At 54.2% G+C, this 230686-nt stretch carries 218 protein-coding genes, 8 tRNA genes, 3 rRNA genes and 5 pseudogenes (2 of these 234 cut by a window edge); 77 read left to right on the top strand and 157 right to left on the bottom strand.

Going from position 1 to position 230686, the window contains the following annotated elements; genetic code table 11:
* Positions 1–443, top strand: the end of a protein-coding gene (treC, locus tag SERAS12_RS02435) for an alpha,alpha-phosphotrehalase (protein WP_013811313.1). The gene continues 1222 nt to the left of window position 1, outside the view; the window shows 443 of its 1665 coding nt (coding positions 1223–1665); its start codon lies beyond the left edge, outside the window; its stop codon occupies positions 441–443.
* A 189-nt stretch (positions 444–632) separates the two neighbouring features.
* On the opposite strand, the gene SERAS12_RS02430 is transcribed toward treC, so the two are convergent.
* Positions 633–1157, bottom strand: coding sequence for an NAD(P)H-dependent oxidoreductase (locus SERAS12_RS02430; protein WP_013811312.1), 525 nt, complete (start codon positions 1155–1157; stop codon positions 633–635).
* 104 nt (positions 1158–1261) lie between these two features.
* Here SERAS12_RS02430 and SERAS12_RS02425 point away from each other — a divergent pair, with 104 nt between their 5' ends.
* The 3 genes from SERAS12_RS02425 (at position 1262) to nrdG (ending at position 5153) form a co-directional block, all read left to right on the top strand.
* Positions 1262–2167 (top strand): LysR family transcriptional regulator, encoded by a 906-nt coding sequence (locus SERAS12_RS02425; protein WP_013811311.1) that lies wholly within the window; start codon positions 1262–1264, stop codon positions 2165–2167.
* 214 nt (positions 2168–2381) lie between these two features.
* Complete coding sequence (gene nrdD / locus SERAS12_RS02420) at positions 2382–4520, top strand: anaerobic ribonucleoside-triphosphate reductase (protein ID WP_013811310.1); 2139 nt, start codon at positions 2382–2384, stop codon at positions 4518–4520.
* A gap of 168 nt (positions 4521–4688) precedes the next feature.
* The gene (gene nrdG, locus SERAS12_RS02415; protein ID WP_013811309.1) at positions 4689–5153 is read left to right on the top strand and encodes an anaerobic ribonucleoside-triphosphate reductase-activating protein; all 465 of its coding nucleotides are present in this window, start codon (positions 4689–4691) and stop codon (positions 5151–5153) included.
* A gap of 3 nt (positions 5154–5156) precedes the next feature.
* Here the strand turns inward: nrdG and SERAS12_RS02410 are convergent, their stop codons facing one another.
* The 3 genes from SERAS12_RS02410 to SERAS12_RS02400 all read right to left on the bottom strand — a co-directional run bounded on the left by SERAS12_RS02410 (position 5157) and on the right by SERAS12_RS02400 (position 6892).
* Entirely contained in the window at positions 5157–5432 is a 276-nt protein-coding gene (locus tag SERAS12_RS02410) for a type II toxin-antitoxin system mRNA interferase toxin, RelE/StbE family (protein ID WP_013811308.1), read from the bottom strand.
* Positions 5433–5440: 8 nt separating this feature from the next.
* Positions 5441–5728, bottom strand: a complete 288-nt coding sequence (locus SERAS12_RS02405) for a type II toxin-antitoxin system RelB/DinJ family antitoxin (protein ID WP_013811307.1) — start codon at positions 5726–5728, stop codon at positions 5441–5443.
* Positions 5729–5833: 105 nt separating this feature from the next.
* Entirely contained in the window at positions 5834–6892 is a 1059-nt protein-coding gene (locus SERAS12_RS02400; RefSeq protein WP_013811306.1) for a permease, read from the bottom strand.
* Between the two features lie 294 nt (positions 6893–7186).
* On the opposite strand from SERAS12_RS02400, the gene phnF reads away from it, so the two are divergent.
* Genes phnF through phnP form a run of 11 tightly spaced genes read left to right on the top strand, consistent with a single transcriptional unit; the run spans position 7187 to position 15491 of the window.
* On the top strand, positions 7187–7912 hold the full coding sequence (gene phnF, locus SERAS12_RS02395; protein ID WP_174270197.1) for a phosphonate metabolism transcriptional regulator PhnF: 726 nt from the start codon (positions 7187–7189) through the stop codon (positions 7910–7912).
* Complete coding sequence (gene phnG / locus SERAS12_RS02390) at positions 7913–8356, top strand: phosphonate C-P lyase system protein PhnG (protein WP_013811304.1); 444 nt, start codon at positions 7913–7915, stop codon at positions 8354–8356.
* 3 nt (positions 8357–8359) lie between these two features.
* On the top strand, positions 8360–8941 hold the full coding sequence (phnH, locus tag SERAS12_RS02385) for a phosphonate C-P lyase system protein PhnH (protein WP_013811303.1): 582 nt from the start codon (positions 8360–8362) through the stop codon (positions 8939–8941).
* Positions 8941–10026, top strand: a complete 1086-nt coding sequence (locus SERAS12_RS02380; RefSeq protein ID WP_013811302.1) for a carbon-phosphorus lyase complex subunit PhnI — start codon at positions 8941–8943, stop codon at positions 10024–10026. Before phnH ends, SERAS12_RS02380 begins: the two co-directional genes overlap by 1 nt.
* Positions 10019–10879 carry an alpha-D-ribose 1-methylphosphonate 5-phosphate C-P-lyase PhnJ gene (locus tag SERAS12_RS02375; RefSeq protein ID WP_004952938.1) on the top strand — a complete coding sequence of 287 codons (861 nt, stop codon included), beginning with the start codon at positions 10019–10021 and terminating at the stop codon, positions 10877–10879. Before SERAS12_RS02380 ends, SERAS12_RS02375 begins: the two co-directional genes overlap by 8 nt.
* Positions 10879–11667, top strand: a complete 789-nt coding sequence (gene phnK / locus SERAS12_RS02370) for a phosphonate C-P lyase system protein PhnK (RefSeq protein WP_004952936.1) — start codon at positions 10879–10881, stop codon at positions 11665–11667. The genes SERAS12_RS02375 and phnK overlap by 1 nt, the downstream gene beginning before the upstream one ends.
* Before the next feature lie 19 nt (positions 11668–11686).
* Complete coding sequence (gene phnL / locus SERAS12_RS02365) at positions 11687–12391, top strand: phosphonate C-P lyase system protein PhnL (RefSeq protein WP_013811301.1); 705 nt, start codon at positions 11687–11689, stop codon at positions 12389–12391.
* Positions 12391–13527 carry an alpha-D-ribose 1-methylphosphonate 5-triphosphate diphosphatase gene (gene phnM / locus SERAS12_RS02360; RefSeq protein WP_013811300.1) on the top strand — a complete coding sequence of 379 codons (1137 nt, stop codon included), beginning with the start codon at positions 12391–12393 and terminating at the stop codon, positions 13525–13527. Before phnL ends, phnM begins: the two co-directional genes overlap by 1 nt.
* Positions 13527–14096 (top strand): ribose 1,5-bisphosphokinase, encoded by a 570-nt coding sequence (gene phnN, locus SERAS12_RS02355; protein ID WP_013811299.1) that lies wholly within the window; start codon positions 13527–13529, stop codon positions 14094–14096. Before phnM ends, phnN begins: the two co-directional genes overlap by 1 nt.
* Positions 14093–14695: a DapH/DapD/GlmU-related protein gene (locus tag SERAS12_RS02350; protein ID WP_013811298.1), complete on the top strand. Its 603-nt coding sequence runs from the start codon at positions 14093–14095 to the stop codon at positions 14693–14695. The genes phnN and SERAS12_RS02350 overlap by 4 nt, the downstream gene beginning before the upstream one ends.
* Before the next feature lie 13 nt (positions 14696–14708).
* Positions 14709–15491, top strand: coding sequence for a phosphonate metabolism protein PhnP (gene phnP / locus SERAS12_RS02345; RefSeq protein ID WP_013811297.1), 783 nt, complete (start codon positions 14709–14711; stop codon positions 15489–15491).
* Here the strand turns inward: phnP and SERAS12_RS02340 are convergent.
* The 3 genes from SERAS12_RS02340 to SERAS12_RS26390 form a co-directional block, all read right to left on the bottom strand.
* The gene (locus tag SERAS12_RS02340) at positions 15442–16080 is read right to left on the bottom strand and encodes an NAD(P)H-binding protein (RefSeq protein WP_013811296.1); all 639 of its coding nucleotides are present in this window, start codon (positions 16078–16080) and stop codon (positions 15442–15444) included. The two genes, phnP and SERAS12_RS02340, sit on opposite strands and share 50 nt — an antisense overlap.
* Positions 16081–16128: 48 nt before the next feature.
* The gene (locus SERAS12_RS02335; protein ID WP_013811295.1) at positions 16129–16563 is read right to left on the bottom strand and encodes a YhbP family protein; all 435 of its coding nucleotides are present in this window, start codon (positions 16561–16563) and stop codon (positions 16129–16131) included.
* A 172-nt stretch (positions 16564–16735) separates the two neighbouring features.
* A complete protein-coding gene (locus SERAS12_RS26390) occupies positions 16736–16897 on the bottom strand; it encodes a hypothetical protein (RefSeq protein ID WP_013811294.1) in 162 nt (53 codons plus the stop codon).
* A 1000-nt stretch (positions 16898–17897) separates the two neighbouring features.
* Between SERAS12_RS26390 and SERAS12_RS02330 the strand changes: the two genes are divergently transcribed.
* A complete protein-coding gene (locus SERAS12_RS02330) occupies positions 17898–18200 on the top strand; it encodes a GIY-YIG nuclease family protein (protein ID WP_013811293.1) in 303 nt (100 codons plus the stop codon).
* Here the strand turns inward: SERAS12_RS02330 and SERAS12_RS02325 are convergent.
* Positions 18187–18690, bottom strand: coding sequence for a GNAT family N-acetyltransferase (locus tag SERAS12_RS02325; protein WP_013811292.1), 504 nt, complete (start codon positions 18688–18690; stop codon positions 18187–18189). The genes SERAS12_RS02330 and SERAS12_RS02325 overlap by 14 nt on opposite strands.
* Positions 18684–19205, bottom strand: a complete 522-nt coding sequence (locus SERAS12_RS02320) for an SCP2 domain-containing protein (RefSeq protein ID WP_004952907.1) — start codon at positions 19203–19205, stop codon at positions 18684–18686. Before SERAS12_RS02320 ends, SERAS12_RS02325 begins: the two co-directional genes overlap by 7 nt.
* Positions 19206–19432: 227 nt before the next feature.
* On the opposite strand from SERAS12_RS02320, the gene SERAS12_RS02315 reads away from it, so the two are divergent.
* Together SERAS12_RS02315 and SERAS12_RS02310 are read left to right on the top strand one after the other, a co-directional pair.
* Entirely contained in the window at positions 19433–20428 is a 996-nt protein-coding gene (locus SERAS12_RS02315) for a peptidase U32 family protein (RefSeq protein ID WP_013811291.1), read from the top strand.
* Between the two features lie 11 nt (positions 20429–20439).
* Positions 20440–21318 carry a U32 family peptidase gene (locus tag SERAS12_RS02310; RefSeq protein WP_013811290.1) on the top strand — a complete coding sequence of 293 codons (879 nt, stop codon included), beginning with the start codon at positions 20440–20442 and terminating at the stop codon, positions 21316–21318.
* A gap of 319 nt (positions 21319–21637) precedes the next feature.
* Here SERAS12_RS02310 and SERAS12_RS26135 read toward each other — a convergent pair whose 3' ends face one another.
* On the bottom strand, positions 21638–22006 hold the full coding sequence (locus SERAS12_RS26135; protein ID WP_143760023.1) for a hypothetical protein: 369 nt from the start codon (positions 22004–22006) through the stop codon (positions 21638–21640).
* A gap of 369 nt (positions 22007–22375) precedes the next feature.
* Here SERAS12_RS26135 and SERAS12_RS02305 point away from each other — a divergent pair, with 369 nt between their 5' ends.
* Both SERAS12_RS02305 and SERAS12_RS02300 read left to right on the top strand, forming a co-directional pair.
* Positions 22376–23632 carry a Xaa-Pro peptidase family protein gene (locus SERAS12_RS02305; RefSeq protein ID WP_013811288.1) on the top strand — a complete coding sequence of 419 codons (1257 nt, stop codon included), beginning with the start codon at positions 22376–22378 and terminating at the stop codon, positions 23630–23632.
* Positions 23633–23662: 30 nt separating this feature from the next.
* The gene (locus SERAS12_RS02300; RefSeq protein WP_013811287.1) at positions 23663–24298 is read left to right on the top strand and encodes a CerR family C-terminal domain-containing protein; all 636 of its coding nucleotides are present in this window, start codon (positions 23663–23665) and stop codon (positions 24296–24298) included.
* 15 nt (positions 24299–24313) lie between these two features.
* On the opposite strand, the gene SERAS12_RS02295 is transcribed toward SERAS12_RS02300, so the two are convergent.
* From SERAS12_RS02295 to SERAS12_RS02285, 3 genes are read right to left on the bottom strand one after another with little or no spacing between them, the layout of a single operon-like run.
* Positions 24314–25453 carry an ABC transporter permease gene (locus SERAS12_RS02295; RefSeq protein WP_013811286.1) on the bottom strand — a complete coding sequence of 380 codons (1140 nt, stop codon included), beginning with the start codon at positions 25451–25453 and terminating at the stop codon, positions 24314–24316.
* Positions 25450–26604: an ABC transporter permease gene (locus SERAS12_RS02290; RefSeq protein ID WP_013811285.1), complete on the bottom strand. Its 1155-nt coding sequence runs from the start codon at positions 26602–26604 to the stop codon at positions 25450–25452. Before SERAS12_RS02290 ends, SERAS12_RS02295 begins: the two co-directional genes overlap by 4 nt.
* A complete protein-coding gene (locus tag SERAS12_RS02285; protein WP_013811284.1) occupies positions 26586–27557 on the bottom strand; it encodes an HlyD family secretion protein in 972 nt (323 codons plus the stop codon). Before SERAS12_RS02285 ends, SERAS12_RS02290 begins: the two co-directional genes overlap by 19 nt.
* 224 nt (positions 27558–27781) lie before the next feature.
* Between SERAS12_RS02285 and SERAS12_RS02280 the strand changes: the two genes are divergently transcribed.
* The gene (locus SERAS12_RS02280) at positions 27782–28795 is read left to right on the top strand and encodes an LLM class flavin-dependent oxidoreductase (protein ID WP_013811283.1); all 1014 of its coding nucleotides are present in this window, start codon (positions 27782–27784) and stop codon (positions 28793–28795) included.
* 44 nt (positions 28796–28839) lie between these two features.
* Here SERAS12_RS02280 and SERAS12_RS02275 read toward each other — a convergent pair whose 3' ends face one another.
* Positions 28840–30282, bottom strand: coding sequence for an MFS transporter (locus SERAS12_RS02275; protein ID WP_013811282.1), 1443 nt, complete (start codon positions 30280–30282; stop codon positions 28840–28842).
* A gap of 121 nt (positions 30283–30403) precedes the next feature.
* Between SERAS12_RS02275 and SERAS12_RS02270 the strand changes: the two genes are divergently transcribed.
* Positions 30404–31270, top strand: coding sequence for a helix-turn-helix transcriptional regulator (locus SERAS12_RS02270; protein ID WP_013811281.1), 867 nt, complete (start codon positions 30404–30406; stop codon positions 31268–31270).
* Between the two features lie 8 nt (positions 31271–31278).
* Here the strand turns inward: SERAS12_RS02270 and yedF are convergent, their stop codons facing one another.
* The 19 genes from yedF to rlmE form a co-directional block, all read right to left on the bottom strand.
* Positions 31279–31518, bottom strand: coding sequence for a sulfurtransferase-like selenium metabolism protein YedF (gene yedF / locus SERAS12_RS02265; RefSeq protein WP_012004955.1), 240 nt, complete (start codon positions 31516–31518; stop codon positions 31279–31281).
* Complete coding sequence (gene yedE / locus SERAS12_RS02260) at positions 31515–32729, bottom strand: selenium metabolism membrane protein YedE/FdhT (RefSeq protein ID WP_013811280.1); 1215 nt, start codon at positions 32727–32729, stop codon at positions 31515–31517. Before yedE ends, yedF begins: the two co-directional genes overlap by 4 nt.
* A 147-nt stretch (positions 32730–32876) precedes the next feature.
* Positions 32877–34850: a DEAD/DEAH family ATP-dependent RNA helicase gene (locus SERAS12_RS02255; protein ID WP_013811279.1), complete on the bottom strand. Its 1974-nt coding sequence runs from the start codon at positions 34848–34850 to the stop codon at positions 32877–32879.
* Positions 34840–34914, bottom strand: a complete 75-nt coding sequence (yrbN, locus tag SERAS12_RS26720) for a protein YrbN (RefSeq protein WP_223499600.1) — start codon at positions 34912–34914, stop codon at positions 34840–34842. The genes SERAS12_RS02255 and yrbN overlap by 11 nt, the downstream gene beginning before the upstream one ends.
* Positions 34915–35037: 123 nt before the next feature.
* Positions 35038–35922: a lipoprotein NlpI gene (gene nlpI / locus SERAS12_RS02250; protein ID WP_004952871.1), complete on the bottom strand. Its 885-nt coding sequence runs from the start codon at positions 35920–35922 to the stop codon at positions 35038–35040.
* A gap of 128 nt (positions 35923–36050) precedes the next feature.
* Positions 36051–38174 (bottom strand): polyribonucleotide nucleotidyltransferase, encoded by a 2124-nt coding sequence (gene pnp, locus SERAS12_RS02245; protein ID WP_013811278.1) that lies wholly within the window; start codon positions 38172–38174, stop codon positions 36051–36053.
* Positions 38175–38430: 256 nt separating this feature from the next.
* The gene (gene rpsO / locus SERAS12_RS02240) at positions 38431–38700 is read right to left on the bottom strand and encodes a 30S ribosomal protein S15 (protein WP_004933502.1); all 270 of its coding nucleotides are present in this window, start codon (positions 38698–38700) and stop codon (positions 38431–38433) included.
* Between the two features lie 124 nt (positions 38701–38824).
* Positions 38825–39769, bottom strand: coding sequence for a tRNA pseudouridine(55) synthase TruB (gene truB, locus SERAS12_RS02235; RefSeq protein ID WP_013811277.1), 945 nt, complete (start codon positions 39767–39769; stop codon positions 38825–38827).
* Positions 39769–40179, bottom strand: a complete 411-nt coding sequence (rbfA, locus tag SERAS12_RS02230) for a 30S ribosome-binding factor RbfA (RefSeq protein WP_004952863.1) — start codon at positions 40177–40179, stop codon at positions 39769–39771. Before rbfA ends, truB begins: the two co-directional genes overlap by 1 nt.
* 68 nt (positions 40180–40247) lie before the next feature.
* On the bottom strand, positions 40248–42935 hold the full coding sequence (gene infB, locus SERAS12_RS02225) for a translation initiation factor IF-2 (RefSeq protein ID WP_013811276.1): 2688 nt from the start codon (positions 42933–42935) through the stop codon (positions 40248–40250).
* Between the two features lie 24 nt (positions 42936–42959).
* Positions 42960–44468, bottom strand: a complete 1509-nt coding sequence (gene nusA, locus SERAS12_RS02220) for a transcription termination factor NusA (protein WP_004952855.1) — start codon at positions 44466–44468, stop codon at positions 42960–42962.
* A 21-nt stretch (positions 44469–44489) separates the two neighbouring features.
* On the bottom strand, positions 44490–44942 hold the full coding sequence (gene rimP, locus SERAS12_RS02215) for a ribosome maturation factor RimP (RefSeq protein ID WP_071880476.1): 453 nt from the start codon (positions 44940–44942) through the stop codon (positions 44490–44492).
* A 217-nt stretch (positions 44943–45159) separates the two neighbouring features.
* Positions 45160–45236: transfer RNA gene (locus SERAS12_RS02210), tRNA-Met, on the bottom strand.
* Positions 45237–45296: 60 nt separating this feature from the next.
* Positions 45297–45383: transfer RNA gene (locus SERAS12_RS02205), tRNA-Leu, on the bottom strand.
* Between the two features lie 78 nt (positions 45384–45461).
* Positions 45462–45797, bottom strand: a complete 336-nt coding sequence (gene secG, locus SERAS12_RS02200) for a preprotein translocase subunit SecG (protein WP_004952849.1) — start codon at positions 45795–45797, stop codon at positions 45462–45464.
* Between the two features lie 251 nt (positions 45798–46048).
* Positions 46049–47386, bottom strand: a complete 1338-nt coding sequence (gene glmM, locus SERAS12_RS02195; protein ID WP_013811274.1) for a phosphoglucosamine mutase — start codon at positions 47384–47386, stop codon at positions 46049–46051.
* Positions 47387–47393: 7 nt separating this feature from the next.
* Positions 47394–48227, bottom strand: a complete 834-nt coding sequence (gene folP, locus SERAS12_RS02190; RefSeq protein ID WP_013811273.1) for a dihydropteroate synthase — start codon at positions 48225–48227, stop codon at positions 47394–47396.
* A gap of 92 nt (positions 48228–48319) precedes the next feature.
* Entirely contained in the window at positions 48320–50251 is a 1932-nt protein-coding gene (gene ftsH, locus SERAS12_RS02185; protein ID WP_041415851.1) for an ATP-dependent zinc metalloprotease FtsH, read from the bottom strand.
* 56 nt (positions 50252–50307) lie between these two features.
* A complete protein-coding gene (gene rlmE / locus SERAS12_RS02180; RefSeq protein ID WP_004952836.1) occupies positions 50308–50937 on the bottom strand; it encodes a 23S rRNA (uridine(2552)-2'-O)-methyltransferase RlmE in 630 nt (209 codons plus the stop codon).
* Positions 50938–51080: 143 nt separating this feature from the next.
* On the opposite strand from rlmE, the gene yhbY reads away from it, so the two are divergent.
* Complete coding sequence (yhbY, locus tag SERAS12_RS02175) at positions 51081–51374, top strand: ribosome assembly RNA-binding protein YhbY (protein WP_004933536.1); 294 nt, start codon at positions 51081–51083, stop codon at positions 51372–51374.
* A 114-nt stretch (positions 51375–51488) separates the two neighbouring features.
* Here the strand turns inward: yhbY and greA are convergent, their stop codons facing one another.
* Positions 51489–51965, bottom strand: a complete 477-nt coding sequence (gene greA, locus SERAS12_RS02170) for a transcription elongation factor GreA (protein WP_004952832.1) — start codon at positions 51963–51965, stop codon at positions 51489–51491.
* Between the two features lie 257 nt (positions 51966–52222).
* Between greA and dacB the strand changes: the two genes are divergently transcribed.
* The 3 genes from dacB to pmrB are packed head-to-tail and all read left to right on the top strand — an operon-like array spanning position 52223 to position 55388.
* Positions 52223–53656, top strand: a complete 1434-nt coding sequence (gene dacB, locus SERAS12_RS02165) for a serine-type D-Ala-D-Ala carboxypeptidase (RefSeq protein WP_004952830.1) — start codon at positions 52223–52225, stop codon at positions 53654–53656.
* An 8-nt stretch (positions 53657–53664) separates the two neighbouring features.
* The gene (gene pmrA, locus SERAS12_RS02160) at positions 53665–54327 is read left to right on the top strand and encodes a two-component system response regulator PmrA (RefSeq protein ID WP_004952828.1); all 663 of its coding nucleotides are present in this window, start codon (positions 53665–53667) and stop codon (positions 54325–54327) included.
* On the top strand, positions 54324–55388 hold the full coding sequence (gene pmrB / locus SERAS12_RS02155) for a two-component system sensor histidine kinase PmrB (RefSeq protein WP_013811271.1): 1065 nt from the start codon (positions 54324–54326) through the stop codon (positions 55386–55388). Before pmrA ends, pmrB begins: the two co-directional genes overlap by 4 nt.
* A 52-nt stretch (positions 55389–55440) precedes the next feature.
* Here pmrB and cgtA read toward each other — a convergent pair whose 3' ends face one another.
* From cgtA to rplU, 4 genes are all read right to left on the bottom strand, one after another.
* A complete protein-coding gene (gene cgtA, locus SERAS12_RS02150) occupies positions 55441–56613 on the bottom strand; it encodes an Obg family GTPase CgtA (protein ID WP_013811270.1) in 1173 nt (390 codons plus the stop codon).
* Between the two features lie 16 nt (positions 56614–56629).
* Complete coding sequence (locus tag SERAS12_RS02145; protein ID WP_041416530.1) at positions 56630–57601, bottom strand: DMT family transporter; 972 nt, start codon at positions 57599–57601, stop codon at positions 56630–56632.
* Between the two features lie 105 nt (positions 57602–57706).
* Positions 57707–57964: a 50S ribosomal protein L27 gene (rpmA, locus tag SERAS12_RS02140; protein WP_004933559.1), complete on the bottom strand. Its 258-nt coding sequence runs from the start codon at positions 57962–57964 to the stop codon at positions 57707–57709.
* 17 nt (positions 57965–57981) lie between these two features.
* Complete coding sequence (gene rplU, locus SERAS12_RS02135) at positions 57982–58293, bottom strand: 50S ribosomal protein L21 (protein ID WP_004933561.1); 312 nt, start codon at positions 58291–58293, stop codon at positions 57982–57984.
* Positions 58294–58562: 269 nt separating this feature from the next.
* On the opposite strand from rplU, the gene ispB reads away from it, so the two are divergent.
* Positions 58563–59534, top strand: coding sequence for an octaprenyl diphosphate synthase (gene ispB / locus SERAS12_RS02130; protein WP_013811268.1), 972 nt, complete (start codon positions 58563–58565; stop codon positions 59532–59534).
* A 51-nt stretch (positions 59535–59585) separates the two neighbouring features.
* On the opposite strand, the gene SERAS12_RS02125 is transcribed toward ispB, so the two are convergent.
* Positions 59586–59936 (bottom strand): DNA-binding protein, encoded by a 351-nt coding sequence (locus tag SERAS12_RS02125; RefSeq protein ID WP_013811267.1) that lies wholly within the window; start codon positions 59934–59936, stop codon positions 59586–59588.
* 183 nt (positions 59937–60119) lie between these two features.
* On the opposite strand from SERAS12_RS02125, the gene SERAS12_RS02120 reads away from it, so the two are divergent.
* Positions 60120–60380, top strand: coding sequence for a helix-turn-helix transcriptional regulator (locus tag SERAS12_RS02120; protein WP_004952809.1), 261 nt, complete (start codon positions 60120–60122; stop codon positions 60378–60380).
* A 67-nt stretch (positions 60381–60447) separates the two neighbouring features.
* Here the strand turns inward: SERAS12_RS02120 and mdh are convergent, their stop codons facing one another.
* Complete coding sequence (gene mdh, locus SERAS12_RS02115) at positions 60448–61386, bottom strand: malate dehydrogenase (RefSeq protein ID WP_013811266.1); 939 nt, start codon at positions 61384–61386, stop codon at positions 60448–60450.
* Positions 61387–61852: 466 nt separating this feature from the next.
* On the opposite strand from mdh, the gene argR reads away from it, so the two are divergent.
* From argR to yhcN (SERAS12_RS02100), 3 genes are all read left to right on the top strand, one after another.
* Positions 61853–62323, top strand: a complete 471-nt coding sequence (gene argR / locus SERAS12_RS02110; RefSeq protein WP_004952803.1) for a transcriptional regulator ArgR — start codon at positions 61853–61855, stop codon at positions 62321–62323.
* Positions 62324–62728: 405 nt separating this feature from the next.
* Entirely contained in the window at positions 62729–62992 is a 264-nt protein-coding gene (gene yhcN, locus SERAS12_RS02105) for a peroxide/acid stress response protein YhcN (RefSeq protein WP_006323257.1), read from the top strand.
* A gap of 123 nt (positions 62993–63115) precedes the next feature.
* Positions 63116–63379 (top strand): peroxide/acid stress response protein YhcN, encoded by a 264-nt coding sequence (yhcN, locus tag SERAS12_RS02100; protein ID WP_013811265.1) that lies wholly within the window; start codon positions 63116–63118, stop codon positions 63377–63379.
* Positions 63380–63570: 191 nt separating this feature from the next.
* Here the strand turns inward: yhcN (SERAS12_RS02100) and mpl are convergent, their stop codons facing one another.
* Entirely contained in the window at positions 63571–64950 is a 1380-nt protein-coding gene (mpl, locus tag SERAS12_RS02095; RefSeq protein ID WP_013811264.1) for a UDP-N-acetylmuramate:L-alanyl-gamma-D-glutamyl-meso-diaminopimelate ligase, read from the bottom strand.
* Positions 64951–65119: 169 nt separating this feature from the next.
* Between mpl and fbp the strand changes: the two genes are divergently transcribed.
* Positions 65120–66124: a class 1 fructose-bisphosphatase gene (fbp, locus tag SERAS12_RS02090; protein WP_004952791.1), complete on the top strand. Its 1005-nt coding sequence runs from the start codon at positions 65120–65122 to the stop codon at positions 66122–66124.
* Between the two features lie 42 nt (positions 66125–66166).
* On the opposite strand, the gene SERAS12_RS02085 is transcribed toward fbp, so the two are convergent.
* Entirely contained in the window at positions 66167–67720 is a 1554-nt protein-coding gene (locus SERAS12_RS02085) for a methyl-accepting chemotaxis protein (RefSeq protein ID WP_013811263.1), read from the bottom strand.
* 257 nt (positions 67721–67977) lie between these two features.
* Here SERAS12_RS02085 and ppa point away from each other — a divergent pair, with 257 nt between their 5' ends.
* Entirely contained in the window at positions 67978–68508 is a 531-nt protein-coding gene (gene ppa, locus SERAS12_RS02080; RefSeq protein WP_004952787.1) for an inorganic diphosphatase, read from the top strand.
* Between the two features lie 53 nt (positions 68509–68561).
* Here the strand turns inward: ppa and SERAS12_RS02075 are convergent, their stop codons facing one another.
* Genes SERAS12_RS02075 through SERAS12_RS02065 form a run of 3 tightly spaced genes read right to left on the bottom strand, consistent with a single transcriptional unit; the run spans position 68562 to position 74463 of the window.
* The gene (locus tag SERAS12_RS02075) at positions 68562–68909 is read right to left on the bottom strand and encodes a gamma-glutamylcyclotransferase (protein WP_006317485.1); all 348 of its coding nucleotides are present in this window, start codon (positions 68907–68909) and stop codon (positions 68562–68564) included.
* A 2-nt stretch (positions 68910–68911) separates the two neighbouring features.
* Positions 68912–72730, bottom strand: a complete 3819-nt coding sequence (locus SERAS12_RS02070; RefSeq protein WP_013811262.1) for a translocation/assembly module TamB domain-containing protein — start codon at positions 72728–72730, stop codon at positions 68912–68914.
* Positions 72727–74463: an autotransporter assembly complex family protein gene (locus SERAS12_RS02065; protein ID WP_013811261.1), complete on the bottom strand. Its 1737-nt coding sequence runs from the start codon at positions 74461–74463 to the stop codon at positions 72727–72729. The genes SERAS12_RS02070 and SERAS12_RS02065 overlap by 4 nt, the downstream gene beginning before the upstream one ends.
* A 288-nt stretch (positions 74464–74751) precedes the next feature.
* Here SERAS12_RS02065 and msrA point away from each other — a divergent pair, with 288 nt between their 5' ends.
* Both msrA and SERAS12_RS02055 read left to right on the top strand, forming a co-directional pair.
* Entirely contained in the window at positions 74752–75393 is a 642-nt protein-coding gene (gene msrA, locus SERAS12_RS02060; RefSeq protein ID WP_013811260.1) for a peptide-methionine (S)-S-oxide reductase MsrA, read from the top strand.
* A gap of 187 nt (positions 75394–75580) precedes the next feature.
* Positions 75581–76912 (top strand): hemolysin family protein, encoded by a 1332-nt coding sequence (locus SERAS12_RS02055; RefSeq protein WP_013811259.1) that lies wholly within the window; start codon positions 75581–75583, stop codon positions 76910–76912.
* Between the two features lie 136 nt (positions 76913–77048).
* Here SERAS12_RS02055 and SERAS12_RS02050 read toward each other — a convergent pair whose 3' ends face one another.
* Positions 77049–77255 carry a DUF1107 domain-containing protein gene (locus tag SERAS12_RS02050; RefSeq protein ID WP_004952776.1) on the bottom strand — a complete coding sequence of 69 codons (207 nt, stop codon included), beginning with the start codon at positions 77253–77255 and terminating at the stop codon, positions 77049–77051.
* Between the two features lie 325 nt (positions 77256–77580).
* On the opposite strand from SERAS12_RS02050, the gene SERAS12_RS02045 reads away from it, so the two are divergent.
* Entirely contained in the window at positions 77581–78135 is a 555-nt protein-coding gene (locus SERAS12_RS02045) for a YtfJ family protein (RefSeq protein WP_013811258.1), read from the top strand.
* 1 nt (position 78136) lies between these two features.
* Here SERAS12_RS02045 and cysQ read toward each other — a convergent pair whose 3' ends face one another.
* On the bottom strand, positions 78137–78877 hold the full coding sequence (cysQ, locus tag SERAS12_RS02040) for a 3'(2'),5'-bisphosphate nucleotidase CysQ (protein WP_013811257.1): 741 nt from the start codon (positions 78875–78877) through the stop codon (positions 78137–78139).
* A 256-nt stretch (positions 78878–79133) separates the two neighbouring features.
* Between cysQ and SERAS12_RS02035 the strand changes: the two genes are divergently transcribed.
* Positions 79134–81086, top strand: coding sequence for a bifunctional 2',3'-cyclic-nucleotide 2'-phosphodiesterase/3'-nucleotidase (locus tag SERAS12_RS02035; RefSeq protein WP_013811256.1), 1953 nt, complete (start codon positions 79134–79136; stop codon positions 81084–81086).
* Positions 81087–81205: 119 nt separating this feature from the next.
* Entirely contained in the window at positions 81206–81871 is a 666-nt protein-coding gene (gene ytfE, locus SERAS12_RS02030; protein WP_013811255.1) for an iron-sulfur cluster repair protein YtfE, read from the top strand.
* A gap of 43 nt (positions 81872–81914) precedes the next feature.
* Here ytfE and fklB read toward each other — a convergent pair whose 3' ends face one another.
* Complete coding sequence (fklB, locus tag SERAS12_RS02025; RefSeq protein ID WP_004952760.1) at positions 81915–82535, bottom strand: FKBP-type peptidyl-prolyl cis-trans isomerase; 621 nt, start codon at positions 82533–82535, stop codon at positions 81915–81917.
* A gap of 288 nt (positions 82536–82823) precedes the next feature.
* Here fklB and SERAS12_RS02020 point away from each other — a divergent pair, with 288 nt between their 5' ends.
* Positions 82824–83489 carry an OapA family protein gene (locus SERAS12_RS02020; protein WP_013811254.1) on the top strand — a complete coding sequence of 222 codons (666 nt, stop codon included), beginning with the start codon at positions 82824–82826 and terminating at the stop codon, positions 83487–83489.
* Here SERAS12_RS02020 and SERAS12_RS02015 read toward each other — a convergent pair.
* From SERAS12_RS02015 to rpsF, 5 genes are all read right to left on the bottom strand, one after another.
* Complete coding sequence (locus SERAS12_RS02015) at positions 83471–83845, bottom strand: DUF488 domain-containing protein (protein ID WP_013811253.1); 375 nt, start codon at positions 83843–83845, stop codon at positions 83471–83473. The two genes, SERAS12_RS02020 and SERAS12_RS02015, sit on opposite strands and share 19 nt — an antisense overlap.
* Before the next feature lie 109 nt (positions 83846–83954).
* Complete coding sequence (gene rplI, locus SERAS12_RS02010; protein WP_013811252.1) at positions 83955–84407, bottom strand: 50S ribosomal protein L9; 453 nt, start codon at positions 84405–84407, stop codon at positions 83955–83957.
* Positions 84408–84446: 39 nt separating this feature from the next.
* Entirely contained in the window at positions 84447–84674 is a 228-nt protein-coding gene (rpsR, locus tag SERAS12_RS02005) for a 30S ribosomal protein S18 (protein WP_002210155.1), read from the bottom strand.
* Between the two features lie 4 nt (positions 84675–84678).
* Positions 84679–84996 (bottom strand): primosomal replication protein N, encoded by a 318-nt coding sequence (gene priB / locus SERAS12_RS25240; protein WP_004952746.1) that lies wholly within the window; start codon positions 84994–84996, stop codon positions 84679–84681.
* Positions 84997–85004: 8 nt separating this feature from the next.
* Complete coding sequence (gene rpsF / locus SERAS12_RS02000; RefSeq protein WP_004952743.1) at positions 85005–85403, bottom strand: 30S ribosomal protein S6; 399 nt, start codon at positions 85401–85403, stop codon at positions 85005–85007.
* A 456-nt stretch (positions 85404–85859) separates the two neighbouring features.
* Between rpsF and SERAS12_RS01995 the strand changes: the two genes are divergently transcribed.
* On the top strand, positions 85860–86126 hold the full coding sequence (locus SERAS12_RS01995) for a DUF1471 domain-containing protein (RefSeq protein ID WP_013811251.1): 267 nt from the start codon (positions 85860–85862) through the stop codon (positions 86124–86126).
* A gap of 111 nt (positions 86127–86237) precedes the next feature.
* On the opposite strand, the gene yjfP is transcribed toward SERAS12_RS01995, so the two are convergent.
* The gene (yjfP, locus tag SERAS12_RS01990) at positions 86238–86990 is read right to left on the bottom strand and encodes an esterase (RefSeq protein ID WP_013811250.1); all 753 of its coding nucleotides are present in this window, start codon (positions 86988–86990) and stop codon (positions 86238–86240) included.
* Positions 86991–87116: 126 nt separating this feature from the next.
* Here yjfP and bsmA point away from each other — a divergent pair, with 126 nt between their 5' ends.
* Complete coding sequence (gene bsmA / locus SERAS12_RS01985; protein ID WP_013811249.1) at positions 87117–87425, top strand: biofilm peroxide resistance protein BsmA; 309 nt, start codon at positions 87117–87119, stop codon at positions 87423–87425.
* A gap of 111 nt (positions 87426–87536) precedes the next feature.
* Positions 87537–87812, top strand: coding sequence for a DUF1471 domain-containing protein (locus tag SERAS12_RS01980; RefSeq protein ID WP_013811248.1), 276 nt, complete (start codon positions 87537–87539; stop codon positions 87810–87812).
* Here SERAS12_RS01980 and SERAS12_RS01975 read toward each other — a convergent pair.
* The 16 genes from SERAS12_RS01975 to nnr all read right to left on the bottom strand — a co-directional run bounded on the left by SERAS12_RS01975 (position 87809) and on the right by nnr (position 106281).
* On the bottom strand, positions 87809–88207 hold the full coding sequence (locus tag SERAS12_RS01975; RefSeq protein WP_013811247.1) for a DUF350 domain-containing protein: 399 nt from the start codon (positions 88205–88207) through the stop codon (positions 87809–87811). The genes SERAS12_RS01980 and SERAS12_RS01975 overlap by 4 nt on opposite strands.
* Positions 88208–88294: 87 nt before the next feature.
* Positions 88295–89923: an isovaleryl-CoA dehydrogenase gene (locus tag SERAS12_RS01970; protein ID WP_013811246.1), complete on the bottom strand. Its 1629-nt coding sequence runs from the start codon at positions 89921–89923 to the stop codon at positions 88295–88297.
* A gap of 116 nt (positions 89924–90039) precedes the next feature.
* A complete protein-coding gene (rlmB, locus tag SERAS12_RS01965) occupies positions 90040–90771 on the bottom strand; it encodes a 23S rRNA (guanosine(2251)-2'-O)-methyltransferase RlmB (protein WP_013811245.1) in 732 nt (243 codons plus the stop codon).
* 59 nt (positions 90772–90830) lie between these two features.
* Positions 90831–93326: a ribonuclease R gene (gene rnr / locus SERAS12_RS01960; protein WP_013811244.1), complete on the bottom strand. Its 2496-nt coding sequence runs from the start codon at positions 93324–93326 to the stop codon at positions 90831–90833.
* Between the two features lie 59 nt (positions 93327–93385).
* On the bottom strand, positions 93386–93811 hold the full coding sequence (gene nsrR / locus SERAS12_RS01955; RefSeq protein WP_004952720.1) for a nitric oxide-sensing transcriptional repressor NsrR: 426 nt from the start codon (positions 93809–93811) through the stop codon (positions 93386–93388).
* A gap of 233 nt (positions 93812–94044) precedes the next feature.
* Positions 94045–95343 carry an adenylosuccinate synthase gene (locus SERAS12_RS01950; protein WP_013811243.1) on the bottom strand — a complete coding sequence of 433 codons (1299 nt, stop codon included), beginning with the start codon at positions 95341–95343 and terminating at the stop codon, positions 94045–94047.
* A gap of 97 nt (positions 95344–95440) precedes the next feature.
* Positions 95441–95641, bottom strand: a complete 201-nt coding sequence (locus tag SERAS12_RS01945; RefSeq protein ID WP_013811242.1) for a DUF2065 domain-containing protein — start codon at positions 95639–95641, stop codon at positions 95441–95443.
* 63 nt (positions 95642–95704) lie between these two features.
* A complete protein-coding gene (hflC, locus tag SERAS12_RS01940) occupies positions 95705–96712 on the bottom strand; it encodes a protease modulator HflC (RefSeq protein WP_013811241.1) in 1008 nt (335 codons plus the stop codon).
* Positions 96713–96715: 3 nt separating this feature from the next.
* Entirely contained in the window at positions 96716–97975 is a 1260-nt protein-coding gene (hflK, locus tag SERAS12_RS01935; protein WP_013811240.1) for an FtsH protease activity modulator HflK, read from the bottom strand.
* Between the two features lie 68 nt (positions 97976–98043).
* Positions 98044–99324, bottom strand: coding sequence for a ribosome rescue GTPase HflX (gene hflX, locus SERAS12_RS01930; RefSeq protein WP_013811239.1), 1281 nt, complete (start codon positions 99322–99324; stop codon positions 98044–98046).
* Between the two features lie 98 nt (positions 99325–99422).
* Entirely contained in the window at positions 99423–99731 is a 309-nt protein-coding gene (gene hfq / locus SERAS12_RS01925; RefSeq protein WP_004952704.1) for an RNA chaperone Hfq, read from the bottom strand.
* Positions 99732–99845: 114 nt separating this feature from the next.
* On the bottom strand, positions 99846–100787 hold the full coding sequence (gene miaA, locus SERAS12_RS01920) for a tRNA (adenosine(37)-N6)-dimethylallyltransferase MiaA (protein WP_013815085.1): 942 nt from the start codon (positions 100785–100787) through the stop codon (positions 99846–99848).
* Positions 100780–102654, bottom strand: a complete 1875-nt coding sequence (mutL, locus tag SERAS12_RS01915; RefSeq protein WP_013811237.1) for a DNA mismatch repair endonuclease MutL — start codon at positions 102652–102654, stop codon at positions 100780–100782. The genes miaA and mutL overlap by 8 nt, the downstream gene beginning before the upstream one ends.
* 22 nt (positions 102655–102676) lie before the next feature.
* On the bottom strand, positions 102677–104278 hold the full coding sequence (gene amiB / locus SERAS12_RS01910; RefSeq protein WP_013811236.1) for an N-acetylmuramoyl-L-alanine amidase AmiB: 1602 nt from the start codon (positions 104276–104278) through the stop codon (positions 102677–102679).
* Positions 104279–104285: 7 nt separating this feature from the next.
* Positions 104286–104756, bottom strand: a complete 471-nt coding sequence (gene tsaE, locus SERAS12_RS01905; RefSeq protein ID WP_013811235.1) for a tRNA (adenosine(37)-N6)-threonylcarbamoyltransferase complex ATPase subunit type 1 TsaE — start codon at positions 104754–104756, stop codon at positions 104286–104288.
* A 13-nt stretch (positions 104757–104769) separates the two neighbouring features.
* On the bottom strand, positions 104770–106281 hold the full coding sequence (gene nnr, locus SERAS12_RS01900; protein ID WP_013815084.1) for a bifunctional ADP-dependent NAD(P)H-hydrate dehydratase/NAD(P)H-hydrate epimerase: 1512 nt from the start codon (positions 106279–106281) through the stop codon (positions 104770–104772).
* On the opposite strand from nnr, the gene queG reads away from it, so the two are divergent.
* The gene (queG, locus tag SERAS12_RS01895; protein ID WP_013815083.1) at positions 106280–107419 is read left to right on the top strand and encodes a tRNA epoxyqueuosine(34) reductase QueG; all 1140 of its coding nucleotides are present in this window, start codon (positions 106280–106282) and stop codon (positions 107417–107419) included. The two genes, nnr and queG, sit on opposite strands and share 2 nt — an antisense overlap.
* A 310-nt stretch (positions 107420–107729) precedes the next feature.
* Here the strand turns inward: queG and SERAS12_RS01890 are convergent.
* From SERAS12_RS01890 to orn, 4 genes are all read right to left on the bottom strand, one after another.
* Positions 107730–107805 (bottom strand) — tRNA-Gly (locus SERAS12_RS01890).
* Between the two features lie 55 nt (positions 107806–107860).
* Positions 107861–107936, bottom strand: a tRNA-Gly gene (locus tag SERAS12_RS01885).
* A gap of 64 nt (positions 107937–108000) precedes the next feature.
* A tRNA-Gly gene (locus SERAS12_RS01880) sits at positions 108001–108076 on the bottom strand.
* Positions 108077–108280: 204 nt separating this feature from the next.
* On the bottom strand, positions 108281–108826 hold the full coding sequence (gene orn, locus SERAS12_RS01875) for an oligoribonuclease (RefSeq protein ID WP_013811232.1): 546 nt from the start codon (positions 108824–108826) through the stop codon (positions 108281–108283).
* Positions 108827–109010: 184 nt separating this feature from the next.
* Here orn and rsgA point away from each other — a divergent pair, with 184 nt between their 5' ends.
* From rsgA to mscM, 3 genes are all read left to right on the top strand, one after another.
* Complete coding sequence (gene rsgA / locus SERAS12_RS01870; RefSeq protein ID WP_004952676.1) at positions 109011–110060, top strand: small ribosomal subunit biogenesis GTPase RsgA; 1050 nt, start codon at positions 109011–109013, stop codon at positions 110058–110060.
* 76 nt (positions 110061–110136) lie between these two features.
* Positions 110137–111033, top strand: a complete 897-nt coding sequence (gene asd, locus SERAS12_RS01865) for an archaetidylserine decarboxylase (protein WP_006323217.1) — start codon at positions 110137–110139, stop codon at positions 111031–111033.
* Positions 111034–111046: 13 nt separating this feature from the next.
* Positions 111047–114394: a miniconductance mechanosensitive channel MscM gene (gene mscM, locus SERAS12_RS01860; RefSeq protein WP_013811231.1), complete on the top strand. Its 3348-nt coding sequence runs from the start codon at positions 111047–111049 to the stop codon at positions 114392–114394.
* 116 nt (positions 114395–114510) lie between these two features.
* Here the strand turns inward: mscM and epmA are convergent, their stop codons facing one another.
* The gene (gene epmA, locus SERAS12_RS01855; protein ID WP_006323202.1) at positions 114511–115488 is read right to left on the bottom strand and encodes an elongation factor P--(R)-beta-lysine ligase; all 978 of its coding nucleotides are present in this window, start codon (positions 115486–115488) and stop codon (positions 114511–114513) included.
* A 385-nt stretch (positions 115489–115873) separates the two neighbouring features.
* Between epmA and frdA the strand changes: the two genes are divergently transcribed.
* The 4 genes from frdA to frdD are packed head-to-tail and all read left to right on the top strand — an operon-like array spanning position 115874 to position 119176.
* Positions 115874–117670 carry a fumarate reductase (quinol) flavoprotein subunit gene (gene frdA / locus SERAS12_RS01850; RefSeq protein ID WP_013811230.1) on the top strand — a complete coding sequence of 599 codons (1797 nt, stop codon included), beginning with the start codon at positions 115874–115876 and terminating at the stop codon, positions 117668–117670.
* Entirely contained in the window at positions 117663–118397 is a 735-nt protein-coding gene (locus SERAS12_RS01845) for a succinate dehydrogenase/fumarate reductase iron-sulfur subunit (protein WP_006322025.1), read from the top strand. The genes frdA and SERAS12_RS01845 overlap by 8 nt, the downstream gene beginning before the upstream one ends.
* Positions 118398–118411: 14 nt before the next feature.
* Entirely contained in the window at positions 118412–118804 is a 393-nt protein-coding gene (frdC, locus tag SERAS12_RS01840) for a fumarate reductase subunit FrdC (RefSeq protein WP_013811229.1), read from the top strand.
* Positions 118805–118816: 12 nt separating this feature from the next.
* Positions 118817–119176, top strand: a complete 360-nt coding sequence (gene frdD, locus SERAS12_RS01835; RefSeq protein ID WP_004952659.1) for a fumarate reductase subunit FrdD — start codon at positions 118817–118819, stop codon at positions 119174–119176.
* 272 nt (positions 119177–119448) lie between these two features.
* Here frdD and sugE read toward each other — a convergent pair whose 3' ends face one another.
* From sugE to efp, 4 genes are all read right to left on the bottom strand, one after another.
* Entirely contained in the window at positions 119449–119766 is a 318-nt protein-coding gene (gene sugE / locus SERAS12_RS01830; RefSeq protein WP_013811228.1) for a quaternary ammonium compound efflux SMR transporter SugE, read from the bottom strand.
* A gap of 205 nt (positions 119767–119971) precedes the next feature.
* Positions 119972–120103 (bottom strand): entericidin A/B family lipoprotein, encoded by a 132-nt coding sequence (locus tag SERAS12_RS01825; RefSeq protein WP_006323187.1) that lies wholly within the window; start codon positions 120101–120103, stop codon positions 119972–119974.
* Between the two features lie 121 nt (positions 120104–120224).
* Positions 120225–120356 carry an entericidin A/B family lipoprotein gene (locus tag SERAS12_RS01820; protein WP_006323186.1) on the bottom strand — a complete coding sequence of 44 codons (132 nt, stop codon included), beginning with the start codon at positions 120354–120356 and terminating at the stop codon, positions 120225–120227.
* A gap of 71 nt (positions 120357–120427) precedes the next feature.
* On the bottom strand, positions 120428–120994 hold the full coding sequence (gene efp, locus SERAS12_RS01815) for an elongation factor P (RefSeq protein ID WP_004952647.1): 567 nt from the start codon (positions 120992–120994) through the stop codon (positions 120428–120430).
* A gap of 43 nt (positions 120995–121037) precedes the next feature.
* Here efp and epmB point away from each other — a divergent pair, with 43 nt between their 5' ends.
* On the top strand, positions 121038–122066 hold the full coding sequence (gene epmB, locus SERAS12_RS01810; protein WP_013811226.1) for an EF-P beta-lysylation protein EpmB: 1029 nt from the start codon (positions 121038–121040) through the stop codon (positions 122064–122066).
* Positions 122067–122145: 79 nt separating this feature from the next.
* Here the strand turns inward: epmB and SERAS12_RS01805 are convergent, their stop codons facing one another.
* The 4 genes from SERAS12_RS01805 to SERAS12_RS01790 form a co-directional block, all read right to left on the bottom strand.
* Positions 122146–122490: a DUF4156 domain-containing protein gene (locus SERAS12_RS01805; RefSeq protein WP_013811225.1), complete on the bottom strand. Its 345-nt coding sequence runs from the start codon at positions 122488–122490 to the stop codon at positions 122146–122148.
* Positions 122491–122736: 246 nt separating this feature from the next.
* The gene (gene groL / locus SERAS12_RS01800; protein WP_013811224.1) at positions 122737–124380 is read right to left on the bottom strand and encodes a chaperonin GroEL; all 1644 of its coding nucleotides are present in this window, start codon (positions 124378–124380) and stop codon (positions 122737–122739) included.
* Positions 124381–124429: 49 nt separating this feature from the next.
* Positions 124430–124723: a co-chaperone GroES gene (locus tag SERAS12_RS01795; protein ID WP_004952634.1), complete on the bottom strand. Its 294-nt coding sequence runs from the start codon at positions 124721–124723 to the stop codon at positions 124430–124432.
* A gap of 186 nt (positions 124724–124909) precedes the next feature.
* Positions 124910–125401 carry an FxsA family protein gene (locus SERAS12_RS01790; protein WP_013811223.1) on the bottom strand — a complete coding sequence of 164 codons (492 nt, stop codon included), beginning with the start codon at positions 125399–125401 and terminating at the stop codon, positions 124910–124912.
* A gap of 347 nt (positions 125402–125748) precedes the next feature.
* On the opposite strand from SERAS12_RS01790, the gene aspA reads away from it, so the two are divergent.
* The 6 genes from aspA to SERAS12_RS01760 all read left to right on the top strand — a co-directional run bounded on the left by aspA (position 125749) and on the right by SERAS12_RS01760 (position 131596).
* On the top strand, positions 125749–127185 hold the full coding sequence (gene aspA / locus SERAS12_RS01785; protein WP_013811222.1) for an aspartate ammonia-lyase: 1437 nt from the start codon (positions 125749–125751) through the stop codon (positions 127183–127185).
* A 125-nt stretch (positions 127186–127310) separates the two neighbouring features.
* Entirely contained in the window at positions 127311–128612 is a 1302-nt protein-coding gene (locus tag SERAS12_RS01780) for an anaerobic C4-dicarboxylate transporter (protein WP_013811221.1), read from the top strand.
* 126 nt (positions 128613–128738) lie between these two features.
* Positions 128739–129062 carry a divalent cation tolerance protein CutA gene (gene cutA, locus SERAS12_RS01775; protein WP_013811220.1) on the top strand — a complete coding sequence of 108 codons (324 nt, stop codon included), beginning with the start codon at positions 128739–128741 and terminating at the stop codon, positions 129060–129062.
* Positions 129038–130744: a protein-disulfide reductase DsbD gene (locus SERAS12_RS01770; protein WP_013811219.1), complete on the top strand. Its 1707-nt coding sequence runs from the start codon at positions 129038–129040 to the stop codon at positions 130742–130744. Before cutA ends, SERAS12_RS01770 begins: the two co-directional genes overlap by 25 nt.
* A 40-nt stretch (positions 130745–130784) precedes the next feature.
* A complete protein-coding gene (locus tag SERAS12_RS01765; protein ID WP_013811218.1) occupies positions 130785–131360 on the top strand; it encodes a transcriptional regulator in 576 nt (191 codons plus the stop codon).
* Positions 131361–131520: 160 nt separating this feature from the next.
* A tRNA-Phe gene (locus SERAS12_RS01760) sits at positions 131521–131596 on the top strand.
* 198 nt (positions 131597–131794) lie between these two features.
* On the opposite strand, the gene SERAS12_RS01755 is transcribed toward SERAS12_RS01760, so the two are convergent.
* From SERAS12_RS01755 to SERAS12_RS01745, 3 genes and pseudogenes are all read right to left on the bottom strand, one after another.
* The gene (locus SERAS12_RS01755) at positions 131795–132808 is read right to left on the bottom strand and encodes a site-specific integrase (RefSeq protein ID WP_013811217.1); all 1014 of its coding nucleotides are present in this window, start codon (positions 132806–132808) and stop codon (positions 131795–131797) included.
* Positions 132809–132875: 67 nt separating this feature from the next.
* Positions 132876–134576 (bottom strand): TraI domain-containing protein, encoded by a 1701-nt coding sequence (locus SERAS12_RS01750; protein WP_013811216.1) that lies wholly within the window; start codon positions 134574–134576, stop codon positions 132876–132878.
* Between the two features lie 23 nt (positions 134577–134599).
* A pseudogene (locus SERAS12_RS01745) lies at positions 134600–134947 on the bottom strand (DNA helicase); the annotation flags it as partial.
* A gap of 669 nt (positions 134948–135616) precedes the next feature.
* Between SERAS12_RS01745 and SERAS12_RS01740 the strand changes: the two are divergent.
* The 5 genes from SERAS12_RS01740 (at position 135617) to SERAS12_RS25235 (ending at position 140757) form a co-directional block, all read left to right on the top strand.
* Positions 135617–136450, top strand: coding sequence for a helix-turn-helix domain-containing protein (locus tag SERAS12_RS01740; RefSeq protein WP_013811214.1), 834 nt, complete (start codon positions 135617–135619; stop codon positions 136448–136450).
* Positions 136451–136456: 6 nt separating this feature from the next.
* Positions 136457–137443: a glycosyltransferase family 9 protein gene (locus SERAS12_RS01735; RefSeq protein WP_174270188.1), complete on the top strand. Its 987-nt coding sequence runs from the start codon at positions 136457–136459 to the stop codon at positions 137441–137443.
* Complete coding sequence (locus SERAS12_RS01730) at positions 137436–137939, top strand: hypothetical protein (RefSeq protein ID WP_013811212.1); 504 nt, start codon at positions 137436–137438, stop codon at positions 137937–137939. The genes SERAS12_RS01735 and SERAS12_RS01730 overlap by 8 nt, the downstream gene beginning before the upstream one ends.
* Positions 137936–139648, top strand: a complete 1713-nt coding sequence (locus SERAS12_RS01725) for a hybrid sensor histidine kinase/response regulator (RefSeq protein ID WP_013811211.1) — start codon at positions 137936–137938, stop codon at positions 139646–139648. Before SERAS12_RS01730 ends, SERAS12_RS01725 begins: the two co-directional genes overlap by 4 nt.
* Before the next feature lie 752 nt (positions 139649–140400).
* Positions 140401–140757, top strand: a complete 357-nt coding sequence (locus tag SERAS12_RS25235; RefSeq protein WP_013811210.1) for a hypothetical protein — start codon at positions 140401–140403, stop codon at positions 140755–140757.
* A gap of 348 nt (positions 140758–141105) precedes the next feature.
* On the opposite strand, the gene SERAS12_RS01715 is transcribed toward SERAS12_RS25235, so the two are convergent.
* The 9 genes and pseudogenes from SERAS12_RS01715 to SERAS12_RS01675 form a co-directional block, all read right to left on the bottom strand.
* Positions 141106–143220 (bottom strand): peptidase domain-containing ABC transporter, encoded by a 2115-nt coding sequence (locus tag SERAS12_RS01715; protein ID WP_013811209.1) that lies wholly within the window; start codon positions 143218–143220, stop codon positions 141106–141108.
* A complete protein-coding gene (locus SERAS12_RS01710) occupies positions 143213–144487 on the bottom strand; it encodes an HlyD family secretion protein (protein WP_013811208.1) in 1275 nt (424 codons plus the stop codon). The genes SERAS12_RS01715 and SERAS12_RS01710 overlap by 8 nt, the downstream gene beginning before the upstream one ends.
* A gap of 347 nt (positions 144488–144834) precedes the next feature.
* Positions 144835–145757, bottom strand: a pseudogene (locus SERAS12_RS01705) (DUF1281 domain-containing protein).
* Between the two features lie 116 nt (positions 145758–145873).
* Positions 145874–146137: a TA system toxin CbtA family protein gene (locus tag SERAS12_RS01700; protein WP_013811207.1), complete on the bottom strand. Its 264-nt coding sequence runs from the start codon at positions 146135–146137 to the stop codon at positions 145874–145876.
* Between the two features lie 11 nt (positions 146138–146148).
* The gene (locus SERAS12_RS01695) at positions 146149–147156 is read right to left on the bottom strand and encodes an ArdC family protein (protein ID WP_013811206.1); all 1008 of its coding nucleotides are present in this window, start codon (positions 147154–147156) and stop codon (positions 146149–146151) included.
* A 73-nt stretch (positions 147157–147229) separates the two neighbouring features.
* Positions 147230–147832 carry a DUF3085 domain-containing protein gene (locus SERAS12_RS01690; protein WP_013811205.1) on the bottom strand — a complete coding sequence of 201 codons (603 nt, stop codon included), beginning with the start codon at positions 147830–147832 and terminating at the stop codon, positions 147230–147232.
* Positions 147833–147944: 112 nt separating this feature from the next.
* Entirely contained in the window at positions 147945–148304 is a 360-nt protein-coding gene (locus tag SERAS12_RS01685) for a hypothetical protein (RefSeq protein WP_013811204.1), read from the bottom strand.
* 88 nt (positions 148305–148392) lie between these two features.
* On the bottom strand, positions 148393–148773 hold the full coding sequence (locus SERAS12_RS01680; RefSeq protein WP_013811203.1) for a hypothetical protein: 381 nt from the start codon (positions 148771–148773) through the stop codon (positions 148393–148395).
* 105 nt (positions 148774–148878) lie between these two features.
* On the bottom strand, positions 148879–149298 hold the full coding sequence (locus SERAS12_RS01675) for a hypothetical protein (protein ID WP_013811202.1): 420 nt from the start codon (positions 149296–149298) through the stop codon (positions 148879–148881).
* Between the two features lie 443 nt (positions 149299–149741).
* Here SERAS12_RS01675 and SERAS12_RS01670 point away from each other — a divergent pair, with 443 nt between their 5' ends.
* On the top strand, positions 149742–151082 hold the full coding sequence (locus tag SERAS12_RS01670; protein ID WP_013811201.1) for a HEPN/Toprim-associated domain-containing protein: 1341 nt from the start codon (positions 149742–149744) through the stop codon (positions 151080–151082).
* A gap of 70 nt (positions 151083–151152) precedes the next feature.
* On the opposite strand, the gene SERAS12_RS01665 is transcribed toward SERAS12_RS01670, so the two are convergent.
* The 3 genes and pseudogenes from SERAS12_RS01665 to SERAS12_RS25230 all read right to left on the bottom strand — a co-directional run bounded on the left by SERAS12_RS01665 (position 151153) and on the right by SERAS12_RS25230 (position 156076).
* Positions 151153–152040 carry an integrase domain-containing protein gene (locus tag SERAS12_RS01665; protein ID WP_013811200.1) on the bottom strand — a complete coding sequence of 296 codons (888 nt, stop codon included), beginning with the start codon at positions 152038–152040 and terminating at the stop codon, positions 151153–151155.
* 1060 nt (positions 152041–153100) lie between these two features.
* Entirely contained in the window at positions 153101–154138 is a 1038-nt protein-coding gene (locus SERAS12_RS01660) for a hypothetical protein (protein WP_239440973.1), read from the bottom strand.
* A 928-nt stretch (positions 154139–155066) separates the two neighbouring features.
* Positions 155067–156076, bottom strand: a pseudogene (locus SERAS12_RS25230) (IS3 family transposase).
* 590 nt (positions 156077–156666) lie between these two features.
* Here SERAS12_RS25230 and SERAS12_RS01645 point away from each other — a divergent pair.
* Together SERAS12_RS01645 and SERAS12_RS01640 are read left to right on the top strand one after the other, a co-directional pair.
* Complete coding sequence (locus tag SERAS12_RS01645) at positions 156667–157200, top strand: hypothetical protein (RefSeq protein WP_013811198.1); 534 nt, start codon at positions 156667–156669, stop codon at positions 157198–157200.
* 458 nt (positions 157201–157658) lie between these two features.
* Positions 157659–157838, top strand: coding sequence for a hypothetical protein (locus SERAS12_RS01640; protein ID WP_013811197.1), 180 nt, complete (start codon positions 157659–157661; stop codon positions 157836–157838).
* Positions 157839–158000: 162 nt separating this feature from the next.
* On the opposite strand, the pseudogene SERAS12_RS26385 reads toward SERAS12_RS01640, so the two are convergent.
* From SERAS12_RS26385 to SERAS12_RS01605, 7 genes and pseudogenes are all read right to left on the bottom strand, one after another.
* Positions 158001–158740 (bottom strand): annotated as a pseudogene (locus SERAS12_RS26385) (DUF4113 domain-containing protein); the annotation flags it as partial.
* A gap of 28 nt (positions 158741–158768) precedes the next feature.
* On the bottom strand, positions 158769–159053 hold the full coding sequence (locus tag SERAS12_RS01630; RefSeq protein WP_013811196.1) for a hypothetical protein: 285 nt from the start codon (positions 159051–159053) through the stop codon (positions 158769–158771).
* Positions 159054–159606: 553 nt separating this feature from the next.
* Entirely contained in the window at positions 159607–161013 is a 1407-nt protein-coding gene (locus SERAS12_RS01625) for an RES family NAD+ phosphorylase (protein ID WP_013811195.1), read from the bottom strand.
* A 25-nt stretch (positions 161014–161038) separates the two neighbouring features.
* Positions 161039–161812: a hypothetical protein gene (locus tag SERAS12_RS01620; protein WP_013811194.1), complete on the bottom strand. Its 774-nt coding sequence runs from the start codon at positions 161810–161812 to the stop codon at positions 161039–161041.
* A gap of 7 nt (positions 161813–161819) precedes the next feature.
* Positions 161820–162098 carry a hypothetical protein gene (locus SERAS12_RS01615; RefSeq protein WP_013811193.1) on the bottom strand — a complete coding sequence of 93 codons (279 nt, stop codon included), beginning with the start codon at positions 162096–162098 and terminating at the stop codon, positions 161820–161822.
* A gap of 258 nt (positions 162099–162356) precedes the next feature.
* Entirely contained in the window at positions 162357–164360 is a 2004-nt protein-coding gene (locus tag SERAS12_RS01610; protein WP_013811192.1) for an AAA family ATPase, read from the bottom strand.
* 10 nt (positions 164361–164370) lie between these two features.
* Positions 164371–164856, bottom strand: a complete 486-nt coding sequence (locus tag SERAS12_RS01605; protein WP_013811191.1) for a hypothetical protein — start codon at positions 164854–164856, stop codon at positions 164371–164373.
* 587 nt (positions 164857–165443) lie between these two features.
* Here SERAS12_RS01605 and SERAS12_RS01600 point away from each other — a divergent pair.
* From SERAS12_RS01600 to SERAS12_RS25220, 4 genes and pseudogenes are all read left to right on the top strand, one after another.
* Positions 165444–165758, top strand: coding sequence for a hypothetical protein (locus SERAS12_RS01600; protein WP_013811190.1), 315 nt, complete (start codon positions 165444–165446; stop codon positions 165756–165758).
* A gap of 84 nt (positions 165759–165842) precedes the next feature.
* Positions 165843–166490 carry a hypothetical protein gene (locus SERAS12_RS01595; protein ID WP_013811189.1) on the top strand — a complete coding sequence of 216 codons (648 nt, stop codon included), beginning with the start codon at positions 165843–165845 and terminating at the stop codon, positions 166488–166490.
* Positions 166480–167070: pseudogene (locus SERAS12_RS01590) on the top strand (phage integrase family protein); the annotation flags it as partial. The gene SERAS12_RS01595 and the pseudogene SERAS12_RS01590, both read left to right, overlap by 11 nt.
* A 77-nt stretch (positions 167071–167147) precedes the next feature.
* On the top strand, positions 167148–167522 hold the full coding sequence (locus SERAS12_RS25220) for a hypothetical protein (RefSeq protein ID WP_013811187.1): 375 nt from the start codon (positions 167148–167150) through the stop codon (positions 167520–167522).
* Here SERAS12_RS25220 and SERAS12_RS01585 read toward each other — a convergent pair whose 3' ends face one another.
* From SERAS12_RS01585 to SERAS12_RS01455, 28 genes are all read right to left on the bottom strand, one after another.
* Positions 167523–169040, bottom strand: a complete 1518-nt coding sequence (locus tag SERAS12_RS01585; RefSeq protein WP_013811186.1) for a conjugal transfer protein TraG N-terminal domain-containing protein — start codon at positions 169038–169040, stop codon at positions 167523–167525. It abuts the gene before it with no gap.
* Complete coding sequence (locus tag SERAS12_RS01580) at positions 169037–169408, bottom strand: hypothetical protein (protein ID WP_013811185.1); 372 nt, start codon at positions 169406–169408, stop codon at positions 169037–169039. The genes SERAS12_RS01585 and SERAS12_RS01580 overlap by 4 nt, the downstream gene beginning before the upstream one ends.
* Positions 169409–169425: 17 nt before the next feature.
* Positions 169426–170910 (bottom strand): integrating conjugative element protein, encoded by a 1485-nt coding sequence (locus SERAS12_RS01575; RefSeq protein ID WP_013811184.1) that lies wholly within the window; start codon positions 170908–170910, stop codon positions 169426–169428.
* A 10-nt stretch (positions 170911–170920) separates the two neighbouring features.
* Positions 170921–171928 (bottom strand): TIGR03756 family integrating conjugative element protein, encoded by a 1008-nt coding sequence (locus SERAS12_RS01570; RefSeq protein WP_013811183.1) that lies wholly within the window; start codon positions 171926–171928, stop codon positions 170921–170923.
* A 1-nt stretch (position 171929) separates the two neighbouring features.
* A complete protein-coding gene (locus SERAS12_RS01565) occupies positions 171930–172334 on the bottom strand; it encodes a TIGR03757 family integrating conjugative element protein (RefSeq protein ID WP_013811182.1) in 405 nt (134 codons plus the stop codon).
* Between the two features lie 388 nt (positions 172335–172722).
* A complete protein-coding gene (locus SERAS12_RS01560) occupies positions 172723–173724 on the bottom strand; it encodes a hypothetical protein (RefSeq protein ID WP_013811181.1) in 1002 nt (333 codons plus the stop codon).
* 15 nt (positions 173725–173739) lie between these two features.
* Entirely contained in the window at positions 173740–174702 is a 963-nt protein-coding gene (locus SERAS12_RS01555; RefSeq protein WP_013811180.1) for a hypothetical protein, read from the bottom strand.
* 278 nt (positions 174703–174980) lie between these two features.
* Positions 174981–175385, bottom strand: coding sequence for a hypothetical protein (locus SERAS12_RS01550; protein ID WP_013811179.1), 405 nt, complete (start codon positions 175383–175385; stop codon positions 174981–174983).
* Positions 175382–178246 (bottom strand): conjugative transfer ATPase, encoded by a 2865-nt coding sequence (locus SERAS12_RS01545; protein ID WP_013811178.1) that lies wholly within the window; start codon positions 178244–178246, stop codon positions 175382–175384. The genes SERAS12_RS01550 and SERAS12_RS01545 overlap by 4 nt, the downstream gene beginning before the upstream one ends.
* Complete coding sequence (locus tag SERAS12_RS01540) at positions 178246–178671, bottom strand: TIGR03751 family conjugal transfer lipoprotein (RefSeq protein ID WP_013811177.1); 426 nt, start codon at positions 178669–178671, stop codon at positions 178246–178248. Before SERAS12_RS01540 ends, SERAS12_RS01545 begins: the two co-directional genes overlap by 1 nt.
* A 155-nt stretch (positions 178672–178826) precedes the next feature.
* Positions 178827–180323 (bottom strand): TIGR03752 family integrating conjugative element protein, encoded by a 1497-nt coding sequence (locus tag SERAS12_RS01535; RefSeq protein ID WP_013811175.1) that lies wholly within the window; start codon positions 180321–180323, stop codon positions 178827–178829.
* Positions 180316–181227 carry a TIGR03749 family integrating conjugative element protein gene (locus tag SERAS12_RS01530; protein WP_013811174.1) on the bottom strand — a complete coding sequence of 304 codons (912 nt, stop codon included), beginning with the start codon at positions 181225–181227 and terminating at the stop codon, positions 180316–180318. Before SERAS12_RS01530 ends, SERAS12_RS01535 begins: the two co-directional genes overlap by 8 nt.
* Positions 181224–181895, bottom strand: a complete 672-nt coding sequence (locus tag SERAS12_RS01525) for a PFL_4703 family integrating conjugative element protein (RefSeq protein ID WP_012146872.1) — start codon at positions 181893–181895, stop codon at positions 181224–181226. The genes SERAS12_RS01530 and SERAS12_RS01525 overlap by 4 nt, the downstream gene beginning before the upstream one ends.
* Complete coding sequence (locus tag SERAS12_RS01520) at positions 181892–182257, bottom strand: TIGR03750 family conjugal transfer protein (RefSeq protein ID WP_012146873.1); 366 nt, start codon at positions 182255–182257, stop codon at positions 181892–181894. Before SERAS12_RS01520 ends, SERAS12_RS01525 begins: the two co-directional genes overlap by 4 nt.
* Positions 182258–182268: 11 nt before the next feature.
* Positions 182269–182634 carry a TIGR03745 family integrating conjugative element membrane protein gene (locus SERAS12_RS01515; protein ID WP_013811173.1) on the bottom strand — a complete coding sequence of 122 codons (366 nt, stop codon included), beginning with the start codon at positions 182632–182634 and terminating at the stop codon, positions 182269–182271.
* A gap of 55 nt (positions 182635–182689) precedes the next feature.
* Positions 182690–182932 (bottom strand): TIGR03758 family integrating conjugative element protein, encoded by a 243-nt coding sequence (locus tag SERAS12_RS01510; RefSeq protein WP_013811172.1) that lies wholly within the window; start codon positions 182930–182932, stop codon positions 182690–182692.
* Positions 182932–183267, bottom strand: a complete 336-nt coding sequence (locus SERAS12_RS01505) for an RAQPRD family integrative conjugative element protein (RefSeq protein WP_013811171.1) — start codon at positions 183265–183267, stop codon at positions 182932–182934. The genes SERAS12_RS01510 and SERAS12_RS01505 overlap by 1 nt, the downstream gene beginning before the upstream one ends.
* Before the next feature lie 185 nt (positions 183268–183452).
* Positions 183453–183638 (bottom strand): hypothetical protein, encoded by a 186-nt coding sequence (locus SERAS12_RS25215; protein WP_013811170.1) that lies wholly within the window; start codon positions 183636–183638, stop codon positions 183453–183455.
* Positions 183639–183856: 218 nt separating this feature from the next.
* Positions 183857–184615: a TIGR03747 family integrating conjugative element membrane protein gene (locus SERAS12_RS01500; protein WP_013811169.1), complete on the bottom strand. Its 759-nt coding sequence runs from the start codon at positions 184613–184615 to the stop codon at positions 183857–183859.
* A complete protein-coding gene (gene traD, locus SERAS12_RS01495; protein ID WP_013811168.1) occupies positions 184596–186710 on the bottom strand; it encodes a type IV conjugative transfer system coupling protein TraD in 2115 nt (704 codons plus the stop codon). The genes SERAS12_RS01500 and traD overlap by 20 nt, the downstream gene beginning before the upstream one ends.
* A complete protein-coding gene (locus SERAS12_RS01490; RefSeq protein ID WP_013811167.1) occupies positions 186707–187303 on the bottom strand; it encodes a restriction endonuclease in 597 nt (198 codons plus the stop codon). The genes traD and SERAS12_RS01490 overlap by 4 nt, the downstream gene beginning before the upstream one ends.
* On the bottom strand, positions 187300–187824 hold the full coding sequence (locus SERAS12_RS01485; protein ID WP_013811166.1) for an integrating conjugative element protein: 525 nt from the start codon (positions 187822–187824) through the stop codon (positions 187300–187302). Before SERAS12_RS01485 ends, SERAS12_RS01490 begins: the two co-directional genes overlap by 4 nt.
* A gap of 2 nt (positions 187825–187826) precedes the next feature.
* Positions 187827–188513 (bottom strand): transglycosylase SLT domain-containing protein, encoded by a 687-nt coding sequence (locus SERAS12_RS01480; RefSeq protein WP_013811165.1) that lies wholly within the window; start codon positions 188511–188513, stop codon positions 187827–187829.
* Entirely contained in the window at positions 188492–189202 is a 711-nt protein-coding gene (locus SERAS12_RS01475) for a TIGR03759 family integrating conjugative element protein (RefSeq protein WP_013811164.1), read from the bottom strand. The genes SERAS12_RS01480 and SERAS12_RS01475 overlap by 22 nt, the downstream gene beginning before the upstream one ends.
* A 10-nt stretch (positions 189203–189212) precedes the next feature.
* Positions 189213–189956 carry a hypothetical protein gene (locus tag SERAS12_RS01470; RefSeq protein ID WP_013811163.1) on the bottom strand — a complete coding sequence of 248 codons (744 nt, stop codon included), beginning with the start codon at positions 189954–189956 and terminating at the stop codon, positions 189213–189215.
* Positions 189953–190597 (bottom strand): PilL N-terminal domain-containing protein, encoded by a 645-nt coding sequence (locus SERAS12_RS01465; protein ID WP_013811162.1) that lies wholly within the window; start codon positions 190595–190597, stop codon positions 189953–189955. The genes SERAS12_RS01470 and SERAS12_RS01465 overlap by 4 nt, the downstream gene beginning before the upstream one ends.
* Positions 190598–190773: 176 nt before the next feature.
* Positions 190774–194079 carry a UvrD-helicase domain-containing protein gene (locus SERAS12_RS01460; protein WP_013811161.1) on the bottom strand — a complete coding sequence of 1102 codons (3306 nt, stop codon included), beginning with the start codon at positions 194077–194079 and terminating at the stop codon, positions 190774–190776.
* Between the two features lie 2 nt (positions 194080–194081).
* A complete protein-coding gene (locus tag SERAS12_RS01455) occupies positions 194082–194870 on the bottom strand; it encodes a hypothetical protein (RefSeq protein ID WP_013811160.1) in 789 nt (262 codons plus the stop codon).
* Between the two features lie 310 nt (positions 194871–195180).
* Between SERAS12_RS01455 and SERAS12_RS01450 the strand changes: the two genes are divergently transcribed.
* Positions 195181–196215, top strand: a complete 1035-nt coding sequence (locus SERAS12_RS01450; RefSeq protein ID WP_013811159.1) for a TauD/TfdA family dioxygenase — start codon at positions 195181–195183, stop codon at positions 196213–196215.
* A gap of 287 nt (positions 196216–196502) precedes the next feature.
* On the opposite strand, the gene SERAS12_RS01445 is transcribed toward SERAS12_RS01450, so the two are convergent.
* The 13 genes from SERAS12_RS01445 to SERAS12_RS01380 all read right to left on the bottom strand — a co-directional run bounded on the left by SERAS12_RS01445 (position 196503) and on the right by SERAS12_RS01380 (position 210875).
* Positions 196503–196970 carry an STY4534 family ICE replication protein gene (locus SERAS12_RS01445; protein ID WP_012004778.1) on the bottom strand — a complete coding sequence of 156 codons (468 nt, stop codon included), beginning with the start codon at positions 196968–196970 and terminating at the stop codon, positions 196503–196505.
* A gap of 669 nt (positions 196971–197639) precedes the next feature.
* Positions 197640–199679, bottom strand: a complete 2040-nt coding sequence (locus SERAS12_RS01440; protein WP_013811158.1) for a DNA topoisomerase III — start codon at positions 199677–199679, stop codon at positions 197640–197642.
* A 14-nt stretch (positions 199680–199693) separates the two neighbouring features.
* The gene (locus SERAS12_RS01435) at positions 199694–200269 is read right to left on the bottom strand and encodes a hypothetical protein (protein ID WP_013811157.1); all 576 of its coding nucleotides are present in this window, start codon (positions 200267–200269) and stop codon (positions 199694–199696) included.
* Positions 200266–201009, bottom strand: coding sequence for a PFL_4669 family integrating conjugative element protein (locus tag SERAS12_RS01430; protein WP_013811156.1), 744 nt, complete (start codon positions 201007–201009; stop codon positions 200266–200268). Before SERAS12_RS01430 ends, SERAS12_RS01435 begins: the two co-directional genes overlap by 4 nt.
* 187 nt (positions 201010–201196) lie before the next feature.
* Positions 201197–202468, bottom strand: coding sequence for an STY4528 family pathogenicity island replication protein (locus tag SERAS12_RS01425; protein WP_013811155.1), 1272 nt, complete (start codon positions 202466–202468; stop codon positions 201197–201199).
* A 114-nt stretch (positions 202469–202582) separates the two neighbouring features.
* On the bottom strand, positions 202583–202846 hold the full coding sequence (locus SERAS12_RS01420) for a hypothetical protein (RefSeq protein ID WP_012004773.1): 264 nt from the start codon (positions 202844–202846) through the stop codon (positions 202583–202585).
* A complete protein-coding gene (locus tag SERAS12_RS01415; protein ID WP_012004772.1) occupies positions 202843–203472 on the bottom strand; it encodes a DUF2857 domain-containing protein in 630 nt (209 codons plus the stop codon). Before SERAS12_RS01415 ends, SERAS12_RS01420 begins: the two co-directional genes overlap by 4 nt.
* A gap of 4 nt (positions 203473–203476) precedes the next feature.
* The gene (locus tag SERAS12_RS01410) at positions 203477–204193 is read right to left on the bottom strand and encodes a DUF2786 domain-containing protein (protein ID WP_013811153.1); all 717 of its coding nucleotides are present in this window, start codon (positions 204191–204193) and stop codon (positions 203477–203479) included.
* Positions 204193–205938, bottom strand: a complete 1746-nt coding sequence (locus tag SERAS12_RS01405) for a ParB family protein (protein WP_013811152.1) — start codon at positions 205936–205938, stop codon at positions 204193–204195. The genes SERAS12_RS01410 and SERAS12_RS01405 overlap by 1 nt, the downstream gene beginning before the upstream one ends.
* A gap of 2 nt (positions 205939–205940) precedes the next feature.
* Complete coding sequence (gene dnaB-PI / locus SERAS12_RS01400) at positions 205941–207296, bottom strand: SPI-7-type island replicative DNA helicase (RefSeq protein WP_013811151.1); 1356 nt, start codon at positions 207294–207296, stop codon at positions 205941–205943.
* A complete protein-coding gene (locus SERAS12_RS01395; RefSeq protein WP_013811150.1) occupies positions 207293–208219 on the bottom strand; it encodes a ParA family protein in 927 nt (308 codons plus the stop codon). Before SERAS12_RS01395 ends, dnaB-PI begins: the two co-directional genes overlap by 4 nt.
* 546 nt (positions 208220–208765) lie before the next feature.
* A complete protein-coding gene (locus tag SERAS12_RS01385) occupies positions 208766–210241 on the bottom strand; it encodes a SulP family inorganic anion transporter (RefSeq protein WP_013811149.1) in 1476 nt (491 codons plus the stop codon).
* The gene (locus tag SERAS12_RS01380) at positions 210219–210875 is read right to left on the bottom strand and encodes a carbonic anhydrase (RefSeq protein ID WP_013811148.1); all 657 of its coding nucleotides are present in this window, start codon (positions 210873–210875) and stop codon (positions 210219–210221) included. Before SERAS12_RS01380 ends, SERAS12_RS01385 begins: the two co-directional genes overlap by 23 nt.
* A gap of 53 nt (positions 210876–210928) precedes the next feature.
* On the opposite strand from SERAS12_RS01380, the gene SERAS12_RS26380 reads away from it, so the two are divergent.
* Positions 210929–211090 (top strand): hypothetical protein, encoded by a 162-nt coding sequence (locus tag SERAS12_RS26380; RefSeq protein WP_158307040.1) that lies wholly within the window; start codon positions 210929–210931, stop codon positions 211088–211090.
* Between the two features lie 160 nt (positions 211091–211250).
* Here SERAS12_RS26380 and gltP read toward each other — a convergent pair whose 3' ends face one another.
* A complete protein-coding gene (gene gltP, locus SERAS12_RS01375) occupies positions 211251–212567 on the bottom strand; it encodes a glutamate/aspartate:proton symporter GltP (protein ID WP_013811147.1) in 1317 nt (438 codons plus the stop codon).
* Between the two features lie 895 nt (positions 212568–213462).
* On the opposite strand from gltP, the gene acs reads away from it, so the two are divergent.
* The 4 genes from acs (at position 213463) to SERAS12_RS01355 (ending at position 218163) form a co-directional block, all read left to right on the top strand.
* On the top strand, positions 213463–215421 hold the full coding sequence (gene acs / locus SERAS12_RS01370; protein WP_013811146.1) for an acetate--CoA ligase: 1959 nt from the start codon (positions 213463–213465) through the stop codon (positions 215419–215421).
* 91 nt (positions 215422–215512) lie between these two features.
* A complete protein-coding gene (locus SERAS12_RS01365; RefSeq protein WP_013811145.1) occupies positions 215513–215824 on the top strand; it encodes a DUF485 domain-containing protein in 312 nt (103 codons plus the stop codon).
* Positions 215821–217473: a cation/acetate symporter ActP gene (actP, locus tag SERAS12_RS01360; protein WP_013811144.1), complete on the top strand. Its 1653-nt coding sequence runs from the start codon at positions 215821–215823 to the stop codon at positions 217471–217473. The genes SERAS12_RS01365 and actP overlap by 4 nt, the downstream gene beginning before the upstream one ends.
* Before the next feature lie 171 nt (positions 217474–217644).
* Positions 217645–218163, top strand: a complete 519-nt coding sequence (locus SERAS12_RS01355; RefSeq protein ID WP_013811143.1) for an ester cyclase — start codon at positions 217645–217647, stop codon at positions 218161–218163.
* Positions 218164–218256: 93 nt separating this feature from the next.
* Here the strand turns inward: SERAS12_RS01355 and rrf are convergent.
* The 5 genes from rrf to SERAS12_RS01330 form a co-directional block, all read right to left on the bottom strand.
* Positions 218257–218372 (bottom strand): 5S ribosomal RNA (rrf, locus tag SERAS12_RS01350).
* A gap of 108 nt (positions 218373–218480) precedes the next feature.
* A 23S ribosomal RNA gene (locus SERAS12_RS01345) occupies positions 218481–221390 on the bottom strand.
* A 205-nt stretch (positions 221391–221595) separates the two neighbouring features.
* A tRNA-Ala gene (locus SERAS12_RS01340) sits at positions 221596–221671 on the bottom strand.
* Between the two features lie 123 nt (positions 221672–221794).
* A tRNA-Ile gene (locus tag SERAS12_RS01335) sits at positions 221795–221871 on the bottom strand.
* Between the two features lie 103 nt (positions 221872–221974).
* Positions 221975–223516 (bottom strand): 16S ribosomal RNA (locus tag SERAS12_RS01330).
* Together the 16S, 23S and 5S rRNA genes with 2 tRNA genes alongside form the textbook arrangement of a ribosomal RNA operon.
* Before the next feature lie 635 nt (positions 223517–224151).
* Here SERAS12_RS01330 and purH point away from each other — a divergent pair.
* Together purH and purD are read left to right on the top strand one after the other, a co-directional pair.
* Positions 224152–225741 (top strand): bifunctional phosphoribosylaminoimidazolecarboxamide formyltransferase/IMP cyclohydrolase, encoded by a 1590-nt coding sequence (purH, locus tag SERAS12_RS01325; RefSeq protein ID WP_013811142.1) that lies wholly within the window; start codon positions 224152–224154, stop codon positions 225739–225741.
* Between the two features lie 48 nt (positions 225742–225789).
* Positions 225790–227073, top strand: a complete 1284-nt coding sequence (gene purD / locus SERAS12_RS01320) for a phosphoribosylamine--glycine ligase (RefSeq protein WP_013811141.1) — start codon at positions 225790–225792, stop codon at positions 227071–227073.
* A gap of 51 nt (positions 227074–227124) precedes the next feature.
* On the opposite strand, the gene SERAS12_RS01315 is transcribed toward purD, so the two are convergent.
* From SERAS12_RS01315 to hemE, 5 genes are all read right to left on the bottom strand, one after another.
* Complete coding sequence (locus SERAS12_RS01315; protein WP_013811140.1) at positions 227125–227796, bottom strand: DUF1481 domain-containing protein; 672 nt, start codon at positions 227794–227796, stop codon at positions 227125–227127.
* Positions 227797–227832: 36 nt separating this feature from the next.
* Positions 227833–228105: a nucleoid-associated protein HU-alpha gene (gene hupA / locus SERAS12_RS01310; RefSeq protein WP_004929874.1), complete on the bottom strand. Its 273-nt coding sequence runs from the start codon at positions 228103–228105 to the stop codon at positions 227833–227835.
* A 189-nt stretch (positions 228106–228294) separates the two neighbouring features.
* On the bottom strand, positions 228295–228885 hold the full coding sequence (locus SERAS12_RS01305) for a YjaG family protein (protein ID WP_004953973.1): 591 nt from the start codon (positions 228883–228885) through the stop codon (positions 228295–228297).
* A 48-nt stretch (positions 228886–228933) separates the two neighbouring features.
* Positions 228934–229620 carry a deoxyribonuclease V gene (gene nfi / locus SERAS12_RS01300; protein WP_013811139.1) on the bottom strand — a complete coding sequence of 229 codons (687 nt, stop codon included), beginning with the start codon at positions 229618–229620 and terminating at the stop codon, positions 228934–228936.
* A 9-nt stretch (positions 229621–229629) separates the two neighbouring features.
* Positions 229630–230686, bottom strand: partial view of a uroporphyrinogen decarboxylase gene (gene hemE, locus SERAS12_RS01295; RefSeq protein WP_006323156.1) — the 3' portion only. Its footprint extends 8 nt past the window's final position; 1057 of the gene's 1065 nt are visible here — the last part of the coding sequence; its start codon lies beyond the right edge, outside the window — the gene reads right to left on this strand; it ends in the stop codon at positions 229630–229632.

Genomic DNA, 230686 nt, shown 5'->3' with positions numbered 1-230686 from the left:
AATCGCGCGATAACGGCCGCACGCCGATGCAGTGGAGCGCCGCGCCGAACGCCGGTTTCACCCAAGGCACACCCTGGATTGGCTGTGCGGCAAACTACCCGCAAATCAACGCCGAAGCGGCGCTGGCCGATCGGGATTCGGTGTTTTACGCCTACCGCCAGCTGATCACCCTGCGCAAGCAGTATCCGCTGCTGACCCACGGCGACTATCAGGATCTGGCGCCTGAGCACCCGGCGCTGTGGTGCTACCAGCGTAGCTGGAACGGACAGCGTCTGCTGGTGGTCGCCAACCTGAGCCGCGAACCGCTGGCCTGGGAAGCCGAAGGCGTGGAGCCCTCTAACCAGTGGCGCCCGCTGATGGGCAACTACGCCGATGCGGCGGACCAACCGCAGGCAATGACCCTGCGGCCGTTCGAAGCGGTATGGTGGCTGCTGGAGGACTAAAATACCGCTACACCCTAAGCTTGAGGTGGGTGGGCGTCATGGCAGGTTAGCCGACCGTTGAGCGCATAGACGCGCGATACAAGCCCCCTGGGACGGGTTCACGGCGTGTCGGCGATCTGCATACCCCTACTATTTGGCGCAGCTATTTAGCAGCCACTCTGTGGGCACAGTGCGGCAACCCGCTGCGCCCTACAATTTTTGCAGCAGCTTCACCACCCCGGCAGCCTCTTGCGCCAGGCGTTCATCGCTCATATCAAACACCCCCTGCACCAGATGCGGCGGCAGATAATCCATGCCGGTCAGGTTGGCCATGGCATTGAATGGCCGCAGCAGATCCGCCACCGGATAACGGTTGTAACCTTCCGGCGTATAGGCCTGCGGATTGCCGCCGGTCGTCACCACCAGTTGCAGCGGTTTGCCGTGCAATCGGGTGCCTTCGCTGCCGTAGGCAAAACCGTAGGTTAATACCGCGTCCTGCCATTCGCTGAGGATCGCCGGCGAGCTGTACCAGTAAAACGGGAACAGCATCACTACCGCGTCATGGCTTTGCAGCAGCTCCTGCTCGCGGGCCACGTCGATACGGTAATCCGGGTAGGTGCGCATCAGTTCATGCACGGTAACCTTGGGCAGCGGGTTCAACGCCTCAATCAGCGCCTTGTTGACGCGTGAATCATCGGGAAAGCGGTGAGCGGTTAACGCTAAAATACGTGACATAAGAGATCCTCGGTTGAAAATTGATATCGCATTTTTCCATTTCCTTCGCCCGGGGTGTAGGCTGTTCTCTGTCACTTCAATTTCAACTGAAAGTATCAACCATTATGTCGCTACCCTTTGACGTGCATCGCCTGCTGCCGGCTTTTCTCAGCGCCGCTCAGGCGCAAAACTTTTCCGCCGCCGCCCGCCAGTTAGGCGTTACCCCGGCGGCGGTCAGCAAAAATATCCGCGTGCTGGAAGAGAAGCTGGCGCTGCGTCTGTTCCAGCGCAACACCCACAACGTGGTACTGACCGACGAAGGCAAAGCGCTGCTGGCGCAGGTGGCGCCGCTGTGGCAGGCGCTGTCCGCCACGCTAGAAAACGCCGGCAGTGCGCAGCAAGATCCCTCCGGTACCGTGCGCGTCAGCATGATCCCCGGCTTCGGCCGCCAGATGCTGATGCCGTTGATCCCGCAGTTCCTTGAGCGTTATCCGCAGATCGACCTCGATCTTTCGCTGGATGCGCGAGTCGTCAATCTGGTGGGCGAAGGCTTTGACGTGGGTATCGGCAGCCGGGTCGATCCCGATAGCCGGCTGGTGGCGCGGCCGCTGTATCAGATGCAGATGGTGTTGGCGGCGTCACCCGGTTATCTGGCGCAGCGCGGCACGCCGCAGGATCCGGACGATCTGTTGCGGCATAACTGCTTGCTGCACCGCAATCCGGCCAACGGCCGCAGCGTAAAATGGCCGCTGCGGCAGCACGGCGAAGCCAAAACCCTGGAGTTGCATGGCCGCCTGGTCGCCAGCCGGCCGGAGATGCTGCTGGACGCCGCGCTGGCCGGGTTGGGTATCGTCTGCCTGGCAAGCTGGTACGCAGAGCCCCATTTTGCGCAGGGCACTCTGCAACCGGTGCTGCCGGATTGCTGGCCGCAACCGACGCAGCTATGGCTGTACTACGCCTCTGCGGATCTGCCGCCACGGGTACGCGCCTGGGTCGACTTCCTGCTGGCGCACTTTCGCGATCGCTCGTGAGCAGATTGACGTCTGTACAGCTAGCGCGCGCTCTTCCGCTTTCCTTGTTCTACATCAAAAGACCCCCGCGAATATCTATATATAGTGCATAAAGAAAACAAATCACCTATATATGGTAGTTATCCACAAATTCATCCACACACCGCCGTAGCCCTTGTGCGCTGCGGCATTGCCCTGTGGATAACCTATCCTTCGGGGAACAAGGAGTCGAAACGTGAAACCAGTAGTGATTAAACGGGACGGTTGTCAGGTCTCTTTTGACGAGGCACGTATTGGGCAGGCCATCGAACGGGCCGCGCTGGCCGTCGGGGTTGTCGATGCCGATTACTGCGCAACCGTGGCCCGCGTGGTCGCTCAACAGATGGCGCAACAGTCGCGCGTGGATATCCATGACATTCAGCAGGCGGTGGAAAATCAGCTGATGGCCGGCGAATACAAGCAGCTGGCGCGCGCCTATATCGAATATCGTCACGATCGCGACGTAGCCCGCGAGCTGCGCGGGCGGCTGAACCAGGAGATCCGCGGTCTGGTCGAACAAAGCAATATGGCCTTGCTGAACGAGAACGCCAATAAAGACAGCAAGGTGATCCCCACCCAGCGCGATCTGCTGGCCGGGATCGTCGCCAAACACTACGCCAAGCAGCACATTCTGCCGCGCGACGTGGTGCTGGCGCATGAACGCGGCGAGATCCACTACCACGATCTCGACTATTCGCCGTTCTTCCCGATGTTCAACTGCATGCTGATCGATCTGAAAGGCATGCTGACCAACGGCTTCAAGATGGGCAATGCCGAGATCGAACCGCCGAAGTCGATCTCCACCGCCACCGCAGTGACCGCCCAAATTATCGCGCAGGTGGCCAGCCACATTTATGGCGGCACCACCATTAACCGCATCGACGAGATCCTCGCGCCCTTCGTCAGCGAAAGCTTCGAAAAACACCGCCAGGTGGCCGAGCAGTGGAAAATCCCGGACGCGCAGGGTTATGCGATGGCGCGCACCGAGAAAGAGTGTTACGACGCCTTTCAGTCGCTGGAATACGAGGTCAACACCCTGCACACCGCCAACGGCCAAACGCCGTTCGTCACCTTCGGCTTCGGCCTGGGCACCTGCTGGGAATCGCGGCTGATTCAGCGTTCAATCCTGAAAAACCGTATCGCCGGGCTGGGCAAGAACCACAAGACGGCGGTATTCCCCAAACTGGTGTTCGCCATCCGCGACGGCCTGAACCACCAGTACGGCGACCCGAATTACGACATCAAACAGCTGGCGCTGGAATGCGCCAGCAAGCGCATGTACCCGGATATTCTCAATTACGATCAGGTGGTTAACGTCACAGGTTCCTTTAAAACGCCCATGGGCTGCCGCAGTTTCCTCGGCACTTACGAGGAAGATGGCGAACTGGTGCACGATGGCCGTAATAATATCGGCGTGATCAGCCTGAACCTGCCGCGTATTGCGCTGGAAGCAGCCGGCGACGAGGCGCGTTTCTGGCGTCTGCTGGACCAGCGGCTGCTGCTGGCGAAAAAGGCGCTGATGACGCGTATCGCCCGGCTGGAAGGCATCAAGGCGCGGGTGGCCCCGATCCTGTATATGGAAGGTGCCTGCGGCGTACGGCTGAAGGCGGACGACAATATCGCCGACATCTTCAAAAATGGCCGCGCGTCAATCTCGCTGGGCTATATCGGCCTGCATGAAACCATCAACGCACTGTTCGGCAACGGCACTCACGTTTACGACAATGCCGCGCTGCGTACCAAAGCGGTCGCTATCGTTGAACGCCTGCGCACCGCGACCGACAGTTGGAAAGCAGAGACCGGCTACGGTTTTAGCCTGTACAGCACCCCAAGCGAGAACCTGTGCGATCGCTTCTGCCGGCTGGACACCGCCGATTTCGGCGTGGTGCCGGGCGTTACCGACAAAGGCTATTACACCAACAGCTTCCATCTCGACGTGGAGAAAAAGGTCAATCCGTACGACAAACTGGACTTTGAGGCGCCCTATCCACCCTTGGCCAACGGCGGTTTCATCTGTTACGGCGAATACCCCAACCTGCAACACAATTTAAAAGCGCTGGAAGACGTGTGGGATTACAGCTACAGCCGCGTGCCTTATTACGGCACCAACACGCCGATAGATGAGTGCTACGAGTGCGGCTTTACCGGCGAATTCGCCTGCACCAGCAAGGGTTTTACCTGCCCGAAATGCGGCAACCACGAGCCGTCCAAGGTGTCGGTCACCCGCCGGGTGTGCGGCTACCTCGGCAGCCCGGACGCCAGGCCGTTCAACGCCGGCAAGCAGGAAGAGGTGAAGCGCCGGGTGAAACACCTCGGCAATGGGCAGCTCGGCTGAAAAGCGCCGTGCAGCCTATGCAGAAGCCTGTTCATCAGGCGTGATTGTCGCAGCCAGTTTGTCTTCGGCCAGCGCGCACAAACCGGAGCGTACACGCAGTACGTGAGGATTTGCAGCACTGCCCGGAGGCAAAATGGCCAGTAAAATAGCCTGATGGGCAGGCCTCACATGAATTATCACCAGTACTACCCTCTCGATGTGGTCAATGGCCCCGGCACCCGCTGCACGCTGTTTGTCGCCGGTTGCGTGCATCAATGCGTCGGCTGTTACAACAAAAGTACCTGGCGGCTGAACTCCGGCCGGCCTTTTACTCAGGAAATGGAAGACCGGCTGATTGCCGATCTCAACGACGCGCGCATTCCGCGCCAGGGGCTGTCGCTGTCCGGTGGCGATCCGCTGCACCCGGCCAACGTCCCGTCGATTTTACAACTGGTGAAACGGGTACGCGCCGAGTGCCCCGGCAAGGATATCTGGCTATGGACCGGCTACCGGCTGGCGGAGCTGGATGCGCAGCAGATGCAGGTGGTGGACAGGATTAACGTATTGATTGACGGAAAGTTTGTGCAGGATCTGAAAGACCCGGCGCTGATCTGGCGCGGCAGCGCTAACCAAGTGGTGCATAAGCTGCGTTGAACGCTAGTTTGGAAATTTCTCGCGCTGGTGAGCAATCGCGAAAACCTTAATAACATCATCGACGATGATATATACCAGCAACAGAGAGGCCTTATTAATAAGCAGCTTACGCGCCTTCCCATGCCAGGTCTTACCTAACTCAGGATGCTCCAGCAGGCGCTTTACCGCTTTATCTATCTCGTTATCAGCCTGCACTGCCGCCTGTGGATTGAAAATATAAAGAAACTCAAAAATACGTTCCCTGTCCCGTAGCGCTGCATTATCCCATTCGATACGCATAACGATCCCTATTTTCGGTCGTATTTCGCTCTGATTTTTGCCTTAAAGGCATCCATGCTTTCTTCAACTTCTTGTTGGCTAAGGTAGACAGCATTGCCCTCATGCAGACGGGAAAAAGCTGCATCTACCTTATCTTTCAACCAGTTTTCGTGCTCTTCCGCTGCCCGTTGCTCATCAGCCATTTGCTCCGCCAAGCGGCGACAGGCTTCACTTAATGTCGTCCCTTTAGCTTCAGCGGCCTTTTGCGCCAAACGCTTGGTTTCATCTTCGATGCGAAACTGGATACGACTTTCCATCTTTTTTCCTCCTGCAATCGCACAATGACGACACTGAATCTTGAACAGAAACGTTAGCACATTTGTGACAACAATATCGAGATGAGTGGTCGTTTTTCGAACATTTCACATCAATCCCATCCCCACCAGACCCGTTGCGATCCCGCACAACACCACCAGCAGTGCAGTCAGGCACAGTGCCTTGGCGGAGAAGACTTTGTTCAGCATCAGCAATGAAGGCAGGCTGACCGCCGGCAGGGTCATCAGCAGCGCCAGCGCCGGGGCGGTGCCCATGCCCGCCAGCATCATGGTCTGTACAATCGGAATTTCCGCTGCGGTGGGGATCACGAACAGGCAACCGGCGATCGCCAGGGCGATAATCCACAGCAGGCTGTTGTCTATCGCCCCATCGGCGTGCGGGAACAGCCACACGCGTGCCGCGCCCAGCGCCAGCACCGCCACAATGTAAACGGGAATGGTCGCCCAAAACAGCGCCCACAGCGCTTTCAACCAGCGGCCGAGGAACGGCCGATCCTCGGTTCTCACCTGCGGCACCGCCGGCGGTTGCAGCGTGACTGGCTGCGGCTCCCTGGCAGTGACCCGTTGCACCAGCCAAGCGACGCCCAGCACCATAATCACCCCAGCCACCAGCCGAATAGCGGCAAACGGCCAGCCGAGCACAAAGCCCATAAAAATCAAGGTTGCTGGATTCAACACCGGGTTGCTCAACCAGAACGCCATCGCCGCGCCGCTGGAGACCGACTGACGCCGCAGCCCGGCGGCCACCGGCGCAGCACAGCAGGTACACATCATGCCCGGCAGCGCGATCGCCGCGCCCAGCAGAGTGCCGGAGAAACGCGGGTGGCCCAGGGTGCGCATCAGCCAGTCGCGTGGGATCAGCACTTGCACCAGCGACCCCAGCAACACGCCGAGCACCGCCGCCTTCCACACCGCAGTGAAATACACCAGCGCATAGTGCCAGGCCGCCAGCCACGGGTTGCTGTCGGCATTGGCCAGAATCGATTTGCCGATGGAGTGCGTGTCCGCCGCCAAAAAGGCTTTGCCGTAATAAGGCTGCCATTTGACGTAGTAGAGGCCGATAGCCACCACCAGCAAGAACAGGATCGGTTTCCACAGCGGCCAGGCGCGGGAAGTCTTTTCAGAAGCGGTCAAAGGTTGCGGCATAGGGGTGGCTCAGGTCAGTGCATCGATAACGCCAGCTTAGCGCGCCGCCGGCCCCTGCGCATCATCGGCCTGTCCAAAATAGTTCATCTGTTCGCCACCGGCACGTAACGCGATTGTCATCTGGCGGCGGCAACATAATGCCAACTTGAAAGCCACAGGGCATACCCGTCGCCTTTCAAGCCGTAGCGTTGTTAGCTGCAATTTGAAAGTCATAGGGTAAGCACCAGTACTGTAAGAAATCCTGATAAATCATAAAGTTTAATAGGTATCCGGCACGCCGAGGTTTTTAATATGATGGACTTATCTAGACATCCGACCAGTTTTCCTACCCGTTACCAGCAGATCGCCGCGCAGCTGGAGCAAGAGTTGCGTACCCAATACCGCTGTGGCGACTATCTGCCTTCCGAGCAACAGTTGGCGGATCGCTACCAGGTCAATCGCCATACCCTGCGCCGAGCGGTGGATCAGCTGGTCGATCGCGGCTGGCTGCAACGCCGGCATGGCATCGGCATATTGGTGCTGATGCGCCCCTATGACTACCCGCTGCATGCCAATACCCGCTTTAGCCAGAACCTGTTCGAGCAGGGCAGCCACCCCACCAGTGAGCGCTTACTCGCTGTATTACGCCCGTGCAATGGGCATATCGCCAGCGCGCTATCGCGTGAAGAAGGCGAAACGGTGATCCACCTGCGCACCCTGCGCCGGGTCAACGGCGTGCCGATGAGCCTGATCGACCATTATCTGCCCGATCTGGACTGGTGGCCGGCCTTGCAACAGTTCCACAGCGGCTCCCTGCACGAGTTTATCGAACGGCATATTCACCAGCCGCTGACCCGCAGCCAGACGCGCATCAGCGCCCGCCGGGCGCAGGCCAAAGAGAGCCGGCTGCTTGAGATTGCTACCCACGCGCCGCTGCTGTGTGTGCGCACTCTGAACGTCTGCACCGGCAGAGACAACGTGGCGGAATACTCCGTCAGCCTGGCGCGCGCCGACATGATTGAACTGACGATGGAGCACTAAATGCAAGCCTTACAGCCGAGACAACGCTGGATGTCGGTACTGGCGCACAGCCAACCGGCCCAGTTGCGCAGCCACTGGCAGGCGCTGAACCTCAGCCCGCGCTACCAAAGCATTCGCGCGCCGGAGATTGGCCTGGCGCAACTGCAAGGGCGCATGGGCGCCACCGGCCGCCGCTTTGTGCTGGGCGATATGACCGTCACCCGTGCGGTGGTGCAGCTGGAAAACGGCGGCTATGGCTACAGCTATATCGCCGGGCGCGACAAGGTGCATGCCGAACTCTGCGCGCTGGCGGATGCCCTGCTGCAACAGCCGGATCAGACCGAATTGCTGCAACAGCGGCTGATTGAACCGCTGGCCGCCTTGCTGCACGAACAACGTCAGCTGCGCGCCCGCTCAGTCGCCTCCAGCCGGGTCGACTTCTTTACGCTGGTTCGGGGGGATTAACCGATGAGCCTGTTAACCGGATTTGAACAGCCTATAGACCAATCGCAGCACGCTTTTCGCCTGATTCTCAAGGCATTAAGCGAACCTGGCTATACCGTCACGCTGCAAGGCGGCCCGGCCTGGGGCGCACTGAACGCGGCCAGCACCGCCGCGTTACTGACGCTGGCGGATCAGGAAACCCCGATCCAGCTGTGTGAAGCCTTTAAAAGTGAGCAAGTGCTAACAAACATACGCTTCCACAGCGGTGCGCCATTGGCGGCGCAGCCTGAAGAAGTCTGTTTTGCCCTGTTCGACGCACAGTTGCAGGCCGCCGATTTGCTGGCGCTGCCGCACGGCAGTGAAATCTCGCCGGAATTCGGCGCCACGGTCATCGTGCAGCTCAATGGGCTGGAACAAGGCACCCCGCTACGCCTGACCGGCCCTGGCATTGAGCGCCAACGCCAGGTTTCACCGCAGTTGCCGCCGGCGCTGCTGGATTTTCTCATTAACCGCCCGCTGCGCTTCCCGCTGGGGCTGGATATTTTGCTGACCTGCGGCGATCGCCTGCTGGCGCTGCCGCGGACCACCCGCGTGGAGGTGTACTGATGTACGTAGCCGTTAAAGGGGGCGAAAAAGCCATTGAGGCCGCCCATCAGTTACAAGAACAGCTGCGGCGCGGCGACGACAGCGTGCCGGCGCTCGGCATCCGGCAGATTGAACAGCAACTGGGGCTGGCGGTGGATCGGGTGATGACCGAAGGCGGTATTTACGATCCCGAACTGGCCGCGCTGGCCATCAAGCAGGCGAGCGGCGATCTGGTCGAGGCGATTTTCCTGCTGCGCGCCTACCGCACCACCTTGCCGCGTCTGGCGGTCAGTGAGCCGTTGGCAACCGAAAACATGCGGCTGGAACGCCGTATCTCGGCGGTTTACAAGGACTTGCCCGGCGGGCAGGTGCTGGGCCCAACCTACGATTACACCCACCGGCTGCTGGATTTTGCCCTGCTGGCGGAAGGTGAAGCACCGCGCGCGCCGCAGGCCGACGAACCGCTGCCGGAAAATTGCGCCCACGTGTTTGATTTGCTCAGCCAAGAACAGTTGGCACTGGCGGAACGGGACGACGGCAGCACGCCGGACGATATCACCCGCAACCCGCCGGTTTACCCTTGTTCACGCTCGGCACGGCTGCAACAGCTGGTGCGCGGTGACGAAGGTTTCCTGCTGGCGCTGAGCTACTCCACCCAGCGCGGCTACGGCCGTACCCACCCGTTCGCCGGCGAGATCCGTACCGGCTACGTTTCGCTGGAGATCGTGCCTGAAGAGCTGGGTTTCGCGGTAGATATCGGCGAAATTCTGCTGACCGAATGTGAAATGGTCAACGGCTTTGTCGACCCGGAAGACCGGCCGCCGCACTTCACCCGCGGTTATGGCCTGGTGTTTGGCCGCGCCGAGCGTAAAGCGATGAGCATGGCGCTGGTGGACCGCGCACTGCAAAGCCCCGAGTACCAGGAAGGCGTCGCCAGCCCGGCGCAGGATGAAGAGTTCGTGCTGGCCCATGCCGACAACGTCGAAGCCGCCGGCTTCGTTTCCCACCTCAAACTGCCGCACTACGTTGACTTCCAGGCCGAGCTGGAGCTGCTCAAGCGCCTGCGGCAGGAGTTCAGCGAGCGTCAGGAGGCCCGCAATGAGTGAAGTATTGACCGGCTACAACCTTGGCTATCTCGACGAGCAAACCAAACGCATGATCCGTCGCGCCATCCTCAAAGCCGTGGCGATCCCCGGCTATCAGGTGCCGTTCGGCGGCCGTGAGATGCCGATGCCTTACGGCTGGGGCACCGGCGGCATTCAGCTGACCGCCAGCGTGATTGGCCGCGCCGACGTGCTGAAGGTGATCGATCAGGGTGCCGACGACACCACCAACGCGGTGTCTATTCGCCGCTTCTTCCAGCGCGTTGCCGGGGTAGCCACCACCGAACGCACGCCGGAAGCCACGCTGATCCAAACCCGGCACCGCATTCCGGAAACGGCGCTGCACGAAGACCAGATCCTGATTTATCAGGTGCCGATCCCGGAGCCGCTGCGCTTTATCGAACCACGCGAAACCGAGACCCGCAAAATGCATGCGCTGGAAGAGTACGGCGTGATGCAGGTGAAGTTGTACGAGGACATTGCGCGCTACGGCCATATCGCCACCACCTACGCCTATCCGGTGAAGGTCAACGATCGTTACGTGATGGACCCTTCGCCGATCCCGAAATTCGACAATCCGAAAATGCACATGATGCCGGCGCTGCAACTGTTTGGCGCCGGGCGCGAGAAGCGTATCTACGCCCTGCCGCCGTTCACCAAGGTGGAAAGCCTGGACTTCGACGACCATCCGTTCAGCGTGCAAAAGTGGGATGAACCCTGCGCGCTGTGCGGCTCGCGCCACAGCTATCTGGATGAGGTGGTGCTCGACGACCAGGGCAACCGCATGTTCGTCTGCTCTGACACCGACTACTGCCGGCAGCAGCTGGCGCAACCTTCGCAAGAGGCGCAGCACTGATGATTTCCCAACCCCTGAGCACCACGCCGCTGTTGTCGGTGGCCAACCTCACCCATTTGTACGCGCCGGGCAAAGGTTTTAGCGATGTCTCTTTCGATATCTACCCCGGCGAAGTGCTGGGCATCGTCGGCGAGTCCGGCTCCGGTAAAACCACGCTGCTGAAATCCATCTCAGCACGGCTGGCGCCGCAGCACGGGCAGATCCTCTATCGCCCGCAGGCCGGGCAACAGCACGACCTGTATGCGATGGCGGAGAGCGATCGCCGCCGCCTGTTGCGCACCGACTGGGGCGTGGTGCATCAGCATCCGCTCGACGGGCTGCGGCCCAAGGTGTCCGCCGGTGGCAATATCGGCGAGCGGCTGATGGCCATCGGCCAGCGTCACTACGGCGACATCCGCCGGCAGGCTGCCCAGTGGCTGGAGGACGTGGAGATCCCGGTGTCGCGCCTTGACGATCTGCCGACCACCTTCTCCGGCGGCATGCAGCAGCGGCTGCAAATCGCCCGCAATCTGGTGACCCACCCGAAACTGGTGTTTATGGACGAGCCGACCGGCGGGCTGGACGTTTCGGTGCAGGCAAGATTGCTCGATCTGCTGCGCAATCTGGTGGTGGAAATGCAGCTGGCGGCGGTGATCGTCACCCACGATCTGGGCGTGGCTCGCCTGCTGGCGCACCGGCTGCTGGTGATGAAAGAGGGACAGGTAGTGGAAAGCGGCCTGACCGACCGGGTGCTGGACGATCCGCACCATCCTTATACCCAGCTGCTGGTTTCTTCGGTGCTGTCGTAACGCAAGGGGATAATTAATAATGACGATTCAAATCCGGGTTGAACACCTCAGCAAAACCTTCGTGCTCCACCAGCAGCACGGCACGCGCCTGCCGGTGCTGCATGACGCCAACATGACGGTCAGCAGCGGCGAATGCGTGGTGCTGCATGGCCACTCCGGCAGCGGTAAATCCACCCTGCTGCGCTCGCTGTACGCCAACTACCTGCCCGACAGCGGCCATATCTGGGTCAATCATCAGGGCGAATGGCTGGACATGGTGCAGGCCGAAGCGCGCCAGATCCTGGCGGTCCGTCGCCACACCCTCGGCTGGGTCAGCCAGTTTCTGCGGGTGATCCCGCGCATCAGCGCGCTGGACGTGGTGATGCAACCGCTGTTGGAACAGGGCGTCGACCGTGCCGAATGCCGCGAGCGCGCCGAGACGCTGCTCAACCAGCTCAACGTACCGCAGCGCCTGTGGCAGTTGGCGCCCTCTACGTTCTCTGGCGGTGAGCAGCAGCGGGTGAATATCGCGCGCGGCTTTATTGTCGACTACCCGATTTTACTGCTGGACGAACCGACCGCCTCACTCGACAGCCGCAACAGCGCGGCGGTGGTCGGCCTGATAGAACAGGCCAAACAGCGCGGCGCGGCGGTCGTCGGCATTTTCCATGACGAAGGCGTTCGCCAACAGGTCGCCGACCGGTTATACGACATGCAAGCGCCCCAGGCGCTGGAGATCTTCTGATGATCATCAATAACGTGAAACTGGTGCTGGCAGACCAGATTGTCGAGGGTTCGCTGGAGATTAACGACGGCGTGATCCGCAGCTTCGCCGATACGCCTAGCCAGCTGCCGCAGGCGCTGAACGGTGAAGGCGGCTGGCTGCTGCCGGGGCTGATTGAGCTGCACACCGACAATCTGGACAAGTTTTTCACCCCGCGGCCCAACGTCGACTGGCCGGCGCATTCGGCGATGAGCAGCCATGATGCGCTGATGGTCGCCAACGGCATCACCACGGTGCTGGACGCAGTAGCGATCGGCGACGTGCGCGACGGCGGCCACCGGCTGGAGAACCTGCAAAAAATGATCGACGCGGTGATCCACAGCCAGCGCGCCGGGGTCAACCGCGCCGAGCACCGGCTGCACCTGCGCTGCGAGCTGCCGAACGAGAGCACCCTGTCGCTGTTCGAGCAGCTGATGGACAAACCGGGGGTATCGCTGGTGTCGCTGATGGACCATTCGCCGGGCCAGCGCCAGTTCGCCTCGCGTGAAAAATACCGTGAGTATTATCAGGGCAAATATCATCTCAATGACCAACAGATGAGCGAGTACGAAGAGCAGCAGATCGGGCTTTCCGCCCGCTGGGCCACGCCGAACCGCGAGGCGATCGCCGCCCACTGCCGGGCGCGCAAAATCTCCCTCGCCAGCCACGATGACGCCACCGCCGAACACGTGGCCGAGTCCTGCGCGCTGGGCAGCGCGATTGCCGAGTTCCCGACCACCGAGGACGCCGCCCGCGCCTCGCACCGACAGGGGTTGCAGGTGCTGATGGGCGCACCGAACATCGTGCGCGGCGGATCCCATTCCGGCAACGTGGCGGCGCACCATCTGGCGGCATTGGGGGTGTTGGATATTCTGTCTTCCGACTATTACCCGGCCAGCCTGCTGGATGCGGCATTCCGCATCGCGGCCGACGAACGTAACGGCTACGGCCTGCCGCAGGCGGTGCAGATGATCACCAGCAACCCGGCGAAGGCGCTGGATCTGCACGATCGCGGCTCCATCGCCGAGGGGCTGCGGGCGGATCTGGTGTTGGCGCGCCCACACGGCGAGCACATCTACGTGCAGAACGTCTGGCGCCAGGGCAAGCAGGTGTTCTGATGGCGCAGCTTATCTACTTGATGGGGCCGTCCGGCTCCGGCAAAGACAGCCTGCTTGCGCAGCTTAGGGCCGATGCCGACAGTGCGCCGCTGGTGGCACACCGTTATATCACCCGGCCGGCGGATGCCGGCTGCGAAAACCATATTGCGCTCAGCGAACCTGAGTTTCTGCGCCGCCGCGCCAAGGGACTGTTCGCTCTCGACTGGCAGGCGCACCAGCAGCATTACGCGTTTGGGATCGAGGTAGATCTTTGGCTGTTGCAAGGGATCGACGTGGTAGTCAACGGTTCCCGCGCCCACCTGCCGCAGGCGCAGCAGCGCTACGGTGCGCAGCTGTTGCCGGTCTGCCTGCAGGTCAGCACCGAAGTGCTGCGTCAACGCCTGCAAAACCGTGGGCGTGAAGACGCCGCGCAAATCGAACAACGGCTGGCGCGCGCGGCAGAGTACCAGCAAAAACTGCCCACCGGTTGCCGCCTGCTGGCGAACGATGGCGATCTGCAAGATACCCTGACGGCGCTGCTGGCGCTGTTACCGGCTTCATCCAAACACCCCCAGGACGCCACGCAATGAACGACTTTGCACAGCCGAGAATCGGCGACAACGTGATCCTTAACCGCACCCGGCTCGGCCAGTACGTACATGTGGCCGACGATGCGATCCTCGAAGAAGTGGAAATGGGCGACTATTCTTATACCGCCGGGCACAACCAGATTTTTTACGCCACCCTCGGCAAGTTTGTGTCGATAGCCTCTTACGCACGCATCAATCCCGGCAACCACCCAACCTACCAGCGCATCGCCCAGCACCACTTCACCTATCGCGCTTCCGAGTACGGTCTGGGGGAAGATGACGAGGCTTTCTTCGACTGGCGGCGCGAGCACCACATCACCGTCGGCCACGACGTGTGGATCGGCCATAACGCCATTCTGATGCCCGGCGTGAGCGTCGGCAACGGTGCGGTGATCGGCAGCGCGGCAGTAGTGACCAAAAACGTCGAGCCTTATGCGATCGTCGCCGGCGTGGCGGCTAAAAAGATCGGCGTGCGCTTTGACGATGCCTTGATTGAACGCATCGAACGCAGCCAGTGGTGGCACTGGGATCATCAGACATTGCAGGAACGATTGGCGGATTTCCGTGATATCAACGCCTTTGCGGAGAAGTATCTTTAAGCGGGGAGGAAGTATGCAATTGACCTTTCTCGGCACCGGCGGTGCCCAGCAGATCCCGGTTTTCGGTTGTGATTGCCTGGTGTGCCAGCGGGCGCGGCGCGAACCGGCATTCCGGCGACGGCCATGCAGTGCGATGCTCAAATTTCAGGGGGAGACGACCTTGCTGGATGCGGGATTGCCGTCGCTGGAACGGCGCTTTTCGGCGGGGGAAATTCAACGTTTTTTACTGACACATTACCACATGGATCACGTTCAGGGGTTATTTCCTTTGCGCTGGGGGTGCGGAAATTTCATTCCGGTGTACGGCCCGGCGGATGAACAAGGCTGTGACGATCTGTTTAAACACCCCGGTATTCTGGCGTTTCAACCGCCGTTAACCCCTTTCGAAAGGGTTGAACTGGGTGGGCTGCATATCACCCCGCTGCCGTTGCAACATTCCAAACCGACGTTGGGTTATCTGGTCCAGGCAGAAGGCTACGCGCTGGCCTATCTGACCGATACCGTCGGCCTGCCGCCTGACACCGAGGCTTTCCTGAGCAAAATAACGCTGGATCTGCTGGTGCTCGATTGCAGCCTGCCGCCACAACCCCAGGCGCCGCGCAATCATAACGATCTGACCCGCGCTCAGGAGACACAACAACGTTTGCAGCCCGGCCGCACGCTGCTGACGCATATCAGCCATCATCTCGATTTATGGCTGATGGACAACGAACTGCCGCCGGGCATGGAACTGGCTTTCGATAATCTCAGTGTACGTTGCCATAACGATGCAGTTGGTCGGACTCCAGCACCGTAACGCCGCTGCCGGGGCTGAACGCCTGCTCCAGCAGAGTCTGCGCCACGTCTTTGGCGGCAACCGAGCGCCACTTGCCCGGTAACAGTTTGAACAGCGGTGCGGTGAGCCGCTCCATCAAGCGCGGCGACGGACGATTGCCCAACAGCATCGACGGACGCACCAGCGTCAGGCGTGGCCAGTTCTGCTCACGCAGCGCCTGCTCCATTTCGCCTTTGGTGCGGTTGTAGAGGAATGACGAACGCGGGTTAGCCCCCACGGCGCTGACGACCAGACAATGCTGCGCCCCCAACCGCCGCCCGGTCAGCGCGCTTTCGACGACTAACTGATAATCGACATAGCGGAAATTGGCATCGCTGCCGGCCGCTTTACGGGTCGTGCCCAGACAGCAGAAAATAATATCGACCGGTTGCTGCAAGCCGCTCAGCAACGCGAACAGATCCTCACCTACCGGGTTATCTGTTTTTTCGTTTGCGGGCAGCGGTTGGCGCGTCGGCGCCACAATCGCCGTCACCTGCGGATCGTCTTGCAACTGTTGCAACAGCTCGCTGCCCACCAGCCCGGTGGACCCTACGATTAATACCCGTGCCATAGACTCTCCCACCGATTGATGACTCTGAAAAAGTATAGTGCGTTGTGCTCAGGCCCGCGTCCAATGCAGTTTCTTACCAAATCCAAGGGTGTTGTCGGTCATCTTCACTTCCTGCAAATTCAGCTGCCACACCGGCGCTTTCATCACTTTGGCAATCGGGAACCGCTTGCAGTAACGGGCGCGCGCCAGCGCCTCTTCATCGCCGCTCAACATCACCGCCTCGGCGCGGTACTGCACGCCGCGGATCAGCGCGATAGTCTTTGGCTTCGGCGCAATAGTGCCTACTACACTGGCATTTTGCAGCATCAGCTCGCCGTGGCGGGTGTGGGTTTCGGTCATCAACCACAGCGCCATCTGCTCGGCGTCAAACACGTAAAAACAGTTGGCGCACCACATATCCACGCCGTTGCCGGCGCACAGCGTCAGCACATGCTGCTTGCCGATAAAATGAGTAATAAGCTGTTGCTGATCAAGATTGTTCACATCACATCTCCCCTTCACTGGCGCTATCTTATATCGATTATGGAAGGGCTGCAGCGTTGACGACAAAAACAACAAAGCCATCAACTCGCGTATCAAGTTGATGGCTTTGAAATTGTGTATAACTCGAAAACATCAGGATACTGCCGAGTGAGGCACAAGCTAACGCATTACATTAGTATGGGAACACACCTGGATCATCAATATCGATACATTCACCATTCGGCCAACAAATTATATTTTCTTTATGTTCTACACGGTCAAACTTAGACAACTCAACAGCGAAAGCAGAGCCGTTAGCGGCTAACAGCAAAGCGCCCATCAGAAAGTATTTCATAGTAACTCCATTTAATTGAGTGATTAATTAACTTGCTCTCATGCCCTGAGAGTGAAATCAATTTATTACCTGGTGATTTAATCCTCAATAAAAACATCATTAAATTAATGAATTTTAATAACTTCAATTAAAAAACAAATCTTAATTTTAATTAATTACCATAAAAATCAGCACATTAAAAACAAACTGCACACATAAAAAATAAACCTTATCTTACCTTATTTTCAGGTTTATTTTAAATAACAATGCCACCAAAAAAGACTGCCAAGTTTATTTTGGTTTATATGCAAATTAATAATCTTGCTAATTAATAAATAGCCATGGAATTTAATGCATTGCTGTCGTAACCTTGATCTTTTCAAGCCACAGTATAAATACGTTAAACTTAATGAAAAATAGCAAAATGCAATTACATTTCCATCGGTTTTGAAACGGCCTTTACGGTAGTGAACACATCGACTCCATTTCTGCAGCCATGCCCAGCTTTCTAAGCTGCCTGTACGGCAGTGAACTTCACTGGGCGCGTACTGGTTGCAACGCTGCCGTTTCTAAGCTGCCTGTACGGCAGTGAACGCGCCCTCTCGGAGTTCTGTCAATAACTGTACTTTCTAAGCTGCCTGTACGGCAGTGCACTTCAGCACCGCATTCTCCACAGCCAGCGCATCTTTCTAAGCCGCCTATACGGCAGTGCACCAGTAAACACGGACGACAAAAAGATCGTGGACTTTCTAAGCTGCCTATACGGCAGTGCACCAGAACTCAGATGGCAGCAACAAAATGCACCTTTTCTAAGCTGCCTATACGGCAGTGCACCGTTGAAGATTAGCGCTAATCAGCTGATTATTGAAGAGTAACACCAGGATTCCCCCAAAAAGGCTTTTTTCAGCCTGCCCATTCAGCATGTTTAAAATCAACAAGTTAAATCATGTCGAAAAAAAAGGGTTCAGCGGCGGCCTGACGTTGCCTATAGTAACGCTCAACTCTCCACTGGGACCCAATGATGGACATTCCAACCTGGCACCTCTATATGCTGCGTTTACCGAACGGCATGCTGTATACCGGCATCACCACCGACGTAGCGCGGCGGCTGGCGCAGCACCAGGCGGGTAAAGGCGCCAAGGCGTTACGGGGAAAGGGGGAACTGACTCTGGCGTTTCACTGCCGGGTGGGGGATCGCTCGACGGCGCTGAGGCTGGAGTATCGGGTGAAGCAACTGAGCAAAATACAAAAAGAGCGGCTGGTGAGTCACCCGCCGCCCTCATTGGATTATTTACTGCCGGGCGCTGAGGTTAAAGCCGGTTAAACGGCTCGGAGTATTCCACCGCCCCGCTCACGTCGGTCAGCGCGTCTTCCGCCAGCGGATAAACCTGGAACGCGGCTTCGGCACCCGGCCAGCGGCAATGCAGGCCATAGGCGGCGGCCGGTTTAAAGCCGAAACGGCCGTAGTAAGCCGGATCGCCCAGCACCACCACGGCGGCGTAGCTGAACTCGTTCAGGGAATCCAGCCCTTCGTAAATCAGCTTTTCGCCCAACCCCTGGCGACGCAGGCTTTCATCCACCGCCAGCGGTGCCAGGCCGACCCACTGCCGGTCTTCTCCGGCGACATCCACCGGGCTGAACGCGGCATAACCTACCACGCCGCCTTCGTCGTCGGTGGCGACAATGCCCAGGGTCAGCAGGCCGTCTTCGCGCAGTTGCTGCACCAGATCGGCCTCGTCATCTCGCCCAAAGGCGCGGCGCAGCAGGGCATCAATCCCCGCCGCGTCTACCGGAATTTCTACGCGAATCAGCATGCTACCGGCACACGGGAAGTCTGCACCGTGCCCTCCTGCAACCCTGCTTCCACAAATTCAGCCAGTTGCAGCAGGCCAATGCGCAATGGCGCAGGCATGGCTTCCAGCTCGATGGCATCCATCAGATTTTTTACATACAGGCCCAATTCGGTGTCCCCTTCAATCTGCAGCCGACGCTGAAAGAACAGCGTATCGGGATCTTGCTTACGCGCTGCGATCAGAATCAGATCGTTGGCGTCGCCGCTGAAGCTGACATCAGCTTCGGCGTGGTGGCTGACAACCAGTTTGTCGTTTTCTACCGTCATAAACCAGTGTAGTGCCAGATCGCGAACTTCGATCTTCAACCAGCGCGATTCGAGAAAAGCCAAATCGCCATCCGCCAGCGCCTGGCGGAATTGCCAGCCCAGCACCTGTTCCAGAAGCTGCCGCTGCAAAGCAAACGGCGTGAATTTTAGCGGTACGCGCAGCAGCGACGGCCCTTGGCGCACAATGCGTGCTCGTAGTTGTTCCAACACTGTCGTTCACTCCTTTCAACACAGACTAGCGCTATTTTGCCACATCGGCGCGCACCTGAAGCGGTCTATATCAACAAATAGTGTATTTGGCCGCCAGCTTTATCAATACGCCAGAAGCTGCCTCAAATCAAAACCTGTTCGCCGCGCTTTCACTAAAATTGCTTCCCCGATGGGCGCTTGCCGGTTGAATACCGTCACCGACAGCCCTTGTTAACCAGGATAAATCTATGGAGCTGCTTTGTCCCGCCGGTAACCTTCCGGCCCTGAAAGCCGCGGTGGATAACGGCGCAGACGCCGTGTACATCGGCCTGAAAGACGATACCAACGCGCGCCACTTTGCCGGCCTCAACTTCACCGAGAAAAAGCTGCAGGAAGCGGTCGAGTACGTGCACCGGCACCGCCGCAAACTGCATATCGCCATCAACACCTTCGCCCACCCGGACGGCTATGGCCGCTGGCAACGGGCGGTGGACATGGCGGCGCAACTGGGTGCGGACGTGCTGATCCTGGCCGATTTGGCGATGCTGGAATACGCTGCCGAACGTTACCCGCAGCTGGAACGCCATGTCTCGGTGCAGGCTTCCGCCACCAACGAAGAGGCGATCCGCTTTTATCAGCGCCATTTCGACGTCAGCCGGGTCGTGCTGCCGCGCGTGCTGTCGATGCATCAGGTCAAACAGCTGGCGCGCACCAGCCCGGTGCCGCTGGAGGTGTTCGCTTTCGGTAGCCTGTGCATCATGGCCGAAGGGCGCTGCTATCTCTCTTCCTACCTGACCGGCGAATCGCCGAATACCGTCGGCGCCTGCTCCCCGGCGCGCTTCGTGCGCTGGCAGCAAACCGCACAGGGCATGGAGTCACGCCTGAACGACGTGCTGATCGACCGTTATCGGGACGACGAAAACGCCAGCTATCCGACGCTGTGCAAAGGGCGCTATAGGGTGGACGACGTGCGTTATCACGCGCTGGAAGAGCCCACCAGCCTGAACACGCTGGAGCTATTGCCGGAGTTGCTGGCCGCCAATATCGCTTCGGTGAAGATTGAAGGACGCCAGCGCAGCCCGGCCTATGTCAGCCAGGTGGCGCGCATCTGGCGCCAGGCGATAGACCGCTGCCAAGCCGACCCGGCCACCTACCGGGCCGACGCAGGCTGGATGGAGGCCCTCGGCGCAATGTCCGAAGGCACGCAAACCACGCTCGGCGCCTATCACCGCAAATGGCAGTAGCAGGAGAGACAATGAAATACGCATTAGGCTCGGTGCTGTACTACTGGCCGAAAACCGAGATTGAGGAGTTCTACCGGCAGGCGGTGAACAGCAGCGCGGAGATTGTTTACCTCGGCGAGAGCGTCTGCACCAAGCGACGCGAGATGAAGGTGGGCGACTGGCTGACGCTGGCGCAGGAGATTGCCCGCAGCGGCAAGCAGGTGGTGATTTCCACCCTGGCGTTGCTGCAAGCGCCGTCGGAACTGAACGAACTCAAACGCTATGTGGAGAACGGCGAGTTTCTGATCGAAGCCAACGATCTGGGCACGGTGAACATGGCGGCAGAGCGCGGCCTGCCGTTCGTCGCCGGGCATGCGCTCAACTGCTATAACGCTTACACCCTGCGCCTGCTGCACCGCCAGGGGATGGTCCGCTGGTGCATGCCGGTCGAGCTTTCGCGCGACTGGCTGGCCAATCTGCTGACGCAATGCGACGAACTGGGTTTCCGCCATCAGTTCGAAGTGGAAGTCTTGAGTTACGGCCACCTGCCGCTGGCCTATTCGGCACGCTGCTTCACCGCTCGCTCGGAGAACCGTGGCAAGGACGAATGCGAAACCTGCTGCATCCACTACCCGCAAGGGCGGATGATGCGTTCGCAGGAGGAACAACAGGTGTTTGTGCTCAACGGCATCCAGACGATGAGCGGCTACTGCTATAACCTCGGCAATGAGTTGCAAAGCATGCAGGGGCTGGTGGATATTGTGCGCCTTTCGCCGCAGAGCGCAGAAACGTTGACGCTGATCGACAGCTTCCGCGCCAACGAACAGGGTGCGCAGCCGCTGGTTTTGGCCGATAAAGCCGACTGCAACGGCTACTGGCGCCGGGTTGCGGGGTTGGAGCTGGTGCAGTAGCGGGATAAATCAAAGGGATGCCGACAACTTTTCCGCTGCCGGCATCTTATTTGTTCTCGTTAAATCTCATTACTTTCCGTTGTACCAATGATAAAAACTCACGCACATCAGGCAAAAACTTCTGACGCCCAACCCCATAAAAAAAGCGATAGCCGCATTCGCTAAATGTTCTCTTGAGGAACCCGCGATTAATACCGGGTGATAAAGAAACTGCATGGTTGCCATCAACCCGATAAAAGTAGAAAAAGACTTGGCGAGCTTACCTGGCCCCATAGTCAGCACCTATTCTTAAAACTTTAAAAGTAATATAAATGAGTAATTACCAGCGGCACTGGCCATTTACGCTATTAGCGTTTCTATTACCACCCAATGCGCCTTTATTATCACTATTATTCTTTGACTGACTATTTCTATCACAACCAACAACCCCAGTTAAGGCGCCAGCGAAAGCCATACCAATCATTCCAGGAGGACCACCAGGCATACCGGTAAAAGCACCAATAATGGCCCCAAATCCGACCTGATTGGCACAGGTATTAGGCGCACCACGGTCGGTTCTGTCGCGATCACCGCCGTTATTTCCATCCCCGCAACCGCCAATCAACTTCATCTCGTCTAACGTCAACTCCCTTATTGTTGACATAATATTTTTCCCTTTAATAAATGATTTAATATGTTCAATTAACATTAATCGACGATTTATTAACTGCAAATCACCACACGTTCAATAAACAATAATTATCAGCAACAATAAACAAAGTCAAATTAAATCAATATTAATCAAAAACGTTAATTGTAGATTTTAACTATTTAATTAAAACGAACCAATAATAATTAAAATAATAAAGACGTCAGGTCCGGCACCTTTATTTATTCACTCTTCTGCCGTTTGTGGAAGATTCTGCTCACAAATCCCACGCCGCAACCCAACAGGCTGTTAATGCTCTGCAACCGCAGAATCTGAAACCTCATCGCTGCGTTCAGAATTCAAGCATTGATTAATTCATTTGAATGAATTAATTTCAAGATTCCCTGACACGCAACAAGGAGTCACACCATGTTGATACCGCCAAAATCGTTATCCCATACCGAACGTGACCGCCGCTGGCAGCTGGCGCGCGACATTATTCATACGGAGGGCCTGGCAGCCCTGATCGTGTATGGCGATCGAGAGGCCGCCGCACCTGCCGGTTTCGCACCGGATTGTTATTTCACCAACGACCGCCCCGGCTCTATCGTGGTGTTTATCGGCAATGAACCCCCGCGGGTTTACACTTTCGCCTCACTGATGGTGGCCGATCATCTTCAGGCATCATTACGCGGTGACTTGCAGTGGATCGACGCGGAGCAGCTGTTTGTCGGCAAAAACGGCCCCGACGTCGGGGCCTGGCTGGCCAGCCGCCGGTTGGAGGGAACACGCATCGGCATTATCGGGCTAGAGCCCTATCCACCGTTCTACTTTGACGGCGCCATGCCCGCTCGTACCTTTCAAGGGTTGGCCGATGCCCTCCCGACGGCAACCTGGGTACCGGTATACCGTGAATTCTTCCGGCGTGCGTCGGTAAAAAGTGAAGAAGAACTCGCCTTGGTACGCTATGCCGCGCACATCGGCGAAACGATGTGTGAGGCTCTCCGAGCCACGGCACGGCCTGGCGTTTCCGAAGCGGATCTGGTGGCGGCGGTGACGGCAACCTGCTTTTCGATGGGCGGTTACACCGCCGAGCTATTGCTGGGTTCCGGACCCGAATACGTCGGCTGGGGGCCACCGGCCTGGCAATACCGCGCACAGGCGCCGCGGGTGTTGCAGGAAGGCGATCTCGTGCTGTCGGAGATCTTCGCGCTGTACGGTATGATGGAAACACAGCACCAGGCCGCTGTCGCCATCGGCGAAGTGCACCCGGAGATCTTGCGCGCCGCCGAGGTGGCCAGGGCGAGCTATGAAGCAGGGTTGCAAACGCTACGCGCGGGCAATACCTTCGGCGACGTAGTCGATGCCATGGAGCAACCGTTATTAGCCTCTGGGGGCTGGCATGTACATCCCTTGGTCCATAGCATCAACCCTTACGGCCCAGTAGGCTTCGGGACGGCGCCTGGCATAGAATCCTTGCCCGAGGCGGCTCGCTACGCGCAGCTCAAACGGTTGCCGACCGTAGGGCGCGATCTTCCGCTGCAGGCGGGCATGTGCTTCGCCTTCGAACCTAATTGCGCCTTCGGTCGGCACATGGCCAACATCGGCGGAACAGTATTGGTCGGGGACTCGGGCGGTGTGGCGCTTAATGAAAACTCTACGCGGTTGATGCAGTCAGACGGCTAGGCGAACCTATTATCAGGAGATGATGAACCCATGCAAGATCAGGACAGGCTCAGTGAACGAGCCCGCGAAACCCAGGAGCGGCTTATTCGGGCTGGATTGAGCCTGTTCAGCAAACAGGGGCTGGAAGGCGTACGCACCCGACAGCTGGCCGACGAAGCGGGCGTGAATCAGTCCGCCATTCCGTACCATTTTGGCGGCAAAGAAGGGGTGTATTTAGCGGTGCTTGAACACGTTGCCAACGGCATCGTTGAACACTTGGCATTGCCTCGTCTTTTGACTGACTCACAATCGCCGGCAGCAGCTTTGCAAGCGCTGATGCAGGATTTCGTCCGTGCCTTGCTGGGGTCTGAAACCTCTACAGCCAGCAGTCTGCTATTAGCACGCGAACAACTCCAGCCCAGTGCTGAGTTCGATGCCTTGTATTCTCGCTTGTTCTTACCGCTGCATCAGACCGTTAGCGAGTTAGTCGCGGCGATCCGCGGTCAAGACCCGGCCCTGCGGGAAAATATTCTGTGCGCTCACGCCATCATCGGCCAGGCGTTAGCCTTCTCCGTGGCGCGGGAGGCCCTGCTGCGTCGACTTGGCGAAAATGCATTACAGCCGCAGCAGGTGGCACAGATTGCCGGACTGGTAGGCGTTATGTCGGTCGCCGCCGCACAACACTAGATACGGCGTCGTCAGCTATGCACTCCGTTTACGAAACAGGCTGCGCAACGCCACGCTGTTGCGCAGAAAGCCCACGCCGACACCCAGCAGGGTGTAAATAATCCCCAGCACCAGCAGCATCACCACATCGCCCCATACTTCGTTAAGCGACAAGCCCATCTGGTTAACCCCGGCGATCGCCTTGGTGGCCCAGGTGGAGGGGATGCAATAGGAAATGGTCCGCACCCAGCCCGGCATCGCCTGCAGCGGCCAGATGGTGCCGGAGAGGTAGAATATCGGCGTAGTGATAAACGCCAGCGTCAGGTAGATCATCTCGACGCTGCGCAGGCACTCGGTCACCAGCTTGCCCAACCCCAGCACCGCCAGCAGGAACGGGAAGGTCAGCAACAGAATTTCCGGGATGCCCGCCGTCTGGCGGTAACCCAACACCCACGGCCACAGTACAAACAGCACGATCGACAGGAATAACCAGATCGGCAGCAGCGCCGTCAGCCCGCCCAGGTGTGCCGCCAACGGTGCTTTACCGCCCGGCGTACTCTTCATGGCGATGCTGACGCGTATGCAGGCGATCAACAACGAGTGCTGCAACAGCATGACCAGCAGGCCGGGGAAGATGATTGCCGCAAAGCTGATGCCGGGGTTGAACACGTCCAGCGTCTGCCCCACGATCGGCGTCAGGATCACCTGCGCCTGGCGTTCGCTGAAACCGCTGCGCAGCAGCAGCCCGGTGTTGTACTCCCCCAATAGCTGTTGGTAAGCCGCCACTACGTCCTGCTGGATCTGGCCGTTGGCCAAGCGGTTGGTCGCGTCGCCGTACACCGGCACCACGATATTCTGCCCGCTCAGGATCTTCTTCTCCAGATCCACCGGCATGATGATCACCGCAAACAGCTTGCGCCAGCCAAGGTCGCGCTGGGCTTGCTCCTGGCTGTCGTAGGTCTGGATCGCGATTTTCGAGGTGGCGTCCAGTTGGCGGATCAACTGGCGGCTGGCGGTGCTGTGATCCTGATCGACCACGCCCACCGGCAGATCCCACACCGTGCGGTTGGCATACACCATACTCATGATGCACAGCGACAAGATCAGCATCAGCCACATCGGCCGTTCCAACATGCCAAGCAGCACGCGGACAAAAGTTTGCCAATAGATCTTCATCCCGCGCCCCCTTCTTTCAGCAACCGCTGCAACAGCCGGTTACGCACCAGCAGCGCGGTAACCAGCGGGTAGACCGCCAGCAGCGCACAGACGCTGAAGATGGCACTGGCCGGCACCTGCCGCAGGAACACGTCAAACATGGCGTACAGCGCATGGGTCAGCGGCTCGATATTGGAGATAATGCGCGCCGGCAGCGGCATCGACAGCTCCGGCACCGCCATGCCCGAGAAGGTCAACGCGATACTCACCAGGATGCCGATCAGGCTGTAGGCCGTGATAATGCTGCCGGTAAAAGTGAACAGCAGCAGGCCGACGCTCTGCGCCGCCATCACGTAGAAAAAGGCGATCATCAGCATAAACAAGGGATTGCCGCTGACGCGGGCGTCAAAAATGCCCACCAGCGCCGCGATCTCCACCATCAGCAGGCTGGTGAAACACAGGGTGTAAGGTGCCAGTTTGCCGAGCAGCGCCAGGCTGAACGGCCTGGCCTTCAACAGCGACTTGCTGCGCGCCAGCACGTAGATCATGCAGGTCACCACAAACAGCTGCAACAGGTGAATGGTGGCCGCAAACTGCTGATAGTAAATATAGCTGCCGCTGGCGTTGAACAAACTGCCGTACGACAGCGTGACGTCCGCCAGCGGCGGCAACGTTTTGCCCATCTCGCCGGCGATGATGCTGCGGGTGCTGGCGTTGATTTCAGTCATCAGGCCGCTGAAATCCTGAGTGGAATACAGCCCGGCGCCGTAAAACAGCGCGTTGTAATACATCACCACGCTCGGCTGCTTGCCCGCCAGCGCGTTGGCTTCGAAATCCGGCGGTATGTAAAGCAGCGCATAATCCTGCGCGCTGCGCAGGCGGTGCAGTGATTCATCCAGCCCGCCATCGTAGGCTTCGACGTGGGCATGAGAGCCGGCATCCAGCCTGCGGATCAGCGATTTGGACAACGAGCTGTGATCGCTGTCCACCACCGAGACCGGCAAATCGAGCAAGGTGCCTTCCGAAAAGTTGCTGCTGATCAGGCCAAACAGCATCAACGGGAAGATCCAGCTCAACCAGTGCACCACCGGGCTGCGAAAGGCGATGCGGCACTCGTTGTCAAACGCGTGGCTGAAGCAGCGCCAACCGGCCCTTACTCTTTCCATAGCCATAGGCTGCTCATCCCCGGACGCAGGCCGTCCACCGGCTGTGACGGATACAGGCGAACTTCAAAGGTTTTCAGATCAAAGTCACCGGTGGCGCGGGTGGCGCGTTTGGTGGCGTAATCGCCCAGCGGCGCGATGTAACGCACCTCTGCCTCAATCATTTTGTTCTGCAGCGCCGGCACCCGCATTGGGATCTTATCGCCTTTGCGCACATGGGCCAGGATGTCCTCGCGCAGGTTAAACACGAAGTAGGCGTCCGGTACGCGGATCAGCGTCACCAGCGGGCTACCGGCATTCAGCAGTTCCCCCACTTCCGCCGGGATAGGCCCCACTTCGCCGTCCACCGGTGCTAAAACCCGCAGATCGTCGGTCTGGGCTTTCACTTCCAGCAGGTTCTCTTCCGCTGCCCGCAGCGCCGCGGCGTATTGCTGCCGCAGTTCGATACGGTCGCCGTTGACGCCTTCGTCCAGATTGGCCTTGGCGGCCTGCACCTGTTGGAAAGCGGTATCGCGCGAACGGCGCGAGCTATCCAACTCGGACTTCGAGATATAGCCTTTGCCGGCTACGCTCAGGTTGCGATTGTAATCATTCTGCGCATTGCGGTATTCCGCCTCGGCCTGCGCCAGGCTGGCGCGCAGATTGCGGATGCTCTCTTCACGCGTGCCATGCAGCGACTGATCAAGCTGCGCCTTGGCCTCATCGCGCGTCGCCTGTGCGGAACGTAACTGCGCCATCAGTTCCGGGCTGTCGAGCTGAATCATCGCCTGCCCGCCCTTTACGTCATCGCCACGCTCCACCAGGCGCTCGATCACCCGCCCCTTGGCTTTGGAGGCCACAATCACCTCCGGCGCATCCACCTCGCCCTGCAACAGCAGATCCTGATTATGCGCGCGGAACAATATCGCCAGAGCGATCGCCACCACCATCAACAACAGGGTAAACAGCGTCTTTTTTTTCATTATTCAGGCTCCCGGAACGGTAAGCGGCAGGTGGGGATCATCACGTCCATATTTTAATACGCTCTAAAAAGACCATTTTTCTCATGAGGATATCACAAGCACATATATCCTCTTTTATAACCCTAAATTGGATTATGCTTTTAACGCTAAAGCACATTCGACTTTGTAATTTGCAGACTCCTGCAATCGCCCTTTAAGCGATCACTCCTCTGATGGACGATGTCATGACTGAAAAAACCGTGGTACCGCTTTCGGTACTGGATTTATCCCCCATTCCGCAAGGGGCCAAACCGCGCGATGCGTTTCACGCCTCTTTAGATTTAGCACAGCATGCCGAAAAGTGGGGCTATCAGCGCTATTGGTTGGCGGAACATCACAATATGACCGGGATCGGCAGTGCGGCCACCTCGGTGTTGTTGGGCTTTCTGGCCGCCGGCACCCAGAGTATCCGCCTAGGTTCCGGCGGTGTGATGCTCCCTAACCATGCGCCGCTGGTGATCGCCGAGCAGTTTGGCACGCTGGAATCGTTGTATCCGGGGCGTATCGATCTGGGGCTTGGCCGCGCGCCCGGCACCGATCAGCGCACCATGATGGCGCTGCGGCGCCACCTGTCCGGCGAAGTGGATAACTTCCCGCGTGACGTGCAGGAACTGCAGCATTATTTCTGCGATGCGCAACCGGGCCAACCGGTGCAGGCAGTGCCGGGCCAGGGCTTGCATGTACCGATCTGGCTGCTGGGTTCGAGCCTGTACAGCGCACAGCTGGCGGCACAGCTTGGCCTGCCGTTCGCCTTCGCCTCCCACTTTGCGCCGGAAATGTTGTTCCAGGCGCTGAAGCTGTATCGCAATAACTTCAAACCTTCCGAGCAATGCGCACAGCCGCATGCCATGGTATGCGTCAACGTGGTGGCCGCCGACAGCGACGAAGAGGCCCGCCGGCTGTTCACCTCGATGCAACAGCAATTCATTAACCTGCGCCGCGGTTCGCCGGGCCCGCTGCCGCCGCCGGTGGACAATATCCACGCGCTGTGGAGCGCCGGGGAGCAATACGGTGTCGATCAGGCGCTGCGCATGTCTATAGTCGGTAATGAAAGCACCGTTCGCCACGGGCTGCAGGCGCTGCAGCGTGAAACCGGCGCGGATGAAATCATGGTCAACGGCCAGATCTTTGACCATCAGGCGCGGCTGCATTCGTTTGAGATTGTCGCCGGAGTGAAAGGCGATGTGGTGAAAGGCTAAATGAAAGGTGGGGGAAATGGCTTCCCCCACCTTTAACCGGGCCGTCAGGCCTGTTTTATCGCTTCCTGCACCTGCTGGCGGCGTTCGGCACGCAGAAACAGCAGCGTGCGGCTCAGCAACACCAGCATCAGGCAAAATTCGGCCGCAATCGCCACCAGCACCGCATTCAGGTAATTACCGGGCGCCAAATGCAGCATCTGCACCAGCAGCGTGCCCAGCAGGATCGGCCCCAGCCCCAACGCCGTCTGTTGCACCGTAGCCAGCATGGCACTGCCGGAGCCGGCGTGCTCTGTCGGTACGTCAGACAGGCCGATGCGGAAGAAACTGCTGACGATAAACGCCTGCCCGAAGCCAATCAATACCGTCGCCGGGATCAAATTCCACAGCCCCGGATGCGGCCAGACCAGTTTCAACGTCAGCATCAGCGCCAACAGACCCACCATCTGGATCAGGCAGCCAAACATCAGCGTCCGCACCTTGCCGAAGTGCTCCACCACCGTGCTGCTCAGCAGCGATGAAAGAAAATAGGCCGCCCCGAGCGCGATAAACGCATTGCCTGACTGGAATGAGCTCAGCCCTGCTCCGGACTGCAGCGTCAGCGCCATCACAAACATAAAACCGCTCCAGCAGGAGAAGAACAGGATGGCGATCACCAGCCCGAAGCGCACGCTCGGCAAGCGCAGCAGCGCCGGCGGCAACAGCGGGAAATTACGCCGTTGCTCCTGCCGCCGTTCAACCTGCCACAGTAACCACAACAGCGGGATGCTGGCCGCCAGCAGCACCAGGCAAGGCCACGGCCAGTGCCATACCGGCCCCAATGCCAGCGGGAACAGCAGGCAGGCGATGGTCAATCCAAGCAACAGCGTGCCGGGGAGATCGACATTCACCCGCTTCTCCCCACGGGTATTCGGCACCCAGCGGTGGGCGCAGGCCAGCACCAACAGGCACACCGGAATATTAATCAGGAATACGCTGCGCCAGCCGCTGCCGGCAATATCCAGGGTGATCAGCAACCCGCCCAGCACCTGGCCGACGATAAATGCCAGCCCACCGATAGCCCCGTACATTCCCAGCGCCTTGGTATGTTCGCGGCCCCGCAGGCACACATGAATGGTGGCCAGGATTTGCGGCACGATAAACGCCGCGCCAACCCCCTGCAACACGCGAGCCACCAGCAACAGCCAGACGGAGTTCGCCAACCCGCACAGCAATGAGGCCACGGCAAATATCCGCACGCCCCACAGGAACAGGGTACGCCGCCCCAGGTTATCCCCCAAGCGGCCGCCCATCGCCAGACAGACGGCGAACGCCACGCCGTAGACCGCCACAATCAGTTCCAACTGCGCCGGGCTGGCTCCCAGCGACTGTGCTATCGCATCCAGCCCGACATTGACGATGGAAAAATCGATCATCGGCAGCAACTGCCCCGCCAATAAAATAATTAACCCCGCGCGGCCCAGCTTGGCCGCCGTTGATGATGCGCTCATGGTTCTCATCCATTGTGTTACCCCAAGAATGTGATTAGCATCACCCTTAAAGCAAACGGGTACCAGTGCTTGATTATCATGGTATAAAAACTACCGGTCTTGTTGCAGGAGTAAATTATTCATGCCCGTAACTACCCGCACTGCCTCTGGTGTTCACGCCGACAACCGCAAGCTGTTGGGCGCTTTTCTACGCACACGCCGCGAGAGCCTCGATCCCAACCGGCTGGGGCTTGCGCGTATGCGTCAACGTCGCACGCCCGGCCTGCGCCGCGAAGAAGTCGCGCAGTTGGCCGACGTTGGCATCACCTGGTACACCTGGTTGGAACAGGGGCGGCCGATTCAAGCCTCGCCAAAAACGCTGACCGCGATCGCCAATGCACTGCAATGCAACGAAGCGGAAACTCACCACCTGTTCAGGCTGGCGGGACAAAGCTTGCCGGCGTCTACGCAACGCGACGGCTGCGAGCCGTTGTCGGCATACGGGCAAAAAATCCTTGACCAACTCGACCCGCTGCCAGCAATCATTTCCAACGCACGCTTCGATATCCTGGGTTTCAACCGGGCCTATTGTCTGCTGATGGGCGTCGAACTTGCCGAACTGCCACCGGAAGATCGCAACTGTATCTATTTGGCGTTCACCCACGAACACTGGCGTGCCAGCCAATTGGACTGGGATGAAGTGATGCCGAAAATGGTGGCGCTGTTTCGCGCGCAGATGGCGGAGCATTTGGGCGAACCGATCTGGGAGGCGCAACTGGCGCGCTATCTGGCGGTCTCTGAGGATTTCCGCACCCTCTGGGAACGGCATGAGGTGCGCAGCATCGACAACAACGTCAAACGCTTTCGCCATCCTTTAGTGGGGGTGATGAGCCTGCGGCAGAATAACTGGTGGTCGGCGCCGCGCAACGGCGACCGGATGTTGGTGTACGTACCGGCAGATGAGCAGAGTGAACGCCGCCTGCATCAGTTGACCGGCGGCGCAGAGTAACCTTGGTGTCAGCGTTGGATAAGGTAGCGGATGGTCGGGCCGTCCTGCTGGATATCCAGCACCTTGTAACCGTGGTTGCGCGCGTCGAGCGGGATGTTATTGATCGACTGCGGGCAATCGCTGATTACCTCAAGAATTTCTCCCGGTTTCAGCTGCGGCATGGCTTCCAGTGTCGCCACCGCCGGGTAGGGGCAAGGCTCGCCGAGCATGTCCAGCCGGTAATCCGGTACTATCGCCGTCTGTTTCATGACACTCTCCTTAAATTAACCACCTGTGCGTCGGGTTTGGCACGGAAAAAACGTTTCTCCCACCACAGCATCGCGGCAAACGCCAGCGCCAGCAGCAGGTAAGTGACCAGCAGGCCGCCGATCGGCCCGAAGGTGTCCAGCAGGTTGACCTTGTCGTAGTCGGTAGCCAGCGCCGGGGCCAAATCGTCCCAGTAGTAAGCCAGCAGCGTGGCGCCGATGATATTGCCCAGCCCGACCCACCAATAATGCACCTGACCTTCCACCGCGCGGTACATCCAGCCGGTCTCGCAGCCGCCGGCCAGTACGATGCCGAAACCGAACAGTAGCCCGCCAATCACCGCATTGGGGCCGGCCCACATGATTTTAGGCGCAACGCCGAGCTGCACGTAACTGAAAATACCGATGGCACTGACCGCCATGCCGATAATGATTGCTTTCGCCATGTGGGTGCGGCCGGTGATCCACAGATCGCGGAACGCCGAGGTGAAGCAGATCTGCGCGCGTTCAATCAACAGACCAAAGCCGATGCCGAACAGCATGGCGATACCCAGCTTCGGCGCATCAAACAGCGTCCATAGCGACCAGGCGATCGACAGGCAAAAAATCACCATTCCCAGGCGGAAACGGCGGCGCGCCTGCTCTGGTTTTTGCGTCAGCGGCGCGGCAGCCTGCACTTTTTGCAGTTTTATCGGAATACGAAACAGCGGTAGCAGGGTAAATTTGGCGCCAAAGTAAGAACCGGCTGCGGTCGCCAGCGCGAAGAACCAGGCGTGCAGCGAGAACTGCGGAATGCCGGTAAAGAATGCCGCCAGGTTACACCCCATCGCCAACCGCGCGCCAAAGCCGGCGATAATGCCGCCCAACAACGCCTGCACAATGCGGATACGGTGCTGTGGCCGGCGTAGCTTGATGTTGTTGGCCCACAGCGCGGCGGCGATACAGCCGGCGAACATACCGATGATCATCCGGCCGTCGATGCGTTGCAGCGGCGTGCCCTCAAGGCCAATAACCTTAAAGTAACCCCATTGCTCAGGATGCAGACCGAACGCCTGCAACAGATGGCCGCCCCAGCGGGTAAATTCGCCGGTTACCGCCCAGAAGGTGCCGGTCATGCCGAAGTAGTAAGTCGAGAGTATCCCGGCGGCAATCACCGCCGGCAGTGGCGCCCAAAAGCGCACCAGATATTGAGATTTAAATTGCTGCCAACTCATGGCATCTCCTGTGCGTAGTATCCATAAGAAAAAACCTTATAAAGGATACGTCATTTAACCGCGCTTAACGGCAAATTTCAGGCATAAAAAAACCAGCCCGAAGGCTGGTTTTTCAGTGTGACTAACCGCGAACGGTTAAATCAGACGTTATGCATCACCGAAACGGCGACGTGGTGCAGCCGGAGCGGCATCATCACGACGCGGTGCGCGTTGACCGTCACGGCTGGCGTTGCCACGACGTTCGCCAGTTGCAGCAGGAGCACCGCCTTCGCGACGCTCACTGAAAGAACGACGCGGAGCACCGGCGCCGGCACCTTCACGGCGTTCACCGTTGAACGGACGAGCACCGCCACGACGCTCGCCACCTGCACCTGGAGCACCGCCTTCGCGACGCTCACGACGTTCATGCGGCTGTGCATCGCCCAGCAATTGCATGTTCATCGGCTTGTTCAGGATGCGGGTACGGGTGAAGTGAGACAGGATCTCGCCCGGCATGCCTTTTGGCAGTTCGATGGTGGAATGGCCGGCAAACAGCTTGATGTTACCGATGTAACGGCTGCTGATATCACCTTCGTTAGCGATCGCGCCAACGATATGACGAACTTCCACGCCGTCATCACGGCCCACTTCAATGCGGTACAGCTGCATTTCGCCAACGTCACGACGTTCGCGACGTGGACGCTCAGCACCACCGTCACGGCTGTCTGGACGCGCTTCACGGCGACGGTCGTTGCCACGATCAGAGCCACGCTCGTCACGGTCGTTGAACTCACGACGTTGACGCGGTTTGAACACCGGATCCGGTGGCAGAATCAGAGGACGTTCGCCCTGCGCCATTTTCAGCAGTGCTGCGGCCAGGGTTTCCATTTCCAGCTCTTCTTCCGGCTGCAGTTTAGCCAGCAGTGCGCGGTACATGTCCAGATCGCTGCTTTCCAGCTGTTGCTGTACTTTAGCGGCGAACTTGGCCAGACGACGCTCACCCAGCAGCTCTGCATTCGGCAGTTCAACTTCTGGAATGGTCAGCTTCATGGTGCGTTCGATGTTGCGCAGCAGGCGGCGTTCGCGGTTTTCCACGAACAGCAGCGCGCGGCCGGCGCGACCAGCACGACCGGTACGGCCGATACGGTGAACGTAAGACTCGGAATCCATAGGGATGTCGTAGTTCACAACCAGGCTGATACGCTCAACGTCCAGACCACGAGCGGCAACGTCGGTAGCGATCAGGATATCCAGACGACCGTCTTTCAGACGCTCCAGGGTCTGCTCACGCAGTGCCTGGTTCATGTCGCCGTTCAGTGCGGCGCTGCTGTAACCGCTGCGCTCCAGCGCTTCAGCCACTTCCAGGGTCGCGTTTTTGGTACGCACGAAGATGATCGCCGCATCAAAGTCTTCAGCTTCCAGGAAACGCACCAGCGCTTCGTTCTTGCGCATGCCTTGCGCAGTCCAGTAGCTCTGGCTGATGTCCGGACGGGTAGTGATGCTGGACTGAATGCGCACTTCCTGCGGATCTTTCATGAAGCGACGGGTAATGCGACGGATCGCTTCCGGCATGGTTGCAGAGAACAGCGCGGTCTGATGTTCAGCCGGGATCTCCGCCATGATGGTTTCTACGTCTTCGATAAAGCCCATGCGCAGCATTTCGTCGGCTTCATCCAGCACCAGACCGCTCAGGTTAGAGAGGTTCAGCGTGCCGCGTTTCAGGTGGTCCAGCAGACGGCCTGGGGTACCCACTACGATTTGTGGGCCCTGACGCAAGGCGCGCAGCTGCACGTCGTAACGTTGGCCGCCGTACAGGGCAACAACGTTAACGCCAGTCATATGTTTAGAGAAATCAGTCATCGCTTCAGCAACCTGAACCGCCAGTTCGCGGGTCGGCGCCAGCACCAGAATCTGTGGTGCCTTCAGGGAAGCGTCAAGGTTGTGCAGCAGTGGCAGCGAGAACGCTGCAGTTTTACCGCTACCGGTCTGTGCCATGCCCAGCACATCACGGCCGTTCAACAGGTGAGGAATACACTCAGCCTGGATCGGTGACGGTTTTTCGTAGCCCAGATCGGTCAGGGCAGAAATGATAGGAGCAGACAGCCCCAGGTCAGCAAAAGAGGTTTCAAGCTCAGTAGTCATGTACACGTGCCTCATTAATAATGGCGGCCAGTCTACATAACTCGTCGAGAAAATTTTCAGTCATTTTCATTGAAAAGTGTGAACCGGCTCAAATTAGATTATAAAACGAACAAAGAAGCCCTCGCCCGTTAAGGCGATAACTTTGGCAAAAAAACCAATGTATATCAGGCTGATAGTTGTTCGTCAGCTATTGCTGGTCCGATTCCGATAGGTCGTCTTGTTCTTGGCCCAACAGCGCCAATTCCAACAATGCATAGCGGTGCTCAACGAAATTATGAACGTTGTTAGCAACCGTCAGTTTGAACAGCGCCGAAGCGGTGTCCTTGTCCCCCAGACTCAGGTAGTGTTTACCCAAATAGAAGTCAGTTTCACTGAGATGCTCAGCGAGCGAAGTGTTATCCGTTGCATCTGCCTTGAGCTTTTCCATCAGCGTTTTTTCACTGATGTTGCCCAGGTAGAATTCGACAATATTCCATCCCCATTGCCCTCGGTTCGCTTTGTCATAACGCTGCTGGAGCGCTACGTCAGCCTTCTTGGGATCGATTTCTCTTTCCACAAGATACAGCCACAACGAACGGAAGGGATCGTTTGGGTCGTCTTGATAAAACGCCTGCAGATCATCCTGCGCCAACGGGAAGCGGCCGCCATAATACAGTGCGATGCCCCGGTTTAAACGCGCGTAATTGTAAGTTGGATCAAGCTCTAGTACAGAATCAAACGCTTCATAGGCAGCATCAAAATTGCCTGCCTGCGTTAAGTAAATGCCCAGGTAGTTGAAAACTTCCGGCATATCAGGACGTATCGCCAGCGCTTGCGAGAAATCATTGCGCGCCAGTGCACGTAGCCCGAGGCTATCATACAGCACACCGCGCTCATATAAAAGCTGCGCACGCTCATCGTCCGTCAGTGCCCGGCTGGCAAGTATTTGTTCCATGCGCGCCAGGATCACTTCCTGCTGCAGCGTTGGCTGCAACGGGATCGCCAAAACTTCGTCTTTACGCCAATCATGGTTGCTGCATCCTGCCAGCATGAGTGCTGTCGCAACGTAACACCAGCGCAAGAAAGGCTTCATTTCCCACTCCCGAAGACAAACATTGGATGAACATCCTGTCATCCGTTTGCTAATACGCAGGCATCCTACCCGCGCGATACGAACAGCTCCCAACCCCATGGCTGGGAGCTGTAAATCTATCTATACAGTTATTCTGCTTCAGGCGCAGGTGCAGATGAACCTGCTTCTGGCGCTGTAGCTTCTTTGATGCTCAGACGCACACGGCCCTGACGGTCAACTTCCAGTACCTTAACCGGTACTTCCTGACCCATCTGCAGATAGTCGGTCACTTTCTCAACGCGCTTGTCAGCGATTTGAGAGATGTGCACCAGACCTTCTTTACCGCCACCGATCGCCACGAATGCGCCGAAATCAACGATACGAGTCACTTTACCTTGGTAAATACGGCCCACTTCGATCTCTGCGGTGATCTCTTCGATGCGGCGGATAGCGAACTTGGCTTTCTCACCGTCGGTAGCAGCAATTTTAACCGTACCATCATCTTCGATTTCGATGGTAGTGCCGGTCTCTTCGGTCAGCGCACGGATGACAGAGCCGCCTTTACCGATCACGTCTTTGATCTTGTCCGGGTTGATTCGGATAGTGTGGATACGTGGTGCGAACTGAGAGATATCGCCACGCGGGGTGCTGATAGCCTGTTCCATCACGCCCAGGATGTGCAGACGCGCGCCCTTGGCCTGGTTCAGTGCCACCTGCATGATTTCGCGGGTGATGCCTTCAATTTTAATGTCCATCTGCAGCGCGGTAATACCGTCACGGCTACCGGCTACTTTGAAGTCCATGTCGCCCAGGTGATCTTCGTCACCCAGAATGTCGGACAGAACGACAAAGTTATCTTGTTCTTTAACCAGGCCCATTGCGATACCCGCAACGGCTGCCTTGATTGGCACGCCTGCGTCCATCAGCGCCAGAGAGGCACCACAGACAGAAGCCATTGAAGAAGAACCGTTGGATTCGGTGATTTCAGAAACCACACGCACCGTGTACGGGAAATCTTCTGGTTTAGGCATCATAGCCAATACACCGCGTTTCGCCAGGCGACCGTGACCAATTTCACGACGTTTAGGCGAACCCACCATACCGGTCTCACCTACGGAGTACGGAGGGAAGTTGTAGTGGAACAGGAAGCTGTCGGTTTTCTCACCCATCAGCTCATCCAGGTTTTGCGCGTCACGGGCGGTGCCCAGCGTTGCAGTAACCAGAGCCTGAGTCTCGCCACGGGTGAACAGTGCGGAACCGTGGGTACGCGGCAGCACGCCGGTGCGCACGTCCAGACCACGGATCATGTCTTTTTCACGGCCGTCGATACGCGGCTCGCCACGCAGCACGCGGCTACGTACAACGTTTTTCTCAACGCTGCCCAGGATGTCCTGAATTTCAGACGCGTCCAGGGTTTCGTCCTGTGCCAGCAGGGCTTCAACTACGCTGCTCTTGATCGCATCTACCTGAGCGTAACGCTCTTGTTTCTCGGTGATGTGATAAGCGTCGCCCAGACGGCTTTCTGCCAGTTCTGCAACGCGCGCGTGCAGCGCTTCGTTGACTGCAGGTGCCTGCCAGTCCCACTTAGGCTTGCCGGCTTCGGCAACCAGGGAGTTGATGTTTTCGATAACAATCTGCTGTTGCTCGTGGCCAAACACCACCGCGCCCAGCATCTGATCTTCGCTCAGAACGTCAGCTTCGGATTCAACCATCAGCACTGCGCCAGCGGTACCGGCAACGACCAAGTCCAGGCTGCTTTCTTTCAGCTCGTCGGTCGTTGGGTTCAGCACGTACTGATTGTTGATGTAACCCACGCGTGCAGAGCCGATTGGGCCATTGAACGGAATACCGGACAGGCTCAGGGCAGCAGAAGCGCCGATCATCGCAACGATGTCCGGGTTTACCTGCGGGTTAACGGAAACTACGGTCGCGATCACTTGAACTTCATTCAGGAAGCTGTCCGGGAACAGTGGACGGATCGGACGGTCAATCAGGCGTGAGGTCAGGGTTTCGCCTTCGCTCGGACGGCCTTCACGACGGAAGAAGCTGCCCGGGATACGACCAGCAGCGTAAGTACGCTCCTGATAGTTAACGGTCAGTGGGAAGAAGCTTTGGCCTGGCTTGGCTTTTTTCTGGCCAACTACGGTAACGAATACTGCGGTGTCATCCATGCTCACCATAACGGCGGCGGTGGCCTGACGAGCCATCATACCGGTCTCGATGGTGACGGTATGCTGGCCATACTGGAATTTGCGAATGATCGGTGTCAGCAAAATTATATCCTTGATTAACGGCGCGCAATCGTATTGACGACTCGACACGCCAGTGACTCGATTTGCCTTCTCACTACATCCTCGCGACTAATGACAATCCTTATCTCAAGCCTGAGACAAAGCCTCTCATTAGCCGCGCGAACCTCTGTAACGGAAGAACCTGTTTGGAAACATCAGTAATACATTAACCTGATTTGCTTATGCTTCCTAGAAGAAAGGGGCCAAAATAGGCCCCTTTCCGCTGAAACTTGCTAGATTAGCGACGCAGACCCAGACGCTCGATCAGGCTGGTGTAACGTGCTACATCTTTACGCTTCAGGTAATCCAGCAGCTTACGACGCTGAGAAACCATACGCAGCAGACCACGACGGCTGTGGTGATCTTTTTTGTGTTCTGAGAAGTGGCCTTGCAGATGGTTGATCTGCGCAGTCAACAGGGCAACCTGAACTTCGGTAGAACCGCTGTCGTTAGTACCACGACCAAAATCAGCTACGATTTGAGCTTTAGCTTCAACACTTAGAGACATTGTCATACTCCAGATTATAGATAATAAATACAGGCGCCGATCTCTAATTCAGCAACCCAATGCATAAGCTGCGCCATTCTACTCTTAGCGCAGTGCGATCGCAAGGCAGTGCGTTTTTCCACCCTCAGTCGAAATGTTCGACCACCAGGCGGCGCGGCGCTACGCGACCGTCATCGGCGATGTCACCTACGCCGATAAATTTACGCTCTTCACCTTCGGTCATTCGCACCATGCCCGAGGCCGGTGCGCCAGCAACCTGTACCGGCTGCCCCTGCTTGACGTAACCCGCAACAACCGGCAGCAAATTCACTTCCGGGTAGTTCTCTACCGGGCTGTCCATCGGCATCAGCAACGGATCGAGCAACTCGCCAGGCGCGATTTCCCGCGCTTGAGCTTGCTCCAGCAACGCGTTCAACTGCTCAAGCGTGACCATGCGTTCGATCGGATAAGTCGCTACCTGCAAACGACGCAGATAGATCACGTGCGCGCCGCAGCCCAACAGTTCACCGAGATCATCGGTGATGGTGCGGATGTAGGTGCCTTTCGAACAGTGAATTTCCAACTCCAGTTCATCGCCTTCCCAGCGAATAAACTGCAGTTCATAAACCGTAATGCTGCGCGCTTCACGCGGCACTTCGATACCCTGGCGCGCATACTCGTAGAGTTTCTTGCCCTGGTACTTCAGCGCCGAGTACATCGACGGCACTTGCTTGATATCGCCGCGGAAACTGTCCAGCGCCGTATCGAGTTGCGTCTGGGTGAAATTCACCGGGCGCTCTTGCACAATCTGGCCGTCCGCATCCGAGGTGTCGGTACGCTGACCCAGCTTGGCAATGACACGATAGCGTTTATCGGAATCGAGCAGGAATTGCGAGAACTTGGTCGCCTCACCCAGGCAAATCGGCAGCATGCCTGTCGCCAGCGGATCGAGCGCGCCAGTGTGGCCCGCGCGATTGGCGTTATAAAGGCGTTTCACTTTTTGCAGAGCGTCGTTGGACGACAGCCCCTGCGGTTTGTCCAGCAACAGGACACCGTGGATATCACGGCCGCGGCGACGAGGGCGACTCATTAAGCCTCCTCGTCATCGCCTGATGCAGAACGGCGTTCGGCGTCATTCTTCACAACGTTGGTCACCAGGTTGGACATGCGCATGCCTTCCACCAGTGAGTTGTCGTACGCGAAGGTCAGCTCAGGCACTACACGCAGGCGCATGGCTTTACCCAGCAGCGTGCGGATGTAGCCGGAAGCGTCTTCCAGAGCTTTAATGCCTTTAGGCACCAGATCCGGATCGGCGTTTTCGGTCAACACGTTCAGGAAGGTGACGTAAACCTTGGCATAGGCCAAATCACGAGAAACTTCTACACCAGAAACGGTAGCCATGCCGATACGCGGGTCTTTGACTTCACGCTGCAGAATGATAGCAATCTCTTTTTGCATCTCTTGTGCCACGCGCTGACCGCGGCTGAATTCTTTTGCCATTATGGATTCTCCAGACAAATCGGGGGGCACAAGGCCCCCCGGAACAGACTTAAGCAGATGTGCAAGCGTTAAGCGATGGTGCGTTGAATCTCAATGATTTCGAACACTTCGATCATGTCGCCGACGCGCACGTCGTTGTAGTTCTTAACGCCGATACCACATTCCATGCCGTTACGGACTTCGTTAACGTCATCTTTGAAGCGGCGCAGGGATTCCAGCTCGCCTTCATAGATAACCACGTTGTCGCGCAGAACGCGGATTGGGTTGTGACGCTTGATCGTCCCTTCGGTAACCATACAACCTGCGATGGCACCAAATTTCGGAGATTTGAACACGTCACGCACGGCGGCCAGACCGATAATCTGCTGCTTGTACTCAGGCGCCAGCATACCGCTCATCGCCTGCTTCACTTCGTCGATCAGGTTATAGATGACGGAGTAGTAACGCAGATCCAGGCTTTCAGCTTCAATCACGCGGCGCGCAGAAGCGTCGGCACGGACGTTGAAGCCCAGGATGATAGCGTTGGAAGCCGCTGCCAGCGTTGCGTCGGTTTCGGTGATACCCCCTACGCCGGAGCCAACAATCTTCACTTTCACTTCGTCGGTAGAGAGTTTCTGCAGTGATTCGCAAATCGCTTCACAAGAACCCTGTACGTCAGATTTCAGTACGATGTTCAGCTCAGAAACTTCACCGTCGGTCATGTTAGCGAACATGTTTTCCAGTTTAGATTTCTGCTGACGTGCCAGCTTAACTTCGCGGAACTTGCCTTGACGGTACAGCGCAACTTCACGCGCTTTCTTCTCGTCACGTACCACGGTCGCTTCATCACCGGCGGCAGGAACGCTGGACAGGCCCAGGATCTCAACCGGAATAGAAGGACCCGCAGAGGTCACTTCGCGACCCAGTTCGTCACGCATCGCACGTACACGGCCGTATTCGAAGCCACACAGAACGATATCGCCTTTGTTCAGCGTGCCTTCCTGTACCAGCACGGTAGCAACCGGACCACGGCCTTTATCCAGGAAGGATTCGATAACCACGCCGCTGGCCATGCCGCTGCGTACGGCTTTCAGTTCGAGAACTTCGGCCTGCAACAGGATAGCGTTCAGCAGTTCGTCGATACCGGTACCGGCTTTCGCAGATACGTGAACGAACTGTGCTTCGCCGCCCCACTCTTCCGGCATAACGCCGTACTGGGACAGTTCCTGCTTAACGCGGTCCGGATCGGCTTCCGGCTTGTCGATTTTGTTCACTGCAACCACCAACGGCACCTTCGCTGCTTTCGCATGCTGAATAGCTTCGATGGTTTGCGGCATCACGCCGTCGTCGGCAGCAACAACCAGAACAACGATGTCTGTCGCCTGAGCACCGCGGGCACGCATTGAGGTAAAGGCTGCGTGGCCTGGGGTATCCAGGAAGGTGATCATGCCGTTGTCGGTTTCTACGTGGTAAGCACCGATATGCTGGGTAATACCACCGGCCTCGCCTGCTGCCACCTTGGTGGAGCGGATGTAGTCCAGCAGAGAAGTTTTACCGTGGTCAACGTGGCCCATGATGGTCACGACAGGTGCACGCGACTCAGCGGCAGCACCGGTATCACGGTCGCTCATCAGCGCTTCTTCCAGCTCGTTCTCACGACGCAGGATAACTTTGTGGCCCATCTCTTCGGCAACCAACTGTGCGGTTTCCTGGTCGATGACCTGGTTAATGGTGGCCATTGCACCCAGTTTCATCATCGCTTTGATGACCTGAGAGCCTTTAACCGCCATTTTGTTAGCCAGTTCGGCTACGGTGATGGTTTCGCCGATCACAACGTCACGGTTAACCACCTGAGCCGGCTTGTTGAAGCCCTGCTGAAGAGTACTTGGCTTACGCTTGCCTTTACCGCCACGGGTAACGGCGCGCGCTTCTTCACGGTCTGCTTTAGACTCGGAAAGTTTGTTGCCTTTCTTCTGCTTGGTCACTTTACCGCCACGAGTGCGGGCGCGGCGCTCGCCTTCAACTTTGGCGTCGTTTTCGTCTTCGGCTGCACGGGCGTGCTGAGAGGTGGTCACGTGGTAATCGGCTGTTTCAACCGCAGCGCTTGCTGCTTCAGCTTCGGCCCACTTCTCGCCGTTCTCTTCGGCCATACGGCGCGCTTCTTCCGCTACGCGTTTGGCGTCTTCTTCAACCTTGCGGTGCACTTCCTCTTCCGCTTTACGTTTCAGTTCTGCGGCTTCGGCTTCACGGCGTGCTTTTTCTGCCTGAGCTGGCTTGGTCATTTCGTCGGTATGTTGATTGGTCACTTTTTCTTTTTCCGCTGAATTACGCTTAGCAATCTCCGCGGCCTCACGTTTGGCTTGGTCTTCGGCTGCGCGCTTTGCTTCTGCTTCGCGTTTCGCCAGCTCTTCCGCTGCGCGCTGTGCCTGCTCTTCCGCTTCACGCTGTGCCTGCTCTGCCGCTTCAGCCTGTTGGGCTTCTGGCGTATCGCGATTTACATAAGTGCGTTTCTTGCGGACTTCGATTTGCACCGATTTACTTTTACCGCCGGTGCTCGGAATATTCAAGGTGCTGCGCGTTTTGCGCTGCAACGTGAGCTTACCCGGCGCACTACCGTGTTCACGGTTAAGGTGCGCCAGTAAGGCTTCTTTCTCGTGCTGGGTCACAGAGTCTGTCTCAGACTTGTTAATCCCTGCATCAGCAAACTGCTGTACCAGGCGATCAACTGGAGTCTGAATCTCTGCTGCCAGCGATTTTACGGTTACATCTGTCGTCATGCTGTTCCTTCCTGCTACAGTTTATTACGCGTTGTCGCCAAACCAACAGATATTACGTGCGGCCATAATCAGCTCGCCGGCTTGCTCATCGCTAAGCCCTTCAATATCCGCCAGATCGTCAACACCCTGCTCGGCAAGATCTTCCAGCGTACAAACCCCACGCGCGGCCAGTTTAAAGGCCATGCTGCGCTCAAGCCCCGGAAGGTTGAGCAAATCGTCAGCAGGTTTTTGGTCGCCCAGGCTCTCTTCTTGGGCCAGGGCAAGCGTGGTCAATGCAGCTTTGGCGCGATCGCGCAACGCTTCAACCATATCTTCATCCAGACCGTCAATTTCCAGCAGCTCTTTGATTGGCACGTAAGCCAACTCTTCCAGAGTAGAGAAGCCTTCTTCGACCAGTACGGTGGCGAAATCTTCGTCGATATCAAGATACTTGGTGAAGGTATCAATGGCGGCATGAGCTTCGGCCTGGTGCTTGGCCTGCAGATCGTCCGCCGTCATCACGTTCAGTTCCCAACGATCATCGTCACGATGTTGTTTTAACAATTGGGAAGCCAAACGCACGTTTTGGCCATTACGGCCGATCGCCTGTGCCAGGTTGCTGGCTTCGACGGCGATATCCATGGTGCAATTATCTTCATCAACCACGATCGAGGCAACGTCTGCCGGCGCCATGGCGTTGATGACGAACTGCGCAGGGTTATCATCCCAGAGGATGATATCGATACGTTCGCCGCCGAGTTCGCTCGAAACGGCCTGAACGCGCGCACCGCGCATACCTACGCAAGCGCCGACCGGGTCGATGCGTTTGTCGTTGGTTTTCACAGCAATTTTTGCACGGGAGCCAGGATCACGGGCTGCCGCTTTAATTTCAATCACTTCTTCGCCGATTTCCGGCACTTCGATGCGGAACAGTTCTTTCAGCATCTCTGCGCTGGAACGGCTGACGAACAGCTGTGCGCCACGAGCTTCAGGACGGACGGCGTACAATATGCCGCGAATTCGGTCGCCCGGACGGAAGTTTTCGCGCGGCAGCATGTCTTCACGGCCAATGACCGCTTCGGCGTTGCTGCCCAGGTCCAGCGCAATGCTGTCACGGTTTACTTTCTTCACCACGCCGGTGACGATTTCACCTTCGTGCTGACGGAAAGCGTCAACGACCATGGCGCGTTCGGCTTCACGTACTTTTTGTACGATAACCTGTTTCGCGGTTTGGGTGGTGATACGGTCAAAGGTCACAGATTCGATCTGATCTTCGATGTACCCGCCCAACTCGATGCCCGGCTCTTCATACTGAGCGGCTTCCAGCGTGATTTCACGCGTTGGCTGGGTCACTTCATCTACGGCGACCCAACGACGGAAGGTATCGAAATCGCCGGTTTTGCGATCGATACTGACGCGAACCTCAATTTCCTGCTCGTATTTTTTCTTGGTTGCGGTGGCTAATGCGGTTTCCAACGCTTCGAAAATCTTCTCACGCGGAAGGGATTTTTCGTTGGAAACAGCTTCAACAACAGCCAGAATCTCTTTATTCATCCTAGTTGCCTCATCCAAACTTTAAAAGTGGGGTACCAGGTTCGCTTTCTGGATGTTGCTCAGCGCGAACACTTCATCTTTCCCTTCCACAGTAACCGTGATCATCTCGCCATCGACAGACTTGATAATGCCCTGCCATTTGCGACGGTTCTGTACGGCCATGCGCAGGACCAGGCTGACGTCTTCACCGAGGAAACGAGTATAGTGCTCAGCGGTGAACATCGGGCGATCAAGGCCAGGAGAGGAGACTTCCAAGTTGTAAGCGACTGTGATTGGCTCTTCGACGTCCAATACAGCGCTGACCTGGTGGCTGACATCAGCACAATCGTCAACATTGATGCCGTTTTCACTATCAATATAGATACGGAGCGTCGATTGGCGCGCACGAATAAATTCGATGCCTACAAGCTCAAAGCCCAACGCTTCTACCGGTGCCGAAAGCATCTCTGTTAATTTTTGCTCTAATGTGGACAAGCCCACCCCCAAGACATAAAAAAAGGGCCTAATAGCCCAGTGATTCTGTTGCCAAATAACAAAAAACCCCGAAAATTCGGGGCTTTATGCAACTGGACCCTGTTTGCCGCAAAGCGGCTTCGGTGCAACTTTCTAACAAGTGTCATTTTCAAATGTTGTTCGAGAAAAGCGGAATTCAATCGAAAAGTGTATTTGAAAATAAACACTTAAAGGAAAGTGGTTGCGGGGGCCGGATTTGAACCGACGACCTTCGGGTTATGAGCCCGACGAGCTACCAGGCTGCTCCACCCCGCGTCCGAAAACGTGGCAAATATTACGCCGATAATTGCAAAATTGCAAGTTATCTCTGGGATTTGGTACCGAGGATGGGACTCGAACCCACAAGCCCGTTAGGGCACTACCACCTCAAGGTAGCGTGTCTACCAATTCCACCACCTCGGTACTGATTCTTGCTGCTAACGGCTGTTATTCCTGTCCAGGTCACAACAACCGTTTTCAAACTCTGTTACTGCTTGCCGCTTACTGTGGGATATCGCTGCTCGGCTTGGTTGGTGCTGCCGGTGCGGTAGTCTGCTCAGATTTCACTGGCTGACCCAAGTTTTCCCACTCGCTGCCTTTCTTGCTCTGGTTGGTGCTCAGGTTGCCCAGGATCAAACTGATGACGAAGAACAATGCCGCCAAAATAGCCGTCATGCGGGTCATGAAGTTACCGGAACCACTCGAACCGAACAATGTGCCAGATGCACCTGCTCCGAATGAGGCTCCCATATCAGCGCCTTTACCTTGCTGCAGCATAATCAGAGCAACAAGCCCGATTGAGATCAGCAGGAAAATTACCAGAAGAGCTTCGTACATAGTTGTACCCGTATCCTTGCGGCTTCACCGCGTGCCAAATGCTTCACACCCCAAAGGCTTCTTTTCTATTAAGAAGTCGCAGGCGTTGTATCAAACTGCCCACTGAAGCGGGTGTGAATACTAACCAAAGCCGCTAACCCGCGCAAGGGCAATTTGCAGCCGCTGGCGCGTTTGCGGAAAAAAACACCAATAAAATTCGCAGACTGTGTTTTCCGGGGGCCCCAAACAGCCCCCGGCTTGTCGGCGATCCGTTAACCGGCAGCCTTTACAGCATCGGCGATACGGTGCGCCAGCGCGGTAACCTGCTGTTCATCCTCACCTTCCACCATCACGCGGATCAGCGGTTCGGTACCTGATTTACGCAAAAGAACGCGGCCACGGCCCGCCAACTCGGTTTCAACCTGCTCGGTGACTTTACGCACCTCTTCAGATTCCAGCGGGTTGTGCTCGCCGACAAAACGCACGTTAACCAGGATCTGCGGCAACAGTTTCATGCCGCTGCACAGATCGTGCAGACTCATACTGTTACGAACAATCGCAGTCAGCACCTGCAGACCGGCAACGATGCCGTCACCCGTAGTGGTTTTGTCCAACAGGATCACGTGGCCGGAGTTTTCCGCACCGATGCGCCATCCCAGTTCCTGCAGCTTCTCCAGTACGTAGCGGTCGCCGACTTTCGCACGTGCAAATGGGATGCCCAACTGCTTGAGCGCCAATTCCAGACCCATGTTGCTCATCAGCGTGCCGACCGCGCCACCGCGCAACTGGCCCTGACGCAGCCCTTCACGAGCGATGATATACAGGATTTGGTCGCCATCGACCTTGTTGCCAAGGTGATCAACCATCATCACGCGGTCGCCGTCACCGTCAAATGCCAGGCCGACATGGGCTTTTTCCTGCAGTACGCGCTCCTGTAATTGACGAACATCAGTCGCCCCGCACTTTTCATTGATATTCATGCCGTCCGGCTCAACGCCGATGGCAATCACCGTGGCACCCAACTCACGCAGTACGCTTGGCGCAATGTGATAGGTCGCACCGTTGGCGCAGTCCACCACGATTTTCAGGCCCTTCAGGCTCAATTCGCTCGGGAAGGTGCCTTTGCAGAATTCGATATAGCGGCCGGCAGCGTCGATGATCCGGCTAGCCTTGCCTAATTCGGAGGATTCCACGCAGGTCAGCGGCTTTTCCATTTCGGCTTCAATGGCTTCTTCAACATCGTCCGGCAGCTTAGCCCCATCAATGGAGAAGAATTTAATACCGTTGTCGTAAAACGGGTTATGTGATGCCGAAATAACAATACCGGCTTCAGCACGGAAGGTACGCGTCAGATACGCTACCGCCGGCGTCGGCATCGGGCCGGTGAAAGAAGCGGATAACCCCGCAGCGGCAAGCCCGGCTTCCAACGCCGACTCCAGCATATAGCCGGAGATGCGGGTATCTTTGCCGATAATAATTTTGCGAGATCCGTGACGTGCCAGTACCTTACCCGCCGCCCAGCCCAGCTTCAGAACGAATTCCGGGGTAATAGGACTATCACCGACCTTGCCACGAATGCCGTCGGTACCAAAATATTTGCGCTCGCTCATGTCTCTGTCATCCCTTAGCTGAAAGTGTTGCCTCGACGACACGCATCGCCTCGACGGTTTCTTTAACGTCATGCACTCTGACAATCTGTGCGCCCTGCATGGCGGCGATCACCGCACAGGCCACGCTGCCGATGACCCGCTGATCGGGGGGCACGTTCAGCAGTTGTCCAATCATCGACTTACGCGACATCCCCACCAACAACGGCAGGCCGAAGTGATGAAACTCTGACAATCTGGCCAGAAGCTGATAATTGTGCGCTAAATTCTTACCGAAACCGAATCCCGGGTCGAGCAGCAATTTCTGATTTGTAATCCCGGCGGCATTACAGCGTTCAATATGTCGCTGGAAAAAGGCGTTAACATCACCAATAAGGTCATCATAGTGCGGCGCCTGCTGCATGGTGCGCGGTTCACCCTGCATGTGCATCAGGCACACCGGCAGCCCGCTTGCCACAGCTGCGTCCAGCGCGCCCGGCTCCTGCAACGAGCGAACGTCATTGATCAGATGCGCACCCACTTTAGCCGACTCGCGGATCACCCCGGCTTTCGAGGTATCCACCGAGATAAAGACTTCAAAACGCCGGGCAATGGCTTCCACCACAGGCACTACGCGTGCGATCTCTTCGTCTTCACTAACCTCTGCCGCTCCCGGTCTGGTCGACTCGCCCCCCACATCAATCATGGTCGCACCAGCCGAAATCAGGGCATGGGCATGCAATAACGCCTGATTTAGAGTGTTGTGTTGGCCGCCGTCAGAAAAAGAATCCGGGGTTACGTTGAGGATCCCCATCACCCGCGGATGGGAAAGATCGAAAGTCGTGTCTCGCACGGTTAACTGCATTACTAATCCACCTTACTGTTGCCTGGTTCACTGCCCGCCGGACAATAAAAAACCCCGGCATGCCGGGGTTCGATGTTATTACACAGCCAAAGTTACTTGTCTAGCTGTTCAGACAGGGTATTGCCTGGGTTTGGCGTGCGTGGCTCATCTACCGGCGTTGGGGCTTTTGGTGTGCCGCCATTGTCGGAGTTGCTGCCTTTGCTCGCATCGTCCCAACCCGCTGGCGGACGCACGTCTTTGCGGTTCATCAGATCGTCGATCTGAGGCGCATCGATGGTTTCATACTTCATCAGTGCATCCTTCATTGAATGCAGGATGTCCATATTTTCCATCAACAACGCACGCGCACGGATGTAGTTGCGTTCGATCAGGGATTTAACTTCCTGGTCGATGATGCGCGCGGTTTCGTCCGACATGTGTTTCGCCTTGGCCACGGAACGGCCCAGGAACACTTCGCCCTCTTCTTCCGCATACAGCAATGGCCCCAGCTTCTCGGAGAAGCCCCATTGGGTCACCATGTTGCGGGCAATCGAGGTCGCCACTTTAATGTCGTTCGACGCACCGGTAGAGACTTTCTCTGGCCCGTAGATGATCTCTTCAGCCAGACGGCCACCGTACAGAGTTGAGATTTGGCTCTCCAATTTCTGGCGGCTGGCGCTGATAGCATCGCCTTCCGGCAGGAAGAAGGTAACACCCAACGCACGGCCACGAGGAATAATGGTTACCTTGTGTACCGGATCGTGCTCAGGAACCAGACGGCCGATAATGGCGTGGCCTGCTTCGTGATACGCGGTCGACTCTTTCTGCGCTTCGGTCATCACCATGGAGCGACGTTCCGCACCCATCATGATCTTGTCTTTGGCTTTTTCGAACTCAACCATCGACACAACGCGTTTGTTGCCACGGGCAGCGAACAGTGCCGCTTCGTTGACCAGGTTAGCCAGGTCAGCCCCGGAGAAGCCTGGAGTACCACGAGCCAGTACTGAAGCATCAACATCCGGCGCCAACGGCACGCGACGGGAGTGCACTTTCAGGATCTGCTCACGACCACGTACGTCTGGCAGACCAACAACAACCTGGCGGTCGAAACGGCCTGGACGCAGCAATGCCGGGTCAAGTACGTCAGGACGGTTGGTCGCAGCGATGACGATAATGCCTTCGTTGCCTTCAAAGCCGTCCATTTCAACCAGCATCTGGTTCAGCGTTTGCTCACGTTCATCGTGACCGCCACCCAGACCGGCGCCACGTTGGCGACCGACGGCGTCGATTTCATCGATAAAGATGATGCACGGTGCCGCTTTCTTGGCCTGTTCGAACATGTCACGCACACGAGAAGCACCAACACCTACGAACATTTCCACGAAGTCGGAGCCGGAAATGGTGAAGAACGGCACTTTTGCCTCGCCGGCGATAGCTTTCGCCAACAGCGTTTTACCGGTCCCTGGAGGGCCAACCATCAGCACGCCTTTAGGGATCTTGCCGCCCAACTTCTGGAAACGGCTCGGCTCGCGCAGGTATTCCACCAGTTCGCTCACTTCTTCTTTTGCTTCATCACAACCGGCAACGTCAGCAAAAGTGGTTTTGATCTGGTCTTCCGTCAGCATACGGGCCTTGCTCTTGCCGAAGGACATCGCGCCCTTGCCGCCGCCGCCCTGCATCTGCCGCATGAAGAAGATCCAAACCCCAATCAGCAACAGCATCGGGAACCATGAAATGAAGATAGAAGCCAGCAAACTCGGCTCTTCAGGCGGTTCACCAACAACTTTCACATTTTTCGTCAACAACGTATCAAGCAACTTAGGATCGTTGACAGGGATGTAGGTCGTGTATTTGTTACTGTCTTTCTTGGTAACGTTAATTTCACGTCCGTTGATTCGCGCTTCGCGAACCTGGTCCTGGGTCAGCTCGGACATGAAGGTAGAGTAATCCACCCTACGGCCATTCGACTCGCTGGGCCCAAAGCTCTGGAATACAGACATCAACACTACCGCGATGACTAACCAGAGAATTAGGTTTTTCGCCATGTCACTCAAGGGATTAACCTCATATTACAACTGTGTTAACAAACAGCGTTAGGGTACTACAGCTTGCGCCCTGTCGCTACAATGTACACTTCGCGCGAACGTGCGCGGGAAGCGTCTGGCTTACGAATCTTAACCTTCGTAAACAGGGAGCGAATTTCCCGTAGGTACTCGTCAAAGCCATCTCCCTGGAACACCTTCACCAGGAAACTTCCGCCTGGCGCGAGGACATCACGACACATTCCCAGTGCTAATTCCACCAGATACATCGATCTTGGAATATCGACGGCCGGAGTGCCACTCATATTCGGGGCCATGTCAGACATAACCACCTGAACCTTACTTTCACCTACACGTTCCAACAGAGCTTTAAGGACCAGTTCATCACGAAAATCGCCCTGAAGGAAATCGACACCAACGATAGGATCCATTGGCAAAATATCACAGGCGATGATACGACCGTTACCGCCGATCTGCGTGACTACATACTGCGACCAACCGCCCGGCGCTGCGCCTAAATCCACTACGGTCATGCCGGGTTTAAATAGCTTGTCACTCTGCTGTATTTCATCAAGTTTAAACCAGGCGCGCGAACGCAGCCCTTTTTTCTGCGCCTGTTGCACATATTTATCGCTAAAGTGTTCTTGTAACCAGCGACTGGAGCTAGCAGAACGCTTTTTATTAGCCATCTCGTTTTCCAACTATCATAAAAAGAGTCTTATGTCAGGTTCGCTGCTCACGTAGACTCACACCGGTGAAGACCGATTTGGTGATATACATGAGATGGCGGTAGAATGTACCGTTTTCAATCCCAACTTAAGCAAAAAAGACAATGAATCTGAATAATAAACAAAAACAGCACCTGAAAGGCTTGGCGCACCCGTTAAAACCGGTTGTCATGCTGGGTAATAACGGTCTCACCGAAGGGGTGCTGGCTGAAATTGAACAGGCTCTGGAGCATCATGAGCTGATCAAGGTAAAAATCGCTGCTGAAGATCGCGAAACCAAAACCCTGATCGCCGACGCTATCGTACGTGAAACGGGTGCCTGCAACGTGCAAGTCATCGGCAGTACGCTTATTCTTTACCGCCCTTCGAAAGAGCGCAAGATCAGTCTACCGCGTTAATAAGCATTGGGTTAACGAAAAGGTGCCATGCACCTGACTCAGATAAAAGGCCGCATGCGGCCTTTTTCCTTTCTTTACAAAACCCTGGCGAATTTCTGAACGATCGGGCGTATATCAGAGATATTCAACCTTCAGGATCTCGTAATCTACATCGCCGCCCGGGGTTTTAATGACGACCACATCGTCTTGCTCTTTACCGATCAAACCGCGCGCCATCGGTGAATTTACCGAAATCAGATTTTTCTTGAAGTCGGCCTCATCGTCACCCACGATTCGGTAAGTCACTTCTTCTTCGCTATCCAGATTCATCACCGAAACGGTGGAGCCAAAAATCACGCGGCCATTGTTTGGCATCTTGGTGATGTCGATCACTTGCGCGTTCGACAGTTTGGCTTCAATTTCCTGAATACGTCCTTCGCAAAAACCCTGCTGCTCACGAGCCGCATGGTACTCTGCGTTTTCTTTCAAATCGCCGTGTTCACGGGCAGTCGCGATGTCCGCAATGATTTTCGGACGGCGCACGCCCTTCAGATATTCAAGCTCTTCGCGCAATTTTTCAGCGCCAAACAAGGTCATCGGAATCTGTTTCATATAGTAAATACCTCTAAATCTTTCCTGTTCAAATAGCCGTCGTCCTGACGTGTTCGAATGAAAAAACGGTGGGTGTATGCCCCCCCGCCTCCAGGCGACAAACAAAAGAAGCCTGACTCGGGACATTCGCCCAAGTCAGGATCGATTTTGCATTTTGATACGCATTTTAGCGTAGAGTTCCTTGAGGGTCATCGTTTACTTTCTCCCTGAATGCACCGTAGTATGGCGGCACGTTATCCAGCTGTTATCCCGAGATTATGCGTTTTTCACGAATTGTCAGTGCATTGGCTTGCGCATTTGTTCTGAATGCAAATGCGGCCCCGGTGGAAGATTACACACAATATTTGCCTGATGGGGCCAACCTTGCCCTGGTAGTTCAGAAGATCGGCGCCGATGCGCCGACCATCGATTATCATTCACAGCAAATGGCGTTACCGGCCAGTACCCAAAAGGTGCTGACGGCGCTGGCTGCCTTGTTGCAGCTCGGCCCCGACTATCGTTTCACCACCACGCTGGAAAGCCAGGGCGATATCAGCGACGGCGTGCTGCGCGGCAATCTGATCGCCCGCTTCAGCGGCGACCCGACCTTTAAACGCCAAAGCCTGCGTAATATGGTGGCGATCCTGAAAAAACAGGGCGTGCGCCAGATTACCGGCGACGTGCTGGTCGACACGTCGGTATTCGCCAGCCACGACAAAGCCCCAGGCTGGCCGTGGAACGATCTGACGCAGTGCTTCAGCGCACCGCCGGCAGCGGCGATCGTCGATCGCAACTGCTTCTCGGTATCGCTGTACAGTGCGCCAAACCCGGGCGATATGGCCTTTATACGCGTAGCCTCTTATTACCCGGTCAACATGTTCAGCCAGGTGCGAACATTGGCGAGAGGCTCTGCGGACGCCCAATACTGTGAGCTGGACGTAGTGCCGGGCGAATTGAACCGCTTTACCCTGACCGGCTGCCTGACCCAACGCAGCGATCCGCTGCCGCTGGCGTTCGCCATTCAGGACGGAGCCAGCTATGCCGGGGCTATCCTGAAAGATGAGCTGACGCAAGCCGGTATCCAGATAGATGGCCACCTGAAACGCCAGACCCAGCCTGGCCTGGCCGGTACGGTGATTGCGCAGACGCAATCGGCACCATTGCACGAACTGCTGAAAATCATGTTGAAGAAATCGGACAACATGATCGCCGATACCGTGTTCCGCACTATCGGCCATGAACGTTTCGGCGTTCCGGGTACCTGGCGCGCCGGCGCAGATGCCGTACGTCAGGTGCTGCGTCAAAAAGCCGGAGTCGATCTGGGCAACAGCATTGTGGTGGACGGTTCTGGCCTCTCGCGTCATAACCTGCTGGCCCCGGCGACCATGATGCAAGCGTTGCAATACATCGCGCAGCATGACAGCGAACTGAACTTTATTTCGATGCTGCCGCTGTCGGGCTACGACGGCACGCTGCGCTACCGTGGCGGGCTGCACGAAGCCGGTGTCGATGGCAAGGTTTCCGCCAAAACCGGCGCACTGCAGGGCGTGTATAACCTGGCGGGCTTTATCACCACCGCCAGCGGCCAACGTTTTGCTTTCGTGCAATACCTGTCGGGTTATGCCGTGCCGCCGGAAGATCAGAAACAGCGTCGCGCTCCTCTGGTGCGTTTCGAAAGCCGCTTGTACCGGGATATTTATCAGAATAACTGAGGATCAGGATGAAACTGCTGATTGTTGAAGACGATGAGCTGTTGCAGCAAGGGCTGGCGCTGGCATTGGCCAACGAAGGTTATGCCTGCGACTGCGCCGCTACGGCGGCGCAAGCCAATGCGCTGCTCATTACCAGCCAATACAGCATGATCATCCTCGATCTCGGTCTGCCCGACCAGGACGGCGCCAGCCTGCTGCGACAGTGGCGCCGTCAGCAAGTCGACTTGCCGGTGCTAATCCTCACCGCCCGAGATGCACTGGAAGACCGTGTCGACGGGCTGGACGCCGGTGCTGACGATTACCTGGTGAAGCCCTTCGCGCTGGTTGAGCTGCAGGCGCGGGTTCGCGCCTTAATCCGCCGCTATCAGGGCCACAGCGACAACCTCATGCAACTCGACGATCTCCAGCTCAATCTTTCCAGCCAGCAGGTTTACGTTCAACAGCAGCCGGTTGAAGTCACGCCAAAAGAGTTCGCCATCCTGTCTCGCCTGATGATGCGCGCCGGGCAAACGGTCAATCGTGAACTGCTGCAACAGGACCTTTACACCTGGCAGGATGATTTAGGCTCCAATACGCTGGAAGTGCATATCCATAACCTGCGCCGCAAATTGGGCAAGGATCGCATCCGCACCGTCCGCGGTATCGGTTATCGCCTGGAATCCTCATCATGATCAGCATGCGCCGTCGTCTGTTGTTGATGCTGGCGCTGATCCTCCTGGTCACCCAGCTTATCAGCGCCTTTTGGTTGTGGCATGAAAGCCAGGAACAAATCAGCTTCCTGGTGGATGAAACGCTGTCGGCCAAGATTCGTACCGAGCGCGTAGACACCGAAATCGCCGAAGCGATAGCTTCGCTGCTCGCCCCTTCTCTGATCATGATGATCGTCACGTTGCTCGCCTCATTCTGGGCCATTAGCTGGATTATCCGCCCGCTCAACCAGCTGCAACAACGGTTGGAGAAACGTTCCGCCGATAACCTGACCCCACTGCCCCTTAACAGTGACAGCCTGGAAATGAAAGCGGTCACCACCGCACTCAATCAACTTTTCTCACGCCTGGACAACACCATCCAGCAGGAGCGGCTGTTCACCGCCGATGCGGCGCATGAGCTACGCACGCCGTTAGCGGGGATCCGTCTGCATCTGGAACTCATGGAAAAACAGGGTATTGAGCAAAGCAAACCGCTGATTAACCGTATTGACCAACTGATGCATACCGTCGAACAGCTGCTGATGCTGTCGCGCGCCGGGCAGGATTTTGCCAGCGGGCACTATCAACGTTTTGACTGGGTGAAAGATGTGATCCAGCCACTGAGGGAAGAGCTTGAAGAGTTGGCCGCTCAACGCGAACAAAAGTTGTTATGGCGACTCCCTGCGGAGGCGCAAATCCATGGCGATCCGGTGCTGCTGCGTCTCTTGCTGCGCAACCTGGTGGAGAATGCGCACCGCTACAGCCCCGAAGGCAGCCTCATTCAGGTTAAGCTTATACCGCAGGACCGCGGCCACCTGTTGCAGGTGATCGATGAAGGCCCGGGCGTTAAAGACAAGATGGCGAGCGAGCTCACTCAGGCGTTCCGCCGTATGGACCAGCGTTATGGCGGCAGTGGGCTAGGTCTGAACATCGTAACCCGTATCGTGCAGTTGCATCAGGGGCATCTGACGCTGGAAAATCGGCAGGATGCCAGTGGGCTGAATGCCCAATGCTGGCTGCCTGAAAACGTGCTGGACAGATAACGTCAATAAAAAAGGGCCCAGTTTTGTGAACTGAGCCCTTCTCTTCGCAAGATTATTTCTGGTAAACGATCTCGACGCCTTCGTCGTCATCTTCGTCCCAGTCGTCATCCCAATCGTCATCCGCTTCGGCTTCCACTTCCGCGAGCTGTTCACGGTGGTAATCGTCCCACATGAACTCGACTTTCTCAGGTGCGCTTTCTTCGATCGCCATAGCTTTCGGTTGGGTGTTGATAAAGTTCATCACGTCCCAGCACAGCGCATTGACACCTTCGCGGTTGGCGGCGGAGATCATGTAGTACTTACCTTCCCAACCCATGCCCTCTGCGATCGCCTTGGCGCGTTCGGCCGCTTCTTCCGCACCTACCAGGTCAACTTTGTTGAACACCAGCCAGCGTGGCTTCTGCGCCAGGTTTTCGCTGTATTGGTTCAGCTCGTTGATGATGATTTTGGCATTTTCTATCGGATTGGATTCGTCGATCGGGGCAATATCCACCAGGTGCAACAGCACGCGGCAACGCTCCAGATGCTTCAGGAAACGGATACCCAGGCCGGCACCGTCGGATGCACCTTCAATCAGCCCCGGAATATCGGCTACCACAAAGCTCTGCTCGTGATCCATACGCACCACGCCCAGGCTTGGCACCAGAGTGGTAAACGGATAGTCGGCAACCTTTGGCTTGGCGGCGGAAACCGCGCGGATAAAGGTCGACTTGCCGGCATTAGGCAGGCCGAGCATGCCGACATCGGCCAGCAGCAGCAGCTCCAGCAAGATATCGCGGGCTTCACCGGCAGTACCCAGCGTCTTCTGACGCGGTGCACGGTTAACCGAGGATTTGAAACGGGTGTTGCCCAAACCGTGCCAACCGCCTTTAGCGACCATCAGTTGTTGGCCGTGGCGGGTCATGTCACCGAGGATCTCGCCGGTGCCCTGATCCTGCACACGAGTACCGACCGGCACCTTGACGGTAATGTCTTTGCCACGCTTACCGGTACAATCACGGCTCTGACCGTTCTGGCCGCGTTCGGCACGGAAAGATTTCTCAAAGCGGTAGTCGATCAACGTATTGAGGTTTTCGTCCGCCAGCAGATAGACGTCACCGCCGTCACCGCCGTCGCCGCCATCCGGCCCACCGTTCGGGATATACTTTTCGCGGCGGAAGCTGACACAACCATTACCACCGTCACCTGCAACGACCAAAATCGCTGCTTCATCTACAAACTTCATTTACCGTCTCCGTAAATCATTCACCGGGCTGCTTTAAAGGAGCAACCAGGTTGGTTTCTGCCCGTCGCGGCCACCACCGGTGACCAATTGCGGAAAACATGGCGCCCGCTACCACCACGAAAGCACCGATATAGCCGACGGCATTCAATGCCGGGGCGGCGAATACGTGTGGCCAGGCCAGCGCCAATAAATCTGAAAACAGCAGGGTAAACAGCGGCGTCAGCGTGATTAACGCACTCACCTGCGCCGCCTGCCAGCGCGCCATGGCTTCCGCCAGTGCGCCGTAGCCAATCAATGTGTTGGCGCCACAAAACAGCAAGCAGGCCAATTGCCAACCACTGAGCTGGGAAATCAGCTCTGGCCGGGCCAGAGGGAACAGCGCCACTGCACATAAAGTGTACAACATTACCAGGATCTGCGGCGAGGCCAATCGACGCAGCAATACTTTCTGCGCAACGCCATAAGTCACCCAAACCATCGCCGCACAGACGCCCAACAGCACCCCAAGGGTGTAATCCGTCAGGCGGGTGAAGATCTCAATCAGGCTGACATTGAAAAACAGCATCAGCCCACAGATCAACATTAGCGCGCCAATCACTTGGGTGATACGCATGCGTTCTTTTAAAATCAATACGCTGGCGAACATCATACCCACCGGCGACAGCTGGCCGATCACCTGCGATGCCGTCGGGCTGAGATACTGTAGCGAAGAACTGAAGAAGATAAAGTTCCCCAACAGGCCCGCAGTGGCGACAGCCAGTATTAACAGCCAGCGCGGCTGACGGAACATTTTTACCGGGGGCAACCTGCCGCGTATCGCCAGAATGGTTCCCAGGCCGAGTGCAGCAAGGGTAAATCGATACCAAACGATGGTAAACGGATCCATCACTACCAGCACTTCTTTCATCGCAATCGGCAACGCACCCCAGCAAATCGCCGTAGTCACCGCCAGAGAAATGCCAATTCCGACCTGCTGTTTCGTTTCCATCTTACCTTTGCCAACGCTGACGGACCGGTACATAAGCAGCCCATAAATGTAAAAAGCCCCGCAACGAGTTGCGGGGCTTACATCTATTTAGTAAGGCTCGGAAAATTATTCAGCTTCGATGCTGATGAATTTACGATTGCTCGGGCCTTTAACTTCGAACTTGACTTTACCGTCTTTCAAAGCAAACAGAGTGTGGTCTTTGCCGCAACCCACGTTGGTACCAGCGTGGAATTTGGTGCCGCGCTGACGAACGATGATGCTGCCTGCCAGTACTGCTTCGCCGCCAAAGCGTTTTACGCCCAGACGTTTAGCTTCTGAATCGCGACCGTTACGAGTCGAGCCGCCAGCCTTTTTGTGTGCCATTAATCCGCTCTCCTAACTTAAGCGCTGATGCCGGTGATTTTAACGTCAGTGAACCACTGACGGTGGCCCTGCTGCTTACGGTGGTGCTTACGACGACGAAACTTAACAATCTTAATTTTCTCGCCACGACCGTGAGCAACTACTTCAGCTTTGATCTTACCGCCATCGACGAAAGGAACGCCGATTTTGATATCTTCGCCATTAGCGATCATCAGAATCTGGTCAAACTCAACCGCTTCACCAGTTGCGATGTCCAGCTTTTCCAAGCGAACGGTCTGACCTTCGCTTACTCGGTGTTGTTTACCACCACTTTGGAAAACCGCGTACATATAAAACTCCGCTTTCCGCGTGCCCAACTGTTTAGTACAGAGCGCGCTATAAATATTCACAATAGGGCGCGAATTCTACGCAATAATCCCGCATATGACAAGAGCAGAATAAGACCAGAAGCAGAAAAAAGAAGAAAAAAAGCACAGTTTCTTTCATGGCGTTTATCTGAGCCGTTTTTCAAGTACAATCAGGAGGACAGTTACCGCCATGTACCGATGTGAGCAGCGATCTCAACGCGGTGAAGAGAAACACAGCTGAAAAAAATACAATGAACCTAGAGCAAATTACCGAGTTAACCGCGCAAGATATGGCGGCCGTGAACGCAACAATTCTCGAACAGCTGAATTCCGATGTCACACTCATCAATCAGCTTGGCTATTACATTATCAGCGGTGGCGGTAAACGCATCCGCCCGATGATCGCCGTTCTGGCGGCGCGGGCATTGCATTATCAGGGTGATAAGCACATTACCGTTGCCGCACTGATCGAATTCATTCATACCGCGACTCTGCTGCATGATGACGTGGTGGATGAATCCGACATGCGGCGCGGCAAGGCTACCGCCAATGCCGCGTTCGGCAATGCTGCCAGCGTGCTGGTGGGCGACTTCATTTATACCCGCGCTTTCCAGATGATGACCAGCCTGGAATCACTCCGCGTGCTGGCGCTGATGTCCGAAGCGGTCAACGTCATTGCTGAAGGTGAAGTGCTGCAGTTAATGAACGTGAACGATCCGGACATCACTGAAGAAAGCTATATGCGGGTAATCTACAGCAAAACCGCTCGTCTGTTTGAAGCGGCGGCGCAGTCGTCGGCGATCCTTTCAGAGGCCAGCGAAGCAGAAGAAAAAGCGCTGCAGGATTACGGCCGCTATCTCGGCACCGCTTTCCAGTTGATCGACGATCTGCTCGATTACAGCGCCGACGGCAGCACCCTGGGTAAAAATACCGGTGACGATCTGAACGAAGGGAAACCCACACTGCCCTTGCTGCACGCCATGCGTAACGGCAACAGCGCGCAAACGGCCATGATCCGTGAGGCCATTGAGCAAGGCAGCGGCCGTCATCTGTTGGAACCGGTTTTACAGGCCATGCAACAGTGCGGTTCGCTTGAATATACCCGCCAACGTGCCGAAGAAGAGGCCGATAAGGCAATTGACGCGCTGCAGGTTCTGCCTGAATCGCCTCATCGCTCCGCGCTGGAAGGATTAGCACACCTTGCGGTTCAGCGAGATTTTTGAGAAACAAAAGACCTTCAGCAGTTTCTACAGACCCGCGGCGCGGGTCTGTTTTCATTTCCCCTCTGTAATACGCGCCAGCAGGCTGCCTATGCCTTCACGCATCAGGAACGCCAATACTTTGTCACGCTCGGTTTCCGTCAGGTGATAGTAATATTCAATCCATACCGCCAACGGATCCTTTCGCTCAATGTCATAAATAGCCGGATCTTCTTTCATCATCAGTAAGTTGCGCGTACCTGACGGTAAGCTGTCAATATGATATTCCAGCGCCTTTCCCTGCACGCCTTTACGTCGGCGGCTGATCCAGCCATCACGACGCGCCATCAAATTTATTCCCTGTGGTGAAGAGGGTAATCCTGCAATGCCTGTAAGTTCCTTGGCGGCAAACCACTCTTTTTTCATAGCCATGATCTCTGAGGAAAATGTGCAAAGATATTTTTTTAGAAATTAATGAGATATTTTTTTTGGAAATTTAGTGGTATTCTAATTTCCGTATAAGCGTTTCATGTTGTTCAAACGATTAATCTTGACCTGTTAGTTATACCACTAACAGAACTTTCGCTAATCAAAAAAGGGAATGCAAACATGAATTCAAGGAACAAGGACTGGCATCCGGCGGATATCATTGCAGCTTTACGTAAGAAGGGAACGACATTGGCGGCGGTATCCCGCAAAGCGGGGCTTAGTTCATCAACGCTGGCAAACGCGCTATCGCGGCCCTGGCCAAAAGGGGAATGGCTGATTGCCGAAGCGCTGGACATCCATCCTGCAGAGATCTGGCCAAGCCGCTATTTCGATCCGCACACCAACGACCTGCTGAATCGAAAAGCCCGTATCAGGTCATGATTCGGGCATAAAAAAACCGCCGGTGCGATGTCCGGCGGTTTGTGCATACTCATGCGTTCTGGGTTGATCAGTTATTGATAAACTTTTCGCCCAGCTCGATATCTTTATGCAGAACATCCAGCATCTCTTCCAACGCTTTCTGCTCGAACGCGCTCAGAGTACCGATGTCTTTACGTTCTTCTACGCCGTTTTTGCCCAGCAGCAGCGGTTGTGCGAAGAAGCGGGCATATTTGCCGTCACCTTCCACATAAGCGCATTCCACCACGCCTTTTTCACCTTGCAGCGCACGAACCAGAGACAGACCGAAACGCGCCGCCGCCTGACCCATTGACAGAGTTGCGGACCCGCCGCCGGCTTTGGCTTCAACCACTTCAGTACCCGCATTCTGGATACGCTTGGTCAGATCCGCCACTTCCTGGTCGGTAAAGCTCACGCCCGGGATCTGTGACAACAGTGGCAGAATGGTCACGCCAGAATGCCCGCCGATAACCGGCACGTTCAACTCTTCCGGCTGTTTGCCTTTCAGCTCAGCCACGAAGGTGTTGGAACGGATGATATCCAGCGAGGTCACGCCAAACAGTTTGTTTTTGTCATAAACACCGGCTTTCTTCAGCACTTCTGCCGCGATTGCCACGGTGGTGTTTACTGGGTTGGTGATAATGCCGATGCAAGCTTTCGGGCAGGTTGTTGCCACTTGCTGGATCAGATTACGCACGATGCCTGCGTTGACATTGAACAGATCTGAACGATCCATACCAGGTTTACGCGCAACGCCAGCAGAAATCAGCACTACGTCGGCACCATGCAGAGCTGGAGTAGCATCTTCGCCGCTGAAGCCTTTGATTTTAACTGCGGTAGGGATGTGGCTTAAGTCGACGGCAACGCCTGGGGTAACGGGGGCAATGTCGTAGAGAGAGAGTTCAGAACCTGAAGGAAGCTGGGTTTTGAGTAGAAGGGCGAGGGCCTGGCCGATACCGCCAGCAGCACCGAGAACTGCAACTTTCATCCTATACTCCTTTATTATCTTAAATATATAAAGCACCGTGAATATGTTGGTTACGGACCTTAAATTATTACACCTTTAAAAACAATCTCTTAACAGTCTGTTTGGGAGCTGGCGCAATAAAACAGCCGATGTCGCGCTCATTTTAAATTAAATGGCTTACACATTAAGGGCATAGCGCACATTAATCAAAAATAGTGCGAGGTTATTCACAAGCAAGTTAACCGGCGGTTACATTACACCCTTACACAACATCAGAACAACATCATTTTAATAACATTTTCTTTACCGCCACAGGCCGCTTTTTCGGTCGCTGAAAGGGCATATTCATGGGGTACGGATTTTGTTAAAATCCCGCCCTTTCCTCATTGTCCGGGCAGCATTGTTGTCTTCGGACGTCCTTTTATTGCATAAAAATTCATTTATATGCATAATAATCACTTCTATTGTCAACATTCCACGGTGCAAAATGCGTAATCCCGCAAAGCAGGAAGATCTGATCAAGGCGTTTAAAGCGTTATTGAAAGAAGAAAAATTCAGTTCTCAAGGCGAGATCGTTTTGGCGCTGCAAGAAGAAGGCTTCGAAAACATCAACCAATCCAAAGTATCGCGCATGCTGACCAAGTTTGGCGCGGTGCGTACCCGCAATGCCAAAATGGAAATGGTGTATTGCCTTCCGGCCGAACTCGGCGTGCCGACCACCACCAGCCCACTGAAGAATTTGGTGCTGGATGTCGATCATAACGATGCCGTAGTGGTCATTCATACCAGCCCCGGCGCCGCACAGCTGATCGCCCGCCTGCTGGATTCCCTGGGTAAATCCGAGGGCATACTCGGCACCATCGCCGGTGACGACACCATTTTCGTTACCCCGGCCAGCAGCTTTACCGCTCGCCAACTGTACGAAGCCATCCTGTCGCTGTTCGAACAAGAGTTATGATGCTCAACGCTAACAAAATGCGGCTGACGGTCGCGTTTTGTTAGCGCTTCTTTAACCCTGTCTTTACCTTTCCCTCACGCCCTACCACGTTTAAAACCCGATTTCCGCCTTGTTGCGACACATTCCAATGACATTTATACAAAGCCAGCGATAGCTGCTGCACGCTTCCGCACGTTTGGTCAAAGACACTTACCTTATTGAAATTACATAAATTTAACATCAAAAGATCGTTTTATGAGCGATTTTTATTCCATATGGTTATTAAAAATAAGAGGCGCCATAATAAAGTTTCACTAGAAACTGTTAGCCAGCTATTAATTTTTAGAGTTACTAGATGTATACTCATTTCCGTGACGTAAATCACAGTTCATTGGAACTGATAAAAGAATACGATAAGGTGAGATCATGAAAATTAAAGCTACAGTTGCAACACTAAGCCTCCTATCTGTGCTTTCCTTTGGTGCATTTGCAGCACAATCCGTTGATGCAGATCAGGCAGCAAAACTGCAGTCCGCAGGCACCATTACCGTCAGCGGCATTGCCGGCACCCCTTCAGACATCCGTCAGGCGCTGTCTGAAAAAGCCGATGCCCGTGGTGCGACCGCTTACCGTGTGATCGAAGCACGTAACGAAGGCAACTACCACGCTACGGCTGAAATCTATAAATAAGACCCGGCATTACCCGGCAACGGGCAATAAATCTCTGGAAACCAGCATTACCGATAACAGCTTTCAAGAATAATAAACGCTGTAAAGCCCTTCCTGGCTGTTATCGCAACAGGACCCACGACCATGAACATGAAAATTACCCTCGCTGCAATTAGCCTGATGTCTGCCCTTTCGTTCGGCGCTTCAGCCGCTACGCTGATCACCAACGATCAGGCCGGCGATCTTCAGTCTGTCGGCACCATCACCGCCAATGGCGTCGCCGGTGCACCTTCGGATATTCGTCAGGCGCTGTCCGACAAAGCCGATAAACAAGGCGCTAAAGCGTACCGAGTGATCGAAGCCTACGAAAACGGCAACTGGCACGCGACTGCCGAAATCTACAAATAACAATTCAGAGAGCGCGGTTGCCGAACTGATTACCCTCGTCACTGCCACTGCCGAGTTCTGTGGTAACCACTGATTCTCTGAAGAAATCTCGTCGTCCTATCCGACGAACCCCGTTGCCCTCGCTCGCGAGGGCTTTTTTATAGGCGAAAAAAAGGGCCGCAAACGGCCCTTTCTCGAATCAACCCTGTCGATCAGTAGGTGACTTTCGGCTCTGGCTTGTTGGCCAGTGCTTCCAGCAGCCGATCGTGGATCCCGCCGAACCCACCGTTGCTCATCACCAGGATATGGTCACCCGGCTGGGCGGTTCTCACAATCATATCCACCAACGTACCGAGATCGGCACTCCAGTGGGCCGGCTGCACGCAGGCTTCGGCCACTTCCGCCACCTGCCAGGGGATATGGTGCGGCTGGAACAGGAATACCTCATCGGCACGGCCAAGCGATGGCGCCAAATCGTTCTTGCTGATGCCCATTTTCATGGTATTGGAACGCGGCTCAAGCACCGCCAGAATACGGGCGGTGCCGCCCACTTTGCCGCGCAGAGCGGCCAGGGTCGCCAGGATCGCCGTTGGGTGATGCGCAAAATCGTCATACACCGTGACGCCATTGGCTTCACCGCGCAATTCCAGGCGGCGACGGGCATTGATGAAATCGCCGAGCACGACGCAGGCGTCCGCAGGCTGCACGCCAACGTGACGTGCGGCAGCAATGGCCATCAGGCCATTATGCATATTGTGTTCGCCCACCAGCGCCCATTTCACCTCACCCGCCTTTTCGCCATTGAGGAACACTTCATAGTGGCTGGCGTCCGGCGTCAGCTTGTGCGCCCGCCATGCGCCCTCTTCCCCGACCAACTCCTGCTCGCTCCAGCAGCCCATCGCCATCACCTGTTTCAGGTGACTGTCGTTATCAGGCAAAATGATCTTGCCCTTGCCCGGCACCAGACGCACCAAGTGGTGGAACTGCTTCTGGATCGCTTTCAGATCGTCGAAGATATCGGCGTGATCAAACTCCAGATTGTTCATGATCAGCGTACGCGGGCTGTAATGAACAAACTTGGAGCGCTTGTCGAAGAACGCACAGTCGTACTCATCGGCCTCGATCACAAAGAACGGGCTGCCACCCAAGCGTGCGGAAACGTCGAAGTTCCCCGGCACGCCACCGATGACAAAGCCGGGCTGATAACCGCAGGCTTCCAGGATCCAGGTTGCCATGCCGGCGGTGGTAGTCTTGCCGTGGGTCCCGGCAACCGCTAACACCCAGCGATCGCGCAGTACATAGTCATGCAGCCATTGCGGGCCGGAAACATAAGGGATACCTTGCTCCAGCACCGCCTCCACGCACGGGTTACCGCGTGTCATGGCGTTGCCGATGATCACCAGATCCGGCACGGGATCCAACTGAGCCGGATCGTAACCCTGGATCAGGTCGATCCCCTCTTTCTCCAACAGCGTGCTCATCGGCGGATAGACATTAGCGTCAGAGCCGGTCACCTCATGTCCCAACGAACGAGCCAGTACCGCCAGCCCGCCCATAAAGGTGCCACAGATCCCAAGAATGTGAATGCGCATAGTTTTCTCAATTGAGTACGTCGAATGTTACCTTATTCTACCGCTCAGAATCGTCCAGAAGAAATGGATTTGCCTATGAATAGCGCTCATCTTTGGGCTACACTGCTCGCGAATACGTTGGCGGTTTGTTAACAAACCGCTACCCATCCGTAGATTCAGGGATTGTGTCATGAAAACGTTAGGCGAATTTATCGTCGAGAAACAGCACGACTTCTCTCACGCCACCGGCGAGCTGACTGCGTTACTTTCTGCAATTAAACTGGGCGCCAAAATCATCCACCGCGACATCAACAAAGCGGGTCTGGTTGATATCCTCGGCACCAGCGGCATTTCCAACGTACAGGGTGAAGTCCAGATGAAACTGGACCTGTTCGCCAACGAAAAGCTGAAAGCTGCGTTGAAAGCACGCGGTGAAGTTGCGGGTATCGCTTCTGAAGAAGAAGATGAAATCGTGATTTTCGATGGCGAGCGGGCTGAAAATGGCAAGTATGTGGTGTTGATGGATCCGTTGGACGGTTCGTCCAACATTGATGTCAACGTCTCGGTCGGTACTATTTTCTCTATCTATCGTCGCATCACCCCGGTCGGCACTCCCGTGACCGAAGAAGATTTCCTGCAGCCAGGCAGTGCCCAGGTTGCAGCCGGCTACGTGGTTTATGGTTCATCCACCATGCTGGTGTACACCACCGGTTATGGCGTGCATGCCTTTACTTACGATCCGTCTCTGGGCGTGTTCTGCCTCTCCCATGAGAAAGTGCGTTACCCTGCCACCGGCAACATGTATTCCATCAACGAAGGCAACTACATCAAGTTCCCTCGCGGCGTGAAGAAATACATCAAGTATTGCCAGGAGCAGGACGAAGCGACACAACGCCCTTACACCTCACGCTACATTGGTTCACTGGTTGCCGACTTCCACCGCAACCTGCTGAAAGGCGGCATCTACATTTATCCAAGCACCGCCAGCCACCCGCAAGGCAAGCTGCGCCTGCTGTATGAATGCAACCCGATGGCGTTCCTGGCGGAACAGGCCGGCGGTAAAGCCAGCGACGGTAAAAACCGTATTCTGGACATTACCCCGGTGAAACTGCACCAGCGTGCACCGTTCTTCGTGGGCACCAAATCCATGGTTGAAGACGCCGAGCGCTTTATCGCCGAAAACCCGGACGAGTAAAGCCTCTCTTCAGGGGGCGGCATACCGCCCCCTGTCACTCCATCATAATTTGAACGCTGCCATGCTCTGCGCCAGCAATTGAGCCTGCTCTTCCAGCGAACGCGTCGCCGCCGCAGACTCTTCGACCAACGCAGCGTTTTGTTGCGCGACCTGATCCATCTGGGCCACCGCCAGATTCACCTGCTCAATACCGCTGCTTTGTTCCCGGGTAGCCGCCGAAATTTCCCGCATCAGCGCCGTCACGCGGCCTACTTCGCCGGTAATGCCGTTCATGGTTTTCGCCGCAGACTCCGCCATTTGCTCACCTTCCTGCACCCGATTCTGCGACGCTTCGATCAACCCTTTGATCTCTTTCGCCGACTGCGCACTGCGCTGTGCCAGGCTGCGCACCTCACCGGCCACTACCGCGAAACCGCGCCCCTGTTCACCGGCGCGTGCCGCTTCAACCGCCGCATTCAGCGCCAGAATATTGGTCTGGAAGGCAATGCCATCCATCACGCTGATGATATCGGCGATGCGCCGCGAGCTGTCGGTAATCGCCTGCATCTTGTCCATCACCTGGCTGACCACCTCGCTGCCTTGGTTGGCGATATCGGATACGCTCAGCGCCAGCTGGTTAGCCTGCTCGCAATTCTCGGCGTTCATTTTCACCGTCGAGGTCAGTTGTTCCATGCTGGCCGCCGTTTCTTCCAGCGAGGCTGCGGACTCTTCGGTACGCTGCGCCAGATGCAAGTTACCGGCAGCCAGCTCACGTGAGCCGGTATCAATCTGGCTGCTGGCATCGCGCACCTTGCTGACCGAGCCGACCAACGCCTGTTGCATTCGTTGCATGGCGCGCACCAGACGGCCCATCTCGGTGTCTCCTTCACCGGTAATTCGGTGCGTCAGGTCACCGCTGGCAATATATTCCAGTTGGTCGATAGATTCATCGAGGGGACGCAGGATAATCACCCGCAGGGCAAACCAGGCCAGTACCGCCAACAGTATGCTGAGCAAGCCGGCAATCACGATCAGGGTGATTTTGGTGCTGGCATTATTTTCCGCCTCATCCACCCGCTGCTGCCCCACCTTCATGGCAAAGCTGCGGAAATCGCTGAGGTCTTTTTCGAAGGCGATACTCAGGGCCGAAATCCGGGTTTCCTGAATCTCGTAATAGTCATCGACCTTGCCGGCCTTGATGGCGTCAGCCATCGGCCTGACCCCCTGTTCCAGATAAGCCCGGTAGCTGTTTTGCAAACGGGTAGACAGTTCACGCCCGCGTTCTGTGACGGTGCCGACGCCGACGAAGCTCCCCATTTCGTGCTTCGACTGCTCGATGTAATCATAGATACGGCCTACCGTAGCGTCGGAGACCTCAATCTGGCCGATTTCCCGCTGACGCACCGCCAGCGAAGCGGCAGTTCTGGCGCGCAGTGTCAGGTTGGAACTGCTGGCCAGCGATCCCAGTTCCTCCCCCAGGATCTGGTTCAGTGTGTGTAGCGAGCGCGACCCTTCATTAATCGCGTTGACGCCAATCATGCTGACCATAATCAGCAACAGCGTCGTCAGGCTCAGCAGGGCAATCAGCCCGGCCTTCACCGTAATCTTTTTTAGCATGAGTTCTTCCCGGCTTCAGAAATAGTGAGATCAAACGTAGGGGGAGGTAAAACGCAGAGCCAGACTTCGCCGACTCATTATTATTTGATGAAGTTATCGGCAACCGCGGGAAAAACTTAACCTTGTTGGAGGATTAATCTGGAAATGCGGTGGATGGCGCCCCACAGGGGAGCCGGTGATGAAAAGGGCAGGAAATCGCAAAAGAGTCCGCTATAATAGCCGCCACTCCATTTCTGGTTTGATTAAAGGAAACCGACATGAGCTTGAATCTGGTCCCAGCTGGCAAAGACCTGCCGGAAGACATCTACGTTGTTATCGAAATCCCGGCTAACGCCGATCCGATCAAATATGAAATCGACAAGGACACCGGCGCGCTGTTCGTTGACCGTTTCATGTCCACCGCGATGTTCTATCCGTGCAACTACGGTTACATCAACCACACCCTGTCTCTGGACGGTGACCCGGTTGACGTACTGGTACCGACCCCGTATCCGCTGCAGCCGGGTTCTGTGATCCGCTGCCGTCCGGTAGGCGTGCTGAAGATGTCCGACGAAGCCGGTGAAGATGCGAAACTGGTTGCCGTTCCGCACAGCAAGCTGACCAAAGAGTACGATCACATCAAAGATGTGAACGACCTGCCAGAACTGCTGCGTGCCCAGATCGCCCATTTCTTCGAGCATTATAAAGATCTGGAAAAAGGCAAATGGGTGAAAGTGGAAGGCTGGGCAGACGCTGCCGCTGCCAAAGCTGAAATCGTTGCCTCTTTCGAACGCGCTGCCAAGAAGTAATTCTTGCCGCCGTCCGATGAAAAAACACCGCTCAATGAGCGGTGTTTTTTTTATTACTTTTCGTCGAGACGCTTCAACCAGTCGCCGCTGTTAATCCGCGGGTAACCGTCCACACTGTGTTTATACAGGTAGATCCACGCACTCCCATAAGGCGTCTGAATCAGCTCGCGCTTATAGTCCTTGGTGTTGCTTTTCAGTTCGTCCAGCTCTGCCAGAATCGATGAGTTAATACGGTACACCTCACAATGCACCGTGCCCTCTCCAGGGATCGCCGCCGGGTAATGGCCCAGATTATAAATCTGATAGCCTTCGAGCTCATGCTCGCCGAGCCATTGGGCGTTGGTCATCCAATGGCTGTTTCCCTGTTTGCGTCGTAAACTGCCGTAGACAATTATTCGCATCGCTAAAACTCAAACTGATAGAGCAAATCTAATGCCTGGTCGATACCAGACACCGCTTCAAGATACAACTTAGGCATCAGGCGGTAACGCAACGTCAGCGTGGCCAGCGAGTCGAAAATGCCCACCCCATATTTTACTTGTAAGCCAGGGAGAACATAGCCGCTCACGACAACCTGAGAGCTGTCGCCAACCCCCTGAGTGTCCAGGGCCAAATTACTTACGCCAAACGCCTCGCCGATTTTACCCACAAGTTGACCACTTTGTGCAACCCCCATCCCAATTAACATTGAGGTCATTGCGTTGCCGTCGGCGCCGGAACTGCCCAAACCTTGCCCACGCAGCAGATAAGACAAGGCTTCCTGCTGCGATTTAGTCGGGTCTGAGAACACTTCCAGCTTCGGTGCATCCGCCAGCCCGGTGACGCGAACCCCGGCGGTAACGCCGTCTTCGGTCGAGTCTGGATTACGGATCGCCTCGATGTTGAGCAACGGCTGATCCGGCGGCCCAGAGAAGAGCAACTGGCCTTTGCGGACAATCAGATCCTGACCATAAGCATGGAAGCGACCGGAAGGGATGTCAATCTGGCCATTCAGGCCCAGGCCGTTCTTGTCCTGCACCACTTTCAAATCGCCCTTCAGTTTGGCTTTCAGGCCAAAGGCATCCAGGCGTACATCGTTGCCGACGTGGATCATCAGATTACTGTTGATGGGGATGCTGGCGGTTTTCGGCTGTATGGGTTTCAGTTGATCATCCAGCATCACTTCGTCGGAAGAGACGCCTACCGCACTTTCCGGCAGCTCCTGCACCGTTATGCGCGCCCACGGAATATTGACTGAGCCGTTGAGCGAGAACAACTGCGGCGTCGCCTCGAAGACCAGATCAGGCGAAACGTCGATGCGGATCATCGGCGGCACCGTCACCCGCAGCTTATCGCCCTTGGCGGCGATACGGGCGCGCCAGGCGTTGATATCGCGCCAGTCGGCGTCACCGGACAGGTTCAGTTGCCCACGGGTCGTGCCGATCAGCCCCTCCAGCGTCGAAGTCATGCCATCGAAGTTAACCACCAAGCGGCCGTCAGTCATGTCAAACGGCATCCAGTGACCATCGATATCCACCTTATCCAGCGCCAACCGGCCATACACCAGCGGTTTCTGCGCGCTGCCGCCCAAACGCAGGTTGGCGTTCAACATGCCCGCCGCTTTTTCCCCATCCATCAGCGCCGGATTGATCATCGCCAGCGAGATATTGGTGATATTGACATTACCGCTGATATTGCGGCGCACCTGCGGGTCGGTGACCTGGATGTTACCGTTAAACTGGCCATTATTGTGCAGCTTGATCAACCAGTCCGCCTGAGCGCGGCCGTTGGTCAGCCCGGCGTTGAGATTCAGCGTATCGAAAGCGATCGGCAGCGCATTACCCTGCACCTGCTGCACCACTTTCACCCCGTTGCCCACCAGCGAGACTTTCGCATCAGGCAACGCGCCACCCGGTTTCCAGCTAACATCCGCCCGGCCGGAGAACACACCGCTCAGGGCCGTTTCCGGCCCCAGGAAAGGTTTCACCATCGCCAGATCAAAGCGGTTCAGCACTACGCTGGCCTGGCCGCTCTGGCCGGCCTCAATGGTTTTCGGCACGCACAGTTCGGCGTTCGGGTTCTGCCAGCAGTGCGGCCCGATACTGATTTTCTGTGCGGTATTCAGGTAGTCCAGCGTAATGGCGCGCGTTAACCGCCATTCGCCCACCGGGGTATCGAAACGGGTATTGTTCAGGTTGCCGCGCCAGCGCTGCTGCTGGCGATCGAAACTGCCCTGCAGCGCCAGTTGGCCGGATACCGGCTTGCCGTTGATCTTCAGTTGCAGCTGATGCTGTTTTTCGCTGCCTTTGGCATCCAGCGTCAGCAGGCTGATCTCCAGAGCATCCTGCTTCAGTTGTTCAACCCGAACCGCCAGTTGCCCCTGAATCTGATCGCTGGAGCGCACGTCGCCGTCAATTTTAACCCGATTGATGCGCAGCGCCTGCCACTGCAGACCGGAAGCGGTCAGATCGGCCAGCAACTGAGGCGCCTGCAGGTTGCCACGCAGTTTAAGCAGGCCTTTCGCCGTACCGCCCAGCCCCGGCAGCGCGCCGTCCAGGCGCGGCGCGTCGATGTTCGCATCCAGATTCCAACTTTTCTCGTCCAGTTGGCCTTTGACGTTCAGTTGGTTACGCCCCAGCGTCAGATCGATACCGGGGATTTTCCACTGCCCGGCAGCGTTGCCGCTGAGCGAGCCGCGCGCGGTGACCTTATTTTGCTTCACGTTGCCGTCGAGCTGCAGCACCGGCACCTGCAATTGCCAGCTGCCGCCATGCAGGCTGCCGCGAGTGGTGATCTTCCCATCCAGCTTCGCCGGCCATTCCGGCCACTGTTTGGCGGTATTAATACCGCTTAACATCAATTGTGAATTCCAGCTGATGGCCTTGCTCCAGTCCACCAACGCGGTCAAATCGGCATTACCCTGCAAGGCGGCCAGCCGCAAGCGATCCAGTTTGAACTGTTCGACGTTGCCTTTGCCATCCAGCGTCAGCACCGCCGGCGGCAGATCCTGGCCTTTGATGTTGGCGCGCGTCGACAGCGCATAGTCGGTCGCCTTGCCGTTGAAGCGCAGGCGGAAATCGTTGATTTGGTATTGCGCCTCGCCGCTCAGCGGCCATTTCAGCTGTTTGCTTTGCAGCGTCAGTGCCAGCGGCAAACCGGCCTCAGCCAATTGAGTTTGCATATCCAACTGCGCGCCGACCGGCCCGGACAGATTGAGCGCCACTTTCAGCTCGTCACGCAACCCGCCGCCGAGGTTCAGTTTGACCTTCTCGCCCTTCAGCGGCTCAATATTCAGCGTGCCGTTCGCCACCATCTCCATCGGCCAGTTGCCGGCCAGCGTCGCCTGCCCCTGGGCGGACAGCGTGCCCTGCGGCGATTTCACATCAAAGTTGTCCAGCTGGATATGCTGGTCTTTAGTGCTGGCCTGCAGCAGCAGGCTGGTGATCAACACCTCGGTGTCGCCAGTCAGCCGCAGCTGTTCACCGCTGATTTCCTTGACGGCGATATCCAGCGGCAGACGGATGTCCGGCAGATCCGGCAACAGCGGTTTGGCGAACAGTTCTTTCAGCGTGTCGCCCAGTGGCTTCTCTTCCGGCTGTGGCGCAGGCTTGGCAGCCTCATCGACTTTTTCACCGACCTTTTTCGCCACCTCGACAACCGGTTGCACGGCTTCCGGCAATGGGTTTTGCGGCGTTTTCGGCAGAGCGATCAGCAGCGAGCTGATTTTAGTCGGCAACAGGGTCAGTGCGCGCTCTTGCCACTGTGCACCGGTGCGGAACTCGCCCAGTGAAATCGCCGTGTCGTCGACGCTGACCTTGACGTTGTTCAGCGCCAGCATGCGCAAGGTGATCGGGTACGGCGTGCTCAGATTCGTGGTCGGCTCGCCGGTCTCTTCCACCGGCGCCGACGGCGTCATCTCTTTGGTTTTCACCACCACGTCCACGTCCTGCGCAGTCAGGGCGTTAACGCACAGCGAACTGCGTTTAAAACACGACAAATCCAGCGAAAGATGGAACTGCCCGGCATTTACCGTCACGCCCGGCATCTGGTATTTCACGCCCTTTAGCGTCAAATCGCGCCAACCGCCGCTGACGCCGGCAATATCCAGCCCCGGAACCCAACGCGCAGCGCCGTTGATAACCGTATGCAGGCCGCTGGTGGTGCCGAGCAAATAAGCCAACCCGCCGATCAGCAGCAGCAAAACGATCAGGAATCCCAGACAAATCTTTTTAATCAGGCTCATAATTCAGGCCCCAAACCAATATAGAACTGCACCCCGTGGGTGTCTTTATCCCCAACCGGAGCGGCGATATCCAGCTTCACCGGGCCTACCGGCGACTGCCAGCGCACGCCGAAACCGGCGCCGGTCTTGACGTTGCTTTGCTTGATATCGTTCACCGCTTCGCCGGAATCCACGAACAACGCGCCCCACCATTTGCCGGTCACGTTGTATTGGTATTCCAGCGAGCCGGTCAGCATTTTGGAGGCGCCGGTCAGCTTGCCGTCATCGTCACGGGGTGAAATGCCTTTGTATTTGTAGCCGCGAATGCTGCGATCTCCACCGGCGAAAAAACGCAGATCCGGCGGCACTTTTTCAAAGTTATTGGTTTCGATCCAGCCAACCTGCCCACGTGCGACAAAACGGTGTTTATCGGCCAAGGTGCGGATCCAGACGTTCTGCGCCTGTATCAGCGCAAAGTCGACGCCGGAACCCCAGGTGGTATCGGACACGTCGAGAGAATAACGCTGGCTGTCGCCCCAGGTCGGCATCAGACCGCCGCGCGAGCGGGTACGGTTAACGCTGACGCCGGGATACAGCAGCATGGTGGTGTCGGTGACGGTACCCTGGGTAAAGTGGTCCAGACGCCAGGTCAGGTTCAGCGCTCGTTGCCAGCCGCTGGAGAGATCCCAATTGCGGGAAACCACCGCTTTTGACGTAACGGACTTGGTATCGTTGAGATCGACGTTCTTGAAGCCGCCCTGCAGCAGGTAATACTGCTCCAACGGGTTCTTCAGCAGTGGGATTTTATAGGTCAGATCCAGCTGCTGTTCCGGTGCGGAAATGCTGGCGCTGGTTTCCAGGCTATGCCCGCGATCGTTAAGCCACGGTTTTTTCCAGGTACCTTTTACCCGGGGGCCGACATCGGTGGAATAACCAACCCCGGTTTCGATGGTATTGCGGGTGCGCGGCGTAACCAGCGCATCTAACGGCAAAATCTTGTTCTCTTTGGAATCCTGGAAATCAGGGGACACCACCACCGAGTTAAACCAGTTGGTCGCGGACAAACGACGGTTCAGCTCGGCCAACTCTTCCGAGCTGTAATAATCCCCCTGATGAAAGGGCACCAGATTTTGCAGGTAGTCTTCGCGGATTTGCGAACCTTGGAACTTCACCTTGCCGAAGCGGTAGCGCTGCCCGCTGTTGAAGTCGATGTCCCAATAAGCCTTATGCAGATCCTCTGCCACGCCCAGTTGACTCTTGGTCATATCGGCATCGAAATAGCCTTTGCGCAACGCCATGCCGGTCAGAGAACTTTTGAAGCCGTCGTATTTGCCGTGATTAAGGATCTCGCCTATCGTCGGCCGGCCCTTTTTGACCAATTGCAGATAGTCTTCGTCGGTTTTCGCGCCGCCTTCCAACTGGATATTGGCACCGGCAATCCGCACCGGCTCGCCCGGGTTCACCTTGGCATGCAGCACGGGGCGCGCCAGCCCAGGGCGGTCATCCAGCGTAAAATCGATGGTGGGCTGATAATAACCCAGCGCACGCAGCCCCTGGCGGACGGCTTCATCCACGCGTGCGCGGAACCGCCCATCGGTGCCGACTTCTTCCGGCGTAATGGAAGACAGCCGTACCCGGACGTTTTTCTCCAATTCCCCGCTGAGTCCTTCAACCTGCAGCCGCACATTCGCCGAAAACGCCGCGGGCGTCGCGAGCAGCGCACAAAAAAAGCACAGGGCACGGTATCGTGGCACGCGTTCTCCTTAATTTATTTTACGTTCCTGTTATAACATCGCTCTCTGGTGCCAGGGCAGACTCCGCGCTATCAGGACGGCAGCCCTCTTCAGCGTTATTCCAGACGCTGCGTGTTACCGTTTTACTGTCGCCGTAAACAGGCGCATTCTTCGCTTTTGGCGCTCAAAATACTGCGTTAAGCTGACACTTAATCTCAATATGCAGCTTATTGTGGGCAAAGTTGCGGTTAGATACAACCGAACCGCTGTGTCTTGGGCCAATTCTTACTGTGACAACAGGAGTCAACCGTGGTGCCATTTTTTGATAAAACCCAAACCGTCGACAAGGCGAACGCACTGCCTGGCCGCACGACGCCGATGCCGGTTGCGACGCTCAACGTGGTCACCGATCATTCGATGACTCACGTCCCGGATGGCATGGAAGTGGCGATCTTCGCCATGGGTTGCTTCTGGGGCGTCGAGCGCCTGTTCTGGCAACAACCGGGCGTCTACAGCACCGCCGCAGGCTACAGCGGCGGCTACACGCCAAACCCGACCTACCGCGAAGTGTGCAGCGGTCAAACCGGCCACACCGAAGTGGTGCGCGTAGTGTTTGATCCGAAAATCGTCAGCTATAAGCAGCTGCTGCAGGTGTTCTGGGAGAACCATGACCCGGCGCAGGGCATGCGTCAGGGCGGCGACGTCGGTACTCAGTACCGTTCGGCGATTTACACGCTGACGCCGGAACAGCAGCTTGAAGCCGAAAGCAGCCGGCAACGTTTCCAGCAGGCGATGGATGACGCCGGCGACAAGCGCACCATTACCACCGAAGTCACGCCGGCACTGCCGTTCTACTATGCCGAAGACGACCATCAGCAATACCTGTATAAAAATCCTGAAGGCTATTGCGGCCTGGGCGGGATCGGCGTTTGTCTGCCGCCACAAGGCTAACCTACTATTTTTTAACCGCTGGCGGCCCCTGTGGGGCTGCTGCTATACTGTGCGGGGTCGCATTTGCGGCCCTGATTTTTGATAAAGCTCTGGCGGGCGCGAGATGCGGCCCCCTGCAATTCTTTTTTTACAAGGTACGACCCTTCCTCAAGAGCGCCGTCATCCCGTCGGCACGTATGGATAGAATATGTTAAACAGTATTTTACTGATTCTTTTTCTGATCGCCGTGAGTGCGTTTTTCTCACTGTCGGAAATATCTCTGGCTGCATCACGCAAGATTAAACTGAAAATGATGGCTGACGAAGGTAACGTCAACGCCGCCAAGGTGCTCAAACTGCAGGAAACGCCGGGCCTGTATTTTACCGTAGTGCAAATTGGCCTGAACGCCGTGGCCATCCTCGGCGGTATCGTGGGCGATGCGGCTTTTTCTCCGACGTTCAAACTGCTGTTCGATCGTTTTCTGTCACCGGAACTGGCGGAGCAGGTTAGCTTTATCTGTTCGTTCGTGTTGGTGACCAGCCTGTTTATCCTGTTCGCAGATTTGACCCCGAAGCGCATCGGTATGATTGCACCAGAGACGTTCGCCGTCCGGATCATCAACCCGATGCGTTTCTCGATCATGCTTTTCCGGCCGCTGGTGTGGTTCTTCAATGGCATGGCAAACCTGATCTTCCGCCTGTTCAAGCTGCCGATGGTACGTAAAGACGACATCACCTCCGACGACATTTATGCGGTGGTGGAAGCCGGCGCCCTGGCGGGCGTGCTGCGTAAACAGGAACATGAGCTGATCGAAAACGTGTTCGAGCTGGAATCGCGTACCGTTCCCTCTTCGATGACTTCGCGTGAAAGCGTGGTTTACTTCGATCTGCGCGAGAGCGAAGAAAGCATCATTCAGAAGGTCTCGACCCACCCGCACTCCAAGTTCCTGGTGTGCGATGGCAACATCGATCAGGTGGTTGGCTACGTCGACTCCAAAGACCTGCTGAACCGCGTGCTGGGCAACCAGAGCCTGGTACTGAGCAGTGGCGTACAGATCCGTGCGGCACTGATCGTACCCGACACCCTGACGCTGTCTGAAGCGCTGGAAAGCTTTAAAACTGCCGGCGAGGACTTTGCCGTTATTCTTAATGAGTATGCGTTGGTGGTGGGCATCATTACGCTGAATGACGTAATGACCACGCTGATGGGCGATCTGGTGGGCCAGGGCCAGGAAGAGCAGATCGTGGCGCGTGACGAAAGTTCATGGCTGATTGAGGGTGGCACGCCGATCGAAGATGTGATGCGCGTGCTGCACATTGACGAGTTCCCGCAGGCGGGCAACTACGAAACCATTGGCGGCTTTATGATGTACATGCTGCGCAAGATCCCGAAACGCACTGACTTCGTTAAGTACGCCGGCTATAAATTTGAGGTGGTGGACATCGACAGCTACAAGATTGATCAGTTGCTGGTGACTCGATTGAGCGACAAACCTGCCGCGGTGCCGCCAAAAGCGCCGGGGGACAACTCCCCAGCCTGACCCCTGCCGGCAAAAACGTCAGCGGCCCCATCGGGGCCGCGATAATTGGGGCTTTTGCAGGTACACAAAATTTACCCTATGAATTTCAAATTGCAGAAAACAACGCTGCCGCTTGAAATACGACGGGTATAGCGCATTAACCCATCTCAGATTGCAGCAACAACACCTGCCGGTTCACCTCTGACATCACACTGAAGTGGCGCCTGTCACGAATTTTCGGTATCAGGATTTTCCCTTCGTCGAACTCGAACGCGCCTACATCTTTGATATACAGCCGGCCACGAAACAGGGTCTTTACGTACTTCGCCACTTTCAATGGGTTATAACGCTGGAAGATTCTCATTCTTTTACTCTCCTCCGTTTGGTCCATGCGCTCAGCGAGCCGCCAAGGTGGCAGCCTCTAAAATAAGAACGCAACTTGATTGCCATGTAGTAGACCTAGTAAAGACCATATCGTTCACTTCCGCTTGGTCATCTTCACTGGATTTACACTTTTTGACAGAATTGTATATGATAATATATAACTTTCTCAGTATATCCCTTCAAAATAAAGGTATTACCTCCCAGAAGGAAAAACTGCGATCCGGCTAACAGGACAGACCTCCGATCACCGTCTATGCTTTAGGCTGTTGGGTGCTGTCGGCACCGTCCCCTTCCAAGGAGAAGGCATGAAAAAAAGTAGCATGCTCATTGTATCCCTGCTGTTTGCTCCCCTTTTGGCCTCTGCGCACAACTTCCAGCTCCAGCAACGCGTCGCGCCGGTCGGCGTCAGCGATAAGGGAGAGTTAAATTACGCTAATGATAAGTTTAGCTATAAAAACTGGAATAGCGCACAGCTCAGTGGGAAAGTGCGAGTGATCCAGCATATTGCCGGCCGCAGCTCCGCCAAGGACATGAACGACCCACTGATAGAAGCGATTAAAAAAGCTAAGCTACCGCACGAACGTTACCAAACGACGACAATAGTCAATACCGACGACGCCCTGCTCGGCACCGCGATGTTTGTTCGCAACAGCATTGAGGGCAGCAAGAAAGAGTTTCCGTGGTCGCAGTTTGTGGTCGACAGCAACGGTAACGTTCGCAAAGCCTGGGATCTGCAGCCGAAGGGGTCAGCCATTGTGGTGCTGGATAAACAGGGCAAGATCCAATTCGCCAAAGACGGCGCGCTGACGCCGGAAGAGGTGCAGCAGGTCATGACCCAACTGCACCAGCTCCTGAACTGAATCAGAACAGCGAAACCCGGAAGCCGGGGTTGAGGAAAGATTCACGCGGCGTATAAAGCAACGGCTGGCCCTTCCAGTCGTGGATCTGCGCCCCGGCAGCCACCGCGACGGCATGGCCGGCGGCGGTATCCCAGATATTGGTCGGCCCAAAACGCGGATAGAGCTGCGCCTTTCCTTCCGCCACCAAACAGAACTTCAGCGATGATCCGACAGAAATAGTCTGATGCTCGCCCAGTTGGTTCAGGTAATCCTTCAATTCTTCATCGCTGTGGGAGCGGCTCACCACCACCAGCGGCGGATGGGCGTTGCTGACGCTGATCGCCTGGCGTTGTCCTTTCTCTTCTTTCCAGGCTTTACCGCGCTCGGCCAGGTACAACACGTCGATCGCCGGTGCGTAAACCACGCCCATTACCGCCTGGCCGTCTTCAATCAGCGCGATGTTGACCGTAAACTCGCCGTTGCGGTTGAGGAATTCCTTGGTGCCGTCCAGCGGATCGACCAGCCAATAACGCGTCCAGTTCTGACGCACCTCCCAGGTCGGCGGATCTTCCTCCGACAGCAGCGGCACGTCCGGCGTTAACGCCGCCAGCCCACGTTTGATAATATGATGCGCCGCCAGATCGGCCGCCGTCACCGGTGAATCATCTTTTTTCTGCGCGACATCAAGCGGTTGTTCACCGTCATACACCGCCATGATTGCCGCCCCCGCCTCGCGGGACAGTTGGCAAATTTGCTCTAACATCATTCACCTCAGATATGCAGTTCCGTGGGTCATTTCCCCTTCCTCATTGCTAGCAGCCTAGTTTTTTTTGCATGGAATATCCATCACAACGGTTTAACCACCGGTATTTACTCAAGTCTTTGCCGTCACAACTGTGACATTTCCTGCGTTACCTCGGTCAATTTTCTGCCACACTTCACAGTTTGGTGAGACAACCAATGTTAATTACATGTCTCTCTGCGATAAAACTCAAATAATGGAAAGGAGAAAGCCAAAAATGATGAAGCGTCCGCTGACGTTGTCCGCCCTCGCTATGCTGGTTTGCGCCTCAACGCAGGCGGCAACGGTCGATCTGCGTGTACTGGAAACCACCGACCTGCACAGCAACATGATGGACTTCGATTACTACAAGGATAAACCGACCGATAAATTCGGTCTGGTGCGCACCGCAAGCCTGATCGAGCAGGCAAGTCAGCAGGCCACCAATGCGGTGCTGGTGGACAACGGCGATATTATTCAGGGCAGCCCGCTGGGCGACTATATGGCGGCCAAGGGGCTGAAGCCGGGCGACGTACACCCGGTATACAAGGCGATGAATACGCTGAATTACGTGGTCGGCAATATTGGTAACCATGAATTCAACTACGGGCTGGACTACCTGAAAAACGCCATTGCCGGCGCCCAATTCCCGTATATCAGCGCCAACGTGATCGACGCTAAAACTCAAAAACCGCTATTCACCCCTTATATTATCGTCGATACGCCGGTAAAAGACCGTGACGGCAAGAAACATACTTTACGCATCGGCTATATCGGCTTCGTCCCCCCGCAAATTCTGGTGTGGGATAAAGCCAATCTGCAAGGCAAGGTGACGGTTAATGACATTACCGAAACCGCCAAACGCTACGTGCCTGAAATGCGTAAACAGGGCGCAGACCTGGTGGTGGCAATCCCGCACTCCGGCCTTTCCAGCGAACCCTATAAGGCCATGGCGGAGAATTCGGTGTACTACCTCAGCCAGGTACCGGGCATTGACGCCATCATGTTCGGCCATGCCCACGCAGTGTTCCCGAGCAAAGACTTTGCCGCTATCAAAGGCGCAGATATTGAAAAAGGTCTGCTGAATGGCATACCGGCGGTCATGCCGGGCCAATGGGGCGATCACCTCGGCGTGGTAGACCTACAACTGAACAACGACTCCGGTAGCTGGAAAGTGGCCTCCGCCAAAGCGGAAGCGCGGCCGATCTACGACAAAGAAAACAAGAAATCGCTGGCAGCGGAAGACGCGGCGCTGGTGAAAGTGCTGGCAGAGGATCATAAAGGCACGCGAGACTTCGTCAGCCAGCCGGTCGGCAAGTCTGACGACAACATGTACAGCTATCTGGCGCTGGTGCAGGACGATCCGACGGTGCAGATCGTCAACAATGCGCAGAAGGCCTATGTCGAGCACTACATTCAAGGCGATCCGGACCTGGCTGACCTGCCGGTGCTGTCAGCCGCAGCGCCGTTTAAAGTCGGCGGACGCAAAAACGACCCGGCCAGCTTCGTGGAAGTGGAAAAAGGCCAGCTCACCTTCCGCAACGCTTCCGATCTCTATCTCTACCCCAACACGCTCGTGGTGGTGAAAGCCAGTGGCAAAGAGGTGAAGGAATGGCTGGAATGCTCGACCGGGCAGTTCAATCAGATCGACGTCACCAGCAACAAACCACAAGGCCTGATTAACTGGGACGGCTTCCGCACCTATAACTTCGACGTGATTGACGGTGTGAATTATCAGATCGACGTCAGCCAACCGGCGCGCTACGACGGCGAATGCCAGTTGATCAATGACAAGGCCGAACGCATCAAGCAGCTAACGTTCAAGGGCAAGCCGATCGATCCGAACGCCACTTTCCTGGTTGCCACCAATAACTATCGCGCTTACGGCGGCAAGTTTGCCGGCACCGGCGACAAACACATCGCCTTCGCGTCGCCGGACGAGAACCGTTCGGTACTGGCGGCGTATATCGGTGCCGAGACTAAAAAACACGGCGCGGTACGGCCGCAGGTGGACAATAACTGGCGCCTGGCGGCATTCAGCAGTACACAGCCGCTGGATATCCGCTTCGAAACGTCACCCAGTGAGAAAGCCACTGCGTTTATCAAAACGCATGCGCAGTACCCGATGAAGGCTGAGGGCACGGACAGTATTGGTTTTGCGGTTTATCAGATCGATTTGAGCAGTAAATAAGCACCAGGCCGAGGGAAATACCTTCCCTCGGCTACCTACCCCTTTTTCTCTCTGGCGCACCCTTTAAATTGCATTTAAAATGCATGTTATAAAATTCCTTCATTTAAAGAGGCACTACCATGGATTACCGCAATCAATCCCTCGGCGCACTCGCCATCGCCATTCCCCGGGCATCCCGCCTGTTTCGTCTGAACGATCTGGATTATTGCTGTGGCGGCAAGCAAACGCTGCAACGCGCCGCCGAGCGCAAAGGGCTGAATATCGACCGGCTGGAAACCGAGCTGGCCGCCCTCGCCGCCAAACCGGAACAAACCCGCGACTGGCGCACTGCGCCGCTCGACGAAGTGATTGACCACATTCTGCCGCGCTTCCATCAACGGCACCGTGAACAGTTGACCGAACTGGTGCTGATGGCAGAAAAGGTTGAGCGGGTACACGCAGATAAGCCCACCTGCCCGCGCGGCCTGGCTAAACAGCTGAACCTGATCCGGCTGGATTTGGAAAACCACATGATGAAAGAAGAGCAGATCCTGTTCCCGATGATCAAACAGGGCATGGGGCGCCAGGCCGCCGGGCCGATCTCGGTGATGGAGCATGAGCATGACGAAGCGGGTGAACAGCTGGAGGTGGTGAAGTTTCTCACCCATAACGTGACGCCACCGGAAGGGGCATGCAATACCTGGCAGGCGCTGTATGGCGGCATCGACGAGTTCATCGACGACCTGATGGAACACATCAATCTGGAGAACAACCTGCTGTTTCCACGTGCGCTGAGCGGCGCATAAAACAAGGGCGCCATTAAGGCGCCCAGAGAAATCTGTTATTGAATTACAGAATTTCCAACAGCTCGACGTCAAACACCAGCGCGCTGAATGGCGGGATGGATGCGCCGGCACCGCGCTCGCCGTAGGCCAGATCGTGCGGGATATACAGCTGCCATTTGGAGCCGACCGGCATCAGGGTCAGCGCTTCGATCCAGCCTGGGATCACGCCGCTAACCGGGAATTCTGCCGGTTGGCCGCGCTCTACGGAGCTGTCGAACACGTCGCCGTTAATCAGACGACCGGTGTAATGCACGCGCACGCGATCCTGACGGGACGGGATTGGGCCATTACCCTGCTCCAGCACGGAGAACTGCAGGCCGGATTCGGTCAGCGTCACTTCGTCACGCTTGGCGTTGTCTTCCAGGAACTGCTGACCTTCAACGGCCATTGCCTGTTGGCGCTCACGACGCACGGCATCCGCACGCTCGTGGATTTCACGCAGTGCACGGTGCACTACGTCTACCGGAACCGCCGGGGCATTCCCTTCCAGCGCGTCGCGCAAACCTGCCAGCAAAGCTTCCGGTTGTAAACCTTCCAGACCGGACTCTTGCAACTGCTGGCCGACCTGTAAACCAATCCCGTAACTTGCTTGCGCTTCAACGCTGTCAAAAGAAGGGGTTGTCATGGGGTTTTCCTTTAGTCTGTAAAAAGTCGAAGGCGCAGCATAACAGTGCCGGAAAGCCGGGTAAAATCTTGTGTGGAGAATGATGACTTTTGTCGTAGAAAAAGAAACAATGGCCCCCTGTTAACGCCCGTTCCCGCGATCCCAGGCTCATCGCCTGCCGCGACAGCCATTGAATTGCTGCTGCCTTTCACTTCAAACAGTTAGCGGACTATACTGAAAGCAGGAAATCGGGCCGGCGGTACACCATGTTGTACTGTGGCATTTTTACGCAGTTGAAGAGAGGTCACCATGGGCAGAATCTCGCCCAGGAAAAGGAAAACCACCCGTATCTACCAGCCGTTGCTGCGCACCTGGCTGAACTTCAGCCAGCGCCTGAAACCTGGCCCTGCGCCAGAGGCGGCAGAAGATCCGGATTCAGAGCAACCGCCGGTAAACGGCAAAGGAGAGGGAATCAAAGCGTTACTGCTGAAGATCTGGCACCTGCCGGACAGCTTCGGCTGGATGGAACCGCTGCCTTATTTCCATCGTCGCTGGACCCTTATCTTCGGCGTGATTCTGCTGTTGGCGCTGTTATGGCCTTACTCGTCAGAGAAGCAGCCATTCCCGGTCACCCAGCAGGGCAACGGCATACCGCTGCAGGCCGATCTGCAAGATAACGGCCAGCAGCAAGCGGCCGAACCGGAACCTGCGGGTAATTGGCAACGCTACCAGATCCAGCCTGGCCAAACGCTGGCGCAGTTATTTCGCGATAACAGCCTGCCGGTGAACGAAGTCTTCGCCATGGCGCAAGTGGAAGGGAGCGACAAGCCGCTCAGCAACATGAAGGTAGGTCAGGAAGTGCGTATCGAACGTGATGCCAACGGCGTGATTATCGCGCTGTCGGTCACCACCGCAGACAATACCCAGGCCCTGTTCCGCCGTCAGGCCGACGGCGGCTATCGCCGCGAGCGGTAATCCGCCCGTTGAGCCAACAGGAAGTCACGCAGCACCACGCCCTGGTTGTGCTGTGTGTCTTTACTGCCGTACAGCAAGGTCAAGGCCTGCCCCTGCCGCAATAACGTCACCAGCGGCTGCCAGGCTTCGTTTTCCGCCAGCTGCAACCGGTAGCGGCGTTCAAACTCTTCCCATTGATCGACGTGTTGATGAAACCACTGCCGCAGTGCGTTATCCGGCGCAACCTGCTTCAGCCACTGCACGCCCAGTAACCGTTCCTTGCTAACCCCGCGCGGCCACAGCCGATCAATCAGGTAGCAGTTCTCCGGCGCCGGACCGGTAAAGTCATAGACGCGCTGTAAATTGATGTCGGCCATTTACTGCTTCTCCTCACCAAGGGTAATCGCAGGGTAGCGCGTTTTACCGGGCGCAGAAAAGCAAAACGCCAGCGCAAGGCTGGCGTTTTAACTTGGCTGGCAGGAGCGATTAAGCTTCTGCAACCACAACTACATTCAGCTTAGCGAACACGTCGCTGTGTACCTGGAACTCAACTTCATGTTCACCAGTGGTACGCAGAACGCCGTTCGGCAGACGAACTTCGCTCTTGGCAACTTCAACGCCTGCCGCAGTAACTGCGTCAGCGATGTCGCGGGTGCCGATAGAGCCGAACAGTTTACCTTCGTCGCCTGATTTAGACGCGATGGTTACTGAACCCAGTTCGTTGATCTTGGTTGCGCGAGCTTCAGCAGCAGTCAGAACGTTAGCCAGTTTGGCTTCCAGTTCAGCACGACGTGCTTCGAAGAACTCTACGTTTTTCTTGGTAGCAGGAACAGCTTTGCCCTGTGGTACCAGGAAGTTACGGGCGTAGCCCGCTTTAACGTTAACCTGATCACCCAGGCTGCCCAGGTTTGCTACTTTATCAAGCAGAATAACTTGCATTACCTTATCCTCTTAAAGTCGTTAATAGACAGCGGCCGATTACTGATGACGATCAGTGTATGGCAGCAGGGACAAGTAGCGAGCACGCTTGATGCAGCGAGCCAGCTGACGCTGGTATTTTGCACGAGTACCGGTGATACGGCTCGGGACAATTTTACCACTTTCGGTAATGTAGTTTTTCAACGTTGCGATATCTTTGTAATCAATCTCAACAACGCCTTCCGCGGTGAAACGGCAGAACTTGCGACGACGGAAATAACGTGCCATTAGGCTAGTCTCCAGAATCTATCAATTCAATCTGCTCGGCATGCAGAACCAGTTTATTCAGCCCGTTGCGCCCTTGATGGCAGCTAACGAAGCCTTGCACGGTTATCTGACTGCCGACCGTTAATCTTTGAGTTAGTGCTTGTGACTGTTGTCCACTGACAACCACGGGCATTCGGCACCATGCTTGTCTGCTAAATCCGGCTTCCACCTGCTGCGAACGGTGCTCTAGCACAAACTGGCAGTGGGGGATCCCGGAAGGACTCACCTTTCGAACCGGCGCCTTGCACACAGTGCCCGACAAAACCAGACGATTAGACGTCACAGCAGCAATTACTCTTCAGAATCCCCAGCATCTGCATCATCTGAGGTTTCGTTAGCGAAGTCTTCGCGGCGATCGCCACGACGTTCGTCTTTCGCTTTAACCATCGGAGATGCTTCAGTTACCGCGTGCTTAACGCGCATAACCATGCTGCGGATAACGGCGTCGTTGAAGCGGAAGTTTGTTTCCAGCTCATCGATCGCTTCCTGCGGAGCTTCAACGTTCAGCAGAACGTAGTGGGCTTTGTGCAGTTTGTTGATCGGGTAAGCCAGTTGACGGCGGCCCCAGTCTTCCAGACGGTGAATCTGACCAGCAGCGTTAGTGATGGTAGCACTGTAACGCTCGATCATGCCCGGAACCTGTTCGCTTTGGTCAGGGTGGACCATAAAAACGATTTCGTAATGACGCATCGAATTGCTCCTTACGGATTATTCAGCCTCCTGTCAGGGTCAACCGTGGCCCATGGAAGCAAGGAACGTGTATGTGTGTACGGCTGAAAAAATGACGCGTAATCATACTTGCGGAGGTTGAAAAACTCAAGGACAGCGTGAGGTTTATTATCGGCAATGCGAGGCCAATGCAAAAATAGCACGATTTGCTCTCTGCGGAACCTATGTATGCAGATCCATCAGTTCCAAAAATCTTTCAATGAAATCATCATCGACGCATAAGTTTTATTCATTTTTTTTGATAGAGGCTATCAAAACCACACACTTTTTAATCCGGCCGGAAGGTCTAAAATTGTACTTATCCGCCGCAGACAGCGCGACGAAAAAGATTTGAAGTTATTCAATGTATATAAATAACTTTTTGCTGCACTGGCACCCGCTGTCAGGCCGTTGAAGCAAACGGTTAAGAGAGGCAATATGAAACGCATTACCATCGCCACCGCCATTGCTTTACTGTTTTCCGCCAACGTCATGGCCGCCACCGAAATCACTTCGCATGAGGCCGACCAGCGCCAGAGCGTCGGTTTCGTGACTCTAAACCAGAACGTGGTATCGCCGGATGACGCCACCAGCCAGGTGAGCAAAATAGCCGACCAGCGGGGTGCCACCGCCTACCGCATCATTGCCCTGCATGAGCCGGACAGCAACAGCACCCTTCACGTCAGCGCCGAGCTGTATCGCTAAGCGAAAATGCAGCACCAGGGAACGAAGCCGCGCCAACAAGCGGCAAATGAGAACAGGCGACGCTCTCGCTGAACCGAAATACCTGGCCCCCTATTATTCAGGGGGCTTTTTTTACAGCTCGCGGCGGAAAAAGTCTGCGGTCGCGGACAACGCCAACGGCGTGATGCGGTGCTTGACGCCCGGCTCGGTAATAAACGTCAGTTGACGATCCCAGCCGCTCTGGCGCAGTTCGGTCGCCAGGCGCAGGCTTTCCGCCGCCGGCACCACATCGTCCGTCTCGCCGTGCCACAGCAGCAGCGGGCGATCGGTAACCTTTTCCAACTGATGCTCCAGACCGTAATCCGCCAGAACGGCAATGCGCGCCTCAAAACCGGCGGCAGTCAAAAGGTTGCCCTGCTCATCCAACGGCGGAAACAGCGTCTGGGCCAACGAGGTGTAATAACCGCTCCCCATCAGGCTGGCAGCCGCTTTAATCCACGGATGACGCGCAAAACAGCCCAGGGTGGTCATGCCGCCCATTGAGGCGCCGGCTACGCCGATCCGCCCGTCGGCAATCAGGCCACGCTGTTCAAACTGCGCTTTGAGCGCCGGCAGCTCGTCGATATTGCGTTTGAGGATCTCCCAGAAGCTGGCCAACCGCCGCTGTTCATCACCGTCAAAGCGCTCGCCGTGCAGATCGGCATCCGGCAGCACCACGCGAAAACCCGCCCTGGCCAACGCATAGGCAAAGTAGGCGTACACTTCTTTCGACGAGGTGTAACCATGGTAGAAAAACACCGTCGGCAGCGGCTGATGATACTGCCCCGCCGGCACAGCATGGATCACCGCAACCTCGCCCACCCGTTCGTCATGTATTTCAATCATCCGTTTTTCCCTCTGCGTACCTGTTGCCTTCATAATGGCAAACTTGAGCTAAAAGCATTAGCTCAATCTGTTCCACTTTATATTGGGTTACACTGAAGCCATGATAGCGGTTTCCCCGAGGTGTCCATGAAACTTTCCCGCCTGCTGCTCCCCCTGACGCTGGCTACCGTGCTTTCCGCCTGCGGCATAATGACCACGACACCAAAAGCCCCGCCGCCGCCAACCGATCGGGCACAGGAGATCACCCGAGCGCAAACTTCTGAGTTGGTAAAGATAGGCACCACCAGCGCCCTGGTTTACGGCAGCCCGATGGATGTGGAAGCGGAGATTAACAGGAAGGCCAACGCCAGCGGCGCGCGCTATTACATGATCATCATGAACAGCGAAACCGTCGTTCCCGGCCAATGGTATTCGCAGGCGATCCTGTATCGGTAAGCTGCGGCGTTTTAACCATATTTACAATGGCTTTGCACAGACTGAAGTTGGATATTGCACACTGGCGGTCAACCTGCCGCAACCTGCGGTCGTTCGACGAAGGGGAACGCCATGAAACGCTCCGCCGCACTCACCACCCTCCTGCTCTCCGTGGGGTTGCTCACTGTTAGCGCCCAGTCTGCCGAACTGGCGCCCGCAGACCGTGTTACACCGCTCAGTGAAATTGCGCAAATCACCCTGAATAATCTTTCAGGCTCGCCTCAGGACGTCGAACAGGTCATTGCCCGCAAGGCTGATGAGCATGGGGCAAGCTATTACCGTATTCTGCAGATGGAGGAACAGGCGCATCAGCCCGGCTGGCGCGCCTCGGCGATTTTTTATCTTTAATAACTCATGCAAGCCGCATTTAACACGCCGCCGCTGATCGAAACGCCCCCCAGAAAAATCCCGGCGGCCAGGTGATTGGACTCAATCTTGTCGCTGATGCGCGGCATGTAGATTTTTACCGCAGCAAACAGCAACAGTTGCACCACCAGCGCCACTACGCCCCACAGCAGGTAGTCCAGCAGGCTGATCGAGTTGATCGCTGCGCTGGCCAGCGGGATCACATACCCCAGGCAGGCACCGACGAATCCGAAGGCGGCTGACTGATTGTCGGCCTTGATCAACGCCCATTCGTCATGCGGCGTAATGCGGGTATAGACAAACAAGAACACCAGAACCATGGCAAAGCCACTGAAGAAATAAGAGGCGAATGCCGCCAACGCGCTGAGAATATCCATGTCATGTTTCCTGGTCAGAGGTCAGTATCCCTTACGGGCCAAGTGCTGAATTAAAAAGTTTTTTCTGTTGCGACGCCACTGTTTTCCCTAGCCGCCCATCGCTCTGGCAAACAGCATATCGCACAACCGGTCAGGCAGTACCCGTTCGCCACGGGCGTCGAGCGTCATTTGACACCAGGCTTCCGCCAGCGGTGGTGAACTGTAGCGCAGAAGCTGTGCCGCCGCGAACAGATTGAATAACGAGCTGGCGACCGCCCGTCCCTGTTCCTCACGGGGTTTACGCATCAGTTGGCTCAGTTGTCGCCACTGGAGGTCAAAATGTCGATTCTGTCCCTTCACCTCACCAAATTCACGGTCCAGAGCTTCCTGTACCGCCGGTAATCGTCCCCAGGCTCGCATCACGTCCAGGCACATAATGTTGCCGGAACCTTCCCAGATGCTGTTCACCGGCATTTCACGATACAGTCGCGGCAGTTCGCTCTCTTCGCAATAACCCAAGCCCCCCAACGCCTCCATGGCCTCTCCCACAAAAGGGATCCCTTGTCGGCAGACCTCAAATTTCGCCGCCGGGGTCAGCACCCGACACAATGCCTGCTCAAGAGGATCGTCGGCGCTGTCATAAGCCCGCGCCAGGCGCATCAGCGCCGCTGTCTGCCCTTCCAGCCGTAACGCCATCCGCCCCAATACCTGACGCATCATCGGGTGTTCGATAAGCGTTTTGCCAAATGCCTGCCGCTGCAGGGTATGGTACAAGGCTACCGATAACGCACGCCGCATCAAGCCGTGACTGCCCAGCGCGCAGTCAAAGCGCGTCAGACCACCCATTTTGAGGATATGCCGCACGCCATCCCCTTCCTCACCCAGCAGCCAGGCGGTGGCATCCTGGAACTCCACCTCACTGCTGGCGTTGGAACGGTTGCCCAGCTTATCTTTCAACCGTTCCAGCCGTATCGCATTGCGCGTACCGTCGGGCAAAATACGCGGCAGGAAGAAGCAGGACAGGCCGCCTTCGGCCTGCGCCAGCACCAGATGCGCATCACTTTGCGGCACCGAGAAGAACCATTTGTGCCCCACCAACCGGTACGCTTCCCCAGAACCGCGAGCCGTTAACGGGGTGGCGGTGGTGGTATTGCTCAGCACGTCGGATCCTCCCTGCTTTTCGGTCATTCCCATACCAATCAGCAAACCCCGCTTTTGCCCACCCGGTGACAAATGCGCATCGTAGCGGTCGGAAAGCAGCGGCGACAGCCAGGATTGAAATTCTGAGGGCAACAGGCGTTGCAGTAGAGGAATAGCGCCAAAGGTCATCGTCACTGGGCATAAAGTGCCGGCTTCCACCTGTGCATGCAGCACAAAGCGTGCGGCACGCGCTACAAACACACCGATGCGGGCATCCTCCTGCCACGGCAGGTTATGCACCCGGTTGGCGATCAACCCCTGCATCAAAATATGCCAGGCAGGATGGAAACGAACGTCGTCCAGGCGCTGCCCGGTGGCATCATAACGCAGCAGTTCAGGTGGATTGGCGTTGGCGAGTCGCCCCAGCTCCAGCGACTCCTGGGTGCCCAGCTGTTGGCCCAGCGAGGCCAGTACGTCTGTGTCCCAGCCAGCCTGCTCGCGCTGTACCGCCTCATGCAGCGGCGTATCAGACAGAAACAGATTGCTGTTGCCCAGCGGCTTGGGTTGATTGAAAACGGTATGCGTTGTCCAGACCATCGGCTTGCTCCCTGATAAAGGCTTCAGGAGTAATTATGGCCACAAGGGGGATTTTTGCCGGAGGCGGGATCACAAGGTGGGAAATTGACGGAGGCGCAAGCGCCCCCGTGGATAAATCAGCTGCGCTGGCGCACCGCTTCGAACAAACAGATGCCGGTAGCAACAGAGACGTTCAGAGAAGAAACCGTCCCCGCCATCGGGATGCTGATCAGCTCATCGCAGTGTTCGCGGGTCAGGCGGCGCATGCCTTCGCCTTCAGCCCCCATCACCAACGCCATCGGACCGGTCATTTTGCTCTGGAACAGCGTATGGTCGGCTTCGCCGGCGGTGCCGACGACCCAGACGTTCATTTCCTGCAACAAACGCAGGGTGCGCGCCAGGTTGGTAACGCGGATCAGCGGGACATTTTCCGCCGCGCCGCAGGCCACTTTCTTGGCGGTGGCGTTCAACTGGGCGGAACGATCGCGCGGGACGATAACCGCATGCACGCCGGCCGCATCCGCGCTGCGCAGGCAGGCGCCGAGGTTGTGCGGGTCGGTCACGCCGTCCAGTACCAGCAGGAATGGCGTATCCACGCTTGCCAGCAGGCTCGGTAAATCATTTTCCTGATACTGACGCCCTTCGCGCACCCGGGCGATAATACCCTGATGTACTGCGCCCTCGACTTTTTCATCCAGCCACTGACGGTTCGCCACCTGGATAACAATGCCGGTCGCTTCCAGCTCGGCGATCAGCGGTTGCAGCCGGCGATCGTCGCGCCCTTTCAGAATAAACACTTCCAGGAAGCGCTGTGGATCGTTATCTAACAGGGCTTTGACGGCATGAATACCGTAAATAATTTCGCTCATGATGCTCTTTTTACTGTGCGGCTGGCAAATGCCTGCCGGTGATAATGACGTGCGGCAGGTTAAGCCTGCTCAGCACCTTTCTTCTTGCCGGCGCGCTTGGCCTTGGTAGCCGCCGCTATTTTCCGGGTTTTGTCAGACGCTTTCTTGGCTTTCGCCTTTTTATCTTTCTTCACCTGGTCAGCCGGTTTGGCTTCGTCTTTTTTGCGGAAGGCGCTGTCCGGCTCAAAGTTGGCCGGTGGCTTGCCACCACGACGCTTGTTGCGCTGTGATGCCGGAGCGCGGCCTGCACCGGCACCGTCACGCAAGGTGCGTTGGCCGCCGTTCTTGGCGCGATCGCGTTCGGTTTTACCTTCGCCGCGCGGTTTGCGGGTGCTGGAGACCAGGGCAAAATCAATCTTGCGCTCGTCCATATGCACCGCTTCAACGCGGATCTCCACCGTATCACCCAAGCGATAAACCATGCCCGAGGATTCGCCGATCAGGCGCTGGCCGATATTATCGTAACGATAATAATCGTTATCCAGCGTTGAGACGTGCACCAGGCCGTCGATAAACAGATCGTTCAAGCGCACGAAGAAGCCGAAGCCGGTTACGCTGGCGATAATGCCGCTAAACACTTCACCGACGTGATCCTGCATAAAGTCGCATTTCAGCCAGTCGGCAACGTTACGCGTCGCTTCATCAGCGCGGCGTTCGGTCATCGAGCAGTGTTCGCCGAGCTGCAGCATTTCTTCAAACTCGCTGTGCCAGCCGCCGGTCGGCGTCCAGCGCTCTTTCGGCTGGCCGTGCTCTTTAGCCAGCAGATATTTGATCGCACGGTGCAGAGCCAGGTCAGGATAGCGGCGAATTGGCGAGGTAAAGTGGCCATAAGAGGCCAGTGCCAGGCCAAAGTGCCCGCGGTTTTCCGGATCGTAGATCGCCTGTTTCATCGAACGCAGCAGCATGGTTTGCAGCATTTCGCGGTCAGGGCGCTCAGCCACTTCATCCATCAGGGTGGCGTAGTCCTTCGGCTGCGGCTTGTTACCGCCCCCCAGCGTCAGGCCCAGTTCACCCAACACGCTGCGCAGTGCGGTAATGTGATCGTCGCTTGGGCGATCGTGCACGCGGAACAGTGCCGGCTCGTTATGCTTCTCGACAAAGCGTGCAGCGGCGACGTTCGCCATGATCATGCACTCTTCGATCAGCTTGTGCGCGTCGTTGCGTACCGTTGGCTCAACGCGCTCAATACGGCGTTCGGCGTTGAAAATAAACTTGGCTTCTTCGGTTTCGAAGGCGATGCCGCCACGTTCGGCGCGCGCCTGATCCAACACCTTGTACATGGTGTGCAGTTCCTGCAGGTGCTTGACCAGTGGGTGATAATGCTCACGCAGCTCCTGATCGCCCTGCAGAATATGCCAGACTTTGTTGTAGGTTAAGCGGGCGTGGGAGCTCATTACCGCTTCATAGAATTTGGACGTCGACAGGCGGCCCTGGGCGGAGATGGTCATCTCACACACCATACACAGACGATCAACCTGCGGGTTCAACGAACACAGGCCGTTGGAAAGGACTTCCGGCAGCATCGGGATAACCTCCGACGGGAAGTACACCGAGGTGCCACGGTTGCGCGCTTCGTCATCCAGCGCGGTACGCGGGCGCACGTAGTAGCTGACATCGGCAATGGCCACCCACAGGCGCCAGCCACCGCCGCGTTTTTTCTCGCAGTAAACGGCGTCATCGAAATCGCGCGCGTCTTCGCCGTCAATGGTTACCAGCGGCAGCTGACGCAGGTCAACACGGCCTTTCTTGGCGGCCTCGGGTACCTGCTCGCTGAGATCGGCAACCTGTTTTTCCACCTGCGGCGGCCAGACATGCGGGATCTCATGGGTACGCAGTGCGATGTCCACCGCCATGCTGGTGCCCATTTTATCGCCGAGGATCTCAACAATCTTGCCTACCGCCTTGGTGCGACGGGTCGGGCGTTGGGTCAGTTCAACCACCACCATAAAGCCCATGCGCGCACCGCTGACGGCCTCGGCAGGGATCAGGATATCAAAGCTGAGACGGCTGTCGTCCGGCACCACAAAGCCGGTACCCGCGTCCATAAAGAAGCGGCCGACGATTTGACTGGTTTTCGGCACCAATACGCGCACGATGCGCGCTTCACGGCGGCCCTTACGGTCGGCAGCCATCGCTTGCGCCAGCACCACATCGCCGTGGATCGCCATTTTCATCTGCTCAGCCGACAAATACAGGTCGTCTTTGCTACCTTCAATACGCAGGAAACCAAAGCCGTCGCGATGACCAATCACGGTACCGCGCAGCAGATCCAGACGTTCCGGCAGCGCATAGCACTGGCGGCGAGTAAATATCAATTGACCGTCACGCTCCATCGCGCGCAGGCGGCGACGTAACGCTTCTAGCGCCTCTTCACCGGTTAAATCCAGCTCTTTGGCCAGCTCTTCGCGGCTGGCCGGCGTTTCTCTTTTCGCCAGATGGGCCAGAATGAATTCACGGCTCGGGATTGGGGACTCATATTTTTCTGCTTCTCGTTCCAGGAATGGATCTTGTGACATTGCGGTTCCTCCGTTGTCATCAGCAGGGTGCCGCTGAGCCTTGTCTTCTCAGCGACGCTTTATTCGACAAGCAATAGCTTGTAGAGGGGTGGATTGTCTTCGACCATATCGGCCAACGTGTGGCTATCCAGCTCTTCAAGGAAATTCTGTACGCCCTGGTGCAGCACCTGCTTCAGGCGGCATGCAGGGGTTATGTGGCAAAAATCACTGTTGCAGTTAACCAACGAGAGCGGCTCCAGCGCTCTTACCACGTCGCCGAGGCGAATGGTTTCGGCCGGTTTGCCCAAACGGATGCCACCGTTCTTTCCGCGCACTGCGGTCACAAACCCAACCCGGCTTAACTGATTGATGATCTTCACCATATGGTTACGGGACACACCATAGACTTCGGTAACTTCCGAAATGCTGGTCATTTTGTCCGGTGGCAGCGAGGCCATGTAGATCAACGCCCGCAGGCCATAATCAGTAAAACTTGTTAACTGCACATCTACCTCTGGGTCTCTTTCTACCCGTCTGACAAGCCGATTTTCGGCATTATTCAAAAGATTACTTATTGGATAATAAACCAGCCGGAGAGTTCGCCGCTAATTATTTAGCGTATCTCAGGCTCTGGAGCGGGTTAAAGAAAGGATTTTTTGACGTGAAACCGCAATCGGGGAGAATAATAATAAAAACAAACCGGGACATGCCCGGTTTGTTTTGGTGCAGCAAAGCCGGATTATGCGTCGAACGGGTCGCGCAGGATCATGGTCTCGCTACGATCTGGGCCAGTAGAGATAATGTCTACCGGTACGCCAGTCAATTCTTCAATACGCTTGATGTAGTCCAGCGCCGCCTGTGGCAGTTTGCTGTGATCTTTCACGCCAAAAGTGGTATCGCTCCAGCCAGGCAGGCTTTCGTAGATTGGCTCAATGCCTTCCCAACCTTCTGCAGCCAGCGGCGTGGTGTCCATTTCGCGGCCGTCAGGCATGCGGTAACCCACGCAGATCTTCACTTCTTTCAGACCGTCCAGCACGTCCAGCTTGGTCAGGCAGAAGCCGGACAGGGAGTTGATCTGCACTGCGCGGCGAACCGCTACGGCGTCCAGCCAACCGGTACGACGACGACGGCCTGTGGTGGCACCGAACTCGTTACCTTGTTTGCACAGGTATTCACCGGTTTCGTCGAACAGTTCAGTAGGGAACGGACCTGCACCCACACGGGTAGAGTAGGCTTTAACGATGCCCAGCACGTAGTCCACGTAACGCGGACCAATACCTGAACCGGTAGCAACGCCGCCAGCAGTGGTATTGGAAGAGGTTACATACGGATAAGTACCGTGGTCGATATCCAGCAGGGTACCCTGAGCACCTTCGAACATGATCAGATCGCCACGCTTGCGCGCGCCGTCCAGCAGTTCGGAAACGTCAACAACCATTGCGGTCAGGATATCAGCGATGGACAGCACATAATCCAGAGTCGTCTGGTAATCGACGGCTTCGACTTTGTAGTAGTTAACCAGCTGGAAGTTATGGTAATCGATGATTTCTTTCAGCTTAACGGCGAAGGTTTCTTTGTTGAACAGATCGCCAACGCGCAGACCGCGGCGAGCAACTTTATCTTCGTAAGCCGGGCCGATACCGCGACCGGTGGTGCCGATAGCTTTCGCACCGCGCGCTTTCTCACGCGCGTTATCCAGCGCAACGTGATAAGGCAGGATCAGCGGGCAGGCTTCGGACAGTAACAGACGTTCGCGTACCGGGATGCCGCGCGCTTCAAGTTCACCCATTTCTTTCATCAATGCGTCTGGCGCCAGAACTACACCGTTGCCGATGATGCTGGTTACGTTATCACGCAGAATGCCTGAAGGAATTAAATGAAGGACGGTTTTCTCACCGTTAATAACCAGAGTGTGGCCAGCGTTATGGCCACCTTGGTAGCGCACAACATATTGAGCCCGTTCAGTCAGCAGGTCTACGACCTTGCCCTTACCTTCGTCACCCCATTGGGTGCCCAGTACGACGACGTTCTTACCCATTTTCAAAATCACCGGTTGCTTAAAAATGGATTCTACCACCGTAATTTTCGATTTTCAGCACTTTCAGCACACGATTGCGTCTTTTTTAGACTAAACTTTAAACCCCCGTGCGGCTACGCAACATGTAGTAGATCACACAGCCCGCAACCACTATTCCACCGCCAAATCGCCGCAGCGTAGCGTCAGGCAACTGGGTCATCGCCAGTATCATTTTACGCCAGGCCTGCGGAAACAGCATTGGCCCCAGCCCTTCCAGTACCAAAACCAGCCCAAGCGCCAGCCAAATCGTCGAATTCATGCCTCACCCCAAAAAAGAAAGGGCCCGCGGTTAAACGGGCCCCCAATAACTCACCTGTCGCTGTTACTTACGCGTGGAATCAGGCGACTTCATGTAGCGGAAGAAATCGCTGTCCGGACTCAGTACCATCACGTCCTGGTTGTTGCTGCTGAAACTGGTTTCATAAGCACGCAGGCTACGGATAAAGGCATAGAAGTCCGGATCCTGGCTGAATGCGGCAGCAAACAGTTTAGCCGCTTCGGCATCGCCATCACCACGGGTGATACGCGCCGTACGCTCGGCTTCCGCCAACGTACGGGTCACTTCGTAATCCGCCGTTGCGCGCAGCTTCTCAGCTTCTTCCTGGCCTTGTGAACGGTGACGACGAGCTACCGCTTCACGCTCGGCGCGCATACGCTGGTAGATTGCGTCAGACACTTCAGCCGGCAGGTTGATCTGCTTGATACGCACGTCGATCACTTCGATACCCAGTGCAGCCATGCTGTTCGGGTTAACCTTCGGCAGCTTGCCGGTGGTTTCCTTCTCAACGCGGGCCGCAGCGGAAGCAATGGCATCATCAGCTTCAGTAGTCACCACTTCTTCGCCATCACCGACGGTACCGGTGTTCAGCGCGTCACGTACGTCAGACATCAGCTTGCCGCGCGAGTCGGTCACGATGTCTTTCACATCCAGACGACCAATCTCGGAACGCAAACGGTCACTGAACTTACGTTTCAACAACACTTCGGCTTGTGAAACGTCACCGCCGCCGGTTGCCAGATAGTAACGGCTGAAATCGCTGATACGCCATTTCAGGTAAGAATCGACGATCAGGTCTTTCTTCTCGCTGGTTACGAAGCGGTCAGCCTGGTTGTCCATGGTCTGGATACGCGCATCCAGCATTTTCACTGATTCGATAAACGGGATCTTGAAGTGCAGACCCGGCGCATACACCAGCGGTTTGTTGTCGCTGTCACGCAGTACCTTGCCGAAACGCAGCACGATGCCGCGCTGGCCTTCCTGCACCACGAACAGAGAAGCGTACAGCGCCACCAGCACCGCGAGGACGATAACTATAAAAGACTTACGCATTGATTACTCTCTCCCTACGCGAGTGGTGTCGTCACGCTGCGCATTCGCCCGGCGTTGGTCCATGACCGAGCCGCTGTTGCTACGCTGGCTGTTCGAGCTGGCGCCACTGCTGGCGGACGGAGCGGGGTTGAGACGAATCAGGCTGGTGTCTTTATTGCCTTCACCTGCCGTGCCGGCCGGGCCACGCAGCATTTGCTCAAGCGGTAACACCATCAGATTGTTGCCTTTGTCATTTACCAGCACCTTGCGGGTGTGGCTCAGGACTTTTTCCATGGTTTCGATATACAGACGCTCACGGGTAATTTCCGGTGCGGATTTGTATTCCGGCAACAGTTTGGCAAAGCGCGCTACCTCACCCTGAGCTTCCAGGACGGTACGATCTTTATACGCTTTGGCATCTTCCAACAGACGCTGCGCCTGGCCGTTAGCTCGTGGCTGAACTTCGTTGGCGTAAGCTTCTGCCTCACGGATGTACTGCTGCTCGTTCTCACGCGCGGCAATCGCATCGTCAAATGCGGCTTTCACCTCTTCCGGCGGACGGGCTGCCTGGAAGTTGACGTCCAGCAGCGTGATCCCCATGTTGTACGGACGAATGGTCTCTTCCAGTACGCGTTGGGTATCGCTACGCACGATAGTACGGCCTTCGGTCAGGATCTTGTCCATGGTGTACTTGCCGATAACGCCACGCAGGGCACTGTCGGTAGCCTGGCTCAAGCTGTCGTCGGCACTGGTCACGCTGAACAGATACGCTTCCGGATTGGTCACGCGGTACTGCACGTTCATTTCCACGCGCACCACGTTCTCATCGGAAGTCAGCATCACGCCGGAAGCCGCCAGCTCACGCACAGACTCCACGTTGACCGGACGAACTTCGTCGATGAAGGTCGGTTTCCAGTTCAGACCCGGTTGCACCAGGTGGCTGAACTTGCCGAAACGGGTGACTACGCCACGTTCGGCTTCTTTGATGGTGTAGAAGCCGCTGGCGGCCCAAATCACCACCACCGCAACCGCAGCAATGCCGACAATACGGCTGCTGAAACCCGGACCTGAGGTACCGGTGCCGCCACCATTATTGCTGTTGGAACCTTTTCCCCCGCCCAAGCCGCTCAGTTTTTTGCTCAGCTTGCGGAAGATATCGTCCAAATCAGGAGGTCCTTGCTCGCGACCGCCTTTATTGTTACCGCCAGAGTTGCCGCCATTATTATTGCTGCTCCCCCACGGGTCGCGGTCCTGTCCGTTATTACCGGGCTGATTCCACGCCATGTTTTAGCTCCATATTCTGTGATTGGGTACTTCAGGCTTACGCGAAGCTCAAATGTAACAGGATATGATCATACTATAAAGTTAATCAGGTCCTGTTCCTGTTTACAGAGGCGACGCCATTCGACAATTGGCATACGAATCACCATGCCGATGCTGCCGTCTTCTTCGTTCCACTCTTTCTCAATTGCCTGAAGCTGGTAAAAACGGCTACGAAGACGGCCTGCCTGTGGCGGTAAGCGCAGCTCATATTGCGCGATTTCCCCCGATAAGCGCTCCGTCAACGCCTGATACAGCAACGGGATACCTTCACCGCTGGCGGCGGACAGCCACACCCGGATCGGTAAGTTTTCATCGTTGCGGTCGATACGCGGGACAAAGTCATCCAGCATATCTATTTTGTTCATCACTAACAGTGTAGGGATCTCATCCGATTCAATCTCTGCCAGCACGGTGTTTACCGCATCAATGTTCTCATCGACGCGGGTATCCGCGGCGTCGATTACATGTAACAGCAGAGACGCCTGGCGAGTTTCCTGCAGCGTCGCCTTGAAGGCGGCTACCAGATCGTGCGGCAGGTGCCGGATAAAGCCTACGGTATCCGCCAACACGGTATCGCCCACGTCCACCACGTCAATACGGCGCAGAGTGGGATCCAAGGTGGCAAATAGCTTGTCCGCCGCATACACATCGGCAGACGTTATTCGGTTAAACAGGGTAGATTTGCCGGCGTTGGTATAACCCACCAGCGATACGGTCGGCACTTCAGCACGGGTACGCGCACGTCGGCCCTGTTCACGCTGCTTGGCTACCCGCTCCAGGCGGCGTAAAATCAAGCTGATACGGTCACGTAACAGACGACGGTCGGTCTCTAACTGGGTTTCCCCCGGCCCGCGCAGGCCAATCCCCCCTTTTTGGCGCTCAAGGTGCGTCCAGCCACGAACCAGACGCGTGGCAATATGACGCAACTGCGCCAACTCCACCTGCAGCTTACCTTCATGGGTACGGGCACGCTGGGCAAAGATGTCTAGAATCAACCCGGTGCGATCGATCACCCGGCATTCACACAGGCGTTCAAGATTTCTCTCCTGCGCCGGGGAAAGGGAATGATCAAACAGGACAACAGATGCGCCACTGGCTTTTACCGCATCTGCAATTTCTTCGGCCTTTCCTTCGCCTACAAAGTACTTGGGATGTGGGGCTTTGCGGCTACCAGTAACCACTTGCAAAGCTTCAACACCCGCGGAGGACACCAGGGATTCGAACTCACTGAGATCTTCCGTATCTTTGTCTTGCGAGAAATAGATATGAACCAGGACGGCCTGCTCACCGGCTTCATAACGGTCAAACAAGCGTGCAACCTCTCAAACGGACACATACCGCGAGTTTGGGGGACATAAACAGCCCATGGCTGCTTATGCTCCCCGTCATGGTTGACTCGCAACGCGCTTTATTCAGCGTCATCGCTTTCCTGCTGCGGCTGTTGCGGCGCAGACGGGTTGTTACCATGGTGATAGTTACTGGTGCCGGCGCTCGGATTGTTGCTATGGTGCGAAACCGGGCGTGACGGAACAACGGTAGAGATAGCGTGCTTATAAACCATCTGGCTCACCGTGTTTTTCAACAGGATGACAAACTGGTCAAAAGACTCAATCTGGCCTTGCAGCTTAATACCATTCACCAAATAAATAGAAACCGGAACACGTTCACGACGCAATGCGTTCAGGAACGGATCTTGCAAAGATTGCCCCTTAGCCATTCTATCTTTTCCTTATTTGCTTGTTGTTTGTAACTAAGAACCTGTCGGCTCTAAAATAAACGACCTAAAAAATTTGCGCGCTGAATACTCATCAATTGTACACAATCACTCAACCTATGCACTAACAACCTGTATTACCGAGTCCAAAGCCTCTCCCGGCTTCTCGCTGTCCAGCCAATGTACCGAGTTCCAGCCCCGTAACCAGGTCATTTGGCGCTTAGCCAACTGACGCGTTGCGCAAATACCACGATAAACCATCTCATCGTAACTAATTTCGCCAGACAAATATGACCACATCTGGCGATAACCGACACAGCGAATGGAAGGCAAATCCGTATGCAAATCACCCCGTGCAAAAAGTGCACGCGCTTCCGTCTCAAAACCTGCCGCCAACATTTGATGGTACCGTAGCTCGATGCGTTGATGAATCAACTCACGGCTGGTCGGCGCTATCGCAAATTGGTGAACATGATACGGCAACGATTCACCCGAAATTTTAGTCAGTTCCGTTAAAGTTTTACCCGAAATAAAAAAAACTTCCAGTGCTCTGGACAGTCTCTGCGGATCATTCGGATGAATTCTCATTGCCGCAACCGGGTCAATCTCTTGTAACTGACGGTGTAAAACGTCCCAACCCTGCTCAGCCGCCTGCTGTTCGATGCGTTCTCTCACTGCCGGATCGGCGGAGGGCAACGGCGATAATCCTTCCAACAGCGCCTTGAAGTAGAGCATGGTGCCCCCCACCAGCAGCGGGATGCGGCCTGCGGCGGTAATCGCGGCCATCTCTTTCAACGCGTCGGCACGAAAATCCGCTGCGGAGTAGGCTTCTGCGGGATCGCGGATGTCAATCAGCCGGTGCGGAGCCTGCGCCAACTCTTCGGCGCCAGGCTTGGCGGTGCCGATATCCATACCGCGATAAATCAGTGCGGAATCCACGCTGATCAGTTCCACAGGCAAGCGCTCACGCAGCGCGATCGCCAGAGCGGTTTTGCCGGAGGCGGTCGGCCCCATGATAAAAATAGCCGGGGGACGTGGTGTCATTTCAGTTTCAATCATGCTTAAGGGCTGTCAGTGCAGCCTGTAAATCAACAGGTTGTAAAAGTCCGCTCGGAGGTGATTTGACCAGCTGCGGGCAAAGTCGTTCAACGTCGGTCAGCAATTGTATCGCTTGCGAGGTGTTCCACTGTTCGTGCTCGCTGCCTAAATGGCGGGCGATCCAGGTGGCTAACACCGCGGGCGACATCTCCTGATGCTCGGCCAGATAGCCTAACAGTTCGGGTATCAGTTTTTGTAAATTTTGTTGGCGTAATGGTAAAGGTACTGCGCGCAGCGTCACACGCCCATGATCCGACTGCAGATCCAGCCCCATTTTGACCAGCAGCGGTTGGTGGCGTACGCAGGCAGCCACCTCGTTTTTGTTCAGCGTCAGCTTGATGGGAATCAGCAACGGCTGTGGCCGCAGGCCATCTTCCGACGGGCTGAGCTGCGCCTGACGCAACCAGCGTTCGGCCACCGGCAGGTTCAGCAACATAAGCTGTTGACGGCGTTCGATCAGCGCATAGCACGGCGGATGAATCATCAGTACCCGACCAAAGCTGTGCTGACTGCCCGCCAGCGGTGTTTCCTGCTCGATTTTTACCGGTGGGAACAGCGGCTGTTTCGGCGCTTCCTGGCGCGATTCGGCTGCGGGAGCGGCCTGCAGCAGCTTGCCATACAGTTCACCTTCGCGCTTTTGATAACCGCTGCCCACGTGATAGGCCGGCTGTGGCACAGGTTCACGCGCAACCGCCGGTTCGGCCGATTGAGTCTCGCGACGTGGCGCAGGCTGCGAGAAATGGTTGCCGCCGGCAGCGACGCGGTTTTCCGGCTGCCAGGTCGGAGCGGGTTCCTGGTCCTGTTCATCCGCCAACGGCAACGGCACATTGCCCACCTGCTGCAGCACGGTGGTTACCGCCTGATAGATAAAATCATGCACTAAACGCGCCTGATGGAAACGCACCTCATGCTTGGCCGGATGAACATTCACGTCGACCTGATGAGGATCGACTTCGAGATACAGCACATAAGCGGGCTGCTGCTCATCTTTTAATTGATCCTGATAAGCCTGGCGAATAGCGTGGTTGATCAGGCGATCGCGCATCATGCGGCTATTGACGTAACAATACTGCATTTCGCCCAGTTGGCGGGCACCGGCGGGATCGGCCACCCAACCGCGAATGGTCAGATCGCCGTGTTGCCAGGAGATGTTCAACGCATGCTGCAAAAATGCCGGCCCACAAATGCTGCCCAGACGGCGTTCATGCTGGCTCTCGTCTTTCGCTGCGCGGTATTGACGGATCAGTTTGCCATTGTGGCTGAGGTTTATCGCCACATCGAAACGCGCCAGCGCAATGCGCCGCACGACTTCATCAATATGACCAAATTCGGTTTTCTCGGTGCGCATAAACTTGCGGCGCGCCGGGGTGTTGTAGAACAAATCCAGCACTTCCAGCGTGCTGCCTATCGGGTGCGCCGCCGGCTTGACCGTCACCGCCTGATCGCGGCCTTCGGCATAGGCCTGCCAGGCTTCGCTTTGTTCTGCAGTGCGTGAAGTGAGCGTCAAACGGGAAACCGAGCTGATGCTGGCCAGCGCTTCGCCGCGGAAACCGAGGCTGACAATCGCTTCCAAATCGTCAAGGGTACTGATCTTACTGGTGGCGTGACGAGCCAACGCCAGGGCCAGATCTTCCTTGCCAATACCGCAGCCGTTATCGCGAATGCGGATCAGCTTGGCGCCACCGCGTTCGATGTCGATATCGATGCGCGTCGCCCCGGCATCCAGGCTGTTTTCCACCAGCTCTTTCACCACCGACGCAGGCCTCTCGACCACTTCGCCGGCGGCAATCTGGTTGGCGAGCTGTGGCGGTAATACCTGGATGGGCATACTGGCTCCTGTCATGTTGGCGCTAGGCCTGCGGGATGGTCAGCGTCCGATCCAGCGGCGCGACGTCCGACTTCAGTTTATTCACGCGCTTCAGATCGCTGACGCTAACACCATAACGGGAAGCAATGGATGACAAGGTATCACCGCGCGTCACTTTATGTTTTGACGCTTTCTTCACGCTGGGTTTCGCCTTGGCGACCGTGCGGGTTGGGGGCGGTGCTGAAGTTTTAACCGCCGCTGCGACGTCCAGCGGGCGGTTTTCCACCTTTGGGTCGGCTTGTAGCGGATGCGCCAGGAAATAACTGCGCAGGCCATTGTGGATCGCCCTGGCAATTTTATCCTGATACGCGCTACTGCCCAGCAGCCGCTCCTCCGTGCTATTACTGATAAATCCTGTTTCCACCAGCAGCGATGGGATGTCCGGCGAACGCAGCACGCCAAGGCTGGCATGTTCCGGACGGCGTTTATGCAATGAACCCACGCTTTGCAATTGCTGCAAGACTTTTACCGCAACATCGTAGCCCACTCGCTGCGAGTGGCCGAACTGCAAATCCAGCACCGCCTGGCTCAGGTAAGGATCGGCCTGGCTGTTGGCCAGCAAATCACCCGCACCGCCAAGCAGCTCAGACTGTTTCTCATGCTGTTCCAGCCAGCCTGCCATCTCACTGTTGGCTCGGCGGTTGGACAGCACCCAAACCGAGGCCCCGTTGGCGCTGCGGTTTGGCGCGGCGTCAGCATGAATGGAGACCAGCACGTTGGCCCCCTGTTTACGCGCCACATCGGAACGCCCCATCACCGAGATGAAGTAATCGCCTGTACGCGTCAGCACCGGTTTGAACTGCGGATCGGCATCCAACATGGCCTGCAAACGGCGAGCGATGCCGATGGTAACATTTTTCTCTTTCAGGCCGTTCGGGCCGATAGCGCCTGGATCCTGCCCGCCGTGACCGGCATCAATTGCCACCACCACGCGATCGCCGGAACCCACGGAAACGCGGCTGCTGCGTGGCGTAATTTCCGATGCGGTGCCCGATACTACAGTCGGCTTATTGGTGAAAGGGTTCGAGCCGCTCGGCGCTCTTCGCACCGGTGCAGATTCAACTTCAGACTCAGGTTCACTCATCACCGGCGCTTTGCGTACCGGCTCGCGGACCACTACAGGGGCCGGTGCAGGTGTAACCACCGGCGTTCTGCGCACCACGTTAGTGTTGGCGCTGCCCTCGGCGGCAATGGTAAATACGACGGTATAAATGCCGCCGTTCTGGCGCGTAGCGACGCGTGTTTTCGAACGCTGGGTCAGATCAAACACCAACCGCACGCTCTGAGCGTCTTTCGGCGTACTGGAGCGGATGCTTTTTACCAGATTCTGTCCGCTAAAACTCAGCGGCAAGCCGCCAACCTTGCCTTTCTGGTTAACGTCCAATACCACGCGGTCCGGGCCGTGCAGCGGGAAGAAGGCATAATCCGGCGGGCCATTGAAACTCACCGATACCGTGGCTTCTCGCTGGGCATTGGATACTTTGATGTCAGACAGCGACGATGCCGCCAGCGCACTGGCCACACCAAAAGGCCCCAATACGGCGATCAGGGTGATTACGAGTAATTTCTTCAACGCATACGTCATTGCGGCGTCATTCCTGTGGCCCGTGGATACGGTCTAAAAGCTGGCTACCGTAGGCGGAAACCGCCTGAATTTTTGCCTCTCGCCCCTGATCCTGATAGCTGAGGTGCAGCTCCAGATCCGGATCCGGCAACACGCCAGTGCCCTGCTGCGGCCATTCCACCAGGCAAATGGCATCCTGCGCAAAATAATCGCGAATGCCCATAAATTCGAGTTCTTCCGGATCGGCTAACCGATACAAATCAAAATGGTATACCGCCAGTGGCAACAGCGCATACGGCTCCACCAGCGTATAGGTTGGGCTTTTAACATTGCCCAAGTGCCCCAAAGCCTGCAGGAAACCACGGCTGAAGGTGGTTTTACCGGCGCCCAAGTCACCGTAAAGATAAATTACGCTGGCGCGATCGCACGCCTTGGCCAAGGCGGCGCCCAATGCGACAGTCGCTGCCTCATCCGGCAGAGGTAAAACGAGTTCTTTCATTCGATAGTTTCTATTATGCCAACTCAGGATTAACGTAATAAGGGATTTCCGGCAATAAATCGCTCGCCAGCATCCCTCTTGTTCCTTGTCTTGCCGCCACGCGATCGGCCGCAGCGCCATGCACGACACACCCCGCGCAGGCTGCATCATACAGCGAGAGCTTTTGCCCCAGCAAACCACCGATAATGCCCGACAGCACGTCGCCCATACCACCGGAGGCCATGCCCGCATTACCGACGTCCGCTATCGCCATCTGGCCCTGCTCATCCGCGATCAACGTACCGGCACCTTTCAACACCGCCACGCCACCGTAATGCGCCGCCAGTTTGCGCACTGCAAGTAAGCGATCACTCTCAATATCAGCGGTACTGCACCCCAACAAGCGTGCAGCCTCCCCTGGATGCGGGGTAATCACGCGATTCTGACGCTTCTCGGGGTTTAATGCCAGCAAGTTCAGTGCATCGGCATCCCATAACGCCGGTTTATCACTAGCTTGCAGTACTTTCAGTGCATTCCGACCCCATTCGCCCTGGCCCAGTCCCGGCCCCACCACCACCACATCCGCCCAATTGAGCGCCTGTTGCAGCGTATCGTCGCTCAGACGTTGCACCATCAGCTCAGGACGGGCGGTAAGCAGCGGCCCGACATGCTCAATGTGAGTGAGCACTCGCACTAGGCCTGCACCGCTACGCAGTGCGGCCTCTGCCGCCATACGTATCGCCCCGCCAAAGCCGTGATCGCCGCCCACCAACAGTAAACGTCCTTGTTCTCCCTTGTGCGAACAAGGGCGGCGCGGCTTCAGCCACAACGCCAGAGATTCTGCGGTAACCCGATGAATCTGCGCCGGTTGCTTTGCCAGCCAGCCCGATAATCCTAGCCTACTCTGATGAAGTTGCCCGACCCAATCGCGGGCCTGGCCGGTTAACAGCCCCGGTTTTAGGGCGATAAAGGTGACGGTGTGCGTAGCGCGGATGACCGCGCCAGGCGTAGCGCCATTTTCGGCCAGCAGACCTGAGGGGATATCCAGTGCGATAACCGGCGCTGAACTGCGGTTGGCGGCCTCAATCAAGGCATTGTAAGGCGCTCGCGGTGCGGTACCCAGCCCGGTGCCGAGCAGGCCATCGATAATCAGATCGATACTTTCCGGCCAGCGGCTGTCAGCCGGATGAATCTCACCCCCAGCGTTCAACCAGGCCTGCCGGGCAGCGGCGGCCTCAACGGGTAAGGGCCGCGCACCCTCGCAGGCAATCAACGTAATCTTTACGCCGGCTGCGGCAGCCAGTCTGGCGACCACGTAACCGTCGCCGCCGTTGTTGCCGTGGCCGCACAGCACCAGCCAGTGGCTGCCTGCCGGGAATTGGTCGCGCGCCAGGGCGTAAGCCGCCTCACCGGCACGCTGCATCAAATCGTAGAGTGAAATGCCGAGCGAGGTGGCGGCGGCAGGTTCTGCCTGTCGGATCCCGTCCGCAGACCAGACAGAGTGTGATAAACTGTCGGTGTATTGTTTTTCACTGTGGCCCGTCATGACACACCCCCTCGATCTCAATCAACTCGCCCAACATATCAAGCAATGGGGGCAATCGCTAGGATTCCAGCAGGTAGGCATTTGTGATACCGATCTGAGCGCCGAAGAACCCAAGTTGCAGGCATGGCTGGACAAGCAATACCACGGCGAAATGGAGTGGATGGCGCGCCATGGCATGCTGCGCGCGCGGCCGCATGAGCTGCTGCCCGGTACGCTGCGGGTGATCAGCGTGCGCATGAACTACCTGCCGGCGAAAGCGGCCTTTGCCAGCACCCTGAACAATCCGCAATTGGGTTACGTCAGCCGCTATGCGCTGGGGCGTGACTATCATAAATTGCTGCGCCAGCGGCTGAAAAAGCTCGGCGATCAGATCCAGGCCTACTGCGGTGAGCTGAACTTTCGTCCCTTTGTCGATTCGGCGCCGGTGATGGAACGTGCATTGGCCTCCAAGGCCGGCATTGGTTGGGTTGGTAAACACTCACTTATTCTCAATCGCGAAGCCGGTTCCTGGTTCTTTCTCGGAGAACTGCTGATCGATCTGCCGCTACCGGTGGATGAACCACAGCCGGAACAGTGTGGCCGCTGCGTCGCCTGCATCACCACCTGCCCAACCGGCGCGATTGTCGCGCCTTACACCGTGGACGCACGCCGCTGTATCTCCTACCTGACCATCGAGCTTGAGGGCGCCATCCCTGAAGAGTTTCGCTCATTGCTGGGTAACCGCATTTACGGCTGTGATGACTGCCAGCTTATCTGCCCGTGGAATCGCTTCTCCCAGCTCACCGACGAAGATGATTTCAGTCCTCGCGCTGCGCTGCATGCACCTCAGTTGATTGAACTGTTCGGCTGGACGGAAGAGAAATTCCTGCGCATTACCGAAGGCTCCGCCATCCGGCGTATCGGCCATTTGCGCTGGCTGCGCAATATCGCCGTGGCGCTGGGCAATGCCCCTTATCAGGATGCCGTAGTGATAGCGCTGCGCTCCAGGCTGAGCCAGGACCCCATGCTGGACGAGCATATTGACTGGGCGCTTGAGCAGCAGTTGGCGCGACGGGAAGTGCAGGGAATAGAAGTGCAGACAACGCAGAAAAAACGATTGATACGGGCGGTGGAAAAAGGATTACCGAGGGATGCCTAAAGCCCCTGCCGGATCCGTTGTCCAGACCCCGATAGTCGCTCTGTGGATTTGTGCATAAAAATAAAAATGCTTTGTCTTTCAACTGCAACAAAAAGAGCAAGTGATCGGCATAACGTTTTCTTATAAAAAAATATAGCTAAAAATCAATAAATTACATATTTCATTTCGGTGGCGTTGATTTTTTGAACTGAGGGTATTATGAGCGCTATCTGTGGATAACTCTGTTCACAACATTTCGACAGGGTGTGTATGGAGAGACAAAGAGCCCCGCCGGCAAAGGCGTTGAACTGAGTTTAATCGAAGATAAAATTGGAGCGGGAAACGAGACTCGAACTCGCGACCCCGACCTTGGCAAGGTCGTGCTCTACCAACTGAGCTATTCCCGCATTGAGATGCTTTGGGCATCCGGCCATCAAACAACAACATGGCCTTTGAATTTTTTGGAGCGGGAAACGAGACTCGAACTCGCGACCCCGACCTTGGCAAGGTCGTGCTCTACCAACTGAGCTATTCCCGCGTCGCATGGGTACTGCTTGATACTTTTTTTATTCATCACGCCGCATAAGCAGCATTGTTGAATTTGGAGCGGGAAACGAGACTCGAACTCGCGACCCCGACCTTGGCAAGGTCGTGCTCTACCAACTGAGCTATTCCCGCCCGGCGTATCGATGTCGGAACTAAACGAAATTCTTCATCGGTACGGGGTGCGCATTATACGAGAAATCCTTTTTGTCGCAAGCCCCTGAAAGCAAAAAAACGCGTTTTTTGTTTGATTGCCGATTAAAGCGTCAAACTGGCTAATTAAGCGGCGGAATCGAGTGCTTTCACAGTATAGGGCCCCCAAAGGGGCCTGAGCCGCCATCACAATTGGATGAAATGCTCGCGGTAATAGGCCAGTTCAGCCACGGACTCGCGGATATCATCCATCGCCTGATGGGTGCCCTGCTTTTTAAAGCCGCTGAGAATTTGCGGTTTCCAGCGACGCGCCAGCTCTTTCAGCGTACTGACGTCCAGATAACGGTAATGGAAGTAGGCTTCAAGTTCGGGCATATAGCGGAACAGGAAACGGCGATCCTGACCGATGCTATTGCCGCAGATTGGCGATTTGCCCGCCGGCACCCATTGCTGGAGGAAGGCGATGGTGTCCAGTTCGGCGGCGCGATCGTCGAAACGACTGGCCTTCACCCGCTCCACCAGCCCGCTGCCGGTATGGGTACGCACGTTCCAGTCATCCATCAGGCCGAGCTGTTCGTCGGATTGATGGACGGCGATTGTCGGCCCTTCAGCGAGAATGTTCAGATTGGCATCAGTGACCAGCGTGGCGATCTCGATAATGCGATCGCGTTCCGGATCCAGCCCGGTCATCTCCAGATCGATCCAAATCAGGTTGTTTTCGTTTCCTGTCATGATATTTCCTGCGTAAAAGCCGAAAGATAAACAAAGCGTGGGCAAGGCGGCGACCGCCGCAGGCTGTTTGCCGGCGGCGGTACGCGGTGCATAGCGGCTAACAACGGTTATTTAATATAAAATAGCGTGTATCATAGTCTTTTTGGTCGCCACGAGCGATAAAAGCCGATTCAAGTGAGGCGCAGTGACTAAGAACAAACTGTCCAAAGGTCAACAACGCCGCGTACAGGCGAACCATCAGCGTCGCCTGAAGCGCACTGATAACAAACCGGAACTGGATGATTCCCAACTGGGAGAGCCGCAAGACGGCATCGTCATCAGCCGTTTCGGCATGCACGCCGATGTTGAGGCCGCGGATGGCACCCAGCATCGCTGCAATATTCGCCGCACGTTACGTTCGCTGGTAACCGGCGACCGCGTAGTGTGGCGTCCCGGCGTGGGGGCACATGAAGGGGTCAAGGGTATCGTCGAGGCGGTGCATGAACGTACCTCGGTGCTGAACCGCCCCGATTTCTACGACGGCGTGAAGCCGATCGCCGCCAATATCAATCAGATCGTTATCGTTTCGGCGATCCTGCCGGAGCTTTCGCTGAATATGATCGATCGCTACCTGGTGGCGTGCGAAACGCTCGAGGTGGAACCGCTGATCGTTCTGAACAAAATCGATCTGCTGGATCCGCCGGCGCGTAAAGTGGTCGACGGCATGATGGCGATTTACCGTCATATCGGTTATCGGGTGCTGGAAGTCTCCAGCCAGACGCGTGAAGGCATGGAGGCGTTTGAACAGGCGTTGGCCGATCGTATCAGTATCTTCGCCGGCCAGTCCGGTGTGGGCAAATCCAGCCTGCTCAATGCCCTGCTGCCGCCAAGCGATAAGCAAATTCTGGTAAATCAGGTTTCCGATGTCTCCGGCCTGGGGCAACATACCACCACCGCCGCGCGGCTGTACCATTTCCAGCACGGCGGCGATGTGATCGACTCGCCGGGTGTCCGTGAATTTGGTCTGTGGCATCTGGATCCGGAACAAATCACCCAAGCCTATGTCGAATTCCGTGACTATTTAGGCGGTTGTAAATTCCGCGACTGTCGCCACGACACCGACCCAGGCTGCGCCATCCGCGCGGCGGTGGAAAAAGGCGATATCGCAAAAGAGCGTTTCGACAACTACCACCGCATTCTGGAAAGCATGGCGCAAGTGAAGGTTCGCAAAAACCTCACGGACGCCGCGGACTGATCGTCGCGGGCGGGCGTTGACAGTGGCAGCGCCACCGTTACAATGCGCGCCCTTTATCCTGATTCAAGAGGTTAACGTGCTGGATAGCATCAAAATTAAATTGCAGTATTGGTTGCCGAAGCTGGCGCTGACCCGTCTGGCCGGCTGGGGCGCGGACAAACAGGCCGGCTGGCTCACCCAGCTTGTCCTGAAGGGGTTCGCCCGCTACTACCGCGTGAATATGCAGGAAGCGCAACAGCCAGAGCTGTCCTCCTATGCCACCTTTAACGAATTCTTCGTTCGCCCGTTGCGTGACGGCGCACGTCCCATCATCGGCGAAGCCAACTGGCTGGCGCTACCTGCCGACGGCGCTATCAGCCAGCTCGGCCCGATCCGCGAAGATCAGATCTTCCAGGCCAAGGGTCATCATTACAGCCTGGAAGCGCTACTGGCCGGCAACTACATGCTGGCGGAACCCTTCCGTAACGGTCTGTTCGCCACCACGTACCTGGCCCCACGTGATTATCACCGCGTCCACATGCCGTGCGCCGGCGTACTGCGTGAAATGATTTACGTACCGGGCGATCTGTTCTCCGTGAACCCGCTGACCGCCGCCAACGTGCCGAACCTGTTCGCGCGCAATGAACGCGTGATCTGCGTATTTGATACCGCCATTGGGCCAATGGTGCAGATCCTGGTGGGCGCCACCATTGTCGGCAGCATTGAAACCGTTTGGGCCGGCACCGTAACGCCGCCGCGAGAAGGCATCATCAAACGCTGGACCTATCCGGCAGAAGGCGCTGAAGGCGCAATCGCACTGGAAAAAGGCGCTGAAATGGGTCGCTTCAAGCTCGGTTCCACGGTCATCAACCTGTTTACCCCAGGCAGCGTGCAGTTCGCTCCGCAGCTGAATAACGGTACCGTCACCCGCATGGGTGAAGCCTTCGCCGAAATCCCGGCTGCGCCAACTGCCACTGAAACACCGCAGATCTAAAGGAATTGACGCCGTGCGCCTGATTATCACGCTATTGCTCGGTTGTTTACTGTCTCAACCGGTGCTGGCCGCTGCGGTGCCCACAGAGACTCAGCTCAAACAGGAGCTGAAACAGGCAGAGAGCAACAAAAACGCGCCTAATCAGGCGGAAACCACCGAGGCGCTGCAGAGCGCCCTCAACTGGCTGTCGGAGCGCAAGGAGTCGATGACGCGCTCCGAACAGTATCAGCGGGTGATCGATGATTTCCCGAAGATGACGCAGGAACTGCGCCGTCAACTGACGCTGGAAGACAACAAAATCCTGCCAAATGGCGACAACCTGCCTGCCAGCGATCTGGAACAACAGATCCTGCAAACCAGCAGCCTGTTGCTGGAACAGGCGCGTCTGCTGCAACAGGAACAGGAGCGCACGCGGGAGATCAGCGATTCGCTCGGCCAGTTGCCGCAGCAGCAGACCGACGCCCGCCGCTCGCTCACCGAAGTGCAGCGTCGTCTGCAAGCCCAGCCCGCCAACCCTACTACCCCGCACGCCCAGGCGGCACTGGCGCTGTTGCAGGCGGAAGCCGCGGCGCGCAAAGCCAAGGTAGATGAGCTGGAGCTGGCGCAGTTGTCGGCCAACAACCGCCAGGAGTTGGCGCGGATGCGCGCCGAGGTATACAAAAAGCGCCACGAGAAGATCGACGTTCAGTTGCAGGCCCTGCGCAACAACCTTAACGCCCAGCGCCAGCGCGAAGCCGAACTGGCGCTCGAAAAAACCGAGCAACTGGCCGAACAAAACGGCGACCTGCCGAAAAGCATCAGCCAACAGTTGCAGATTAACCGTGAACTGTCCGCTGCCCTGAACAATCAGGCGCAGCGTATGGATCTGATCTCATCGCAACAGCGTCAGGCCGCTGCGCAAACGCTGCAGGTACGTCAGGCGCTGAGCACCATTATCGAACAGGCTCAGTGGCTCGGTTCGTCGTCGGCATTGGGAGAAACTCTGCGCGCCCAGGTGGCGACGCTGCCGGAAATGCCAAAACCGCAGCAACTGGATGGCGATATGGCCCAGTTGCGTGTACAGCGCCTGCAGTTTGAAAGCCAGTTGGAGAAACTGTCACAGCGCGAGTTCAAACGTGACGACGGCAGCGAACTGACCAGCGCGGAACGGCGTATCGTTGAGGCACAGCTGCGCACCCAGCGTGAGCTGCTGAATTCGCTGCTTTCCGGCTGCGATACCCAGATCCTCGAGCTGACCAAACTGAAAGTGGCCAACACACAGCTGATTGAGGCGTTGAACGAGATCAAAGACGCCACCCACCGTTATCTGTTCTGGGTCCCGGACGTCAACCCGATCACCCTGTCTTATCCGATTAACGTGGCGCACGATCTGACTCGCCTGCTGTCACTGGATACGCTGTCGCAGCTGGGCGGTGCCTTTATGATGATGGTGACCAGCAAAGAAACGTTGATCCCGATCTTCGGTGCCCTGCTGCTGGTGATTTTCAGCATCAGCTCACGCAAGCACTATCACGCCTTCCTGGAACGCGCCAACAGCCGGGTCGGCAAGGTAACGCAGGACGAATTTTTCCTGACGATGCGCACCGTGTTCTGGTCGATTCTGGTGGCATTACCGCTGCCGGTACTGTGGGCGGCGCTCGGTTTTGGCCTGCAGAGCGCCTGGAACTACCCCGTGGCGGAGGCGATTGGCAAGGGGGTCACCGCAACGTTGCCGATCTTGTGGATCTGTATGATCTGCGCCGCTTTCGCCCATCCGCAAGGGCTGTTTATCGTGCACTTCCGCTGGCCGGTGAAGCAGGTTTCGCGCGCCATGCGTTACTACAAGATGTCGATCTGGCTGATCGTGCCGTTGATCATGGCATTGATCACCTTCGACAGCCTGAAAGAGCGCGAGTTTGCCAATACCCTGGGGCGGCTGTGCTTTATCTTGCTGTGTTTGGCGCTGGCCATCGTCACCAACAGCCTCAAACGCGCCGGCATTCCGCTGTATCTGGACAAAAAAGGCTCCGGCGAGAACATGGTCAACACCGCGCTGTGGGGGTTGCTGCTTTCAGCGCCGTTATTGGCCGCGCTGGCCTCCGCCGTCGGTTACCTGACCACCTCACAGGCACTGCTGGCGCGGTTGGAAACTTCGGTGGCGATCTGGTTCTTCCTGCTGGTGATTTACCACATTATTCGCCGCTGGATGTTAATCCAACGGCGACGCATCGCCTTTGACCGCGCCAAACAGCGCCGTGCCGACATCCTGGCCCAGCGCGCACGCGGCGAAGAGGAAACGACGCATACGCCAAACAGCACCGAAGGTTCAATGGATATGGATGATTCGGAGATCGATCTGGATACCATCAGCGCCCAGTCGCTGCGGCTGGTGCGTTCGATTCTGACGATGATCGCGCTGGTGTCGGTGATTGTGCTGTGGTCAGAGATCCACTCCGCTTTCGCCTTCCTGGAAAACATCTCCCTGTGGGACGTGACCTCGACGGTCAACGGGGTGGAAACAGCGCATCCGATCACGCTCGGCGCAGTGTTGATAGCCATACTGGTGCTGATCGTCACCATGCAACTGGTACGTAACCTGCCGGCGCTGCTGGAGCTGGCGGTGTTGCAGCATCTGGATCTGACGCCGGGCACCGGCTACGCCATCACCACCATTACCAAGTATCTGCTGTTGCTGTTCGGCGCCATCCTCAGTTTTTCCTGGATCGGTATCGAATGGTCGAAGCTGCAATGGGTCGTGACCGCGCTCAGCGTCGGGTTGGGCTTCGGCATGCAGGAGATTTTCTCCAACTTCATCTCCGGCCTGATCATTTTGTTCGAGAAACCGATCCGTATCGGCGATACCGTGACGATCAGAAACCTGACCGGCACCGTCACCAAGATCAACACTCGCGCCACCACCATTTCGGACTGGGATCGCAAAGAGATCATCGTGCCGAACAAGGCGTTCATCACCGAGCAATTCGTCAACTGGTCGCTGTCGGATAACCTGACCCGTGTGGTGCTGACCGTGCCTGCCCCGGGCGAGGCCAACAGCGAAGAGGTGACCAAGATCCTTCTCAACGCCGCCGAACGCTGCTCTCTGGTGCTGGACAACCCGGCACCGGAAGTTTATCTGGTCGATCTGCAACAGGGTATTCAGATCTTCGAGATGCGTATTTACGCTGCCGAGATGGGCCATCGCATGCCGTTGCGCCACGAGATCCACCAATTGATCCTGGCAGGCTACCGCGAACACGGCATTACCCTGCCGTACCCGCCGTTCCAGGTTCGCAGCGAAACGCTGTCGCGCCTGACCAGCAATGGCCGCACCCCACCGTCAACGCCGCCGCCAAACACCAAGCGCGAATCGGGCGGCTTGTAAGCGCGTAATGCAAAAAGGGTTCGGCATTAGCCGAACCCTTTTATCATCATAATATGCCCTACGGCTTTCACGTTGCAGCCAACAACGCTGCGGCCTGAAGACGACAGGTATAACGGTTACGCGCGCCCGACCGGGAAGGCAAGCACTTCGCTCAGGCTCTCGGCGCCCAGCGCCAACATGACCAGCCGATCAACCCCTAAGGCCACGCCGGAAGATTCCGGCATACCGTGCTGCAAAGCGTCCAGCAGATTGTTATCGATCGGGTGCTGCGGCAGACCGCGTTCCGCACGTTTGCGGTTATCCTGATCAAAACGCTGGCGCTGTTCGCGGCTGTCGGTCAACTCGCGGAAGCCATTCGCCAGTTCGATCCCCTTGAAATACACCTCAAAACGTTCCGCCACGCGGTGATCTTCGGTGCTGATCTCCGCCAATGACGCCTGACTGGCCGGGAAGTGATAAACGAACGCCGGCTTGTCACGCCCGATGTAGGGCTCCACGCCGACGGTGAACAACAATTGCAGCAGCGTATCGCGGTCTTCTTCAGTATCGGCGATGTTGCTCAGATCGAGCTTGGCCGCCGCTTCACGCAGTTGCGCTTTCTCTGCCGACAGCGGATCGATATCCAGATGGCGCAGGAAAGCCTGCTGATAGGACAAGGTTTCCGCGCTACCGCAATCCAGCACCTGCTGGAGCAAATCATCCACCTCATTCATCAGCCGGTACATGTCGTAATGTGGGCGGTACCACTCCAGCATGGTGAATTCCGGGTTGTGATGGCGACCGGCCTCTTCATTACGAAAACTGCGCCCCATCTGATAGATCGGACCGCTACCCGCCGCCAGCAGCCGCTTCATGTGATATTCCGGGCTGGTCATCATGTACAGCGTCAGGCCATCCGCCGCACCCGGGCCGACAAAACGCGTCTGGAACGGGAACAGGTGGATATCGGTAACCGTCGCCTGGCTCATGGTTGGCGTCTCAACTTCCAATACGCCACGATCGGCGAAGAAACGCCGGATCTCAGTCAGGATCGCTGCGCGTTTCAACAAATTGGCGATGGGTGCACTTGGTTGCCAGCTTGCCGTTTCGCTCATGGTAATTACTCCGAAATCAAACAGGGGATGCAGTCTACTCGTATCCAGGCATGCAAACAAATTCTTAACAGCCGGGTGCCTTTAACGGTGGTAATTCCTCACAAACGCGTAGCCATAAGGTTAATAAAAGGTGAATAAACGTTAAATATCCCTTGCAGGCAATAATTCCTCCAACCAATAGCTAAAAGACAAAACAATCGATCACATCAAATTTCTCCTACTTAACTTTAGGTATAGTTAATTCCACATAATTGGTGGGAGATATCTATCCTCAGTCTTTATGCAATATCAATCGGTTCAATTAGTTAGTACCCGAAGCGTTTTTATAAATATTAAGCATAGATATTTAATTTGCCGTTCTTAACAAGAATATTGGAGGAATGCAGTGCAAACCTTTAACGCCGATCTTGCCATTATTGGGGCCGGGGGTGCTGGTTTACGTGCAGCAATAGCCGCAGCGGAAGCCAACCCTCAACTGAAAATCGCCCTGATTTCAAAAGTCTACCCGATGCGCAGCCATACGGTGGCCGCCGAAGGGGGCTCCGCCGCCGTCACTCAGGATCATGATAGCTTCGATTATCACTTCCACGACACCGTTGCCGGTGGCGACTGGCTGTGTGAGCAGGACGTGGTCGATCATTTCGTCCACAACTGCCCGCGTGAAATGGCGCAGCTTGAACAATGGGGCTGTCCGTGGAGCCGTAAACCGGACGGTTCGGTCAACGTGCGCCGCTTTGGCGGCATGAAGATTGAACGTACCTGGTTCGCCGCCGACAAGACCGGCTTCCATATGCTGCATACCCTGTTCCAGACCTCGCTCAAATACCCGCAAATCCAGCGTTTCGACGAACACTTCGTGCTGGACATTCTGGTGGATGATGGCCAGGCCCGTGGCCTGGTGGCGATGAACATGATGGAAGGCACCCGCGTGCAGATCCGCGCCAATGCGGTGATCATGGCTACCGGCGGTGCCGGGCGCGTATACCGCTACAACACCAACGGCGGCATCGTCACCGGTGATGGCATGGGTATGGCGTTCCACCACGGCATTCCGCTGCGTGATATGGAATTCGTTCAGTATCACCCTACCGGCCTGCCGGGCTCCGGCATCCTGATGACCGAAGGTTGCCGTGGCGAAGGCGGCATTTTGGTGAACAAGGACGGCTATCGTTACCTGCAAGATTACGGCATGGGTCCGGAAACGCCGCTGGGCGAACCGAAGAACAAATATATGGAACTGGGCCCGCGCGACAAAGTTTCGCAGGCCTTCTGGCACGAATGGCGCGCCGGCCGCACCATCGCCACCCCGCGCGGCGACGTGGTCTATCTGGATCTGCGCCACCTGGGGGAAAAGAAACTGCTGGAACGTCTGCCGTTCATCTGTGAACTGGCGAAAGCCTACGTCGGCGTCGATCCGGTAAAAGAACCGATCCCGGTGCGCCCGACCGCGCACTACACCATGGGCGGCATTGAGACCGATCAGAACTGCGAAACCCGCATCAAAGGGCTGTTCGCCGTCGGCGAGTGTTCTTCCGTCGGTCTGCACGGCGCCAACCGCCTCGGCTCGAACTCGCTGGCGGAACTGGTGGTGTTCGGCCGCGTAGCCGGTGAGAATGCCGCCCGCCGCGCGCTGGAAAGCAGCCCGGCCAACGGCAGCGCGCTGGATGCGCAGAGCAGCGATGTCGAAACCCGGTTGAGCAACCTGATGAAGCAGGAAGGCAACGAAAACTGGTCAAAAATTCGCGACGAAATGGGCCTGTCGATGGAAGAAGGCTGCGGCATCTACCGCACGCCGGAGCTGATGCAAAAGACCATCGATAAGCTGGCCGAACTGAAAGAACGCTTCAAGCGCGTCAAAATCACCGACAGATCCAGCGTGTTCAATACCGACCTGCTGTACACCATCGAACTGGGCTACGGGCTGGACGTGGCCGAATGCATGGCGCACTCCGCCTTCAACCGTAAAGAATCGCGCGGCGCACACCAGCGCCTGGACGAAGGCTGTACCGAACGCGACGACGTGAACTTCCTGAAGCATACGCTGGCGTTCCATAACCCGAATGGCGCACCGCGGCTGGAATACAGCGACGTGAAGATCACCAAACTGCCACCGGCCAAACGTGTGTACGGCGCTGAAGCCGAAGCGCAGGATAAAAAGGACAAGGAGCAGGCAAATGGCTGAGATGAACACCCTGAAAATCGAGGTCATGCGCTATAACCCGGAACGTGACGCCGAGCCGCATTTCGAGACCTTTGCAGTGCCTTATGACGAGCAAACCTCGCTGCTCGATGCGTTGGGCTACATCAAGGATAACCTGGCGCCCGACCTTTCCTATCGCTGGTCATGCCGCATGGCGATCTGCGGCTCGTGCGGCATGATGGTTAACCGGGTGCCGAAACTGGCCTGCAAAACCTTCCTGCGCGAATACACCGGCGGCATGAAGGTGGAAGCGCTGGGCAACTTCCCGATCGAGCGCGATTTGGTGGTCGATATGACCCACTTTATCGAAAGCCTGGAGGCGATTAAGCCCTATATCATCGGCAACAACCGCAAGCCGGAAGATGGCCCTAACGTGCAAACCCCGGCTCAAATGGCCAAATATCACCAGTTTTCCGGCTGCATCAACTGCGGTTTATGCTATGCCGCCTGCCCGCAGTTCGGTCTGAACCCGGAATTTATCGGCCCGGCGGCGATCACCCTGGCGCACCGCTATAACCTGGATAACCGCGATCACGGCCAGAAGCAGCGCATGGCGCAGCTCAACGGCCAAAACGGCGTCTGGAGTTGTACCTTTGTCGGTTACTGCTCTGAAGTGTGTCCAAAGCACGTCGACCCGGCCGCTGCCATCCAGCAGGGCAAGGTGGAAAGCGCCAAAGACTTCATGATCGCCATGCTGAAGCCGCAATAAGGGAGAGAACCGCAATGACAACACAACGTAAGCCTTATGTGCGCACCATGACGCCGACCTGGTGGCAAAAGCTCGGTTTCTACCGCTTCTATATGCTGCGTGAAAGCACCTCGGTACCGGCGGTGTGGTTCAGCATCGTACTGATTTACGGCATTTTTTCGCTGAAAGGCGGTGTGGATAGCTGGGCCGGTTTTGTCGATTTTCTGCAAAACCCGCTGGTGCTGCTGATTAACGTTATCGCCCTGCTGGCGGCGCTGCTGCATACCAAAACCTGGTTCGATCTGGCGCCGAAAGCCGCCAATATCGTGGTCAACAACGAGAAAATGGGACCAGGGCCGATAGTGAAAGCACTGTGGGCGGTGACGCTGGTCGCCAGCGCGATCATTCTGGCCGTAGCCTTGGTGTAACCCGGAGGAAATATGATAAATCAAACACCTAAACGCTCCGACGAGCCGGTTTTTTGGGGGTTATTCGGCGCAGGCGGCATGTGGGGAGCCATTGTCGCGCCCGCCATCGTGCTGCTGGTCGGCATTCTGCTGCCGCTGGGCCTGTTCCCCGGCGACGCACTGGGCTATGACCGCGTGCTGGCGTTTTGCCAAAGCCTGATCGGCCGCCTGTTCTTGCTGCTGATGATTATCCTTCCGCTGTGGTGCGGTTTGCACCGAATCCACCATGCGATGCACGATTTGAAAATTCACGTGCCAGCCGGTAAATGGGTGTTCTACGGTCTGGCGGCCATTCTCAGCGTGGTGACTCTGATTGGAGTAGTCACTCTGTAAGCCGCTTCGGCGGCCAAGTCCGTTGGCCGCCTGTTATTATTTCTAAGGGTCTATCAGTTCGATCAAATCGACATACCCTATGGATTTCAAGCTGTAGCTAGGCGCCCAGCTCACTCATCCCCAGGAGCTTACTTAGGTAAGTGACTGGGGTAACAAATCTGCCGGGAGCAGATTTGAACGCTGCTCGCAGCGGCCCCGAAGGGGTGTGGCCCATGGATGGGTCACATAACTGAGTGCAGGTAACGACGCTACAGCTTGAAAGACGACGGGTATCAGTGACTGCTGAACTTCAGCCCGAGGATACCGACGACAATCAGGCACAGGCTGAGAATGCGCGCGATACTGGTCGATTCGCCGAGCAGCACCATCCCCATAATTGCCGCCCCTACCGCGCCGATACCGGTCCAGACCGCATAAGCCGTACCGGCAGGCAGCGTTTTCATGGCATGCGCCAACAACAGCATGCTGACCACCATGGCGACGACAGTGATAATGCTGGGTGTCAGGCGGGTAAAACCCTGGGTATATTTCAGGCCGATAGCCCACACCACCTCGAGCAAACCGGCAATAAGCAAAATAATCCAAGCCATGAACAGGCTCCGTTACGATGGGGTCGTCCCCGGAAGCTGATGCGTAAACAGGTCGTCCCGTTTAGCCTTGTGAACATGCCTGAGAATTATACCCACGCCTGGGAAGGATAGCAGCACAAAGGTGGCGTTTGCCAAGGTAGGAGGTGAAGCGGTATCCCACGGTGGGGCTGCTTACGTGGAATACCACAGGAGGCAAAAAGGCAGGTTATTCTGCACTGCGCTGGATGGCTTCCCCACCGGCCTGCACGTCTTTACCTACGCCTTTGGTGGTGTTGCATGCGGTCAATGAGGTCAGGATCATCAAAGAGAAAATCGCGATAATACTTTTCTTCAGCATATGAAAGTCCTTATTTGTCAGTGACGAAAAAGTACGGCTTTCTAAGTTTAGTAAATATTAACGAGAGTTGCTGTTTAAAACGCGTTTATTTTGCACAATTACATTACTAAAATTAATGATTTCAGCTGGCCGTCCGCGAAATAGCGCCGCCGAGGTGCTGAACATCCTCACCGAAACCGCGGAAAGTATTACAACCGCTAAGGGAAACAAGTAACAACAGGGAGATCACGGCCAACAGAGTTTTCTTCATCATGCTGAGTCTGCCAACGATATGCGGAAGGGGATAAAGCAAAGGAGCCACTCAGGGCTCCTTTGTTTGGAAACTTATTTTACGCGTGAAACGTATTCGCCAGAGCGAGTATCAACACGAACAACTTCGCCAATCTGTACGAACAATGGCACTTTTACCACGGCGCCAGTGCTCAGGGTCGCAGGCTTGCCGCCGGTACCGGCAGTATCGCCTTTCAGACCAGGATCGGTATCAGTGATTTCTGCTTCGATAAAGTTCGGTGGCTGAACGGCGATTGGGCGACCGTCCCACAGCGTGACGATACATTCCGCGTTATCTTGCAGCCATTTTGCCGCGTCAGAAACGGTTTTTTCTTCAACCCCGTGTTGCTCGAAAGTCTCAGGGTGCATGAAGTGGTAGAACTCACCGTCGTTGTACAGGTAGTTCATGTTGGTATCTACAACGTCTGCACCTTCGCAAGAGTCGGTAGATTTAAAGGTTTTTTCTACGCGGCTGCCGGTCAGCAGACGGCGCATTTTAACGCGCGCAAACGCCTGGCCTTTGCCCGGTTTAACGAACTCACTGGATTCGATGGCATAAGGCTCGCCTTCGAACATGATTTTAAGACCCGGACGGAAATCGTTGCTAGAATAAGTCGCCATGATGGCCCCTCTGAATATTTAAACTGGTAGCTTAGCCAAAAAAATGGCACACATTATAACCCAAAATACGGCATATAGAGAAGATTGGTTGCATCAACTCGCCGATGTTATTACCGATCCTGATGAATTACTGCAGCTTTTATCACTGAATACGCATCCGGACCTGCCGCAGGGCCGCGAGGCCCGTCGATTGTTCGCGCTGCGCGTCCCTCGCGCCTTCGCGGCACGCATGCGCCCCGGCGATGCCAATGACCCGCTGCTGCGCCAGGTCCTGACCGTTAGCGAAGAATTCATCAATGCGCCCGGCTTCACTACCGATCCGCTGGACGAACAGCGCAGCGTGGTGCCAGGCCTGCTGCATAAATACCGTAACCGCGCTCTGCTGCTGGTCAAGGGTGGCTGTGCGGTCAACTGCCGCTACTGTTTCCGCCGCCATTTTCCGTATCAGGACAACCAGGGCAACAAGGCCAACTGGCGTCAGGCGCTGGATTATATCCGCCAACACCCGGAACTGGATGAGATTATTTTCTCCGGCGGCGATCCGCTGATGGCGAAAGATCATGAACTCGACTGGCTGATCGGCGAGTTGGAAGCCATCCCGCACCTGAAACGCCTGCGTATCCACACCCGTCTGCCGGTCGTGATCCCCGCGCGAATTACGCCGGAGCTGTGCCGTCGGCTGTCCGCTTCGCGCCTGCAGGTGCTGATGGTGACGCACATCAACCACGCCAATGAAATTGACCGCGAGCTACAGGCCAGCATGGCGCAACTGCGTCTGGCAGGCGTCACGCTGCTGAATCAAAGCGTGCTGCTGCGCGGTATCAATGACAACGCCGACACGCTGGCGACACTGAGCAACGCGCTGTTTGATGCCGGCATTCTGCCCTATTACATCCACGTACTGGATAAGGTGCAGGGGGCGGCGCACTTTATGGTCAGCGACGACGAAGCGCGCGCGATCATGCAGGCGCTGCTGAGCAAAGTTTCCGGCTACATGGTGCCGCGTCTGACGCGTGAAGTCGGCGGCAAGCCAAGCAAAACCCCCCTTGATCTGCATCTGATGCAAAGCTGATCGACTGTCCGCTCCAGATACAAAAAGAGGCATGCCTGGGCATGCCTCTTTTTTGCGTTATACCCTGCTCGTTACTGCGTTATGGGCACTTATAAACCTGGCCAACCATTTTGCTGTCCAGCGGGGCAAAGCTTGAAAGCAGGTTCTGCGTCGGGCTGGTTGCGCCATAGATGACATTGCCACCCATTGCCGCTGCCTTGTTACGCAGGTCGTTTGCCGCACCGCGCATAGAGCTGCCTTCACCACCGTTACCGGACAACCAGTTGCTCTGGGTGCCCGTCACTTCGCCCACCAGCTGGCATTCAGCCGCCGGTTTGGTGTCGGTAAATTTGACCTGCTGGCCTGCGGCGGACAGTTCGTTGGTGCTGCTGCAACCTGCCAGCAGCATAGCTGCCGAAAGACCCAGTAAGGCTTTAATCCGCATCTTGTTCCCCATATGATATTGAGAATTCTGCACAAGCTTATCAGAAAGCGTTGCTATCTCTTAAGCATCCGTTGCCACGGGTACCGGGTCAACGCCTTGAGCGACAGCTAATGAAATATCAGTTTACCAGCTAAATCACTCCGGGCTGCAAAAATATCATCAAATACAGTGCGGCAAAGAGCACAGAATAAAAAAACCCCGGTCAATTGACCGGGGTTCTCAGCACACAGACAGTGTGGGGGATGATTACATCATGCCGCCCATGCCACCCATGCCGCCCATACCGCCAGCGCCTAAATCAGGTGCATCGCCTTTCGGCAGGTCGGTCACCATGCACTCGGTGGTGATCATCAGGCCAGCCACAGAAGCCGCGTACTGCAGAGCAGAACGGGTTACTTTGGTTGGATCCAGGATACCCATCGCGATCATGTCGCCGTATTCTTCAGTTGCTGCGTTGTAACCGTAGTTACCTTCGCCCGCTTTCACGGTGTTGGCAACAACAGAGGGCTCTTCGCCGCAGTTCAGAACGATCTGACGCAGTGGTGATTCCATTGCGCGCAGCGCAACTTTGATACCCACGTTCTGATCTTCGTTCACGCCACGCAGTTCGCTCAGCTTGGACGCTGCGCGAATCAGCGCAACACCGCCACCAGCAACTACGCCTTCTTCTACCGCAGCACGGGTTGCGTGCAGAGCATCTTCAACGCGAGCTTTCTTCTCTTTCATTTCAACTTCGGTAGCAGCACCGACTTTGATTACCGCAACGCCGCCAGCCAGTTTAGCTACGCGCTCTTGCAGTTTTTCACGGTCGTAATCAGAAGTTGCTTCTTCGATCTGCTGACGAATCTGGGACACACGGCCCTGAATCGCAGTTTCTTCACCATTGCCATCGATGATGATAGTGGTGTCTTTGTTGATAACGATACGTTTAGCAGTACCCAGGTCTTCCAGAGTCGCTTTTTCCAGCTCCAGACCGATCTCTTCAGAGATAACGGTACCGCCAGTCAGGGTAGCGATATCCTGCAGCATGGCTTTACGACGGTCGCCGAAACCAGGTGCTTTAACCGCAGCCACTTTCACGATGCCGCGCATGGTGTTAACCACCAGGGTAGCCAGCGCTTCGCCTTCAACATCTTCAGCGATGATCAGCAGTGGTTTGCCGGCTTTCGCCACGGCTTCCAGTACTGGCAGCATTTCACGGATGTTGGAGATTTTTTTGTCAGCCAGCAGGATGAACGGGCTTTCCAGTTCGATAGAGCCGGTTTCTGGTTTGTTGATGAAGTACGGAGACAGGTAACCGCGGTCGAACTGCATACCTTCAACAACGTCCAGCTCGTCTTGCAGGCCAGTGCCTTCTTCAACGGTGATAACGCCTTCTTTGCCCACTTTCTCCATGGCTTCTGCAATCAGTTTACCCACGGTTTCGTCGGAGTTTGCAGAGATGGTGCCTACCTGAGCGATAGCTTTGGAGTCAGAGCAAGGTACGGATAATTTTTTAAGCTCTTCAACAGCGGCGATAACCGCTTTGTCGATACCGCGCTTCAGATCCATCGGGTTCATGCCGGCAGCGACTGCTTTCAGGCCTTCGGTGATGATGGATTGAGCCAGTACGGTTGCAGTGGTGGTGCCGTCGCCCGCAGCGTCGTTCGCTTTGGAGGCCACTTCTTTCACCATCTGCGCACCCATGTTTTCAAACTTGTCTTCCAGTTCGATTTCACGGGCAACGGATACGCCATCTTTAGTGATGGTAGGAGCGCCGAAGGATTTATCCAGCACTACGTTACGGCCTTTCGGGCCCAGGGTCACTTTTACTGCATCAGCGAGAACATTCACGCCGCGGAGCATTTTCACGCGAGCGTCATTGCCGAATTTTACGTCTTTAGCTGCCATTGGTATTTCCCTTCAACTCGTTTCGTTCAGTTCAGAAGATAAAGCGTAATTACGCTTCAACAATTGCCAGAATGTCGCTTTCGGACATGATCAACACTTCTTCATTGTCGATCTTCTCTGCTTTCACGCCGTAGCCGTCGTTGAAAATCACGATATCGCCAACTTTCACATCCAACGGTTGGATGTTGCCGCTTTCCAGAACACGCCCTTTACCCACTGCCACAACTTCACCACGAGTAGATTTACCCGCTGCAGAGCCAGTCAGAACGATGCCGCCAGCAGATTTTGATTCAACTTCTTTGCGCTTGACGATAACGCGGTCATGCAATGGACGAATACTCATTGAACGCTCTCCTGTAAGAAGGTTTCTATCAGATTTAGGGTTGTCACCGGATTGTTATTACCGGCCTCGTGGGATTTGAAATGGGGGCATTCCATCCCCCTTCAAGGGGTCAGTCAAAAAAATTTTCGCTTTTGACGGCAATCCAGAGGGGACAAATGTGAAAAACGCGGCCGGGGCCGCGTTTTTTCAACGATCGTTACGCTTGTCATGATCGTCCGGCTGATTTCCCAACGTATAACGATCGTCGTCCTTACGCTGAAACTCGCCGTCGAAGGTGTTGCCGTTGGCGGCACCGCCGCCCTGACCCCAGCCACCGGGCCGGTAGACCGAAAGATGCGGCATCAATTTCAGCGTCAGCGATTTCTGCACCGGCGGCAGCAGCAACAGCAGGCCAAGGAAGTCGGTAAAGAACCCCGGAACCAACAGCAGGAAGCCCGCCAGCACCAGTGAAACGCTTTTCACCATTTCCGCAGCCGGGCTTTCTCCGGCGGCCAGTTTCTGTTGCATTTGCACGAAGGTTTTCATGCCCTGATTTCGTACCAGCGAGATACCGACGCAGGAAGTGAACACCACCAGCAACAGGGTTATCGCCACGCCCAATACGGCGGCGACTTTGATAAATAGAGATATTTCGATATAAGCCAACAGAAATATCAGCAGTAACGGTAACCAGCGCACCTGGTTCTCCTATAAGTAACGGCACGTTCCCGCACGGTGGCGGCAAGGTGAAAAGGGGGGCCGGTAAACGGCCGACATCATTACAATGGGGTCATCCCGCCGTCATTTCAACCAACGGCCTTTTTTTATTGCTAAAGTTAACAAACGTGAATGAGATCACAGAACAGGAAAAGCGTGATTCCAGAAGGCTCAGAAGGTGATCTGGATTCAGTCATTTATTACTAACCAGCATATGATCTGGGCTGCAACGGGCGCTATGGTTAATCGTTTCATGCCTGAAGCCTTCGGCAACATAATTTGATTCCCTGACTATTAATTAATTCGGCAGCAATATAAAGAAGGTTCTCATGTCAAACAACATTCGTATCGAAGAAGACCTGTTAGGAACACGTGAAGTCCCCGCAGAAGCCTATTACGGTGTTCATACCCTGCGTGCGATTGAAAACTTCTATATCAGTAACAGCAAAATCAGCGATGTGCCCGAGTTTGTCCGTGGCATGGTAATGGTAAAAAAAGCCGCAGCGATGGCGAATAAAGAACTGAAAACCATTCCGCGTAAAATCGCTGATGTCATCATTCAAGCCTGTGACGAAGTGCTGGATAAAGGCAAATGCATGGACCAGTTCCCGGTCGATGTGTTCCAGGGCGGCGCAGGTACCTCGCTGAACATGAACACCAACGAAGTGCTGGCGAATATCGGCCTGGAACTGATGGGCCATCAGAAAGGCGAATATCAGTATCTGAACCCTAACGATCACCTTAATAAATGCCAATCCACCAACGACGCCTATCCCACCGGTTTCCGCATTGCGGTTTACGCCTCCAACCAGAAACTGATCGACGCCATTAACCAATTGCGTGAAGGCTTTGATCGCAAGGCGACAGAGTTCGAAACCATCCTGAAAATGGGCCGCACGCAGTTGCAGGATGCCGTGCCTATGACGCTGGGCCAGGAATTCCACGCGTTCAGCGTGCTGCTGAAAGAAGAAACCCGCAACCTGCATCGCACGGCAGAACTGCTGCTGGAAGTGAACCTGGGGGCCACGGCGATTGGTACTGCGCTGAACACGCCGGAAGGCTACCCACAGTTGGCGGTGCAAAAACTGGCCGAAGTCAGCAACCTGCCGGTGGTACCGGCCGAAGACCTGATCGAAGCCACCTCCGACTGCGGTGCCTACGTGATGGTACACAGCGCGTTGAAACGCCTGGCGGTGAAACTGTCCAAGATCTGTAACGACCTGCGTCTGCTGTCCTCTGGCCCGCGCGCCGGCCTGAACGAAATCAACCTGCCGGAACTGCAGGCGGGCTCCTCCATCATGCCGGCCAAGGTGAACCCGGTGATACCGGAAGTGGTCAATCAAGTGTGTTTCAAGGTGATTGGCAACGACACTTGCGTTACCATGGCCGCCGAAGCGGGCCAGCTGCAGTTGAACGTAATGGAGCCGGTGATTGGCCAGGCGATGTTTGAGTCAATCCACATCCTGACCAACGCCTGCTATAACCTGCTGGAAAAATGCATTAACGGCATTACCGCGAATAAAGAAGTGTGCGAACACTACGTGTTCAACTCTATCGGTATCGTCACCTATCTCAACCCGTTCATTGGCCACCACAACGGTGACATCGTCGGGAAGATCTGCGCCGAAACCGGCAAAAGCGTACGTGAAGTGGTACTGGAACGCGGTCTGCTGACTGAAGCCGAGCTGGATGACATCTTCTCCGTGGAGAACCTGATGCACCCGGCCTATAAAGCCAAACGCTATACGGATGAAAATGAACAATAACAGATACACCCGGTAGCCCTAAAAGGCACGCTAAATCCTCTGGATAGCGTGCCTTTTTACTTTCTGTCGCCCACAAATTTTTAACTTTTCATTTTCAAATAATCTTATTTTAAGGAGTAGACACTATGTTAGCCGTAGAATTGGTTATCGTTCTGCTGGCCATTTTTTTAGGGGCCAGATTGGGCGGTATCGGTATCGGATTTGCAGGCGGGTTGGGGGTTTTGGTCCTGGCGTTGATTGGCGTTAAGCCCGGCAGCATCCCTTTCGACGTGATTTCTATCATCATGGCGGTGATTGCCGCTATCTCGGCCATGCAGGTGGCCGGCGGTATGGATTATCTGGTCCAGCAAACGGAAAAACTGCTGCGCAAGAACCCTAAACACATCACGATTCTGGCGCCGATCGTCACCTATTTCCTGACTATCTTCGCCGGCACCGGCAATATCTCGCTCTCCGCACTGCCGGTCATCGCCGAAGTGGCGAAAGAACAGGGCATCAAGCCTTGCCGCCCGCTGTCTACCGCCGTAGTAGCTGCGCAGATTGCCATCACCGCCTCGCCGATCTCCGCCGCCGTAGTGTACATGTCTTCAGTGATGGAAGGTCATGGCGTCAGCTATCTGCATATGCTGATGGTGGTGATGCCGTCCACCTTCTGCGCCGTGCTGTTGATGTCGCTGCTGGTGTCCTGGCTGTTTGACTCCAAACTGTCAGACGATCCGGTTTACCTGAAACGCCTGGAAGAAGGTCTGATCACCCTGCGCGGCAACAAGGCGATAGACATCAAACCGCGCGCCAAAGCCTCGGTGCTGCTGTTCCTGCTGGGCGTGGTCTGCGTGGTGGCCTATGCCATCATCAACAGCCCGGGCCTTGGGTTGGTGGCAAAACCTTTGATGAACACCACCAATGCGATTTTGATCATCATGCTGAGCGTCGCTACCCTGACCACTCTGCTGTGCCGGGTCGATACCGATATGGTGCTCAACTCCAGTACCTTCAAAGCCGGCATGAGCGCCTGTATCTGTATCCTGGGCGTGGCCTGGTTGGGCGATACCTTCGTGCAGGCCAACATCGACTGGATCAAAGAGACCGCAGGCGCGGTCATTCAATCCCATCCGTGGCTGCTGGCGGTGATTTTCTTCTTCTGTTCGGCGCTGCTGTACTCGCAGGCCGCCACCGCCAAGGCGCTGATGCCGATGGCGCTGGCGCTGAACGTCTCGCCGCTGACCGCCATCGCATCCTTCGCCGCCGTTTCCGGCCTGTTCATTCTGCCGACCTACCCGACACTGGTCGCGGCGGTACAGATGGACGATACCGGCACCACGCGCATCGGGCGTTTCGTGTTTAACCACCCGTTCTTTATCCCCGGCACCATCGGGGTAGTATTGTCGGTGCTGTTCGGCTTCCTGCTGGGCAGTGTGCTGTTGTAATGTTTTTACCGGGGCTGCGGCCCCGGTTCTCTCCCGAACCTCGCCTCGCTGGCGATAAACTCGCCTTCTAGCCAACTCGCCTTCAGGGTATAGTGCCTACTGATAATCTGGATGAGAGGGCTGAAAATGTCTGATTGCGAAGCTGTCGTCATACTCTGCACTGCACCCGATGAGGCTACCGCGCAAGACCTGGCGGCCCGGATTTTGGGGGAAAAACTGGCAGCCTGCGCCACGTTGCTGCCCGGCGCGACATCGCTCTATTACTGGGAAGGGAAACTGGAACAGGAATACGAAGTGCAGATGTTGTTCAAAAGCGATCGCCGCCATCAAGATGCCCTGCTCAGCACCCTGAAACAACATCACCCGTATCAAACGCCCGAGCTGTTGGTACTGCCGGTGATGGCTGGAGATAAAGACTACCTGTTATGGATCAACGCCTCATTAAATTAATCTTCCTGATCTGCAGCCTGTTTTTTTTGCCGCAGGCGGCTCAGGCATCGCTGTTCGGCCAAAGCGGCGGTAGCCAGTTCGTGCCCGTCGATCAGGCATTCGCCTTTGATTTTAAGCAGCAAGATCGCCAACTGGCCCTGAGCTGGCAAATCCGCCCTGGTTACTACCTCTATCGTCAGCAAATCAAGCTGGTACCGCAGCAGGCAACGCTAGGCACCTTTGCGTTGGCCGAAGGACTGAGCCACAAGGATGAATTCTTCGGTGAAGTCGCTATTTTCAAGCAACAGCTCGCTCTGAAAATTCCCCTGCAACAGGCAGCCAAAGGGGCCAGCCTGAGCGTGACCTATCAGGGCTGTGCGGAAGCCGGTTTCTGTTACCCGCCGGAAACCAGGGTGATCCCACTGGATGCGGTGAGCACCGCCGCAGCGCCGCCCGCTGACGCGCCAACGGAACCCGCGCCAGCCAACCTGCCGTTTTCGCCACTTTGGGCCCTGTTGATTGGCATTGGCATTGCCTTCACCCCTTGCGTGCTGCCGATGTACCCATTGATTTCCGGCATCATTCTGGGCCGAGAAAAGCCGCACAGCAGCGGACGCATTCTGGCGCTGGCGGTGGTTTACGTACAGGGTATGGCGCTAACCTATACCCTGCTTGGTCTGGTGGTCGCGGCCGCCGGGTTGCAGTTCCAGGCGGCGTTGCAGCACCCGTACATGCTGATCGGCCTGTCGGTGCTGTTTATCGCGCTGGCGCTGTCGATGTTTGGCCTGTATTCGCTGCAACTGCCCTCTTCGCTGCAAACGCGGCTGGCAGGCTGGAGCAACACCCAAAAGGGCGGCTCGCTGCCTGGCGTGTTCCTGATGGGCGCGCTGGCCGGGTTAATTTGCTCCCCCTGCACTACTGCGCCGCTCAGCGCCATCCTGCTCTATATCGCTCAGAGCGGCAATATGTGGGCCGGCGGCGGCACTTTGTACTTGTACGCGCTCGGGATGGGTATTCCGCTGGTGCTAGTCACCCTGTTCGGCAACCGCCTGCTGCCGCGCAGCGGGCCGTGGATGCAGTATGTAAAAGAAGCCTTCGGCTTTGTGATCCTGGCGCTGCCGGTCTTCTTGCTGGAGCGGGTAATCGGCGATGCGTGGGGACTGCGGTTATGGAGCCTGCTCGGCGTGGCATTCTTCGGTTGGGCATTCGCGCTGAGCCTGAAAACCTCGCGCGGCTGGGTACGTGTATTGCAGTTGCTGTTGCTGGCAGCGGCGGTGATCGCCGCAAGGCCGCTGCAGGACTGGGCCTTCGGCACCAATAACGCCCAGCAGAGGGCACCGGTGCACCTGAACTTCTCACGGATTAATAACGTGGAACAACTCAATCTGGCGCTACAGCAGGCACAGGGGAAACCGGTGATGCTGGATCTGTACGCCGACTGGTGCGTTGCTTGCAAGGAGTTCGAAAAATATACCTTCAGCGATGCGGCAGTTCAGGCTAAGCTGGCCGATACCGTGCTGCTGCAGGCCGATGTGACCGCCAACAACGCCGAACAGGCGGCGCTGCTCAAGCATCTGAAGGTCCTTGGGCTGCCGACCATTCTGTTCTTTAACGGCGCGGGCCAGGAAGTGCCGGCCGCACGCGTCACCGGGTTTATGAATGCGCCTGCGTTCAGCGCACATTTGCAGAAAACAGTGCGGTAAACGACACTGTGGATCAGAACCGAATTTGGAGGGAGCACAAGTGCAACGTGAACACGTTCTTGATACGGCACTGGGGCTGTTGGAACAACAGGGCCTGGCAACCACCACGCTGGAAATGCTGGCAGACAAACTCGACGTGCAGCCGAGCGATCTGAAACGCTTCTGGCCGGATCGCGAGGCGCTGCTGTACGACAGCCTGCGCTACCACGGCCAGCAAATTGACACCTGGCGCCGCCAACTGCTGTTGGACGAAACCCTGAGCCCGCAGCAAAAGCTGCTGGCGCGCTATGACGTTCTGGCGGAGTACGTCCGGCACGATCGTTATCCCGGCTGCCTGTTTATTGCCGCCTGCAGCTTCTTCCCGGAGGTGGATCACCCGATACACCAATTGGCGGAGCAGCAAAAGCTGACGTCGCTGGAACTGACCCGCGACCTGCTGCGCCAAATGGACGCCGACGACGCCGATATGGTGGCGCAGCAGATGGAGCTGATTCAGGAAGGCTGCCTGAGCAAACTGCTGGTAAAACGCCAGCTCCAGGATGTATCCGTCGCCAAACGGCTGGCGGAAGATATCTTGCAGGTAGCGCAGTGCCGCAGGAACGGTGCATTAGGCTGAACTGATGGCCAGTACAGCGCAGCCCGTGCAGAGTCGTGGTTCGAACGAGCGCACTTTTCAGGCTCCTTGGCTGAAAAGTCAGCAGTCACCAGCTTTTTAACGCCTTTTGCGCATAAAGCCGTTGACGCCTCCCGGCCAATACGGTTTAATGCTGCGCGTTGCCCGGATAGCTCAGTCGGTAGAGCAGGGGATTGAAAATCCCCGTGTCCTTGGTTCGATTCCGAGTCCGGGCACCACTAATTATGCATCAAAGCACGCTGGTTAGAGGTATACCCTTTAACGGGCGGAACAAAGGAACTGGCAGGTTGATATCGCAGTGTTTTCCGAATTTGCACACTCGATATTAATAACTAGGTTCCTCTTAAAAAGGATGTCTGTGTTCGCGCACAGACGTCCTTTTCTCGATCACTGTTGATTTTTACAGCTTGTTAAAGTCATGTCAAGACGAGTCTGGCCTCACTTTCACGCGCTGGTATCACATCCATATACAGTGACAGCTCATTCTCTAACGCTTGACCGGTAACCTTTAAATCCAGTTCGACATATTCCATTGTTGTGCTGACGCTCCGATGTCCAAGCAAACCTTTAACCATTGCCAAATTACGATCGGGTGACTTCATCATTTCGGTAGCCAGGGTATGTCTGAATCGATGCGGACTCACCTTAAAGCCACACTCTTTCGTCAGCCTGGTGAAGAATGAGCGAACAGGTTGGATTGCAGGCTCTGAGTCAACCTCACCCAATGGATTCAAGAATCGTGCTACATCGAACAGATAATCTGCCGGTTCGGCCCCCTGTGCTATCGCGCGATTAACAAGTATTCGCATCCGTTCACGGATAAAGCTCACGATAGGAACTAACCACTCGCGATGCGTTTTACTGCCTTCTTTACACAGCAACATCGAGTTTGCCTCCAGATCTACATCCATTAGTCGTATATGTAATAACTGGTTTTGCCGCATCCCAGTCGAACGCAAGACGTCTATGACAGTCCGCCAATACCACACAGGAAAGAGCGCACAAGGACGACATTTACCTACCCTTAATTTTTCGCGTTCTTCAAATTGTTCTAATACCAGATTCACTTTAACCAACTGGTCACGGTTCAGTGTTTTTTTACGCTTGTTACCCGGCGGCACTTGCGTTTCATTTAGCGGATTTTCCTCTACGTTGAGCCATTTTTTCTTCATCCCCTGGTTGTAAATCGCACGTAAATGGCGAGCTTTGTTATTCCACGTACTTGTTGTTAAACCCCTTCCCAACATGTCTCTACGCCACAAAATCAGTTCTCGGTTCGTGACTGCATCCGGTAACGTGCCATACCCTATAAATCTCCTGAAAACAGCAACCACTCTGCGATAGCTCCTTTCAGTTTCCGGGCGTAACACCTTTGAGAAAAAATACTCTTCGAGCAAGGTGTCCCAATCCATAACTCGCGATTTATGCATGATATCTCCCTAGTTTAAATAGAAGTCTTGCGAACATGATGTGGTCACAAGACACGATTAATCCCTATCAAGGGATCACCAGAACCGGACTATCGTCCGGCAGGTTTTTCCCCCGATAGAGCAAACTTGCTTTAACGAGGTAACCTTTGGTTCGTTTAAATGCACCTGTGCGCTCTGATGTTTCATACAGGTGTGCAAAATAGAATCGTTTACCCTTGACCCGACGATGTTTCTCCAGACGTTCAAAATCCTCCTGAAGGACTTCTCGTCGAGAGCCATCCAGACCAGCCTGTTTCAGGTACAAATAAAAAATTCCAGGTACGCTGATAAAGACAAAACCAGAAACAAGATGAACTCGAGCGTCTACGGAGTTGATGAGGATCTCATTAGAATCGAGTCCTTCAGCTAACCAACGCCAAAAGACGTCTCCGGGAGTTATGCCCCCATCGCCTTCAATGCCCGGCTTTTGCGATTGCGAGGGAGCGAAGTCAGTAGTTTGAGGGACACAAAATTCAGGTGTTGAATCTGCTGCCTCGGCAGCTATATCATCGAAGGCGTCTGACTCCCGGTTTATTTCGGCAGCCTCAACTACCTGAGTCACTTCAGCAAAAAGCACAGGGTTATCGGCAGGCATAGGGCCTTCATCTTCGTGAGGGGCGTCCCCGAACTCCTGTTCTGTCTGGTTCACCGGAGCAGACACCTCAACCGCCATTAATGACAACAGGGTCTGCATGTCCTCCTCGATGCCGACCACCGTTGCAGGCGCTAGCCCCCTCTCAGCCAAAGGTTTATCGTTTACCGGCATATCTAGGGCCGAGCTCAGTAATCCCGCCGTTGCTGACTCTTCAGGCAGATTTAATGTCTCTGCCGGCAGTTGATCCTCAACAAGCGGAGGGTTGGTGCTACTGACTGCACTTTGCAAATCAATTGCGGGTACTGAGGAAGTGGTATTTTCTGTTGTCGGCGCCACCGACGGTAAGACTACTGTCAATGTGTCGGAGATGGATGCCGGAGAGGGTGCTATGGACAGGCTATTGCCTCGCGCCAGCTTGGCCGCCTCCTGGATAATGTCGTCTATCACAGGTAAAGCACTGGGCTGTCGGGAAGCGATCGTCATCAACGAGTGTGTAGCCGCCGGCAATGTTGATAGCCAGTCGATGACCTCTGCTGGCAGCAGCCGTGCAGCAATCATCGCACTTTGACTTGTCGCCAATGTCGGGGTCGATAGGGTCGTCCTGAATCGAAAACGGTAGGGTTCACTCGGCACCGTCAAACCGGGTAACCAGGCGCGACCACTCTGGAACTCCCCCTGCAGCTGGCTCAACAACGGCAGGTAGTGCCAAAGCGCAGCGTAAAACACCACGACATTCCATTGTACATTCTGGGCCGATTGTTCTTCCGGTACGGCTCCAGGAGGCAGCATGTGTCCTTTGGCCAAGCGCACCGCATATGTCGCCGTCTGCAGGGTGACATCAACCAATCCCCCTTCCCTGGCATACTCGCCCAGAGGCGCAGCCGGCAACACCTGCATCAACGTCATGAGTTGCTTCAATGGCTGCAGATAGAAATCTGCATAGAGATCTTTGGGAAGTGCACAATTTTCCCATAACTGCTGTAAACACTGCTTACAAGATACCGTGCTCAACAGCTGTTCTGCTGACGCGGGCATATAGTAGCCGGCAGGGCCCCGTGAGGCTGAAGTGATTGCCGTTGTATTTGCCGACATATCCCGGGTACCGACAAGCAGCTCTTTGATGGCCTTCAGCATATCTGGCCTCCAGTGATAACAGCACTGTAGAGAAAGGCATTGAAGGTCATAATGACAATACGAGCCAGAGGCGAGTAACGCGTATTGAGTTGACGGGCAACGTCAGTGATCCGTTGTTGATAATAGCGGCCGAAGTTGGGCCAGGCCAGTTGATGGGAGGTTTGACATTCCACATTGAAGGGGAGTTTTTGCTCTGCTTCGTCCCTGACGGCCCAGTTATAGGCAAGATAGAGCATTCTGCTGTCTGAATTCGCTAACGCGAACCGCACCAATTTGGACGTTTCTCCGGAGCCGGCAAAAGCCTTAACTACCAGTTTGCTTCCAGACCAACCGATGATGGCAGCCTGTTCAGGTGTATAACAATAAGACATCAGCAGCACTCCGCAAAACTTGACCGGCGCTTATGCTGCGCAGGTCAATACGACAAGCACCACAGGAAAACCTTTTTCCAGAAGAGAAAGTTTCCCGTAGTCAGCCGTTTTCAGGTTGATAGGTAGTTATCAATCTGGCATTGCTGGCGTCTATTCATGTAAATGCAATGGGTAATGCCGATAGTTTCAAAGGCAAGCCCAAAGCCAAAATTCTGTTATTTGATTATGATTTTTATCAGTTTTCCCTGGTGCCAAGAACAACAAAACTCAGGTGAATTTATTGCGGGGTGTTTAGACGATTCACAAGAATTCGTTCAAGTGTGAAAAGTCCACCCTCAGTGTTATGCGCATCCCTACTCATCGTCAGGCGCCCCCTCCCAACTCTGAGTTGGAACTTCCTCTGGTGTTGTGCGCGCTGGTATCACCTGAGCGTTATGCTCATCTGAAAGAAAATAAGCATAACGCTCAGAAGCTTGAGCTCGTCCCCTCTGGCCTCCACACTCCGGCCTCTTTTTATCAACTAAAATGACATCATGTCAATAAAATTAATACTTTTGCGATTTGCTTGATCGCCAAACGATATCATAAGCCGCTCTTTTCATTGAAAAACACAACTTTGAGTGTAAAATAATGACTGTTTTTTAAACCGAATTTGGCCAAAGGTGGGAGATGGAAATCAACAATAAAACTGCCCTGGGGGAAGTCATTGCCAAAGCTTTGGCGATGAGAGGTATTCCAAAGCAAAAGCATATCAGCCACACCAGCCGTGTATTGGATATCACAACAGCTGCGGCACAAAAGAAGCTGACTGGAGCCTCTAACTGGGAAGTATCGCAACTGATTAGAGTGATTGACTCTATCGGTATGAAAATGAGCGACTTCTTCGACATATATAGCTATTCAGTAAATGAAGTACATAGCGCCATCTGGAACGATGGAAAGACAAATGTTAAATGCAAAATATATTTAACAGATATCAATTCCAATGGCCCAACGGAGTACTCAGCTTTAAAAATCAACGACGAATGGGTTGTATTCCGTACTGATGATATAAAAGATGACGTATTATTTGAGTCAAAGCGTAATATTGAAATGATTCAGCTATATCCTCAAAAACAAAATGTAAAAAAACACCGAATTGCAATTCTTGATGACGACAAGAACATAGTAGATAGTCTTCAGGAAATCATTGGTAATGATGAATATGTTGTAGACCCATTCTATAACATTGAATCATTAGAAGTGAGCCTGAAGCACAGTCCTTATGACGCCTATATACTGGATTGGGTTGTTGGGGCGAGAACCGTTTTTAACACAATAAAAGAAATAAGAAAATCAGAGAATAAAAATGCCATGATCCTGGTGCTTACCGGACAATTATCTGGGATTGTCGATAGAGAAATTGCAAGTGCAATAAATGATTATGATATCACTGGCCCTCATGAAAAACCGATAAAAGCCAGTGTTATAAAGTCACTGGTTGATAAGCATTTTCCCAAGTGAATTATTATGGATAATAGTTTATTAACCTATACGGGCAGCCTCTTACTTGATGGGAGATACATTGTGTCACCCTATGGAATAAGTAAAGAACAACCCGGTGGTGATATATCTCCATTGAGTAATTCTATTGTTCATAATAACTCAATCAATAAAATTTCCGTTGACTACTCAAAAGTAAAAAGCCTTACTGTCATCAATGGATTAGGCGTAACACTGGGTGATTCTGTAGTCGGTATATCTGCACTGCATGCTATAAAAAACATAAACCCCAACATCGTCATTAAAGTCATTCGTCCAGAAAACTGCCCTAACTATGTTAATGAAATTTACACACTAACTAACAATATAATAAATGAAATTCATTTCATGCCATTTGACATCTCCAAAGTCGCGGAATCCGAACTAATAATAGACATTGGGAATCAACTGTATTGGGAAGATTTTAATAAATGGGAGATGCACGATTTCTTTATAAGAAACCTTGGTCTAGAACGTAGTTTTATTCCAGTTGAGTTCAAAAGTAATTCATGGCTAAAAAACTCCACTCTTGATGATGTCAATCTGGGTGAATATATTCTCTTCTGCCCTCACGCAAGCACAAAAATAAGAAGCATACCCCAACAGTATCACAAGAGAATAATATCTAACTTAAGTGATAAGTTTAAGGTTAAAGTCCTTGGATTTAGTGATGTTTATCATAAAAATTACACAAACATTACTGAATTATCAAAAAGCACTGCTTGTTTCGCGTCCATAATAAAAAATGCGAAATACCTCTATACATGTGATTCAGCAGCCTTGCATATTGGTGCAGGTTTTAACATACCTACCACCTGTATTTTTACAACAGTTAAACCCGAGTTTCGTAGTCTATACTATAATAATTGCGAGTCTGTTTACATCGGAAATGATATGACAGAAGGAATACATAATAGTGAAGATATCACTTTAGTTAATTCAATATGTAAGGAATTTGAGGTTTACTATGCGTAAGTTAAAATCACTGTTCATTTTATTTATACTTACTTTATTATTCTCAACCCCTTCTTTTGCAAAGGTTGGGGATCTCTATATAGATGGTGAAATAACCAATCAAAATCATGGTGGCGGATATTTGTTAACCATGGATGATTTTAATAAACTGAAAAAATCCCATATAAAAACAACAACATCTTGGACTGAACCAGGGAAGGTTGTGGATTTCGAAGGGGTGAAATTTAAGGATTTATTAAGCCTGGTTGGCGCCCATGGTAAAACGTTAAGAATGAGAGCATTGAATGACTATTGGGTTGATATACCATTATCTGATGTAGAGCAATTTGATATTCTACTTGCAAACAAAAGGGACGGAAATCCTTTGAAGGTTCGAGACTTCGGCCCATACTTCGTAATTTACCCATTAGATAAATTTTACGATAAGCTCAACAGCCCAATATATCAAGCTCGCCACATCTGGCAAGTAAATAGTATGACGGTAATTGAGAAATGAAACTAAAACGGATCCTGATTCAGTACGTCGCTGGTTTTTTGATCCTAACTGGCGGTTTTGTGTGGATGTATGAGCAATATTTCTCCACAAGCCATAATATGAATTCAGCAGGCCCACAAGAAAACTATGCGTGGGCAATAGCCAAATTCACGATCAGGCTGGCAGGATTTAACGCGAAAATTGAGCGTCAATTACGATTGGGGAGCAATGATAAAGAGGAATTACAAACAGAACTAGACCTCCTTTTCTCGAGCTCTAATGTACTGCTTCATAAAAGTGTATCAACCAGATACCTATATGAAGAGGCTGGATATGCGAATACAGTTGAAAATATAAACACCAGCTTGGAAAATATCGATAAAGAATTAAACAAAGAGAATCCAAATTACTCGCTCATTCTTAAAAACATAGAATTAATAGGACAAGACAATAAATATCTTGTGGTTATTTCTGACCATGCTGAGGTCAGACAAAGAAATATTATTCAGCAGGACTACATAGATAAAGGGAACTCTATGAAGTTCCCAATTGCTACGCTGTACTTCCTGTTTTTGTTGATGCTTTTTATTTCATATCGACAAGTGAAATCCATTAATAACCAGTTAGAGTCAGAAAAAAAATCCTTTAACAATAAAAACGCTTTTCTTGGGGTGTTGGGTCACGAATTAAGAACTTCGCTCCAGGCAATAATCTCCTCGGTAGAGGTGATTACCCAGAAAAAAGATGGTACTGCATTCAATCACTTTGAACGTTTGGAAAATGCTGCCATGAAAATGGAACGTCAAATGAAGGACCTTGCTGAATTTGCCAAAGTGGACAATGGTAATGTCGAAATAAAAATAGCATCATTCAACTTACGTAAGATTGTGCAAGATACCGTTGAGCAAAGCATTTCAATATTGAAAAAGGGTAATGTTGCCGTTAATTTAGGAAAAATTTCTGATACGTATATAAAAAGCGATCCATCCAGGGTTATGCAGATCATTGAAAACATTGTTACCAATGCCATTAAATATACAGCGAATGGTAACGTGCAGGTAAATGCGATTGTACATGAAAAGTCTAAACTGGTCATTAAGGTCGAAGATACGGGTCAGGGTATCCCGAAAGATAAAATAGACACCATTTTTTCTCCGTTTATACGTGTCGGAAACGACAACAAAGTACCCGGTTTTGGGATGGGGTTGGCTATCGTCCATGGTGTTGTTAAAGCCATGAAAGGGACTATTGATGTGAAAAGTGACGTTGGTAAAGGAACTGTGTTTACCGTTTCATTACCCATTGAGCTATCAACACCTGCAGAGATTGAAATGATCACCGATGTCGATGACAAACCTTTTTCAGCGAAGGGTATCAGTATATTAATTATCGATGATAATGAAATGGCATGCGAGTCCTTAGTGTCAATTCTTCAGCATGACTTTTCAGTTGAGTATACAACGTCTCCAGAGAGAGCATTGGAGAAACTATATCGGAAATCGTTTGACCTTGTTTTGAGTGATCTGCAAATGCCTATCATTACTGGTGATGACCTATATAGAGAGGTCAAAGAGAACAACGGTCCAAACAAAAACACACCATTTATATTTATTAGCGCATATACCAGTAAAAGTCCAATCAAAGGTGTGGATATTTTAACGAAGCCCGTAAGGTTAAATGATATTAAAAAATCCATAGAGTCAGTGATTTCTAGCGATTCTATTATATAGAATGCACAGTATATTTATATGACCTCAGTATAACCGCCAAAAATATAGGGCGGTTTGGGTCAATTATCTGAATTATACTGTTGTATTCAAAGAGGCCATTTATCCAAGCAATGCACGGTGTATACATCACCAATCGACGTTCATTTTCCAATGCGGTCCCCAATACTATTCCACCTGGTATGCCAAGTGATGACAGCTGGGTATACACCATCGACATAACCACCACATATATGTCACACAAGAGGCAGCATATGTGGTGAAGGATCGTACCCCCATCTCCTGAATCTCCACTACCGCCGCAATCATCATGGCACCGATACTGCGTTCAGTGCTATTCGTACTAGGGCAGGTAGTATACTAGACGCTCGACGTCAGCACTCTCATAACTTTTGATGATCGATATCTAAGGGTTCTAAACGGGAAACCGCCAAAATATTGTTGGCTTCAGCCAGCCGTTCCGCATACAGGCTGACGTGCAGATTGCGTGCACAATAACACAAGAATATTTTTAATATTATTTAATATATAAGATTGATAATAAGACCACGATTAATTTTCCATAATTATAATTAATTATGCAACTATTACTTTACCATATGACTTAACTTGAGTTTTAAGCCTGTTTTTAAACTCATTAATAATAACGCTTGCTAATGAAGTCGGAATAAGTTAATTATTTAACGGCTTTACATAGCCTTACACAGCTTTACACTTTATAATTGTATTGATTACATCAACAGAAGGAGTTGTTTATGAAAGTGATTGATTCTTCATTGTTAGAGTATGTATCTGGTGGTCGGGGTAACAATGGCGGCGATCGTTCCGACAATGGCGGTAGAAGTAACGGGGGAAGTCAATCCGGTAACGGTAACAATGGTGGTTCAGGTAATTACTACGCCAAAAACACCTCGGAAGACTGTATCAATGGAATGACGGTGGGTGCAGCAATGGGGGCATTTGCTGGATTACCTGGTGCGGCTATGGGATTGGTTGGTGGTGCAGTTACCGGGGGATGTTTTAAAGATGGTGCCAAAGGTGGCGGCAACGTGGGAATGGGTAGAGGCGGAAATAAATGCGGGACAAGTTCTGGCGGAAGTTGCTCCTGGTAAAAATACACGCTGAAAAAAATTAAAAAAACCTCTCTCCATTTCCTGGTGATTACATGAATGACAAAGCGTTGAAACTAATATCGGTAGTTATCGGTATATTTCTATCTTTCTCCTTGCTAAGCGGGGCTGGAGTGGGGTTTTCAACATGGTATCCAGCACCGAGTGGCATTTCCGTATTATTGGTTTCTATTAGCTCCTCCGTGTGTATAGTAAGATTCTTATATTTTTTGATTAAGTTGTTTTTTCGGAAACCATCGAATTAAAGACTATACAACTTAACAATCCGCCCCTTTTGGGGCGGATTTGCATATAAATATATCGTAACCGTTTTCTATGACTAATAATCACTCAGCCTTGCCCCAGATGATTCAGATAAATCACGCGGTCTGCCGATGCTATCGTAGTTTCACGGTGTGCAATGATGACCCGCGTAATACTAAGCCCTTTGATCGCCTGATTCACTACCTCCTCGCTTTCCTTATCCAACGCACTGGTCGCCTCATCCATGAACAACAGCCCCGGTTTTTTGTAAATAGCTCTGGCGATGTACAGTCGCTGTTTTTGGCCGCCGGACAGCCCCTCACCCAGTTCGCCGATCAGCGTTTCATACCCCATCGGCATGCGCATGATGACCTCATGCAAATAACTGGCCCGAGCGCATTCCTGCAACCAGTCTTCATCCACCTCATCCACGAAGCCGCAAATATTTTCCCGGATTGAACCGGAGAACAATTTGTCATCCTGCATCACACAGGCAATCATCTTGTGGTAGTTGTTGACCCCCAGTTGTTGTATATCGATACCATTCATCTCAACCCTTCCGTTGTCTGGCGTAAAAAGCCCACACAGTACCTTCATCAGTGTGGTCTTACCCGCTCCGGAGGGTCCTACGATAGCCACGCTTTCTCCCGGCAGGATGGTAATGTCCAGTTCACTGAAAATGGCTGGAGACTGGCTGTCATAGCGATAGCTCAAGGCGCGGGTTGTCAACTCAATCGGCTGTAGCCTAGCCTCATAAGGAAGGTCAGGTTTGCGATTCTCCCGCGGCTGTAGGGCGATATCAGCAATACGTTCGTTATGCAGGCTCATCATACGTAGCTGCAACAAAAAGTCGGTCAACGAGCTGATACGGTCGGAGAACTGTCCCCTGAAGGCGCCAAATGCCACAAACATACCTATGGTCATCTGGTTGTCGATCACCAGGCTGGTACCCAGCCACAGGATAGCGACCTGGTCGCAGGCCGCGACAAAGGTGTTGATGCCGCCAAACAGCATGTCCATCCTGGTCACCCGGATACCAGTATTGATAGTATCGATTTCGAGGTTGAGCCAGTGAGCACTGCGTCGTTCCGACATTCCCTGTATTTTGACGGTGGCTATGCCATACAGTGTCTCCATGAAATACGAGCCAGCCCGGGCACTTCTGACTAACGACTCCTCAGACAGTTGCCGGTAATAACCATAGGTCAGCAGACGCAGTAATACATATAAGGTGGTGAAGGCCATCACGATCCAGGTCAACCAACCACCGTACAGAATCATCATAATCAGCACACCGATCACCATGATACTGTCCATGATGGCACCGACGATACTAGCGGTGAAGGTGCTGCGCAGTGCATCCAGCGAGCCGAAACGCGACTGGATATCACCCAGTTTGCGCCGTTCAAAATAGCCCAATGGTAGTCGCAACAGATGATTGAAAAGCCCAGATTGCCACTGTACGTTGATGAGAGTTGCCATGACCAATGAGGACCAGGCACGCACCATGCTGACTGCCGCCCTCAGCAGGATGAAGAATAGCAACCCTGCGCAGATCAAAGTAAGCAGACCTCGGTCCCCGGCAGGGATCGCATGATCCATCACCAGTTGCGTACCGACCGGCATCACCAGGTTGATGGTTTCTATCACCAATGACAGACAAAAGATCTTGCCGAGTGTCCCTTTGAGACCGTGCACGCTTCTCATCAGCGAGCCAAGACTGAGCCGGTTGCTCACAGTATATGCCTCGAAAGCGCTGCCGGGCCAGGCTTCAAGGGCTACCCCGGTGAAACTTTGCGACACCTCAGCCAGACTCAGGGTACGACGCCCCTGCGCCGGATCATGCAGCACGACACTGTTACGCCTGACGCTCACCAACACCACAAAATGGTTGAACTCCCAGTGTAATATGCACGGCATTTTTAGCGCACCAAGCTCGTCTATATCGAGTGACAGAGGGCGTGAGGCCAATCCCAATTGCTCGGCAATACCGCTCAGACCAGACAGCGTGGTGCCACGCGCCGACAGGTTAAACTGCTGGCGCAGCGCAATCAGATCGATATTCTTGCCATAGTGGCCGCAGACCATCGCCAGGCAGGCCAGACCGCACTCGGAGGATTCGGTTTGATGGACCAGAGGTACACGATGACGCAGCCGTATATCCAATTGGCTGAGCAAACTTTTAAAGGGCGCTTTACTCATTTACTGGCCCCGTTGCGCTGTGTTTCATGTCGTAGAACGGTGACAACATCCATTGATAGATTTTCCTTTTCTCAAGAAACAGCGTGCTCTGCGCTTTCATGCCGTTTTCCAGGCTCAGGCGTTTATCGCCATACATAATGGTCTGTTTTTCTGGCCGGACGATCACCTTGTAGTACGGAACGGCGGTGGTCAGTGCGCTTTTCGGAGCCCCCTGGTAAGTCAGCATTTCCTGTGGCGAAGCAGGTGCCTTGGAGATGATTGAGACGCTGCCGGCAAACTGCCCGAACTTCTCCGCCGGAAAGGCTTCATAGCGTACGTTAACCCGGTCGCCAGCGGTGATGTAGGGGAGCGCGTCATTGGGAACCCAAATCACCAGGTTGTAGTGGTCTATCTTTTGCGGAATCACCTGCAGCAGACTGTCGCCGACATTCACCATTTGTCCGACAGTAACGCTCAGTGAATCAACACGACCGGCGGATAATGCTTTAACGATGATTTCTCCACCGGCATCGATATTGATCAATTCCTTTTGCAGTTCGTAACGCTGCAACTCCATCTGATAAATCTGATTGTCAAATTCAGCGGCTTGGGTTTGCATTTGACTTTCCAACGTAGTGATTTGCAAAGAGTTTTGCTCATTTTGCCCGCTTAACCCCAGCATATTATTTTGCTGTTGATAATATAATGCCACCTGATTGGTTAGTTGATCTTTGTTAATTAGCCCCTTGATCTGATAATGCCTATAATTCTCCATGTTCTCTTTCATTATACGAATGCCTTCTTCGGCTCGTTTGATAATCTCTGACGAACGTTTAAAAGCGGAAGTGTACTGTTCTCTTTGGTTTGTCAGCATAGCGAGCGTGTTTTTCTTGCTACTCTGTAAACGTGATATGATATCTGAAATTCGTCCTAGTTGATCTTCAATGTCCTTTCGCTGATTATCACTGACTACGCCACTACGAGTGCTTTTGCTGACGTCAATCTGATAAATAGAATCGCCGATTTTGATTATCTGCCCTTCATTGACAAATCGCCTGACGACCACACCCTGTACGCTTGAATACACGCTTGCTGCTCTAGGGTATGTGGTTATCTCTCCCGTTACATTGATGCGTCTCGTATAAGTACCAGCAATCACAAACACCAAAAAGGCGATGATAAATGATATGCAAAATCCAGTAACGAGCCATACAGGGATGCCTGGTAATAAAATAGCGCGGCCACGCCACCTTGACCTCTGACTTTCTATCGCTTCCCGGCGAAACAATTTCTGCCTCCATATATGAAAATTATGCTTTTTAGGACATGAATATAATCAAACAATCAATCCAGAAGGGGGTTAATTTAGACGGATTTTCTTTGATCCGCCAGATAAATAAATTCAAAGCTTAATTTTAATTATCACTACTAATTAATATTAGTATGTTTATTATATTTGTTTTATTGATGTGCCACTAATGATAAATAGTTACGCCAAATAATTATTCACGTGAAAGGAACTCAGCCCGGATTGTGCGATCGGATCGATACCATTTAGGGAGAAAAGTACATAACTCTAAAAAAAGCCACCGAACATCGGTGGCCATAGGTTAATGCAATAACAAAACTCGGTGATTAGCCAACTGCTGAATTGGGTGACAACGGCACAGAATCCTTGTCGGCGTAGGCCAGGTGGATCACCTCACCAACCTCGACCTCAGCCGCTATTCGTCCGCCGTCGACATGCTCGCCGCGATCGTAGCGATCGTAACCACTGCGTTGCGCATCAGCCATATTCCAGGAATGTTCCACCTGGCAACTGAATTGCTCAGACAGTATCCCGATAACCTCGCCGGCAGGCGGGTACCATGGGAGTCAAAGTGCACAGTCAATGTGTTGATACCGTCTCGCACACACCCAACACTGTGACCAGAGGGCCATTCGACACCGTACTGCCGACCGTAAAGCTCAGCGGTTGTCGGAATGTCACGCAACAAGCTGCCTGCCCCATTCAGTTCTGTCGCCAGCCGCGTTGGGATTAATATCAACATATCGCACGGGGCGGTGTACTCGGGCATAGTACCCAGACGCTCCCAGCAGTTACCAACATCGATATCCGGCCCCAAACCAACGAGTCCGAACCAGTCTGCATATTGCCGGACAAGCACATCAGCAATCCGTTCTTTCGCCACGACCGGGATGTTCTCCCATTTAACGGCATCGATACCGGACTGACGGTAGAGACGTTCGACTAATCGAATATTCTCCCCTGTCAACGGCACATCAGCTTTCAGTAAACCGAACCATTGTTCAAAAGCCAGGTTCTGTGCCGAGGTAACCCCCGGATGGGCCAGCAACCCCGGATAAGGGACATAAACGCCCGGTTTTACCGTGGCCGGCTTCAATATGCCGGCACAGCCTGCCAGGAACATCCTGCAGCTTTGCTGGATGGCATGGCGGTAGTCAGGCACGACATGGCCATTCACCCACTGCTGCAGCTCGTCGACAAACACGGATTGGCCGGTAACAACTAAACGGTTTTTGCACCAGTTAGACATGGTAGTCCTCCTCTTCTTTCAAGAAAAAAGGAGAGACATCCCCCATTGAGGGAAAGTCTCCCCCAATGGGTTAGGTGTTACATCATGATGGTCAGGACAAGGGTACTGCCCTGCCGTTAGAGTTCATGCTCACCGATCACGCCCAGTTCTTCCTCCTGGCGCAGATAGGGCGATGATGGGGTAAATGGATGGGAGCCCAGGCGTACCAGGTGGTATTTATCCACCAGGTTGTTGATAGCCTCAAACGGCCGCACACCCACTTCCTGCAAAGCCATCACGCACTCTGTTTCACACAGATCAGTATCGTTTAACGTCAGACCAAAGTATTTGGCCAGTAGCCTGCCGGCAATGGTCTGCCAATAGCACTGTTCAATCGTCATCACCTGACTCCTCATGCCGCAACGGCAGGATCTGTTATCACCGGTACCACCAGGGGCTTCAGCAGAAACTCTGAAGCCTCACGGGCCTGTTTGGCCGCCCGAAACAGCGCGCGCTTATCCTCACGTAATACCCTGAGCCAATGCTCGAGGTAGCTGTCGTGCTGAACGTCGCCAAAGACGCCAAGCTGTGCGCACATAAAGGCACTGCCCAGCTCCGCCACCAGTTCTTCGAACGCGTATACCGGGTCACCGAACGCCCGGGAGGAAGACGTGATCCCCTCCCGGTTGAGCCGTGTTGCATGACCGGTGCTGTGCACCAGTTCATGCAATAACGTCGACCAGTAATCCGCCTCGGTACGAAATTGCTGAACCTGCGGCAAGACAATCTGGTCACGGATCGGGGAGTAAAATGCCCTGTCCTGGTAAACCTGCTCGAACCGAACACCACAGGCGTCCACGAGGGCACTGACCTGAGCCTGCGTTTTCGCATCGACCAACGCCCCATCCTCTTCCGGCTCCTCTGCCGGCGTAGTGCCAACAACGGTTTCCGGGAGGTTGTCGCACTGGGCAACGTTAAACAGGTACAACGGCTTCAGCATGGGTATTCGCATTTTCAGCGGGTTCCCCTCTTCGTCAAACAGCTGCCGGCCGTCAGCATCCTCCACCTGCTTGTCCCAGGGTTTGAATACCACGGCCAGGGTCGCGGTTTCGCCAGCACGCACATGGCCACCGACGGCTTCCGCCTGCTTGTAGGTGAGCCAGCGATTGGAGTGAAAGCCCCTTTCGTCCGCGGCCATCCACAACAGCAGCACATTCACGCCACTGTAGTGGTAACCGGTCGTGCCGTTCTGCGGCATGATGGCCGTCGACGCGCTGCGGGCCTTGTCGGTCCGCCAGGGTTTGCGCCAGGGCAAGGTTCCCGTCTCGATGGCGGCAATGATTTTGTCCGTCACCTGCTGATATAAGTCGGGACGTTCTCGACGGGCTTTTGCCGGCCGACGTGATGATGTTTTTTTCATGGAGTGCTCCTCGTAAAAAAGGTGCATTCCTCCCCCGGTGGCGAAGAATACGCCCCAGGGGACAGAAAAATGGTTAGAAAGCGGGGTAACGCAGCGCCCCTTTCGGGTTAACGGAGTCAACACGCTGTTTCAGCCGTTCGAACATGGCCAGATAGTCTTCCCGATCGGCGGGCTTTGCCCGCTTGCAATCGGTATGGCAGGCCGTGGCCAGCAGGTTGATGGCCCGCTCACGCCAGCTTTTAAACTCATCCTGGCTGACACAGACCGAGTAATGGACCTCGGCCAGCTGCAGCATGCGGGCGGTCATACAACGGAAGTCGGCGACACCAACCCAGTTAACCGCAGCGACGTGCATATAGACCGTCTCGGGTAACAGATGTATCCAGAGTTCATGCCCTTGCGACAGTATTCGTTCGATACAACTATCGGTCAGCGCCAGTTCCTCGCCAAAGTCATCGTCGCCGACAAGCTGCCGGGACGTCTCATACCAGGCATCATCCTTTTGGGGATGGCATCCGTCGGCATACGCCAGGTGTTTAATACGCCCTGTGGCGTCTCGCTCACCCACAGCCGGCATCAGATAAACGCCGTCGTCTTTGGCCAACACCAGCGCACACTGATTGGCACGGATTTCAGCGACAACAGCGCGCAATTCTGCAGGGTCAAAATGCAACATGGTAAGTCTCCTGTGTTCTGGAGACGGACTTCCCCGGGAGGGGGAAGCCCCTCCAGGGAAAATCGGTTAAATCGTCGAAGTTCTGTTGGCGCAACAAGACCGACAGTGCGTACTACATAGGGGTGATCAGGTTCACTTGCTCTTGTTCAATCTCTGCGTCATTACACCCTTCATCAAAGCAGCGTTTCCATACTGCCGGATCGAGATCGGTCCCGAGTGTGTGCAATGCGTTGATAAGCGGCTCGCAGGCTGAACGGTCGAAACGTCCCCCATACCAGGCAAAACCAAAACGGTAGGCGGCATTAGCTATCCCACATTGGTTAAGCGAGTAGGCTTCCCCCTCGCCCTTTTCATTACCCGTATCGAGACGCATCAGCGCGCGTACGGCCAACAAATGCCCTTCCAGGTTCGCCAGATCGCACAAATCCTGAGTAAGTGACTGAGGCGCTGTTGTTAAAAAGGCTACGTTCATGTTCACGATAAATCCTCCGGAAATAATGAAGGGGGATCTATCCCCGAACGGGAATAAATCCCCGTCAGGGTGTGTTACTGCCTATCGCTTACGCCGCCGGCGCGCATACCAGGTGTTTTACACCGTAATAGTAACGATGACGCAGACAGACAAACTGCTTTGCAAGCTGTTCAGCTGCACGCAGCGCTGCGACCTGAGAGGGGAAGAGGGTCGTAAAGCATTTATAGTCGTAGGAAAAATCCCCCTTGTGATAACCGTTACGCGAAACGACAGTCGCTCCCCAGCCGCCGGAAGTCATTGGGTAAATAACGGCTTTACAGCTGACATTGCCTGTTTCGTTGGTGAACCACTCGGTATCAATGAGGTCCTCCGCACCCGGCTGGCTCCGTTGTATTCGGTGCCAAAACGCGCGCAGACGGTCTATGAGTTGGAGTTCTGGCTGATAAGGCCATTGTGAAAGTACAGACATGGTGTTTCTCCTGTAAAAAAGGGAAACACCAATCCCAGGGGAAAGGTATTTCCCTGGGGAACTGATTGCTGAAAGCGCAATCAGACGATGGTTAAAGGTGTGGGTTCAACAAATACTGCTTTGCTCCAGATCTACCCTGGCTTCTATGTCATTGCCGTAAGCATCGTCATAACCACTTTGCCAACCACATTGCCACAGTTCCGGGTCGAGTTGGTTGCCCAGCTTAATCGCTTGCCGCAAACCCATTCGCAGGAGCCGCTGATTCACACGGATATAAAATTGACGGTGCCCCAACGCATGTGCTGCCCAGAACACAGTTCGATCGATAGCCAGTTTATCCTCAGAACTCCGCATACTCTGGATATTCCGAGCCACTTGATCGAGGTCGACAAGAATGCGTTGCAAAAGCAATGCATCCTCTTCCAGTCTGGTCAAGCTTACTCCGACACTCGCGTGGGGAAGAAGCTGTTCAGTTTGGTGTTTCACAAATGAAATAACGACACAGAGAAGGTTCGTTCTGTTCATGGTGTCCGTCCTGAATAAGAAGACGAAAAACACCAACCCTGACAGGATGAGTCTTCCGCCAGGATAATTGCAGGGATTGGGAATGTACCCGGAAGTGAAATGCTGAAGGAACCTTCATCACCGTTAAGTGATCCCCGTTCTCAAAGGCTAAACGGAGTTACCGCCACATGGGCTGCCTCTTGCAGGCTACGAGACTATTTGTAGTCACCCGAAGGCGTTTCTCACAGACCACTGAAACTTTGGTTGGCACTCACCCGAAGGCGCTTCTCACAGAGTGCTGAAGCATTAGCTGGTTGTCCGAAGACAACAAGTAAGCCTGTTCATTTTCGAATCAAACAAGGGGTATGTCAACCCTGAAGCTCTGATATATACTCTAAGTCTGCCCCCTCTTACACGTTGCTCTAAAATATACTTTACAACCAAAGATTTAATAAGGAGATACAGTGGGTACAGTAGTATCTTTACGTGTATCAGATATAACTATTGATTGGAGTAAAAACAGTCTTGGGTCTGATCACGGTACACTTTTCCAGGTAGAAGATCATTTTGTCCAACCGGAATATGAAGAAGAAATGGAAGGCTCTGAAGCTACCCAATCAAACAAACTAATGAGGACTGGCCTTAGAAGATCACTGGGAGCGCTGACTGATAGGCTTGATTTACTCGGATTCAGTCTAGAAACCATTCGCGAGGAATATGAAAAAATTATACAAATAGAACTAGAAGGTTGGCTAAATACCGCCACCGAATCATCTAAACCATTTAGTTTTGATGAGCTTATTGAGTTTATAAAAAGACACAGTCTCCGAGAGTTAAGCAACAAGGATACCCCCAACAGCGAAAGCCTTGTTACAGCATCCGATTTTTTAGGTGCAATTTCGGGAAATGACACAATAGAAGAAAGCGGAGGCATTATAAACGGACTTATAAAAATCCCATATTTTGATACATCATCAATAGAGTCTTCATCGATGAAAGAAGCTTTTATTGATTCATTAAGTTTCCTACACCCTTATTCAGCATTAAGATTACTATGCACCAATCCTAATAATAGCAACGAATATGTTGAATGGGACTATGGTTTAATCGTAGACAGTGGATGGGTGAAAATACAAGAAATTAACATATCAGCCAAGCGAGAGGACATCTTTCTCATTGCAACTGAGGGAACATCAGACTCAGCCATATTAAAAAAAGCGCTAAAAATGCTAAAACCCAACGTCGCTGATTTCTTTAGTTTTATTGACGTAGAAAACGGTCATCCTTTCCCTGGTACAGGAGGATTATACAAGTTCGCCGAAGGACTGGTTAAAATAGACATCCAAAATCGGATCATGTTTTTGCTGGATAATGATAGTGAAGGTGTCGATGCATTCAAAAAAATAGAAAAAATGAATACTCCGAAAAACATGAAATGCCTGCTCCTTCCCGACCTCTGTAACTTTCAGTTTTTTCCTACCGAAGGCCCCAACGGGAATCACTTGATGAATATAAATAAACAAGCCGTTGCGATTGAATGCTTTCTAGATTTAGATTATAAAAACAACAAGCCCCCATTCGTGAGATGGACAAACTTTAAAAAAGAAACATCAACATACCAAGGTTCCCTCCAGGATAAAGAATACTATGCAAAAAAGTTCATCAAAACCCCAATGGAAAAATTAAAAAAAGACAATTATGACATAAGTAAGTTAAAATTATTACTTGAACACATATTAAATGAATGCAATAAGATTTCAGGAGAAATACGAATAGAATCAATAAAAAAATACATAACAAGATAACCTAACTGCAATTTTTTTCACGTATTTTAAAGGTCGCAGCCCTGTGAGAGCTGCGACCGTTTTACACTACTCAATCAATATCGTTTTTAAAATAAACTTGTTTGATATATCGCCCACGACCGTCGCCATGTCCTAAATCCATAGAAACCAATGCATTTGCCTCATCTCGACTCATGCCATTATTAACGTGATGAGTAACTGCATCCCTGGCATAAGCATAACGTAAACTATGAGGTGCATCCTTACCGGTCATACCAGCCTCTCGAACGATATTTCTGTATCTCTCTATCGCCGTATGTAGTGAAGGCTTATCAATCAACTTACCGTTATGTGAATCGCAATGTTTTATCGCCTTATCCAAAACAGATAAAACTTTCTCACGGTTAAAAACTGTTGTATCTCGAGGGCGACCACCTTTTGTCCCGAAAACCACCTTCACCCTATCGTTACCATTTAAAATAGCTTGCTTCCAGGTTTTTAGCGATTTGGCCGACTGAACCGTCTCCTCCGTTCTCAGCCCCAAATAACGAGATAATTGCACGCCGATTGCTACCCCTTCGTCCTTTTTAAAAACATGGCTAACAATTACCGATAACTTATCATCGGGGAGTGGTGTTTTTGTCCCGTCACGGCTTGCTCCTGATATACCTAACGCCTGATTACTCAACTTATCATGCGAAGGGTCAGCGAGTTTATTCCGCCCCGCTGCTGACATGATCGAACGGACCGATGCCATTTCATTTTGGAGCGTGCGTATTGATATGTTTTCAGCCTTACGACTATTAATATACTTTTCAATATGGGACGTCTTAACATGTTTAACGTCACGGATCTGGATATTTAATTTCGCAAGACGTTCAGAAAAACGTTCCGCTATTCTCGAACGGTCAGCAACGGTTTTAAAACTCCCCCGTCCCTGGCGGGCGAGAGTAACCAGCTGCTTGCTGAGCTTTGACATAATTTCTCCTCCCACGAGATACACAACCCTCTGCTTTCCACAAAGCAGACGGATCTGTACCCCAGTAATTTCAACCCCGACGACACGGTTACTTTTGCGCTTCCTGCGTCTCGACTGGTATCTGTGCATCGGGGCGGCGAAATGTTGAGTTATTTCGAGGCTCCCCAGGTCTCTGACCTGTTCGCGGCTTTCGCCGGCCTGACGTTAGTCAGTCTGCCTCCACACACTACTGTTCGTAGTGTCGCCATCGATACCGAGTCGATTTCCTCCTTTTAGATAGTGAAACGTTCAAAACGGTGTTTTCCGTTGTAATTACGTTGAAGTGAATGAGTGTTTAAAACCGTGCTGACACGGACTACGTGTTGGTCAGAAGGTAGTAAAACGTTGAAAGCCACGTCGTGCGTGGTTTGAGACGTTATGCGCTACGCGCGTCACTTGGTAGTGTCTACGCCACTTCACAAGTGACGCGCGCTCCTCTGCTCCTAATGAGACTCACGTAAGCGGCCAAATGTACCAAATGGCCTTATATGTGCGTTCAAAAGTCGCATCGTCAGCAATACGTCATAAAATATAAAAGAATCAAAGCGTTGAAGCGTAAAACCTCGCCTTGGCGAGCTTTATAGCTGAAAGACGTAATACATACGTTATTGGTGAAAAGAACCGTACCAGGACTGGCGCGGTTGAGTCGCTAATGAACCTTCATCACTGTCGTGATCTCCGTTCTCAAAGGGTAAACGGAGGTACCGCCACATGGGCATCCTCTTTCAGGCTACGAGGATATTGTGACCACCCGAAGGCGTTTCTCACAGGTCACATGAAACATTGGATGGCACTCACCCGAAGGCGCCTCTCACAGAGTGCTGAGACATTGGATGGTCGTCCGAAAACGACAGTACAACGAAATTAGCTTAAGCGATCATCTTGCTCACAGTCAATTACCATTCCCCACATCCCCCCCTCATAGGGTGTCCTCTCACTCGTAGGCCACTACTATTCGTTGGGAGCTTATTTGCTACCGAGTTCACTGGTTTACTTGTCTCTGGGTATGATGGCTAATATTTTAGCCTTTCGTGTTAGTAACAATCTTTAAATCATTATTAATCTCATCAGCTTTCATTTGCATCCTTATGTCACTGGCCTTAATTAGAACAAACTTCATTTCATAGTAGGGATATGTACTCAAACATGACAAACGATATGAGCTGATATTATTCCCTTTAAATATAAATGCGCGATAATCTTTTTCTGACAGCTTAATAAATCGAGCATCTACATTAGTCCCAAGCGTTTTATATCCTCCCCCACACCAGAACCCCTCCGCAGAGTCTAACTCAATGGATTTACGAACAATATATGCATCTACCACGTTATGGTGTTTACCATAACACATTAAAAATGCCGTGGTTATCATAATTAAAGGAATAGCAATTGGCAATGAATTGTATTTCAAGTTAATTTTTTTAGTTTTACTCCCATTTTTATACACTCGCTCTATAACCTTGGTTTCATAAAGCGATACAAACATATATATGAACCCAGAAATAGGGATGGCAGTAATTAATAATATCATAATGGAATATGCATATATTATCATCCGAGATGATGCATCATTATATGTTAAATCCATATACCCCATTGCTGCCACCTTCGACCAAGACAATATTATAAAAGAACTAATAATTGAAACCACTCTAATAGCCCAGGCTGTCATTTTATTACCTTTCCCAACACTCCCTTCTGAATTTGACAAGTAGTAATAGCTAGATATGAATATTGAAAAAAAAGAAGCAATGATAAAAACAGTACCATAATCAACAGAACTAATAAACTCCGTAATAAAAATGAAAGCAAACATAGATACTGACCCAAACAACATCCATGCAATTGAATGCTCGTATCGACTCCCTCTTAGTTCCCGGCTTCCATTACGAGTATCAACTCTACTCCTTTTAATTACCCATATCTTTGGGGTGATTATCGCTGAAATAACCAATAACCCAATAAGCATTATAAATATTGGCACAGCCAAATGATCCGATGGGAAAAGGAAAGCTATAGAAAGCAAGAAAAACAAAGCATGATAGAGAAAAATAGACATGGGGGGATTTATTCGTCTTACTCTAATATACATTGAAAACCATCCGTAAGTAGAACATTGAAAAGGAATAGCCACAATATCTAAAAAATGATGCCTTCGTCAAATTCAACATTCATCTAAAGCACCTTATGTAATTAACCATTAATATATAAAGACATCACCACATAATATTGAAAGCACATTAATATAGTAAAAACACCCCATTGGCAAGCTGGCATAATATCTAGCGATTGCTTGCCATTTGAGCTATGGTAGCAAAATAACAAAGAGGAACTCGGAGGAAATAGTGAGCCAAACCTGAAACCAGTAAGCCTACGAATACACCGATTTTTCGGCGATTACCAAATTCATCAATTTTTCGCTATTTTTCTAGAGTTGATAATTATCGAATAGAGTAAATTATGATACACGTCCTCTACGGAAGTCGTTCAATATGACATCAACTCCGTGATAACCATGCACTGGAATAAATACAGTATCCAATACCTTAATGATCGCGCGAATACTGTCTCTAGTATCCTGGGTTGGCACTGTCAGTTCCGTTGTTGCCTAGTTCTTATAGAATGCTTCATTTTCCGCAAACGAACTTGTGCTGACAAAAACGTTGATACTTTTACAGGTAATTAGCTTCTCTGTAGCCCGTTCTGCGCGTGCGCATATAGCATATAGCATATAGCATATAGCATATAGCATATAGCATATAGCATATAGCATATAGCATATAGCATATAGCATATAGCATATAGCATATAGCATATAGCATATAGCATATAGCATATAGCATATAGCATATAGCATGATGAACGGATAGGGAAAATTTATCAGAACAGTGCGGCTGAACCGTGCTATCGATGCCCTTTACCCATACACTCTTTAATAACGGCTGTCACCTGCATTGACCCTGCCCCAAAATCAGTGCAGTGCTAAATCAGAGATCTTCGTCTTTCTGGAGACTTCGGATAAATTCAGCCGGAGTCATGTCATTTAATGATGAATGCGTTCTCTCATGATTGTATTCTCTACGCCAGTTGTCGAGTTTACCCTGTGCATCTCCCAGTGAAAAAAACCAGTGAATGTTCAGGCATTCGTCCCGCAGACTGCCGTTAACTGACTCAATAAATGGGTTATCTGCTGGTTTTCCGGGACGAGAGAAGTCCATCGTAACACCGTGCTCATACGCCCATTTATCCAGACTTTTCGAAATAAACTCGTTGCCGTTATCCGTCTGAATACGCGCCGGCAGGCGGTTATCCAGCACCCGAAGTGCTTCCATTACTCTGACCACATCCTTGCCTTTCAGCGATTTTCCGGCATGGATCGCCAGACATTCCCGACTAAAATTATCCACTACAGTCAGCGCCCGGAAACGCCGCCCGTTAAACAGATTATCCGACACAAAATCCATACTCCAGCACTGATCGACATGCGTCTGGGTTTTCTTGTGGTTAACAAGCCAACCCTCCTGGCGTAACTGGATATGAGTATGTGGACAACCGTAGCGTATCCGGGTTTCTGCTATCTCCCTGATGCGCAGGGTTATTGCCCGATCGTCACGCCGACTCTGCCAGTGATAAAACAGTTCTGCTCTGCATCAGCAGCCCGCATCCCCGCCGGACACTGATACGGTAAACTTCCAGCAGGAAATGTACCACCTGGCGCTTCTGAGCCGGCCTCAGAACTTTTGCTTCAGTACTTCCTGCAGCATCTCCTTATCCAAACTCAGATCAGCGACCAACTTCTTCAGCCGCTGATTTTCATCCTCCAACTGCCGCAGACGACGCAGTTCCGTCACGCCCAGACCGGCAAATTTCTTCTTCCAGTTATAAAGAGTGACCTCAGAAATCCCCATCTTTTGCAGATTCCCCCAACGCGGGTGCCGGTTTCGGCTTGTTTCAGCGCAAAAGCGATCTGTTCTTCGGTATAGCGGGTCTTTTTCATGGCAGATATGCCTCCCGTTAAAGTGGAAAAAAGACCGGATACTCCAGTTTAGCTTGGCACTGCTTTCCAGGGGGAGAGCAATGACCACTGGTCGTTCAGCTTCCTTATCTCGGTGAGATTCGTTAAGTATCTACACCTGTAAATTTAACACCTGTTTTTTTAAACATGCCACAAAACCCCACCACAACGCCCCATAAGCGATCAATGTTGTTAAGCAAGCCACACATCAAAAATACCGATAAAACCCCAGATAATCGCTCTGGTGAACACTGAGCGCATAAAGTGTACTTGTTTGAAAGAATTTAGATGTGTGTTTCAGAGGGACATGGTAATATTGAGGTTCTGGTGATCATGGATTCCAGAAACGAAAAAGCAGCTATCAGGCATATATGGTTTCTCAGGACCGCCCGATAGCTGCTCATGCTCCAGTGCAGAGACTGAAGCGGCCCAACCAAATTTCGCAAATCTGGTCAAGCCGTGGCGGAAGATTACGGCTAATTGTCGTAGATTTCCAGAAGATTTTGCATTCTTGCAAATCTTATTTACAGCTCTGCATTGGGTTTATCAGCTCTAGATTTGAGTAAACCACTATGACAGAAAAAGATTTTAATCAACGCAAAGTCACCGACGACTACGCACCTGAGATGGCTCGTATCAAATTAGTATCCTTCTTCGAAGGATATCCATCGTTATTGGAAACCGTCCAGACACTCAATCGTACACAGGCATGTGTGCTTGCTGCTCTTTTAGATGACAAGTCGATCACTACGTCGGGCTATACAATCCCTGCTGATTATGGTGTGAAGCGTGCCTCTGCAGTGATCCATGCTTTAGAAAAGATACACTCATTCCCCATTTCCAGCCGACGTGTTGAAACTGAATCGGATGTGGGAAACCGAACAAAACAATCATTGTTCTTCATCACCCATGAAGATCAGGAACGGTTGAAAGCTGAGCCGGAATCCGTTCTCAAAGAACGTCATGAAAGTGCCTGTCGTAAGAAGGAAAGCCAGGCGCAAAAAGAGCTTGGCCGTCTGGTCAAAGAGTATGGGGAAGAGGGTGTTTTTGAGCTTCTCAAGAGAGCCGCTAATGACGAAGCTGGAGCGGATTCGAACGCAAGCTAAATAATAATGGGCGGGCCTTCTTTAGCCCCGCCCATTACCTATTCTCTATCCGATCTGAATTGGAATCCATGAGTCTTCAGTTCACAGGCGAATGAAGTCCGGCCCGATAATGGCAATGATTCGACGCTTATGTGTCAGTTTGACTATTTTTTGCTGTTGCAATCCCCACAGCAGTTTTCTGATTTCCTGACTGCGGCGTATATTCAGGGTATTCGATAATTGCTCATGTTTGAGAGCATGAAAAACCGTGGGGCAGTGTGAGCTATGCAGCCATCGCTGATATCTTCCCGTCACTTTGTTCGTCCATCGAGAACCCCGGATACCAGCAGGCGAATTTATCCTGCAGCTACCGAATTAATCGGCAGGGTTGATACCGTGGTACGACAGTTAGGGGGGGGTTTTTAGCTCGTAGTGACAGCACAGTAGCCCCTTAACCACACATAAAGAGGTAATCAGTGATGAACAAAGAAGATGAGATCCGCAGACTCTGGTATGCCAGGGAACCACAGCAACAAACCCCGCAAGAGGCGGAAAAGCTGGCTGACGAAGCCTGGTTAGCGGGCCTGCGTCTTGCCCGCCATCCACTCACACATTACCAGTATGTGATGGATTTGGTGCGTCCCACCTTCAGAGGATAGCGATAGACAAAAGGCTACACAAAGGGAGTCTCAGAAACAGGGTTGTCAGTGACCTGCAGGTTAGTGATGGTATTTAGGGGGCTGATTGGGAAAATGCCCCCTAAATAAAGTACAAACCTTTTCCGTTTCCTAAATTGCCACCTTTTATGGTTACCTCCACCGTTACGCCAACCTAGCGACTGGAATATCGTGCAGACGTGTTGTGTAGCAGGGGGAAAGCAGTTCGCGACGCATTGCCCAGGCTTTATTGATCCCCTGGCCGGCAAACCAAATTTTTCCCAACCCGGAGTGGTTTATGCCATCGACGGCTTTCATCAATTGTTCGCTACCGGCGCGCGGTGGATGTTCGTCGAAGAGATCGCTCTGGCCAAGTTTGTCACAGAAATCGTTCAGCATGACCCTGCCTTCTGATACCGATACCTGTCGTGCCAGATTACTTCGAGGGCTTTCACGGCCGCTGACACGACATCACGTGTATCCTGCGTGGCCAGCATGAGCCGTATGCTGTTGCTGTTCGCGTAATAGGGATCGTGAGGGGCAAACGGGCAGGTTCGCAAAAATACTGAAATGTGTCGGCAATACTGTCGCTCCCGGCGGAGTTTCTCGGCGGCACGCTCTACGTATTAGCACACCGCCTAGTGCATGTCTTGCAACTGCGTGACGCACTGACCAAACGACCGGCTGACGATGATTTGCTGCTTCGCCGGCAGCGCCTCGATCGAGATGCACGGAACGCCGTTCAGTTCGCGCACTGTGCGCTCGAGTACGACACCAAACGTCCAGCCTATCAAAGCCTGATTGCTGTCGGCGAGCTACAGTGCGGTCGTGATCCCCATCGTGGCCAGCTTTTTCGTCAACTGGCGCCCACATCCCCAAACTTCGTTGACCGGCAGCAGCGCCAATCAGCTCAAATTCGTTTATTACAAACCGTCAAACAGGGTCGCCGCCAACGCCGCCACAGCGCTTTCCTCGTGTAGCGGAGGCGATGACAGCATGGGCTTCCTCGGAGCGTTTATGGGCTTTGGCTCTGAAAAGGTGTGTCTTAATAAAATTTACTGTTTCAGGAGGAATTTCTATAGTGATTCTTTGCTCGGTCGACGCAGTAAGTACCCCTTCTAAGTCCCCGCTTTGTTCTAATGTTTTAACTAAATCAGAAACTTCTTTTAGGCTCCAAGAAACATTTTCATCGCCTTTATAGAGAAATGGTAGCTCCATAAAACCCCCTTTAGAAACCAGACGAAAAATAGTTAAAGTGCATAACCTTTATAAAAACCGGCTTGTTAAGAGTAGTAGGTGAGATAGTTTCTTGCCAGTAATCCATGCCCGGACTATGTTCCATCAGTAGTGCCTTATAGAAAGCAGTTTTTTCACACCTAAGTGGTTAAAAAACAGCCTTTACGTACAATATTTTCCGTTTCCCAAACGGAGCCCTAAAACGGCCACACATAGGCAGGTGATCATTTTGTGCCGACATGGCCAAAGTATAGCTTCAGCGGCGTGGGAGGATTTAGAGCCAGCAGTTAATTTTATAACTCATTGAAAATGTTAAAAAAAATACATAAAATCCTGATTATGTTAAATTTATCAATGACTTATATTGGTGCAAGGTTCACCGTTTCAAATTAACACCACGCACCTGGCTGATGTAGGGTTGCGTTATGTGGCGCCAGTAACGTGCGATTATGTAGAAGTCCATCTGGCTTTTATCCCGTGTGAATCAAAAACGCGTACTATTCGTTCAGCTTGTTCATGGCTCACACATGGGAAATCAGAATTCCTGTTCATCATCATCTGCTGAATAATCACGCCGTGACTCGGTATTACTTCCCAGTTCTACCTGATAATCATCTACTGAAAACTTGATACCTTTTAGGTGTTTAATCATGATACTTTCCACATCCAGTGCCAACACTAATTTTGATTCGTTGGACGCCATATGTCTTGAGCGAAAGGTGTTGTTTTTTGTTGATTTTATTATCCTCCTGATTTTTGGGTTAAATCCATAATAAGGAACGCCATTATCATCTTCATCTTCACATTCATACAAGTTAACAGCATATTGCGGTTTTTTATCCTCTAAGTCTGAGTTTTTTACTTTTGCGGATTTATTGAATAACACAATGTTGGTTGTATCAATATCTTCATCATCATTATTTACCTGTGTCGATTTAAACGTTATGCCATCGAGGTCAAACCCTTCGTACAATCCAAGGTATTCAGCAACTGCTTGCGTCATGAGGTATTCATGGCCATTAGCGCTATTCAACACTGGGATCGTGAGTTTATGCGCTAACGTTTTTAAAAATCTAATTTTTTCCCTGACCTGCAGATGTTCCGGGTCGAATTTACTTACTCCAGCAGGGAGGATAAAATTCATTGAGGAGAGATCAAGTATTCTTAAATCACGCAAGGGGCGAAATTGGGCAACGATGACCCAGCTGCCAACCACCGGTCGGATCTCTGCCATGGCCGTCTCAGGTGACAGAGCGCCATAAAAAACAGGGACTCCAAGGGCATTCATGCGTCCGGATTTTGCGCTATCGGGTGGCGGCGGCCCCAGGTAGCGTTCCGGTTGAGACAGTGCCTTTTCAACTTCACTGATTTCTGTAAAGGACCGCGCACGATAGAATACGTTGACTGACGTATAGGATTTTATTGCCGATCCGCTTTCATCCGTGCGCATGGTGTGAATGTCTTTAAACAATTCATCCAGAAAGGATTTCGCTTCCTTATTAAAGAAACGAGACTCGTGCTTTAACGACCGTGTGATCTCTTCCCATTTGGTATCATAATGACCGCGTATAGTCTTGATGGGGACAAATGTGGTGTCGTCTTCATACTTTGCTTCATTATCATAATAATAGCTGTCGATTAACGGGTTACTCTGCATGGATTCATAAATATCGGCAGCGATATCAATATTGATACCCAGTTCTTCTTCTATTATAAATGGTGCCTCTTCCCCCCTGGCATTGCCTGCATAATCATGCCCCCCCCGCTCATAATAAGTATCAAACATGGTATCAATCCATTCGCCGAGTTGTTCGACACTGATATTTTTCACCTTTTTTTGGCAATAGCTGCAATTTTTTTCACGGTTTCCTTCATTTTTGATTCTGGCCTTGACATGTTTATCCGGCACGCATTGATAACATATTAATTTGTCTTCTAGCATAATCCCGCCCACCTATATTCATTCTTCATTCGTGCCGGTTGTTGTTACAGAGCCCCGACTTCTCCAGGAGGCGGTCAGCAGTGTTTCGGAGCCAGTCATACAGCTCTTCACCATTTTCCACCGTATTGTCGATATTGATATCCCGCCGCGTTACGGTGCCCCCGAACCGTTGTATTTCACGTTGCATAGAGGCCAGCGTGCCGTACTTGTCTTCAATGATCACTCGGCGGCTATACTCCGCAAACTGGTTCAGGGTCAGGTCAATGTACTTATCACCCAGCGCCACAATGACATGCGACTTAACAGTGGATTCTTTGTCAACCCGATAACTATGGGTCGCCTCCATATGGATAATTACGGGCTGCAGCGTCGGTTCCGAGTCCCGTAAATACTGCGCCAGGAAGTTGCTGGCCAGATCGCAGCAGCCGTGAGGGAATTCGTTCAGTTCCTGCCAGCGACCCATCGCAAAACATTCGTGTGACCGGGTGTCAGCGGCAAGCGCCAGAGCGTTGCGGAAGGCGTGGATACGCCGTTTGATCTCATCTGTCATTTGTTCACCATCCCTTTTATTCACTTGTATTTTCACCGGCAGACCCGCGTCATACATCGCCTGATACCACCCGGCGACCTGCAGGGCGTCCCCCTCCAGTCGTACGACCGTGCCACCCACGCGCCACAGCTGCAGGCAGGTGGTGCCGTCGAGCCGTACCATAATAACCCCGCTGCAGGCAGTATAGCCGGTGCCGGCGATCACCAGTTCCTGGTCGGCCAGGTTGTCAGCCGGGCGTACCGGCAGCACGCGTCCGTCAGCTCAACTGCCAGCTGAAGCGAACGCTTGTTACACAGGTGCGCAACCAGCCTGCCAGAAGACGAAGCTGGTTATAATCTTCATTACACTGATTATCCAGGACACCTGCTGTCAGGGCGAGTTTGGTCCAGAGCAGACAGGCACCACTGCGGAGTCCTCTTTCATAGGAGTCCAGTGGCCGGTTTCCCTGATTGATATGCAGCATGCGTAAAAATTCTTTCGTGTCGTCCAGCAGTTCGGCGTAGGTGACATCCAGTTTCGTATCGGTGTTTTTCACGTTCAGTGCTGTCGTTTATAAAGGTATTAAAAATATTAAATCACATCATGAATGATTTAATATTCACTAAGCAATAATCATATCAGATATGATTAATGGAATTATGAACAAAATCACAGTTGATATGATTTTTTTCATAAATAGATATAATCATACTTTTTTATTGATTTCCCGCATCGCAGATCCGGTTTCTGGCAGAGTCGGATGTATAAAGGCCCGGTTCAACGGGCCTTGGATTCCGTGCTGAAGGTTGCGTATTTAGTTGCGGGCAGTCATTCTTTTATTTATCAGCTCAAACAGTTTTTCGAACCGATCCAGTTCTTCCGTAGACAGCAGCTGATTATTGCCGTCTTTCAGATGGTTCATAAATACGCGGGCAGGTTTGGTTTTAACGAAATTTTTCCTGTCTGCCGAGAAGGCACTTTCAATCTGTTTGACAATACGTGGGATTTTCTCATTCAGCTTCAGAGTTGCTGGTTCCAGGCCGTAGCTTTCGCCAACCAGTTGGAGGAACGTGTCGCGATTAAAGAGATCTTCAATATCGCACTCGTCACGGTTGGATTCCAGAGCATCAGAAACAAATACGACATTTTTCCTGTTCAGCATCCCTTGCTGCTGAAGTTCAGCTGAAGTCTCCCGGCTCTGTCTCTCATCATCAAGCAGTACGACTACATTGAGATTCTGTGAGGACAGTAGTGACACCATATAGGAAACACGTTGTGCCCCGCCGGCAGGTGTGATGGTTATTTTACTGCTCAGGCCTTTCCTGCCCGATGAAGCAAGTACATCTGAGATGGTGCTGAGGTACCAAAAATCAGTCACACCCTCAACAATCAAATTATGAGAACCGATAAACAACGACTGGGCAATGTCATAACCCAGCGCTGCCTGCAACGGGAATAAAGTCGTGGAATCGCCACTGGGATCGTTGGTTACTGTCGTCCCCTTATCTTCGTTAATCGAGACAGTCTTTACATCTGCAATGCTTTTAATCGGAACCAAGAATGGTGAATGCGTAGTGTAAATAATCTGATTTGCAAAATCATTACTCAGGTGATTAAGCAAATCCGTTTGAGATTTTGCATGCAAGTAAAGTCCGGGTTCATCCAAGAGGATGATTGCATTTTCTGCATTACCCCCTTTAGTATCGGCAAAGAATGTAATATAGAATGAGAAAAACCATTTAAAGCCACGACTTCTTTCGTCGAGATTAACGTCAACATCATAGGAGTGGTTGGTGTCGGAAACGTAGGTGTCAAAATGATCGTTATCAACGTTAAACCTTATTTTAAGTGGTTTATCCTTCCATAGTCTCCGGATTTCTTGTGTGACCACAGCGCTAGCTCGGTTAACGAGCTGATTTCGAATGTCTGAGTTGTTTTTATTTTCGCTCAGCTCGGCAGGATTAATGCCTGCAACTTTACATAGTTTTTCAAAGTTAATATCGGCCTTGGACATATTTCCTTGTTGTTTACGTTGATTATATTCAGCCATATTTTGATGGCCGTTTAGCTCAGGATAATCATCAACCATGACAAAGACAGGCAGTTTTGATTTAATCCATTTTCGTGCTTCAGCCTGCCTTGCGTCATCACTGATGATCTCTTCAAGAATATCTTCAATTTCATCAAGAGCGCTCTCTGAGGAGTCTTTAATTTCAATGCTGTTTTTTAAAAGGAGTTTTCTAAGCTCCTGTGGCTTGCCTTTAGCTTTTGCAGACCAGCCTAAAGGTCGTTCTGGAATGGGAAGCATTGCGCTACAGACGTCTCTTATGAGCTTCAGCTCAGCCTGGTTAGCTTCTGTATTGTTTTCTTCTCTCTCAAAAAAAATGTCTATCTGCGCAATAATGGTTCTGATTTCTTTTTTTATTTTTGGGGCGTCATACGTGAACGTATTTAGGCCGTGAAATCCAAAATATCTTATATTGCCGTTGTAGTTCCGGCTGATGCTGACAGAGGTGATATTGCTTGCCCTGGGGTAAACCTCAGCAAGTTTTTCACGCTCCTCTTTGGTCAATGTCCAGTTTGATTCAACAACTGGAGTATCTGGTGTACAGTCGCTCAATTTTCTGTTTCTTGGAAAATTTTTGATATTATTTAGTTCAGAAAATCCGGTTGCTGGGTTAAGGCTTTCCAGAGCCAAAAGAAGGTTTGTCTTACCGCTCTCATTCCTACCCAAAATGGCGGTCAGTTTATCGGTTGTAATTAATCCACTATCAAAAATGGATCTGAAATTTTGCACACGAAAAGATTCTAATTTCATACACTGTCTCCTATTTCAGTAGTGCTGTGGCAATCGCAGTGATAGAGGAAAGAAAAGCCAGCCCCAGGGCGGACCATATCTTAAGATTATTGGTTTTAATTTCGAAACTGAGCCTTTTGTTCTGCTCTTCCACGGCAATCATCTTGGTCACGAGATCCAGCATGATGCCCATCTCTCCAGAACTGATAGGAGGAGATTCTCGTTCATCTGTTTCACTATTCTTCCTTCGTCTTGCATAGCGCAGATGAATCATATACAGGGGTTCGCCCTGTACACTGAGGTTGGAAGAGCATCTGAAAAAAGCCGGGTATGATGCAAGTATCCGTTCGACCTCCTGCATATTCATACCTAGGCTATCAGCAATATTTCTGGGTGTTCTGCTGTTCCAGCGCTCATGTGCGCCAAGGTGTTGTATGAGCGCTGTCAGATAGTGAAAATCATTAACAAAAGATAGCTGGACTTCAGTTGATTTGTTTGATCTCTGTGCGAATATCATATTTATCCTTAAAAGATACGGACACTTCCCAGTAAAAATAGTAACAGGGAGATCACCCATGCTTTTTATACATGTAAAGAGCCTATTGTAAACACATTTCTGGCCTGACAACATTGTGGATTTTGTCGCCTTAAACGTCCATACGGAATGCATGATTATTATTGCTATAAAGTCATGAAATTTTATATTTAATGCTTAAACTGTAAAAGTACCCCCATCGCAACAATAATTCTCCATTAGTGCGTTTTCAGCATTAGTCTCTCACTTCTCCTCCTGAGATCCGAAAAGCGGTAGTTCCGGAACAAGTGTGTTTTTTCGCCATGAAAATGTGAAAAACGGGAAAACCTGCTATAATATAGAAGGTTAGTGGTGATCAGGGAGATGGTGTTACAGATACATTCAGCGATATAACCGTACTGTGAAGCGCTTCCTGTTTCCGATTACTGAAATGGTAAAGTTTCCGGAAGGTCTGGTGCAGGCTATCCGGTAATTCCGTCATGGAACTGTTTTACTGCTAACCGTCAACTGCGCGGCGACATGAAGTCACCTGCGTAATTATATAAGTTCAAATGATAAGGAGATCATATATGAACAATCTAAAAATTAGTTTTGAAACTGCGTATGCGGCAGTGAGTTTTCTTCAGGACAGGATGGGTCACCGTCGTCTGTGGATCACCAAGTTTTATGTGGGGATGGCAGGCGTCGGGAACTACTACGCTCTTGTTGACTGGGATCACCGTGTGCTTGCCGACTGGAATGAGAAAACCTGTCGCTGGGATTTACGATCTGAAGCCTGGATTGTGGTTCAGGACAGCAGATACTATCTTCCGGAAGACGTGTTGACTGAAGTCATTTCACAAGCGCAACTCTTTCAGCTCTCCACTGTGGAAAGCTTTTTATAATCAAGGGGAGGGGCTTAGCCCCTCTTTTTTTGTCTGCGACACAGCCTGTGATGAATCGATAATAGTTTTCAATAAGGAACACACATGGGGGACTGGTTTATTGCCACTGAGGGTGTGAAGATCGTCAAAGACAGCGCCAGCCTGTGGCCGCAGATCATCACGGCAGTTTCGTCCGCCGGCGCGGCCCTAGGCGGTGTGTACCTGGCCCACTATTTTACCCGCCAGCGTGAAGAAAGAGCGGCGGCTGCGAAGCAGGCCAGTGAGCGTCTTTTCATTACTACTGAGCTGGTTTTTTTACTGGAGCGCTATGCGATTAAGTGGTTAGAAGTGGATATTGAAAGGGTTGCTCTCCATTACAAGGCAGAAAAAATACCCAGTCTGAATTTATTAACTGTAGCCGGTAATTGGCGTGCCCTGGATGCAAATCAGATATTCAGAATACGTGAGTTCGATGCCAATCAGGCTGTAATGTTTCTGACATTAAAGCTAGAGCTTTCTGAGGCTGACTATGTGTTATTTCTCTATGAAGATAGAGTTTATGTCTTAACGCAGGCAATTAAAGCTTTTCTTCTGGCGGCCAAACTTCGTCGTGAAGTTGGATTGCCGGATTCGGTTCATCTGAAAGGAAATCAGGGTGTGTTGGTACCACTTTACAGGGCAAGAAAAGTATATCGGCGCCATATTCTGAAAAAGCGCAAAGAGAAAGCAACTGAAAGCGATAATGGTGAATGAATTGACTGGTCTTTCAACATTTATTTCCCTTGAAAAACAGACACGAATACCCGTATCTATCGATTATCAAGCGGCACTTGCGCTACGACAGATGACGATCATACAGGACGAGCTGCCAAAGTATCTGCTGGCACCAGAGATCAGCGCCCTACTCCACTATGTGCCAGATTTGCACCGGAAAATGCTGATAGCCACCCTGTGGAATACCGGTGCGCGGATCAACGAGGCGCTGGCGCTGTCACGAGGAGACTTTTCGCTGACACCGTCTTACCCGTTCGCCCAGCTGGCCATACTCAAGCAGCGGGTAGAGAAGGCAGCGCGAACTGCGGGTCGGCTCCCGGCCGGCAGCTCAGCACACCACCTGGTACCGCTGTCTGATCCGCAGTACGTCGCGCAATTACAGACCATGGTGGCCACACTAAAAATTCCGCTGGAACGCCGCAATCCAAGAACCGGCCGCATGGAGAAGGCGCGCCTGTGGACGATCACCGATCGGACGGTACATAGCTGGCTGGCTGAGGCTGTGGAGGTTGCAGCCCACGATGGTGTGATTTTCTCGGTCCCCATCACCCCGCACACTACAGAGACTGGCAAATAGCCATTGGTTGTTATTTCAGCTATAGTGGCGAAAGACCTAACAAGATATAGGGTGGCATTATGAGCCAAACTCGAAACCAGCAAGCCTACCAACGTGGCGTTCGGATAGCACGTATGTGGAAGCGTCTGAAAAGCACGATTTTGAGATGGGATTCATTCTGTGTGTCTAAAGCTAGTAAGCACAAGCTTCCGACTTGGTTGGGCCATGTACCTATCACTTGTTTAGTTGCCGTATCTGCCATTAGTGGCCTAACGGGTGGATTACTGGTAGCCATTGTAATTTTGTTTGGCTGGGCGCTGTTACTACTCCCTTCCATGATGGAATTGCTCAAACCTACAGTAAATGTAAAAGTTACTAATTGGGAAGAAGAGAGCCATAAATGTAATTATGGCTCTAATGGTTCAAACGGATCTGATGGCTCTACAGGATCCTAACTATTTACCTCCTGAAGCAACTTTTGAAACAGCGGCGTCACCGACAATCCCGCCTGTTTGTTGAGACTTAGATGTTCCATCAGTGACCATGCGGGAAAGTTCACCAATTCGAACACCTGCCCATGAAAATGCTGCAAGCCATACAGCTGGCAGTACCAGAAACATACACCCCATCACCAAATTCATAATGAGGTCATCAGAACTGTTCTGAAAACCGGCCACGTTCCATCGGCTGTGCGTATCCGAGCCGTAAAGCGCTTCCAGCAGCCAACTGTCCAGCCAGCGCGCCAGCTCCCACCAGAAGGTCAAAAAGTTCAGCGCGAACACCACGAACGTCACGGTGATCACCGTCTTATACTCGTAAGCTGCGAATGCCAGGATAAGCGGTACCATGATGTACACCGCCATCAACAGTACCGCCTGCACCATCGGTAGCGCCTGCCGCATCGCATCAAAAGCCGGATACGCCGCCAGGCTCCCCAGTGCGGTCCCGCCCATCGAGGCAATACGGTTAACCGAGTTGTCCAGGGTAAAGTCCGCGTTACCGCCATAGCCGGCATACGCCCGTCCGCCCTGGGAGACGGTCAGGTTATCCGGGCTGACCAGACGACGCACCACCGCTTCTTTATAGTCCGCGTCAGATTGTCCCATCATCTTCAGCGCAGCGGACATCCGCAGCATCACGCCCGGGTCGACCTGCTTCACTACCCTAGCCTCCAGGCCCGTATCGCCGGCTGGCCACCACTCGCTGCAGGTCGGGTACCCACCCCGTCCGGTGTTTGGCCGACCGCTGTCCCGCCCTTCATTCCACGGGAAACTGGCGCGCGGCGTTTTCGACTGCAGATTGTTGTAGTAGCCGCCATTCAGGAAGGTTTTCGACCCCAGCCACTCGATATCACGCAACGTGGTTTTGTCGGTCGTTTGCCCCTGGTCGCGGTTCTGCCAGGTATACAGCGCCAGCGCGTAGCAGTCGTTAGTGAAGTCCTGCAGCTCCTTTGCCAGTGCTGGGTTGTTGACCCGACTGTGCTGGACCTCAAAACGGACCTGCCGCAGATCCGGCCGGCACGGAATAGTGGCCACTGCCGCCGACGTGATCCCCTTCGACAGCTTATGCACCACCAACCACCACACCGGCACCTTCGCCGTCTGGCCGTTCATGCTCGACATGATGTTGGCGTAACCCGTTTCATCCGGTTTTTTGGGTGTCCAGGTACCGCAGGTCGCTGCCCGGCTGCTGTCATATTTGATGGTATCCAGACTGACATTCATTAGCGGCAGGCAGCAGGCAAGCATCACAAAAAACGCGCCGTAGAGCAGGTTCTCGATGCGCGGCAGGGACAACATCCCTTTGTTGCCCTCATCCTCACCTTCCTCCCGGACCTTCAGCCAGATGGCCGCCACCTTGAACAGCAGCGGCAGCACAAACAGCCCCGTACTGACCAGCAGCTCCCACAGGCCGTTGTTAATCAGCCAGCCGAGCAGCGTCAGGAAATACTCCAGATAGCTGTTGGTCATCATAGGGTCAACCCTCCGCCAAAGAGGCTGTATTCACATGCCAGGGCAAATACCGCGCACGCGATGGCCATGCGCTTGAGCGGTTGCCGGTATTCCGGTTTGCAGCCCGCCGCGTGCCAGATTTTCCAGAATCCCCAGGTCAGCACGGCGTAAAGCGCCAGACGCCAGCTCAGCCAGCCATAACGAGTGCTGTGCACCCAGTCACGCAGCGCGGTACTCTCTCCTGGGTGATTGACACCCCAATGGGCCATCCCGAGCGCTATCACCATGGCAACCACGATCATGCCCAGCATCTGCAGGACTCGCTTTGCCCGGTGACCGGACCGGCCGCCCCTGCGGGGCGACAAGCCTTGTTTCTCTGTTCCAGTCATTAATGCATCCCCCACGGTTACTGGTCGCTTTCCGGTACGGCCAACTGGTTAAACTTGGTGTCCGGGCTGTCAACCGATTGACGCTGCGGGTTGGTTTCCGCACGGTTGTTCTCGCGATCGATGATGGTCAGCACCGCGTTACGGGAAATCTCGCGTTTCATTTCCATTTCATTCTTCAGCGCAGTGATCTCGCGATCCAGCGCCTCGATACGCCGATCGCCCTCTTCCATCGCCACTTTCTGTGCGGAGGCATTGGGCTCGGACATCCCGGTAGTGATCATGCGACGCATAATGAAGGCGGTTTCAATGGTGTCCGCCATCGCCAGTTCGCTGGCCAGGCGGCCGACCAGAGCAGCATTATCCGGGTCACGCTGCAGCGCCTTGATAACCCCGGCGGTCACCGCCAGGCTGCCCGTCTTGAGCTTGGCCAGGTTGGCAGTGGTGGGTTTCTCTGCCCCGTTGACCAGTTTGGCCAACTGCTCGTTATTTGCTTTTGTCGCCTCTTCCAGCATCGGCGCAAAACCGGTGCCGGCCACGGTACTGCCGGGCTGTTCACTCCCTTCACCACTGGTACATTGCGCCGCATCCTTACAGGTACGCAGCGAGGAATCCCCCAACACCTTCACCACTGCAGCGGCCGCTTCTTCGCTGCTGGCATATTTGGCACAGGAGCCGCCGGTGCAGCTGCTGCCGGATACACTAGAGGTACTGGTGACCGGCAACGCATTCATCATGTTGTAGCCGGCGGCCGCCAGGTCGTGCGTTGGCTTGATGGCCGGCTGACCGGCGCCACCTCGCTTCTGGCCGCCGATCCAGGTCTGGCCGGATTGCCCGGTCACTTTCTCCGTGGCATTCATCGATCGCACCGCATCCGCGTCCCCGTTATTGACCAGGCTCTTGGCTTCCTCCATCGCTGCCGCCTGACTCCAGCCGCCGGTATCCGCCATGTCCATCATGCGCTTCGAGAGGTTCTGACAGTTCAACTGCGCCTTGTCGAACGCGACGCCACCCTGCAGCACTCCGTTGGTCAGCATTTCATACAACCCCGGGTTGGCACGCTGGATAGCCATCGCCGGCAAACTGGCCACCGCTCCAGTAGCGCCCTGGATAACGCTGCCCATCAGGTTCTTGAAGCCGTCGGTGACACCATTAAGCTGATTACCGATCGTCGTTTTCAGATCGAAGTTGCCGCACATCAAATCCGAGCTCCAGCCCAGGTTCATGCCCAGGCGTTGCATGTTGCCGCGTGTCGCCGGCTGTGAGATCACCGAGCCACCGCCCAGGGAATAAAACAGCTTGTCCGAGACCGCGCCGCTGGCGCTCTTCCCGTAACCGATATTGCTGTCATTCACCTGGGGCAACGAAATGCCAAACAAAGTACCGTTATCATCATTGTCGTCAGCGTGCGCGTTCATGCCGACCAGCATCAGACTGCTGACAACCCACAGAGACAGCAGGCTGCGCCGGCCTCGGAAAGTGCGTTTATTCATCGTGTTATTCATCGTTCATGCCTCAAAAGTCCGTGCTGGAGAGGAAACGCTGCCCGCGGCGCTGGCAGCAGCTGTAGGGTTGCCACAGGGCAAAGGCAGCGTTCGCATCCGCTGCCGGCGGATGGTCGCCGTCCGGGAACACGGCGCAAGACTGGCTGAGCTGCGGCGCCAGACGTTGCCACTTGTGGTTGTTGGTACCGGTGTTCTCCGTCACAGCGCCTGGAGGCCAGTACCCCTCAGAGCGCTGGCCCATCAGGAGTTGATAGACGTGGGGTTGACCAGAACGGGTGATGATGTCCGCCACCCGCTGCGCCACCAGGGCACCGGCCTTGTCGTCATCGACCTGGGTCACAAACCCCGAGCGGGGATAGACGTTGCCCCACATATTCGCGGCCGCCTGACTGCCAACCTCACGCATCCCCGGAACCAACGCCTCCGGGTAGAGGGACTCGGGAATACCGGTACGCCACGCCAGGCTGTCCAGCGTGCTGAGGAAATACGGCACAAAGGGGGTCGCCGCGCTGCGGCACGAATAGCCGGCAATGCTGCCGCCAATCAGGGACGTTGCCGGATGACCAATGGCATCGGCATACTTGAAGTGGAGGTTGGTTTTACGTTCCCCGGGGGTTTTCAGCTCGTTGTTCCCACCGCCGGCAGACACGCCACTCAGCCCGCTGGTGATACTGCTTTCCAGCCCGCCGGCAGCCTGACTCACCATCGACATTTCACGCCAGGGATTGCCTCCCTGGGTGTTGTACGCTGACACCACGGCTTCCGGGATATAGTGGGTGACTTTGACGGAGGTCCGCACCTTGCAGCCAAACGGCGTGCACAGCAGCCAATAACAAATGCCACTGACACGCCAGCTGATGCAGGCCTGCGACACGGCACTCGCGACAATCTGCGCGCTGTTGAGCGCAGCGTTCGCTGCCGGCACGCTGGCCGCGGTCAACATAATGGCCACACTGAGGGATTTAAGGGTAAGGCGGGGTTGTTCCGGGGGCATCCCATGCAAAAGGGGTCGCTGCATATTACTGCCCCCCTTGTGACTGGGCACGTAGTGCCATGGCCTGGGCTATATCAGCCGTGCCATACACCACATCCCTATCGTCAAACACGACGGCCGGCACTTTTGTCACGCCCAGTTCCCAGGCACGCACCACCGCACGGTAGACCGTGGCCAGCTCCTGTTCATGAGCCTGCCATTGCGGTGACTGCAGCACGGCCTTAGCCTGGCGCTCGGCTTCATCCGGGTTCGACGACAGCTCTCCAAACGTCTGCGCCTGCAGTTGCTCGGGACCATCAAGATAAATAACGGAGACCGAGGCATCAACGTTACTCGGTGGATGGTGGGAATCGGTATAGAGTACCGTGCCGGCAAACACCGACGCCGGCATCAGCAGAGGGAACAACGTCAGCAACGTGCTGATTTTCATAGCCTGCACTCCTGCGTGGATAGAATCCACACAGGGTGCTACGAGTAGTTCAAGAAGGCAGCAAAGAAGTCTTTATTGGATTATGATAATTTTAGTCGTTGATGCTTCAACCGACCTTAGGTCATCGCGCTCATAATCGTCATCTGTATTAGTCGCGGCTTGTTCTGGTGATACTTTGTAGTTGAACGTAGTAAAACATGACCGTCTGTTAAGAGCGAGGAATGGACATTGCTAACAGCCTTCTGTGTTAATTAGCAGGGAGCAGGTCAAGGGAACAAATGGGGTCCTTTTGAGATGTTTAGCGTGTTATAAATCTGCATAGCATCACGTTGAGGCTGTTCCCCCCACTTCTTCACACCAATCCTAGCTCCACAGGCTGATTCAGAAATTAGTAATCTGCGTGTTTCACACTTTTCAAAAATGCTTTCATATTTTCATTAGGTTGCTCAATTTCGAAATTACTTCCATATCGCTCTTGTAATTTTTCCCATAAGTTACTTAATAACCCTCCCCTGCGATAAAATGGATGTATCCAAACGGTAGATAGGTACGGAGAATTTGCATTTGAATTGTTTATTGTGACTAGCCCAACTAAACATTGTCGATTACCACTATTATCCATTGATTGTATTTCTTCGATGAACGGATACGCGATTACATCAATCCAACCATGATCGGTTGTATCCCATTGCATTCCGTCATGACATTCCTTTGACTGATAGCGGCGTAAAGCTACACACGCGAGCTTCTGCCAATCTGGAGAATTAATTGTGATCTCTTCATCATATGACGCTCCTACTGGAGCGGGTATTGGTCTGATTAATCCAGCATGGCATTCATCATAGAACTTCATGCCTGCCTCAGAAATGTTGTTTGCGTTGGTTTGCTCCATGTGTGCGCCATTCAAAAATAGCTCTGATAGTAGTGTATCTACGCTGTACTCTTTATTGATTATTGTCGGCTTAGAGTTTTTCTTATTAAGGCCGCGAGTCACGTTGTTTTGATCAATGTTAACAACATGGAATAATCCGTCGGGAAGGCTAGCGAACCACGATGGTGCATCTGACCAAAATAGTATGCCTTTTGTACTTATTAAGAGTTTAATTAAGTTAATACAGGTTTCTTCACTAGTCCTGCCGTTAATGCTGAGTATGTTAGGATTAAAGTAATATTTATCCGTGTCGGGGTACGCAGCTTCGCAAAATTCCTGTACATAATCTAGTACCTTACGCCTACAGAAGTCATCATAGCAGGTAACAACTAAGGGGGTATCCTCATAGCTATTATGATTATCAATCATGCAATCTATAGCGAGACTTACTGCTTTGTGTATCACTTCAGTTGAATCTAACGACTCTAAAAAATTTGCCTTTCGTGTGCGAATATCCATGTATGACCTGCGCTATTAAAATTCATGAATGAACGGTTTGTCATCTGGTTGTAACATAGTAGCTTTATTCGTTGCTACATTTAAACTGTTGTAGAGCGTAATTGCCAGGTTTGATGCATTATCAATCAGCGTTTCAAGAGTCTGATCCATAATCACTACGAGGTTTCCTTCTTTATCCTTTCCACCACGATGCACTAAGTGATTTCGATTGAGGGTTGCCAATTCAATAGCTTCTATCGGACAGTCTTTTCGTACTTTTATATCGAATGTAGCTTCATAGCGGTCGATTACCTTTTTAGTGCTATGCCAGCTTGCACTGATCAAGTGTTCCTTGATTGACCTGATTAGCTCTCCCCTAATTTTCTCGATGGGTTCACCCTTGAAAGGCAATGCAGCAATCTCTTTGCTTACTTTAAATTCAGTCTTACCTTTTTCTATACAATTTGCTATGTAAACATCATCTTTCTCTATAGAGTTAATGAATAGTTCAACATAAAGCGTTTCCAAAGCTGTAATAACATTCGTGTAGAGCAAACTAAGCAAGTGGTCTTTTTGCTGTTGTTCAGTTTTATCTTTTGCAAGTTTTTTTATTTTGTCGATGTTGTCAATGAATTTTAAATGCGGATTGTCGGAAGAAGTTACAGCATCGTAGATATCATCATTGTACCAATCATCTACATTATTTGAGTTTCCAGACCAGTCAATACATTGTGTTTGTAAGTCATCTACTAATTCCTCGATATACTCAGCCTTGACATATTGATCAAAGATGGCTTGTAGTTCTCCGCTCGCATCATACGGCCCGCCATATATGTAAGCATAGCCACCTTCTCTACTTTCATACGGACAAGCATTTGCCGGATCTTCAAAGTTTTCAAAGAACCAGTTTTTCATTACTTCGAGTTGATCTTTTTTGCTTATGTATTTTAAAGATTTTAGTGGGACTTTCTTTCCATTAACCTCGAAAACAATTTTCACGATGTAACGCCTCCTTGTATGAATTGCGCAACTATTGTACCACGGCGGAATACAGGGCATGACCTGCCCCCTTAAACTAACATACCATGTGCCAGCAATGTCCGCTGGCACATAGTGGACAAACATATGTTGTACTTCGGAACCAAAAGCATGAGCCATGCCGCCGTCAGTCACACTTTTTTCATCAGGACGTAGATACACGAATTATCATACTTTTCCTCAGACGGCTTCATAAAAAACCGGCCAGAAGGCCGGTCAAAGAGTAATAGCACTTCAAACTAATTAACCCGAAATCGCTCGCACAAATCGCTTAGATGGAGCAACAGATACACCACATCAGCGGCATCCGGTACGGTGACATACCAGCGCGGGTGGTCATACTCCTCTGGCAGGGGCCACAGCGTACTGCCAGTCACCGTGATCAGCACATCGATACAGCGCCCCAGCCGGCCCTCAAGATGCAACGCCACGCTGGTACGCCTCCCGATGCGATGCGGGTGGGCAGTCAGTGTGACCGGTCCCCACAGCCGATCGCGGATAGCCGCACAGAACATCTCAAGCGCCTGCGCATCCGTATCGCTTAAGGTGGCCACACCCTGCGGAGGGAGGGTAAACAACGACGGTTCACGACAGACCTGGCCGTGCGGTCGTACACCAGGTTCAGGGTATTTCAGGGTCATCATGCAGCCCGAGCCTCCCCGTTCGCCGCCAGGCCGCGCAGGCGGTCAAGCTTTTGCGCCACCTTGCGGGCAGCCTCGAGCTCACTACAACCAAACTCCTGCATCAGCGCGCGGCGCTCGGCCTTCTCTTCTTTCTCGGTCATCCCCAGGGCCAGATACAGGCTTGGCGGTACCGCACGGAACAGCGCCTCGAGTTTTTTCGACAGCACCACTCCCTCGGTATAGCAACCGGACAGCTTGCTGGCCGACAGCAGCACCGCTTTTTGCTCCTCGGTCAGCGCCTTGAAACGGGCAATATCGTTGACCTCCTCCGGCGGCATCGTCAGACAGACCCACCACTCCGCCATATTCAGCATCTTCTCGGCAATGTCCGGGAAGTCTTTTAAGTTCTGTGTCGCCAGCCACAGCCAGGCACCGAGTTTACGCCACATCTTGACGATTTTGGTCATGTAGGGCGCCAGCAGCGGGTTCACCGTCACAATGTGGGCTTCATCCACTGCAAACACAATGTCCCGCTCCGAGTACTGGTCTCGTTCGGCAATGTTGTTGATGGTGTTGGTCAGGCTCACCATCGTCAGCGCCATCTGCGCCTCATACCCCTCACGCGCCAGATGCCCCAGGTCAATCAGGGTGACATCCGCCTCTGGCCACAGGCTACCCTCGCGGTTAAACAGCTCCGCCTCGAAGCTGCCGGCCTGGGTAAACATCCCGAGCGACTCGGCCATTTCAGCCGCCTTGGCCCGGCGCTGCTCATTACGGATATCACTCCCTTCGTCTTTGGATAGGGTATACAACGCCTTCTGCAGATCTGCCGGCAACATCTGCCGCCCTTCGTCATAGGTCTGACGCGCCGCCATCAACAAGGCTTCACGGATCATCGCGCGGTCGGCACGCTTCAGTTCGTGCTCTTCCTTCGCATCACCGCCAGTGATCATCATGCGCGCCGAGATTTCCATTTCACCCAGGTAATCGCGCTTGTCATCATCGTCGTCGCCATCGGCATCGATGTCCGGCAGGTCATTTTCATCCAGAGCCAACGTCGTTAATGCATCTTCGACCAGCTTGTGCGCATAGGAGAACGGCGGCAGAGAGACACCACTGCCCGGCTTGATGCTCACCTTATTGACGCTGAGCCCCTGGCTCTCGAAGTAATCGGCCAGCAACCCAAACGAGTTGCCCGCTTCCGCGATAAACAACCGTGGCCGGTGTATCGCCATCAGTTGCGATAAGGTCGCACACAGCGTCGCCGATTTCCCCGCGCCGGTCGGGCCAAAATACAGCATGTGTGCATTCTGGCTACGGTCATGCTTGTTAAGCGGGTCAACCGTCAGCGTATCCCCGCCGCGGTTGAAGAAGCTCATACCGGGGTTACCGGTCCCGGTCTCACGGCCGGTCACCGGCAGCAGTCCCGCCAGGTGCTGTACCCAGGTCAGGCGGGTATACCAGTGTTTCTTGTCGGTCTCCGGGTTAAAACACATCGGTAACGCCCGCAGGTAGGTATTGAGCGGCGCCACATCAAACTCCGGCCGTACCGGTTGCAGGCCGGCGCCCAGCAGCACGTTGGTCAGATCGACACGTTTGTGGTTGAGTGTGGTCAGGTCGCCGGCACGCAGCAGGAACGTAATGCCGGCACGGTACAGCTTGTGGCGATTCCCCAGGTACTCTTTCACCTGAGCCACGTCCTGACGCACGCGGCCGGATTCGGTATTCTCGCCGACGGCGTTTTTCGACAGCTTGTTGAAATCATTCTCCAGCGTGTCCTGAGGTTGTACCACGATGGTCATGCACAGCATCGTTCCCTCCGGGAACAAATCCATCAGCGCATTGATTTTCTTCTCGCCGCGTTTCATTTCACCGGTGATGGTGCCCAGCTCCGGCGGGCGGCGCAGCTTCTCGACGGGAATGGCACAATGCGCCTGGTTATCGAACCACCACACCCCCTGGTCCGGATCGGACACGGGCGGTGTGAACAGCAGGGTCTCGGCAAAATCGTTCTGCACCGGCATGGTGCCTTCCGGCGTATCACGACTGTCAAAATAGGCGGCGTCACGGTACAGGGTCTCTTTTTCCACCCACTCCGGGTTGGGATTAAAATGACGCAGCAGCCAGTCATGGACCTGTGCCCCGTTCTGGCGCACGCAGGCAACGCCGGCGCCGGCGAGCGCCCCGGTCACCCGCTCACAGGTCTGATTCAGCATGGCGATCGGCGGCATCGGAACATGATTACCCTTGCCAATCCAGCGATACACCACCATGCGGGTACGACGTTGCTGCCCACGCCATGGCTGATCGGTGATCAGCGTGTCCTTAAACAGGCCTTCCGGACGAGCGATACCGCGCATATGACGTTCGGTTTCTTTCAGCCAGTCTTCTGTGAACGCGCTGCCCTGGGCATGGGGTTTGACGTAATTTCTCAGGCGGTCGATATACGCCTCGACGTTGTTCTCGTCCTGGCAAAAGAACTGCACCACCCAGGGGTTTTCGTCATGCTCGTCAAATGAGTCCTGCAGGGCGTCTTCCACCGTGTCGCGCATTTGCTCCAGGCGATCGTCCGTGCGTCCTTCGGTGGCTACCGGCGTGATGTCAAAAACAGCCCCGACGGACACCCCGTCATCGAGCAAAATACACTGTTCGCGGTCGAGAAACTCCGCCCAGGGCAGGTAATCAACGATGGACGGGTTGGCGTGATACACCTGTTTCTCATCCTTTACCGTCATCTTACCCGGGCGCCGTAATGGCTCACGCCCGTCGACGGACAGCGGCACGCCATCCTCAGTGGCGATCACGGTGTCCTGGTCACCCGTAGCCGGCACCACCGGCGTCTTGCGCGTCAGGCGCTTTTTATCAAACAGGGAAAATCGCATCAGTAGGCCTCCGTCCGTTCACCCGGCATCGCATACTGCACCTGGCTGTAGAACGGGAACACGGTGCTGTACCCCGGCACCGGTGCGTTGCCGTCCGCCAGATGCGGAAAGACATACATCACCAGGTCAGGGTTCGGTAGCCGCGGGAACTGCTGGCTGATTTCGCTTTCCTGGGTGCGGCTGTAGCTGCGATCGTCCGCCGCTGTCGCCTGACTTTCGCTGTCGGTGAGCGGCCGGCGCAGACTGTCTCGGGCCGCCACCGCATTACGTGCCGAACCACCGCCGTCATCACCCTGCCACAATTCCAGCATCGAGCTATCGCCCGGTGGCAGCATTTCCTCTTTCGACGTCGAGCAGCCGACCAATGCCATGATGCTGACCATGACAGCGGTAGCCAGGACTCGGTTAAATAGGTTTTTCCGCATGATTATCATTCTCTTATAAGCAAACACAGCAGAAGCTGCACACTCAGCCAAAACGCGCTGCAGAACAGTAAAATGAACGCCCAGCCCTGTGGGCGACTCATCCTTTCGCATTGACGCCACAGCCACAGCATGCCCTTTCTCCTCTGAATGACGCGTTAATCCAGTCCGCCGGTGCTGCCGTCTTCGCCTGGCAGGCTAAAGTCGTAACGCACCTTGCGCCCTTTGGTCTCAAAATCGATCGCCAGTTGGCGGGTAATGTGTACGGCCAGTTTCTGGCCCGGAGGGACGTAGACGGCGTCGAACATCATGCCGTAGCGCTCGCGTACCCAATCGGCGGTCTCTTTCATTCCGCCGGACAGGGCTTTGCCCAGCACCGCTTGGCCGGCATTGCCGGTCATGGTGTCGCTGATGCCATTGACATTGTTTTGCGTGGTGTATTGCCCCTGGCTGATCCCCTCACCGGCGGCGCTAGCGGCAGACAACGCGGCAATGGTCGGCAGGTAGGTCAAGGCATTGGATTTACGCTCCCCGCCGATACAGGGAATGCCATTGTCATCGGAAATCCAGCCGATACCGGCGGTGGTGCTGACGTCTTTGCCACTGTTGCCGCTATTGTTGCTGCTGTTTGCCTTCATATTGGTGTCAGGATGCGGCAAGGTGCGTACCGTACCGTCCGCAAACACGAACGTAATGCTGTTGACCTGGCCACGCACGCACGACAACGTCCAGTCGCCACTGGCGGTCCCAGAGACAATCGCCCCTTCCACGTCCGGCAGCTCGATGCCGTTCGCCGTCAGGTTATCTTTACCAATCATCAGTTTGAACGGATAGGGGTCGGTCACCGTGCCGTTGATCGGCACCCGGCCCAGCAGCGCCGTCATGGAACGACTGCCCACCAGAGTGGAGTTCTCAGGCAAGGTAAACACCGGCTCGGCATTCTCCTCCCCCCCTTTTTCATTGGTGCGGCCTTTTACCTGCTGCTCATAGGCGGCTTTCTGGCGCGTGATGGCGTTATAAGACAGGAACGACGTCGGGAACTGCGGGCCGTCTTTGGCGCTGTTCGGATTGCGCGGATCGGGTTCTTTCATGTCCTTCGGTCCGACCCACATCAAACCATCCTGGCCAGGTGCCGCGCTTCCCTCGCCGGCGCCCATGCCATCCAGCCCCAGACCGAGCGGGATATCACTGTCGCTCTTCGCCTTGTCTTTGTTCCCGGCCAATTGATCGGTCAGCGTCTGGATTTTCCCCATCAGCGTCTGCTGCTCCTGCTGGAGCTGCTGCTGGCGTTGCTGCGCCTGTTTCTGGAAACCGGCCACAGCCTCATTGACCTGGCCGGAGACATTGGTATTGCGTTTGCGCAGCGCTTCGTTTTCTTTCAATACTTTGTCGATGTTGCTTTGCAGCTCAGCCTGTTGGGTCCGGGTGGTACGCAGGGTGCCGACCAGGGTGCGCAACGTGTCTTCCGGCGTGTCCCCTTCAACGCCTAGGGCGCGCAACTCCTCCGGCGACATATTGGCCAGCACGTTATGTGCCTGCTGAGTTTTCTCCGTCGTTTTATTGCTGCTGCAGGCTTTCAGCCCAACAACCACGGCCGCAGCCAGCACGCCGACCACAATCACTTTCGGCAGCATGTTAGATTTCACATCAGCCATGGTTTGCCCCCTTCTTCGCTGCCTTCACCGCTTTGCGAACCCCCGACGGCTCCGCGACAAACGCCCCATCCGGGCGACCGGCGGTGACCAGGTACAGCGTGGTAGTGTCCTCCGGGGTACCCACCGGCCCCAGATAACGGTGCTGGAAGGTGGCCGTCACGAACTGCCCCTGCAGTACCCGCGGATCCAGGATGATTTTGCGACTGGCGGTGTTCTGCACTTTTAGCGCCACAACGTTACGACTGCCAATACCCCAGCCGCCCAGCAGGGTGATGGCCACCGGCTCTGACGGGTACAGTGTGGTGATACGTTTCGGCAGGTGCGGGTTGACCGGGTGAATGCCGGGCACCGCCTCAACCGTGCGCACCGGACCGTACAGGCTTTGTGCCGCATAGCGTGTCAGCACCACCGGCAGCGGGGCGTTGTATCTGATTTTTTTACGCTTCGCCTGGGTGCCGTCTTCCGCCCCAGGCGCTGCCGAAGGGCTCCCGGCTGACGAGGTCGCGGTATCATTACTGCTACTGATCGACGACACATCACCGCTGTAGACAATACGCACCGGCTCGGCGGAGCCTTTGTCCGATGCCGTCACATCGAGGAGAATAACCCCCCCGTTTTCGACGTCCTGCAGTTGCAGACGCGTTGGCGGAAATGCGGCATCGGCTTTCAGATAAACAGCCCCGCCACTGCTTTGCACCCGCAGCTTGCCGTTCAGTGCCGGCGGGAAACCGACGCGAACATTTTTATCGGCAAACAGCACCCGCTCCTTGCCGACGGCCAGCGGGATTTGCAGCGGGATACGCTCCCATTTCATCAGCTCTTCCGACTGGGCTACCGGTACGGTGAACATCGCCGCCAGGGGAAGCACACTCAGGGAAAGCGCAAGAACGCGTGCTTTCATCATTGGAATACTCCTTTCTTCTCAGGCGCGGGTTCCGCCGGCGCCGCAGCCAGACGCTGTGGCATGCTGTCGTAACAATCCAGGGCCAGACCGAACTCATTACGTTCCGGATCCCCTTCTGCGCGCACCACTTTCAGCGGGTAGCGTGTCAGTGCGCGCTTCACCGGTTCGCCGGCAAAGGACTCATCCGCCACCAGATCAAGGCGTACCACCCAGTTATCACGGCCTTTCACCGTCACCGGGCTCTGGTTATAACGGCCGTTGTAACCATGCTCGGGGATTTCAAACACCACACGCGTCCTGCCGGCGAGCTCGCCGCTTTCGCTGCGCTTTTTGGCGTCAGCTTTCAAGAAACGCTCACACGACGGTGTCAGGTAGGGTGACAGGCCATTGATTTTGGCCGGGTAATCCACCTCACCGTTTTTTGGCCAGGCATTGAGTTGCTGAAAGATATAAAAGCCGAAGCTGTAGACTGTTGAGGGCGGAACCTCCCACCAGGCGCGGGTAGAGCCGCTACGCAGGTCGGGGGGGTTATGAATAGTCAGGTTCTCCGGCGCCCGCATCCAGCCGATGCTGGCCACCAGGAGGAAAACAACCAGCACACCGCAGGCAACGCGTAATGTGAGAATGTGCTGGTCGCGGTTTTTAACCGCATGTCTAAAATGGCTCATGTTGACCTCTTAACAACGCGGCTGCGGCGCAACGACCAGCCCTGTTTGTCGATAATCAGGGTGGGATCACCCCACCCCATGCGACGTTTACGCGCCTCGAGGCGCTGCCAGATATAATTCTCCGGTTTACCGCGCTTGAGGCGCGTCAGCCGGCTGCCACCAAACCAGATAACGAGGAGAGGGGTCACCAGCATGCCGGTGGGTATCACGACCCAACCGGCAAGCGGAAAAAACGGCAACGACACGAGCAGACCCAGTCCCACCCCGGCCAACGCCGCCAGTCCCATCTCCGGGGTGGTAAAGCCCCGGAAGACGACAGGCTCAGCGTTAAGACGGTCAGGCAAAAATCGGATAGTCTGCATAGCGAACGACCTTAGAACAGGATTTCAGCGGACTTGCCGACCAGCCAGATAACCGCCACGACCAGCACGATACCGACCACGATAATCGCGCCGAATTTACCCCAGTTGGTTTTCCCTTCACGGACTTCATGAAATGTGGAGACCGCTGACTGGGCCACCACGATAAATGCCACCGCGGCCAACACCAGGCCGACCAGCACAATGCCATCCTGCAAATAGCCTTTCAGCGTATCCATCAGGCCACCTCCACCGCCGGAAGACGGAGGTTCAACGCTCGGCAGGGCAGCATGCGCCGGTTGACTGGCGGCATAAGCCAGAGAAGTCGCCACCGCGACACGCGCAGAGAAATGACGGAAAAGACGAACTACAGCATTCATAAAACTTTCCTTTTTGCAGTGTGAAATTAACAACATGTAAAACCGTCCAGCGTCTTCAACTGGCAAACATCCAGGTAACAACAACCAGCAGCAGCACGAGCCTGACGGCAAACTGCACCATCGCCGCGTTGCGGATCTTTTGGTTGCTCCACCCTTTCCAGATATCGGTCAGCGCCCAGGCCGCCCAGACAAACAGCGTCGCCAGCAACCCGCCGATGCAGATCAGCGACAGGATGCTGGCTTCAACCCCGCCGCTGGCCGCATTGAAGGCCTGTTCCTGTGCACCGGTCATGGCCATCAGGGACGCTCCCGACGGTAATTGCCAGCCACAGCGCTGCCATCACGCGGTTGCGCGCGCGATGGCTCCAGATAGCGGTCAATACCGGCATTGATAGTTTTCAGATCGGACGTGGCACGGGCATAGTCGAAAAAGAAACGACCACGCTCGGACTGGTCGGCCTGAACGGCGGCAACGCGCGCGCGTTCAAGTGCTGCCTGCACCTGAATCAACATGCGTTGAGCAGACGCCAACTCATCTTTTTCAGCAGCACAGGCAGGCAGTGCGATAAGGAAGGACAACCCCAGCAAACAGCTGGCGCCCAATCCTCGGGTGACGACTACGGGGATACGCATGCAGCACTCCTTGGTGATTTAGGGTGCTGTCAGGGTGCGGGATACAAAGGGTCAGGTCAGCGGATAACTCTTTATGGAATTTTGATAATTTTTATCCACTTCGGGGGGGAACGTGGTTGGGGAAACCGCTACGTGAGGCATGAAACATAAAAAAGCCGCCACGAATGGCGACCCTTCCAACCCTCCTATTTACGTTTTCTCTTCGCGCCCAACGGCATCAATTGCAGAGTTAGCAGCGTTGCAGCCAGTACAAAACTGAGCAACGCCCCCGCACTTGGGGAAACAAAAAACGAGGCATACCTTTGATGAACACCTGTTGCGTTCAACCCGTTGATAACACTGTGAACAACTTCAGCGTTCAGAATGTTCATACTGATATCCCCACATCAATTGACCTAATGTCAGTTGCCTACAACTGACACCCTTGCCAGTCACAGTCAGACAGAACTGGCATTACCATCGTACAACAGGTGGAAAGGTGGCCGAAATTCTGGGGGAAGCCAACTGACGCGCCGCTTTGCGGCTTGTCTGCTGACGGCAGCGCACAAAAACAAGTTTTATACGCCGCCGTCCAGCCCGGAATTCAGAGCTACAGGTATTTTTTGAAGGAGGCTGTGGTTACCGTCACCGCAATACCGAGCAGGATAGCGGCCGGCAACAGCAGCAGGTTGGGATATACCGCCGTTGGCCAGGACAGATACAGCATGCAGGGAATATAGATAGCCGGCTTTACCATTCTTTTCGCATGATGGTAGACAAAGCTGCTTTCATAGCCGGCGCCATAACGACGGATATCACGCCGCCCCAGGCCTTCTGTCAGCGCAACCAGGACCACCAGGATAAACAGCGGGATGGACAGCACAAGAATGGTCACCCGCACCAGGGTGATGACGGTGACATACACTGTTGCCACCAGGTACTCCTTGAGCGTGGCGGCCAGCCAGCCACTCCAATTGTTCAGCTCTCGGGCCACCGCATTCTGGCTGTGCACCTGCGAATCATAGGCACGTTGGATCCAGTCCAAAAAACCGCTGTCCACGAAGGTCCACTGATACGCCTGGCCAATCCACCGCGTGACGGTGACTGACGGCTCAGACAACATCAGACTGCGGGTAAACTCCGATGACAAATACCCCATTTCGGTATGCATCACCGCTTCACTGTGCGACGCGCCAAGCTCTGGCCAGAAGAATGCCATCCCGACATACTCAATCACCAAGCTCACTAACAACGAGGCGAAGAACATCCCGATCAGCATCCATGGCCAGCCCCACAGTACGTTGTAAAACACCCCATGCTTGCGAGGTTGTACGGGCTGCTGAGGCTGATTATTCACCGCTTGTGACATTCAGTCCCCCTTTTATGACCGCATCAGGCATTACCGTGCTGGCTGACCACCAGGATTCACTGGTCCGGTAATTGCGCTGCATCTCCTCGGCAATCTTCTCTAGGTTAGGTGGCATCAACGCATCATCGCCATCCCCACTGGGTAAGGGCATCCGAATTTTCCACAACTGCCCGCCTTCCAGCAACGCGAACGCCTGCCCCTTCGGCAGGTTGATCACATCCGCCGGCATCAGCAGCGGCGTTTTCACCGTACCAACGCGATCCTGGGTGCTGGACGTGAAGTCCTGCCCTTTCTCGACGTCGGCCGTATCGGCGTGCCCCGACACCAGGGTTTTGGTGTAGACATCGACCTCCGGGAGCTGTGTTGTCAGTAGCTGTGCGGTCCGGTTCTCTCGCACGCGCAGCATGATCAGGGTATTAAAGTTACCCGTCACCTGGGCAGCCTTGGCGGTACTGCCTATGCGAGCCTCGATGTCCGACTCGGTTTGCGTGTAAGCCGTCACCTGCATGCCGGCGCCACCGCCTTTGTTGATGAGAGGAATAAATTCGTCCCCCATCAGTTCGTTAAACTCATCGCAGTGCAGGTTGATCGGCAGTTTGCCGTCGGCACGGGTCGGCAACCCGCCATGCATGCCGTGTTTATAGATATGGCCAGCCACTGACACCAGATCAGCAAACATGCTGTTACCGACGGCAGAGGCGACCACACCGTCCGACAGCGCATCCAGCCCTACGTAGACAATGCCCTGCTTTCGGATGACCTGCTCCCAATCAAATATCGGCCGGGGGTCATTCATGTCCATATAGTTCGGTGCCAGCAGCTCTGCGGTCTTGCCGGTGGTGAGTTTTTCCAGCAGAGGCAGCAAGGACGCTACAATTTTATCGAAATAGGTACGGTCATAGCGCACGGCTGAGCGCAAGCCATCCAGGATAGGGTCGTACAGCTGCTTGCCAGCTTCCGAGCTCAGGGCCATTTCAACAGCGAATATTTTGACCGCGTTCGGTTGTCCCTGCATGTTGCGCGGCACGTCCTCCTCCGTCAGCACTTTCAGGTTGTTATCTATCTGCTGCTGCAGTGCCGGCATACGCGTTTCAATGACCTTTTTCGCGTAGGTCTCATACAGTTCGCTGATGTTGTTCACATAGCGGGTGATGAGGGTGTAGTCCGGTCGCTGCCCCAACGCGACCAGGGCACGCGCGACGATGTTGACGAATCGCCAGGCAAACTCGCGGAATGCCGCACTGTTGCCCTCCCCACTCAACTGCCCGGAGATACGGCCGGCGACTTCCGATACCCGTTCAAAGCGACCGACGGCGTTATAGCGTGCCGAGATATCCGGCCAACCCAGATGGAAGATGAACAGCTCATCCCCACGGCCGGCACGGTGGGCTTCAGCCCAGACACGCCGCAGCAAGTCCGCATCGCCTTTCGGATCAAACACGATGGTGATGTCACCGCGCCGAATATCCTGGGTGATCAGCAACTCAGCTAGACGCGTTTTACCCACACGGGTAGTACCCAGTACCAGGCTGTGGCCCACGCGTTCACGCAAATCCATCGAAACATCCAGCTCATCGGGCTCAATACCATGAATTGCCGGGTTCCCTCCGACCGGTGGCAACGGCCTGACCGGGTTCAATGCGGAGTCTTTGCGCAGCAACTGGGATAACCACGGTAGGGTGTATTCGGTTTTAAGCTCCAGGCGCCGCGCCATCTGGTACAGCTGCGGCGGCTGAACATACTTCTCAACCTCTGGACGACGGGTATCCATCAGCCGCTGGATGTGCTTTTGCTGCCAGCGAAAACCCCGCCCCAGGAACAACCGCTGCCGGCTGACCGGGATTTGGGCACTGGTCATGACATACCGCGGCAGCCGGCGCAGATTGCGGCGATAGCGGATCACCTGCATGCCCTGACGGGCTCGTATGGCAGATAACACCGCAAAGCTGCCGGCGGTGACATAGCTCACCTCTGGTGCCAGCGCTACCGACCAGGGAGCAACAAAACAAATGACAGCTGCGGTGCCAGCCACAATCGCTGTATTCAATTCGACTGCCGGGCGCAGCAACGCTTCCATCACGTGGCGATTACTCATGGTCGATTGATTCCTTTTTCGTACCAACGGGGTTTACCGGCCAATAAATCCAGCAGGCGCTGACCACTGACCAGGTGAACGTGGGTATGGTTTTGCAGCAATGCCCGGCTAAGGTGGCCAGTACGACCGGTATGAATAAAAAAACCCTCGCACCGAGATTTCAGCAGCAGCGCACCAAAGTCTTGGATGTGTGAGGGGGTGATGGTTCGGCCATAGCGTTTGGCCTGGATGAAGTATTTTTTGCCATCAATGATGACCTGACCGTCCAGGCCGCCATCACCGCTGTATGAGGCATTGCGTTTGACCGGATGTCCCTGGCGTTCACAGGCCAGCAACAATAGTTCTTCAAATACGTAGGGATTGATTTTGCGCAGGTAGACTAGGCGATGCGAGTCGCCATCCAATTGCTGCAATCGCTCAAACACTCGTGCAGCTGTAGCCTGATAACGGCGGTGGCGGCGACGACTGGCCGTCTCCCGGCCACGGCAGTTCAACCCCGCAATGACAGCAACAAACAGTCCAATCAGCACCGCCGTCAGCACAGGATTCACCATCAACGCAGTGACTATGACGATGTGCTGTGCCGACATCATGGCGTAACCTGTTGTGACAGCCCGGTATCGGTGATCAGCACCGGGTAATGCGCCAACTGCAGACGACGCGCCAGTTCACTGCCGGATGCGGGCGCCATCGGCACACCCAGTGCCAGTTCACGCAGCACCTGCAGTGCAGGTTGGTTGCTGACATTCACAACAAGTCCCGCAGCATGTCGCGATTTGAGTTGTTCAGCGTTCACCTGCAGCCAGATGCGGCTGGCATCGTCATCACCCACAATAAACAGCGCGCCAATGCCGGGTAACTGCAGCGGTCTGTCAGCCACATCTCCGGGTGTCAGCTCTGGCGTTGCCACGGGCAACACTGCCGCCTCGGTATCAGCAGGAGATGCCGGCGCCGGCGGCACGACCGGAGACGATTGCGCCCCCTCCTGGCGGTTGACACCTTCAAAATACGGCGAAGCATCTTCACCACCGACATCGGCAATCACATTCAGGTTGGCCAGCGCCGCGGTGGTCACCAGACTCAGGCCGAACAGCAGAAAATTCACTTTTTTCATGATTATTGGCTCCGTGGTTCAATCCAGGTCAGCGCCGCCGTTTGTGCCGGTAACGCCGTGGGCATAGTGCTGGTCATCCGGATCGGGGCGGATGCCTTGCCGTTTAGGCGTGCCAGCTTGCCGCTCACGATGGATTTATACCGGGCAGCGGGCGCTCCGCCGGCAGGATGGTGATAACACCCGGCGGCAACCAGCCAGCTACCGGGGTTGCGGTCATAGCACTCCCGCAGGATGGCCGCGGCGGCGTTGAGGTTGGTGTACGGTTCAAACGCCGCCCAGGTCGACGTGAAGTGATGGCCGTTCCAGCCCAGATTGACCTGGGCAATCCCGACATCAATGCGCTTGCGAGGATGTGTTTTCAAAAAACGCTGCAAGGCTTCCCAGGCTTGCAGGCGGCTGGCATAGCGATACCCTTTACCGGCAACATTGATGGTCCAGGGCCAGGGACGCTCCACATCCGGGGCCGGACCGGCGCCGCGGGTCACTGAAACAATGCTTTTCGGGGCCATCGATGTCTCGGCCAACGCAACTGAATACAGGGACTCAGGAGGAACCCCGTGACGCAACGCCACCTCCCGATAACCGGAGGGTACCTGCTGGGTAACAGCATGAACGACTCCGCCCCCCACAGAAGTGAGGAAGGCAAACAGGGGCAATAGCCCCCGGGTCAGAACGCGGCGAGTGTCCATCCGTTTTCCCCTTGTTGCAGCACCACCGGCATCAGGCCGTTGCCAAATTTCATCCAGCGGCCACCGTCATGATTTAGCGTGATTTGACGTGCGCGTACCTTGTCGATGGGAATGTGATGCGCCCGGGCCCAGTCACGCAGCAAGCTGTCATTGCCCTTGCTGTCGACCAGGTAAATGTCGACCGGCCGGTTATCTGCCAGTACCGCCGCCAGTCGAGCATCACACTGACCGCAGTCCTTCGCTTTCACGAACAGCGCCAATCGCCCGCCCGTGTCATGCGCGATACCCGCAGCGTTCCCCATGTTGACCGGCAACACACCGAGGCGCTGCCAGGCCGCATCCACCTCACGCTGGAACTTGAGTTCTTTCTCAGTGCGTACAAACTCCTGCTTCACCCACTGCTCGGCGTACTTTTTACGTTCGGCGTCGCTCTGAGCCTCAATGCCAAGGGCGGTTAATGGATCAAGCCCGGGGGATTGGGTCCCGCGGGGACCATCCATCAACTGCTGGTATCGCTGGTACTCTTCCCCACTGATGCCCCACTGCTTGCCCTGTTCAGCCGTCTTATTGGCCTGGCTCTGCTGAAGCTGGCTCAGGGTAGACTGGCTGTTCTCGATGGCCGTCTGCTGCGCCGCCTGTGATAACGGGGTCAGTAGCATCAACGCGACCATGTTGTATTTCAGTTTCATCACGCTCTCCTTATTGGGCGCTGACGGTCTGCAGACGGCCGTTCACACGAAACGTCGCCTGCCCGTAGCCGGCACTGACCAGGGTCCAGCCGGCGACTGACTCCCCTTCCCCGATTAACCGCACCTGCGACAAATCACTGAATCCCTGCGGCGCCACGGCAGCAAAGGCCGACGTCCCACGCTGCTCCACCCCGGTCAGCACGAATGGCGCTTTACGCGCCACACGGCGTACCGCATTACGCGGGGAGGATTTAATCGGCGTAGGTTTGTGCTTTGGGGTGATTTTGGCTGTCGCTGAAGGGGCTGCGGGTACGGACGTTGATGGCGCCACAGTCGGTGCAGGCTTTTCAGTTGCTGACTTTTTCATGGACTCAATGCTGTCTTTTAGCGCATTCAACTCAGCCTGTTGAGCCTGCAGCTGCTGCTCAAGTTTTTCCGGTAACCCATTGGTTAGCGTCAGCGCCCCAATCTGTCGCGTGAGCGAGTCCTGGCGTTCAGCCAGGCTTTTAAGCTGTTTAACATGCGTCTGTACCACATCGGCCATAGAGTTCATGCCATCCTGCGGTGCCAGTGCTTTCTGTGCCTGTTCAAGCTGAGCAATACGCTGGTCGACATGGTTGATAGCCCCTGTACCGACGAGACCACCCACCAGGACGACAACGACGCCGGCCGTTGTCCCCCAGAAGGTCTTGCTGCGCAGCAACCCTTTTTTAGCCGGTGTCATCGGCACCATTTCTTCATTATGCTCTGTCATTTTTTCAACCACCCACCGGTTGCTGGCACCGCGTTAACGGCTTGAGGTGCAATGACAGTTGCAGCAGGACGTGCTGAAACCGGTACTAAAATCGCCTTGCCCGGTACCTCCATCACCGGCGGTAGCTGTGTCGCCGGCAACTGATACCCGTAACGCAGGCTGTGGCAGACAACACGTTGCACGTCGTCTACCTCGAGCTGCCACGCGGGACCTGCCAGTACCTGCAGGGCAGTACGCAAACGCATCGGCCCCAGTTGGTACTGCACCGCCGGCAACGCCTGGCGGTATAGCACGCCGTTTGCCGGTCCGGTCGCGCACAGGGAATAGCCCGACTGGCGCAGCGCATAGCGCAACGCATCAGCAACCGTCGGTTTTACTGACGCCGGAATACGGATATCGATGACTTGCGAGAGAGGATCACGCTGAACGGCCGCCGGGTCAGTGCTGACCAATAAATAACGGTCGTAGCGCACCACCTCCGGCGCCTGCCCGTAGGCATCCGGGCTGACCGGCTGAACATTGCGGTTGACGGTGACAAACGGCGTAACAGGGGAAATATCACGCTGCTGCAGAGGCTGCTGAGTAACGCACCCGGTCAGCATCAGTGCTGCCAGGGAAGAGGCGAGAAATGTTTTTTTCATCCGGAAGGTTTCCTGTTCAGTGACAATTGACAGGTGTCACTGTGCGGTTACCGCCCGGGACGCTCAATTAACAACTCTTTATTGCAAAAATAAAAAAACGCCACCCAAGAGGCAGCGTTATGAGTCAATACAAATAAACTATCGAGATGCCCACAGGGCATTGCTCCAAAATGCGATCAGGAGATACTGGGACAAATGCTCAAGTAAGCGCAACGACTGCAATGCCGCCCTTTAGAGGCAGATCTGTCTCCTGCTGCAAAACGCTGGGCCATCTTGTAAACTGATGTGCTCTCTGCTTTCTTGGAGGGGCCACCCGAAACATGCTGATCGGTAATGATAGAGTAGATATCTACATCAGTTCTTCGCACCCCATTGATATTAAGCATCATGGGACGCAGATGGTTAAGGGTATACTGAATACCCGTCTGTGCCCGGACCCAGAGCAATCGCTCCTTATCAACAAGCATCCAAGGGAGCTCAATGCGAACACCGTTGACTTCTGAAACCATGCCTTCTTCGACAGTGCCGTTGAAACGTCTAACCACCGACAGCCCGCGTTTAGCTGCAACTATGGCATCACTCATCAAGCCTGGGTCTTCCTCTTTACTGGGCAAATGATAGGAATCCCAAGCGGATTGAAATGCCGTTTTTGGGACAGCCACGTCCCTCACAACGGTCAATAACATGTCCATGATGGCCCAGCGAGCACGGATCGATACATCAATATCTTGTTCAGCAGTTAATGCGAGCTCGTGCCGATAATGAAATTGCAGGGGGCAGCTCATGTAAATCTGAAATGCCTCATAGCTCACCGTGGGGATCACAGCGCTGCTGGCTAACGGTATCGACCTTACTGGAGCGGGTGGTACCTTAACCCCGGCGCGCTTAACCAAAACCGCTGCCGAAGCACGATTCAGCGGTATAGGTCGCGACCACCCGCTGATCTCATAAAGGTAGAGATAATCACGGGCACGAGAGAGAGCGACATACAGAAGGTTATTACGCTCCACCTTCTCCTCGAACATAAACTCCGATTCTGTGCTGTTCAGCACCTCAGGAGGAATAAGAGCCAACCCTCGTACATCGTACGCATAAGGTCGTTCAGCACCGTATGATGCATCATCAACATCGGTCACGTGGACAACTGGATACTCTAGCCCCTTGCTCGAATGCACAGTCATGACGCTAACAGCATCTAATACTCGCGCCTCTGGGGGTAAACCACGATCGCCAAGCTTCTCACCTATTCTTCGGCGCAGTTCTTCACGAAGCAGGAACTGAGAAAGCCGTGCCTGGCGTATATCTCCATCACCATTACGTACGGCGTAAACAAATAGCCAAATGGCCAAACGTTGGGTATGTGCCTGAATCGTCTGGTCACTGTGCCTTGGCAGTCCGTAACGCTGATCGAGCAATACCCGAGATACAAAATCCCACGGCATGGAGCTTCTTTTGAGCCCCTTCAGTAGCAAAGCAAGGTTGTCCTTAATTTTCTGACCAACAGGCGAAAGTCCCGGTGTGGGCAACCATAGCCACCGTCCCCGTTGCATACTTAAGCCGGCACCTTTGCGCGTCAGGAACATTAGGTGTTCAATATCCTGTGAGGGCATGCAAAATGCCGGTTCTGATCTCAACCCCACCAAAGAGCGCGGCTGGCGTGTGCACAGTAGTTCCATCAGACATAGCAATCGCTTTATCTCAGGGCGCTGACAAACATCTCCTATGAATAATACCGGCACATTCAAAGCTTCAAGTGCTTCAACAATCTGCTCAACATTTGCAGATTTTCGACTGATAACAACCTGATCCCTGTAAGGAATCCCCCGCTGAACCAGCCCATTAATACGCTGAGCAATAGTGGCCGCCTGGGACAGTTTTGAGTCGCATTCGTACATAGTAGGCACAACTCTGCTCGACTGACGATACGCACTGACGTGTTCCAGCGGGACTCGCTCATTTAAGGCGTGATAGATACCTGCACATGAAAATAGCCCCAGAATTTCTGGAGTGCTTCGCCGATTAATATCCAAAGCGTAACACTGCGCAGTAGAGCCCGGAATAGCCCCCCGGAAAGTAGTGTCGAAATCCATCAAACTTTTGATCGAAGCACCTCGCCAATGGTGGATAGCTTGACGCACATCCCCAACGACCCAAAATGACTGCGCGTTCAGCGTCAATTGACGAAGAAGATCGACCATCACCTCTGTGACATCTTGATACTCATCCACCAGCACATGTGAGAAATGATCAATATACTGAGCAACTGATGCCCGATCCCGCTTAGCCTGTGCAGAAGGGAAAGCTATCAGATCAACATAGTCGACCAAATGTTCCGCACGCATCGCTGTTTCGTAAGCTTCGAACAAAGTAGCAATATCTTCACGTTCATTAGCCACATCTGGCGAACAGGGAGACAAAACAGCCAGTCGTTCTCGGTAGTCAGCGGCGGTAAGACATTCCTCTTTAAGTCTCTTGATATGTCCGAGGACACCGGGGATCCAGTCGTAAGGGTTTTGCAATCTCAGGTAGTACTTGAGCCGTAATTTGGGTAGCGTGCTAACCATAAGACGCACTTGCATCAGCGGGTCTGCGAGCCGAATGTCGGATTGCAGACCAAATATCTGATGGTATTTACGGAGGAATTCGAGCCCAAAAGCATGAAACGTCCCGGCCCATATATCAGAGGCCCCTGCAATGCCAGAAACCTTGAGGCGCTCTACCAGCTCATGAGCAGCCTTATTGGTAAAAGTTAAAACGAGGATCTGACTAGGTGGAGCTCCTTGCTCAACCAGGTGCTTGATACGATGTATCAACGTGGTTGTTTTACCTGTACCGGGCCCAGCAACAACGTTGACAAACGTCTCTGAAGCAGTAGCTGCATTCTGCTGCCCTTGCGTCATAGGCGGCAATGATGGAGGTAGTACAGGATGCGAGATAGGTAGCAAAACACCGTCAAATAATTGAAGACGTACAACCTCTAGCGGCAATTGCAAATTGACCGCAATGGTCGTAGCACCCATGCCGTTCTGAAACAACTGACATGCTACATTACGCGGCAATAACAGTTCACGGGCGAAGACATTAGCTTGAAGCTCCAAACGCTCTCGTGTTCCATAAGCCTCGACGGCGACCGTTGCCTGGCTTCCGAAGGATCCAGTCATACTGCTCAGATGGGAGATGGTCTGGGCCGGGCGATCGCCGTCCAAATACCAATGCCCTAACTCATGAGCGATGAGATAGGCAGTTTCACCGGGAGGCAGATCATTGCGAATGTAGACTGTTTGAATTTCTCGCTTCAATACTCCACTACCGCCACCCAGTTCAGGGTGGCCAAAAGGTAGCAATTCGATCGCGATTTCAAGTACATCTTCAACCGGAGCCAATAATTCAGTAGAGCTTACACCTCCGAGAGAATCGCCCAATCCGACCAAAGCTTCTCTGGTTTCAAATGCTTGTTGTCGCGCCCGATCAAATGGACTCACACTCAGCCCTCCAACTTCAGGAGCCGCTCTTGCTCATCTGTTGGCAACTGAAGCTCCTTGACCGCCACGCTCCAAACCTTTCGTTCTGTTTGCACAATAGGTTTGGCGTCAGTAGCTTTGAATGATGGTATCGTCTGTGTGGCAAACCGGCGCTCCAATGCAACCAACATCACATCCAAAGGCATATTCAAGGTACTGGAAAGCTTCGAAAGCACTCGTGCAGGTGCCAGAACCGTACCGCCTAAAATCATGTTAGTCAGCCCACGCTGTTTCCCTAGGTCGATCTGAGGGGCCAGAGCACGTGCCTTAACCCCACTGACTTGCTCAATTACCCGGATAGCCTCTGCAACAGCCTCATCTGTAATAATAGTTCCAACAGATTCCGCACGTACAGCTGCAGCATCAGGACAATGGTTCAGCGCGTCAGCGAGGAGGTAATTTGCGAATGACGAAAGCGAACACTTGTATTCCCCTGCCCGTAACCGAGTTTTCATCACCAAGCGTCGGTCAGCCCGGATTACCCAGTTTTCAGATGCCTCACCTTCGTAATCATTGGCCTCTCGCTCGTAATCGATCAGTAGCTTAGAAGGGCTTATCGTCCTTGACTCTTTATCAAATCTATCCAATCCCTCTCGCAACAAATCCCGAGCAGCGGTCGTCACCGAGACTGCTCGCTTCTTTGCGACCCTCTTTACCACCTCGTGCAGCGATACCTTGGTAGTCAAGCCAATCTGCAAACGTGCAGCTTGGGAGCTCGTATCCGTGCTTTGAGTGTTAGTTGTAAGTTGCATGATCGTATCCAAAGCCTGTTCATCTATCTACAGGCGCTGTGCGTAAAGGATGCCATCGCAGATCGTTCTTCATGGTGAGCTTTCAGGGTCAGCTTCACCAGCCTAGAAATTAACGTCTAAATACCTTGTGAAATTTTCCGTAGATGCAGAAATGGTTCAAGACAGACTAGGAAACTAGCGTATCCTCAGGGATAATCAACAGACTAAAGCTTCGATGTTTGCATAAACAAGATTCTCCGCTAATAAGATAGCGAACGAAAATCACGTTGGCGTATATCACTTTTATATCACCCATGTGCGAGGGACACAATTGATCAGCAAAATCTTTTCACAAGCAGTACGTGCTGCTGTCACACATTGGCGAGAAAAAGTCACCTTCGAACAAATGCTCGACTCTCTGACACGACCTAGTGAACTTGGCCATGGTCTGGTACCGTCTATAGAACGTGAGCTGAATAACCTCAATTGTAGTTGCGCAAAAGTATACGATTTTGCATGGACTCGACCTTATCTAAAACTGGAAAATGTTTTCCAACCATCAGACCTTCCTGACACTCCGATTGATTTTTGCCCAGTTCCTGATGTCGAAGGAACGGCCATCGCACGAGTTACAGCGATTGCCTGCCTTGCGGCAATTAATTCCGCCACGGTTTCCTACGGCTCAGAAAACGAGGGGGAGCTGTTCGTCAACCTAGTGGTGTTCCCACCTGGGCGAGGTAAATTCACCGACAAATCGGCAGGCAAAATGAGTGGGCATACAGACGGTGTTGCTTTCCCCCTACGGGGCCAGCGAGACCCTATGAATAGCCGCATTGCCCCTTCTCCTGACTTCGTTTGCTTGTCCGCACTGCGCAACCCGAAGCAAGTACCCACAACAGTAATGCCTCTTGACCATCTCATGGATCAACTGAGCCAAGAGCACATTAATGAGTTGCAAAAACCCCAGTATATCATTGGTTCACAACTGACCTTCCGTGATGGAATAATTAAGATACTCGGCGAAGAACTCGCAGTTGATGATGCCCAGCTTCTCTACCCCGTCAATGAAAACTGGTGGATCAGATTTAGCCACAGCGCCACGCAACCAGCTGAAATCGATCAACAACCAGCCCAAGAGGCTATGGACGCCCTGAAGCATGCGTGTGCTAAGTCCGTAATTGAGTTACCTCTGCAACAGGGAGATATTGCTCTGGTAAATAACCGTATTGCACTACATGGTCGCAGTGAGCCTGGGCCTGAATTTGGTGGGCAAACACGCTGGCTGTTACGTACCTACGGATTGGAGGTTTCGGATATCGATCCCGATCAATGGCATAAGGGCAGTGCTTTCATGTTGTATCCGTAAACAGGAATAGGCGCGCGAGACAGATAATTACCGTCTCAGACTGGCTGGGAACAAAAACAAAGCCATGAAGTATCCCGCAACAAAAGGACAGAACACCCCATATGGAAAATGCCATGTTAGCCGTTAATCCACAGTACTCTACCGTCTGAGCGAACTCGTTAGGGAAGGTATTTTTACGATTACAGCCGAGCCGTATAAAACTTTTCTCTACCAATTACCAACCATTAATCAAGCCATTACAAGGGACTGTAAAAACGCCCCGAAAAATCGAGGCGTAGAGGGCGTTATCAGAAAGAGTTTTCCGCGTATTGCTGCTGTGCGGAACCTTGCTGAGGCGGCGTAGAGTCGGATTTCTCGGCCTGAAATACCTTCTCCTGACCGATCTTGATCCAATCGACCTTGATAAGGCGGGCTTTGAGGCTGACGCGCTGTTCACCGGCATGTTCGCCGCTGTTGAGCGTGAAGATGTCCGGTTTGAGATTGCTGAGCACAAAACCAATCAGGACCTTCTTGTCTTCATCAACCGACTTTTGACAGCGGTTGATCAGGCTGCTGGCTTCTTTACCGGCGACCGTCACATCGAAACGCGTGTAACTGGCGTTATCGGTAGGACCTGAGAGTCCATTGACGACACAGCTGATAAAGGTACCATTCGGGCCATTGACTTGACGAATGTTGCTGAGGTACCCCATGCCCTTGATGGTCAGGTTGAAGTATTCAGTTTTAGTGGATGCTTGTTGAGTTTGGCTAGACATGATGTTTTCTCCAGGCGTATAGATTCGGTGACGGAGAAATACACCTTCCCTGACGGGAAAAGTGTTTCCCGTCGGGAGTCTGCAAAGTCGTACGTCAGTGCAGACTGTCTTGATTGTGAAATGGACCTTCATCACCGCTAAGTGATCTCCGTTCTCAAAGGCTAAACGGAGTTACCGCCACATGGGCTTCCTCTTTCAGGCTACGAGGCTATTGGCAGTCACCCGAAGGCGTTTCTCACAGACCGCTGAAACTTTGGCTGGCACTCACCCGAAGGCGCTTCTCACAGAGTGCTGAAGCATTGGCTGGTTGTTCGAAGACAACAAGTAAGCCTGTTCATTTTTAATGCAAGTACCGAGAGTGTCAACCGTAATATTCTGTTTTGAGAGCCATAAAATAAAAACGGCGTTGATCCGAAAATCAACGCCGCACGGCCGGTACCTTAGCCTTCTGTGAATTCTGTCTAACTCCGGGGAGGAACCTAGTCTCCCGACGCTTTTTTCACGGAGTTGCATACGTCTTGACAGCCAACCTGAGTGTGGAAGCCGCTGACCGAACTGAAGCAGAAAAAAACCATGGAAGAATTTTCCCACCACCGCAGTTACGGGGTACCCTGCATCAAAGCTAGCTCACCTTAGCAAAACTTTCCGCTATGTACATCAGACAATCTCTTACTCCGATCCTGTTGCTTTATTTTTAGTCGGTGATTTCGCTTTATAGCGCTTAGCCTTGCGCCCACCTTTTGCATCGATGTTAATGACCCCCTGGCAAGTGGGATAATTACTGCAGCCCCAGAAAGCACCACCGCCTTTCTTGCCGGCACGCCGGCGCATCGACCCACTGCATGTCGGGCACGGCGGTGAAGGTGGGGCGGTAAACTTCACAGCCTGCGTCTTCCCTTTCTCCACCAGATGCCCTGTCCACTGTGCCTGGCGGCTCATGAACGTATCGAGTGTCATCTGGCCCTGGGCAATCTCGTCCAGCGCCTGCTCCCACAGCGCCGTCATCCCGGGGTTGGTCAGCGCAGTCGGTAACGCATCAATCAGTTCGCCGGCGATCGGTGTGGAGAGTAGGTATTTACCCTTCTTCTCCAGGTACCCGCGTTTAAACAGCGTCTCCAGGATACCGGCGCGCGTCGCTTCAGTACCCAGCCCTGCGTTCTCTTTCAACACTTTCTTCAGTTGCGGGTCACTGACGAACGCCGCTGCATTTTTCATGGCGGCGATCAGTGTCCCGTCGGTGAAATGTCCTGGGGGCTTCGTCTGCAACGTTTTGAGCTCAGCGCCGGCTACCGCGACGGTTTCCCCTTTAACCAGCGCCGGCAGCCGGACATCATCCGTGTCAGCCGGTTCCTCTTTCGCCTCGCTCACGTCATGCTGGAACAACACTTTCCATCCAGCAACAGCCTCGACCTTGCCGCGAGTGCGGAACAGTTGCCCGCCGATATTGAAGGTGGCTTCCGTCACATCTACTTCATGTAAGGGCAGGAACTGTGCCAGGTAATGCTGACGGATCAGCTGATAGACCTTGAGCTCATCGGCTGACAACTTGCTCAGGTCGAACGGCTGTTTGGTTGGGATAATCCCGTGGTGCGCCGTAATTTTTTTGTCATTCCAGATACGGGAAACAAAAGCCCTGTCGAGCCTGGCCACGCTTTCGTTGAGCGTTGGGTCCGTGCGGGTAACAGCGCTCAGCACATCGGCAACCTCTTCCCGCATCGATGTCGGCAGATAGCCGCAATCCGTCCGGGGATATGTGGTGGCCTTGTGCGTCTCATACAGTGACTGTGCGATACTCAAGACCTGGTTGGCGCTCATCCCCCACTTGCGGGAGCAAGCCTGCTGCAGGGTGCCCAGATCAAATGCCAACGGCGCGGACTCTTTCTTGCGCTCGGTCCCCACCTCAAGCACAACGGCATGAGCCGTTTGCTGACACCGCTGCACGACGGCCTGCGCCACATTCTGTTGAATACAGCGCTTCTCTTCATCACAGTAGTTGGCCGCAGGTACCCAGTTTGCCGGGAAGGCGATCCCACCTTTCTGCAGCGTGCCCCTGACTTGCCAGTATGGTTTTGAGATGAAGTTGGCAATATCGCGGTCACGGTTCACGACCAGCGCCAGCGTGGGGGTCTGCACCCGCCCGATCGACAACACTTCGCCGTATCCCTGCTCGCGGGCTTTGAGCGTGTAAAGCCGGGTCAGGTTCATCCCCGTCATCCAGTCAGCCCGTGATCGCGCCAGGCCAGCTTCATACAGGGGCGCGGTCTTCTCACCAGGGAGTTTGTTCGCCAGGGCATGCCGAATACTGGCCTCGTCCAGCGCTGACAACCAGAGCCGCTGGACCGGGCCGGTAAAGTGGCAATGCTCTAGTAATTCCCGCGCGATCACTTCCCCCTCGCGATCCGCATCGGTCGCAATCACCACAGAATCAACCTGTTTGAGTAACCCACGGATGACAGCGAACTGATCGGCAGTGTCTTTTTTTATCGCCATTTTCCACTGGGTAGGGACAATAGGAAGAACGGACTCCCGCCAGGGACTGCCGAACTGCTCACCGTAGGTCTCCGGCTGGGCCTGTTCCAGCAGGTGCCCGATAGCCCAGGTGACAATGACGCCGGCTCCCGCCAGGTAACCCTGCTTTCGCTGCGTCGCCCCGAGAATGGCGCCGATATCTTTACCCTGACTGGGTTTTTCGCACAAGTAGAGTTGCATCAGATAACCTCCCGTCAACCCAGCTGACCTTTAGCGACCTGCTGCAACTGCGTCATCAAACGGTCGAGGTAAGCATCGGTCAGGTGCGACGCATCCGGTGAGCTGTACGTCACTTTCAGGCGACTGCCGGTACCGGACTTGACCACTTCGAGCTCAAGGCGATCATTACCTTTCCATTCCTGCCCCATCTTGTAATAGCTGCCCCGATTTGCTGACCAGACCGGACGCGCTTCATCAATAGAGCTCGCGCTCCAGTCGCCGCGCTGATCACGCTGACGCAGACTTTCCAGCTCTTCGGAGGAGATAAACTGATAATGGCTTTTCAGCCGCGCCGCCGCGGTATCAACATCCACCGGGAGCGTATACGTATGACGCACATCCTGCCGGCCCCCGGAAATACCGGTTCGAGTCATCCAGGGCATGCTACCTTCGCTGGAGCCACCGCTGCCCCCGCTTGCCAACGAATGTGCAGCGTCACTGATTTTTTGGTTCCATTCACCCAGTTCAGTGCCTGTACACCCCGTTAACAATAACGCGGTGCAGAGTACGCCGGGCATCAAAACAGACTTTACCTGTCGATTCATGTTCATGCTTTGGCTCCTTTTTTTGAAGAAATGGAGGGCGTTAACACAGAGGTTTTATTCAGTGGCGGCGAAAAAGCGGAACGTGACTTGCCCGACATAATGTCTGCATCAGGTTCACCCAGACGTTTTACCGCATCAATACCAACCTGAGTTTGAAGGCGAATATCATCACGCGTAACGGCTACAGATCGATACTGTTGTGCCACCCCATAGACCTGACGCACCCAATGCCCTCCCTGACTCAGTAAGTCATCCCGCTTTTGACGGGAGATAAGCCCGTAGTGCCATGCCTGGAACGCTTTCATCGCCAGTTGATCAAAGCCAACGAGTAACCAGACACAGCGATACCCGAGCGGGGTACGGCTAAATACACCGATATTCAGTGGAGATACTGATGAGACTTCTGACATCGAAACCTGGCCTGGCAAGCTGGATAAAACGGCATCAAGTCCTGCTACTGCGCCCTGCAATCGCGCGGTGCCACGCTCAATAGCCTGCTCCAATGACAACATCGCGCTATCGGCATAAGGATTGTCAGTATTTGAATCTGCATTAATTTTCCCTGCACGGGCGATGACCTGAGGCATACTGACTATTTGTGGTTTATTTGACTCTTTCTCTCGCTGGCGCCCTTCCCACAACAAAATTGCATATTGGGTATGTAACTGAATGGTTAACGTCGATTTGAGAGCTCCTGCGCGGGCTGGAGAGGGCTTATTTTCTTTACTGCCTGATGAATCAACCATTTGAAGCATCCTTTTGGGATTATGTGTGGCTTGAAATAGTTGCGCCAGCCTGTCTTGACAACAATCCAAAACTCTTTTTGCGCGACGAACAAAAACTCAAAAGACAATAACGTTCACTTTTCAACCACTGCTGCCAGTGGCAGCAGTGGTCTATTTTTGAACAAACTTGACTATCTGCACTCACGACTCATTTTGTTGCTCGCATCATTTTCTGACGCAATTTGGCCACGACACCACTTACATGGTCCCGCGACGCTAGCGGTTGGCGGACTGGACCTGTTGGTTTTGCCGGTGCCACAGAGCAAGGTATTTGGTGTGCCGGAATAGGCCTAGCAGGCTCTGGGGATTTGGCACTAGCATACAGCTCACCGTTCCGGGCGCGCTTGATCACCGCCAAAAGCCAGCCGGTGGGATTATTTAGGTTGCCTCTAGCCATCGTCTGCTCAAGACTCTCCAGCACCTGGCGAGCAGTCTCTGCAGGCAAAGCCTTAAGCTGGACACCTATCTGACGCAGATCATCCGCTGCCATGCTGGACTGTAGTTCGGACGGTAACTCAGGTACGTACGTTGTTTTATTCACACTCTGTGTGAAAGAACGTACGTTACAGTTCGGTTGGGTTGATGCACCGTAAGTGGCTGATTCCAGAATGAGTTCGGAAAACGAACTCAGTGTTATGCTCCTCTGTTTCACACTGAGTTCGGTATCCGAACCGGGGGTATATCTACTGAGTTCGGCATCCGAATTCGGGGATTTTTTCCTGAGTTCGACGTCCGAACTCGGGGAATTGTCCTGCCATTGAGACACTCTGGCGGCCATCTGTTGCGGGGTTTGTGGTGAGCCCAGTCGTTCAGCAATTGCCGCCATCTGGGAATGCTGATGACGCATTGTCGGGTCATTTTGAATATCGGACAGTACTGACCAGGCCGTCTGGCTGACGGTGCGGTTTTTATGCGCGCAGCCCATGGCGACCGTATCCAGCCAGGTCGGATCCAATGTCTCCGCATCACGAGCCGAGAGCGGCTCATCGTGTTGGGCATAGATATTGCCCTTCACCCGCCCCTTGTCGTCACGCACACGTCGGCACAAACTGAGCCAGCCGGTCAGGCGTAACATCAGCAGCACGCGGCTGACAGTCTCGCGGGACGCCTTACCGTTAAACGGCGAGGCGAGCTGCAGCTGCAGTTCGTCATAGGTAGGGAACACGGCGCCCTGGTTCTGTTGCGCGTACAGACGGATCATTATCCACGCGGTTTTATCCAGCGGTGACAAACGGGTGTCCAGGAGCAACCGGCGGGGGATGGAATCATGCACATTCCCCATGAACAAGAGACCGCTGCGCAGATTCGTGACATCGGGAGCCCCCGCGTGCTTTTCGGCACCTATTCGTTCCGCCAGGCGGGCATTCATTTGTTCGAGCGTAAAGGTGATCAGGCTATCATCAGGTGTTTTTATGCTCATCGATTTTGCGCATCCTTTTACGCTGCCCTCGCCCACAGGGTGAAGGCGTCAAGCGGTTGTTGGCCTAACGGCACTCAGGCCTGTACCCGACAACCAGGCACAGGGTGAATGTCATCACTTCCACAGTTCGTTGTTGTAGCGCTCGTGGGTCAACAACTCCCAGTCATCACCACTGTTTCGGCTGAGCAGTCGCCAGCTGGTCCCGATATCAATCTTCATCCAGGCACGCCCGGGGGCGTGCTTGCCTTTGACATGAAGCTGCTTGTAGTTACGCTCCCCGCTGCGGAAGCGCCTGACCTGCTCCTTCGCCTTTTTTTGACAGGACGGCGGCGCCGAACGAGGGACCTGCAACCCCGGCATTAATATCACCGGCTTCATGCCAGCCTCCTTGCATTTCCTCCCGGCGTACCGCGTGGCGTACGCACGGCCTGAATGGCTTTTCTGGCAGTAGCAGTCTGAGGGGCATCAAAGCTGCGAACGGCATGCCAGACAGCTGTCAGAGAAACATCCATCTGCTCGGCGGCCAGCATCATGACGTCCAGTCCATCCGCACTGGAAGCGTCATCGACGTCCGCTTTTTGCCACTGACGCCACAATGCCGCATTCTCGTCGTCGCTGAGCGCCGCACACCGCCCCTGCCGAATATTGATACCGGTCATGCGCCGGCGAGCGGCGACTTCAACGGTGGAGAGGCCAAAGTAGTGCTGCATCATTTCGATAGAACCCCCTAACGCCAGTGCACGGTCAATACGCTGCATACGCTGCTGCTCGCGGCGCGCGTGTTGCAACATCAATGAGAAATTCTCGTGATGGATTTGGAAGGTCAGCACCGATACGGAGCTGTTCATCAGGTAATGCAGATCTTCAATGGTCAAACCATGCAGCAGCTGCATCTCTTCCGTTGTCAGCCCCAGGGACTCACAACGGCGGATATAGCCTGATTTCAACTCCATCACCAACTGCGTGAGCAGGCTGTTCGTTGCCTGCGATAAGCTATTACTCATTGTCCTATTCCCCCCCAATGCTATGTGCGATTGCCACTGGCCCATCACCCTGAACTCCCTGGTGCAACCTGGCGTTCTGCCCTGCTTTAAACCCCTGACTGCGAGCAAGATCACCACCACGGCATCCTTTCAACGCACGTGTCTTGGCATCCACCATGTCCTGATTAGCAATCCAGGTCGTCATCAATTGCTGCTCGTTGTCTGGTACCGGGAAACTGGAAATGACCCGCTGTACACCACGCACCCAACCGGCCCGAAACTGCTCGGCGCGTGCACGGCGCGTGCTCAGTTTCAGGCGGCTATTCTGGGTTTTCAGGTAGTCTGCAGTACTCTCTTTCAGTTGCCGGCTCAGCACATCAAACGCATAGGCAGCAACGGCCGGCCGCTCACTGAAGCCGTAGAACGTCACGTTACGACGCTGACCGGAAGGGGTATCTCGCCAGGAAAAATATGGTCGGCAGCCAAAGGCTCGACTGACGGCCCAGACCAAACTGATCATCCATTCCGGTAATTTCTGCGCCTCCGACGGCGCCCCCTGGCTCGGCGCTGTCTGGATAGAGGACAGATTTGCTTCCAGCTCGCTGATACCGTATTTCGCCATCAGCTTTTGCGCCCGGGCTAATGCCAGCCCAGCCTCATGCGCATTGCTGTTGCTGCGGGCCAGCTCGAGGAGTTTGCGCACAAGTTTCACCAGGCGCGTTTGTCGTTGTGAATGGCTCATCAAGCTGTCTCCTCTGACGCGGGTAAGTCACGCTGCAGTTCACGCAGACGGCGCAAAACACGAATAAGACGCATCAATTTCACGGCATGAATATCGTCAAGCAGCGGCCAGTCAGCAGCATTTTCCGACCCGATGAGGGCTTCATTGAGAGAGCTGGATGAGGCACCGTCCGGGTTGTTTCCGGCAAGGGTAAGGAGTAAGGCGGTGAAGCGAGATGGTCGCTCGGCAGTCAATGCGTAACCGGCAGCCTGCAAGTCGGCTTTATCGGCTTTGATTTCAGCTTCACAGCCCGCCACTTCGGCCAGTTCAAATGCCAACCGGAAGGTGATCACCTGCAGGTGCTCAATATCGTCCTGCAGGGCAGAAATAGCCCAAATGGAGGAGACCGGCTCAAGTCCCACCTCCGCAAAAGGCACCTCTACCACAGGGGCTACAACTTGTTTTGGCTGTGTCTCGATATTGTTGTGAGGGGCGGTCGACTCATGAGAGCCAGGCAGGAGGGGTTCATTGACGCTGGTATTCTCACCGTCTAAAAGCGTTTCAATGTCACCTGATAACACCGAAGGAGCACCGTATAAATCAGGTTGAGTCTCAACACGCGGTTCAGTTTGGGTTGAGGGAATTTCCTCGTCCTGAACACCCTGTGATTCATTATCAGAATCACCGGCCGACTCAAGCAAAGCGCTGTCCAGCACCAAAGAAGAGCCACCACCCGGCACTTCAGATTCCGTTGAGGGTAAACCACCGTTTTCTTCCTGCTGTAGCTCAGGCGCCAGCACGACGGTACTCGCCTTATCTGGCAACTCAGGCGTTGATGTCGGTTCACCGAGGTGCTTGCGCCGGTTTTGCTCTTTCGGATCGAGCTCAAGTAGCCAGCGATCATAATTGAGCAACGGGTGCGGCAACGCGTTGATAAGTGCCCCAATCAACTCATCGCGAAACATATCAAGCGAATAGACCTCAGGCGAATCAAAATGACGGCACACATCACCGAAAACGGTATCAAATGGCTGATCCGAGTCTTGGGTAATACAGTGCTTCTGCCATGTGGTTTCGGCATGAGACCGCATTGCCAGTAATTGCAGAATTTGCGGACGCCCCAAGCCAGTCTCCAACAAATGAGGCATATAGGGATACAGATACTGCACCGCATCTTCCATCCGACTGATACTGGAATTATGGACGGGGTAACCTTCTGCGGTAAGGAGCGTTGATAGCTCTCGTAATGAGACAGGCTTACCCAACTGTGCTTCATATAATTCTCGGGCCTGGCGAATGCCAAAGGCTTTTTCAATGAAGCTCAGGTCACCGCGAACCTCATTCTCGGCAAGGTGACCTATCACGCAAGATAATCGCCCTGGCCAGGGCTTGAACACACAAGAGAAGCGGTAAAATCGTTCTTCCCCCGTCTCCTGCCAGAGCTCGGAAAGAATGGCATAACGCGTATTGCCCCCATCGCTGAAAAAGTACCCCAGCTCTGGACGTTCCGGATCACGAGTCACCTTTGGTACCGTGTCCAACCCGCGCGCCCGAATTGACGCTTTAATATCATCATATTTTGGGTTTCGGGTGGTACGCGGGTTATCCGGGTTAGGGTTGACCTCATCCAGTGTCAGCACCAATGGCATTTCACTGACGGGGGTCTCCGCCACCACGGGGGCTAAAGGCTGTGTGCCTGCTGCAGTCTTGCCCTGCTGGAGCAAAGCACTGTTCAGATCGAGGATCTTGGTTTTAGGACGCGCCATGTTTACGCCCTCCCCGAGTATTGGTCATACTGACCGTCGTGGAGGTCGCTGAATGCGGTGAATTGCCCTTCAAACTTGACGCGAACGGTTCCCGTCGCCCCCTGCCGCTGTTTACCAATGATAATTTCTGCCGTGCCGGCATCATCAGAATCAGCGTAATAAACCTCATCACGGTAGATGAACGCGATCACATCAGCATCCTGCTCCAGTGCACCGGAATCACGCAGATCACCATTAAAGGGCCGTTTGTCAGCACGGCTTTCCAACTGACGGTTCAACTGAGATAGAGCCACGACGGGACAATCAAGTTCTTTGGCCAACGCTTTCAGGCTGCGGGAGATTTCCGCAATTTCCTGAGTGCGATTTTCCTGCCCTGGGCAGCGCATCAGTTGCAGGTAATCGACCATGATTAAGCCAGGCTTACCGTACAACCGGGTGTAGCGCCGTGCCCTGGAACGCAACAGAGCGGGTGTCAAAAATGACTCATCGTCAATAATCAGGCGGTTTTCCAATGGCAACAACCGCTCCATCGCGTTGGAAATTCGGGCCCAATCTTCATCTTCCAACTGGCCACTGCGTAGACGCGAAAGTTCAACACGTCCATCCACAGAGATAAGGCGTTGAAGCAACTGCTCGCGCGGCATTTCCAGGCTGAAAAAGAATGCAGGTTTCTCCGTACCACGAAGCGCGCCAGTGTAGGCGCTCAACGCAAAGGCGGTTTTCCCCATCGACGGCCGTGCGGCAATCAAAATCAAATCACCAGGCTGTAAACCACACGTCATCTCATCAAGCCGTGAGAAACCGGTCGGGGTGCCGGTGATACCATTGCCGCCATTCGCAGTCTCAAGATAGGTAACGACGGCATTCAACCCATCCGTCAGGCTGACATTCTGCTCTGACTGGGTTTGCTCCGAGAGCTGGAACAATTGCTGTTCTGCCCGTTCGGTCAGGGCAGAAGACTCAGCGCGGGGATTGGCAGCATCCGCGCTTAATTCACGACCGAGTTGTAACAGGCTACGCAGACGACTGCGTTCGGCCACAATTTCCGCATAGGCGACGATATTGGCTGCACTCGGCGTGTTTTTAGACAATTCAGCCAAATAGGCAAAACCGCCCACTTGCTCGAGTTCACCATTTTGTTCCAGTGATTCATGGAGCGTAATCAGATCAATCGGCTGCTGAACAGCCATCAGGCGAGCCATGGCCTGGAAAATTCGGCGATGTACCGCCAGATGAAAATCACGCTCTCCAACCAATGGGAGAACATCATCCCACCGCTCATTATCCAGCATCAAACCGCCGAGAACTGCCTGCTCAGCATCGGAAGAATAAGGGACATTGGATGTTGTCTGGTTCATGGCTGCACCTCCGATTTCCCTGCCAGTAGCGCATCAAAGTTTGATTGCCACTGAGGGAACAACTCACAGGCCAACATGTGCATAGTGACCGCGGCCGCCGGTGTCGATGTGCGAGTCGTCGTTTTTTCGAGACGATGAACGGGTTGACCGGAAGCATGCCCCATTTTGTAAATTTCCAGCTTGGGGATGATGGTGTCGAGAAGGGAGACATCGAAGGCATCTGCACGCAGATATTGGCCATTTGTGATGATGCTGCGCAAACTTTCCAGAGTCTGCCAATCCAGATTGGTGTACTCCATGCAGTTAGTCAGGATACGGATACGAGGTAATGCGATGCCGTAACAGGTCAGCGGCAATAACCCCTCCATCAACCCCAATGTGCCACGCAGAAACTCACGGGTGTCCGGCAGTATAGGCTTGATAACCCCGACGGCAAATTCCGTGCTAGCCACCAGAATGAGTTCGAGCATCACAGACGCCGCGCCTTTGGAGTCAATGATGATGGCATCGTACTCGTTAAACAAAGGGTGTTGCAGGACATTCCGCAGGCGCATACGCCCATCAGGGGCATGCAGCATGGCAGAAGATAAACGGTCGTGGGGATCGTTGGAAACAATGATGTCCAGATTTCGGATAACAGAACGGGAGATAATTTGCTCAGAATGGTTGAGGTCGACCGTCTTCATCAACAGTTCGTACAAACCATTGGGTGCTTCATATTCCAGGGAGAAAATGCTGCTTGCGGTGGGCTGGGAGTGATCGCCGTCGATGAGGAGGATCTTTTTACCTGCATCGGCGAGGAAGCCAGCAAGGTTAGCACTTTGAGTGGATTTACCTTCTCCGCCTTTAGTTGAAACCATAGGCACGATTTGTGGCTTAGTACTGATTGAAGCAGTAGTGGCTTTTGTGACGATATTTTCCATGAGTACACTCGAATAAAGTATTCGATGAGTACAAATTCGATACAAAAACTAATTTCCCACTGCGATAATTCAACTTGCTAGCGAAGAGAGGATTGAAAATCCCCGTGTCCTTGGTTCGATTCCGAGTCCGGGCACCATATTTAGAGAACCCAGCCTATGGCTGGGTTTTTGCTTTTCAGGGATAGGACTCTCCATCGAACACGTTCGATTATTCGGCCTGAAGGCCTCACCCTGCGGGCCAACGCTGAAGCGTTGTTCAACCCGGCGCAAGCGCCGGTTGTCCGAGTCCGGTCGCCCTATTTAGAGAACCCAGCCTATGGCTGGGTTTTTGCTTTTCAGGGATAGGACTCTCCATCGAACACGTTCGATTATTCGGCCTGAAGGCCTCACCCTGCGGGCCAACGCTGAAGCGTTGTTCAACCCGGCGCAAGCGCCGGTTGTCCGAGTCCGGTAGCCCTATTTAGAAGAACCCGCCTATGGCGGTTTTTTTGCTTTTCAGGGATAGGACTCTCCATCGAACAAGTTCGATTATTCGGCCTGAAGGCCTCACCCTGCGGGCCAACGGCTCAGTTGGATCCCCCGCTCGGCCGCGCCGGCGCCAAACTCCGCCAACACCGCCCTCACATCCGGGTCGATATACTCGGCGTTATCATGCTCGGCGATCACCACACAATTATCGGGGATCTGCGCCAGCAGGCTTTGCAGGCGCGGATTATGCAGAAAAGTCAGGTTCTGGTGGAACCGCACGACATAATGATCGTCGTAACAACTTAGTTGCAGCGCATTGCGGTGGCTTTTGTAGGTACTGCACAGCAGTTGCGCCATCAGCCCGATAGCAATGCCCGCCAGCATGCCGAAGATAACGATGCAGGACAGGGTGAGGATGAAGGGAATAAATTGCGGCAACCCCTGACGCCACTGGGCGATAAACAATGCCGGAGAGGCCAGCTTATAGCCGGTATACAGCAGTACCGCCGCCAGGCTGGCTAACGGAATGGTGTTTAGCACATCGCTGAAGAACAGGCCGCATAACAGCAGCAACACACCGTGCAGCAGAATCGAAATGCGGCTACGCGCTCCGGCATTGACGTTCACCGAGCTACGGACAATCACCGCAGTGATCGGCAGGCCGCCGAGAAAACCGCTCAGCATATTGCCAACGCCCTGAGCACGCATTTCCTTGTCCGGCGAAGGTGCCGGCGTTTGGGATTTCAGCTTTTTCAGCGCCTCCTGACTCAGCAGGGTTTCCAGGCTAGCCACCAGCGCCAACGTCAACGCGATGAGATAAACCGAAGGGTTGCGCCAGGCACCTTGCCAGTCCGGGCGGCTGAGCTGCTCGCCCAACGCCTCGGCACTGTCGAATTTAGGCAATGAAATGCGCGGCATGGCGCCGATGCTTTCCGGCATCCACCGTTCACCAAAGACCACGGCCAGGCTGCCCCAGAGCACAGCCACCAGCGGGCCGGGAAGATAACGGGCCAACGGGATCCGTTTCACTGGCGCGGTGGTCCACAGCCACATGATCAACAGAGCCCCCAAGGCAACCAGCGCCGAGGCGGGCGACAGCAGCTCGGCACCGTCGGCCAGCAACGCCTTCAGGCTTGCGTCCCCCTGTACGCCCAACGCGACCGGCACCTGCTGCATGATCAGCAAAATACCGATGGCTACCAGCATGCCCTGGATCACCGTACCGGGCACCAGCGTGATCCACCGTCCGGCGCGCAGCAGGCCGAAAATAAGCTGCAGCGCCCCCGCCAGCATCAGCGCCACCAGCAGCAATGAAAATGAACCCAGCGTTTCCATGGCAGCGGTCACAATGGTGACCAGGCCGGCCGCAGGCCCGCTGACAGCGTAACGCGAAGGGCTCAGCAAGGTGACCACAATGCCGCCGATGACCCCGGTCAGCAGCCCGACAAAAGGCGGTAAACCACTGGCCTGCGCAATGCCAAGGCTGAGCGGCAATGCCACCAGAAACACCACTATTCCGGCAGGAATATCATTACGCAGAGTGCTGAAGTTCATGACCCACCTCCGCAGCGTTCTGATGGACGAGCTCCTTCAAATGCCCTTCTTGCAGATCGTACACGCAGCCAAAAACGTCCAGCATCTTGCCCTGCTCCCAGCGTCGGCGTACCGGTTCGCTGGCAATCAAATGGGCGAACTGGGTCACCACGTGCGCGTCGATAAGCCGGTTCAGACGTGCAGCGTCGTTCCCCTCCGCCTGCTGATAATCCTGCAAGTTATGTTCCAGTGAACGCCGCAAATGCGCCATCCGTCGCGCCAATGCGCTGTCTTCTTTCGCCAGCGACATTGCCGGCAACGCCACTGCAGCCTGTACGCCGCCGCAACCGTAATGGCCGCACAATACAATGGCGGAGACTTGCAGATATTCCAGCGCATATTGCAATACGCTCATCAGACTATCGTCATCCTCAAGAACCATATTGGCGATATTGCGATGAACGAAAAGCTCACCAGGGTGTGCGCCGGTCAGTACCTCGGCCGGGACACGGCTGTCGGAACAGCCTATCCACAACGCCTGCGGCTGCTGACCGGCGACATGCTTGCGGAAGTAATGCGGGTTGCGCTGGCGCTGCTGTAGCGCCCAGCTGCGGTTTCTGGCTATCAGGGGTTTAAGTATCGTCACGGCATGCATCTCTCTGTTGGGGGACAAACAGGCTCTCGCCTACCCGCCCAGGAGCCAATTACATGAATCAAAATGATGGTTTTATCCCAAAGCCAAAATTGGCATGGGGCATTTTTTACACGCACAGCGCCGTTCCTCCATCAGGAAAGGCCCCTATTAACCATAGAAGCAGCAACGAATCTGACAAGGGAAAACAGCCGGGAACTTTTAACAAAAACAAGTAAACATTTTGATTTTGTTGATTAATCAATCACGGCAGGCATATTAAAAAACTAAAGTAACTCCAAAGAGAGCATTCTTTACATTCGCTGCCTGCCCCGCCAGAAATCGGGCATAAAAAACCCGCCATAAGGCGGGTTTTCTAATAATTGCACAAGCAGACTATTAAGTCTCGCTTGCCTGTTTGGCATTGCCTGACAAGAACTCTTTCTCATAAGCCAACGCTTTTTTACTGTCGAACTGATGTTCCCATTTGGCAATGACCAGTACCGCCAGCGCATTACCCACTACGTTCAAAGCGGTGCGCGCCATATCCAGGATACGGTCGACGCCGGCAATAAACGCCAGCCCTTCCAGCGGAATACCGACGCTGCCCAAGGTCGCCAGCAACACCACAAACGAAACGCCGGGTACGCCTGCGATCCCCTTGGACGTGACCATAAGCGTCACCACCAGCACGATTTCCTGGCCTAAAGACAACTCAATCCCGTACAACTGCGCAATAAAGATGGCGGCAATGCTCTGGTACAGCGTGGAACCGTCCAGATTAAAGGAGTAACCGGTGGGCACCACAAAGCTGGTGATCGCCTTCGGTGCACCGTAGGCTTCCATCTTTTCAATAATGCGTGGCAGCACGGTTTCCGAACTGGCGGTGGAATAAGCCAGGATCAGTTCGTCCTTCAGGATACGGATTAGCGTCCAGATACGCAGGTTGCATAAGCGGGCGACCACGCCCAGCACCACCAGAGCGAAAAAGGCGATGGCGAAGTACACCAATAACACCAATTTGGCGAGCGGCAACAGCGAAGCGAAACCAAAGTTGGCTACCGTCACGGAGATCAGACCAAATACCCCAATTGGCGCATAACGCATGATCATATGGGTGACTTTGAACATGCTTTCGGAAACGGCTTTAAACACCTTCAGCAGCGGCTCTTTGGTTTCTTTCGGCAATGACGACAGGCCAAGGCCAAACAGCACCGAGAAGAAGATAATCGGCAGCATGTCGCCTTTGGCCATGGAGGCAAAGACGTTCGAAGGAATCAACGACAGAATGGTTCCCACCAAGCTATGCGAACCGCTTTGTACTTGCTCAGTGGTTTTTTCATATTGAGAGATATCGACCGCCGTCAGCGTCGACATATCGATACCGTGACCGGGTTGAAAAACATTAGCCAACGTCAGCCCCACTACAATGGCAACAGTGGTAATCACTTCGAAATAAATAATGGTTTTCAATCCGAGGCGGCCTAACTTTTTCGCATCGCCGACTCCGGCGATACCTACCACCAACGTAGAAATAACGATCGGCACGACAATCATCTTAATCAGGCGAATAAAAATATCACCCGCAGGACTAAGAACATTACTGACAAGCCACTCGCGTGACTCCGTCTGATTATGAAGTACCGCACCGACGATAATACCTAACACCAGCGCTATCAGGATTTGCCAAGCAAGGCTAATTTTTACACTTTTCATACCCAAAGAGTCCTCAAAAGACTCCTTTCAACGTATTTAATTGCAACACGAAGAAAAGAATAATTAATCATTTAATATGGGCTTATGTTCATTACAAGAAGGCGTCCACCTGCCCTTAGCGTGACGCTGCTTAAATCAGTACCATTTGAGCGACCTTGTCTGCAACCCTTGTTTTATCAGGCTTGCGCGCTGAATCGAATCATAAAAATTATTCACCTCAGCTTCACATAGCATAATTACTTGTTATTAAAAACATAATTTTGTGTGTCGTAAATCACACATTAATCCGATCGTTCAATTTTCACCCATTATAAAAATGCGTTATTTTTCGCAGAATCTGCATATTTAGTCCGCTAACTATGTTTATATTATGTTGCATAAAGGTTTTTAAAATGAAAACAAAAAAACATTTCGCCTGGTAATTATTTTGTTGATATTTTTCGCTGGAAACACAAATGAGAATTATTCTTCTAGGTGAGTATTCATAAAAATATTTATCAAACACGGCAAAGCCCAGACAGGTTTATTAAGCCAAGAGTAGTGATAATAACCACACTATTAATAGCAGCAGGTATATTAATAGCCAACATACGTATAAATGATTTAGCAGAAATTAATACACAAGGTTTTATATTCGCTATGATCTATAGGAAGTGCATTTAGTCTGGGATTGGTTATTCTTTTTGGTTCTTTAGATAGCGTTTTCTGACAAAAACTACCCATTTAACCGAATTTTTCCGCCAAGTAGATAGATACACAGCGCAAATGAGACAGAACTATTACAAATCAATATCTTTGTTGCGTGATCTGCCGCGCAAAAAAGAAACAAAGAATCATAGCAAACTATACTTAACCTTCAGTTGACATATCATTAACAACTTCAAGGAGAAAAGCTATGAGCCAAGTGCATAAACACGCTATTCCTTCTGCAATTGCAGAACACGCCCTGATTAACCCAGAACAATACCAACAATATTATCAACAGTCTGTCCAAGACCCAGAGGCTTTCTGGGGCGAGCAAGGAAAGATCCTGGACTGGATCAAACCTTATAGCCGGGTAAAAAACACGTCGTTCGACCCGGGCCATATCAGTATCCGCTGGTTTGAAGACGGCACTCTGAACCTGGCGGCCAACTGTCTCGATCGCCATCTGGCCGAACGCGGTGACCAGACCGCCATTATCTGGGAAGGTGACGACCCCACCCAGTCGAAACAGGTGACCTACAAACAGCTGCATCACGATGTCTGCCAGTTCGCCAACGTACTGAAAAAGTTGGGCGTCAAAAAAGGCGACGTCGTGGCTATCTATATGCCCATGGTGCCGGAAGCCGCGGTCGCCATGCTGGCCTGTGCACGTATCGGTGCGGTGCACTCGGTAATCTTTGGCGGTTTCTCGCCAGAGGCGGTCGCCGGCCGCATTATCGACTCCAATTCCAAGCTGGTTATCACCGCTGACGAAGGCCTGCGCGCCGGGCGCGCCGTACCGCTGAAAAAGAACGTCGACGACGCGCTGAAAAATCCTGGCGTGAAAAGCATCACCAACGTGGTCGTTTTCCAACGCACCGGCAAGCCGGGTTATTGGCAGGAAGGCCGTGATTTATGGTGGCATGAACTGACCAACGGCGTTTCCGCCGACTGTCCACCGGAAGAGATGAATGCGGAAGACCCGTTGTTTATCCTTTATACCTCCGGATCGACCGGCAAACCCAAGGGCGTGCTGCACACCACCGGTGGCTATCTGGTGTATGCCGCCATGACCTTCAAGTACGTCTTCGACTACCACGACGGTGACGTGTACTGGTGTACGGCCGACGTCGGCTGGGTTACAGGCCACAGCTATCTGCTCTACGGCCCGCTGGCCTGCGGCGCCATCACCCTGATGTTCGAAGGCGTGCCGAACTATCCTGGCGTCAACCGCCTGTCACAGGTGATTGATAAGCATCAGGTCAATATCTTGTATACCGCCCCCACCGCCATTCGTGCGCTGATGGCCGAAGGCGATAAAGCGATAGAAGGCACCAAACGCGATTCACTGCGCATCATGGGTTCGGTCGGGGAGCCGATCAACCCGGAAGCCTGGGAGTGGTATTACAACAAAATCGGTAACGGCAAATGCCCGATCGTCGACACTTGGTGGCAGACCGAAACCGGCGGCTTTATGATCACCCCGCTGCCGGGTGCAACCGAGTTGAAAGCCGGCTCTGCCACGCGCCCGTTCTTCGGCGTGCAGCCTGCCTTGGTCGATAACATCGGCACACCGCAGGAAGGTGCCTGCGAAGGCAATTTGGTGATCACCGATTCCTGGCCAGGCCAGGCACGTACGCTGTTTGGCGATCACGATCGCTTTGAGCAGACTTACTTCTCAACCTTTAAGGGGATGTATTTCAGCGGTGACGGCGCACGCCGTGATGAAGATGGATATTACTGGATCACAGGGCGCGTCGATGACGTGCTGAACGTTTCCGGGCACCGTCTGGGTACCGCAGAAATCGAGTCTGCGCTGGTCTCGCATCCGAAAATCGCCGAAGCGGCGGTAGTCGGTATTCCGCATAACATTAAAGGTCAGGCAATTTATGCCTATATCACGCTGAATCATGGCGAAGAACCTTCTCCCGAACTCTATACCGAAGTTCGTAACTGGGTACGCAAGGAAATAGGGCCGATCGCCACGCCGGACGTGCTGCACTGGACAGACTCTCTGCCTAAAACGCGTTCAGGTAAGATCATGCGTCGCATCCTGCGCAAAATCGCTGCGGGTGACACCAGTAATCTCGGGGACACCTCAACCTTGGCGGACCCGGCCGTAGTAGACAAGCTATTGGAAGAAAAACAATCCATGAAAGTACCGTCGTAATTTCCGCCGTCTCCGGCCGTTCATCAGGAAATCATCCGATGAACGGCTGTCAGCGCGGCGTTCTCGATCAATACCTACTGGAGACGCACTGATGAATGACACCATTTATCAAAGGATTGAGGAAAACCCGCGCTTTAAAGAGCTGGTACGAAAACGTGGCCGTTTCGCCTGGCTGCTTTCGTTGATTACGCTGGTGCTTTACGTTAGCTTTATTTTACTGATCGCTTTCGATCCGCAGTGGCTTGGCACGCCGATCGCCGCCGGATCGACCATCACCCGTGGGATCCCGGTAGGTGTGGGCCTGATCGTTATTTCTTTCGTACTGACCGGGATCTACGTATTCCGCGCCAATGGCGAGTTCGATCGCCTGACTGCAGAAATCCTGCGTGAGGTGCAGAAATGAAGCGTTTATTGTCCGCCGTAACTCTGCTGGCTCTGCCGGGGTTGGCCTTTGCCGATGCCATTAGCGGTGAAGTACACCGCCAGCCGTTGAATATTCAGGCGATCGTCATGTTCGTGTTGTTTGTCGGCGCCACGTTGTATATCACCTATTGGGCCTCCAAGCGCACCCGCTCGCGCCAGGACTACTACACCGCAGGGGGGAAAATCACCGGTCTGCAGAACGGTCTTGCCATCGCCGGTGACTTTATGTCGGCGGCTTCTTTCCTGGGTATTTCCGCACTGGTATATACCTCTGGCTATGACGGGCTGATTTACTCTATCGGCTTTTTGATCGGCTGGCCGATCATTTTGTTCCTGATTGCCGAACGCCTGCGTAACCTTGGCCGCTATACTTTCGCTGACGTAGCCTCTTATCGTCTGAAGCAAAAACCGATCCGCACACTCTCTGCCTGCGGTTCACTGGTGGTAGTCGCGCTGTATCTGATTGCTCAGATGGTCGGGGCCGGCAAGTTGATCCAGTTATTGTTCGGGTTGAACTACCACGTGGCGGTGATTTTGGTCGGTATTTTGATGGTGTTGTACGTGCTGTTCGGCGGCATGCTGGCCACGACCTGGGTACAAATTATCAAAGCGGTGCTGCTGCTGGCCGGTGCAAGCTTTATGGCTCTGATGGTGATGAAATCAGTCAACTTTGACTTCAACACCCTGTTCGCCGAAGCCGTAAAAGTGCATCCGAAGGGTATCGCCATTATGAGCCCGGGTGGTTTGGTCTCCGATCCTATATCGGCGCTTTCCCTGGGGCTGGCGCTGATGTTCGGTACCGCCGGGTTGCCGCATATTCTGATGCGCTTCTTTACCGTGAGTGACGCCAAGGAAGCGCGTAAGAGCGTGTTCTATGCCACTGGTTTTATCGGCTACTTCTATATCCTGACCTTTATTATCGGTTTTGGCGCTATTTTGCTGGTCAGCCCTAACCCGGCATTCAAAGATGCCACCGGTGCGCTGCTGGGCGGCACCAATATGGCGGCAGTGCATTTAGCCAATGCAGTTGGCGGGAACTTCTTCCTTGGCTTTATCTCGGCAGTGGCCTTTGCCACCATCCTTGCGGTGGTTGCCGGCCTGACGCTGGCAGGGGCATCTGCGGTATCTCACGACCTGTACGCTAGCGTAGTTAAAGATGGCAAGGCGACCGAACGTGATGAGCTGCGGGTTTCCAAAATCACGGTAGTGATCCTGGGGATCGTGGCAATCGCGCTGGGAATTTTGTTTGAGAAGCAGAATATCGCCTTTATGGTGGGACTGGCCTTCTCTATCGCTGCCAGCTGTAACTTCCCGATTATCATTCTTTCAATGTACTGGTCACGCCTGACGACCCGTGGAGCGATGATCGGCGGCTGGCTGGGCTTGCTGACCGCAGTGATCCTGATGATCCTGGGCCCGACGATTTGGGTGCAGATCCTTGGTCATGAAAAACCGATCTACCCTTATGAATATCCGGCGCTGTTCTCCATGCTGGTGGCGTTTGTGGGTACCTGGTTGTTCTCAGCCACCGACAGTTCGCTAGCCGGGCAACAGGAGCGCGAGCGCTTCCGCTCTCAGTTTGTACGTTCGCAAACCGGACTGGGCATCTCTCAGGGTAGTTCGCATTAACTGAATAATAAGTGAAAAAAAGCAAACACCTCCTAATCAAAGGCCCTTCGGGGCCTTTTCTCGTTCTGTCAGTTGTAAATAATCTTTAAAGGTTCATCGCTGATATCGGGGTTTTTCATTCGAATAACAAGAATCAAGATAGATGCTCTGAACAATACAAGAGACAGAATCATGAAACAGCCTATGGCCTTACTATTGCTGGCCTTTGCCGGCAACGCACTGGCAACCCCGCTTATCGAACCACTGCAATTGATTAGCGACCACACCTTGCCGGCCGCACAGTTGCAGGCGCAGGTACTTGCCGCCAAACGCTACGACAGCTTCTGGAATACCGGCGATGAAGCGCTGGCAAAACAGGCGCTGGCCAGCGACTTTACCGATATGACCTTACCCGCAGGCAGAATACAGGGCATCCGCGGCGCGTTGCAGGCCTCGAAAACCTTCCGCCAAGCCATCCCGGATTTGCGTTGTGAGGTAGCGCAAATGATTGTCACCGGCGATCGCGTCGTGGCGCATTTGCACTTTAGCGGGCATTTTACCGGCCGTTTTCAGGGTAAACAGGGAAAGGGACAACTCATTGATTTTATTGCGACAGATATCTATCAGATCAAACAAGGCTCAATAACCGCCAATTGGCATATTGAGGATAATATGACGTTATTACAGCAGTTGGGGATCGTGGAAATGTAGCTTATTGAGGCGCAGCGTAGCTGCGCCCGATATTTCCTGACCACAAAGCAAAAAGCCCCATGCTTTCGCATGAGGCTTTCGACTTTGTTTGATGCCTGGCAGTGTCCTACTCTCGCATGGGGAGACCCCACACTACCATCGGCGCTACGGCGTTTCACTTCTGAGTTCGGCATGGGGTCAGGTGGGACCACCGCGCTATTGCCGCCAGGCAAATTCTGTTTCATTCCAACCGCTTCACTCTCGTGTCGCCATTGAAACCAATCTCGGAACTTCGCTGAAAATCTACACCAATCTCTCTAAAACACCTTCGGTGTTGTAAGGTTAAGCCTCACGGATCATTAGTACTGGTTAGCTCAATGCATCGCTGCACTTACACACCCAGCCTATCAACGTCTTAGTCTTAAACGTTCCTTCAGGGACCTTAAAGGCCCAGGGAAGACTCATCTCGAGGCAAGTTTCGCGCTTAGATGCTTTCAGCGCTTATCTTTTCCGCACTTAGCTACCGGGCAATGCCATTGGCATGACAACCCGAACACCAGTGGTGCGTTCACTCCGGTCCTCTCGTACTAGGAGCAACCCCTCTCAATCTTCCAACGCCCACGGCAGATAGGGACCGAACTGTCTCACGACGTTCTAAACCCAGCTCGCGTACCACTTTAAATGGCGAACAGCCATACCCTTGGGACCTACTTCAGCCCCAGGATGTGATGAGCCGACATCGAGGTGCCAAACACCGCCGTCGATATGAACTCTTGGGCGGTATCAGCCTGTTATCCCCGGAGTACCTTTTATCCGTTGAGCGATGGCCCTTCCATTCAGAACCACCGGATCACTAAGACCTACTTTCGTACCTGCTCGAGCCGTCACTCTCGCAGTCAAGCTAGCTTATGCCTTTGCACTAACCTCACGATGTCCGACCGTGATTAGCTAACCTTCGTGCTCCTCCGTTACTCTTTGGGAGGAGACCGCCCCAGTCAAACTACCCACCAGACACTGTCCTCACCCCGGATTACGGGGCCGAGTTAGAACATCAAACATTAAAGGGTGGTATTTCAAGGTTGGCTCCACGCAGACTGGCGTCCACGCTTCAAAGCCTCCCACCTATCCTACACATCAAGGCTCAATGTTCAGTGTCAAGCTATAGTAAAGGTTCACGGGGTCTTTCCGTCTTGCCGCGGGTACACTGCATCTTCACAGCGAGTTCAATTTCACTGAGTCTCGGGTGGAGACAGCCTGGCCATCATTACGCCATTCGTGCAGGTCGGAACTTACCCGACAAGGAATTTCGCTACCTTAGGACCGTTATAGTTACGGCCGCCGTTTACTGGGGCTTCGATCAAGAGCTTCGCCTTGCGGCTGACCCCATCAATTAACCTTCCAGCACCGGGCAGGCGTCACACCGTATACGTCCACTTTCGTGTTTGCACAGTGCTGTGTTTTTATTAAACAGTTGCAGCCAGCTGGTATCTGCGACTGGCTTCGGCTCCGAGAGCAAGTCTCTTCACCTACGCGCCAGCGTGCCTTCTCCCGAAGTTACGGCACCATTTTGCCTAGTTCCTTCACCCGAGTTCTCTCAAGCGCCTTGGTATTCTCTACCTGACCACCTGTGTCGGTTTGGGGTACGATTCTGTGTTACCTGATGCTTAGAGGCTTTTCCTGGAAGCTTGGCATCAACTACTTCTGCACCGTAGTGCATCGTCATCACGCCTCAGGGTTGAATAAGAGAACGGATTTACCAATTCTCTCCCCCTACACGCTTAAACCGGGACAACCGTCGCCCGGCTAGCCTAGCCTTCTCCGTCCCCCCTTCGCAGTAACACCGAGTACAGGAATATTAACCTGTTTCCCATCGACTACGCCTTTCGGCCTCGCCTTAGGGGTCGACTCACCCTGCCCCGATTAACGTTGGACAGGAACCCTTGGTCTTCCGGCGAGCGGGTTTTTCACCCGCTTTATCGTTACTTATGTCAGCATTCGCACTTCTGATACCTCCAGCAACCCTCACAGGCCACCTTCAACGGCTTACAGAACGCTCCCCTACCCAACAACGCCTAAGCGTCGCTGCCGCAGCTTCGGTGCATGGTTTAGCCCCGTTACATCTTCCGCGCAGGCCGACTCGACCAGTGAGCTATTACGCTTTCTTTAAATGATGGCTGCTTCTAAGCCAACATCCTGGCTGTCTATGCCTTCCCACATCGTTTCCCACTTAACCATGACTTTGGGACCTTAGCTGGCGGTCTGGGTTGTTTCCCTCTTCACGACGGACGTTAGCACCCGCCGTGTGTCTCCCGTGATAACATTCTTCGGTATTCGGAGTTTGCATCGGTTTGGTAAGCCGGGATGGCCCCCTAGCCGAAACAGTGCTCTACCCCCGAAGATGAGTTCACGAGGCGCTACCTAAATAGCTTTCGGGGAGAACCAGCTATCTCCCGGTTTGATTGGCCTTTCACCCCCAGCCACAAGTCATCCGCTAATTTTTCAACATTAGTCGGTTCGGTCCTCCAGTTAGTGTTACCCAACCTTCAACCTGCCCATGGCTAGATCACCGGGTTTCGGGTCTATACCTTGCAACTATTCGCCCAGTTAAGACTCGGTTTCCCTACGGCTCCCCTATACGGTTAACCTTGCTACAAAATATAAGTCGCTGACCCATTATACAAAAGGTACGCAGTCACCCAACAAAGTAGGCTCCCACTGCTTGTACGTACACGGTTTCAGGTTCTATTTCACTCCCCTCGCCGGGGTTCTTTTCGCCTTTCCCTCACGGTACTGGTTCACTATCGGTCAGTCAGGAGTATTTAGCCTTGGAGGATGGTCCCCCCATATTCAGACAGGATGTCACGTGTCCCGCCCTACTCATCGAACTCACAGAATGTGCATTTTAGTGTACGGGACTATCACCCTTTACTGTGCGACTTTCCAGACGCTTCCACTAACACACAAACTGATTCAGGTTCTGGGCTGTTCCCCGTTCGCTCGCCGCTACTGGGGGAATCTCGGTTGATTTCTTTTCCTCGGGGTACTTAGATGTTTCAGTTCCCCCGGTTCGCCTCATACGACTATGTATTCATCGTATGATAGTGCAACGAATTGCACTGGGTTTCCCCATTCGGGTATTGCCGGTTATAACGGTTCATATCACCTTACCGACACTTTTCGCAGATTAGCACGCCCTTCATCGCCTCTGACTGCCTAGGCATCCACCGTGTACGCTTAGTCACTTAACCTCACAACCCGAAGGTGTTTCTGTAAACAGAAAACACTGTCGTGCTGTTTATTTGAGAGACTCTATGACAGGTTAATCCTTACCCCAATACATCTACGGAGGGATAAGTTTCAGCTGTCATGTTTCAATTTTCAGCTTGTTCCAGATTGTTAAAGAGCAATATCTTAAACGTGACTCTTGCGAATCAGTTTTAAGATTTTTTGATATGGTGGAGCTAAGCGGGATCGAACCGCTGACCTCCTGCGTGCAAGGCAGGCGCTCTCCCAGCTGAGCTATAGCCCCATATCAGAAAAGCATTTTTACACCCTGTCTACTACCTTCGCCAATTCGCTTCTCGTCAAAGCGAAGGCCTACAACGTTTACTGACGTAAACATGTGAGTCGACAACGCAGGATAGGAGGGAATTGGTGGGTCTGAGTGGACTTGAACCACCGACCTCACCCTTATCAGGGGTGCGCTCTAACCACCTGAGCTACAGACCCGACAAGGTGCTTTAAGACTTAACCGATAAGATTAAGCCTTATGCTCTCTTTCATTTCATCAGACAATCTGTGTGAGCACGCCACTCGAATCAATATCATTAGGTAAGGAGGTGATCCAACCGCAGGTTCCCCTACGGTTACCTTGTTACGACTTCACCCCAGTCATGAATCACAAAGTGGTAAGCGCCCTCCCGAAGGTTAAGCTACCTACTTCTTTTGCAACCCACTCCCATGGTGTGACGGGCGGTGTGTACAAGGCCCGGGAACGTATTCACCGTAGCATTCTGATCTACGATTACTAGCGATTCCGACTTCATGGAGTCGAGTTGCAGACTCCAATCCGGACTACGACGTACTTTATGAGGTCCGCTTGCTCTCGCGAGTTCGCTTCTCTTTGTATACGCCATTGTAGCACGTGTGTAGCCCTACTCGTAAGGGCCATGATGACTTGACGTCATCCCCACCTTCCTCCGGTTTATCACCGGCAGTCTCCTTTGAGTTCCCGACCGAATCGCTGGCAACAAAGGATAAGGGTTGCGCTCGTTGCGGGACTTAACCCAACATTTCACAACACGAGCTGACGACAGCCATGCAGCACCTGTCTCAGAGTTCCCGAAGGCACTAAGCTATCTCTAGCGAATTCTCTGGATGTCAAGAGTAGGTAAGGTTCTTCGCGTTGCATCGAATTAAACCACATGCTCCACCGCTTGTGCGGGCCCCCGTCAATTCATTTGAGTTTTAACCTTGCGGCCGTACTCCCCAGGCGGTCGATTTAACGCGTTAGCTCCGGAAGCCACGCCTCAAGGGCACAACCTCCAAATCGACATCGTTTACAGCGTGGACTACCAGGGTATCTAATCCTGTTTGCTCCCCACGCTTTCGCACCTGAGCGTCAGTCTTTGTCCAGGGGGCCGCCTTCGCCACCGGTATTCCTCCAGATCTCTACGCATTTCACCGCTACACCTGGAATTCTACCCCCCTCTACAAGACTCTAGCTTGCCAGTTTCAAATGCAGTTCCCACGTTAAGCGCGGGGATTTCACATCTGACTTAACAAACCGCCTGCGTGCGCTTTACGCCCAGTAATTCCGATTAACGCTTGCACCCTCCGTATTACCGCGGCTGCTGGCACGGAGTTAGCCGGTGCTTCTTCTGCGAGTAACGTCAATGTACAGTGCTATTAACACTGAACCCTTCCTCCTCGCTGAAAGTGCTTTACAACCCTAAGGCCTTCTTCACACACGCGGCATGGCTGCATCAGGCTTGCGCCCATTGTGCAATATTCCCCACTGCTGCCTCCCGTAGGAGTCTGGACCGTGTCTCAGTTCCAGTGTGGCTGGTCATCCTCTCAGACCAGCTAGGGATCGTCGCCTAGGTGAGCCATTACCCCACCTACTAGCTAATCCCATCTGGGCACATCTGATGGCGTGAGGCCCGAAGGTCCCCCACTTTGGTCCGTAGACGTTATGCGGTATTAGCTACCGTTTCCAGTAGTTATCCCCCTCCATCAGGCAGTTTCCCAGACATTACTCACCCGTCCGCCGCTCGTCACCCGGAGAGCAAGCTCTCCTGTGCTACCGCTCGACTTGCATGTGTTAGGCCTGCCGCCAGCGTTCAATCTGAGCCATGATCAAACTCTTCAATTTAAAAGTTCGATTTGCTTCAACTCGTGAAGCGATGCTCAAAGGTTACTAAATGAATTTTACTTCAGTAGTCACTCTTCAAGACTTGATATTCTTTCGCACCCGAAGGTACTGGATATCGTCTTGTGGAGTGCCCACACAGATTGTCTGATAAATTGTTAAAGAGCAGTGAGTTAGCCGCCGTAGCTTGCTATCTCGAGGTGGCGTATATTACGCTTTCCTCTTTCAGAGTCAACCCTAATTTTCAGGATTTTTTCTCTTCGAACCCCGGAGACTCTGTGAAGTTGTTCACATGTTCCGTGTCGATGGAGGCGCATTATAGGGAGTTCCTCGCAGGCCGCAACAGGTATTTTCGTCAAAAACGATCGTTTGCTGCATTCCACAGCAAAACCCGCCTTTATACCCTGTTGTGCACAACTTTATCCACAGAACCCATTTGCGCGGAAAATTTACGAGCACCGCGCAAACGTTTTCGCTACAATTCCTCGCGACGAAACGCTCCCTCTTTTATAAGGTCGTTACCTGAATCTGTGCCCGATTGCTCCTCTATAGAGAGAAAATCCTTTCCTTATAGAGAGAAGCAGGTGGAAATTCACGTAACGCTCTTTATTGCGACTCCAAAGCCAAGGGATAAAACCATGCAACAACCTCGTCCAATCCGCCGGGCTCTGCTCAGCGTCTCCGACAAAGCCGGTATCGTTGAATTCGCCGAAGCGCTTTCCCAGCGTGGCGTCGAACTACTCTCCACCGGCGGCACCGCCCGCTTGCTGGCAGATGCCGGCCTGCCTGTTACCGAAGTTTCCGACTACACCGGTTTCCCGGAAATGATGGACGGACGAGTTAAGACCCTGCATCCCAAAGTACACGGTGGCATTCTGGGCCGTCGCGGTCAGGACGATGCGATCATGGGCCAGCACGACATCAAGCCGATCGACATGGTGGTCGTTAACCTTTATCCGTTCGCCCAGACAGTCGCGCGCCCGGACTGCTCGCTGGAAGACGCCGTCGAGAATATCGATATCGGCGGCCCGACCATGGTGCGCTCCGCTGCCAAGAACCATAAAGACGTCGCCATCGTGGTGAAGAGCAGCGACTACGCCGCCATCATTACCGAGATGGATAACAACAATGGCTCGCTGCAATACGCCACCCGTTTCGATCTGGCGATTAAAGCCTTCGAGCATACCGCCGCCTACGACAGCATGATCGCCAACTACTTCGGCGCACTGGTTCCGGCCTATCACGGTGATACTGAACAACCTGCCGGCCGTTTCCCCCGCACCCTGAACCTTAACTACATCAAGAAGCAGGATATGCGCTACGGTGAAAACAGCCACCAGCAAGCTGCCTTCTATATAGAAGAGAACGTTCAGGAAGCTTCTGTCGCTACCGCAGACCAGTTGCAGGGCAAGGCACTGTCCTATAACAACATCGCCGATACCGACGCCGCGCTGGAATGCGTAAAAGAGTTCGGCGAGCCGGCCTGCGTGATCGTCAAGCACGCCAACCCATGCGGTGTGGCGATCGGCGACGATATTCTGGCGGCCTACGAGCGCGCCTACCAGACCGACCCGACCTCGGCGTTTGGCGGTATCATCGCCTTCAACCGTGAGCTGGATGCCGCAACCGCGCAAGCCATCATTAGCCGCCAGTTCGTGGAAGTGATCATCGCACCGAGCATCAGCCAGGAAGCCCGCACGCTGTTGGCCGCCAAACAAAACGTGCGCGTACTGGCCTGCGGCCAGTGGCAGCAGCGCGTTGCCGCTCTGGACTTCAAACGCGTCAACGGCGGCCTGTTGGTGCAGGATCGCGATCTGGGTATGGTTAACGAGGGCGATCTGCGCGTGGTATCCGAACGTCAGCCAAGCGCTCAGGAACTGCGTGATGCATTGTTCTGCTGGAAAGTGGCCAAGTTCGTTAAATCCAACGCCATCGTTTATGCGCGCGATAACATGACCATCGGTATAGGCGCCGGCCAGATGAGCCGCGTTTACTCCGCCAAAATCGCCGGAATCAAAGCGGCTGACGAAGGGCTTGAGGTGAAAGGTTCCGCCATGGCATCCGACGCCTTCTTCCCGTTCCGTGACGGTATCGATGCGGCCGCGGCGGTTGGCATCACCTGCGTGATCCAGCCTGGCGGTTCAATCCGCGACGACGAAGTGATTGCCGCCGCCAACGAGCACGGCATTGCGATGATCTTCACCGACATGCGCCACTTCCGCCATTAATCCCTTTTGCCGCGTGCGCTACGGCGCACGCTCTGCATGGAGTACCTGATGAACATTTTAATTATCGGCAACGGCGGGCGTGAACATGCGCTGGCATGGAAAGTCGCTCAGTCGCCTCTGGCGGACAACGTTTACGTCGCTCCGGGCAACGCCGGTACCGCGCTGGAACCCAACCTGGCAAACGTGGCGATCTCCGCCACCGATATTCCGGCGCTGGTTGCCTTTGCACAGAGCCATGACATCGGTCTGACCATTGTTGGCCCGGAAGCGCCGCTGGTGATTGGCGTGGTTGACGCCTTCCAGGCCGCCGGCCTGAAAATCTTTGGCCCGTCCCAGGCGGCCGCACAGTTGGAAGGCTCTAAAGCCTTTACCAAAGACTTCCTGGCGCGCCATAACATTCCGAGCGCCGAGTACCAGAACTTTACCGACGTTGAACCGGCGCTGGCTTATGTACGCAGTAAAGGCGCGCCCATCGTCATTAAGGCTGATGGCCTTGCCGCCGGTAAAGGCGTTATCGTCGCCATGACGCTGCAGGAAGCGGAAGACGCAGTGCAGGACATGCTGGCCGGCAACGCTTTTGGCGATGCGGGCCACCGTATCGTGGTGGAAGAGTTCCTCGAGGGTGAGGAAGCCAGTTTTATCGTGATGGTCGACGGCGAGAACGTGGTGCCGATGGCCACCAGCCAGGATCACAAACGCGTTGGCGATGGCGATACCGGCCCTAACACCGGCGGCATGGGCGCCTATTCCCCTGCCCCAGTGGTCACGGATGAAATCCACCAGCGCGCAATGGATCAGGTCATTTGGCCAACGGTACGTGGTATGGCCGCGGAAGGTAATACCTACGTCGGTTTCCTGTATGCCGGGCTGATGATTTCTGCAGACGGCCAGCCGAAGGTGATTGAGTTCAACTGCCGCTTCGGCGATCCGGAAACGCAGCCCATCATGCTGCGTCTGCGTTCCGATCTGGTTGAACTGTGTCTGGCCGGGGCGGAAGGCAAGCTGGGCGAGAAAACCTCGGAGTGGGACGATCGCCCTGCTTTGGGCGTGGTACTGGCGGCCGGTGGATACCCGGGCGACTACAGCAACGGTGACGTGATTCAGGGCTTACCGCAGCAGGAAAGTGTCGACGGCAAAGTGTTCCATGCCGGTACGCGCATGCAAGGCGAGGATGTTGTCACTAACGGTGGACGCGTACTTTGCGTGACGGCGCTGGGTGCAACGGTGGCGGAAGCGCAGCAACGCGCATACCAGTTGGCGAAAGGCATTCAGTGGCAGGGCAGTTTCTGTCGCAACGATATTGGCTATCGCGCGATTGCCCGCGGCAAATGATCTGAACGTCGCACCACTATCCAACGGGGCTCTGCATACAGAGCCCTTTTTTTATAGCGTATCTTCTTTCGGTTCCCAGCGGCAAAAATCGTCGTTCGCCACCAGCAGCAGTTCGCGTCCTTCAGGCGCATCCAACCAGGCTATATTCACCGGTTGGCTGCTGTTGCTGGCGCGCCGCGCGATCCAGGCTTCTGCATGCTTATCCAGCCCCGGCTTGATTGATTGCCCATCACAGGTTTGCACCACGCCCTGCTGCCAACGCCCCTGCATTAGCTTCACCTTACCGACACGCAACGCATCGCTCAGTTCAAGAACTCGCCGCGCCTGATATTGGTACAAGGCGATCTCGTCGCTGGTCAACTGCTCACGCCGCGTAGCCAGTTGGCGTTGCATAAAGCTCACCGTGCCATCATCGGCAAAGCGCAATTGAATGGAGTCTTGGTCGCGATCGGCGTCAGTACGCTTAATCTGGCGCAGTTCGCCGTTCTGGTATTCGTACAGGGTGGTGACCGTACCTGGCCCGCGATAAGGGCTGTAGACACTCATCAACACCTGTGGGCGTTGCTGGTCGTCGTCTTTACGCCACAGACGCATAACGCCCTGGTCAGCCACATAGCCGCTGGCGGTAAAGGTGGGGAGATCGGAATGACTGCTGCAGGCGCTTAGACCACCGGCAATGCCAATGACCAGCAGCGCCTGTCGGACAAACAAAAGGGGCGCCATCGCCCCTCTGTTTAATCTTTTCACCAACACGCAGTATTACTTAACTGCGTCTTTCAGTGCTTTACCAGAAACGAACGCAGGCACGTTGGCAGCTGCGATTTTGATTTCTTTACCAGTCTGTGGGTTGCGGCCAGTGCGCTCGCTACGATGGTTTACCTTGAAAGTACCGAAACCAACCAATTGTACCGCATCACCTTCTTTCAGAGACTCAGTAATAGCAGCCAGGGTGGATTCCAGAGCCAGTTTAGCTTGTGCTTTGGAAAGGTCAGCCTTGTCCGCGATTACATCAATCAGTTGAGTCTTGTTCATAAGTTATCCTTACAGTGTGTTTATCGTTTGCAAAGCATCGAGTGCGACGGATATGCCGATTGACAGCACCCTCCTGCATACACGCACCGATAGCCACTTTTTTTACGCCCCCCAAATGTAGACCAGACAGGGTGCGGATGTGAAGCCTTAAGGCATGACAAATCAGGCGTTAAATCACGTTTTCTTGCCTTATTGCGTTAAATTTATCCCGATGTTACTTACCGCGGCCTCGCGAAGGTCCGAACGCAACCCTTTGATCAGCTCTAAATCACGCTCTTCGCAGTCGGCCAACAGGCGGAAAATTTCCCATTGAATGTCCCATTCTTCCTCTACCGCAGGCAGAACCTTCAGCTCATCGTCGGTCATTTCTTTACCGGCCTGAGTCATTTCCAACATCGCCACGGTGCGAATTGACGTTTCGCTGATGGCAATGGCGTGCTCCAGCGTCTCCCCGCTGAGCCGCGAATGGATCAGTTCCCCTAATGCGATACAGGCGTCAATCGCCGGGTAAACGCCGTAAAGATCGTAATCTTCTGCCGAAGGTATCGCCTCTTCCAACTTCTCCAGTTGGCTGTCAAAGTTGACCTTGGCATCCTTCACCACCAGGGTTTCCCACACCAAATCCAGAATGCGGCGGTAAATGGCCGGATCGCCGAACTCGGTCTGCAGGCAGAACATCTGGTAATTCGGATACATACGCTCGCACAAACTGGCCATAAAGGTCAAATGTTGCCAGCTTTCAAGCTTTTCCAGACGTAAATGAATCGGGTTACGTAGCATTATTCACTCTCTTACGCGTTATCTGCGCCGCAGTGTACCCGAAATCGGTCATTGCGGCACCTCTGGATGCTGTTGCAGCCAGCGCTGGAAGGCCGGCCGGCGCGAAGCGATGGCATCGGCCCAGCGGGTGGGTTCCGGTAAACGGTAACCCGCCATGCAGCGCCGTACCCAGGCCAGTGCGCTGTCGGTGCTGACGCGGTGGCCGGTGGCGATAAACAACGGGTTGCAGCGCACCTTGCTCCGCCACACCCAGCCAAGCTGTTCGCCTTTATCCTCCAGCGGCGCCAGCGCACCGGCGGCAACATCCAGAGGAGCGAATTTACCGCACAGGCGCTTCTTCGCCACGCCGATGGTCGGCACATTGACCAACAACCCAAAGTGGCTGGCGACGCCCAGGCGGCGCGGATGCGAGATGCCATGACCATCGACAAAAACCAGGTCCGGCTTCTGTTGCAGTTGCTCCCACGCAGCAAGCAACGCGGGGTATTCGCGGAATGAAAGAAAACCGGGAATATAAGGCATGGTGGTAGCCACGCGGGCAATCTGGTATTCAACCAGTTCCAGCGACGGATACCGCAGTATGGCGATGGCGGCTCGCGTCACCGCACCTTCCTGCTCAAAACCCACGTCAGCGCCGGCGATAAAAGCCGGCGTATCGACCAGAAAGTCATCGTGGCGGATGACTTCAGATGCGAGCCGCAACTGCTCAGCGCGCAGGGCTTGGGTATCGATCACATCCCGTCCTTAACGATGGTATTTCGCCGATTGAGCGTGAACGGCTTCCACAAACACGCCGGCGTTTTCCGGCGGTACGTCCAGATGAATGCCGTGGCCCAGATTGAACACATGGCCTTCGCCGTGGCCGAAACCGGCGAGAATAGTTTCCACTTCCTGACCGATGCGTTCAGGCGACGCATACAACATGGACGGATCCATATTCCCCTGCAGCGCCACTTTGTCGCCTACGCGACGGCGCGCATCCGCGATGTCGGTAGTCCAGTCCAGACCCAGCGCGTCACAACCGGTCGCCGCCATCGCCTCCAGCCACTGGCCGCCGCCTTTGGTAAATAACGTGACCGGCACGCGGCGGCCGTCGTTTTCACGCAGCAGCCCGTCGACAATCTTGTGCATGTAGTGCAGCGAGAATTCACGATAGTCGCGGCCGGTCAGCACGCCGCCCCAGGTATCGAACACCATCACCGACTGCGCGCCAGCTTTAATCTGGGCGTTAAGATACAAAATGACGCTGTCCGCCAGCTTATCCAGCAGCAAATGCAGCGTGGCCGGTTCGGCGTACATCATTTTTTTCAACTTGGTGAAGGCTTTGCTGCTGCCGCCTTCCACCATATAGGTCGCCAGCGTCCACGGGCTACCGGAGAAGCCAATCAGCGGCACTTCGCCTTTCAGTTCGCGACGGATGGTGCGTACCGCGTTCATCACATAGCCCAGTTCCACCTCCGGATCGAACACCGGCAGTTTGTCCACGTCGGCACGGCTGGTGATTGGCGAAGAGAAGCGTGGGCCTTCACCGGCTTCGAAATACAGGCCCAGCCCCATAGCATCGGGAATGGTGAGGATATCGGAGAACAGGATAGCGGCATCCAGCGCATAGCGGCGCAGCGGTTGCAGCGTAACCTCACAGGCCAACTCCGCGTTCTTGCACAGCGACATGAAATCGCCGGCTTGAGCGCGGGTGGCCTTGTACTCCGGCAAATAACGACCGGCCTGACGCATCATCCATACAGGGGTCACATCCACCGGCATACGTTGCAGCGCGCGCAGGTAACGATCGTTCTTCAAC

Source organism: Serratia sp. AS12 (assembly GCF_000214195.1).
Taxonomy (GTDB): domain Bacteria; phylum Pseudomonadota; class Gammaproteobacteria; order Enterobacterales; family Enterobacteriaceae; genus Serratia; species Serratia plymuthica.
This window is presented reverse-complemented; position numbering and strand designations above follow the sequence as displayed.

Excerpts from the sequence above, each read along its gene's own strand:
- SERAS12_RS02430 (WP_013811312.1), bottom strand. The coding sequence starts at position 1,157 with ATGTCACGTATTTTAGCGTTAACCGCTCACCGCTTTCCCGATGATTCA.
- SERAS12_RS02425 (WP_013811311.1), top strand. The coding sequence starts at position 1,262 with ATGTCGCTACCCTTTGACGTGCATCGCCTGCTGCCGGCTTTTCTCAGC.
- nrdG (WP_013811309.1), top strand. The coding sequence starts at position 4,689 with ATGAATTATCACCAGTACTACCCTCTCGATGTGGTCAATGGCCCCGGC.
- SERAS12_RS02410 (WP_013811308.1), bottom strand. The coding sequence starts at position 5,432 with ATGCGTATCGAATGGGATAATGCAGCGCTACGGGACAGGGAACGTATT.
- SERAS12_RS02405 (WP_013811307.1), bottom strand. The coding sequence starts at position 5,728 with ATGGAAAGTCGTATCCAGTTTCGCATCGAAGATGAAACCAAGCGTTTG.
- SERAS12_RS02400 (WP_013811306.1), bottom strand. The coding sequence starts at position 6,892 with ATGCCGCAACCTTTGACCGCTTCTGAAAAGACTTCCCGCGCCTGGCCG.
- phnF (WP_174270197.1), top strand. The coding sequence starts at position 7,187 with ATGGACTTATCTAGACATCCGACCAGTTTTCCTACCCGTTACCAGCAG.
- phnG (WP_013811304.1), top strand. The coding sequence starts at position 7,913 with ATGCAAGCCTTACAGCCGAGACAACGCTGGATGTCGGTACTGGCGCAC.
- phnH (WP_013811303.1), top strand. The coding sequence starts at position 8,360 with ATGAGCCTGTTAACCGGATTTGAACAGCCTATAGACCAATCGCAGCAC.
- SERAS12_RS02380 (WP_013811302.1), top strand. The coding sequence starts at position 8,941 with ATGTACGTAGCCGTTAAAGGGGGCGAAAAAGCCATTGAGGCCGCCCAT.
- SERAS12_RS02375 (WP_004952938.1), top strand. The coding sequence starts at position 10,019 with ATGAGTGAAGTATTGACCGGCTACAACCTTGGCTATCTCGACGAGCAA.
- phnK (WP_004952936.1), top strand. The coding sequence starts at position 10,879 with ATGATTTCCCAACCCCTGAGCACCACGCCGCTGTTGTCGGTGGCCAAC.
- phnL (WP_013811301.1), top strand. The coding sequence starts at position 11,687 with ATGACGATTCAAATCCGGGTTGAACACCTCAGCAAAACCTTCGTGCTC.
- phnM (WP_013811300.1), top strand. The coding sequence starts at position 12,391 with ATGATCATCAATAACGTGAAACTGGTGCTGGCAGACCAGATTGTCGAG.
- phnN (WP_013811299.1), top strand. The coding sequence starts at position 13,527 with ATGGCGCAGCTTATCTACTTGATGGGGCCGTCCGGCTCCGGCAAAGAC.
- SERAS12_RS02350 (WP_013811298.1), top strand. The coding sequence starts at position 14,093 with ATGAACGACTTTGCACAGCCGAGAATCGGCGACAACGTGATCCTTAAC.
- phnP (WP_013811297.1), top strand. The coding sequence starts at position 14,709 with ATGCAATTGACCTTTCTCGGCACCGGCGGTGCCCAGCAGATCCCGGTT.
- SERAS12_RS02340 (WP_013811296.1), bottom strand. The coding sequence starts at position 16,080 with ATGGCACGGGTATTAATCGTAGGGTCCACCGGGCTGGTGGGCAGCGAG.
- SERAS12_RS26390 (WP_013811294.1), bottom strand. The coding sequence starts at position 16,897 with ATGAAATACTTTCTGATGGGCGCTTTGCTGTTAGCCGCTAACGGCTCT.
- SERAS12_RS02330 (WP_013811293.1), top strand. The coding sequence starts at position 17,898 with ATGGACATTCCAACCTGGCACCTCTATATGCTGCGTTTACCGAACGGC.
- SERAS12_RS02325 (WP_013811292.1), bottom strand. The coding sequence starts at position 18,690 with ATGCTGATTCGCGTAGAAATTCCGGTAGACGCGGCGGGGATTGATGCC.
- SERAS12_RS02315 (WP_013811291.1), top strand. The coding sequence starts at position 19,433 with ATGGAGCTGCTTTGTCCCGCCGGTAACCTTCCGGCCCTGAAAGCCGCG.
- SERAS12_RS02310 (WP_013811290.1), top strand. The coding sequence starts at position 20,440 with ATGAAATACGCATTAGGCTCGGTGCTGTACTACTGGCCGAAAACCGAG.
- SERAS12_RS26135 (WP_143760023.1), bottom strand. The coding sequence starts at position 22,006 with ATGTTAATTGAACATATTAAATCATTTATTAAAGGGAAAAATATTATG.
- SERAS12_RS02305 (WP_013811288.1), top strand. The coding sequence starts at position 22,376 with ATGTTGATACCGCCAAAATCGTTATCCCATACCGAACGTGACCGCCGC.
- SERAS12_RS02300 (WP_013811287.1), top strand. The coding sequence starts at position 23,663 with ATGCAAGATCAGGACAGGCTCAGTGAACGAGCCCGCGAAACCCAGGAG.
- SERAS12_RS02295 (WP_013811286.1), bottom strand. The coding sequence starts at position 25,453 with ATGAAGATCTATTGGCAAACTTTTGTCCGCGTGCTGCTTGGCATGTTG.
- SERAS12_RS02290 (WP_013811285.1), bottom strand. The coding sequence starts at position 26,604 with ATGGCTATGGAAAGAGTAAGGGCCGGTTGGCGCTGCTTCAGCCACGCG.
- SERAS12_RS02285 (WP_013811284.1), bottom strand. The coding sequence starts at position 27,557 with ATGAAAAAAAAGACGCTGTTTACCCTGTTGTTGATGGTGGTGGCGATC.
- SERAS12_RS02280 (WP_013811283.1), top strand. The coding sequence starts at position 27,782 with ATGACTGAAAAAACCGTGGTACCGCTTTCGGTACTGGATTTATCCCCC.
- SERAS12_RS02275 (WP_013811282.1), bottom strand. The coding sequence starts at position 30,282 with ATGAGCGCATCATCAACGGCGGCCAAGCTGGGCCGCGCGGGGTTAATT.
- SERAS12_RS02270 (WP_013811281.1), top strand. The coding sequence starts at position 30,404 with ATGCCCGTAACTACCCGCACTGCCTCTGGTGTTCACGCCGACAACCGC.
- yedF (WP_012004955.1), bottom strand. The coding sequence starts at position 31,518 with ATGAAACAGACGGCGATAGTACCGGATTACCGGCTGGACATGCTCGGC.
- yedE (WP_013811280.1), bottom strand. The coding sequence starts at position 32,729 with ATGAGTTGGCAGCAATTTAAATCTCAATATCTGGTGCGCTTTTGGGCG.
- SERAS12_RS02255 (WP_013811279.1), bottom strand. The coding sequence starts at position 34,850 with ATGACTACTGAGCTTGAAACCTCTTTTGCTGACCTGGGGCTGTCTGCT.
- nlpI (WP_004952871.1), bottom strand. The coding sequence starts at position 35,922 with ATGAAGCCTTTCTTGCGCTGGTGTTACGTTGCGACAGCACTCATGCTG.
- rpsO (WP_004933502.1), bottom strand. The coding sequence starts at position 38,700 with ATGTCTCTAAGTGTTGAAGCTAAAGCTCAAATCGTAGCTGATTTTGGT.
- truB (WP_013811277.1), bottom strand. The coding sequence starts at position 39,769 with ATGAGTCGCCCTCGTCGCCGCGGCCGTGATATCCACGGTGTCCTGTTG.
- rbfA (WP_004952863.1), bottom strand. The coding sequence starts at position 40,179 with ATGGCAAAAGAATTCAGCCGCGGTCAGCGCGTGGCACAAGAGATGCAA.
- infB (WP_013811276.1), bottom strand. The coding sequence starts at position 42,935 with ATGACGACAGATGTAACCGTAAAATCGCTGGCAGCAGAGATTCAGACT.
- nusA (WP_004952855.1), bottom strand. The coding sequence starts at position 44,468 with ATGAATAAAGAGATTCTGGCTGTTGTTGAAGCTGTTTCCAACGAAAAA.
- secG (WP_004952849.1), bottom strand. The coding sequence starts at position 45,797 with ATGTACGAAGCTCTTCTGGTAATTTTCCTGCTGATCTCAATCGGGCTT.
- glmM (WP_013811274.1), bottom strand. The coding sequence starts at position 47,386 with ATGAGCGAGCGCAAATATTTTGGTACCGACGGCATTCGTGGCAAGGTC.
- folP (WP_013811273.1), bottom strand. The coding sequence starts at position 48,227 with ATGCAGTTAACCGTGCGAGACACGACTTTCGATCTTTCCCATCCGCGG.
- ftsH (WP_041415851.1), bottom strand. The coding sequence starts at position 50,251 with ATGGCGAAAAACCTAATTCTCTGGTTAGTCATCGCGGTAGTGTTGATG.
- rlmE (WP_004952836.1), bottom strand. The coding sequence starts at position 50,937 with ATGGCTAATAAAAAGCGTTCTGCTAGCTCCAGTCGCTGGTTACAAGAA.
- yhbY (WP_004933536.1), top strand. The coding sequence starts at position 51,081 with ATGAATCTGAATAATAAACAAAAACAGCACCTGAAAGGCTTGGCGCAC.
- greA (WP_004952832.1), bottom strand. The coding sequence starts at position 51,965 with ATGAAACAGATTCCGATGACCTTGTTTGGCGCTGAAAAATTGCGCGAA.
- dacB (WP_004952830.1), top strand. The coding sequence starts at position 52,223 with ATGCGTTTTTCACGAATTGTCAGTGCATTGGCTTGCGCATTTGTTCTG.
- pmrA (WP_004952828.1), top strand. The coding sequence starts at position 53,665 with ATGAAACTGCTGATTGTTGAAGACGATGAGCTGTTGCAGCAAGGGCTG.
- pmrB (WP_013811271.1), top strand. The coding sequence starts at position 54,324 with ATGATCAGCATGCGCCGTCGTCTGTTGTTGATGCTGGCGCTGATCCTC.
- cgtA (WP_013811270.1), bottom strand. The coding sequence starts at position 56,613 with ATGAAGTTTGTAGATGAAGCAGCGATTTTGGTCGTTGCAGGTGACGGT.
- SERAS12_RS02145 (WP_041416530.1), bottom strand. The coding sequence starts at position 57,601 with ATGGAAACGAAACAGCAGGTCGGAATTGGCATTTCTCTGGCGGTGACT.
- rpmA (WP_004933559.1), bottom strand. The coding sequence starts at position 57,964 with ATGGCACACAAAAAGGCTGGCGGCTCGACTCGTAACGGTCGCGATTCA.
- rplU (WP_004933561.1), bottom strand. The coding sequence starts at position 58,293 with ATGTACGCGGTTTTCCAAAGTGGTGGTAAACAACACCGAGTAAGCGAA.
- ispB (WP_013811268.1), top strand. The coding sequence starts at position 58,563 with ATGAACCTAGAGCAAATTACCGAGTTAACCGCGCAAGATATGGCGGCC.
- SERAS12_RS02125 (WP_013811267.1), bottom strand. The coding sequence starts at position 59,936 with ATGAAAAAAGAGTGGTTTGCCGCCAAGGAACTTACAGGCATTGCAGGA.
- SERAS12_RS02120 (WP_004952809.1), top strand. The coding sequence starts at position 60,120 with ATGAATTCAAGGAACAAGGACTGGCATCCGGCGGATATCATTGCAGCT.
- mdh (WP_013811266.1), bottom strand. The coding sequence starts at position 61,386 with ATGAAAGTTGCAGTTCTCGGTGCTGCTGGCGGTATCGGCCAGGCCCTC.
- argR (WP_004952803.1), top strand. The coding sequence starts at position 61,853 with ATGCGTAATCCCGCAAAGCAGGAAGATCTGATCAAGGCGTTTAAAGCG.
- yhcN (WP_006323257.1), top strand. The coding sequence starts at position 62,729 with ATGAAAATTAAAGCTACAGTTGCAACACTAAGCCTCCTATCTGTGCTT.
- yhcN (WP_013811265.1), top strand. The coding sequence starts at position 63,116 with ATGAACATGAAAATTACCCTCGCTGCAATTAGCCTGATGTCTGCCCTT.
- mpl (WP_013811264.1), bottom strand. The coding sequence starts at position 64,950 with ATGCGCATTCACATTCTTGGGATCTGTGGCACCTTTATGGGCGGGCTG.
- fbp (WP_004952791.1), top strand. The coding sequence starts at position 65,120 with ATGAAAACGTTAGGCGAATTTATCGTCGAGAAACAGCACGACTTCTCT.
- SERAS12_RS02085 (WP_013811263.1), bottom strand. The coding sequence starts at position 67,720 with ATGCTAAAAAAGATTACGGTGAAGGCCGGGCTGATTGCCCTGCTGAGC.
- ppa (WP_004952787.1), top strand. The coding sequence starts at position 67,978 with ATGAGCTTGAATCTGGTCCCAGCTGGCAAAGACCTGCCGGAAGACATC.
- SERAS12_RS02075 (WP_006317485.1), bottom strand. The coding sequence starts at position 68,909 with ATGCGAATAATTGTCTACGGCAGTTTACGACGCAAACAGGGAAACAGC.
- SERAS12_RS02070 (WP_013811262.1), bottom strand. The coding sequence starts at position 72,730 with ATGAGCCTGATTAAAAAGATTTGTCTGGGATTCCTGATCGTTTTGCTG.
- SERAS12_RS02055 (WP_013811259.1), top strand. The coding sequence starts at position 75,581 with ATGTTAAACAGTATTTTACTGATTCTTTTTCTGATCGCCGTGAGTGCG.
- SERAS12_RS02050 (WP_004952776.1), bottom strand. The coding sequence starts at position 77,255 with ATGAGAATCTTCCAGCGTTATAACCCATTGAAAGTGGCGAAGTACGTA.
- SERAS12_RS02045 (WP_013811258.1), top strand. The coding sequence starts at position 77,581 with ATGAAAAAAAGTAGCATGCTCATTGTATCCCTGCTGTTTGCTCCCCTT.
- cysQ (WP_013811257.1), bottom strand. The coding sequence starts at position 78,877 with ATGTTAGAGCAAATTTGCCAACTGTCCCGCGAGGCGGGGGCGGCAATC.
- SERAS12_RS02035 (WP_013811256.1), top strand. The coding sequence starts at position 79,134 with ATGATGAAGCGTCCGCTGACGTTGTCCGCCCTCGCTATGCTGGTTTGC.
- ytfE (WP_013811255.1), top strand. The coding sequence starts at position 81,206 with ATGGATTACCGCAATCAATCCCTCGGCGCACTCGCCATCGCCATTCCC.
- fklB (WP_004952760.1), bottom strand. The coding sequence starts at position 82,535 with ATGACAACCCCTTCTTTTGACAGCGTTGAAGCGCAAGCAAGTTACGGG.
- SERAS12_RS02020 (WP_013811254.1), top strand. The coding sequence starts at position 82,824 with ATGGGCAGAATCTCGCCCAGGAAAAGGAAAACCACCCGTATCTACCAG.
- SERAS12_RS02015 (WP_013811253.1), bottom strand. The coding sequence starts at position 83,845 with ATGGCCGACATCAATTTACAGCGCGTCTATGACTTTACCGGTCCGGCG.
- rplI (WP_013811252.1), bottom strand. The coding sequence starts at position 84,407 with ATGCAAGTTATTCTGCTTGATAAAGTAGCAAACCTGGGCAGCCTGGGT.
- rpsR (WP_002210155.1), bottom strand. The coding sequence starts at position 84,674 with ATGGCACGTTATTTCCGTCGTCGCAAGTTCTGCCGTTTCACCGCGGAA.
- rpsF (WP_004952743.1), bottom strand. The coding sequence starts at position 85,403 with ATGCGTCATTACGAAATCGTTTTTATGGTCCACCCTGACCAAAGCGAA.
- SERAS12_RS01995 (WP_013811251.1), top strand. The coding sequence starts at position 85,860 with ATGAAACGCATTACCATCGCCACCGCCATTGCTTTACTGTTTTCCGCC.
- yjfP (WP_013811250.1), bottom strand. The coding sequence starts at position 86,990 with ATGATTGAAATACATGACGAACGGGTGGGCGAGGTTGCGGTGATCCAT.
- bsmA (WP_013811249.1), top strand. The coding sequence starts at position 87,117 with ATGAAACTTTCCCGCCTGCTGCTCCCCCTGACGCTGGCTACCGTGCTT.
- SERAS12_RS01980 (WP_013811248.1), top strand. The coding sequence starts at position 87,537 with ATGAAACGCTCCGCCGCACTCACCACCCTCCTGCTCTCCGTGGGGTTG.
- SERAS12_RS01975 (WP_013811247.1), bottom strand. The coding sequence starts at position 88,207 with ATGGATATTCTCAGCGCGTTGGCGGCATTCGCCTCTTATTTCTTCAGT.
- SERAS12_RS01970 (WP_013811246.1), bottom strand. The coding sequence starts at position 89,923 with ATGGTCTGGACAACGCATACCGTTTTCAATCAACCCAAGCCGCTGGGC.
- rlmB (WP_013811245.1), bottom strand. The coding sequence starts at position 90,771 with ATGAGCGAAATTATTTACGGTATTCATGCCGTCAAAGCCCTGTTAGAT.
- rnr (WP_013811244.1), bottom strand. The coding sequence starts at position 93,326 with ATGTCACAAGATCCATTCCTGGAACGAGAAGCAGAAAAATATGAGTCC.
- SERAS12_RS01950 (WP_013811243.1), bottom strand. The coding sequence starts at position 95,343 with ATGGGTAAGAACGTCGTCGTACTGGGCACCCAATGGGGTGACGAAGGT.
- SERAS12_RS01945 (WP_013811242.1), bottom strand. The coding sequence starts at position 95,641 with ATGAATTCGACGATTTGGCTGGCGCTTGGGCTGGTTTTGGTACTGGAA.
- hflC (WP_013811241.1), bottom strand. The coding sequence starts at position 96,712 with ATGCGTAAGTCTTTTATAGTTATCGTCCTCGCGGTGCTGGTGGCGCTG.
- hflK (WP_013811240.1), bottom strand. The coding sequence starts at position 97,975 with ATGGCGTGGAATCAGCCCGGTAATAACGGACAGGACCGCGACCCGTGG.
- hfq (WP_004952704.1), bottom strand. The coding sequence starts at position 99,731 with ATGGCTAAGGGGCAATCTTTGCAAGATCCGTTCCTGAACGCATTGCGT.
- miaA (WP_013815085.1), bottom strand. The coding sequence starts at position 100,787 with ATGATTGAAACTGAAATGACACCACGTCCCCCGGCTATTTTTATCATG.
- mutL (WP_013811237.1), bottom strand. The coding sequence starts at position 102,654 with ATGCCCATCCAGGTATTACCGCCACAGCTCGCCAACCAGATTGCCGCC.
- amiB (WP_013811236.1), bottom strand. The coding sequence starts at position 104,278 with ATGACGTATGCGTTGAAGAAATTACTCGTAATCACCCTGATCGCCGTA.
- tsaE (WP_013811235.1), bottom strand. The coding sequence starts at position 104,756 with ATGAAAGAACTCGTTTTACCTCTGCCGGATGAGGCAGCGACTGTCGCA.
- queG (WP_013815083.1), top strand. The coding sequence starts at position 106,280 with ATGACACACCCCCTCGATCTCAATCAACTCGCCCAACATATCAAGCAA.
- nnr (WP_013815084.1), bottom strand. The coding sequence starts at position 106,281 with ATGACGGGCCACAGTGAAAAACAATACACCGACAGTTTATCACACTCT.
- orn (WP_013811232.1), bottom strand. The coding sequence starts at position 108,826 with ATGACAGGAAACGAAAACAACCTGATTTGGATCGATCTGGAGATGACC.
- epmA (WP_006323202.1), bottom strand. The coding sequence starts at position 115,488 with ATGAGCGAAACGGCAAGCTGGCAACCAAGTGCACCCATCGCCAATTTG.
- SERAS12_RS01845 (WP_006322025.1), top strand. The coding sequence starts at position 117,663 with ATGGCTGAGATGAACACCCTGAAAATCGAGGTCATGCGCTATAACCCG.
- frdC (WP_013811229.1), top strand. The coding sequence starts at position 118,412 with ATGACAACACAACGTAAGCCTTATGTGCGCACCATGACGCCGACCTGG.
- frdD (WP_004952659.1), top strand. The coding sequence starts at position 118,817 with ATGATAAATCAAACACCTAAACGCTCCGACGAGCCGGTTTTTTGGGGG.
- sugE (WP_013811228.1), bottom strand. The coding sequence starts at position 119,766 with ATGGCTTGGATTATTTTGCTTATTGCCGGTTTGCTCGAGGTGGTGTGG.
- SERAS12_RS01825 (WP_006323187.1), bottom strand. The coding sequence starts at position 120,103 with ATGCTGAAGAAAAGTATTATCGCGATTTTCTCTTTGATGATCCTGACC.
- SERAS12_RS01820 (WP_006323186.1), bottom strand. The coding sequence starts at position 120,356 with ATGATGAAGAAAACTCTGTTGGCCGTGATCTCCCTGTTGTTACTTGTT.
- efp (WP_004952647.1), bottom strand. The coding sequence starts at position 120,994 with ATGGCGACTTATTCTAGCAACGATTTCCGTCCGGGTCTTAAAATCATG.
- epmB (WP_013811226.1), top strand. The coding sequence starts at position 121,038 with ATGGCACACATTATAACCCAAAATACGGCATATAGAGAAGATTGGTTG.
- SERAS12_RS01805 (WP_013811225.1), bottom strand. The coding sequence starts at position 122,490 with ATGCGGATTAAAGCCTTACTGGGTCTTTCGGCAGCTATGCTGCTGGCA.
- groL (WP_013811224.1), bottom strand. The coding sequence starts at position 124,380 with ATGGCAGCTAAAGACGTAAAATTCGGCAATGACGCTCGCGTGAAAATG.
- SERAS12_RS01795 (WP_004952634.1), bottom strand. The coding sequence starts at position 124,723 with ATGAGTATTCGTCCATTGCATGACCGCGTTATCGTCAAGCGCAAAGAA.
- aspA (WP_013811222.1), top strand. The coding sequence starts at position 125,749 with ATGTCAAACAACATTCGTATCGAAGAAGACCTGTTAGGAACACGTGAA.
- SERAS12_RS01780 (WP_013811221.1), top strand. The coding sequence starts at position 127,311 with ATGTTAGCCGTAGAATTGGTTATCGTTCTGCTGGCCATTTTTTTAGGG.
- cutA (WP_013811220.1), top strand. The coding sequence starts at position 128,739 with ATGTCTGATTGCGAAGCTGTCGTCATACTCTGCACTGCACCCGATGAG.
- SERAS12_RS01770 (WP_013811219.1), top strand. The coding sequence starts at position 129,038 with ATGGATCAACGCCTCATTAAATTAATCTTCCTGATCTGCAGCCTGTTT.
- SERAS12_RS01755 (WP_013811217.1), bottom strand. The coding sequence starts at position 132,808 with ATGCATAAATCGCGAGTTATGGATTGGGACACCTTGCTCGAAGAGTAT.
- SERAS12_RS01750 (WP_013811216.1), bottom strand. The coding sequence starts at position 134,576 with ATGCTGAAGGCCATCAAAGAGCTGCTTGTCGGTACCCGGGATATGTCG.
- SERAS12_RS01740 (WP_013811214.1), top strand. The coding sequence starts at position 135,617 with ATGGAAATCAACAATAAAACTGCCCTGGGGGAAGTCATTGCCAAAGCT.
- SERAS12_RS01735 (WP_174270188.1), top strand. The coding sequence starts at position 136,457 with ATGGATAATAGTTTATTAACCTATACGGGCAGCCTCTTACTTGATGGG.
- SERAS12_RS01730 (WP_013811212.1), top strand. The coding sequence starts at position 137,436 with ATGCGTAAGTTAAAATCACTGTTCATTTTATTTATACTTACTTTATTA.
- SERAS12_RS01725 (WP_013811211.1), top strand. The coding sequence starts at position 137,936 with ATGAAACTAAAACGGATCCTGATTCAGTACGTCGCTGGTTTTTTGATC.
- SERAS12_RS25235 (WP_013811210.1), top strand. The coding sequence starts at position 140,401 with ATGAAAGTGATTGATTCTTCATTGTTAGAGTATGTATCTGGTGGTCGG.
- SERAS12_RS01715 (WP_013811209.1), bottom strand. The coding sequence starts at position 143,220 with ATGAGTAAAGCGCCCTTTAAAAGTTTGCTCAGCCAATTGGATATACGG.
- SERAS12_RS01700 (WP_013811207.1), bottom strand. The coding sequence starts at position 146,137 with ATGACGATTGAACAGTGCTATTGGCAGACCATTGCCGGCAGGCTACTG.
- SERAS12_RS01695 (WP_013811206.1), bottom strand. The coding sequence starts at position 147,156 with ATGAAAAAAACATCATCACGTCGGCCGGCAAAAGCCCGTCGAGAACGT.
- SERAS12_RS01690 (WP_013811205.1), bottom strand. The coding sequence starts at position 147,832 with ATGTTGCATTTTGACCCTGCAGAATTGCGCGCTGTTGTCGCTGAAATC.
- SERAS12_RS01685 (WP_013811204.1), bottom strand. The coding sequence starts at position 148,304 with ATGAACGTAGCCTTTTTAACAACAGCGCCTCAGTCACTTACTCAGGAT.
- SERAS12_RS01680 (WP_013811203.1), bottom strand. The coding sequence starts at position 148,773 with ATGTCTGTACTTTCACAATGGCCTTATCAGCCAGAACTCCAACTCATA.
- SERAS12_RS01675 (WP_013811202.1), bottom strand. The coding sequence starts at position 149,298 with ATGAACAGAACGAACCTTCTCTGTGTCGTTATTTCATTTGTGAAACAC.
- SERAS12_RS01665 (WP_013811200.1), bottom strand. The coding sequence starts at position 152,040 with ATGTCAAAGCTCAGCAAGCAGCTGGTTACTCTCGCCCGCCAGGGACGG.
- SERAS12_RS01660 (WP_239440973.1), bottom strand. The coding sequence starts at position 154,138 with ATGTCTATTTTTCTCTATCATGCTTTGTTTTTCTTGCTTTCTATAGCT.
- SERAS12_RS01645 (WP_013811198.1), top strand. The coding sequence starts at position 156,667 with ATGACAGAAAAAGATTTTAATCAACGCAAAGTCACCGACGACTACGCA.
- SERAS12_RS01640 (WP_013811197.1), top strand. The coding sequence starts at position 157,659 with ATGAACAAAGAAGATGAGATCCGCAGACTCTGGTATGCCAGGGAACCA.
- SERAS12_RS01630 (WP_013811196.1), bottom strand. The coding sequence starts at position 159,053 with ATGGAGCTACCATTTCTCTATAAAGGCGATGAAAATGTTTCTTGGAGC.
- SERAS12_RS01625 (WP_013811195.1), bottom strand. The coding sequence starts at position 161,013 with ATGCTAGAAGACAAATTAATATGTTATCAATGCGTGCCGGATAAACAT.
- SERAS12_RS01610 (WP_013811192.1), bottom strand. The coding sequence starts at position 164,360 with ATGAAATTAGAATCTTTTCGTGTGCAAAATTTCAGATCCATTTTTGAT.
- SERAS12_RS01605 (WP_013811191.1), bottom strand. The coding sequence starts at position 164,856 with ATGATATTCGCACAGAGATCAAACAAATCAACTGAAGTCCAGCTATCT.
- SERAS12_RS01600 (WP_013811190.1), top strand. The coding sequence starts at position 165,444 with ATGAACAATCTAAAAATTAGTTTTGAAACTGCGTATGCGGCAGTGAGT.
- SERAS12_RS01595 (WP_013811189.1), top strand. The coding sequence starts at position 165,843 with ATGGGGGACTGGTTTATTGCCACTGAGGGTGTGAAGATCGTCAAAGAC.
- SERAS12_RS25220 (WP_013811187.1), top strand. The coding sequence starts at position 167,148 with ATGAGCCAAACTCGAAACCAGCAAGCCTACCAACGTGGCGTTCGGATA.
- SERAS12_RS01585 (WP_013811186.1), bottom strand. The coding sequence starts at position 169,040 with ATGATGACCAACAGCTATCTGGAGTATTTCCTGACGCTGCTCGGCTGG.
- SERAS12_RS01580 (WP_013811185.1), bottom strand. The coding sequence starts at position 169,408 with ATGACTGGAACAGAGAAACAAGGCTTGTCGCCCCGCAGGGGCGGCCGG.
- SERAS12_RS01575 (WP_013811184.1), bottom strand. The coding sequence starts at position 170,910 with ATGAATAACACGATGAATAAACGCACTTTCCGAGGCCGGCGCAGCCTG.
- SERAS12_RS01570 (WP_013811183.1), bottom strand. The coding sequence starts at position 171,928 with ATGCAGCGACCCCTTTTGCATGGGATGCCCCCGGAACAACCCCGCCTT.
- SERAS12_RS01565 (WP_013811182.1), bottom strand. The coding sequence starts at position 172,334 with ATGAAAATCAGCACGTTGCTGACGTTGTTCCCTCTGCTGATGCCGGCG.
- SERAS12_RS01560 (WP_013811181.1), bottom strand. The coding sequence starts at position 173,724 with ATGGATATTCGCACACGAAAGGCAAATTTTTTAGAGTCGTTAGATTCA.
- SERAS12_RS01550 (WP_013811179.1), bottom strand. The coding sequence starts at position 175,385 with ATGATGACCCTGAAATACCCTGAACCTGGTGTACGACCGCACGGCCAG.
- SERAS12_RS01545 (WP_013811178.1), bottom strand. The coding sequence starts at position 178,246 with ATGCGATTTTCCCTGTTTGATAAAAAGCGCCTGACGCGCAAGACGCCG.
- SERAS12_RS01540 (WP_013811177.1), bottom strand. The coding sequence starts at position 178,671 with ATGCGGAAAAACCTATTTAACCGAGTCCTGGCTACCGCTGTCATGGTC.
- SERAS12_RS01535 (WP_013811175.1), bottom strand. The coding sequence starts at position 180,323 with ATGGCTGATGTGAAATCTAACATGCTGCCGAAAGTGATTGTGGTCGGC.
- SERAS12_RS01530 (WP_013811174.1), bottom strand. The coding sequence starts at position 181,227 with ATGATGAAAGCACGCGTTCTTGCGCTTTCCCTGAGTGTGCTTCCCCTG.
- SERAS12_RS01525 (WP_012146872.1), bottom strand. The coding sequence starts at position 181,895 with ATGAGCCATTTTAGACATGCGGTTAAAAACCGCGACCAGCACATTCTC.
- SERAS12_RS01520 (WP_012146873.1), bottom strand. The coding sequence starts at position 182,257 with ATGCAGACTATCCGATTTTTGCCTGACCGTCTTAACGCTGAGCCTGTC.
- SERAS12_RS01515 (WP_013811173.1), bottom strand. The coding sequence starts at position 182,634 with ATGAATGCTGTAGTTCGTCTTTTCCGTCATTTCTCTGCGCGTGTCGCG.
- SERAS12_RS01510 (WP_013811172.1), bottom strand. The coding sequence starts at position 182,932 with ATGGCCATGACCGGTGCACAGGAACAGGCCTTCAATGCGGCCAGCGGC.
- SERAS12_RS01505 (WP_013811171.1), bottom strand. The coding sequence starts at position 183,267 with ATGCGTATCCCCGTAGTCGTCACCCGAGGATTGGGCGCCAGCTGTTTG.
- SERAS12_RS25215 (WP_013811170.1), bottom strand. The coding sequence starts at position 183,638 with ATGAACATTCTGAACGCTGAAGTTGTTCACAGTGTTATCAACGGGTTG.
- SERAS12_RS01500 (WP_013811169.1), bottom strand. The coding sequence starts at position 184,615 with ATGTCACAAGCGGTGAATAATCAGCCTCAGCAGCCCGTACAACCTCGC.
- traD (WP_013811168.1), bottom strand. The coding sequence starts at position 186,710 with ATGAGTAATCGCCACGTGATGGAAGCGTTGCTGCGCCCGGCAGTCGAA.
- SERAS12_RS01490 (WP_013811167.1), bottom strand. The coding sequence starts at position 187,303 with ATGATGTCGGCACAGCACATCGTCATAGTCACTGCGTTGATGGTGAAT.
- SERAS12_RS01485 (WP_013811166.1), bottom strand. The coding sequence starts at position 187,824 with ATGAAAAAAGTGAATTTTCTGCTGTTCGGCCTGAGTCTGGTGACCACC.
- SERAS12_RS01480 (WP_013811165.1), bottom strand. The coding sequence starts at position 188,513 with ATGGACACTCGCCGCGTTCTGACCCGGGGGCTATTGCCCCTGTTTGCC.
- SERAS12_RS01475 (WP_013811164.1), bottom strand. The coding sequence starts at position 189,202 with ATGAAACTGAAATACAACATGGTCGCGTTGATGCTACTGACCCCGTTA.
- SERAS12_RS01470 (WP_013811163.1), bottom strand. The coding sequence starts at position 189,956 with ATGACAGAGCATAATGAAGAAATGGTGCCGATGACACCGGCTAAAAAA.
- SERAS12_RS01465 (WP_013811162.1), bottom strand. The coding sequence starts at position 190,597 with ATGAAAAAAACATTTCTCGCCTCTTCCCTGGCAGCACTGATGCTGACC.
- SERAS12_RS01455 (WP_013811160.1), bottom strand. The coding sequence starts at position 194,870 with ATGCAACTTACAACTAACACTCAAAGCACGGATACGAGCTCCCAAGCT.
- SERAS12_RS01445 (WP_012004778.1), bottom strand. The coding sequence starts at position 196,970 with ATGTCTAGCCAAACTCAACAAGCATCCACTAAAACTGAATACTTCAAC.
- SERAS12_RS01440 (WP_013811158.1), bottom strand. The coding sequence starts at position 199,679 with ATGCAACTCTACTTGTGCGAAAAACCCAGTCAGGGTAAAGATATCGGC.
- SERAS12_RS01435 (WP_013811157.1), bottom strand. The coding sequence starts at position 200,269 with ATGAACATGAATCGACAGGTAAAGTCTGTTTTGATGCCCGGCGTACTC.
- SERAS12_RS01430 (WP_013811156.1), bottom strand. The coding sequence starts at position 201,009 with ATGGTTGATTCATCAGGCAGTAAAGAAAATAAGCCCTCTCCAGCCCGC.
- SERAS12_RS01425 (WP_013811155.1), bottom strand. The coding sequence starts at position 202,468 with ATGAGCATAAAAACACCTGATGATAGCCTGATCACCTTTACGCTCGAA.
- SERAS12_RS01420 (WP_012004773.1), bottom strand. The coding sequence starts at position 202,846 with ATGAAGCCGGTGATATTAATGCCGGGGTTGCAGGTCCCTCGTTCGGCG.
- SERAS12_RS01415 (WP_012004772.1), bottom strand. The coding sequence starts at position 203,472 with ATGAGTAATAGCTTATCGCAGGCAACGAACAGCCTGCTCACGCAGTTG.
- SERAS12_RS01410 (WP_013811153.1), bottom strand. The coding sequence starts at position 204,193 with ATGAGCCATTCACAACGACAAACGCGCCTGGTGAAACTTGTGCGCAAA.
- SERAS12_RS01405 (WP_013811152.1), bottom strand. The coding sequence starts at position 205,938 with ATGGCGCGTCCTAAAACCAAGATCCTCGATCTGAACAGTGCTTTGCTC.
- dnaB-PI (WP_013811151.1), bottom strand. The coding sequence starts at position 207,296 with ATGAACCAGACAACATCCAATGTCCCTTATTCTTCCGATGCTGAGCAG.
- SERAS12_RS01395 (WP_013811150.1), bottom strand. The coding sequence starts at position 208,219 with ATGGAAAATATCGTCACAAAAGCCACTACTGCTTCAATCAGTACTAAG.
- SERAS12_RS01385 (WP_013811149.1), bottom strand. The coding sequence starts at position 210,241 with ATGAACTTCAGCACTCTGCGTAATGATATTCCTGCCGGAATAGTGGTG.
- SERAS12_RS01380 (WP_013811148.1), bottom strand. The coding sequence starts at position 210,875 with ATGCATGCCGTGACGATACTTAAACCCCTGATAGCCAGAAACCGCAGC.
- SERAS12_RS26380 (WP_158307040.1), top strand. The coding sequence starts at position 210,929 with ATGAATCAAAATGATGGTTTTATCCCAAAGCCAAAATTGGCATGGGGC.
- gltP (WP_013811147.1), bottom strand. The coding sequence starts at position 212,567 with ATGAAAAGTGTAAAAATTAGCCTTGCTTGGCAAATCCTGATAGCGCTG.
- acs (WP_013811146.1), top strand. The coding sequence starts at position 213,463 with ATGAGCCAAGTGCATAAACACGCTATTCCTTCTGCAATTGCAGAACAC.
- SERAS12_RS01365 (WP_013811145.1), top strand. The coding sequence starts at position 215,513 with ATGAATGACACCATTTATCAAAGGATTGAGGAAAACCCGCGCTTTAAA.
- actP (WP_013811144.1), top strand. The coding sequence starts at position 215,821 with ATGAAGCGTTTATTGTCCGCCGTAACTCTGCTGGCTCTGCCGGGGTTG.
- SERAS12_RS01355 (WP_013811143.1), top strand. The coding sequence starts at position 217,645 with ATGAAACAGCCTATGGCCTTACTATTGCTGGCCTTTGCCGGCAACGCA.
- purH (WP_013811142.1), top strand. The coding sequence starts at position 224,152 with ATGCAACAACCTCGTCCAATCCGCCGGGCTCTGCTCAGCGTCTCCGAC.
- purD (WP_013811141.1), top strand. The coding sequence starts at position 225,790 with ATGAACATTTTAATTATCGGCAACGGCGGGCGTGAACATGCGCTGGCA.
- SERAS12_RS01315 (WP_013811140.1), bottom strand. The coding sequence starts at position 227,796 with ATGGCGCCCCTTTTGTTTGTCCGACAGGCGCTGCTGGTCATTGGCATT.
- hupA (WP_004929874.1), bottom strand. The coding sequence starts at position 228,105 with ATGAACAAGACTCAACTGATTGATGTAATCGCGGACAAGGCTGACCTT.
- SERAS12_RS01305 (WP_004953973.1), bottom strand. The coding sequence starts at position 228,885 with ATGCTACGTAACCCGATTCATTTACGTCTGGAAAAGCTTGAAAGCTGG.